This is a genomic window from Sphingobacterium psychroaquaticum (genome assembly GCF_004421025.1).
GTDB classification, from domain to species: Bacteria; Bacteroidota; Bacteroidia; order Sphingobacteriales; family Sphingobacteriaceae; genus Sphingobacterium; species Sphingobacterium psychroaquaticum.
Genome location: NZ_CP038029.1, coordinates 3,861,266 through 4,091,951 on the forward strand (window position 1 = coordinate 3,861,266; position 230,686 = coordinate 4,091,951).

Annotated in this window: 187 protein-coding genes and 1 tRNA gene (1 of these 188 only partly in view); 56 read left to right on the top strand and 132 right to left on the bottom strand. The window is 40.8% G+C overall.

What is annotated here, in order from left to right; translation table 11 throughout:
* From panC to E2P86_RS15995, 12 genes are all read left to right on the top strand, one after another.
* Window positions 1–666, top strand: the 3' portion of a protein-coding gene (gene panC / locus E2P86_RS15940) for a pantoate--beta-alanine ligase (protein WP_317128136.1). It extends 183 nt beyond the left edge of the window; 666 of the gene's 849 nt are visible here — the last part of the coding sequence; its start codon lies beyond the left edge, outside the window; it ends in the stop codon at window positions 664–666.
* Window positions 667–724: 58 nt separating this feature from the next.
* Window positions 725–1,075: an aspartate 1-decarboxylase gene (panD, locus tag E2P86_RS15945; protein ID WP_085473181.1), complete on the top strand. Its 351-nt coding sequence runs from the start codon at window positions 725–727 to the stop codon at window positions 1,073–1,075.
* Window positions 1,076–1,131: 56 nt separating this feature from the next.
* Entirely contained in the window at window positions 1,132–1,500 is a 369-nt protein-coding gene (locus E2P86_RS18315; protein WP_234991219.1) for a hypothetical protein, read from the top strand.
* Window positions 1,501–1,866: 366 nt separating this feature from the next.
* Window positions 1,867–4,212, top strand: coding sequence for a TonB-dependent receptor (locus tag E2P86_RS15955; protein WP_134433728.1), 2,346 nt, complete (start codon window positions 1,867–1,869; stop codon window positions 4,210–4,212).
* 150 nt (window positions 4,213–4,362) lie between these two features.
* Window positions 4,363–4,845, top strand: coding sequence for a thioredoxin family protein (locus tag E2P86_RS15960; protein ID WP_134433729.1), 483 nt, complete (start codon window positions 4,363–4,365; stop codon window positions 4,843–4,845).
* 77 nt (window positions 4,846–4,922) lie between these two features.
* On the top strand, window positions 4,923–5,582 hold the full coding sequence (locus tag E2P86_RS15965) for an FKBP-type peptidyl-prolyl cis-trans isomerase (RefSeq protein WP_085473184.1): 660 nt from the start codon (window positions 4,923–4,925) through the stop codon (window positions 5,580–5,582).
* Between the two features lie 85 nt (window positions 5,583–5,667).
* Window positions 5,668–6,264, top strand: a complete 597-nt coding sequence (locus E2P86_RS15970) for an FKBP-type peptidyl-prolyl cis-trans isomerase (RefSeq protein WP_134433730.1) — start codon at window positions 5,668–5,670, stop codon at window positions 6,262–6,264.
* Window positions 6,265–6,414: 150 nt separating this feature from the next.
* On the top strand, window positions 6,415–6,993 hold the full coding sequence (locus tag E2P86_RS15975) for an RNA polymerase sigma factor (RefSeq protein ID WP_085473186.1): 579 nt from the start codon (window positions 6,415–6,417) through the stop codon (window positions 6,991–6,993).
* Between the two features lie 61 nt (window positions 6,994–7,054).
* Window positions 7,055–8,149, top strand: coding sequence for a FecR family protein (locus E2P86_RS15980; protein WP_134433731.1), 1,095 nt, complete (start codon window positions 7,055–7,057; stop codon window positions 8,147–8,149).
* A gap of 14 nt (window positions 8,150–8,163) precedes the next feature.
* Entirely contained in the window at window positions 8,164–11,643 is a 3,480-nt protein-coding gene (locus E2P86_RS15985; RefSeq protein ID WP_134433732.1) for a SusC/RagA family TonB-linked outer membrane protein, read from the top strand.
* A 13-nt stretch (window positions 11,644–11,656) separates the two neighbouring features.
* Entirely contained in the window at window positions 11,657–13,069 is a 1,413-nt protein-coding gene (locus E2P86_RS15990; protein WP_134433733.1) for a RagB/SusD family nutrient uptake outer membrane protein, read from the top strand.
* Window positions 13,070–13,073: 4 nt separating this feature from the next.
* Window positions 13,074–14,282, top strand: coding sequence for a TlpA disulfide reductase family protein (locus E2P86_RS15995; RefSeq protein ID WP_134433734.1), 1,209 nt, complete (start codon window positions 13,074–13,076; stop codon window positions 14,280–14,282).
* A 40-nt stretch (window positions 14,283–14,322) separates the two neighbouring features.
* Here E2P86_RS15995 and gldB read toward each other — a convergent pair whose 3' ends face one another.
* Window positions 14,323–15,357 (bottom strand): gliding motility lipoprotein GldB, encoded by a 1,035-nt coding sequence (gene gldB, locus E2P86_RS16000; protein WP_134433735.1) that lies wholly within the window; start codon window positions 15,355–15,357, stop codon window positions 14,323–14,325.
* 182 nt (window positions 15,358–15,539) lie between these two features.
* On the opposite strand from gldB, the gene E2P86_RS16005 reads away from it, so the two are divergent.
* The 3 genes from E2P86_RS16005 to E2P86_RS16015 all read left to right on the top strand — a co-directional run bounded on the left by E2P86_RS16005 (window position 15,540) and on the right by E2P86_RS16015 (window position 18,536).
* Entirely contained in the window at window positions 15,540–16,190 is a 651-nt protein-coding gene (locus E2P86_RS16005) for a porin family protein (RefSeq protein ID WP_134433736.1), read from the top strand.
* Between the two features lie 70 nt (window positions 16,191–16,260).
* The gene (locus E2P86_RS16010; RefSeq protein ID WP_134433737.1) at window positions 16,261–17,889 is read left to right on the top strand and encodes an NAD+ synthase; all 1,629 of its coding nucleotides are present in this window, start codon (window positions 16,261–16,263) and stop codon (window positions 17,887–17,889) included.
* A 71-nt stretch (window positions 17,890–17,960) separates the two neighbouring features.
* A complete protein-coding gene (locus tag E2P86_RS16015; RefSeq protein WP_085473194.1) occupies window positions 17,961–18,536 on the top strand; it encodes a DUF4136 domain-containing protein in 576 nt (191 codons plus the stop codon).
* A gap of 542 nt (window positions 18,537–19,078) precedes the next feature.
* On the opposite strand, the gene E2P86_RS16020 is transcribed toward E2P86_RS16015, so the two are convergent.
* From E2P86_RS16020 to E2P86_RS16045, 6 genes are all read right to left on the bottom strand, one after another.
* On the bottom strand, window positions 19,079–20,515 hold the full coding sequence (locus E2P86_RS16020; protein WP_159451841.1) for a RagB/SusD family nutrient uptake outer membrane protein: 1,437 nt from the start codon (window positions 20,513–20,515) through the stop codon (window positions 19,079–19,081).
* Between the two features lie 13 nt (window positions 20,516–20,528).
* On the bottom strand, window positions 20,529–23,705 hold the full coding sequence (locus E2P86_RS16025; protein ID WP_085473196.1) for a SusC/RagA family TonB-linked outer membrane protein: 3,177 nt from the start codon (window positions 23,703–23,705) through the stop codon (window positions 20,529–20,531).
* A 654-nt stretch (window positions 23,706–24,359) separates the two neighbouring features.
* Window positions 24,360–25,742, bottom strand: coding sequence for a RagB/SusD family nutrient uptake outer membrane protein (locus E2P86_RS16030; protein WP_134433738.1), 1,383 nt, complete (start codon window positions 25,740–25,742; stop codon window positions 24,360–24,362).
* A gap of 12 nt (window positions 25,743–25,754) precedes the next feature.
* Window positions 25,755–28,733: a SusC/RagA family TonB-linked outer membrane protein gene (locus E2P86_RS16035; protein WP_206367977.1), complete on the bottom strand. Its 2,979-nt coding sequence runs from the start codon at window positions 28,731–28,733 to the stop codon at window positions 25,755–25,757.
* 502 nt (window positions 28,734–29,235) lie between these two features.
* On the bottom strand, window positions 29,236–30,681 hold the full coding sequence (locus E2P86_RS16040; RefSeq protein WP_134433739.1) for a RagB/SusD family nutrient uptake outer membrane protein: 1,446 nt from the start codon (window positions 30,679–30,681) through the stop codon (window positions 29,236–29,238).
* A 5-nt stretch (window positions 30,682–30,686) separates the two neighbouring features.
* Complete coding sequence (locus tag E2P86_RS16045) at window positions 30,687–33,914, bottom strand: SusC/RagA family TonB-linked outer membrane protein (protein WP_134433740.1); 3,228 nt, start codon at window positions 33,912–33,914, stop codon at window positions 30,687–30,689.
* Between the two features lie 537 nt (window positions 33,915–34,451).
* Between E2P86_RS16045 and trmD the strand changes: the two genes are divergently transcribed.
* The 6 genes from trmD to dusB all read left to right on the top strand — a co-directional run bounded on the left by trmD (window position 34,452) and on the right by dusB (window position 39,445).
* Window positions 34,452–35,129, top strand: a complete 678-nt coding sequence (gene trmD, locus E2P86_RS16050; RefSeq protein ID WP_134433741.1) for a tRNA (guanosine(37)-N1)-methyltransferase TrmD — start codon at window positions 34,452–34,454, stop codon at window positions 35,127–35,129.
* 245 nt (window positions 35,130–35,374) lie between these two features.
* A complete protein-coding gene (locus E2P86_RS16055; RefSeq protein WP_134433742.1) occupies window positions 35,375–36,778 on the top strand; it encodes an anthranilate synthase component I family protein in 1,404 nt (467 codons plus the stop codon).
* Window positions 36,775–36,966, top strand: coding sequence for a hypothetical protein (locus E2P86_RS16060; RefSeq protein WP_085473203.1), 192 nt, complete (start codon window positions 36,775–36,777; stop codon window positions 36,964–36,966). The genes E2P86_RS16055 and E2P86_RS16060 overlap by 4 nt, the downstream gene beginning before the upstream one ends.
* On the top strand, window positions 36,956–37,528 hold the full coding sequence (locus tag E2P86_RS16065) for an anthranilate synthase component II (RefSeq protein ID WP_134433743.1): 573 nt from the start codon (window positions 36,956–36,958) through the stop codon (window positions 37,526–37,528). The genes E2P86_RS16060 and E2P86_RS16065 overlap by 11 nt, the downstream gene beginning before the upstream one ends.
* 84 nt (window positions 37,529–37,612) lie before the next feature.
* Window positions 37,613–38,395: an indole-3-glycerol phosphate synthase TrpC gene (gene trpC, locus E2P86_RS16070; RefSeq protein WP_134433744.1), complete on the top strand. Its 783-nt coding sequence runs from the start codon at window positions 37,613–37,615 to the stop codon at window positions 38,393–38,395.
* A gap of 45 nt (window positions 38,396–38,440) precedes the next feature.
* Window positions 38,441–39,445 (top strand): tRNA dihydrouridine synthase DusB, encoded by a 1,005-nt coding sequence (gene dusB, locus E2P86_RS16075; protein ID WP_085473206.1) that lies wholly within the window; start codon window positions 38,441–38,443, stop codon window positions 39,443–39,445.
* 68 nt (window positions 39,446–39,513) lie between these two features.
* On the opposite strand, the gene E2P86_RS16080 is transcribed toward dusB, so the two are convergent.
* Window positions 39,514–41,970 (bottom strand): TonB-dependent receptor, encoded by a 2,457-nt coding sequence (locus tag E2P86_RS16080; protein WP_134433745.1) that lies wholly within the window; start codon window positions 41,968–41,970, stop codon window positions 39,514–39,516.
* 222 nt (window positions 41,971–42,192) lie between these two features.
* Here E2P86_RS16080 and dtd point away from each other — a divergent pair, with 222 nt between their 5' ends.
* Window positions 42,193–42,651, top strand: a complete 459-nt coding sequence (gene dtd / locus E2P86_RS16085; protein ID WP_134433746.1) for a D-aminoacyl-tRNA deacylase — start codon at window positions 42,193–42,195, stop codon at window positions 42,649–42,651.
* A gap of 1 nt (window position 42,652) precedes the next feature.
* Complete coding sequence (locus E2P86_RS16090; RefSeq protein WP_085473209.1) at window positions 42,653–42,979, top strand: nucleotide pyrophosphohydrolase; 327 nt, start codon at window positions 42,653–42,655, stop codon at window positions 42,977–42,979.
* A 127-nt stretch (window positions 42,980–43,106) separates the two neighbouring features.
* Here the strand turns inward: E2P86_RS16090 and E2P86_RS16095 are convergent, their stop codons facing one another.
* The 4 genes from E2P86_RS16095 to E2P86_RS16110 form a co-directional block, all read right to left on the bottom strand.
* A complete protein-coding gene (locus E2P86_RS16095; protein WP_134433747.1) occupies window positions 43,107–44,612 on the bottom strand; it encodes a lipopolysaccharide biosynthesis protein in 1,506 nt (501 codons plus the stop codon).
* 10 nt (window positions 44,613–44,622) lie between these two features.
* Window positions 44,623–44,901: an acylphosphatase gene (locus E2P86_RS16100; protein ID WP_085473211.1), complete on the bottom strand. Its 279-nt coding sequence runs from the start codon at window positions 44,899–44,901 to the stop codon at window positions 44,623–44,625.
* 40 nt (window positions 44,902–44,941) lie between these two features.
* Window positions 44,942–46,108 (bottom strand): amidohydrolase family protein, encoded by a 1,167-nt coding sequence (locus tag E2P86_RS16105; RefSeq protein ID WP_085473212.1) that lies wholly within the window; start codon window positions 46,106–46,108, stop codon window positions 44,942–44,944.
* Between the two features lie 62 nt (window positions 46,109–46,170).
* The gene (locus E2P86_RS16110) at window positions 46,171–46,935 is read right to left on the bottom strand and encodes an endonuclease/exonuclease/phosphatase family protein (protein WP_085473213.1); all 765 of its coding nucleotides are present in this window, start codon (window positions 46,933–46,935) and stop codon (window positions 46,171–46,173) included.
* Window positions 46,936–47,082: 147 nt separating this feature from the next.
* On the opposite strand from E2P86_RS16110, the gene ggt reads away from it, so the two are divergent.
* A complete protein-coding gene (ggt, locus tag E2P86_RS16115) occupies window positions 47,083–48,777 on the top strand; it encodes a gamma-glutamyltransferase (RefSeq protein ID WP_134433748.1) in 1,695 nt (564 codons plus the stop codon).
* Between the two features lie 38 nt (window positions 48,778–48,815).
* Here the strand turns inward: ggt and E2P86_RS16120 are convergent, their stop codons facing one another.
* Window positions 48,816–50,135 carry a DNA recombination protein RmuC gene (locus E2P86_RS16120; protein WP_134433749.1) on the bottom strand — a complete coding sequence of 440 codons (1,320 nt, stop codon included), beginning with the start codon at window positions 50,133–50,135 and terminating at the stop codon, window positions 48,816–48,818.
* 305 nt (window positions 50,136–50,440) lie between these two features.
* A complete protein-coding gene (locus tag E2P86_RS16125; RefSeq protein ID WP_085473215.1) occupies window positions 50,441–51,628 on the bottom strand; it encodes a formimidoylglutamase in 1,188 nt (395 codons plus the stop codon).
* Between the two features lie 124 nt (window positions 51,629–51,752).
* Here E2P86_RS16125 and E2P86_RS16130 point away from each other — a divergent pair, with 124 nt between their 5' ends.
* On the top strand, window positions 51,753–52,718 hold the full coding sequence (locus E2P86_RS16130; RefSeq protein ID WP_134433750.1) for an SDR family NAD(P)-dependent oxidoreductase: 966 nt from the start codon (window positions 51,753–51,755) through the stop codon (window positions 52,716–52,718).
* 28 nt (window positions 52,719–52,746) lie between these two features.
* The gene (locus tag E2P86_RS16135; RefSeq protein ID WP_085473217.1) at window positions 52,747–54,042 is read left to right on the top strand and encodes an HAD-IB family phosphatase; all 1,296 of its coding nucleotides are present in this window, start codon (window positions 52,747–52,749) and stop codon (window positions 54,040–54,042) included.
* Window positions 54,043–54,300: 258 nt separating this feature from the next.
* Here E2P86_RS16135 and E2P86_RS16140 read toward each other — a convergent pair whose 3' ends face one another.
* From E2P86_RS16140 to E2P86_RS16170, 7 genes are all read right to left on the bottom strand, one after another.
* Window positions 54,301–54,852 (bottom strand): 5-formyltetrahydrofolate cyclo-ligase, encoded by a 552-nt coding sequence (locus E2P86_RS16140; RefSeq protein WP_134433751.1) that lies wholly within the window; start codon window positions 54,850–54,852, stop codon window positions 54,301–54,303.
* A 236-nt stretch (window positions 54,853–55,088) separates the two neighbouring features.
* The gene (efp, locus tag E2P86_RS16145; RefSeq protein WP_085473218.1) at window positions 55,089–55,649 is read right to left on the bottom strand and encodes an elongation factor P; all 561 of its coding nucleotides are present in this window, start codon (window positions 55,647–55,649) and stop codon (window positions 55,089–55,091) included.
* A 138-nt stretch (window positions 55,650–55,787) separates the two neighbouring features.
* A complete protein-coding gene (locus E2P86_RS16150) occupies window positions 55,788–56,411 on the bottom strand; it encodes an ABC transporter ATP-binding protein (RefSeq protein ID WP_085473219.1) in 624 nt (207 codons plus the stop codon).
* Window positions 56,412–56,425: 14 nt separating this feature from the next.
* Window positions 56,426–57,223, bottom strand: a complete 798-nt coding sequence (lpxA, locus tag E2P86_RS16155) for an acyl-ACP--UDP-N-acetylglucosamine O-acyltransferase (RefSeq protein ID WP_085473220.1) — start codon at window positions 57,221–57,223, stop codon at window positions 56,426–56,428.
* Between the two features lie 5 nt (window positions 57,224–57,228).
* Window positions 57,229–58,623 (bottom strand): bifunctional UDP-3-O-[3-hydroxymyristoyl] N-acetylglucosamine deacetylase/3-hydroxyacyl-ACP dehydratase, encoded by a 1,395-nt coding sequence (locus tag E2P86_RS16160; RefSeq protein ID WP_206367978.1) that lies wholly within the window; start codon window positions 58,621–58,623, stop codon window positions 57,229–57,231.
* 24 nt (window positions 58,624–58,647) lie between these two features.
* A complete protein-coding gene (gene lpxD / locus E2P86_RS16165; protein WP_085473222.1) occupies window positions 58,648–59,691 on the bottom strand; it encodes a UDP-3-O-(3-hydroxymyristoyl)glucosamine N-acyltransferase in 1,044 nt (347 codons plus the stop codon).
* Between the two features lie 43 nt (window positions 59,692–59,734).
* On the bottom strand, window positions 59,735–60,979 hold the full coding sequence (locus tag E2P86_RS16170; protein ID WP_134433753.1) for an HD domain-containing protein: 1,245 nt from the start codon (window positions 60,977–60,979) through the stop codon (window positions 59,735–59,737).
* Window positions 60,980–61,219: 240 nt separating this feature from the next.
* On the opposite strand from E2P86_RS16170, the gene porX reads away from it, so the two are divergent.
* The 6 genes from porX (at window position 61,220) to E2P86_RS16200 (ending at window position 66,637) form a co-directional block, all read left to right on the top strand.
* Entirely contained in the window at window positions 61,220–62,773 is a 1,554-nt protein-coding gene (porX, locus tag E2P86_RS16175) for a T9SS response regulator signal transducer PorX (RefSeq protein ID WP_085473224.1), read from the top strand.
* A 38-nt stretch (window positions 62,774–62,811) separates the two neighbouring features.
* The gene (tsaE, locus tag E2P86_RS16180) at window positions 62,812–63,222 is read left to right on the top strand and encodes a tRNA (adenosine(37)-N6)-threonylcarbamoyltransferase complex ATPase subunit type 1 TsaE (RefSeq protein WP_085473225.1); all 411 of its coding nucleotides are present in this window, start codon (window positions 62,812–62,814) and stop codon (window positions 63,220–63,222) included.
* Between the two features lie 60 nt (window positions 63,223–63,282).
* Window positions 63,283–63,831 carry an RNA polymerase sigma factor gene (locus tag E2P86_RS16185; protein ID WP_085473226.1) on the top strand — a complete coding sequence of 183 codons (549 nt, stop codon included), beginning with the start codon at window positions 63,283–63,285 and terminating at the stop codon, window positions 63,829–63,831.
* The gene (locus tag E2P86_RS16190; RefSeq protein ID WP_085473227.1) at window positions 63,828–64,631 is read left to right on the top strand and encodes a hypothetical protein; all 804 of its coding nucleotides are present in this window, start codon (window positions 63,828–63,830) and stop codon (window positions 64,629–64,631) included. The genes E2P86_RS16185 and E2P86_RS16190 overlap by 4 nt, the downstream gene beginning before the upstream one ends.
* Before the next feature lie 33 nt (window positions 64,632–64,664).
* Window positions 64,665–65,495 (top strand): outer membrane beta-barrel protein, encoded by an 831-nt coding sequence (locus E2P86_RS16195; protein ID WP_134433754.1) that lies wholly within the window; start codon window positions 64,665–64,667, stop codon window positions 65,493–65,495.
* A gap of 92 nt (window positions 65,496–65,587) precedes the next feature.
* Complete coding sequence (locus E2P86_RS16200; RefSeq protein ID WP_134433755.1) at window positions 65,588–66,637, top strand: ABC transporter ATP-binding protein; 1,050 nt, start codon at window positions 65,588–65,590, stop codon at window positions 66,635–66,637.
* On the opposite strand, the gene E2P86_RS16205 is transcribed toward E2P86_RS16200, so the two are convergent.
* From E2P86_RS16205 to E2P86_RS16215, 3 genes are read right to left on the bottom strand one after another with little or no spacing between them, the layout of a single operon-like run.
* Window positions 66,638–67,153, bottom strand: a complete 516-nt coding sequence (locus tag E2P86_RS16205) for a TlpA family protein disulfide reductase (protein WP_134433756.1) — start codon at window positions 67,151–67,153, stop codon at window positions 66,638–66,640. It abuts the gene before it with no gap.
* Window positions 67,154–67,170: 17 nt separating this feature from the next.
* Complete coding sequence (locus tag E2P86_RS16210; protein ID WP_134433757.1) at window positions 67,171–68,022, bottom strand: alpha/beta hydrolase; 852 nt, start codon at window positions 68,020–68,022, stop codon at window positions 67,171–67,173.
* A 4-nt stretch (window positions 68,023–68,026) separates the two neighbouring features.
* Entirely contained in the window at window positions 68,027–69,238 is a 1,212-nt protein-coding gene (locus E2P86_RS16215; protein ID WP_134433758.1) for an alanine dehydrogenase, read from the bottom strand.
* Window positions 69,239–69,365: 127 nt separating this feature from the next.
* On the opposite strand from E2P86_RS16215, the gene E2P86_RS16220 reads away from it, so the two are divergent.
* The 6 genes from E2P86_RS16220 (at window position 69,366) to ytxJ (ending at window position 73,837) form a co-directional block, all read left to right on the top strand.
* The gene (locus E2P86_RS16220) at window positions 69,366–71,288 is read left to right on the top strand and encodes a polysaccharide biosynthesis protein (protein WP_085473232.1); all 1,923 of its coding nucleotides are present in this window, start codon (window positions 69,366–69,368) and stop codon (window positions 71,286–71,288) included.
* An 87-nt stretch (window positions 71,289–71,375) separates the two neighbouring features.
* Complete coding sequence (locus tag E2P86_RS16225; protein ID WP_085473233.1) at window positions 71,376–72,041, top strand: tetratricopeptide repeat protein; 666 nt, start codon at window positions 71,376–71,378, stop codon at window positions 72,039–72,041.
* 83 nt (window positions 72,042–72,124) lie between these two features.
* Window positions 72,125–72,613 (top strand): 6,7-dimethyl-8-ribityllumazine synthase, encoded by a 489-nt coding sequence (gene ribH, locus E2P86_RS16230; RefSeq protein ID WP_134433759.1) that lies wholly within the window; start codon window positions 72,125–72,127, stop codon window positions 72,611–72,613.
* A 27-nt stretch (window positions 72,614–72,640) separates the two neighbouring features.
* Entirely contained in the window at window positions 72,641–72,769 is a 129-nt protein-coding gene (locus tag E2P86_RS18335; protein ID WP_262708587.1) for a hypothetical protein, read from the top strand.
* A 5-nt stretch (window positions 72,770–72,774) separates the two neighbouring features.
* Window positions 72,775–73,506, top strand: coding sequence for a hypothetical protein (locus E2P86_RS16235; protein ID WP_134433760.1), 732 nt, complete (start codon window positions 72,775–72,777; stop codon window positions 73,504–73,506).
* Between the two features lies 1 nt (window position 73,507).
* Entirely contained in the window at window positions 73,508–73,837 is a 330-nt protein-coding gene (gene ytxJ, locus E2P86_RS16240) for a bacillithiol system redox-active protein YtxJ (RefSeq protein ID WP_134433761.1), read from the top strand.
* On the opposite strand, the gene E2P86_RS16245 is transcribed toward ytxJ, so the two are convergent.
* Complete coding sequence (locus E2P86_RS16245; protein ID WP_134433762.1) at window positions 73,827–76,313, bottom strand: beta-N-acetylhexosaminidase; 2,487 nt, start codon at window positions 76,311–76,313, stop codon at window positions 73,827–73,829. The two genes, ytxJ and E2P86_RS16245, sit on opposite strands and share 11 nt — an antisense overlap.
* A gap of 184 nt (window positions 76,314–76,497) precedes the next feature.
* On the opposite strand from E2P86_RS16245, the gene E2P86_RS16250 reads away from it, so the two are divergent.
* A tRNA-Glu gene (locus tag E2P86_RS16250) sits at window positions 76,498–76,569 on the top strand.
* A gap of 63 nt (window positions 76,570–76,632) precedes the next feature.
* Here the strand turns inward: E2P86_RS16250 and E2P86_RS16255 are convergent.
* The 12 genes from E2P86_RS16255 to E2P86_RS16310 all read right to left on the bottom strand — a co-directional run bounded on the left by E2P86_RS16255 (window position 76,633) and on the right by E2P86_RS16310 (window position 93,526).
* Complete coding sequence (locus E2P86_RS16255) at window positions 76,633–77,331, bottom strand: hypothetical protein (protein WP_134433763.1); 699 nt, start codon at window positions 77,329–77,331, stop codon at window positions 76,633–76,635.
* A gap of 213 nt (window positions 77,332–77,544) precedes the next feature.
* Window positions 77,545–78,888 carry a TlpA family protein disulfide reductase gene (locus E2P86_RS16260; RefSeq protein ID WP_240775529.1) on the bottom strand — a complete coding sequence of 448 codons (1,344 nt, stop codon included), beginning with the start codon at window positions 78,886–78,888 and terminating at the stop codon, window positions 77,545–77,547.
* 12 nt (window positions 78,889–78,900) lie between these two features.
* Entirely contained in the window at window positions 78,901–80,127 is a 1,227-nt protein-coding gene (locus tag E2P86_RS16265) for a thioredoxin family protein (RefSeq protein ID WP_134433764.1), read from the bottom strand.
* 35 nt (window positions 80,128–80,162) lie between these two features.
* Window positions 80,163–81,665 (bottom strand): retropepsin-like aspartic protease, encoded by a 1,503-nt coding sequence (locus tag E2P86_RS16270; protein WP_134433765.1) that lies wholly within the window; start codon window positions 81,663–81,665, stop codon window positions 80,163–80,165.
* A gap of 22 nt (window positions 81,666–81,687) precedes the next feature.
* A complete protein-coding gene (locus E2P86_RS16275) occupies window positions 81,688–82,851 on the bottom strand; it encodes a TlpA family protein disulfide reductase (RefSeq protein WP_134433766.1) in 1,164 nt (387 codons plus the stop codon).
* A gap of 6 nt (window positions 82,852–82,857) precedes the next feature.
* On the bottom strand, window positions 82,858–84,237 hold the full coding sequence (locus tag E2P86_RS16280; RefSeq protein ID WP_085473286.1) for a TlpA family protein disulfide reductase: 1,380 nt from the start codon (window positions 84,235–84,237) through the stop codon (window positions 82,858–82,860).
* Window positions 84,238–84,258: 21 nt separating this feature from the next.
* Window positions 84,259–85,821: a PKD-like family lipoprotein gene (locus tag E2P86_RS16285; protein WP_166785211.1), complete on the bottom strand. Its 1,563-nt coding sequence runs from the start codon at window positions 85,819–85,821 to the stop codon at window positions 84,259–84,261.
* A gap of 8 nt (window positions 85,822–85,829) precedes the next feature.
* A complete protein-coding gene (locus tag E2P86_RS16290; RefSeq protein WP_085473288.1) occupies window positions 85,830–86,603 on the bottom strand; it encodes a DUF4843 domain-containing protein in 774 nt (257 codons plus the stop codon).
* Between the two features lie 6 nt (window positions 86,604–86,609).
* Window positions 86,610–88,070: a RagB/SusD family nutrient uptake outer membrane protein gene (locus E2P86_RS16295; protein ID WP_134433768.1), complete on the bottom strand. Its 1,461-nt coding sequence runs from the start codon at window positions 88,068–88,070 to the stop codon at window positions 86,610–86,612.
* Between the two features lie 9 nt (window positions 88,071–88,079).
* Complete coding sequence (locus E2P86_RS16300; protein ID WP_085473290.1) at window positions 88,080–91,580, bottom strand: SusC/RagA family TonB-linked outer membrane protein; 3,501 nt, start codon at window positions 91,578–91,580, stop codon at window positions 88,080–88,082.
* Between the two features lie 166 nt (window positions 91,581–91,746).
* On the bottom strand, window positions 91,747–92,880 hold the full coding sequence (locus E2P86_RS16305; RefSeq protein WP_134433769.1) for a FecR family protein: 1,134 nt from the start codon (window positions 92,878–92,880) through the stop codon (window positions 91,747–91,749).
* Between the two features lie 85 nt (window positions 92,881–92,965).
* Entirely contained in the window at window positions 92,966–93,526 is a 561-nt protein-coding gene (locus E2P86_RS16310) for an RNA polymerase sigma factor (RefSeq protein ID WP_085473292.1), read from the bottom strand.
* 275 nt (window positions 93,527–93,801) lie between these two features.
* On the opposite strand from E2P86_RS16310, the gene E2P86_RS16315 reads away from it, so the two are divergent.
* Window positions 93,802–94,257 (top strand): GNAT family N-acetyltransferase, encoded by a 456-nt coding sequence (locus E2P86_RS16315; protein WP_134433770.1) that lies wholly within the window; start codon window positions 93,802–93,804, stop codon window positions 94,255–94,257.
* A gap of 14 nt (window positions 94,258–94,271) precedes the next feature.
* Here E2P86_RS16315 and nagA read toward each other — a convergent pair whose 3' ends face one another.
* The 13 genes from nagA to E2P86_RS16380 all read right to left on the bottom strand — a co-directional run bounded on the left by nagA (window position 94,272) and on the right by E2P86_RS16380 (window position 113,643).
* Entirely contained in the window at window positions 94,272–95,459 is a 1,188-nt protein-coding gene (gene nagA, locus E2P86_RS16320) for an N-acetylglucosamine-6-phosphate deacetylase (RefSeq protein WP_134433771.1), read from the bottom strand.
* 40 nt (window positions 95,460–95,499) lie between these two features.
* Window positions 95,500–96,828, bottom strand: a complete 1,329-nt coding sequence (locus tag E2P86_RS16325) for a putative oxidoreductase C-terminal domain-containing protein (RefSeq protein ID WP_240775530.1) — start codon at window positions 96,826–96,828, stop codon at window positions 95,500–95,502.
* Window positions 96,829–96,883: 55 nt separating this feature from the next.
* On the bottom strand, window positions 96,884–97,660 hold the full coding sequence (locus E2P86_RS16330; protein ID WP_134433773.1) for a 6-phosphogluconolactonase: 777 nt from the start codon (window positions 97,658–97,660) through the stop codon (window positions 96,884–96,886).
* A 103-nt stretch (window positions 97,661–97,763) separates the two neighbouring features.
* The gene (locus E2P86_RS16335; RefSeq protein WP_134433774.1) at window positions 97,764–98,828 is read right to left on the bottom strand and encodes a LacI family DNA-binding transcriptional regulator; all 1,065 of its coding nucleotides are present in this window, start codon (window positions 98,826–98,828) and stop codon (window positions 97,764–97,766) included.
* Window positions 98,829–98,990: 162 nt separating this feature from the next.
* A complete protein-coding gene (locus tag E2P86_RS16340; RefSeq protein ID WP_085473298.1) occupies window positions 98,991–100,337 on the bottom strand; it encodes a Gfo/Idh/MocA family protein in 1,347 nt (448 codons plus the stop codon).
* 12 nt (window positions 100,338–100,349) lie between these two features.
* On the bottom strand, window positions 100,350–101,357 hold the full coding sequence (locus E2P86_RS16345; protein WP_134433775.1) for a Gfo/Idh/MocA family protein: 1,008 nt from the start codon (window positions 101,355–101,357) through the stop codon (window positions 100,350–100,352).
* A gap of 11 nt (window positions 101,358–101,368) precedes the next feature.
* A complete protein-coding gene (locus E2P86_RS16350; RefSeq protein ID WP_166785212.1) occupies window positions 101,369–102,583 on the bottom strand; it encodes an AGE family epimerase/isomerase in 1,215 nt (404 codons plus the stop codon).
* A gap of 30 nt (window positions 102,584–102,613) precedes the next feature.
* Window positions 102,614–104,083, bottom strand: a complete 1,470-nt coding sequence (locus tag E2P86_RS16355) for a sodium:solute symporter family protein (RefSeq protein ID WP_134433777.1) — start codon at window positions 104,081–104,083, stop codon at window positions 102,614–102,616.
* A 103-nt stretch (window positions 104,084–104,186) separates the two neighbouring features.
* Complete coding sequence (locus E2P86_RS16360; protein WP_134433778.1) at window positions 104,187–105,719, bottom strand: PQQ-dependent sugar dehydrogenase; 1,533 nt, start codon at window positions 105,717–105,719, stop codon at window positions 104,187–104,189.
* Window positions 105,716–107,431, bottom strand: coding sequence for a GMC oxidoreductase (locus tag E2P86_RS16365; RefSeq protein ID WP_134433779.1), 1,716 nt, complete (start codon window positions 107,429–107,431; stop codon window positions 105,716–105,718). Before E2P86_RS16365 ends, E2P86_RS16360 begins: the two co-directional genes overlap by 4 nt.
* Window positions 107,432–107,497: 66 nt before the next feature.
* Window positions 107,498–108,640, bottom strand: coding sequence for a prolyl oligopeptidase family serine peptidase (locus tag E2P86_RS16370; RefSeq protein WP_134433780.1), 1,143 nt, complete (start codon window positions 108,638–108,640; stop codon window positions 107,498–107,500).
* Between the two features lie 95 nt (window positions 108,641–108,735).
* Window positions 108,736–110,460: a RagB/SusD family nutrient uptake outer membrane protein gene (locus E2P86_RS16375; RefSeq protein ID WP_134433781.1), complete on the bottom strand. Its 1,725-nt coding sequence runs from the start codon at window positions 110,458–110,460 to the stop codon at window positions 108,736–108,738.
* A gap of 9 nt (window positions 110,461–110,469) precedes the next feature.
* Window positions 110,470–113,643, bottom strand: a complete 3,174-nt coding sequence (locus E2P86_RS16380) for a SusC/RagA family TonB-linked outer membrane protein (protein WP_134433782.1) — start codon at window positions 113,641–113,643, stop codon at window positions 110,470–110,472.
* Between the two features lie 511 nt (window positions 113,644–114,154).
* On the opposite strand from E2P86_RS16380, the gene E2P86_RS16385 reads away from it, so the two are divergent.
* Complete coding sequence (locus tag E2P86_RS16385) at window positions 114,155–115,198, top strand: Gfo/Idh/MocA family protein (protein ID WP_134433783.1); 1,044 nt, start codon at window positions 114,155–114,157, stop codon at window positions 115,196–115,198.
* Between the two features lie 124 nt (window positions 115,199–115,322).
* Here E2P86_RS16385 and E2P86_RS16390 read toward each other — a convergent pair whose 3' ends face one another.
* The 8 genes from E2P86_RS16390 to E2P86_RS16425 form a co-directional block, all read right to left on the bottom strand.
* Window positions 115,323–116,840: a RagB/SusD family nutrient uptake outer membrane protein gene (locus E2P86_RS16390; protein WP_085473308.1), complete on the bottom strand. Its 1,518-nt coding sequence runs from the start codon at window positions 116,838–116,840 to the stop codon at window positions 115,323–115,325.
* 19 nt (window positions 116,841–116,859) lie between these two features.
* A complete protein-coding gene (locus E2P86_RS16395; RefSeq protein WP_134433784.1) occupies window positions 116,860–119,970 on the bottom strand; it encodes a SusC/RagA family TonB-linked outer membrane protein in 3,111 nt (1,036 codons plus the stop codon).
* A gap of 353 nt (window positions 119,971–120,323) precedes the next feature.
* Window positions 120,324–121,052, bottom strand: a complete 729-nt coding sequence (locus E2P86_RS16400; protein WP_134433785.1) for a LytR/AlgR family response regulator transcription factor — start codon at window positions 121,050–121,052, stop codon at window positions 120,324–120,326.
* A gap of 75 nt (window positions 121,053–121,127) precedes the next feature.
* On the bottom strand, window positions 121,128–122,456 hold the full coding sequence (locus tag E2P86_RS16405; RefSeq protein ID WP_085473392.1) for a RagB/SusD family nutrient uptake outer membrane protein: 1,329 nt from the start codon (window positions 122,454–122,456) through the stop codon (window positions 121,128–121,130).
* A gap of 20 nt (window positions 122,457–122,476) precedes the next feature.
* Window positions 122,477–125,818 carry a SusC/RagA family TonB-linked outer membrane protein gene (locus E2P86_RS16410; RefSeq protein WP_134433786.1) on the bottom strand — a complete coding sequence of 1,114 codons (3,342 nt, stop codon included), beginning with the start codon at window positions 125,816–125,818 and terminating at the stop codon, window positions 122,477–122,479.
* Between the two features lie 22 nt (window positions 125,819–125,840).
* Entirely contained in the window at window positions 125,841–128,459 is a 2,619-nt protein-coding gene (locus tag E2P86_RS16415; RefSeq protein ID WP_240775531.1) for a zinc-dependent metalloprotease, read from the bottom strand.
* A 124-nt stretch (window positions 128,460–128,583) separates the two neighbouring features.
* A complete protein-coding gene (locus E2P86_RS16420; RefSeq protein ID WP_134433787.1) occupies window positions 128,584–130,053 on the bottom strand; it encodes a histidine kinase in 1,470 nt (489 codons plus the stop codon).
* A gap of 51 nt (window positions 130,054–130,104) precedes the next feature.
* On the bottom strand, window positions 130,105–130,911 hold the full coding sequence (locus E2P86_RS16425; RefSeq protein ID WP_134433788.1) for a M90 family metallopeptidase: 807 nt from the start codon (window positions 130,909–130,911) through the stop codon (window positions 130,105–130,107).
* Window positions 130,912–131,170: 259 nt separating this feature from the next.
* Here E2P86_RS16425 and E2P86_RS16430 point away from each other — a divergent pair, with 259 nt between their 5' ends.
* Window positions 131,171–131,701 (top strand): CD225/dispanin family protein, encoded by a 531-nt coding sequence (locus E2P86_RS16430; protein ID WP_085473314.1) that lies wholly within the window; start codon window positions 131,171–131,173, stop codon window positions 131,699–131,701.
* Between the two features lie 14 nt (window positions 131,702–131,715).
* Window positions 131,716–132,108, top strand: coding sequence for a DUF2752 domain-containing protein (locus E2P86_RS16435; protein ID WP_134433789.1), 393 nt, complete (start codon window positions 131,716–131,718; stop codon window positions 132,106–132,108).
* A 93-nt stretch (window positions 132,109–132,201) separates the two neighbouring features.
* On the opposite strand, the gene groL is transcribed toward E2P86_RS16435, so the two are convergent.
* The 16 genes from groL to mutY form a co-directional block, all read right to left on the bottom strand.
* On the bottom strand, window positions 132,202–133,839 hold the full coding sequence (gene groL / locus E2P86_RS16440) for a chaperonin GroEL (protein WP_085473315.1): 1,638 nt from the start codon (window positions 133,837–133,839) through the stop codon (window positions 132,202–132,204).
* A gap of 98 nt (window positions 133,840–133,937) precedes the next feature.
* Window positions 133,938–134,213, bottom strand: a complete 276-nt coding sequence (locus E2P86_RS16445; RefSeq protein ID WP_085473316.1) for a co-chaperone GroES — start codon at window positions 134,211–134,213, stop codon at window positions 133,938–133,940.
* Window positions 134,214–134,687: 474 nt separating this feature from the next.
* Entirely contained in the window at window positions 134,688–135,050 is a 363-nt protein-coding gene (gene secG / locus E2P86_RS16450) for a preprotein translocase subunit SecG (RefSeq protein WP_085473317.1), read from the bottom strand.
* Between the two features lie 12 nt (window positions 135,051–135,062).
* Entirely contained in the window at window positions 135,063–136,205 is a 1,143-nt protein-coding gene (locus E2P86_RS16455) for a hypothetical protein (protein WP_134433790.1), read from the bottom strand.
* A gap of 8 nt (window positions 136,206–136,213) precedes the next feature.
* Window positions 136,214–136,726: an LptE family protein gene (locus tag E2P86_RS16460; RefSeq protein WP_085473319.1), complete on the bottom strand. Its 513-nt coding sequence runs from the start codon at window positions 136,724–136,726 to the stop codon at window positions 136,214–136,216.
* Window positions 136,727–136,730: 4 nt separating this feature from the next.
* Entirely contained in the window at window positions 136,731–138,002 is a 1,272-nt protein-coding gene (locus tag E2P86_RS16465) for a sigma 54-interacting transcriptional regulator (protein WP_085473320.1), read from the bottom strand.
* A 21-nt stretch (window positions 138,003–138,023) separates the two neighbouring features.
* Window positions 138,024–139,457 (bottom strand): tRNA (N6-isopentenyl adenosine(37)-C2)-methylthiotransferase MiaB, encoded by a 1,434-nt coding sequence (gene miaB / locus E2P86_RS16470; RefSeq protein ID WP_085473321.1) that lies wholly within the window; start codon window positions 139,455–139,457, stop codon window positions 138,024–138,026.
* A 483-nt stretch (window positions 139,458–139,940) separates the two neighbouring features.
* Window positions 139,941–140,630, bottom strand: a complete 690-nt coding sequence (locus E2P86_RS16475) for an OmpA family protein (protein ID WP_200811800.1) — start codon at window positions 140,628–140,630, stop codon at window positions 139,941–139,943.
* 97 nt (window positions 140,631–140,727) lie between these two features.
* Window positions 140,728–141,438 carry a hypothetical protein gene (locus E2P86_RS16480; protein WP_134433791.1) on the bottom strand — a complete coding sequence of 237 codons (711 nt, stop codon included), beginning with the start codon at window positions 141,436–141,438 and terminating at the stop codon, window positions 140,728–140,730.
* Between the two features lie 108 nt (window positions 141,439–141,546).
* A complete protein-coding gene (locus E2P86_RS16485) occupies window positions 141,547–141,936 on the bottom strand; it encodes a hypothetical protein (RefSeq protein ID WP_085473324.1) in 390 nt (129 codons plus the stop codon).
* A 2-nt stretch (window positions 141,937–141,938) separates the two neighbouring features.
* Complete coding sequence (rlmD, locus tag E2P86_RS16490; protein WP_085473325.1) at window positions 141,939–143,348, bottom strand: 23S rRNA (uracil(1939)-C(5))-methyltransferase RlmD; 1,410 nt, start codon at window positions 143,346–143,348, stop codon at window positions 141,939–141,941.
* A 136-nt stretch (window positions 143,349–143,484) separates the two neighbouring features.
* Window positions 143,485–144,060 carry a TetR/AcrR family transcriptional regulator gene (locus E2P86_RS16495; protein ID WP_085473326.1) on the bottom strand — a complete coding sequence of 192 codons (576 nt, stop codon included), beginning with the start codon at window positions 144,058–144,060 and terminating at the stop codon, window positions 143,485–143,487.
* 3 nt (window positions 144,061–144,063) lie between these two features.
* The gene (locus E2P86_RS16500; protein ID WP_085473327.1) at window positions 144,064–144,483 is read right to left on the bottom strand and encodes a hypothetical protein; all 420 of its coding nucleotides are present in this window, start codon (window positions 144,481–144,483) and stop codon (window positions 144,064–144,066) included.
* A gap of 2 nt (window positions 144,484–144,485) precedes the next feature.
* Window positions 144,486–145,526 carry a phenylalanine--tRNA ligase subunit alpha gene (gene pheS, locus E2P86_RS16505; RefSeq protein ID WP_134433792.1) on the bottom strand — a complete coding sequence of 347 codons (1,041 nt, stop codon included), beginning with the start codon at window positions 145,524–145,526 and terminating at the stop codon, window positions 144,486–144,488.
* Between the two features lie 125 nt (window positions 145,527–145,651).
* Window positions 145,652–146,098 carry a single-stranded DNA-binding protein gene (locus E2P86_RS16510; RefSeq protein ID WP_085473329.1) on the bottom strand — a complete coding sequence of 149 codons (447 nt, stop codon included), beginning with the start codon at window positions 146,096–146,098 and terminating at the stop codon, window positions 145,652–145,654.
* A gap of 2 nt (window positions 146,099–146,100) precedes the next feature.
* Window positions 146,101–147,168 carry an A/G-specific adenine glycosylase gene (gene mutY, locus E2P86_RS16515; RefSeq protein ID WP_134433793.1) on the bottom strand — a complete coding sequence of 356 codons (1,068 nt, stop codon included), beginning with the start codon at window positions 147,166–147,168 and terminating at the stop codon, window positions 146,101–146,103.
* A gap of 381 nt (window positions 147,169–147,549) precedes the next feature.
* On the opposite strand from mutY, the gene E2P86_RS16520 reads away from it, so the two are divergent.
* Window positions 147,550–148,401, top strand: a complete 852-nt coding sequence (locus tag E2P86_RS16520; protein ID WP_085473331.1) for a M23 family metallopeptidase — start codon at window positions 147,550–147,552, stop codon at window positions 148,399–148,401.
* 284 nt (window positions 148,402–148,685) lie between these two features.
* Here the strand turns inward: E2P86_RS16520 and E2P86_RS16525 are convergent, their stop codons facing one another.
* The 11 genes from E2P86_RS16525 to E2P86_RS16575 all read right to left on the bottom strand — a co-directional run bounded on the left by E2P86_RS16525 (window position 148,686) and on the right by E2P86_RS16575 (window position 158,303).
* Window positions 148,686–149,102 carry an urease accessory protein UreE gene (locus E2P86_RS16525; protein WP_085473332.1) on the bottom strand — a complete coding sequence of 139 codons (417 nt, stop codon included), beginning with the start codon at window positions 149,100–149,102 and terminating at the stop codon, window positions 148,686–148,688.
* Window positions 149,103–149,180: 78 nt separating this feature from the next.
* The gene (locus E2P86_RS16530) at window positions 149,181–150,098 is read right to left on the bottom strand and encodes an urease accessory protein UreD (protein WP_134433794.1); all 918 of its coding nucleotides are present in this window, start codon (window positions 150,096–150,098) and stop codon (window positions 149,181–149,183) included.
* Window positions 150,099–150,110: 12 nt separating this feature from the next.
* On the bottom strand, window positions 150,111–150,650 hold the full coding sequence (gene ureG, locus E2P86_RS16535; RefSeq protein WP_449448553.1) for an urease accessory protein UreG: 540 nt from the start codon (window positions 150,648–150,650) through the stop codon (window positions 150,111–150,113).
* A 444-nt stretch (window positions 150,651–151,094) separates the two neighbouring features.
* Window positions 151,095–151,781, bottom strand: a complete 687-nt coding sequence (locus E2P86_RS16540) for an urease accessory protein UreF (RefSeq protein ID WP_134433795.1) — start codon at window positions 151,779–151,781, stop codon at window positions 151,095–151,097.
* On the bottom strand, window positions 151,750–152,274 hold the full coding sequence (locus E2P86_RS16545) for an urease accessory protein UreE (RefSeq protein WP_134433796.1): 525 nt from the start codon (window positions 152,272–152,274) through the stop codon (window positions 151,750–151,752). Before E2P86_RS16545 ends, E2P86_RS16540 begins: the two co-directional genes overlap by 32 nt.
* Entirely contained in the window at window positions 152,274–154,127 is a 1,854-nt protein-coding gene (gene ureC / locus E2P86_RS16550; RefSeq protein WP_134433797.1) for an urease subunit alpha, read from the bottom strand. Before ureC ends, E2P86_RS16545 begins: the two co-directional genes overlap by 1 nt.
* A gap of 4 nt (window positions 154,128–154,131) precedes the next feature.
* Window positions 154,132–154,515, bottom strand: coding sequence for an urease subunit beta (gene ureB, locus E2P86_RS16555; RefSeq protein ID WP_085473338.1), 384 nt, complete (start codon window positions 154,513–154,515; stop codon window positions 154,132–154,134).
* Between the two features lie 18 nt (window positions 154,516–154,533).
* Window positions 154,534–154,836 carry an urease subunit gamma gene (gene ureA, locus E2P86_RS16560; RefSeq protein ID WP_085473339.1) on the bottom strand — a complete coding sequence of 101 codons (303 nt, stop codon included), beginning with the start codon at window positions 154,834–154,836 and terminating at the stop codon, window positions 154,534–154,536.
* A 28-nt stretch (window positions 154,837–154,864) separates the two neighbouring features.
* A complete protein-coding gene (locus E2P86_RS16565; RefSeq protein WP_240775532.1) occupies window positions 154,865–156,157 on the bottom strand; it encodes a porin in 1,293 nt (430 codons plus the stop codon).
* Between the two features lie 78 nt (window positions 156,158–156,235).
* Window positions 156,236–157,621 (bottom strand): sensor histidine kinase, encoded by a 1,386-nt coding sequence (locus E2P86_RS16570; protein WP_134433798.1) that lies wholly within the window; start codon window positions 157,619–157,621, stop codon window positions 156,236–156,238.
* Entirely contained in the window at window positions 157,611–158,303 is a 693-nt protein-coding gene (locus E2P86_RS16575) for a response regulator transcription factor (RefSeq protein WP_085473342.1), read from the bottom strand. Before E2P86_RS16575 ends, E2P86_RS16570 begins: the two co-directional genes overlap by 11 nt.
* A gap of 61 nt (window positions 158,304–158,364) precedes the next feature.
* Here E2P86_RS16575 and E2P86_RS16580 point away from each other — a divergent pair, with 61 nt between their 5' ends.
* The 5 genes from E2P86_RS16580 to E2P86_RS16600 all read left to right on the top strand — a co-directional run bounded on the left by E2P86_RS16580 (window position 158,365) and on the right by E2P86_RS16600 (window position 162,970).
* Complete coding sequence (locus E2P86_RS16580) at window positions 158,365–158,805, top strand: hypothetical protein (protein WP_134433799.1); 441 nt, start codon at window positions 158,365–158,367, stop codon at window positions 158,803–158,805.
* Between the two features lie 12 nt (window positions 158,806–158,817).
* The gene (locus tag E2P86_RS16585) at window positions 158,818–160,683 is read left to right on the top strand and encodes a M1 family metallopeptidase (protein WP_134433800.1); all 1,866 of its coding nucleotides are present in this window, start codon (window positions 158,818–158,820) and stop codon (window positions 160,681–160,683) included.
* Window positions 160,684–161,138: 455 nt separating this feature from the next.
* Complete coding sequence (locus tag E2P86_RS16590; protein WP_134433801.1) at window positions 161,139–161,993, top strand: AraC family transcriptional regulator; 855 nt, start codon at window positions 161,139–161,141, stop codon at window positions 161,991–161,993.
* 1 nt (window position 161,994) lies between these two features.
* The gene (locus tag E2P86_RS16595; protein ID WP_085473346.1) at window positions 161,995–162,429 is read left to right on the top strand and encodes a DUF983 domain-containing protein; all 435 of its coding nucleotides are present in this window, start codon (window positions 161,995–161,997) and stop codon (window positions 162,427–162,429) included.
* Between the two features lie 247 nt (window positions 162,430–162,676).
* Entirely contained in the window at window positions 162,677–162,970 is a 294-nt protein-coding gene (locus E2P86_RS16600) for a GNAT family N-acetyltransferase (protein ID WP_134433802.1), read from the top strand.
* A gap of 303 nt (window positions 162,971–163,273) precedes the next feature.
* Here the strand turns inward: E2P86_RS16600 and E2P86_RS16605 are convergent, their stop codons facing one another.
* From E2P86_RS16605 to E2P86_RS16735, 28 genes are all read right to left on the bottom strand, one after another.
* Entirely contained in the window at window positions 163,274–163,705 is a 432-nt protein-coding gene (locus tag E2P86_RS16605) for a WxcM-like domain-containing protein (RefSeq protein WP_085473348.1), read from the bottom strand.
* 10 nt (window positions 163,706–163,715) lie between these two features.
* Window positions 163,716–164,678: an MraY family glycosyltransferase gene (locus E2P86_RS16610; RefSeq protein WP_085473349.1), complete on the bottom strand. Its 963-nt coding sequence runs from the start codon at window positions 164,676–164,678 to the stop codon at window positions 163,716–163,718.
* Window positions 164,679–164,687: 9 nt separating this feature from the next.
* Window positions 164,688–165,602, bottom strand: coding sequence for an NAD-dependent epimerase/dehydratase family protein (locus tag E2P86_RS16615; protein ID WP_085473350.1), 915 nt, complete (start codon window positions 165,600–165,602; stop codon window positions 164,688–164,690).
* 189 nt (window positions 165,603–165,791) lie between these two features.
* Entirely contained in the window at window positions 165,792–166,904 is a 1,113-nt protein-coding gene (gene gmd, locus E2P86_RS16620) for a GDP-mannose 4,6-dehydratase (RefSeq protein ID WP_134433803.1), read from the bottom strand.
* A 167-nt stretch (window positions 166,905–167,071) separates the two neighbouring features.
* Window positions 167,072–168,232 carry a glycosyltransferase family 4 protein gene (locus E2P86_RS16625; protein WP_085473352.1) on the bottom strand — a complete coding sequence of 387 codons (1,161 nt, stop codon included), beginning with the start codon at window positions 168,230–168,232 and terminating at the stop codon, window positions 167,072–167,074.
* Window positions 168,210–169,304 carry a glycosyltransferase gene (locus E2P86_RS16630; protein WP_085473353.1) on the bottom strand — a complete coding sequence of 365 codons (1,095 nt, stop codon included), beginning with the start codon at window positions 169,302–169,304 and terminating at the stop codon, window positions 168,210–168,212. The genes E2P86_RS16625 and E2P86_RS16630 overlap by 23 nt, the downstream gene beginning before the upstream one ends.
* Window positions 169,305–170,234 carry a glycosyltransferase gene (locus E2P86_RS16635; protein ID WP_085473354.1) on the bottom strand — a complete coding sequence of 310 codons (930 nt, stop codon included), beginning with the start codon at window positions 170,232–170,234 and terminating at the stop codon, window positions 169,305–169,307.
* Entirely contained in the window at window positions 170,227–171,501 is a 1,275-nt protein-coding gene (locus tag E2P86_RS16640; RefSeq protein ID WP_085473355.1) for an O-antigen polymerase, read from the bottom strand. Before E2P86_RS16640 ends, E2P86_RS16635 begins: the two co-directional genes overlap by 8 nt.
* Window positions 171,491–172,219, bottom strand: a complete 729-nt coding sequence (locus tag E2P86_RS16645) for a glycosyltransferase family 2 protein (RefSeq protein ID WP_085473356.1) — start codon at window positions 172,217–172,219, stop codon at window positions 171,491–171,493. The genes E2P86_RS16640 and E2P86_RS16645 overlap by 11 nt, the downstream gene beginning before the upstream one ends.
* 5 nt (window positions 172,220–172,224) lie before the next feature.
* Window positions 172,225–173,481: a glycosyltransferase family 4 protein gene (locus E2P86_RS16650; RefSeq protein ID WP_085473357.1), complete on the bottom strand. Its 1,257-nt coding sequence runs from the start codon at window positions 173,479–173,481 to the stop codon at window positions 172,225–172,227.
* 42 nt (window positions 173,482–173,523) lie between these two features.
* On the bottom strand, window positions 173,524–174,492 hold the full coding sequence (locus E2P86_RS16655; protein ID WP_085473358.1) for a glycosyltransferase family 2 protein: 969 nt from the start codon (window positions 174,490–174,492) through the stop codon (window positions 173,524–173,526).
* A 20-nt stretch (window positions 174,493–174,512) separates the two neighbouring features.
* On the bottom strand, window positions 174,513–175,832 hold the full coding sequence (locus E2P86_RS16660) for an MATE family efflux transporter (RefSeq protein ID WP_166785213.1): 1,320 nt from the start codon (window positions 175,830–175,832) through the stop codon (window positions 174,513–174,515).
* Window positions 175,833–175,913: 81 nt separating this feature from the next.
* Entirely contained in the window at window positions 175,914–176,321 is a 408-nt protein-coding gene (locus E2P86_RS16665) for a polysaccharide biosynthesis C-terminal domain-containing protein (protein ID WP_085473360.1), read from the bottom strand.
* Entirely contained in the window at window positions 176,318–177,184 is an 867-nt protein-coding gene (locus E2P86_RS16670; protein ID WP_085473361.1) for an NAD-dependent epimerase/dehydratase family protein, read from the bottom strand. Before E2P86_RS16670 ends, E2P86_RS16665 begins: the two co-directional genes overlap by 4 nt.
* Window positions 177,177–178,256 carry a CDP-glucose 4,6-dehydratase gene (gene rfbG / locus E2P86_RS16675; protein WP_085473395.1) on the bottom strand — a complete coding sequence of 360 codons (1,080 nt, stop codon included), beginning with the start codon at window positions 178,254–178,256 and terminating at the stop codon, window positions 177,177–177,179. The genes E2P86_RS16670 and rfbG overlap by 8 nt, the downstream gene beginning before the upstream one ends.
* A 1-nt stretch (window position 178,257) precedes the next feature.
* The gene (gene rfbF / locus E2P86_RS16680; protein WP_085473362.1) at window positions 178,258–179,034 is read right to left on the bottom strand and encodes a glucose-1-phosphate cytidylyltransferase; all 777 of its coding nucleotides are present in this window, start codon (window positions 179,032–179,034) and stop codon (window positions 178,258–178,260) included.
* Window positions 179,035–179,147: 113 nt separating this feature from the next.
* Window positions 179,148–180,233 carry a GumC domain-containing protein gene (locus E2P86_RS16685; RefSeq protein ID WP_085473363.1) on the bottom strand — a complete coding sequence of 362 codons (1,086 nt, stop codon included), beginning with the start codon at window positions 180,231–180,233 and terminating at the stop codon, window positions 179,148–179,150.
* A gap of 5 nt (window positions 180,234–180,238) precedes the next feature.
* On the bottom strand, window positions 180,239–182,758 hold the full coding sequence (locus E2P86_RS16690; protein ID WP_134433805.1) for an SLBB domain-containing protein: 2,520 nt from the start codon (window positions 182,756–182,758) through the stop codon (window positions 180,239–180,241).
* 36 nt (window positions 182,759–182,794) lie between these two features.
* Window positions 182,795–183,655, bottom strand: coding sequence for a glucose-1-phosphate thymidylyltransferase RfbA (rfbA, locus tag E2P86_RS16695; protein ID WP_085473365.1), 861 nt, complete (start codon window positions 183,653–183,655; stop codon window positions 182,795–182,797).
* Window positions 183,656–183,667: 12 nt separating this feature from the next.
* Complete coding sequence (gene rfbD, locus E2P86_RS16700; RefSeq protein WP_085473366.1) at window positions 183,668–184,516, bottom strand: dTDP-4-dehydrorhamnose reductase; 849 nt, start codon at window positions 184,514–184,516, stop codon at window positions 183,668–183,670.
* A 228-nt stretch (window positions 184,517–184,744) separates the two neighbouring features.
* On the bottom strand, window positions 184,745–185,302 hold the full coding sequence (gene rfbC, locus E2P86_RS16705) for a dTDP-4-dehydrorhamnose 3,5-epimerase (RefSeq protein WP_134433806.1): 558 nt from the start codon (window positions 185,300–185,302) through the stop codon (window positions 184,745–184,747).
* 32 nt (window positions 185,303–185,334) lie between these two features.
* A complete protein-coding gene (rfbB, locus tag E2P86_RS16710; RefSeq protein WP_134433807.1) occupies window positions 185,335–186,390 on the bottom strand; it encodes a dTDP-glucose 4,6-dehydratase in 1,056 nt (351 codons plus the stop codon).
* 180 nt (window positions 186,391–186,570) lie between these two features.
* Entirely contained in the window at window positions 186,571–186,915 is a 345-nt protein-coding gene (locus tag E2P86_RS16715; RefSeq protein WP_134433808.1) for a hypothetical protein, read from the bottom strand.
* A 346-nt stretch (window positions 186,916–187,261) separates the two neighbouring features.
* Window positions 187,262–187,735: an adenylyltransferase/cytidyltransferase family protein gene (locus E2P86_RS16720; protein ID WP_085473370.1), complete on the bottom strand. Its 474-nt coding sequence runs from the start codon at window positions 187,733–187,735 to the stop codon at window positions 187,262–187,264.
* Window positions 187,736–187,915: 180 nt separating this feature from the next.
* Window positions 187,916–188,089 (bottom strand): hypothetical protein, encoded by a 174-nt coding sequence (locus E2P86_RS18225; protein ID WP_166785214.1) that lies wholly within the window; start codon window positions 188,087–188,089, stop codon window positions 187,916–187,918.
* A gap of 517 nt (window positions 188,090–188,606) precedes the next feature.
* Window positions 188,607–189,761 carry a galactokinase gene (gene galK, locus E2P86_RS16725; RefSeq protein ID WP_134433809.1) on the bottom strand — a complete coding sequence of 385 codons (1,155 nt, stop codon included), beginning with the start codon at window positions 189,759–189,761 and terminating at the stop codon, window positions 188,607–188,609.
* Complete coding sequence (locus E2P86_RS16730; protein WP_134433810.1) at window positions 189,761–190,804, bottom strand: UDP-glucose--hexose-1-phosphate uridylyltransferase; 1,044 nt, start codon at window positions 190,802–190,804, stop codon at window positions 189,761–189,763. The genes galK and E2P86_RS16730 overlap by 1 nt, the downstream gene beginning before the upstream one ends.
* A gap of 507 nt (window positions 190,805–191,311) precedes the next feature.
* Window positions 191,312–192,550, bottom strand: coding sequence for a 3-deoxy-D-manno-octulosonic acid transferase (locus tag E2P86_RS16735; protein ID WP_134433811.1), 1,239 nt, complete (start codon window positions 192,548–192,550; stop codon window positions 191,312–191,314).
* 59 nt (window positions 192,551–192,609) lie between these two features.
* Here E2P86_RS16735 and E2P86_RS16740 point away from each other — a divergent pair, with 59 nt between their 5' ends.
* Both E2P86_RS16740 and galE read left to right on the top strand, forming a co-directional pair.
* Window positions 192,610–193,602: a UDP-glucuronic acid decarboxylase family protein gene (locus E2P86_RS16740; RefSeq protein ID WP_134433812.1), complete on the top strand. Its 993-nt coding sequence runs from the start codon at window positions 192,610–192,612 to the stop codon at window positions 193,600–193,602.
* The gene (gene galE, locus E2P86_RS16745) at window positions 193,602–194,621 is read left to right on the top strand and encodes a UDP-glucose 4-epimerase GalE (RefSeq protein WP_134433813.1); all 1,020 of its coding nucleotides are present in this window, start codon (window positions 193,602–193,604) and stop codon (window positions 194,619–194,621) included. The genes E2P86_RS16740 and galE overlap by 1 nt, the downstream gene beginning before the upstream one ends.
* A 56-nt stretch (window positions 194,622–194,677) precedes the next feature.
* Here galE and E2P86_RS16750 read toward each other — a convergent pair whose 3' ends face one another.
* The 11 genes from E2P86_RS16750 to E2P86_RS16800 form a co-directional block, all read right to left on the bottom strand.
* On the bottom strand, window positions 194,678–196,612 hold the full coding sequence (locus tag E2P86_RS16750) for an OmpA family protein (RefSeq protein WP_134433814.1): 1,935 nt from the start codon (window positions 196,610–196,612) through the stop codon (window positions 194,678–194,680).
* A gap of 33 nt (window positions 196,613–196,645) precedes the next feature.
* The gene (locus E2P86_RS16755; protein ID WP_085473378.1) at window positions 196,646–197,659 is read right to left on the bottom strand and encodes a PorP/SprF family type IX secretion system membrane protein; all 1,014 of its coding nucleotides are present in this window, start codon (window positions 197,657–197,659) and stop codon (window positions 196,646–196,648) included.
* Between the two features lie 70 nt (window positions 197,660–197,729).
* Window positions 197,730–207,947: a DUF7507 domain-containing protein gene (locus tag E2P86_RS16760; RefSeq protein ID WP_134433815.1), complete on the bottom strand. Its 10,218-nt coding sequence runs from the start codon at window positions 207,945–207,947 to the stop codon at window positions 197,730–197,732.
* Between the two features lie 147 nt (window positions 207,948–208,094).
* Entirely contained in the window at window positions 208,095–210,644 is a 2,550-nt protein-coding gene (locus tag E2P86_RS16765) for a DUF11 domain-containing protein (protein WP_085473697.1), read from the bottom strand.
* 376 nt (window positions 210,645–211,020) lie between these two features.
* On the bottom strand, window positions 211,021–213,006 hold the full coding sequence (locus E2P86_RS16770; protein ID WP_159451856.1) for a DUF11 domain-containing protein: 1,986 nt from the start codon (window positions 213,004–213,006) through the stop codon (window positions 211,021–211,023).
* 454 nt (window positions 213,007–213,460) lie between these two features.
* The gene (locus E2P86_RS16775; protein ID WP_240775533.1) at window positions 213,461–214,702 is read right to left on the bottom strand and encodes a DUF58 domain-containing protein; all 1,242 of its coding nucleotides are present in this window, start codon (window positions 214,700–214,702) and stop codon (window positions 213,461–213,463) included.
* A gap of 86 nt (window positions 214,703–214,788) precedes the next feature.
* Window positions 214,789–215,784: an AAA family ATPase gene (locus tag E2P86_RS16780; RefSeq protein WP_085473695.1), complete on the bottom strand. Its 996-nt coding sequence runs from the start codon at window positions 215,782–215,784 to the stop codon at window positions 214,789–214,791.
* A complete protein-coding gene (locus tag E2P86_RS16785; protein ID WP_134433816.1) occupies window positions 215,781–216,992 on the bottom strand; it encodes a DUF4350 domain-containing protein in 1,212 nt (403 codons plus the stop codon). Before E2P86_RS16785 ends, E2P86_RS16780 begins: the two co-directional genes overlap by 4 nt.
* A complete protein-coding gene (locus E2P86_RS16790) occupies window positions 216,989–217,789 on the bottom strand; it encodes a DUF4129 domain-containing protein (RefSeq protein WP_134433817.1) in 801 nt (266 codons plus the stop codon). The genes E2P86_RS16785 and E2P86_RS16790 overlap by 4 nt, the downstream gene beginning before the upstream one ends.
* Window positions 217,779–218,696 (bottom strand): ABC transporter permease, encoded by a 918-nt coding sequence (locus tag E2P86_RS16795; RefSeq protein WP_134433818.1) that lies wholly within the window; start codon window positions 218,694–218,696, stop codon window positions 217,779–217,781. The genes E2P86_RS16790 and E2P86_RS16795 overlap by 11 nt, the downstream gene beginning before the upstream one ends.
* Window positions 218,687–219,649 carry a stage II sporulation protein M gene (locus E2P86_RS16800; protein WP_134433819.1) on the bottom strand — a complete coding sequence of 321 codons (963 nt, stop codon included), beginning with the start codon at window positions 219,647–219,649 and terminating at the stop codon, window positions 218,687–218,689. The genes E2P86_RS16795 and E2P86_RS16800 overlap by 10 nt, the downstream gene beginning before the upstream one ends.
* Window positions 219,650–219,710: 61 nt before the next feature.
* Between E2P86_RS16800 and E2P86_RS16805 the strand changes: the two genes are divergently transcribed.
* Complete coding sequence (locus tag E2P86_RS16805) at window positions 219,711–220,439, top strand: RDD family protein (RefSeq protein WP_134433820.1); 729 nt, start codon at window positions 219,711–219,713, stop codon at window positions 220,437–220,439.
* A 97-nt stretch (window positions 220,440–220,536) separates the two neighbouring features.
* Here E2P86_RS16805 and trmB read toward each other — a convergent pair whose 3' ends face one another.
* Complete coding sequence (gene trmB / locus E2P86_RS16810; protein WP_085473689.1) at window positions 220,537–221,184, bottom strand: tRNA (guanosine(46)-N7)-methyltransferase TrmB; 648 nt, start codon at window positions 221,182–221,184, stop codon at window positions 220,537–220,539.
* A gap of 155 nt (window positions 221,185–221,339) precedes the next feature.
* Here trmB and fcl point away from each other — a divergent pair, with 155 nt between their 5' ends.
* A complete protein-coding gene (fcl, locus tag E2P86_RS16815) occupies window positions 221,340–222,266 on the top strand; it encodes a GDP-L-fucose synthase (RefSeq protein WP_085473688.1) in 927 nt (308 codons plus the stop codon).
* A 73-nt stretch (window positions 222,267–222,339) separates the two neighbouring features.
* On the opposite strand, the gene E2P86_RS16820 is transcribed toward fcl, so the two are convergent.
* The 3 genes from E2P86_RS16820 to E2P86_RS16830 all read right to left on the bottom strand — a co-directional run bounded on the left by E2P86_RS16820 (window position 222,340) and on the right by E2P86_RS16830 (window position 223,601).
* Window positions 222,340–222,855, bottom strand: a complete 516-nt coding sequence (locus E2P86_RS16820) for a hypothetical protein (RefSeq protein ID WP_085473687.1) — start codon at window positions 222,853–222,855, stop codon at window positions 222,340–222,342.
* Entirely contained in the window at window positions 222,830–223,237 is a 408-nt protein-coding gene (locus E2P86_RS16825; RefSeq protein ID WP_134433821.1) for a phage holin family protein, read from the bottom strand. Before E2P86_RS16825 ends, E2P86_RS16820 begins: the two co-directional genes overlap by 26 nt.
* Window positions 223,238–223,331: 94 nt before the next feature.
* Window positions 223,332–223,601 carry a YtxH domain-containing protein gene (locus tag E2P86_RS16830; protein ID WP_134433822.1) on the bottom strand — a complete coding sequence of 90 codons (270 nt, stop codon included), beginning with the start codon at window positions 223,599–223,601 and terminating at the stop codon, window positions 223,332–223,334.
* 178 nt (window positions 223,602–223,779) lie between these two features.
* Here E2P86_RS16830 and E2P86_RS16835 point away from each other — a divergent pair, with 178 nt between their 5' ends.
* Window positions 223,780–225,312, top strand: coding sequence for a YifB family Mg chelatase-like AAA ATPase (locus E2P86_RS16835; protein ID WP_134433823.1), 1,533 nt, complete (start codon window positions 223,780–223,782; stop codon window positions 225,310–225,312).
* A gap of 71 nt (window positions 225,313–225,383) precedes the next feature.
* Complete coding sequence (locus tag E2P86_RS16840; protein ID WP_134433824.1) at window positions 225,384–225,746, top strand: four helix bundle protein; 363 nt, start codon at window positions 225,384–225,386, stop codon at window positions 225,744–225,746.
* 105 nt (window positions 225,747–225,851) lie between these two features.
* On the opposite strand, the gene E2P86_RS16845 is transcribed toward E2P86_RS16840, so the two are convergent.
* The 4 genes from E2P86_RS16845 to rsfS are packed head-to-tail and all read right to left on the bottom strand — an operon-like array spanning window position 225,852 to window position 229,710.
* On the bottom strand, window positions 225,852–226,478 hold the full coding sequence (locus tag E2P86_RS16845) for a rhomboid family intramembrane serine protease (RefSeq protein WP_134434089.1): 627 nt from the start codon (window positions 226,476–226,478) through the stop codon (window positions 225,852–225,854).
* 13 nt (window positions 226,479–226,491) lie between these two features.
* Complete coding sequence (locus tag E2P86_RS16850) at window positions 226,492–227,172, bottom strand: LutC/YkgG family protein (protein WP_234991256.1); 681 nt, start codon at window positions 227,170–227,172, stop codon at window positions 226,492–226,494.
* 48 nt (window positions 227,173–227,220) lie between these two features.
* The gene (gene ftsH / locus E2P86_RS16855) at window positions 227,221–229,302 is read right to left on the bottom strand and encodes an ATP-dependent zinc metalloprotease FtsH (protein ID WP_085473680.1); all 2,082 of its coding nucleotides are present in this window, start codon (window positions 229,300–229,302) and stop codon (window positions 227,221–227,223) included.
* A gap of 33 nt (window positions 229,303–229,335) precedes the next feature.
* Window positions 229,336–229,710 (bottom strand): ribosome silencing factor, encoded by a 375-nt coding sequence (rsfS, locus tag E2P86_RS16860; RefSeq protein ID WP_085473679.1) that lies wholly within the window; start codon window positions 229,708–229,710, stop codon window positions 229,336–229,338.
* A 49-nt stretch (window positions 229,711–229,759) separates the two neighbouring features.
* Between rsfS and E2P86_RS16865 the strand changes: the two genes are divergently transcribed.
* Window positions 229,760–230,539: a biotin--[acetyl-CoA-carboxylase] ligase gene (locus E2P86_RS16865; protein WP_159451855.1), complete on the top strand. Its 780-nt coding sequence runs from the start codon at window positions 229,760–229,762 to the stop codon at window positions 230,537–230,539.
* Window positions 230,540–230,686: the final 147 nt, after the last annotated feature.

The following is a 230,686-nucleotide window of genomic DNA, read 5'->3' on the forward strand; positions in this document are numbered from 1 at the left end:
CAATTCAACGATCCGAAGGATCTCGAAAAGTATCCGCGCCCCATTGAAAATGACATCAAATTGCTTACATCGGCTAAATGTGACATTCTCTTTATGCCTACCGTAGCCGAGATGTACCCCGCAGATGATACACCATGGCACATTAATCTTGGCGCGCTGGATTCTATTTGGGAAGGTGAAAAACGCCCTGGGCACTTTCAAGGTGTTACACAAGTGGTTTATAAACTCTTTATGCTAACCCTTCCCGATGTCGCATGTTTCGGACAAAAAGACTTTCAACAGATCATGGTCATTCAAAAAATGATAGACATCAAGCAGTTACCTGTAACAATCCATATATGTCCTATTGTCCGAAGCCCAGAAGGCTTAGCACTAAGCTCCCGGAATATGCGATTATCGGAAGCGGACAAGATTAAAGCATTGGCACTATATCGTTCATTAAATACAATAAAGAAAGGTTTTCCACAAACAGCAATAGCACAATTAGAGGAGAATGCGGAGCAAGTATTAGCCGATGAAGGAGAAATAACCCTCGAATATCTGGCTATCTGTGAAAGCACAACCTTATCACCGGCCACAACAATAGAACCAGGCAAATCATATGTCGCTTTACTGGTGGCTTGGGTCGCAGGCGTCCGTCTTATTGATAATATGATTTTAAGTTAATTGTCATTTTAACGATCTATTGTTCTCATTTCTATTCAAAATAAGATAATTTTGCAGCATGATGATTGAGGTAATGAAATCAAAAATTCACCGTGTTCGTGTAACACAGGCTGAATTGAACTATGTTGGCAGTATCACCATCGATGAAGATATTATGGAGGCCGCCAATATTATTGCGAATGAAAAGGTACAAATTGTAAACAATAACAACGGCGCGCGATTGGAAACCTATGTGATTCCAGGTGAGCGTGGATCAGGTATCATTTGCCTAAATGGTGCTGCTGCGCGATTGGTGCAAGTCGGTGACATCGTTATTATCATATCCTATGCGACGATGACACCAGAGGAGGCAAAAAGCCACCAGCCAACATTGGTTTTTCCAGATGATAACAATAAGTTAATTCGATAATATCGAAGGCTTTTCATATTTTTACAGCGCTATCCTTAACCGATAGCGCTTTTTGTTTGCATAAATTATCCACTACATACCGCTCTCTTGTCGCTTATCTATTAAGCACCTGGATGATGGTTATCATCATCAGTGGCGTCGTGTTTATGCACAAGGAGGTTACTTCGACGGGAGAAATCATTACACACATTCACCCGTACAATTTCACAAAAAAGAAAAGCCAACAAGAGCACCATAAATCCGACGATGAGATACAATACCTCAATGTCGTATTTCAAGGCGCTTACATCAACACGGATATTGTTGTTTTTGAATTCGCTTTATCTCCACTTGAATTTTATGTTGGTTACCCACAACTAACTCCGCATCTTCGGTCAACCGAGTTACTGGATGCGTATTACCTCCGGGGTCCACCCTTGGTATAGTTCAAATCGTTAGAAAATTTAAAATAGTAGGGGCTTAGGAAGCAGCTCGAGATGCGAGTTTTGCACTATGGGCACGAGCTACAAGCCTGCCTATGGTAAGCAGGCACGCGCCAGCACTGCGTAGCTAAATTTTGTATCTACAAGTCTATACAAGTAACCAGATCGCGTGCTCAGCATAGCTGTTGCACTATGGAAAGGACACGAGCCGAAGGCTCGCGCCAGCTAGTACGTATATTTCGGCATCGCATAAAACGTACAGACTTGATAGCTTTACGACTTTACAGCTTGATAACGTAACCGCAACATCTAACGACTTTACAGTTTAACAACTTAACAGTTTAACACAAAACAATTTCACTTTACATAATGACAAAAACATACTTTTGGTTATTAATAACCCTTTTATATATATTCCCGATCACTTTATTTTCTCAAGTTACCCTTAAAGGAAAAGTAACAGATGCAAATCAAACGCCGATTGCGCAGGCTACAATCTTGGTCGATGGCACCAAACTGGGAACCTCCACTGACAACGAAGGCTTCTTCACGTTATCCAATGTCCCGACAGATAAATCCACATTAACGACACGGGCTGTTGGTTACCAAACTAGTAAGCGAACACTAAACCCAAAGGAAAAATCGGCAACTATTACGATTGTATTAAACGAAGATAACCTCAGTTTAAATGAAGTCGTTGTCAGTGCGACGCGGTATGGCTTGGAACGTCGAGAAGCTCCGGTGGTTGTAAATGTACTAGGACCGAAACTATTCAATGCGACCCAATCTGTCGCCATGTCCGAAACATTGAACTACCAACCTGGTGTCCGTGTAGAGAACAACTGTCAAAACTGTGGTTTTTCACAAGTACGACTAAACGGGATGCAAGGCGCTTATTCTCAAATCCTCATCAATAGCCGATCCGTTTTCAGCGCCCTGAATAGTGTGTACGGTCTTGATCAAATTCCAACCAGTATGATTGACCGCATCGAAGTCGTACGTAGTGGCGGCTCTGCCTTATTTGGTGCAAATGCAATTGCGGGTACCATCAATATCATCACGAAAGATCCGGTAGAAAATGACTGGCAAATTAAATCGACAAATTCACTGATCGATGGCAAATCATGGGACAATACAATTGATTTCAACACCTCATATGTTGATACAGATCTTCGGAACGGTGTTACTTTCTATGGTATGCATCGCAACCGTGAGGCCTGGGATGCAAACGACGATGGCTTTTCCGAAATCACTAAACTTCGAAATACTACATTTGGCACCAAGGCGTTCTTCAAACCTTCGGAGTACAACAAAATTACTTTGGACATGAGTGTGCTTAATGAATTTCGCAGAGGGGGAGATCGTCTTGACCTGGCGCCACACTTTACGGATGTAACCGAGCAGTTGCAGACCAACTCCTTGATTGGAGGTCTTACATATGACCAATATTCTAAAGATTGGAAACAAAAACTATCGCTCTACGTATCCGCACAAAAAACAAAAAGAGACAGTTACTATGGTGGGCTTGCTGGTTCAACCAGTCATCAAGATAGCGTTACCGCTGCAAATTCATATGGTGTAACCGATGACTTTGCGATGGTAGCCGGTGCACAATATACGTACAACTTTGATAAGGATGTGTTCACAGCGGGCGTCGAGTTCAATAGCAACCGAACAGAAGATAACATCCCCGCCTACAATCGCATGATCGATCAGAAAACTAATGCGTTAGGGGCTTATGCACAATATGAATGGAAAATCGTTGATCAACTCAAGGCACTGATTGGCGCACGCTATGATTATACACACGTGGATGGAACCTACCAGCTATTGGACAAAAACCGTATATCGGATCAAAACTTTGGAACCTTTAGCCCTCGCTTAACGATCTTATATGATATTGATTCATACCTTCAATTTAGAGGCGGATATGCGCGTGGTTTCAGAGCGCCACAGGCCTTCAATGAAGATATGCATGTTACGTCTATTGGCGGTCAGCAGGCCTTCGTGCTGATGGGTGAAAACCTGAAAACAGAATACTCTAATGCCTATACTGGTTCATTTAATTACACCCGTAATTTTGGTCGCACACAAGCGAGTCTTTTGATCGAGGGTTTTTATACCGATTTGAAGAACCCATTTACCAACGTAATGACATCGGAAGAAGACGATATTATTATGCAAGAAATGCGTAATGGCGCAGGTTCGAAAGTTTATGGCAGTAATATTGAGCTTAGCGTTGCTCCTTCCAGTAAATTCAGTGTACAGGCTGGAGGAACGATCCAACGTTCGAAATTCAATGAAGAACAGATCATTTTCGAAGGTGAGACAGCGGCAGACAATGTTGTTACGAAGCGCTATATGCGTACACCAAATATGTATGGATACTTAAATACCAATATTAAAGCGACAAAACAATTTGCTATCGATGTTACCGGTGTATATACAGGCAAAATGTTAGTCCCGCATGTACAGGAAAGCGGACAGATGCTCGTTAAAGAAGCACGGGACTTTGCCGAGTTAAACCTTCGTTTAGGCTATACTGTCGCCATCAAAAAAGAATTTAGTATGGAGTTTTTTGGGGGTGTACAGAATATGTTCAATGCCTTCCAGAAAGACTTTGATCGCGGTGCTTTACGGGACTCGAATTATATTTATGGACCAACAAAGCCGCGAACATTTACACTTGGCGTCAAAATTGGACATTTTCACTAGAGGATAGTTTCTAGAAGGTAGTTTGTAGTTAATAGAAAGTATTGATTATAGGGGTTGGGCTTGTCCCCGCCTGCGTGGTTGGTAGAAAGTAGTTGGTTGTTAGTAGAGAGTAGTTCGTAGAGAAATAAAGACCTGTTAAAAGTTATACAGATGAAAAAGAAAGCAATCATATTCTTATTTTTCTTGTTGACCTTGTCGATGAGCCGCCTTCGTGCGCAACAGAAAGCAGCGGTTGTGAACTGGATTACCTTTGAGCAATTGTCGGACTCCTTAGCGATACACCCGAAAAAGGTTCTTCTCTTCTTCCACACCGATTGGTGTGCTTACTGCCGTAAGATGCAGCGGGAAGTATTCACGGACCCTAAAATAGTCACCCAATTAAATACACATTACTATGCCGTCCGCTTCGATGCGGAGAGCACAGATACCGTTTCTTTTGATGGGGCGCTGTACACCAACAGTGCTCCACAAAAGAAAACTGGAAGCTACCATAAACTAGCTGAACTTCTGGCAGCACGCCAGGGTACGTTCAGTTTCCCGACCACTATAATACTTAATGCACATTTTCAGGTACAAACACGCTCTTTTGAATACCTGGATCGAAAGAAACTCGCTCGAGTAATCGAGTTTTAAATCGTATTTTTTTATGTTTGCTGTAGCGTAGTCCTAATACCGCACGTTCTACCTAATGTTAAAGACTAAAAAATATTATGAAAAATCTATTTAAACCATTATTTGCCTTAGCTTTTGCTGCTGTTGCGTTGACTTCATGTAATAAAAGTGACAACACAGACTACGAAGCGGAGTACTTAAAAGAAGAGAAACGACTAGACTCTATCTTTACCGCAGATAATGCTAAAATTCAACGTTACATTGCAGAGACATCTTCTGACCCAGGAACATACCAAGAGGATAGTGTGAAAGTTAGATTTCATTACCTAGATAAGACAATTAAAAGAGGTATTTATTTCAAAGTTCTCTCTCAACCTACGGACGATACTTACGAATACAAAGCAACGAGCACGCAGTCTCTGACAGCTCCAAAACTTAAACTAAAATATACAGCAACTTTACTTGACGGCACTGTGGTACAGTCTGATACAGAAGGTTCAACATACTCCTTTAATGAGTCTCAGCCTAAAATTTTCAACCAGGCATGGTACTTTTCTTTCTTCCCATATGCTGTAAAATTCAACGGTCAAGATGTAAAAATATCTGGTCTAGGTGGTTTAACAAAAAATGGCTTGAAAAAAGGAAGTAAAATCCGGGTTATCACACCATCATACTGGGCCTTTGGAGGAAACACTAACGACAAGATCCCAGCAAACTCTCCATTAGTGTATGAGTTTGAAGTATTAACTATCGAGTAACAATAAACTTTTAGAATTAATATAGCGGAGGCCAGCGCTTAGCAAAGCAAGCTGGCTTTCCTTTTTTCCATTACAATAGACAAACATGAAAAAACTTTTTACTAAGCTATTTATCCTAGCGGCTTCTGTTGCGGCGTTAACATCTTGTAACAGCAAAAATGATTATGACAACAGCGACTACGAAAAAGAAATCGCACGCATAGATTCAACAAACAAAGCGCAAGCACCAAAGTTAAAAGACTATGCAGCAGCTAATTTTGAAAACCCAAAACTAGATACAGCATCAGGCATTTGGTTTGATGTCATAAGTGAGCCAGCAGACGACACGTACTCCTACGTAAGCGGTTCAGGTTCATTAACAAGCCCTGCGGTAAAAGCGAAATATGTAGGTAAATTAATGAATGGTACAACATTTGACTCTTCAACTGACGGTTCTGACTTTACCATTACTGCAGGTCAAGGCGGACTTATCGCAGCTTGGAAATTTGCCTTCTATCCGAAATCAATTAAATACAACGGTCAGACCTATCCTGTTGGCGGCATCACTGCGAATGGTTTGAAAAAAGGATCTAAGATTCAGTTCATAGCGCCTTCAACATTGTGTTATGACAACAGATCAAATGATAAGATTCCAGCAAACTCTCCGTTATTCTTCGAAATCGAGGTAATGACCATCCAGTAATTGCATCTTCTACAGTATATTTAACCTTATAAAAGCGGCATATCTGATTGGATATGCCGCTTTTGTATTTCATAATTCTTCCACAATTCACTCCGCGGACAGCTTCTTTTCACGCCAAACTATTATTTAATATCTTTGCGATGCAAAAAGATGGATATAGCGAAATACATAGCTTGCAGTGACGAGCAGTTGTTTCTCCTTATTAAAGAGGGAGATCATACCGCCTATCGTATTCTTTATGAACGTTTTTTCCCTATCTTATATGCGCATGCCACAAAGAAAGTTCCAGACAACGAGTTGGCCAAAGATATCCTACAAGATGTTTTTGTCAAACTATGGACCGCCGCGCCAACATTGGATGTAAAAGGAAAAATCAGTAACTATCTATACGGAGCCACACGTAATACCATCATCAACTACTACGTATCCTCTACGAAAGTACAAGATCACATGGCTGTTTTCACCCTGTACCAAAATCAAGTAGACAACTCCGTTATCGATAATCTCCAACTCAAAGAACTACAAGCTTTGATCGAAAAGGAAGTCGGTGCTTTGCCAGAGAAAATGCGCGACATCTTTAATCTAAGCAGAAAACAACAACTCTCACACAAAGAAATTGCCGACCTGCTCAATCTTTCCGAGCTAACGGTTAAGAAGCAAGTCGCGAACGCACTTAAAATTCTCAAGAAAAAAATCAACTATCATTTATTGTTGACTATACTTTTTTAATTTTTATCTACTCCCTTCCTCATTTTGGATTGTCATGTTATTAAAATGACCTAATTACATCATGAAAGAAATGCCAAATAAAGTCTTATTACAGAAATACCTAGCAGGTAAAGCCTCTCCTCTTGAACGGGAAGCTGTTGCACGTTGGTATACAGAACTGCAATACGACAGTACGGTGACTTCCTACGAAGAGGTGCAAGAAACCGTTTGGCAAAATATCCTTATCCAAACAAAATCTAAAAAGAAAGTTCGCACCTTATATATGAAATATGCTGCGGCTATCGTTTTAGCCTTGGTTTCATTGGCGGTAATATTCTTTCAACTACAAGAAACAACGACACCACCATTATCTGCACAACAAGTTCGTCCGGGCAGTAATAAAGCCGTCCTTTACCTCGACCAAGACTCCGTGGTATTGAGCGATCTCGACAGTGGCGAAGTTAAAATCCTTAAATATGCACAAGTAACAAAGCTTGGCGATGGCACGATAGCTTATCAGACACTTGCTAATGTTGCACCAGGAACCTGGACCAAACTCTCCACTCCAACGGGAGGTCAGTTTAAAATCTTATTGTCTGATGGGTCTACAGTGATGCTAAATGCAGCATCGACCTTAGAATTTCCGAATGTATTTGCATCAGATATACGCACAGTAAAACTAGATGGAGAAGCGTTCTTCGAGGTAAGCCATAACCCGGAAAAACCATTTATCGTAGAAAGTAAAAACCAAAAAACAAAAGTATTGGGCACCAAGTTTAACATCAGTTCCTATGCTGATAGTAAAACTACCACCTCGCTCGTCGAAGGTAAAATTGAAGTATCTACCGCAAATCAACGCATTGTCCTTCGTCCGGGAGAACAAACCATCAACGATGGGAACCAGTTGACTCATCTTAAAGCTTTGTCAAAGGCTGATACAGATTGGAAAGACGGTCACCTATCGTTTGAGAGTAAGCCCCTCGGCGAAATTATGCAGTCGGTCGCCAAATGGTATGATATCACCGTGTTCTTTGAAGAACCTGAACTGATGACGAAAACATTCACCGGAAGCGTACCGCGCAACAAACCGTTGGATGAAATCCTGCAAGCCTTAACCCTCACGGGGGAAGTCCATTTCCATCTCAAAGACAGAAAACTTACAGTAACAGCGAATTAACTAATAATCTAAATATGAATAAAATCTACAACCGATTGATGAGACCGATTGTGATGCGGTCTGCTGTCGCCCTATTGGTACTGCAAAGTACCACAGCGGTTACTGCACAAAAGATCACCATGAACACCCGGCAAGAAAACCTAAAGTCTGTACTAAAACAACTAGAAGGAAAAAGTAAGTACAAATTCCTCTATGCCGATGAGGCGATGACAAAGAGTGTGCCTGTCACGATAAATATGGAAAACAGTGATTTTAAAGCTGTTGTTACAGAAATCTTTCGCCAACAGCCATTTTCTGTTGAATTTACAGCGGATGCCGTAATTATCAATTCGCGCACTGCCACACAAGAGGTGACAACCATCCAGGGAAAGATCTCCGCCGCGGACGAAAAAAACGGGCTATCAGGCGTTACACTACGTTTAACCGGAAAGAACTACGACTTTGTCACTGTAACGGACGCCGCTGGTTATTACACCTTTCACAACATTATCCCCGGTAAATATCAGATCACGGCAAGTTATCTTGGCTACCGCCCGCATACTCAATCCGTGACGGTTGGGCGCGAGGAAGTAACCACCAATATTCAGCTGACAGTCGCAGAAAAAGAACTGGACCAAGTTGTTGTCGTGGGCTATGGCTCCACACAGCAACGTGACCTAACCAGCTCCGTAAGTAAAATATCGGGGGATAAACTACAAGATTTTTCGAATAATGCCACCACCTTTGAAAGTATCCTTGGTGGAGCAGCCAAAGGCGTGATGGTCACCCAAAACTCAGGTGAGCCCGGTAGTACGGCGAAACTAAATATCCGCGGAATTACCTCCCCTGTTTCGGGTAGCTCCAACGAACCTCTATACGTTATTGATGGCGTACCCTTCTTTATCGAATATCCGGATATCAACCCTTTATCGAATATCCCGGTATCGGAGATTGAAAGTATTGATATCCTAAAAGACGCCGCCGCAACCGCAATCTATGGTTCACGTGGTGCGAATGGTGTCGTTATCGTAAATACAAAAAGAGGAAAAAGGAACGCCAAATTCAGTGTTAATGCAGACTATACGCACTCGCTGAGCAATCCGATCAAGAACTACAAACCTTTATCTACCGCGGAGTTCAAACAAGCACAAACAACCTTGATTACGAATACCATCGATGCGATAAACAAAGGACAGATCGATCCATACGAAGCCATGTACGTACAGATACCTGCTTTGGAATCTTTTGCCACGATTTCTCCTGATAGTTTCGACGATTTCGACACACCGTTGACCTATAAGTATGAAGGCCTACGTGAAGATGCTTTTGGAAATACATTTACTGATTGGAACAAGGTTATTCAAAACAAAAATGCACGTACGTCCCAGTTTAATGTCAGCCTAACTGGCGGAAATGAAAACCATAACATGTCATTCAACTTCAACACAATTGATCAGGATGGTTTGTTTATTAATGACAATCTTAAACGATACAGCGGACGTGTAAGCTTTGACAGCAACATCAGTCGATACCTAAAAGTAGGTTCATCACTAGGTTATAGCGTAACAAAGCGCAACGATGGAGAATCGATGTTTACAGAAGGGAATACCAAGACATGGTTAGTGCGTCCCGATATTTTGCCGTACACGGAAAGTGGTGATTTTAACCGCATCGACGGTACAGGATCGTGGGGATATCCTGTGATGCTAGCGAATCCATTGGCACAGCGTCAAAACAAAAACAACAGTAACCTCGGGCAGTTCTTAGGTAGTGCATACGCCGAAATCGAAGTCATTAAAAATCTGAAGTTACGTTCTGATCTCAGCATTGCATCATACCAAAGCGAGGGAAGCCTCTTCTCTCCAAAAGTAGCGCAAGATGATCTTAGTATACTCGGTTCGACATTGTATTCGTCCCTATATACAAGCAACAGTAAAAACACCAATACCAGTCTAAACTTTAGAGGGGATTACACTTGGGCGACAGGTAATCATCATTTCAAGGCGATGGCAGGTTTCGGCTATGACCGATACTTCCTAACCAGTGGAAGCGTAACATACGACGACTTCCCAGATGATGAGGTCTTAACGAACGAACAATCTGCCGCCCGTGTTACTTTTTACAACAGTAGCAAATTAGATCGGGGATTAAACTCTATTTATAGTCGTTTGAACTACAAGTATGCAGATAGATACCTTGCAGAAGTAAATTTCAGAACAGATCAATCCTCTAAATTCGGACCAGGGAACCAACGCGCGTATTTCCCTTCCGTATCTTTGGGATGGCGTGTTTCGAATGAAAAATTCTTAGCCGATGTATCCGCAATCAGCGACTTAAAACTACGCGCAAGTTGGGGAAACACAGGGTCAACTAATATCAATGACTTCCTATATCGCCAGTTTTTCATCCGTGCATCCAATAACTTATGGGGCGGCCGACCAAGCGTTGTCTTAGAAAATACCCTTCCTAACAGAAACGTAAAATGGGAAAAAACAAGAGAGTATAACTTTGGCTTAGATTTCGGTTTCTTCGATAACCGGCTATTTGGTAGTTTCGACGTATACAATCGATACACCGAAGGTGCACTATCACCAGCGCCGGCGCCTTTGGAATCGGGATTCAAGAATTTCTATTCCAACCTGATTGACCTCAGCAACCGTGGATTTGAATTGGAGTTAGGGTATGAGATTATCCGAAGCAAAGATTTCGGATGGACAACAAGCTTTAATCTCTCGCGCAACAAAAATAGAATTGAACACCTAAATGGTGCAAATATCAGCGCATACCAACTCGACTCTTTTATTGAAGGACAACCTGCTGGCACGCTGAAAGGATACCGTGTAGAAAAAATCTTTAATGACCAAGCGGAAATAGATGACCTAAATGCGAAAGCACAGGATCTTGGCTTCGCGTACTACCAATCATTTTCAACAGGTCTAGGCGACTATAAATTTGCGGACCTAAACAATGACGGCCGTATCTCGACCGAAGACCGTACGATTATTGCTTCACCGCAGCCGAAATTCTTTGGCGGACTTTACTCGACGATGCGTTACAAAAGCTTTGGCTTATCGTTTGTTTTTCAATTCTCTAAAGGTGCACAAGCAATGTTAGACAACCTCTTGTTGGATAACTTCGGACGATTGGGAGAGAGTATCCACCGAGAGACTTTCGAAAACATGTGGACACCAGAAAACACGAATGCGAATTACGCCCGCATGGTATACTATGATCCTTCCAGTAACATGCGTTCATCAGATCGCTATGTATACGAAACATCATTCCTGCGCTTGAAAAATGTTAACCTGAGCTACAACCTACCAAGCAACTTGGCGCAGCATTGTCACTTACAATCGTTGGCCTTGCATGCGAGTATGTCTAATATTTTCACCATCACGAAATGGCCTGGTTTGGATCCGGAATTGATCGGTCCTTATATTACGACATCAACCAGTAATAATGACCCTTATCCATTATCAAAGACATTTTCATTTGGTGTAAGAGCAACCTTTTAACTGTATTTAAATTATGAACATCAAAAAAATAACACAGATATTCTGTTTTAGCGCGGTACTATCATCCTGCCAACTGGCGGGGAGTATCGACGATATAAAACCACACTATAAATTGGAAACCGACAACGTTATCCGGGATATGGAGTCGGCAGAAAATGCCTTGCGCGGAATTTACGAAAGCTGGCGTCAATGGGGCGTTTCCACGCCTCGTCCCCTTATGTCCATCCTTACCGGAGGCTTGATCCGAACAGGAGGGATTGCGGGCGAAGCAGGCTTTATCAACAATGATCTTCTTCCTACAAATATTGCACTTGCCGATATCTATCGGGATTATTACAGGATTATCAATACGGCAAACAACTTCATCGCTTTGATGGAGCAAGGAAAAGCTGCAAATATGCCCGAAAACAGAGTGAAAGAATGTATTGCAGAGGCAAAGATTCAACGCGCCTTAGCACACTTTTACTTACTCCGCTGCTTTGGATACTCCTTTGATGTAAACTCTAACTACGGGATCGTATTACGGAGCAAACCGTTTGAAGGTCTGGAGGTTGCGAAGCGAAATTCCGTTCAGGAGTCCTACCAATTCATTCTTGATGACCTCGCATACGGCATTCAGTTTGCCCCAGAAACAAACAAGCTGCATTACTACGTTTCTGTGCAAACCGCAAAAGCACTGAAAGCGAAAGTTCTACTATATATGAACAATTTCAGTGAAGCCGAAAAAATAGCGAAGGAAGTGCTAGAAAGCAGTAAACAGCAAGGTTACATTTTGGAGGCTAACTTTGGCGACATCTTCCTAAAAGGATACCGCTCTTCGGAGATTCTATTTTCAACCTATAACTTCGGATCCACAGAAAATGCACAAGTAAGTATCGAAAGAACGACTTTCAGTGAGTACAGCAGAAACGTGGCCGATTTACTTGTCGACAACAATGCAAATGGCAACACCTCAACGGGAGCTGGCCTCGACGGTCGTTTTGGCTACATGTATTCAGCTGCCACCAGAGGCCCGTTAATGAATGGTAAATATCCGTATGGTGCCAATGCCGTTGCACAACGTAACGCGCATATTCTTCTACGCCTTGGAGAGGTTTATCTCATCCACGCCGAGGCGGCAGCACGAAACAAAAATTATGGTGCTGCAAGAGAGAGTCTACAAACTATAGCTTCCCGTGCTGGATACAAATCCGACTATGCTTCTCTTATTTCTAATGAACGTTTAGTCAACGTAATTTTTGAACACAAGTGGTTGGAACTATTATCAGAAAACAGTGAAGATTGGTTTGACTATGTACGTTATTACAAGCTAAAAGATATCGCTATCAACAGTATCAAAAATACCATTACACAGGATAGGCAATTGATCTTGCCTATTCCAACGACCGCATTAGCTGGAAACAACCTATTAGAACAAAACCCTTAAAATCATGATAAAAAAGATTGTCCTCAGTTCTTTCTTGCTGGCACTAGCAAGTATCGGCGCACCTTACGCGCAACAAACCTTTACGATAAAAGGTAAAGTACGTGGAAATACCGCAAACGGCACCCGCGTATACCTTACGAAACCCAATGAAACCGGGGAAACAAGAATTGACTCTACTGTTATTAAAAATAACACATTTACCTTTAAAGGAAAATTAGACAAACCGGCTATGTACCGAGTATTCCTTACAAAAGGGAAAGGTGCAGAAGCGAAGAAGCCAGAAAATTGGCTTGCATCCGGCTTCTATGTAGACGCGGGCACGATTACCTATGATGGTCATATCGATAGTCTACCATCTTACTACTACAGACCAAAACAACCCAATGTAAAACCAAAAATTAAAGGTTCAAAAGCACAAGATCTGGCGGATCAGCTTGCTGCCTCCATCAGCAAACAACGTCGTGAGATCAATCGTTTAGATGAGGAATACTTAACGAAATATCATTTGCCTTCACTAGACAATATCTTCAATACAGCAGAAGGTATTGCGCTACTACAAAAGATGCATCCCTTAGAGCAGGAAGTAGATTCCATAAAAATGCTGTTCATCAAAAACAACCCACAGAGTGTCGTGGCTTTTGATACCGCGCGTAATTTCTTTTATGCTATGGACCTCGCCCTCACACCAACTGAAATCGATGAAATGATCGGTTTTTTAACGGCAGACTGGAAAGGCACCCCCGAATTTGCATCCCTTAAAGCGGCAGCGGATCAAGCCAAAAGAACAGCCATTGGCGCGCAATACTTAGATGGAAAGATCTTGGACAAAAGTGGTAAGGAAGTAACACTTTCCAGCATATTCCCGAAAGATAAAAAATATATCTTATTGGAATTCTGGGCTTCATGGTGTGGTCCTTGCCGTGGCGAAATTCCACATTTGAAGCATAGCTACCAGGTATGGAAAGACAAAGGTTTTGATATTGTTAGTATCTCTTTAGACCAAAAAGATGCCGATTGGCGGAAGGCAATGGATGCAGAGGATATGAAATGGAATCAATACAACGCTAACGGTGGTTTTGATTCACCTATTATCCAAGACTACAACATCAAGGGGATTCCATATGCTTTGTTGGTTGACAGTAGTGGCAAGATCGTTCGTAGCGGTATGCGAGGTGCATCGCTTGATTTAGCTCTCGAAGAGCTTTTGAAGTAAAAATAATAAAAACGGCTTTCCATATGGAAGGCCGTTTTTATTATTTCCCTTTATACTTTGATTGCTCCAAAATCTCTTGTGCATTACTATTAGCAAGCAGGGCTTTCAAAGTGACCTCCGGATTTCGCTCCATATACTTACGAATTAACATCCATCCCAGGTAAGTTCCCAACTTCGGCGCTGATTCATTATTTTCTCCTAACTCCGCCGTAAAAGGACCTTCTGTAAAATATTTCTGAATCCGTAAATGATCGGTATTATACAACAGGTCCTCTTGTAGAAACCAAGACCATACTTCTCCTTCATAACCTTTCGCCCATTCGAGTTGTTTTGCCGTATAACCAATCTTGAGGCTATCCGCCGTTTCCGGAAGAATAGAATCCATCGCCAGCAAAATCTTACCCTGATAGACCATATGCTGTAAGCTACTCGTATTATTTTCATCCGGCGGATACAAATCCTGTCTCAAAATACTTTCCACGACACGCGGTGTAATATTCTCCGGCGTAAATCGACGCGACAAGTATAATGGAATATCTCGTACTAAGGATGGATAAAATTTGGAGTCACTCCCTAAAAACATATCCAACCCAATCCCTACATACCCCTCTCCAATAGGCACCTGCACAGAAAAACCGGAAAAAAACGAGTAAAACCGTGGCACGTTATACGCTGGGAAATAATACTTCATATAGCGCATCGCTAGACTCAACTTCTTCTCTTGCGTTTGTAGGGAGGGATATTTTTCGGCAACAGCAGCGGCAAGATTCTTAAAATCCTCCTGCTGTAAAATTCGCTTCATCATATAGTCGATATACAGGGTGTCCCGCGCATCTCCGACTTCTAGCATATGGAGCATAAAATCTTGATAAAAGGGGGCATACTTCGTCTGCCACAATTTATTTTGTTTTAGTACCGATAAAGTATCCAGTTGCGCCAGCTCTTGATCAAAACGTTCAATCTTAACATCAGCCTTGATATGCGAAATATCCGGTGTCTTCTTGTTAGATTGACATGACAACAAACAAACAAAAAAGAAGAGGCCAAACGGGAAGAACAAACGAAATGATGGCATAATGCTGTATTAATATGTAAGCGCTAGTAAACTTTACAAGTTTACTGCAAAGATCGCTAGGAGACAAATTTTTTACTGAATAGCGTGTGCTGCCTGTCTTAGTATCAACCTCGTTAAAGCCGGTTGCATCAACCACTAAATAGAATATAATTGCTATTTTTACAGCTACAAACAATCACATAATGAGAAAAAACGTTCTATTTACCTTGTTCCTCTCTATAGCGCTACTTCCTGGATACCATAGTAAAGCACAGTATTACCATCAAGAAAAAAACCTTTCATTAGGATTACAATTTAACCCCAATATTGGATGGTTGTCTTATGGAGATGATGATCAATATCGTGCAGAATCAAAAGTAGGTTTCTCGTACGGTCTACTGGCCGACATCGGTTTTAACAGAAACTACTATTTTTCGACTGGTTTATTTATCAATAGCCTACAAAGTCGTGTGGAGAACCAAACGAACCTGACTAGTGGTATTACCCAGAAAGTATACCGCTTGCAATATGCTGAAGTTCCCTTGGCAATCAAGCTAAAAACAAATGAAGGTCGCTCAGGGCGTTTTTATGGTCAATTTGGTTTCACCGCTGGTGTAAAGGTATCAGGCAAAGAAAAACTAGAAAATAATCCCGAAGGAACTCGTTTCCGACCTATTTCTGGCGATGATATATTCCGCTTAGGCTTACTTGTCGGTGCAGGCGGAGAATGGCGGTTGACCAATAGCTTATCCGCTGTGACGGGACTTTCGTACAATAATGGTTTTACACGGACAATGAAAGAAGGCAGCCCTAAGCTATCTTATGTTTCCTTTAATCTTGGCTTGCTGTTCTAATTCGGCATAACATGTGATTCCGTCACCGCACGCGAAACTTTTTTGCCTAAAAAATGTTAATTTAGATACCATGAAAATTGCACTCGCCCAATTAAACTATCATATCGGAAACTTCCCGGACAACACAGCGAAGATCATTACAGCCATTACGAACGCTAAGAACGAAAAGGCGGATTTGATTGTCTTTGCAGAACTAGCAGTAGGTGGATATCCGGCGAAAGATTTATTACGTAACCATCGCTTTTTAGCGGAATGCAACCAGAGTTTGGCCGAGATTGCCTCCCACTGTACGGATATTGCGTGCATTCTTGGTGCCCCCGTAAAGAATGAAGATCTCGAAGGGAAGCCGCTTTACAATGGAGCGGTGTATCTTGAAAAAGGCGCTATAAAAGAGGTTGTACACAAAAGCTTTCTTCCAGATTACGATGTATTTGATGAATACCGGTACTTTGAGCCCAATAAGCACTTTAACTGTATCGAGATCAATGGGCAAAAAGTAGCCCTTACGGTATGTGAAGATTTATGGGATGACGATACAGCGAACTCTTATGTGGGAGACCTCATGTCCGAATTAAGGAAGGAAGATCCAACCTTAATCATCAATATTGCCGCTTCACCCTTTTCGTACACGCACTTTCAGAACCGATTGAATGTACTTAAGCGCAATGTGATCAAGACCGCTTGCCCGTTGATATATGTAAATCAAGTCGGTGCACACACGGACATTATTTTTGATGGACGCTCTTTGGCTTTAGATAGAAACGGTGATATTATTAGCGAGTTACATAGTTTTGAGGAAGACTTTAGAATAATTGATTTCGGTACTGAATTAAAAACGGTCGCACCTAGAGAAACTTCGGAAATCGAGATGATCCACGGTGCTTTAATCCTTGGCTTACGCGATTATTTTCGTAAATCAGGCTTCAAAAAAGCTATTTTAGGCCTCTCTGGAGGACTTGATTCTGCAGTAGTCGCAGCTTTAGCGTGTGAGGCTTTGGGGGCAGAAAATGTCTTAGCGATTCTATTACCCTCGAAATACTCGAGTGACCATTCGATCAAGGATGCATTAGATCTGGTCAAGAATACAGGGTGTGAACACCAAATTATCCCTATTGAAGATGTAGCTCTTTCTTTTGAAAAAGTACTTAAAAACTCATTTAAGGGAACAACACCAGACACGACGGAAGAGAATATCCAAGCGCGTGTTCGCGGAACCATCTTGATGGCTCTGTCTAATAAATTTGGTCATATCTTGCTCAACACCTCCAATAAAAGTGAGGCCGCTGTGGGCTATGGCACATTGTACGGTGATATGGCGGGTTCTTTAAGCGTTATAGGTGATGTGTATAAAACACAGGCTTTCGCTCTGGCGCGTTACATCAATAGAGAGCGAGAAATTATACCCATCAACACCATTGTAAAGCCACCGTCCGCAGAGCTACGTCCAGATCAAAAAGATTCTGATTCCCTGCCTCCATACGAGATTCTGGATAGCGTATTGTTTCAGTTGATCGAGTTGGAGAAAGCGGGGTCTGAAATTGTAAATTCTGGTTTTGAAGAAAGCTTAGTGCACCGTGTCTCGAAACTGTTAAATAACGCGGAATTTAAGCGTTTTCAAGCACCTCCAATTTTACGGGTGAGTCCAAAAGCGTTTGGTAGCGGTCGTGTGATGCCTCTGGTTGCAAAATTTTCTTTTTAGTCGTTAAACTATTAACACGACTTAGAGTCAAATGGTTAGTAAAATGAAAAAGAAGTAAACAATATATACAGATGAAAAAGTTAGTCTATATTTTCGCTTTAGGGCTCCTCACGGTATTCGCCTCCTGTTCGTCAGTACAATATAACACGACGCGTGTACAGAGCCAAGATTTTAGCCAATATAAAACATATGGCTGGTTGACTCCGGTCGACTCTCTTTCAAAAAATTATTACAGCAATGATATTGCAAAAGGGAATATCATAGCCGCAGCGAATAAGGAGCTGGAGGCAATGGGTATGCAATACGTGAAAGAAAACCCTGATATCTTGTTCCGCTATATAACTATCGTGAACAATAAAAGTCGCTTAGTATACAACAATGCTTATTGGGGCATGGGTTGGGGCGGTCCATGGGGTTGGTATAGACCTTGGGGATGGTACGGTTACGGTGGATACAGCTACCCAGTGGGCAGTGAAAAATATCGTTATGCACATTTAATCATCGAAGCAATTGATCGTCGTACAAATTCTGTCGTATGGCAAGCAAGAGGTTCTTCGGAAATAAATACGCCAGAGAAATCGATTAACAAACTCCCTGAAGTGGTCAATGGCATATTTAAACATTATCCGCTGAAGGCTAAGAAATAGGTATTATCGGAGAGACACAAAAGATTGTGTCTCTTTTTTTTATTCATAAAATTTAATAAATAGTGGGATTTTCTTTCTATTAAGATCAAAAAAAGGAAATTGACAATCAAGAAGAAACTAATACCTTGTTGAATAAATGCAAAAGCAGTTAACCACTCACTTTGTATGCTCAATAGACAATTCCTTTTAACCTAAACAGATTTAACTGAGCAATACCTCACTCTGCAATACGAGTGCATTCAGTTGTTTAATTGTAATGATCTCTGTTAAAACCAAAATTACCAAAAGCAGTTAGAAATATAAATCGTAGATACAACGATAGTTCAAGGTAATTTAAGTTCTGGGATTCTATTTAAAGAGAATTTGTGCAACGTACATATGACCACACCTTCATACTTTACGTATATTGTTTGGTGCAAACCATGGCTATTTGCCAAATTACAAATCAATATTTAATATAAAAAGAAGACCCCGTCAATATATGCGGGGTCTTCATATAAGAAACTATTCAAGTTCCTTTTTAAGTCCAAGAACTAGATCTATTAGTAATCTTTATTCTGCACTAAATTTGGATTTTGCTGAACTTCAGCAAATGGGAATGGAAAAACAACATATGACGACCCCCATGGTTGTAATAAAACAGTACCATGTGCAGGAATATCACGTTTCGTTCTCAAATATTCAAAAAGAGCATGACCTTCAAAAGCAAGTTCAATTCTCTTCTCTAGCAAAATCGCATCGATCAACTGTTGCTTTGTTGTAGCAGTAATATTAGTTGATGCATCAGAACGATGTCTAATATTATTTACCAATGTAAGTGCTTCAGCATTTACGGCAGTTCCTGCTTCTAGGTTTGCTAAAGCTTCTGCTTTATTAAGTACAACTTCAGCATAACGAATAACCGGAACCCAATCAGCAATAGTCGTATATTTACCATTCCAATACGTTGTCACCGCTGGTGCCCCATTATTTCCTGGCGTTACAACAGTAGTAATTAAATCCGTACGACGTTTATCAGTTGCTGTCATTAAATTAACAAAACCTGAAGACACCTGAATATCAGCACGATTCTTTGGAGAATAGTGTTGCGCTAATGCATGGTTCGTATTAGGATTGTCACCACCATTATGAGCTACAGAAAAAATACTTTCTTTTGTAGTCGATGTTTCAAAAGTTGATTTCGGAGCTGCATTTAAAGAATACAAGTTCAATCCTTCCAGTTCATTAGCATACTTCAAAGCTTCTTGGTAATTACCTTGATATAAATAGATTCTAGATAATAAAGCATATACACCGCCTTTTGTAGCACGACCAACAGAAGCAAAATTACGTGTTGCACTAGCTAAAGGCAAATTAGGAAGAGCTTCATTCAAGTCTAGAATAATTTGATCATAGACCTGCTTAACTGTATTTCTTGGGACCCTGTGCGATGGGTCAAACGGTAAATCTGTGGCTGTTAAAACTAACGGCACGCCTAAGTGCGAAGCGTCGGCAGTAAATTGATACGGTTGAGCCCAGAAATTTACCAAATAGAAATAAGTAAGTGCACGAATGAATTTCGCTTCTGCAATATATTTCGCTTCATTTTCAGGAGTAGCAACACCTGTATATACGCCAATATTACGGATAAACAAATTAGCTTCATTAATTGTCCGGTATGCACCAACAAAAGCATCTCTTACTGTAATATCAGTCGAAAGCAAGGTATTGAAGCTGGACATATTACCGAAAAATGTCGGCACTCCACAATCGATACCTCGAATATCAGCGTATATCAAAGCACGTCCACCAAGAAAATCTCTATTCTGCAGTGCATCATACATACCCGTTGCAGTTTTATCAATTCTGTCAGGAGTCGAGAAAGCGATTTGAGGAGACAACTGTGCATACGGATCTTCAAAAATTTGTTTCTCACAGGAAGAAAAAATGCTTCCTGTAGAAATCAATGATCCGAGTATAAGTAATTTAATATTTTTCATGATTAAAATTCGTTTAGAGAGAAACATTTAGACCAAAAGTGAACGTTCTTGGTTGAGGAACAGATCTACTATCAACTCCAATAGCAATATTAGAATTGTTACGGTTTGAGTTTACCTCAGGATCTGGTCCCGAGTAACCTGTAATTACGAATGGATTATACACCTGAGCATACAAACGTAATTTGTTTAAACCCGTACGGCTCAATGCTGCACTCTGGAACGTGTAGCCTAAGCTAATCGTTCTAAATCTTAAGAAGTCACCTTTCTCCAAGAATCTTGTTGAAGCCTGATTAGCTGTATTGTCAGTTAAAAATAAACGAGGAACATCAGTATTTTGTCCTGGTGTTGTCCAGCGGTCTAGGATCTCTGCATCGTTATTTAAAAATCCATTTGTCAACATAGAGGATTTTGTTGTATTATAGATATAGAAGCCCCCTGTGTAAACCATAGAAATACCTAAATCAAAGTTTTTATAAGCGAAGTTATTGTCTAAGCCTCCATAATATTTAGGCAAACCACTCTTATTCGTATAAACTGCATCAGAGCCTGTAACAGCACTAGTAAATGTACCATCGTCTAATGTCCAACGACGAGCTGCAGTTGTTGCGTCAGGGTTATATGTCTTTCTAACACCATCAGCCGTTAGCCACATTGGATTACCAGTTTCAGAATCAACCCCAGCCCATCTTAACAATTTAAATGTTCCTAAAGTTCTACCTACACTAGCTACAGAGTTTCCAGAAGTAATGTCTACATTTTGTGTAACTAATTCTGTAACACGGTTTCTTATTGCCGTGAAGTTCACAGATGTTGTCCAAGTGAAGCCATCTTTTTTCATCGTTTCAATATTAGCCGAGAATTCTATTCCTTTATTATTCATCGAACCAATATTGGTATCCACAGAACCTGGCGTACTTGCAGTTCTAGATGGTGCACCAACTGTAAATAGAGGTTGTGCGGCCAATACTAGACCAGAAATGTTATTATAGAAATAATCAATTACAAAGTTGAAACGATTGTCGAAGATATTAAAGTCAACTCCAACATTGTATTTGTTCGAAGTTTCCCATTTCAAATCAGGGTTACCAATTTGATAAGCAGAGAAACCATTTTGACTCGCATATGAACCTCCTCCATAAAGTGCTCTCCATGCATAAGATCCAATACCTCTCGAGTTACCAACTTTACCGTAACTAGCTCTAACTTTCAAATAAGAAATCCAGTCAGTTTCCTTTAGAAAATCTTCTTCAGAAGCTACCCATCCTAATGATACAGAAGGAAAATATCCCCACTTCGAATTTTTACCAAAAGCAGAATATGCATCTGTTCTAAAGGCAGCATCTAACATATACTTATTATTGTATACATAACCCAACCTAGAAAAATACGATTGTAATCCATTAGAAAACACATTACCACCACTTAATAACATTGTATTATCTGTACCCGGAATGGTTCCTGTATAACCTCCATCAATGATGTCCGTAAAATACTCGTCACTAATGTTACTTGCTCCTGCATAAACCTGCTTTTCTTTCGTAAACTGATACTCTGTACCCACAGTAGCAGACACACGGTGAACACTAGCGAAAGTTTTATCGTAATTCGCAAAGTTCTGCCATACCCACTGATTTCTATTTCTAAAGTTATCTTGAATTAATCCATTATACGCAAAACCCAGACCACCAATCATAGGATGGCTGTATTGATGTTCGTAGTTATTTAGATAATCAATACCAAATTTACTTGTAATTCTCAAGCCGCTAACAGGCTGTACCTCAATGTATCCATTTGCTAAAAGCTGCTCTGGTGTATTTTGATTCTTCTGTAAATTTAAAGTAGCAATCGGGTTTGCGATGTTACCAGATAGATTTGTAGAAGCTAACGTAGTAATATTGTTACCATATCCTAAATAACCAGTTGAACCTAAATTATATCCATTCTTACCATTAATTGCTAATGTTGGAAAGGCATTTAGCGCTGCAACAGTTGCGCCTGCGATGTAACGATCTGTTAAAACCCCATCATTAGCAGTTTTACTGTACGATAGTGAAATCCCTGATTTAAACCATTTTGTTGGCTTAATATCACCATTAATACGTACCTGACCTGTTTTAAGTTGATTCTGAACAAGAATACCCTTTTGATCTAAATAGCGAGCTGAAGCGAAGAAGTTCCCTTTTTCACTACCTGAAGAAATCGACAATGAGTTATCATACCCAATACCTGTTCTATAAACCTCATCTAACCAATTGGTTCTATCATTTACACCGTCTCCATCTACATCGCTTTCTTTCGCAATTTCAGTTACGCCACCAAAACGAACAGCTGCATTTTTAGCCTTTTCGTTATTAATCGTGATAAACTGATCTCCATCCAATAAAGAAATTAATTTTGAAGCTTTGCTAGAAGTTAATTTTGAGTCAAATGTAACATTAGACACTCCATTTTTTCCTCTTTTCGTATTAATTATGATAACACCGTTAGCAGCGCGAGATCCATATAATACAGCAGCACTAGCATCCTTCAATACTTCGATAGACTCGATATCATTGCTATTGATCATTGAAAGAGGGTTAAAACGTGTTCCATCACCGCTATTAAATGTGTTTACGTTTTCAACATTATTCATTGGAACCCCATCAATAACGTACAAAGGTAATGAACTGGAAGAAATAGAGTTTACACCGCGAATACGTACCGAAACACCGTCTCCTAACGTACCTCCTGTACTACCAATCTGTACACCCGCAAGTTTACCAGACAAAGCCTGCTCAAAACTTAAAGATGGTTCGGCAGCAAGTTTAGCACCTTTCACACTTCCTTGTGAACCTGTCAAATCTTTAATTTGGCGAATCCCGTAACCTGTAACTACAACCTCTTCTAAAGCTGTTTCATCAGAAACTAAGCTCACGTTAATTATTGATTGAGAATTAACGTTAACACGTTGCGCTACGTAACCTATGTAGGTAAATGCCAGAGTAGCATTATTAGGAACATTAATAGAATAGTTCCCTGAACCATCGGTCTGAGCAGCGGTTGAACTTCCCACAAGAGCAACCGAAACCCCACTTAGAGGCGATCCATCACTTGCAGACGTTACTTTACCACTCACCTGACGGTTCTGCGCATATGCAGCCCCTACAAGAAGCGTACACAGCAGAAAAATACTGAGTAATTTTTGTTTCATATGTTTGTTGTTTAGTTAATTGTATTCTTTTTCAAAGCAGTAGAAAAACTTAAACTTCAATGCTTTACTCAAAATCAAAAGATTCCTCATGGCACTAAAGAATTACGTATTCCCGAAAAAAAAGAACTAGTTAGCCGCTTAATTCAAATCTAGTCTTGTTAGTTTATAGTAGTTGTGTAACAAACTTCGTGTATGTTAAAATTTGTTAAAACTAATGCAAATATATAATAAAAAACCAATGTGCAAACTTTTTAACCGCTTTTTCTATTTTCATTTCATTAAGATTTTGTTAAATCATAGTTCAAAGGCATATTTTTTCAAGCTCTTTTTTACGATTGTATCAAACAGCGAATATTGGCCAAGGATTCTAGAGGTTTATTTCGCCGAATAATTTGCACAAAAGTTAATTGGGTTGTAGCATAAACAACCCTAGCCTGACACTGTTTTATAGCGAATTTTTTCACATAGGCATTGTATATTCACCAACTACGCCTAAACATCAAAACGCCCGATAGAAAAACTACCGAGCGTTAAGAACACTAACTACAAAAACAACAAAATTATATCATCTCACTTTTTTAAAGCTTTATCTCAAACACAATAAAGTAAAGCACTTCAACATTTCATGTCATTAAAACAATCCTTAAACTAAAACTAATATTCTGGATTTTGTTGTCCTCTCAATTGGACATTCGTATCAATCTCACGTTGAGGAATCGGGAGAACAGTTTTTGGTGCCCCGTAATTGGCTCGTACATCATCTGTCCTTAAGTTTTTCTTATTCCGTAATAAATCGATCCGACTATGCCCTTCAAAGGCCAATTCTTTAGTTCTTTCTACCAAGATAAGCTCTATTAATTCATCTTGGGATGTTGGGTTCTTGTTCGGTAATCCTGCCTTTGCACGAATACTATTAACCAAAGAAACAGCCTCAGCATTTACACCTCCAGAAGCTTTCGCCAAACCTTCTGCTCTATTCAAGTAAAGCTCGGCGGTTCTTAATACAGGTGAATTATCAGAATTATTGATCGCATCAGGGTATTTCATCGGAAAATATCTCGAAATTCCATCAGTAGCAATCCCGGAAATTTTTGCCTGAAAGCGTTTATCTTCTGGTTCCTTTTCAAACATTGCAATTAGTGCTTCCGAGAAGGTTGCATCCCCCCTTCCTCGGAGCGACGCTGGGTTATAATAACTAGCCCAACCGCCAGCTCCAACCCTACCATTATCAATGGCGCTATTCATAATAGTAAACACATCAACAGAAGTAGTTAAACCATACAACCCTAAATCAATAGCTGACTTAGCATTTGAAGCTGCCAAATCGTTTTGATCACGGTAAAGATACAGACGCGACAACAACGCGTAGGCAGCTCCCTTAGTTGCTTTTCCTAGGGTTTCATCTGCACTTCCATATTGAACTGGCAACAATTCAATTGCATCTTTCAAATCCGCTTCAATCGCGGCATGAATCTCATTTAGAGTTGATCGGGAAGGAAAATTGACCGTTCCCACAAATTGATCGAGAACTAAAGGTACACTAAGGTTATTTCCGCCGTTAATCTGAAAAGGCTGACTATATAGTCCCGCAAGTTGTAAATAGATTAAAGCTCTTAAGAATTTTGCTTCTCCAGTAAACTGGTTGATCTGCTCTGACGTTATCCCTGGAACTCCGCCAACCTGAGCAATCAACTTATTTGATTGCAAAATAACCTCATAGTTATAGCGCCACACATCCCTAACATCTCCATTCGTAGAGACTGCCGAAAAATTGTTAAGATCCTGCAGTGTCGGAAATGTACCAACAAATTCTACGGTATTTCCCATGAAATCATTTATGACTTGCGGCAATGAGCCATAGACTTCAAATTTTTGAACATTACTATAGATACCCCGTAATGCACTTTCGGTGGTAGACACACTATTAAAAACTACCTCATCCGCCAGATCTTGCTCAGGCAACAATTTTAACTTATCCCCACAAGCTCCCAAAACGACAGATAGCAGGATTACATATATTACTTTTAAACATTTCATATCTTCTTCGTTTTAAAATCCAAAATTCACTCCAAATGTAAACGCTTTAGGCTGTGGTAAAGCAAAGAAAGTCTGGCCTACAATCAGATTATTTGCCCCGTTTCCGGAAATCTCAGGATCCCCTCTGAATCCTTTTGCTTTAATTGTCCATATATTTTGTGCTAAAAAATAAACCCGCGCAGAAGTGAAAAGCTTTGTCCGCTCTAACCACTCCGTTGGGAAAGAGTATCCAACTTGTACTGTCTTTAGTCGTAAGTACGAACCGTTAAACAAATTCTTCGTCGAGGCTTGCGCGAAAGTACCTCGCGTAGCGCTATTTAATGCCGGCGCATAAGATTGATCCCCCGGTTGAGTCCAATAATCGAGCAATTTTGTACTCTTATTATATGAGCCCGAAGCAAAATTATCGGTAAATTCTAATCCATTTAAATATATATCATTACCATAAATAAAATTAAAGAAAGCGGATAGATCAAAGTTCTTATACCGAATTGTATTAGTAATACCGCCCTGAAAGTTAGGATCTCCTTTACCTACAATTTTTCGGTCCGCCGCGACAGGGGAGGATGTAACCTCACCATCCTTATCGAACCATTCAGCCTCACCTGTCTCTGAATTAATCCCTTTATACTCGATCAAGTAAAAACTATTTCTAGAATATCCTTCGATTGCGCGTTGTTGACTACTGCCTGAAACAAAATTTCTCCCAAACTCATCAGGGTTCTCAGGTAGTGACAAGATTTTGTTTTTATTAAATCCTATATTAAAACTCGTATTCCATGAAAAATTGTCTCGCTTAATATTCTCTGAGTTAATAGAAAATTCAAATCCACGATTTCTCATTTTCCCGACATTCTTCGATGCAGAAGCAAAGCCCGTTGTATACGGATAAGGAACATCCAACAAAAGTTGTGAAGTATTTTTATTATAAAAATTAAACTGAAAATCAATCCGATCGAAAAGACGAGCAAATAAACCAATATCGAATTGAGCAGTTTCTTCCCAACTTAAATCAGGATTTGGTACACGAGAAGGGGCTAAACCTGCAAGTCCCATATAGTCGTTATCCGCAGCAAAACGACCGATATAATTGTAATATCCAATACCATCATTACCAGCAGTACCATAACTTGCAGTCAGCTTTAGGTTTCTCACATACCGATTGTCTTCATTGAAAAAATTCTCTTTTGAAATTATCCAACCTCCTGAAAACGCATAAAAATTACCATACTTTTTATTTTGTCCAAATCGTGAAGATCCATCTCGACGAAAGGATCCCTCAAACAAATACTTATCATCAAAGGAATAATTTAACCGAGCAAACATAGACTCCAGCGCCCACTCATATATAACCTCATCGGTCGTACTAGGCGTTGAAGCGGACCCAACATTCGGCAAATCATCACTAGCAAAGCCTGTTCCAGCCAAACTAATTTGTGTTAATTTCGCCGTTTCAAAACTATATCCTGCCAACGCACCAATTTTATGTCTATTATTAATCCGCTTGTCATAACTAAGCGTTGAGGTATTCACCCATTTATTATCTGTAAAATGTGTACGGTAAGCATATCCACCTGGATACATAATATTAGCGGACCTATATTTTTCATCTATTCCATAATAATCTATACCCCAATCTGTCTTAGCCTTTAAGCCCTCTAATATTTCCCATTCAGCATAGGCATTACCAATTTGTCGGTTTGAGTAATTTTTATTCACCCCTGTAGCATCAATGGCAAGAAAGTTCCCAATAAACCCAGTGTTTACAAAATTCCCTTCTTCGTCATATGGTGTAATATACGGTAACATAAGATGTGCGCCGGTAAGTGGAGCGTTCGTAGAATTTTCCGTGCTAATACGATCCATATCTACTCGAGATAAGTTATAATTCACCCCTACTTTAACCTTATCCGAAATATCATGATCTAAACTCATTTTCCCAGTCAACCGATCAATCTGATTTCCAATAGTATAACTCGACTCCTTCGCGTAATTTCCTCCTAAGTAGAATCGTGTTCGCTCATCTCCTCCCTGTACGTTAACGGCTAAATTATTTGTATGTCCCGTACGAACCGCCGCATCGAGCCAATCAAAACTCGTAGTTGGAAAATTAGGAACTGTTGTATTATTTGCTTTCAAATAATCAGTTCTAAAAGTCACCCATTCTTCGGCCGTCATCATATCATCAATATTCGCTGTCGGTCTTGAAAAACCATTAAAGTAATCTATGTTGACTTTAGTCTTGCCTGCTTTTCCCGATTTTGTCTTAATTAAAATAACACCATTCGATCCCCGAGAACCATAAATTGCCACAGCTGAGGCATCTTTTAAAACAGTGATAGATTCTATATCGTTGGCATTTATGTTAAGTAGCGGGTTTAAATTAGAAGAAGCTCCTTGTGCTTGCATGTAATTACCACCGGCAGCATTCAACGGAACACCATCGATTACATACAACGGCCTTCCACCTGCATCTAAAGATGATCCACCACGAACCGTAATCTGTGCTTCTGCTCCCAAAACACCGGACGAGTTCACCATATTAACACCCGCTGACTGTCCCTGCAAAGCTTGCTGAGGCGTTTGAATCGGCATGTTCTTGAAATTTTCTTCACGAACCGTCGATACAGACTGCGTGGATAATAGTTTACTTTGTACACCATAAGCTACGACAACGATCTCATCTAAAACAGCACGATCTTCAACAAGCTCCACATCAACAGTAGTTCGTGTGCCAACATTCACACGCTGCGAGGCATAGCCGATATAAGAGAAAACCAACGTACTTCCGCTTGCCGCGGCTATACTATAGTTCCCATCCCCATCAGTTTGTGTCGCACGCGAAGTGCCAACAACAGCCACAGACACACCTCCAATTGGCTTTCCATCCGTCACAGAGACTACACGTCCATTCACTTGCCGTTCTTGCGCCTGAGCAACCCCAATAAGCAACATGCCGAGCAGAAAATAGTTAAGTAATTTTTGTTTCATAAGTTTATATGTTTAGTTCGTAGAATACGCTTGAGCACAGACTTTACCTTCTTAATTGGTGAATCGGAGACTTAGCATTTACATGAAACTGGTTACCGTAGAGCAAATTTTATATTGGATAAAATCACAACTACGAATACAAATATATAATTTTAAAAACGAAACAAAATATTATTCTGTAAAATAAAATTATTTAAAAACTTAATTCCAAAATAACACATCTTTAAATAACAAAATTTTAACCAAGACACTATACACGTATTGAGATTCAATAAACAAACTACAGAATAATGTGAGTGAGGGAAAAAGAAAGGATATATTTATTTGTAACAAAGTTTGTTAAAACACAAAAAAAATCCCCGATACCAAAAGGAATCGGGGATATCACACTAAGCTTAAAACTATATTTCAGCATTGTAACAGAAAACAGGACATACGGCACACAAAAAAAGCAGCTATCCTATAAGTATAGCTGCTTTATGAGAACAAAAGTACTCTAAATTTACTGTGGATTGTTCGGTAAAATATCTGGATTTGCGTCGACCTCAGCCTGTGGTATCATAAACAAGAACTTATTGTCACCAGTTGGGATATTAAATCTTCCATATGTAGGATGATTTGTACCATTATAATCTCTGAGAACTCCTTGTCCTAAACGTTTCAAATCGAACCATGCAAAGCCTTCACCCCAGAGTTCAATACGTTTCTGAAGAATAATTTCGTTGATTAAATCTGTACCACTTTTAGTTGACTTAACATAGCTTGCATCTCTTTTATTTGTGATTTCAAATAGAACATCACGAGCACCTTGCTCATTACCTGATCTTGCTAACGCTTCCGCCTCAATATAATACATTGTTGCTGAACGAAGATATAAGTAATCACCAGAAACTCTGTCGCTTGTTAAATCTCTAAATTTCAAACTAATGTACGGGCTAAAATCAGTGCCCTCATAGGTCCCGCCATCAGCCCCTAGAAACATCTCTTTTCTAACATCTGTTTCCGACATAGCATCGTACAACCGTTTATCGATAGAAATGTTACCACCTTCTGCATACCCCGTGTTCGTGTTATCAAAGATGGAGAAAAAGCTAGCTACAAACGTTGTCAACTCAGCATTTAGATCAGCCCCCCACATCGTTTCCGCCTGATTGATATCATAGAAACCATTTTGCCAGCCTGCTTTATCTAATAAAACATAACCAGTACGGGCTACCTTTGCCATCTCTGCGGCTTCTTTATATTTACCCATCTCGAGGTAGACATCTGCCAAAAATGCTTGTGCAACACTTTGATCTATCATCTCTTTATTAGGTCTTTTATAACCCGCAAGCGCTTCCACCCCCTCTTTCAAATCACTCTCAATTTGAGTATATACTTCCGCTACAGTGTTACGTTTCGAAGAAAGTGTTTTTGCATTAATAGGAACACTTAAAGCCTCCTCATGTCCAACAAAAGTAGGCCCATAAATACGTGCTAGCATAAAGTGAAAATACCCTCTCAATGCAATAGCCTGACCTCTAATAGCCTTCAACTGCGCATCGTCAGTTGCTGGATCCACATTGTTAATAATGGTATTTACGTTCTTAATTTGCGTATAATAAGTGAACCACGGGAAGTGGGAACGTGAGTTCGTCATGACACGACCGGTGTAGTTGTAGTTAAAACCTCCCCAACCAAGATTATCCATAATCACATCATTTCCCATCAAATCCACAAAGGATAAAACTCCTTTATGTCCAAAATCCTCATGACCGGCATATCCCGTAGTGGTAGCAGAGCGCAGTGTCGCATACACACCTTTTAACGTGCCTAAAGTAGCTGCTGGAGACGAGCCCAATTGCTCTGGGTTGATGGTTGATTCTGGATTCAGATTTAGGTAATCTTTACCACAAGATGTAAATAACAATCCTGCAATAACTGCATATATAAATTTATTCTTTTTCATTAAGATTAAAAATTAACGGTTAAACCTAAAGAAAGACTTCTCAATAATGAGTAACTATTAAGTGTAAGGCCATTGTTTAACTCGCCACCAATTTGCATCATTCTAGGATCTAACCCTTGACGTTTTGACAACATAAATAAGTTGTTACCCAGTACACTAACACGTGCATTCTTAACACCAATTCTTTCCATTTTCTGTCCCGATAAGTCATAAGAAATACCAAAATTTTCTAAACTTAAATAGTTTGCAGATACTAAAAACATATCTGAAGTACCATATTGTTGTTTATCCACGCTAGTTAAAATAGGCAACATAGCTGAGGTATTTTCTGGCGTCCATGTTTTATACACATCCTTGTGGTAATTAGCTCCACTGTTTCCCATTCCAGTACCTTCACTAAACAATCCTTGGTAAACATTATCAAAAACATAACCACCTAATTGATAAGCGAATCCAGCATTAAAGGATAATTTCTTATATCGTAAATCAAATCCGAAACCTCCATAAACATCTGGATGTGCAGATTTATTACTAAGAAACTGTGTCCCTGACGAATGTGTTTGTGTCGTTGTTTTCGCACCGGTTGAAAGACCAGAAATCGGATCTGTTTCACCGACATACCAACTACCTAAACCTGTTGTTGGATCAACACCGGCAAATTCTCTCAAGTAATAAGTATAAGCGCTTTGGCCTTCTACAAATCTAAAGATACCGCCATTTACAAATGGTTGCGGAAGTCTAGTAATCTTGTTTTTGTAGTGCGTCGCATTTACCCATAAGTTCAAATTCCAGTCATCTGTGCGAACAACATCACCATTAATAGAAATCTCCACACCAGTATTCTTCATATCACCAATATTCTTGGATATCGCTGGAATACCAGATGAAGGTGCCTGAGGGAAATTATAAAGCATATCAGAAACCTTTCTTGTAAAGAATTCGAAGTCGACATTCAATCTATTAGCAAAAAGGCCTAACTCAAAGCCAGTATTAAAGTTCCGAGAAACCTCCCATTTCAAATCCTTATTACCAGTATACACTTGTTTAATAGAAGGGTTTCCTTCCGCGTCGGCTGTAATTTCGAATTGATCCATGTATGGATAGAAGTTGCGAGAATACCCAAAATGATTTCTATGATCCATTGATACATAAGATGGATAATACAAGTTATCATTACCTTGCTCCCCATAACTTATTTTGAACTTTAAATTAGAAATTGCATCCACAGATTTAAGAAAATCCTCATTCGAAGCAATCCATGCACCGCCTATACCATAAAAATTACCCCATCGATTATCCGGGTGAAAAACCGATGAACCATCTCTTCTAAACGAGCCATTAACGTAATACTTCCCCGCATAGTTATAAGTAACCTTAGACAAATAGCCCTCTACTTTGTAATTATCGGTATAGCCATTCAAAGCACTGAATTTACTTGCGTTAGATAAGAAGATTTCATTCGGAATAACAACCATTGTTTTCGCACCAGAAATCATCTTACTGCTATAGTCAGAGCTTTCGTGCCCCACTAAAATGTTTAAAGAATGTTGTCCAAATTTCTTATCGTACGTCAATAATTGTTGATTGGTCAATGTCGACTCATTGATAAGCGCGTTTGTAATAGAACCTCCATAAGGTGCCGCATCACCGCCCTCGCTATTTGCATAACGAAGTCTATTACCACCTAAAAAGTCGTAACCAATATTATAGGTGAAATTAAAGTTTTTAAGAAAGTCGAAGGAAGCATATGTCCGCAAACTTACATTGGTATTTGTATTCGTTTGAATATTCAACAATGTTGATGCGTATGGGTTCATGTTGGTGATATAAGGTCTTACGGCACTAGATCCATCCGGATTAATAGTTTCTCCCTTACCCCAATCATACAAATCGCGTCCATTAGCATTTTTAAGAATATTCCCCTCTTTATCTCTTGCAAAGATTGGGTAAATAGGCGCCATATTTCTACTCCAAGAGAACAAGTTCGAATATGTTCCTGAAGCTTTTCCAGCTTGTGGATCTCTTGACTTAGTACTCGCAAAATTCACGTTCCCTCCAAGTTTAACAAACTCATACGGACGAAACTCTAAATTAGCACGAGCAGAAACACGCTCAAATCCAGAGTTGATCACATAACCATCATCTTTCAAATAACCTCCAGACAAGTAAGATGTCACTTTATCATTTCCATATCTTAAGTTTAATGAATGTTCGTGACGGATACTATTGTCAAATAAATAGTCATTCCAATCATCGTGGTATAAAACTTTAGCAGACGGATTTATTTTACCAGAAGAAGCGTCGATAATTTCGTTATTTCCAACATTAAAAATATTGTATTTCAAATCACTGAATAAAGTATTAGATGCAGTAGTTCTTGCATCTTGATCCGAAGCACCATTAACTATTTCACCTAGGCGTAATCTTTGCCATCTAAGTTCATAATACTCCGAAGGGTCTGTTATGTAATTGTAATCCTTTGTTGCTCTTGAATTAAAACCAACACGAGAGTCAAGCGTGATATCTACTTTGTTGTTGTTTTTACCCTTTTTCGTCGTGATGATAATAACGCCATTCGCACCTCTACTACCATATAATGCATTTGCAGCAGCATCTTTTAAGAAGGACATCTGATCAATATCTTGGGAAGAAATTGCCGAAATATCACCATTATACGGAACACCATCCACAACGTACAAAGGGTCATTTGACGAAGAAATAGAGCCTAAACCTCTAAAACGAACAGTTGCAGAGGCCCCAGGTTGTCCTGAGGTAGACCGTATCTGTACACCGCCAACCTTACCCGCTAAAGATTGGACCACGTTTGCAGTTTGAACCTGCTCCAAATCCTTTGCTTTTAATGTCGAAATTGAGCCTGCAATCGACTCTTTTGTTTGCGTTCCATAAGCCGTAACCACAACTTCTTCTAAAGCTGTTTCATCCGATTGTAACGCTACATTTACAGTAGTTTTTCCTGCAACAGGAAGACGTTGTGCAATATAGCCTAGGTAAGAAAAAGCTAATGTTGCATTTTCAGGCACACTGAACGAATACGCTCCCAACGCATCTGTCTGTGTAGCAGCAGTTCCACCCACCACAGCAATAGAAACACCACTAATTGGTGAACCATCCGCCGCAGATGTGACTTTACCACTCACCTGACGATTCTGCGCAAATGCCCCTCCTATGAAGAGCGTACACAGCAGAATAAAACTGAGTAATTTTTGTTTCATGTTGTTTATATAATTTATTGATAATATTACACATCAACCAAATGCATGCGCAAACATAAATTGCAATAGCAACCAAATAAAATCATCAAAAGGCCCTGTGAAAAAAGGTCTAAAAGATGAAAAAACGCAAACAAATGTTCTTTTCAGTCGTTTAGAATCAATAATAAGGTAAGTATCTTGCTGTCGTTAACATTTTTTAACAAAAGCGGAAGGCAAATGTATACGAACATAGTTGTTATTACAAGCTTTTTAACATTTCAAACCACAAAGCAATAAAAAAGCAATTAAATAGCACATCTATTGCAAAAACAAAAAAGCAAACGTTCGTTTAGTAGAACAAAAACAAAACAGAACTTTAGATAAAAAAACAGAAGTAAAACGGAATAATATTCTGTTACATTATTCTATTTAGAATGATTATAAATTTCTTCGAAAGGCAATATTTAAAAACATGAATTGTAACAAGCAATTTATCCTTGAAAAAGACAATACGGTTCAAACTATTTCCCCTCAATAGATTTTAATTATCTTTGCGCCATGCGTTTTGATATTATTACCGTATTGCCCGACTTGCTACAAAGTCCATTTGCACATTCCATCTTACAGCGTGCACAAAAAAAAGACTTGGTAGAAATCCATGTCCATAATCTACGTGACTATGCCAATAACAAACATAAGTCTGTAGACGACTATCCTTACGGAGGTGGTTCAGGGATGGTTATGCAAATCGAACCCTTTGCTGCCTGCATCGAAAAATTACAAAACGAACGGGTATATGACGATATCATATATATGACTCCAGATGGGGAAACTTTGAATCAAGAAATTGCAAATAGTCTTTCTTCAGCAGGAAATATTATGATCCTATGCGGTCACTATAAAGGTATAGATCAGCGCATACGCGATATCTTTGTTACAAAAGAAATATCAGTTGGTGATTATGTATTATCGGGAGGCGAATTACCCGCTGCAATCCTGGTTGATGCTATAGCACGCTTAATCCCCGGCGTCCTTTCTGATGAGACTTCTGCCCTGTCCGATTCCTTCCAAGATGGCCTTCTAGATGCTCCAATCTACACCCGACCGGCCGAATGGCGCGGACATAAAGTACCGGATGTATTACTCAGTGGCCATGAAGCAAAGATCGCCGCGTGGCGCGATGAAGAGCAACTCAAACGCACCTTAGAACGTCGTCCTGATTTATTGAATGACTAACGTTTTGCAATTATTTTTGTTTTTTTTCTAAAAAAAGTTTGTAAAGCAAAAAAATATAATAAATTTGTAGTGTACAAATGACAATAAGAAACATATATACAAATTGGTGGTGGCCTGCGATAGAAATCGTCGGGAACAGATTTGGTATGTTATAAAATATTCATAATCAACCAAAACCAGTGTGAAAACAGGCCCGACGATCTAATTGTCGGGCCTTTTCTTTTTTATCGAAAATCAAAAATAATATGAAATATACGCTACAAACAAAACACAAAAAAATACTTGCCGATACAACCACACCGGTGAGTATATACCTGCGTTTGCGCGATTCTTTCCCAAATAGTCTATTGCTGGAAAGCTCAGAGTATCAAAGCAGAGACAATAATATCAGCTACATCTGCTGTCAACCTATAGCTGGTATTACACTAGACGACACACAGCTATCTATCAGCTATCCGGGGCAATCTTCTATTTACAAACCAGCTTCTGAAATAAACTTAAGAAAAGAGGTCTCTACCTTCAGACAGCAATTTGTACAAACGGAGACAGAAAAACACCAAGTCATTTCTTCAGGGCTTTTTGGTTATTTCACATTTGATGCCATTGAACATTTTGAAGATATTACATTAACCACTCCAAAGGCTGCTGAACGGAATATCCCAAAACTACAATACCACGTCTATCGGTACGTAATTGCGATCGATCACTTTCGCAACGAACTTCATATTTTCGAAAACTTACTGGAAAATGAAATATCGGATCTGGACCGGATGCAATATCTGATACAAAACAAGAATTTCCCAGAGTACAACTTCCAGCGAAAAGGTGGCGAAAGTTCAAATATGAAAGATGAAGACTTCAAAAACCTAGTGACACGTATGAAAGCACATATACAGCGCGGTGATGTATTTCAAATTGTTCCTTCACGTGCTTTTTCTACTCCTTTTGCCGGTGATGAGTTTAATGTATATAGAGCCTTGCGCTCTGTAAACCCTTCGCCTTACCTATTTTATTTTGATTATGGAAGCTTTAAGCTTTTCGGTTCTTCGCCAGAGGCCCAACTGACGATCAAAAAGGGAGAAGCGACCATTTATCCGATTGCCGGAACTTTTAAAAGAACAGGCGACATGGAACAAGATGAAAAAATCGCAGAAGCACTCAAGAATGACCCTAAAGAATCAGCCGAACATGTGATGCTGGTTGACCTTGCGCGCAATGACTTAAGTCGCCATTGCACGAATGTCCAGGTCAAATCATACAAAGAAGCACAGTATTACTCCCATATTATACACTTGGTTTCCAAAGTATCGGGGAAGTTAAATCCAGAAGCAAACCCTTTCGATGTCGTTGGCGACACCTTCCCTGCAGGGACCTTATCGGGCGCTCCTAAGCATATGGCACTTACACTTATCGATCGTTATGAAGGCTTGCAACGATCGTTCTACGCCGGTGCCCTTGGGTATATGGGCTTCAATGGTGATTTCAACCATGCCATCATGATTCGTTCCTTCCTAAGTAAGCAGAATGTGCTGCACTATCAGGCCGGTGCAGGTATCGTTTTGGATTCTGATCCAGAGATGGAATTACAAGAGGTAAATAATAAAATTGCGGCGCTCCGTCGTGCTTTGGAATTAGCAGAAACAATATGAGCAATAGAAATACCATGATCCGCCCTTTAGATTATTGTGAAACAACGACACAGATCGCCACTTCACTAGAAACTATTGACGCACGTATTGAAGAATTGATAACTTTACGTGAGGTTTATCGGAACAAACAACGCGCTTTAGCCGAACAGGAAACAATAAACGTTTTAGAACACAATAATGAGCAGTAAAAAAATATTGGTAATCGACAACTACGATTCCTTCACATATAACCTTGTACACCTACTACAGGAATTAAACCAAGAATACGTTGTAGTTCGCAATGATAAGTTTGCGCTGGGAGACGTAGCGGCATACGACAAGATCTTATTGTCTCCTGGTCCCGGCATTCCCGAAGAGGCAGGCTTGCTAATAGATGTGATACGTACTTATGCTTCGACAAAAAGTATCTTGGGAATCTGTTTAGGTCAACAAGCAATAGCCGAAGTATTTGGCGGCACACTTTTCAATATGCCAAAACCGCTTCATGGTGTTGCCACTTCCATCAACGTAACAGATGCTGATGAAAAGCTTTTTCAAAACTTCCCTGTGGACTCCATGATTGGACGATACCACTCGTGGGCGGTAGAAAAGGATAATCTTCCAGATTGCCTCAAAGTAACGGCGGTCGACCCGAATGGTATTATTATGGCGCTATCACATACTGAATATGATGTGCGCGGCATGCAGTTTCACCCAGAGTCAATCTTGACAACCAATGGAAAATTATTGATCGAGAATTGGTTGAAATAAGGTATACCTCAACACATACAATGTAGTGCAGGGCCATCAGGACATAAAAATAAACAATGACTAACGATCACCTAGTTTTAAGTAATGAACATACTAGATAAAATCATAGCAAAAAAAAGAACTGAAGTAGCGGAAGCCCAAGCCAAGGTTTCATTAGCAGAATTAAAAACATACCCCCTCTTTTCACGGGAATGTTACAACTTAAGGGAGTCGATGCTCCACCCTGAGCGTACTGGAATTATTGCAGAATTTAAGCGTGCATCGCCTTCAAAAGGATTAATAAATGGCACGGCATCCGTTGCGCAGGTCGTCAAAGGTTACCAAGATGCAGGAGCTTCAGCAGTTTCTGTATTAACAGACCCTGATTTCTTTCAAGGATCATTAGCAGATCTGACAGCTGCTAGGCAAGCATTGACTATTCCTTTATTGCGGAAGGAATTTATTATCGACCGTTACCAGATTGCTGAAGCGAAAGCATACGGTGCTGATATTATTTTGTTAATAGCAGCTTGCTTAGAAGCTACCGAAATAGAGTCGCTGTCCATCTATGCGAAATCACTTGGTCTGAATGTCTTGCTCGAAGTACATAATGAAGAGGAATTGAACCGCAGCTTATTTAATAGTATAGATGCTATCGGTGTCAACAACCGTAATCTTAAAGACTTCTCGGTAAGCTTGGAACATTCCTATGATCTTGTAAATAAGATCCCGGGTCGATATATCAAAGTATCTGAAAGTGGTATTTCTGATCCTGCAACGATTACGGCGCTGCGGGCTGCTGGCTTCCAAGGCTTCTTAATCGGTGAGAATTTCATGCGGACGGATAATCCAGGAGCAGCGATAAAAGAGTTCGTAGATCAACTCTGAAAGCACCAGTTATAAAAAACCAGCTAGAATGCGTAATTTTGCAAAATGTCAGTTAAAATAGGTGAACATATTGATTTAGGGGAGTTTCCATTGCTGCTTGCACCAATGGAAGATGTGAGTGATCCACCATTTCGTTACGTGTGTAAGCAGAACGGTGTAGATTTAATGTACACCGAGTTTATCTCTTCGGAGGGATTAATTCGGGATGCAGCAAAATCGCGCCAAAAGCTTGATATCTTCGAGTATGAGCGTCCGATTGGCATCCAGATCTTTGGTTCAGATATAGAAAGCATGCGTAAGTCCGCAGAGATTTGCACGCTGGCCGCGCCAAATCTAATCGACATCAACTACGGCTGCCCCGTAAAGAATGTCGCCTGTCGCGGTGCTGGTGCTTCTTTGTTACAGGATATTGACAAGATGGTTGCTATGACGAAAGCAGTTGTAGATGCCACACACCTTCCCGTTACGGTTAAGACGCGCTTGGGCTGGGATGATAACACTAAAAATGTATATGAAGTAGCGGAAAGGCTGCAAGATATTGGTATTAAAGCTTTGGCCATCCACGGTAGAACACGTGCTCAGATGTATAAAGGACAAGCTGATTGGAGCATGATTCGAGATATAAAGCAGAACCCGCGCGTTAAGATTCCGATTTTTGGTAATGGCGATGTGGACTCTGTGGAAAAAGCAGCTGCGTGGCGTCAAGAATATGAAGTGGATGGGATTATGATAGGTCGTGCCTCTATTGGATACCCCTGGATTTTCCGTGAAATTAAGCACTTCTTTGAGACAGGCCAACGCTTAGAAGGCCCAACTATTGCGGAACGTGTAGAGGTTTGCAAAACACACTTAATAAAATCTATCGAATGGAAGGGGGAGAAAACAGGTGTTTTTGAGATGCGTCGTCACTATTCTAACTACTTTAAAGGTATTCCAAATTTTAAAGAATATAGAACACAACTGGTCGGGCTACAAGATTATCGTGAGATCTTAGAAGTTTTAGAAGAGATCCAAAATTCTTTTTCTGAATTCGAATTTGCCGCAGTCTAAATAAAAAAACTCCATAAAAAAGGGGCTCAGAAATTATTTCTGAACCCCTTTTTTATATTATAGCGTTATTAAAATCTAATATTTATACCCATCATATAATTCGCCGTCGCCTGCGGTGTATAGAAATTATAGAACGTCCGTTCCCCGGTAGTATTCATCGACCCCCAAGTGTAACCACTGGTTTCATACTTCTCTCCAAGAATATTATTTACACTTACCATGAGATCCACATTTTTAAGGCCTAAAGCAGCAAAACTATAGCGCGCATTCAGATCATTTACCAAAAAAGGATCTATGCTCCGCTCCCTACTTGATGTATTATCCAAATACATGCGAGATACATATTTAGTACGTAAACTAAATTCAAGATTCTGAATCGGGCGATAAGCAAACTCATTTGAAAGAATGGTTGCTGCAGATAATGCAATATTCGTTTTCTTATATTCAATTTCCTTTAGACCAAGATCATTCCAGTCTTCATCATAAACTGGCACATATTCTTTAAAATTTTTGATTTTATTCTGACTGAAAGCAGCTGTTGCACGCCATGTGAATTGCTCCGTAATATTCCATGCAGCATCTAATTCGATCCCTACGCGATAGCTGTCAGGCACATTCTGACGAATCGTTCCTCCGACATCATTAATTGCTCCTGTCGGAATCAACTGATCTTTATAAAGCATCGCGTATGCATTAGCCCCTACATTAAACGAGGTTGTACGCAAGCGATACCCCGCTTCTATATTTTGCATGCGCTCTGGCGTCGGAAAAGCATTCAATGGGTTCTCGACATAATCCTTCCGAACAGGCTCTTTACTCGCATAGGCATACGATAGATATGCATTGCTCTGCGCATTGATTAGATAAGTAAGTCCGGCTTTAGGATTAAAAAACGATAAATCATCATGGATGTTTATATTTTTTATTTTATCATCATTCCCATCAATTTTGTAATGCAATGTCCGGTATTGCAGATCCACATTGAACAACCACTTATCTAGCGTATAGTTTACTTTACCGTAGATATTAAAATCATTTTTCTTTGCATTATTCTCATAATAACGATCGCCCAATTCACTGTTAGATGCGAAGCGAGACCAAATTACTTCGCCATAATGATCACCCGTGTACTGATTGAAAGCACCGCCTAAAGTCAGCTTCAAATCATTCGATGGTGTATAATTAAATGCATAGGTCGCTCCATAAAAATGATTATCCAACCAACGACGACGAATCAAATCCGAAGTCTTTGTCGTATCTGTTCCAAAGATTACAGGTGCCATTCCATACTTCGATAATTTATCATCTGCACGGTACTCTTCATAATAGCCCGCACCACGGGTATAATGCAAAGCTCCACTAAAGTTAAATTGGTCGCTTACCTGATTATTATAATGAATCCGCGCGTGCGTCTGTGTGTAATTATCCGTCTGATTATCGTAGGTATAGTAATTGTATTTTCTATCCGCATTCAACAGACGATCTGTTTCGGAACTGCTCAATTCCATACCTACTGCATAATCGGCTAAGCGACCGCGATCACCTTTAATAAGCGGCTCTGGTGTACCATACCATGCCTGATATGTTTTCTCTTTCCCAGAAAACAAAGTCGCCTTTAAGCTCTGCTTCTTACCGTAAAAACCACCATCAACATAGAAGGACTTAAGATCCGATGAAGCACGGTCAATATAACCATCCGAAGCCACGCGCGACAACCGTGCATTAAATGCATAGCGATTATTAATAAGTCCCGTCCCTGCTTTTACGGTGTTCTTCCACGAATTATAGGAACCATAACTATTATTGAGCTCTGCATAAGGTTTCTCCTGCAAGGCATCGGTTTGGATATTCAAAGAGGCTCCAAAAGCACCTGCCCCATTAGTGGACGTACCAATACCGCGCTGTACCTGAATGTTATCTACACTGGATGCAAAATCGGGGATGTTCACAAAAAAGGAACCCATACTTTCGGCATCATTTAACGGAATACCATCCAAAGTAACATTGATGCGTTCATTGCTTGAACCACGAATCGTCATATTTGTATATCCAATACCATTTCCAGCATCCGAGCCAATCACAACCGAAGGGGTTTGATCCAACAGATAAGGAATATCACGTCCCATGTTTACCTTCTCGATCGTTTGCTTATCGATGTTGGAGAAACTGGTTGATGCATTACTTCGTGCACGCGTCGCGCTGACCAACACCTCCTCTGCGCGTAGACTTGCCTCACGAAGTTGGATGCGGACAAACTGATTACTCGTTAATCGCAATGTGGTATCCTGAGTGCCGTAACCGACATAAGAAACATGAACTTGATAGCTGCCTGATCCTAAATCATTAAACTGAGCTTGTCCCTCTGCATTGGTTTGTTGAACCAACCGCTTGACTTTACTCACCGAAACACTGGCATTAGGTAACTTTTGATTTCTATCGTTAACTACTTCCAACGATAAACGGTGCTGCGCATATGTCGTGAATGACAAAGCTACTAATAGTGCACTGATTGATACTTTAATCATTAATAATTTGATTTTTTTCGTTAAACATACTATTGCAAGGGGTTCACAATAGCGTAATAATTTAACTTAACCTTTCCCTCCGCCAGCATTATCTGGATCAGGTGCGTCTCCATTACCATAGTAAAGAGACTGGGTATAATCTCAGCCTTTATTCGTGTTCGAAAACAAGGCACCCCTAACGATAGCGCAAAGGTAGCTTTTTTTTTCTATTTTTAGCGTCATATGCGAGCAGTAATACAACGGGTCACACATGCGTCCTGCACAGTGGAAGGTATAGTAACCGGAAAAATAGACCAAGGGCTATTGGTCTTGGTGGGAATCGAGGAGATCGATACAGAAGAAGATATGAAGTGGTTAGCTCAAAAAATAGTTAATCTTCGTATTTTTTCAGATGAGAACGGATTGATGAATAAGTCGGTACAAGATATCGCTGGCGGGATTCTATTGATCTCTCAGTTCACTTTATTTGCTCAAACAAAAAAGGGGAATCGGCCTTCTTTTATCCGCGCAGGCAAACCTGATAAAGCGAGACCAATGTATGACGAGATGGGTAAATACCTATCAGGACTCTTAGAAAAAGAAGTACAAATGGGCATCTTTGGAGGCGACATGAAGATTGACCTTCGCAACGATGGCCCGGTAACAATCATAATGAACACACAGGATAAAGACAATTTTTAAGATGACAATTAAAGAAGCACAAGAAGTAATAGATAAATGGATTACGACGACAGGAGTTCGCTATTTCAATGAACTGACCAACACAGCCATGTTAATGGAAGAAGTGGGTGAAGTCGCACGTATAATGGCACGCCAGTACGGCGAACAATCGTTTAAAAAGTCGGATAAAGAGGTCAATCTAGCAGATGAGATGGCCGATGTTCTTTTCGTACTGATGTGTCTAGCGAATCAAACAGGTATCGACCTAACCGACGCATTAGAAAAGAACTTAGAGAAGAAATCTATACGGGACGCCGATAGACATAAAAACAATGAAAAATTAAAATAAAAAATTACAATTGAAGCCTTATTAAAAGCAATCCGTAATTACGAATCTAAAGGACGAGGGTGTAGGTCTATTGAATCACACGAACAGCCTGAGCTGGAACGACCTATTGCATAATGCGATGAAAGCATTACCCTCGCTTCAACAACCCTAATAACACAACTCTTTCATTGTACAAAACAACGGCACAATACACGAACAACAACGCGTTACCGCTCCAGAAGTTGCGCGCAAAGAAGACATAATTTATCGCGACCAAAGCACCTCCTAGAGCGAGGTAACCGACAGTTTTTCCGACCTTATAAGGAATCGGGTAATTGCGCTGTCCCCAAAAGTAAGATAACAATACCATAACCGTATATGCTATTGATGTCACAAGAATAGCGCCGACGTAACTGTATTTCGGGATCAGCACATAGCAGAGAACTATAGTCACCAATGCACCTATCCCCGATATATACAGACCATATTTCGTTTGATCTGAAAGCTTATACCACACCGATAAATTCATATAGATCCCGAGCAAGACATAGTTAAACAAGATAATTGGAATATAATCCAAGCCCGACCAATACCTAGCTACTTGCTCTGCATTGCCCCCTTTAATAAAGTACTTCAGCCATTCTATGTTCATAGAGAGCCCCACCATTACAAGAACCATTGCGATAACGAAATACTCCATTATCACGGCATATACTTTTTTGGCGTTTTCGTTCTTTGCATAAGAGAAGAAAAACGGCTCGGCTCCCAACCGGAAAGCCTGCACAAAGATGCTGAGAAACATAGCTATTTTCGATATAGCACCGTAAATCCCAAGTTCTCGTTCCCCTACATTCCCAGGGAGTAGGCTTGGCAACAAGATCTTGTCCAGATGCTCATTGACGATAAAAGACACATTCGCTATAAAAATTGGCAAGCTATAGGAGAACATACTGTTTAGCAACTTCTTGTCTACTCGAAAACTAAACCCGCGTATCTGAGGCCATAACATCAGCAAGGTTACAGCACTTGCAATAAGATTAGACAAAAACACATAGCCCAACCACATGCCCTTGTACCACGTAAAAAAGCCTTCAAGAGAGGGGAATGTCCGAATCAACCAAGGTATAAAAACCATGAAAGACAGCGTAAAACAAACAAAAACACATATATTGATTGTCTTTAGTAAGGCATATCTAACAGGGCGGTTTTCAGAACGAAGCTTTGCGAACGGAACAACAGCTAAAGCATCTATAGCTAATATCAGCCCCATAAAGCAAATATATTGCTTATAATCAGCAACCGATTGGAGTCCGTTAGCAGCAAACCACTCCGACGCAGGTGATATCACGGAAAAAAGTACGAAAAGAAATACAAGGCTTGTAAAAATGGTAACAATAAAACTATTGTTAAAAACCTTCATCTTATCCTTTTCATCCACTTTTTGGAGGTAGCGGAAGTAGGTTGTCTCCATCCCAAAGGCTAGAAACGTATTGATTAGCGCCGACCATGAGTACATATTCGTAAAAATACCGTATATGCCCGTATCGAGCTTACGCACTAAAATCGGCGTCAGGATAAAATTCAGTAACCGAGAAACAATGGTAGACAGCCCGTAAATAGCTGTATCGTTCAGAAATCGTTTAACAACAGACATCCTTCACTCCTTATTTTAGCTTCTTGCGAACCACAAAGTCTTTGAATCCCTGTATTTCACCTTCAGTAGACGTTACATTTTCTACCTCTGCACGCTCTGGCCCCTCATCACAGAACTCCAACAACGAAGACAAGGCAAAATCATCTCCCTCAGCCGCTATATACACAGACCCGTCGGGTTGGTTTAGCGCAAAACCCTTTACGCCCAATTGATCGGCAACTGCTTTTACGGTAGCACGGAAATAAACTCCTTGCACCTTTCCTGTGACCACAATATCGAGATGTTTCATGGGGAGCAAACTTACCTAAATTTGTATAAAAAGCGAAAAACTAAACCAGACGACGTAAGGTAACAGAATCGACTAAATGTAAGTCTTCCATTCCTTCCAATAGTACCAATCCTGGACGCTTACCCACCTCGATAGATCCTAATTGTGCATCCAATCCCAAAGCTTTCGCCCCATTAATCGTCGCCCACTTTAACAATTGCAGAAAATCAATCTGGCTCACTTCTGCAGCGATGGCCTTCAATTCTTCCAGAATATTCAATGTATCATTGGATGCCAAACTATCCGTACCAATTACTATCCGATCGTTGCTTGGGATAAAATTCAATATCTTAGGTAATTTTCCCTCAATATAAAGGTTTGCTTTAGGACACAAACAATAATACACGTCCCGTCCTTGTCGCTGGACAAAATCGATATCTTTTAGCGAAGTGAACGTATTATGCACTAAAATTAATCTGTTGGACACCGGGGTATATGGCAAATACGATTGTATAGAGTTTCTAGCTTGCGCTTTAAAACTATCCGCATTCATGCCCATTTTTTCGTAAAACTTCAAGAAACCACCTGACTTATATCGAAATAATTTATTCTCTTCGTCACTTTCTTGGTTATGAATACTAAGGATATTGTCTGTCCCTACAACCTTACGAAAAGTCTTAAATAGCTCTTTCGAACATGAATAGGGTGCATGTGGTGTAATAGAAGCATTTGGTTCGAAGAAAAATTCAATATCACGAGCTCGATCAATTCGATTTTGCACTTCCTCTTTCACCAATCCCATAACCTCAACAAACGTGTGATATATGATTTTACTCTTTTTCTTTACTTGGACCGAATGGTCCGTATTCACATGATCGCCAACTGCTTGAATTCCGTTTTCATACATCATATGGTCGGCTTCAGCAATCTTATCCAAAATAACCTCTTGCGATTCCTCACGCATGGTCATCACTTCAGATAAAAACACAGGGAGTCCCATATTCCTTTTCGTCTTCCCTAGCATATGCGATAATTCGATATGGCAATGTGCATTCACAAAACCAGGAATTAGTACTCCTGCATAAAATTCCACCTCTACACCGTCAAGGTGAGGATCCCCCTCCTCATAAATTGCAATAATCGTCCCAGTATCGTCAAGAGCGACTACACCATTCCGAATAAGGGAACCAACTACGGGAGCAACCGTGCTTGCCGAAATATATCTCATTAACTTTCCTGCTATAAAATTGTATAAAAATAAAAAAAATTGACGGAAAACAAATAAATATACTATTGTGTAATATTCAACTCCGCAAATAAAGGTAAATGATCGGAACCGTAAGGCTCATTGAGAACACGATAATCGATCCATGAAAACTTGCTATGTTTCCCTACCATGATATAATCAATTTCAGTCCTAGGCTTTGTATTCGGAAACGTTGCTCCATTCTGTTTGGTATTACGAACAAAGAAATGTTCTAATAGTTGAATCGGTTCAGTTTCTGGCTCCGCATTCAAATCCCCAACCAAGATGAGCGGACGACTGTACCAATCACCTAATTCATTGATATACTTAGCTTGTTCTACTTTATTTTTCGCTTTCAGATCCAGGTGTGTATTTGCAAAAGAAATCTGCTTACCATTAGGCAATTCGACATCTACGATAGCTAAAGATCTATTTTCACTTGGCTCCACCATAGGCAAATCGTAACGTCGTTTTCCCACTATTTTATGCTTGCTCAAGATAAGTGTTCCGTATTCTCCTTTCTCTAAATCTATCCCTTTAGAAAAAAAATAATACATTCCCGTAAGTTCCGCTAACACTTTGGCCTGATCGATATTATTGGAGCGCGAAACATTCACATCAACCTCTTGTATACCCACCAGGTCTGCACCCGAAGCAACAATAATCTGCGCTATTTTTTCAAGATCAATCTTCCCAGGAATCTCGGGCGGATTTCCATGATGAATGTTATAGGATAAAACCTTAATGCGTTGCGCGTGTAATGCTCCCACACAGAGCAACAAGATTACGATAGTAAAGAACCTCTTCATACCTCCTAAATTAAGAACTTATATTGAAAAATAAGCAGATGATCGCTTGTATAGATTTGTTTATATTTATACACCGTAAAAGGAATCCTGAGATAATATGTGTTTCAACGCCTTTTTAAGAATAAAAACATCAAAAAAACCGAAAAAATGAAATTTATCACCACTACTCTGGCTTTTTTCTTTTTCATAATTTCTGAAAATACGCCACTAATAGGACAAGTAAATGTTCCAGCAAAAGAATTTCAGCAGGCGGCTGTTATCACGGCACATCCTTTAGCGTCGAATATAGGAGTCAATATCCTACAAAAAGGTGGCAACGCCGTCGATGCAGCAATTGCTGTTCAGTTTGCTTTAGCAGTTGTTTATCCTAACGCTGGAAATATAGGTGGAGGCGGATTTATGATATACCGATCAAAAAAAGGGGATATCGCAGCGCTCGATTTTAGAGAAACAGCGCCTTCCTTGGCTAGCCGGGACATGTATCTTGATACGGAAGGGAACCCAATTGTCGACAAAAGTTTATACGGTCAACTTGCCGCTGGTATTCCGGGTACCGTAGCGGGGATGGAAGAAGCGCATAAAAAATATGGCTCCCTTTCTTGGAAGGAATTACTCGCTCCAGCAATCGAATTAGCAAAAAATGGCTTTCAAATCACGGCTATGCAGGCAAATGAATTTAATGAGTATAAAGAAAAATTTGTAAAACACAACCCCAATTGGGCAGCTATTATTAGAGAAGAAAAATGGATTCCCGGAGCTACTTTTGTTCAAAAAGAACTTGCCGCTACGTTGGCTTTAATTGCGAAAAAGGGACGCGATGGTTTCTACAAAGGAAAAACAGCGGATCACATCGTCTCTGAAATGAATCGAGGTAACGGTATTATTTCATATAAGGATCTACGCAACTACAAAGCAATATGGAGGCAACCCATTGTTGGTATGTACAAAGATTATAAAGTAATCTCGATGCCTCCGCCATCTAGCGGAGGAATTGCCGTATTAGCATTATTACAATCCGTGGAAAAGTATCCCTTAGCGCAATGGGGCTTTCAGGCAGATAGCACTGTTCGCGCGATGGTTGAAGCAGAGCGTCGTATTTATGCCGATAGAGCAACATATTTGGGAGATCCGGACTTCTACAAAGTTCCGACATCATACCTCATAGACAAACAGCTTAATCAGGAACGGATGTCTACAATCGACCTCCGACAGGCGACACCAAGTGCTGAGGTTAAAGCCACAAAATTTCCAGGATATGAATCCGAACAAACGACGCACTTTTGTATTGTTGACAAAGAAGGAAATGCTGTTTCACTAACCACAACGATCAACGGTTCTTATGGCTCTTGTGTATGGGTTGACGGCGCAGGTTTTTTATTAAACAATGAGATGGATGATTTTTCGGTCAAACCAGGCGCCCCTAATATGTATGGGCTTCTGGGGGGCAAAGCTAATGCCATCGAAGGTGGAAAAAGAATGCTGAGTGCTATGTCCCCAACAATTATTGAACGTGAGGGGCAACTAAAAATGGTCGTTGGAACGCCAGGAGGATCGACTATTATTACATCAGTCTTTCAAGCGATATTAAATGTCTTGGAATTTGGGATGGATGCGCAAGCGTCTGTCAGTGCTCCTCGATTTCACCATCAATGGCAACCCGACAGAATTGATGTAGAGCAGGGTGCCATTTCGGAACAAGTACGTACAAGTTTAGAAAAAGATGGTTACCGCATCCATAAAAGAGGTAATATAGGTCGAATGGAAAATATCATCCGCCTACCAAACGGAAAATTACAGACCGGAGCAGATCATCGTGGAGATGACTACGCAACAGGTTATTAAGTAAAAGAAGAGTCCACCTTTAAAAGTGGACTCTTCTTTTATTCATCCAAAAACTTGCCATCAATCTTCTTGTTCGCTTTAGCGCCTAAAGCTTTGAGGTTTTCAACTTTCTTGATTACATTACCTGCCCCAGTGGACAGCTTCTTCATCGCATCTTGATGCTTCTCCCCCGCCCGCTGGATATATCCTTCTACTTGTTGCATATCTTGCAAAAAACCAACGAATTTATCGTAAAGTGCACCGGCTTCCTTGGCTATTTCCTGAACATTCCGATTCTGTCGTTCTTGCACCCATACACTCGCTATTGTCCGCAAAGTCGCTAACAGAGTGGAAGGGCTAACGATAACCACCTTACGGTCCCATGCATCAGAAAACAACTCTGGTCGCTCGCGTACCGCCGCACTTAAAGCCGACTCAATCGGCATAAACAGTAAAACAAAATCCGGAGAATGGATACCGTAGAGATGATGGTAATTCTTTGCAGAGAGATCACGCACATGCCCTTCAATGGATTGCACATGTTGCTTTATTAATTGAACTTGCTCTATCTCATCTTCACTATTTACCCAACGTTCATACGCCGTCAATGATACTTTCGAATCAATAACAAGGTGCTTTTCCTCGGGCAGAAGAATAATAGCATCCGGAATTTTACGCTTATCATCCTCCCTAAAAACGGACTGCAACGTATATTCTTGGTCCTTCACTAAACCCGAACGCTCTAATACCCGCTCGAGGATAATTTCGCCCCAATTTCCCTGTTTTTTATTGTCCCCTTTAAGCGCCTTACTCAGGCTATTCGCCTCATTTTTTATCAGTTGACTCTGTTGCATCAGCTGTTCCACAACACCTTTCAAAACGTGACGTTCTGCTGATTCTTGCTGATAGGTACGTTCCACCTTTTCCTCAAAAGTCTTGATCTTATCCCGTAACGGGTCTAAGATCTGACTCATATGCTGTTGATTTGTCGCTGTAAATTTTTGCGTCTTTTCATCCAATATTTTATTGGCCATATGTTGAAACTCCAACTGAAATTGTTCCCGCAGTCTCGACATTTCCAATCGTTGTTCTTGAAATTTCTCTTGCTGCGCTTGCAAATAGGCATTTGTACTCTCTAATGAACGCTCAAGACTCATACGATCCTCTCGCTCCTTTTCTAGACTATGCTCCAATTTATCATGACTAGCTGCGAGTACTTTCTCCCGTTCTTGGAATTTTGTCATTTCAAGAACAGCTGTATTTCGTTCTTGCTCAAGCTGCAAAAACAAACGCTTAGGCACCCGTTTTCCGTTTTGCAATAACAACACCACAACAAGAACCACCAACACAACAATACATGCTATAACAAATACATTCATTTTCTTCTTTTTTTGGAATATTTTGGCTTACGTCTTAAATCCGCTGTATTAGATCATGTCACATATGGTCAAGACTGCCGCGTCTTTCCCCCTCCCAGTGACGCCGTGAACGCAAGGAGCCTCTTAGAACAAAGCGTGGATCAACGTTGAACTAACAACTATCAACCACGAACAACAAACTATGAACTACAAACTACCTGGGCGACCACAAAGGTATCCCCTACAGCAAACGTCCCTTAATCAGTTTTAATCCTCAAGCTATAATCTAACAACTATCAACAACAAACTATGAACTACAAACTACCTTACTGTAACTTCTGATGCGTTTTCCACCATAGATCCGGCATATCTCCTGCCACCGCTAACTGGTAGTCCTCATAACGACATGGCACCCAATAGTACCGTTCATTAACAGATTTAGATCCGAAATATGGCACTTGCATCCACCAACGATCCGATTTTTTGCTTTTTACAAAAACTAGTTCGTAATCATCATTTTCTAAAGTCGTGCGATAGATTATATACGCCGATTTAGGCACTAAAGGAGCATCATTTTTACGGTTGTAATACCCATCGATAAAACACCAAATCATCTGCGCAACCAAGCTAGCTGTATGCCCCATCGGGTCAAAAGTCGGGTTATATTCATACAGACCAAAGGAGGAGCACTTATCAGACATACCCGCATAACGCGCCAACTGACATGCTTCATCTCCATACAATCCATTCGGGTTGGCATTTGCATTACCCGGTGCCTCTGAAGCACGAATAGCACCAATATCAAAGCTTACCATATCGGCCGCTCGAATCAGAGGTTCTGCCTGATCTAGCTTTCCGGCCATCATACCTATCCGCATTGTACTAAAGAACAGTTTATCATACATGTTAATAGACTCCTTACTCACTAAATAAGTTTGATAAGCCATATTACTCAGATTAAACAGATAGTCCGGCTGATGTAAAATGATATGATTGAGGTATGTATTAGAGTTCAATGCCGTATTATCTGCATTGTCTTGATCCAAATCAAAACGACTGTCAATAACGGCCACTTCCACACGTTGTTCTAACCCTTCGTAGCCCATGTATTGAGCGTATGTTAAGTCTTGGCCTCCGCCAATAATAATAGGTACAATATCCTGTTTTACTAACTCCTCTACGACCGTTTTAATTGCGAAATAAGTATCTGTAAGTGACTCTCCCGCCTTGATGTTACCCAAATCGGCAATCTTGACATTATAGTCGCCTTGATACAAATTATAGAGGTACTTGCGGACTGCATTAGCTGATTTTTTTGTTCCTTCGTTATTCACAGCTCCCCGTTCCTCTTCTACCCCAATTAGCACCAATTGAGGCTTCGTTTCCGGATCTTCAAGATCAGGGAATACATCTTCATACGCTTGAATACTCTTTCCAAACTGCGAGTTGTAAAAAGCCGATCCACTAATAAAATCTTGAACTGTGATGGGCGAAAAAAAGACCGATAAAGACATAAGTTTTGCGTTGTAGATTGTAAACTTAGATAAAAAAAAAGAAACAATCACCTACCTATTGTGCAATTCTGCTTTTAATAAGCTATTTTTGAAAAGGATAAGTTTTTAAAAATAAGTTAGCATTGTGATATTAGTTACTGGCGGAACAGGTTTTTTAGGGTCTACGTTAATTCAACAGCTCATTCAGGCGGGCCAATCCGTTACGGCCACAAAACGGAACGACTCTATTGTACCTTCCGGTCTGGAGAAACATCCGTTGGTACGTTGGGTAGAGGCCGATGTTACGGACTATTTTGCTTTATCGGACTTATTTACCGACATCCAAGAGGTGTACCATTGTGCGGCTAAGATTTCCTATCACAAAGAAGACTGGGACATGATGCTGCATGTGAATATTGAGGGGACCAAGCATATCGTTAACCTCTGCTTGGAGCACAACGCTCGCCTGGTACACGTCAGCTCCATCGCATCCTTAGGTAACAGCAAGAACAACGAACTAGTTGGGGAAAGTACTTTTTGGGACGAAGGTGCGCCACATTCCAAGTACTCCCTGTCGAAATACGAAAGTGAGATGGAGGTATGGCGAGGTATTGTTGAAGGACTTGATGCGGTCATTGTCAATCCCTCTGTCATTATGGGGGCCGGAACAGGAGACCGTGGTTCTGGAAAACTGTTTTCTGTGATACAAAAAGGATTACGAATCTATCCTTCTGGTAGTGTGGGTATCGTTGATGTTGAGGATGTGGCCAAAGTCATGGTTCTTTTGATGAACGATAAAAAAATCACCGGGGAACGTTTTATCTTAAACAGTGAAAACGTAAGTAATAAGCATCTACTGGAGCAAATTGCTGTTTTATTAGACAAACCTGCACCAACAATCCAAGCCAAGCCATTCATGATGAGTATTGCATGGCGTGCCGCTAAACTGGCAGCCTTATTCAGTAATAAGCAACCAACGCTTACGCGGGAAACAGCCAAAGCATCCTCCGCCAAGCTAGCCTTTTCCAATAAAAAGATCAAAGATATTATCGGATACACCTTTAAACCCGTAGATATAACTTTGAAAGAAATGAGTTTAGACTACAAATAACAAACTATAACAATCAACCTTAACCACCGTGAAAAATTATTACATCATTGATTTCGACAGTACATTTACACAAGTCGAAGCCTTAGATGAGCTAGCAAAAATATCGCTAGAAAACCATCCAGAAAGAGATAACATATACAAACAGATCGAGGATTATACCAACTTAGCAATGGATGGTAAGATCTCTTTTCGAGAAAGTTTAGCTGGCCGGGTAAAGCTTTTAAACGCGAACAAATCGCACCTAGACAAGCTCGTGAGTCAACTCAAGAAAAAAGTATCGCGTTCCTTTGAGCGGAACAAAGAGTTCTTTAAGGAAAATTCGGATACCGCTTGGATTGTCTCAGGAGGCTTTAAGGAGTTTATTACACCTGTTGTCACGCCCTATCATATCAAAAAAGAAAATATTTACGCCAATACCTTTAAATTTGACGAAGAAGGAAATATTATCGGTTACGATGAGACAAATCCTCTATCCGATGAAGGAGGTAAGGTTAAGCTGCTTAAGGAACTAAATATTGCTGGTCGTATTTTTGGCATTGGAGATGGTTACTCAGACTTCCAATTGAAGGAGTCTGGCTTAATTGAGAAATTTTTTGCCTTCACGGAGAATATTGCACGTAAAAGTGTGACCGAGAAAGCAGATCACATCACGCCAAGCTTCGACGAGTTTCTATATGTCAATGACTTACCTCGCGCAATCTCGTACCCAAAGAACCGTATCCTTTGTCTTATTATTGGAGATGTACCTGAAATCGCTGTACACATTCTCAAAAGAGATGGCTTTTCTGTGCGCATCAAAGACAATTTCGAAGAGAAATATACCAAAGACGTCGGCTTGTTGCTTGTAGCAGACGGCATTACGATTGATGATGATCAATTAGCAAGAGCCGATAAATTAAAGACAATTGGTTACCTAGGCGATGCGAAAGCGCATATCAGTAAAAAGATATGTACCGAGAAAGGAATTGTGGTTTTTGATGACAAGAAAAACAAGAAGCGGAATTCGGAATTTATTCCACGCCGTATGGCCGATTTTATTAATAATGGAGATACGTACATGAGTCGTAATTTCCCGAATTTGATCTTACCGAAGCTCACACAGGCACACCGCTTATTACATATCCACAAAAATGTACCCGGAATTATGGCGCAGATAAATAATGCCTATGCCGAAAACAATATTAATATTATCTCTCAGTTTCTGATGACCAAAGGGGACATCGGTTATGCCGTTACGGATATACACACGGCTTATGACAAGAAACTTATTAAGCAGCTGAAACAAATTGATAACACAATAAAATTCAGGATCTTATACAAATAAAAAAAACTGCATAAAGGAAATTATTTTTCATTTCAATCCTAAGAAATGAGGATTCGACTATTCTCTTATGACAAACACAATTAGACAGCCACGTCCTTGCGAGAAGCGCTTCGACGTGGCTTTTTCGTTTTGGCCGTTCTCGATTTATCGTAGAAAATCGGAGGGAGTTTTAAAATCGTGTGATTATACAAATAATAATCAGCGATCATCATATTCTGCACCAGAATAACACTGATACTGTGAGTTCCTTCCCCTTACTTAAGGCGTAATCAAAACGTCCAAGGGCACATCATATTCATTAACATCATCGATCTGTTCAACAGGAGGAAACAGCGACAAGCCAATTTTTAAACAATCCGGACGACATTTCGCAAGGAAACGATCATAGAATCCTTTTCCGTAACCTACGCGATTTCCGGCTTTGTCAGCAACAAGCAACGGAATGATAACCGCATCGATAAGCTTTTCGTCGACTGACTCTCCTTCTTGTGGCTCCAAAATACCCCATTTATTTTCTAATAATTCGCGTCGCTCCGTAAACAGATAATGTGACATACTTGAATCATCCGGGTTAGAACGGCTAACTACAATTTTAAGTGCCGGATAATGTTGTCGTAACCAATCCATAAAAGGCCACGTATCAATCTCACGCATCCGTTGTATGGGTATATATAAGTGTATATACGTCACATCATTCCAGGAATGCTTCTTCAGCTGAGCCAATACCCGTTCGCTCCGAGAAACAAAATCATCCGCAGACATCAACTGTCGTTCTTTCTTGTAATATATACGTAACCCTTCTTTATCCATGTTTTTTAATATATGGTATAACTCTTACCGTTAAACCTACTCTGTATTAACCGATAACAACCGGCCACAAAATTTAACTGCGTTGAGCCCTTCGGGGTTTGTGGCTCTTCTAACTACTAACTCCTCTCTACCTTCTACCAACTACTCCCGACTAACTACTTCCTGCTTTCTTCCAAAAAAAACGGCCTTGCGCTGGGAAGCTAACAAGACCGAATAATCAACCTAAACCTAATATTTTATTTAACACGTTCGATATAATCACCAGTACGTGTATCAACTTTTACTTTATCGCCCTGATTGATAAACAAAGGGACTCTAATTTCAACACCTGTCTCTACTGTTGCTACTTTAAGTGCATTTGTAGACGTATCACCTTTTACAGCAGGCTCTGAATATGTGATTTCCAACTCTACTGTTGCTGGAGCTTGCGCCATAATAGGCTCTTCGCTTTCGAATGCAATGATCACATTCATACCTTCTTTCAAGAATCGTGCCGAATCTCCGAACAGATGTTTTGGGATATTGAACTGTTCATACGTATTGTTATCCATCACAACGAAAAAGTCAGCATCATCATATAAATACTGGTAATCGTTTGTTTCCACACGCGCAATAGTTACCTCTTCGTCCGTTCTAAAACGGTATTCCACAAGTTTTCCTGTTTTTACGTTTCGCATACGCGCTTGGTAAAAAGCACGCAAGTTCCCTGGTGTACGGTGGATAAACTCCTCTACAGACACCAATTCTCCGTTAAAACGAAGTATATTTCCTGATTTTACTTCAGATGCTTTCGACATAATGAATTTTTCGTTTATTATGCAAAAATAATAAATATAGTGCGCTTTTGAAAATGAATAGTTTATTGAGCTAGAGGCATATCTTACCTCAAATAGGGAACAAGAAAACTCCCCGTAAGAAACCTGACTGGGGAAAGGTTATTTAAAATCAAGTATATGCAATTGCTCATCGCAAAAGCTATACTCTTTTTCTTGATTAGAGCCAACAAGGAGCATTCTGTTGGCATCAATTGTCTGCTGGATTAGATCTAAGTACCAGTCTTCTCCTGGACGATCTAAGTTACTCGTAGGTTCATCAAGAAGTACAATAGGCGTATCCGAACAGCACGCAAGCGCCAATTTGACCCGCTGTTTCATTCCGGAAGAAAAAAAACGAATCTCTTTATCAAGCGCTTTCTCAAGTCCCAATATGTCAATTAACCGATCGTAATTAAACCCGGTGGCATAATTTTTAAATTTAAAATGGAAGGCCAACATTTCCTGTAGTGTAAACTCTTCCAGAAGTTCCACATAAGGTGCTGCAATAGACAAATGTTCATAGATATTATCAGCCTCAACCGTCGTTTGTTCTTCGGTTTTATAGACCACCGTTCCTTCACTGGGCGAAAGACTACCAGAGACAACCTTGAGTAAGGTTGACTTACCCGATCCATTTGGACCAAGCACCGCATATTTTTTTCCAATGGAGAAGGTATAATCCAAGTGGCGAAAAATCCACTCCTTATTATACCTTCGCCCTGTGTTTTGTAAAGTTATATTCAATAAACAGCCCTTTTCTATAATGTTGACGCTTTCCCTTGATTAAACCCTTTAATTACTCCACGATTCGAATTCCGAACAAAAGATAATATCTCGTCTCGGATTTCTGTTGGGGTAAACTCTGCCTCGATCAAATCTAATGCTTTCGTTAGATTTCTATTTTGCACAAATAGAACACGGTAGATATCTTGTATTTCGGTAATCTGTTCAGCAGTGAATCCGCGTCTACGCAATCCCACCGAGTTGATACCAGCATACGCGATAGGTTCACGCGCGGCCTTAATAAATGGAGGAACATCTTTACGAACCAATGTACCACCGGTCACAAAGGCATGCGAACCAATCTGGCAAAACTGATGGACAGCCACCATACCCGCTAACACAACGTAATCACCTACCGTTATATGGCCTGCCAGCGTACTGGAATTTGAAAAAATACAGTAATCGCCGACGATACAATCGTGCGCAATATGGCTATATGCCTGAATAAGACAGTTCTTACCGACAACCGTTTTGTAACGATCTTTGGTCCCTCTATTGATAGTTACACATTCGCGGATCGTGGTATTATCACCAATCTCACATGTTGTAACCTCACCTTCAAACTTAAGATCTTGTGGCTCTCCGGAAATAACTGCTCCTGGGAAAATTCGACAATTTTTCCCAATTCGTGCTCCATTCATAATGGTCACGTTTGATCCAATCCATGTGCCCTCTCCAATCTCCACATCTTTATGGATGGTAGAAAAAGGTTCTACCACCACATTTTGGGCGATCTTAGCTTCCGGATGGATATATGATAGCGGTTGTATCATTCCTATTAATTTTTAACTTTTACGATCTGAGCCATTAACTCAGCTTCACTTACAATCTTATCTCCCACCATACCAACACCTTTCATACGTGCAATACCACGACGAATAGGCTCAATCAATTCACAGCTAAAGATAATGGTATCTCCAGGTGTTACCTGATTCTTAAAACGAGCATTTTCTATTTTTAAGAACAAGGTCAAGTAATTTTCAGGATCAGGAACCGTATTTAATACTAATATACCACCTGTCTGCGCCATAGCTTCAATCTGCAATACACCTGGAAACCACGGTGCACCCGGAAAATGTCCCATGAATAAATCTTCATTCATCGTTACATTTTTCAGACCTACAACATGTGTATCCGAAAGCTCTAAAATTTTATCAATCATCAAAAACGGTTGACGATGTGGTAAAATTTTCATGATCTGCACCGTGTCATAAACTGGCGGCGTATTTGGATCGTATACTTTAACGTTTTTCCTGTTTTTATCCTTTTTAATTTGCGCTTTTATTCGCTTAGCAAACGCAGCATTCGCAGCATGCCCTGGACGAGCAGCCATGATATGCCCTTTTAATGGACGTCCCACCAATGCCAAGTCGCCGACCATGTCCAACAATTTATGTCTTGCTGGCTCATTTTGGTAACGCAGTTGTATGTTATCTAAAATACCTTCACTTGCTACTTCTACAGACTTGTTAAACAAGGTCGAAAGCTTATCGAGTTCCGCTTTGCTAACCTCTTTATCAACGATTACAATAGCGTTAGATAAATCACCACCCTTGATTAAGTTGTTGTTCAACAAGGCTTCTAGTTCATGCAAGAAACAGAATGTTCGAGAACTTGAAATTTCCTGAATAAACTCCGTAATATTGCTGATTGACGCATGCTGACTACCCAATACTGGTGAATTAAAGTCAATCATACAAGTCAAACGGTAACCATCTAAAGGCATAGCAATAAGCTCAACCTTACGGTCTTTTTCCGCATAAGAAATGTTGTCTTTAATTTCGTAGTAATCTCGATCCGCTTCCTGCTCCACAAAGCCTACTTCCAGCAAGCGATCTACAAAAACTTTAGAGCTACCATCCAAAATTGGCACTTCAGGACCATCAATTTCAATCAAAACGTTATCAACCTGCAAACCTACTAAGGCCGCCATTAAGTGTTCGATTGTACTTACAGATGCTCCATTTTGTGAAATCGTTGTCCCTCTAGATGTATCCGTCACATTGTCCGCATCAACTGCGACTATAGGTCCTCCTTCCAGGTCAACTCTTTTGAATTTATACCAATGAAACTCTGGTGCAGGTTTTATAGTCATATTTACAGCTTGACCTGTATGCAGACCAATTCCTGAAATAGAAATTTCGGATTGTATAGTCCTTTGTTTTACATTCATATCTAACATTCTATTTTGCAATAATTAAGGCGTTTCATTTTTTAGGTCCCGTATCACGAACTCCAACTCGGAGATGCGTTTCTCTATGGAAGGTAACTTCGCATAAAACACATGGGAGCGTAAGTTGCTGCTATAGGGCAAAGACGGTGTCCCACCCCACTTTTTATTTTCTTCGACAATCGATCTATTAACGCCCGATTGTGCTTGTATCTGCGATCCAGAGGCAATCTGAATATGACCAACTAACCCCACTTGTCCACCAAGGATAACATTCTCTCCAACCTTAGTGCTTCCTGAGATACCTGTTTGCGCGGCTGCAACCGTATTCTTTCCAATCTCCACATTATGTGCAATTTGGATAAGATTATCCAATTTCACACCTTGACGAATGACTGTTGACCCCATGGTCGCGCGATCAATAACGGTATTCGCACCAATTTCCACATCGCTCTCCAAAATCACGTTCCCAATCTGTGGCACTTTATTGTATGAGCCATCCTTCTGGGGCGCAAAACCAAAGCCATCACTACCCAAAACAACGCCTCCATGTATCACCACGCGATCCCCAATTTTGGTATCATAATAAACTTTGACTCCAGGAAAGAGAACACAATCATCTCCTATAGTAACATTGTCACCCACAAACACTTGTGGATATATTTTTACATTATTACCAATCTTCACATCCTTACCAATATACGAAAAGGCTCCGAGATATATCCCCTCTCCTAGCTGCGCACTTTCATGCACAAATGAGGGTTCCTCCCGTCCAATTTTCTCATTTCGCAACTGATGATATATTTTCAATAACTCAGAAAAAGCAGAGTACGCATCCTTCACACGGATAAGCGTCGCACGGACTGGCTTAGCCAACTGTAAATCTTCATTTACAATAACAATAGAAGCCCCCGTATCATACAGGAAATGCTCGTACTTTGGGTTTGCCAAAAAAGACAAACACCCTTCCGTGCCCTCTTCTATTTTAGCCAGCTGACTAACAACCACTTCCGGGCTACCTTCTACCGTGCCTCCTAACAGTGTTGCGATTTGATTTGCAGTAAATTGCATCTTACAAATGTATACTTTTTCTTAATTATTTCTTATCACTTTCTTAAAGATGGCCGAATACCAATCCAACCTCTTTGGGATAGGAAATCGCATATTTTTCTACGCTCTTGGCCAAGGCCTCTAGGTTTGATAAATCCGAAGCTTCCGTAATATCTTGTACTACCCCTTGCTTATTTAATATTTTAATATTGTTTTGCTTCAGATCGTATGCGCTATTGCGCACTACCTGCGTATAAACAAAGTAATCGACTTCCTCTTCAGTCAACCCAAAATGCGCTTTAACTTTTGCCCGAACCTGCTTCACCTCTTCCTCTGAGAAACTCGCATTACGCAATTCGGTACGCAACAAATTACGCTGCATCAGCTTCGTACACAACACGCGAAGGATTTTATCCTCTCCAAATGCCCATTCTTTGACGGCCGAAAGGATATCGGTATCGTCCAAACGCATAAAATTGGTCAAGTGTACCGGGTCTTCCAAAAAATTATGAATATCAACTTTATTCGTTAAGAAATGTCGTAACGCTTGCGTTGCAAATAACGACGCGCCTTGTGCACTAATTTCTTTTGCCCGTGCTAGAATCTTAATCAACATCAGCTCTGCGCCAATAACCGTTTTATGCAGGTATACCTGCCAGTACATCAACCGCCGCGCAATCAAAAATTTCTCAACCGAATAAATCCCTTTTGCCTCCACCACCAATTCATCATTGTATACATGCAGCATTTTGATGATGCGATCAAACGATATTACCCCTTCGGAAACACCCGTAAAGAAGCTATCCCGATTGAGGTAGTCCATACGGTCAGTATCCAGCTGGCTCGACACAAGCTGATGAAAGAATTTGCGCGGATACTGATCATTGAAAATCGTTATCGCCAAGGTCAGTCTACCTTCAAACTCTTCGTTCAGCTTATCCATTAACAAAGCTGATATCATTTCATGTGAAACACCCTCGATCAAGGTGTGTTCTAATGAATGTGAAAAAGGACCATGTCCAATATCATGCAACAAAATTGCTGCCAACGCTGCTTCCTCCTCTTCCGGAGAAATCTCCACATCTTTACTTTTTAATGTATCGATTGCGAGACTCATCAAATGCATCGCCCCTACCACATGTTGAAAGCGCGTATGCAAAGCACCCGGATAAACCAGGTGCGTCATACTCACTTGTTTAATGTAGCGAAGACGCTGAAGATAAGGATGCTGAACAAGATCGAAAATAAAAGCCGATGGAATTGATACAAATCCATATACGGGGTCATTAATGATCTTCTTCTTATTCAACTTTCACAGTATTTATACAAATTAATTACCTTTGGTAAAGGCGCATTTTTCGATTATAAAAGAACACACACTTTACCAAAACGAATTTAGGCGCAAAGATAAGTAGAATGAAGTTAATTAATGTTAAAAACGAGGCGAAACTTTCCTTTTTGACTATTTTAGTTTGCGGTTCAATTTCTACGCACCTCGCTTGAACCATGAACGCATAAAGCAGATACGTGCTAAACAGAACAGAATAAGATGCAAAAAACACATATACTTTGGGCCGATGATGAAATAGAATTCTTGAGACCGCATATATTGCTACTCGAGGAGCGCGGTTACCGCGTAAAGACGGTAAACAATGGCAATGACGCGGTTGATGCTTTTCAAAACGAGCCCTTTGACTTGGTTTTTTTGGATGAAAATATGCCTGGTAAAACCGGACTTGAAACTTTAGCAATCCTAAAAACTATTAACCCAAGCATTCCAACTGTTCTGGTAACAAAAAACGAGGAAGAGCATCTGATGGAAGATGCCATTGGCTCTAAAATTGACGACTATCTGATCAAACCGGTCAATCCCAAGCAAATTCTTTTGACCATCAAAAAATTCACAGAGAACAGACGTCTGGTGAGCGAAAAGACATCAATGGCCTATCAGCAAGAATTTCGTACGCTTGGCATGACCATCAACGATGATCTCGATCATCTACAATGGGTAGAAGCTTACAAAAAATTGATCTACTGGGAACTTTCTTTACAAAAACTCGAAGATGCAGGAATGCATGAAATTCTTACCATGCAGAAATCTGATGCCAATACATTGTTCTCAAAATTTATCGAGAAGAATTACATCAATTGGATACAGCAAAAAACCGAAGGCCCTATACAATCTCACCAACTATTCAAGAAGAAAGTTTTTCCGGCCTTACAAAATGACCGTCCGACATTTTTCTTTTTAATCGATAATTTACGTTATGATCAATGGAAAATGATTAATGATGTAATGACAGATTATTACCGCCTAGAGGAAGAAGACGCTTATTACAGCATCCTACCTACAGCGACGCAATATGCACGTAACGCCATCTTTAGTGGGCTTACCCCCCTAGAAATGGAAAAGCGATTTCCAAACTTGTGGCAAAATGACGAAGATGAAGGCGGAAAGAACATGCATGAGGATAAATTTCTTGCGGATCAAATAAAAAGATTGTATCGTCGTGAAATCAAACACTCGTACAACAAGATATTAACGCTAGAACAAGGTAAAGATATTGCGGATTCTATTAGCAACCTGATGCAAAATGATTTGAATGTGCTAGTCTATAATTTTGTGGATATGCTTTCGCACGCGCGGACCGATATGGCAATGATTAGAGAACTAGCTAATGATGAAGGAGCCTACCGATCACTTACACTGTCGTGGTTTGAACATTCGCCTCTTCTGGACACATTAAAATGGCTAGCCCAACGTAATGTCCGTGTGATCATCACAACAGACCATGGAACAATCCGCGTTAAAAGACCAAGCAAGATCGTTGGAGACCGTAATACGAATACCAACCTGCGATATAAACAAGGTAAAAACCTTAACTACACCAACAAGGAAGTATTTGTCATCAAAAATCCGCATGATGCGCAATTGCCTAAACTACATGTTAGCTCTTCTTTTGTCTTCTCTAAAGATGATTACTTCTTTGTGTACCCGAACAACTATAATCACTTTGTAAATTATTACAATGGTACGTTTCAGCATGGCGGCATCTCTTTGGAGGAGATGATTATTCCGTATGCTGTTTACAGCCCAAAGTAAAGCAGTTATAGTAAGAAAACTTTCCTGTATATTTGGGCATGGAGATTATCGTACATGACCTAACCGAGCTTGACGCGGCTGCAGCACAACTTATACAACACTTTAAAGACGATCGTGTTTTTCTTTTTTACGGAAACATGGGGGCTGGCAAGACTACTTTTGTTAATGCAATATGCAAGGCACTTGGTGTCATCGACAGCACCTCCAGCCCGACTTTTTCTATTGTCAATGAATACCAGTCTCCGGTAGGTGCCTTATATCACTTCGACTTTTACAGACTCAAGACAGAAGAAGAAGCGCTTGACCTCGGATATGAAGAATACTTTTATTCGACGCAATACTGTTTCGTCGAATGGCCAGAAAAAATACCCAACCTCCTCCCTACGGATGCTCGAAAGGTACATATTGAAGTCCTTTCACCCACCTCACGAAAAATAATTGTAAAATAATTTTACCTCCGTGCAACCTTTCTGCAACGAGTGCCGTCTTGCTAGTATAAGACCTATAAATTGGAAAATGTTAACTTAGATATAATATGGAATGGATGCCTCGTGGGGGATCGCAAGGCGCAGTTTGAATTGTATCAACAGTTTTCTGCCAAGATGTTTGGAGTGTGTCTCCGCTATGCACAAAGTAGCGATGAGGCGGAGGATATTCTACAAACAGGTTTTATTAAAGTATTTTCAAAATGCAAGCTGTACGACAGCAAAGGCTCTTTGGAAGGATGGATTCGTCGCATCATGGTCAACACTGCCATCGAGGCGCACCGCAGAAATAAGGTTGCTTTCTTAGAAAGCCTCAACGAACAACACCACTTTATTGAAACCAATAGTGGCTCTAGCGATGAAAACATCCACTACCAAGATCTCCTTCGCCTAGTGACAACGCTGCCGATAGGTTATCGTACCGTATTTAACATGTATGCTATCGAAGGCTATTCGCATAAAGAAATCGCAGCGATGCTTGATATTAGTGAAGGCAATTCAAAATCACAACTTTCAAGAGCGCGCCAATGGTTAAAAGATAAATTAGTGCAAATCGAAAACTTAACGTCATGAACGATAAAGATCTAGATAAGCTTTTTCGAGAACGGCTAACTGGTGTTGAACCTCAACCGTCATCTCGTGTCTGGGAAAATATTGAAGCAGAGCTTGATGCAACGAGTGGCTCATCCAAGGTTCGGAAATTAACGTGGTTAAAGTACGCAGCGGCAGCTGTTGCCGTGGTAGGGATTGGTGTTGCCTTATATGTACAACCCGTCGAGATGGACAGCAAGGTCGCAAAGATAGAAGCACAAAAAGAAAGATCCGATGTAAATATACCGACCACCTCTCAGACGACCCAACAAGCAAAGCTTGATGACACAAATGAGCAACAGAAGGTAGAAACGTTAAATCGGGTTCCACAACCAAGCTCTAAGCAACAGACCGTTGAACGCTTCGCGCAGGTGGATATGAGAAAAGAAAAACAACAAACCGTCGTTTCGAGTTCAGAAAGTGCACATCAATCATCGGTTGATGTTGAAACAAAAAAAGAACAAGTTTCTCTCGCAAAAATAGCATTGGCAGCTGTTGATATTCAACCGCAAAAAGCAACATCTACTCAAGCATATGTAACCTACCAAACGGTAGAGGTAGCTCCCATACGACCGCTCATTGATATTGTTGAAAATGAAGAAACTATGCTTGCTTCAGGAAAGCAGAAAAAAGAAGGCCTCGTTTCTGGACTTTTAAATAAGATATCGGGCGCCCTGAGTAGTGATGAAGAAGGACCAATACGCTTCAGTAATGACGAAGAAGGCTCATTTCGACTTGACATAAACAATGGCTACGCAAAAAACAGATTAAAAAGGAGATAAATATTTCAATTAGAAACCGTAATTATCAGAACTATGAAAATATCGCATAAACATATCGCACTACCTTTAATGGCGTTAACGATGCTATACACCGGCCGTGCAATAGCACAAGAGGAAAATAAAACAACAACAGTTATCACAACGACGACCAAGACGGACTCTGTAAAAAGCGAAGAAAAACAGGTGAAAATCAACGTTTCTGTAGGAAAACAAGATTACGATGACCGAGGTAAAGAGATTAAATATCCTCGCATTTTCGGCGGATTAACATTTACACGAATTGACTGGGGCTTCTCCAGACTCATAGACAATGGTAGCTTTACCCTTTCTGATGAGAATAAATTTCTAGAGTATGGCAAAGCCTCCAACTTTGGTTTCGATGTCGCTCAGTTTGGAGTACGAACAGGCGATGCGACCAAAGTTTATATCTCTACTGGTTTTGAGTGGAATTACCTCCGTCTGAAAAAGAATGTTGTTTTAGATCCCGACGCGACACCATTGGCATACACGGAATCTGATATAGCCTATAAAAAGAATATCCTCACAAGCACGTACCTGAGAGTACCATTAACTTTCGAGTGGCGTAGCCGAAAAAACCATAAAGGAGATCGTGCGAAGATTGCGGTAGGTGCAATGACGGGTGTTCTTCTGAAAGGTTCACAGCGACTAAAAAGCAGTGAAATGGGCAAGCAGGGCTTTAGAGATAACTACAATTTAGCGAGCTTTCAGTATGGTGCATTTGCTCGTGTAGGATTTGGCTCCATGGCTTTGTTCACAAAATACTACTTTAATGATATGTTCGAGAACAGCCCAGATCAAAAGAACCTGAACAACCTAACTTTTGGCTTAACGCTAGGCTTTTAACCAACACCGCGAAGACCATATCACCTTCCTTCGCCGATAAAAATATTAATGCTTATTTTTGTGCCGGACACTATAGTCCGGCACTTTAGTTTATGGCGAATCAACCTTCTTCTTGTCAATATATCCCTTCTGATGTACAACGTAATGACGTATCTCTTATACATGGAGAATCTCTATCTCATGTCTTCGAGGCAAAAAATAACATTGTCGCTGTAGACAAAGTAAATTTCGCCATTGAGGAGGGAAAGATAACGGCTATAATTGGAGAGTCCGGTAGCGGGAAGAGTACACTTCTAAAGCTTATCTATGGGCTGCTAGAGCCTTCAATGGGTGAGGTCCGCTATAAAGGTTGGTTGGTTCCTACACGAAAGGATAAGTTAATCCCCGGACACGATGCAATGAAATTGGTTTCTCAGGGATTCGACGACCTTAATCTTTATGCAAAAGTATGGGATAATATAGCCTCTCAACTCCCCAATACAAATTTGGAGCGTAAACGATCTAAAACAGAGGAAACGCTAGAGAAATTAAAGATTTCACATCTATCGCAACAACGTATTGCTGATCTAAGTGGCGGAGAGAAACAACGTGTTGCTATTGCGCGCGCATTAATCAACGAACCAGAGGTGCTCTTAATGGATGAACCTTTTAATCAAGTTGATGCAGCATTTCGCGATGCGTTGCAGCAAGATATTCGACTTATTGTCGAAGAAACCGGACTCACGATTATCTTGGTGTCTCACGACCCAAGTGAAGTACTAGCTATGGCCGATAGTCTTATCGTCATGAAGGAAGCAAAGATTTTAGAACAAGGAAGTCCCGACATCTTATATTACACGCCACAAAACAGCTACACCGCACAGTTACTGGCAAAAAGTAATATTCTGACTCCGCGTGAAGCGGCCACCTTGGGGATAGATTCCATGATTAAAATTGCAATACATCAAGAAGATATTGACTATCGTATAGACGCCGAAGCAACATTTTGGATAAAAGATATTCGATTTAGAGGTTTTTACAAGGAGCTGATTCTCACAGATGGAGCACTAAATTTACATGTCATAAATTACCCCATTGAAAAAATAGAAAAAGGCACCAAGGTCGCAATAACAATCAAAAGACATACCGCCATCCAGAACTAACTATTTATTCAAGCTCTTTTCGATCAGTTGAATTAAACCAGAAAACTCGTTCTCCGTGTAACCAATAGATTGATAGATAATCTTACCTGTTTTATCGACCAAAACATTTCGTGGTATCTGTGATTCAGCAAAAAGACTAAAGACTTCTCTTTTCATATCGGGATAGAAAGGAAATGTATAGTTATTTTTAGATGCGAATGGATCTAGTTTATCCCATCCCTCCTCACGGGCTAAGACCATAACAGCGAAATCATCACGGCCACCCCATTTCTCCCATACCTCCTTTTGCATACGCGGTAACTCTTGTCGACATGGCGGACACCAAGTCGCAAAGAAATTAATCAATACGACCTTCCCTTTTAGATCACTAATATTGACCTTCTTTCCTTCTTTATTCGTAACGTGGAATGCCGGAACTTGTTCGTTTACCTTTACTTTCCATGCTTGCGCTGAAGCGCCCTGAAAAAACAGGGTTATGAGCAATGTAAAAACACCGCTGCGGAATATATTTTTCATACTTTTTTTGATTTTAACTACTCACTATCTACTTTCTCTAGCCACTCGAACATCGCGTCAGCCCATTTTCTAGAATCTGTCGCATTGTTCAGACCAAATCCATGCCCCCCCGTATCATAAATAAAAACATCATTTTTCACCCCACTCCGGCGAAGACCTTCCTGATAAAGCATCGCGTTTTCAAAAGCAACGGCTTTATCGTCTTTCGCATGAACCAAGAAGGTGGGCGGTGTACCCTTATTCACCTGCTTGTCCAGCGAAAAGTATGTGATATCCGCTGCAGCAGGTTGTGCTCCTAACAAATTGTTTTTTGATCCCTTATGTGTATAGGCGTCTTCCATCGAAATAACAGGATAGACTAATACAGAAAAATCCGGCCGTAAGGGTATCTGTTTAATATTCTCGATTTTAACATCATCAAAATGCGTCGATAATGTGGCCGCCAGGTGTCCCCCTGCTGAAAATCCCAGTACACCTACTTCCTCTAGCTCATAATGAGTTCGAATAAATTGCATCGCCCGCTGTGCATCCTGTAACGGACCATATTTTCGATCGACCATAGTTGCATCTTTTGGTAATCGGTAGTAGAGAACAAAAGCGTTATATCCGTGCGCATTAAAAGCTTTTGCGACATCGTGTCCTTCATGTTGCAAAGCTACACGCGCATAGCCGCCACCAGGAATGATAAGCACGGCTTTCTTTGAAACGATACCATCATATTTATACAGAACTGGCGTATCTTCTTCAGACAGACTCGATACGTCCTGTTTACTGTTTGGAATTTCAGTAGGGTAAAGCACAATCTTCTCTTGCGCTAGCAAATAATAACTCATAGTAACGAAACACAAAAAAGAAAATAATCTTTTCATAAAATTATTGATTGGCAACGATAATCAGGTTTAGGTCTTTAGATGGTAGATTAAACTTATCAGCAACGTCTTTATTTGTCAACATTCCTTGATAGAGATATATAGCACTTCGAATACATTGATCGGACCAGATTTTATTATTCATTCCTCCAACCTCCCCAATTTGAAGCAACAGGGGCGTAAAAATATTTGTTAAGGCATAGGTTGCCGTACGCGCCACACGCGATGCAATATTTGGAACGCAGTAGTGAATCACATCGTATTTTCTAAAAACCGGTCGATCATGCGAAGTTACTTCTGAAGTTTCAAAACAGCCTCCCTGATCTATACTAACATCAATCAACACCGAATTAGGCTTCATATGCGACACAGTTTCTTCTGAAATAATACACGGAGACCGTCCATTTGTCGCACGCAATGCTCCAATAACAACATCACAAGACTTCACCGCTTTATTCAAAACCAACGGCTGAATAACAGATGTAAAAACACGACTACCGACATTATTCTGTAACCGCCTTAACCGGTAAACCGAACTATCAAACACCTTAACCTGTGCGCCTAAAGCAATTGCTGTCCGCGCAGCATACTCGCCCACTGTCCCAGCCCCAATGATCACCATTTCGGTTGGAGGGACACCAGTGACCCCGCCCAACATTAACCCTTTTCCTTCAAAAATATTACTCAAATACTCCGCTGCGATAAGGACCGAGGTCGCCCCAACAATCTCACTCATCGCACGTACTACAGTCAAATGTCCGCCTTCGTCTTTTAGATATTCGTATGAAAGTGCTGTAATTTGCTTTTTCATCAAAGCCTGAAGTATCGGCAGTTCCATTAAAGATGGTTGATGCGAGGACATCAACACTTGTTTCGGACGCAACAAACCAACCTCTTCCAAAGTAGGGCTCGCTATTTTAATGACAATATCACTTTGGAACACTTCTGCTTTGTCGTACGAAATACGAGCGCCCTGCTCACTATAATGCCGGTCCAAGAAATTAGACGATTCGCCGGCTCCTGCCTCAATCACGACTTCATGACCATGCTCCACCAAAAGCGCAACAGAAAGTGGCGTTAACGGGATCCTCTTTTCTTGGAGAGACAGCTCCTTTGGTACGCCAATTTTAAGTGAGTATTTACCCTTCCTTATCGCGGCTAAAGACTCTTGTGGCTGAAAAACCCCTTTCTGTGCAATCTTGGTAATATCATTCATGTTACTTACCCTGTTCTATTTTCGGATTATACATCAGTGAATTTAGACATAATTCTCCATATTTACATCGGTGCGTAATTAAATACATTTTTTTTGTATAAATTTACATAAGTGTAATATCGTATAGATGCAGAAATTTCCCATTTTTAACCAAATTGGCATTGTCCCGCGTTGGACAATCTTTTTTTGTGACTTAACCATCGCCGCTATAGCTTTCGTCTTTGCTTATGCGGTCTTCTATTCGTTTAACCTAAACGCCTACAGCAGAGTGAATTTTGCCGTAGAGATGATTCACTGTTTAACGATAACATCCATTTCTTTTTTTGTATTTCGACTCTATTCAGGAATTGTACGCTATACGAGTGCCGTGGATTCTATTCGTATCCTGTCGACACTCTTATTCAATATCATCATCCTATTTGCAATCAAGCTTATCTTCATTGCATTGCGCATCCCTTCGGTCTTACCGACAAACCTGATCATTATTTATAGTCTGTTTGCATTTACCGGATTAACGACCTACCGAACACTCATCAAGATCTTTTTCCAATACTCTAAAACACGTGGAGCAGACAAAAAAAATATTGCAGTTTTTGGGGCGGGCGATTTAGGGATAGCCGTGAAACGTACATTTGACCACGATTCCAAATCTAACAAAGTAATTGTGGCCTACTTGGATGATAGCGACAGTAAAATTGGAAAATCTATTGATGGCGTAAAGATCTATGACAGCGCAAGCTTGAACGACCTGATTGATAAACTCGCTATTGACGAGCTTATTTTTGCCACACACAACCTGAGCCTAGAACGCAAAGAGCAAATTGTTGAAACCTGTCTCGACAAGAACGTAAACGCGCTGACCTTGCCACCAGTAAACGAAATCATCAATGGAAATATAACCGTCAGCCAAATTAAAAAGGTTAAAATTGAAGACCTCTTAGAGCGTGCTCCAATTAAACTCTCGCACGAGAATATCTTGGACCAACTTGAAGGGAAACGCATTCTGGTCACGGGAGCAGCAGGTTCTATTGGAAGTGAGATTGCCAAACAGCTGGGAAAATTTAAGCCCCAATTGATTATTCTTTGTGACCAAGCAGAATCGCCTCTACACAACTTACATCTCGACCTCCAAGATCGTTTTAAACATCAAGCATACCATTCCTTTATTGCTGATGTTAAAAACGAAGAACGAATGCGTACACTATTTGAAACATTCAAACCCCAGTACGTCTACCATGCGGCAGCCTACAAACATGTCCCTGTGATGGAAAACCATCCGGTAGAAGGTGTTCAAACGAATATTAGAGGAACGTTTACCTTAGCTAATTTGGCCGTTGAATATGGGGTCTCCAAGTTTGTTTTTGTATCTACGGATAAAGCCGTAAACCCTACAAATGTAATGGGCGCGACGAAACGGATTGCGGAAATATATGTCCAATCATTGAATAATCGAATCTTTGAGCAAAACAACGAATTTAAAACCCGTTTTATCACGACTCGATTTGGGAATGTATTGGGTTCTAATGGGTCCGTTATCCCGCGTTTTAGAGAGCAAATAGAAAAAGGCGGTCCTTTAACAGTAACCCATCCAGAGATTACCCGTTACTTTATGACGATTCCAGAATCCTGTCAGCTCGTAATAGAAGCTGGATGTATGGGCAATGGCGGCGAGATTTTTGTGTTTGACATGGGTAAGTCGGTAAAAATTGTTGATCTTGCGGAGAAAATGATAAAACTGTCCGGCTTTACACCATACCAGGATATAGATATTAAATTCACCGGACTACGTCCCGGTGAGAAACTATACGAAGAGCTTCTCAATGACTTAGAGAATACCTTACCGACACATCATCAAAAAATCATGATTGCGAAGGTGAGAGATAATAATTTCGATGAAGTATGCGCCTTAATCGACCGCTTATTCGAAATTGCAAAATCGAATAATAGTTTAGATATTGTTCGACAAATGAAATGTATTGTCCCCGAATTTAAAAGTCAAAATTCCATCTACGAGCAGCTTGATGTAGAGCGGACACCTACAACTAACTGATATAAAGCAGAGAATTTTCATTTAAAGTTGCAATAAATTTTTAAAAGTGTAATTTTGCGTTCCATATTAATAATACGATAATAACAAATGTCAAACATTAATGTAAATCCAATCGAACCTAAAAAAACTGGTTCATTTTTTCAGGACAACCAAAAAAGTATAACCTTCATCGTTGGCGGTATCGTGGTCTTGATATTGCTTTATTTAGGTTATCAGAAACTATATCTAGAGCCACGCGCAGAGAAAGCAGCGAATCAGCTGTATAAAGCGGAAGAATATGTTATGATCGACTCTCTACAAGCTAAAGCAATCAGTGGAGACGGTTCTTTCTTAGGTTTCAAAGAAATTGCAGACGAATACTCGAATACGAAGTCAGCAAATATTGCAAATGCATACTTAGGAGGACTATACTTACGTCAAGGTAACTACCAAGAAGCGATTAAGTATCTTCAAAAATACAGTAACACAGGAAGTGAAATCTTAGACCCACTTGTCATCGGCCTTATCGGTGATGCCTACTCAGAATCCAAAGACTACAAAGCTGCTGCCGATCAATACAAGCGCGCTGCAGAAAAGGCTAAGAACTCTTACACTACACCTTTGTTCCTTAAAAAATTAGGTTTAGTTTACGAAGCATTGGAGGATTTCAAAAATGCGGAACAAACATACCAATCTATTAAAACAGATTATCCAGAGAGCCCAGAAGCAAATCTAGTGGATGGACTTATTGCTCGAGCGAAAGCAAAGCAATAATATAAAATTCAATTACTTTTAGTGAAGGAGATGCCAAAAACATCTCCTTCTTTTATGAACAATGTTTTATTTATCTTTGCGCCATGTCAAGTAGCTTAAAAAATTTATCCGATTTTTCACATATTAAAGTCGGCAATGCAGAGGGATTGAAATTTGCAATCGTTGTATCACAATGGAACGCTCAGGTAACTGGCGCCCTCCTAAATGGTGCTATTGCAGGTCTTGTGAACCATGGTGCACAGGAAAGTGATATTGATATCATCGAAGTACCGGGCAGTTACGAGCTTATCGCGGGTGCAGATATTGGTTTTCGCAACCCAGGCTTTGATGCCGTAATCTGCTTAGGGTGTATTATTCAAGGCGAAACTCGTCACTTTGACTTTATCTGTGATGCCGTAGGTCACGGTGTGGCAAACGTAGGAATCAAATACAATAAACCAGCTATCTTTGGCGTTTTGACTACAGATAACTTGGAGCAAGCCCTCGACAGAGCGGGTGGTAAACATGGAAATAAAGGGGAGGAAGCTGCTATTACGGCAATTCAAATGGCGCTGATTAGTAAACGGTACTAATGGTACTATTTTTGTAAAACAAAGCTTATGAAACGTTTTCTACTCCTATCTATTGGTCTTCTTTTTTTAGGAGCCACTCTTTTTTCCGCTTGTGCTCCGCAGGAGAAGTGTGCTGCTTACAGCACCTATCCGAAGAAAAAAAGTAGAACGAAGTAAACAGAATGAGAAAAATTCTCCCCATTATAGTCTTCCTTTTAGCTTTTGGCAGCTTATCCATCGTCAATGCTCAAACAGCACAAAGTGGGAGCATAGCAAGTTTATGGAAAGGTGTTGGCGGTAAAAGTAAATGGAATGCAACAGATTTCATCTTATTTACCGCCAATGGCAACGATGCCCATTATCTACAGAATGGCAGACGGTTTCTGATTAATAAAAAAACAGGAGAGTGCCGCTTTGAAGGACGAACAATGAACAATCAAAACATAGTCGTCCTTTTCAACTATAAAACAGAGAAATTACTGCGTTATTTCGTCAACGGTAAGGAGGAAAAGAAACACGATGTTGATATCCTTACATCCTTTAAACAGGTAAACGAGCAATTTCTTCGGGACGCTTCGCTATTATTTCTCCCCACGTTAATGGATAGACCGGATACACGAGTTGGCAAGGTGAGCTCCAAGATAATTAATGCAGAGAAGCTGCATGCCGTTTCCTTCCAGCTAAAAGATAATTTTATTGCTGGCGATATGTTATTTAATGCCGATGATGGTTTTATTCGGCAGCTCATAGACAAAGAAGGAAATGCTTTTTATGTTAATGGCTATAAGGATATTGGTGGCGGTCTATTCCTCCCAACAATATTCAAAAACCTACAACACGCCGATCGAAATACAACATTCACCACCGTTGCTGCATTTACCGATATGGAAGCGGCAAAATTTGAAAATTTATAAAATGAACTGGGAATCTCTTCAATCGCTTGATCAATTACAGAATCTGGCATCAAGCAATCGTCCTTTTGTCGTCTTTAAACATAGTACACGTTGCTCTGTAAGCAGCATGGCCAAAAGAAGTTTGGAGTTTGATTTCGACCAGCTTCCAGCGGGCGCTGTAATCTATTTTTTAGACCTTATTGCTTTACGGGATATATCTAATTTTATTGCCGAACACTGGGCTGTAAAACACGAATCTCCCCAGCTGTTAGTGCTTCAGGGAGATTCATGCTTGTACCATGCTTCGCATCAAGATATTGAACTGAGCGAGGTCTTGTCTTTTATTTCGTAAAAACGGTCGGCAGACTCGTTCTGCCATCTTCACCTACAGTGACAAAGGTTGCAACTTGTCCTTTCTTTAACGCGAAAGGAGCATCATATTTTGCACTTGCTGCTGTCGGCATCCGACCATCTGTCGTATAATATATAGCAAAACCGGGGTATTCTGCATTCGCATGAAGTTTTCCTTCTATTTCTTTAAGACCAACAGCCGGCAAACGAAACTTAACAGTAGAGGCAATTTTTTTCAATTCATTATTCCCAACTTTGTTTATAAACTGACTGTAGTCTTTATCGAATGCCATTAAGGAGAAAGCATTATCGCCTTCGTAATCTTTACGAGGAGACCAAGCGCGTTCTGCCAGAGCGAAAAGACGAGGGAAGAGCATATAATCACTCCGTTCTACGGTTTGAATTGTCTCCGCCCATAAGCCTCCTTTTATCCCCACCAAATTCTTCCGTCCCTCTTCTGTCAGGCGAACGCTGTTATTAAAATGGCCTTTAGGGAACTTAGCTCCATTTATACTATATTCAATCGTAGAAAAGAAATGTTCGGGCAAGAAAGTATAAGACTGATACAGATCTGCGTAACTCGCCCATTTCAAACCTGGCTCGTCAAAATTTGTACTCCATGCCATGTCAAAATAGTTATTGTTCGCACTGATATAAACCGTTTCATAACCAGCATTAGCCAAGCGATAAGCAAGATCCTCTTGTCCACCACCAACAAGGTTGTTCCAAACGTCGAGCTGGATATTGCCATTTTTTAACGTTGGATTTACATCCATTCCTTTTCCCTGGTTCACCATGCCCATCTCTTCCCATCCAGCCATCTGTACACCTCGTGCATGACAAAGTTCATTGATCTTTTGGATATAGTATGGCCACACCTCATAAACCGTCTTAAAATTCTCCTTGCGCATCAATTCCATTATTTTAGGTGATTTTTCCCAAACGCCATTTGGTACCTCATCGCCACCCAAAGAGACCTTTTCAAGAGTAAGCCCAGCGTCCCTATACATCTGCTTAAAATCGTCCAACACAACGCCTAAAAACGCATAAACAGACGGAAGCGCCGGGTTCATGATATTATCATTGAAATACTGCGCCGAACTGTAGACCGATTTATCATCAAAATCATGTAACAGGTACTTTTCAGCCTCGGCTTTATTTCCTTCTTTCATATACCTGTGATATCGTGCTTCCATTGCCTTAATTGAAGCGCGGGCATGTCCAGGCGTTTCAATCTCGGGCACGACGGTAATATGACGTTGCTTCGCGTATCGTAAAATCTCGATAAAATCCTGTCGCGTCAGATAGTGCCCTTTCGTTGGCTCTGCTCCCGAGCCATAGGCAGGCTGTATCGTAGAACCGTTATGAAACATTGCCGAACGATTTGCCCCCACCTCAGTAAGCTCCGGAAAGGATGGTATCGCTATACGCCAACCTTCATCGTCGATAAAATGAAAATGAAAGGTATTAAGCTTGTAATGTGACATTAAATCCAAATACTTTAGCATACTTTCTTTACCTCGAAAGTTACGAGCAATATCCAACATGAGCCCGCGATATCCATACCGCGGTTCGTCTTGGATGGAGACGAATGGTAATTGAATGGACGTAGCCTTAAAGTCGGATACCGTCAATAAGGAGCGAACAGTCTGTAACGCGTAGAAAATACCGGTTCCGGTAGAGGCCTCCATCCGTATGCCCTGACCATCGATTTCTAATCCATATGCTTCTCTTCCATAACCGGCTTTCTTCACAATCTTCAGGAGAGCATCCTCCCCTCCTTCGGTAAAGCTAATTCCAGAAAACTGGAGAGCAAACTCGTTGAGGTTAGCGATTTCGGTGTAAAAAGCTTCATCAACACGATATGAAACAGCTCCTTGTAGAGTAAGTTGTCCTTTTTTCTGTTGTATACTTTTAGGTGTCGGCAATATTAATTTACTATCGCTAGCTTGGTCACGTGCCTGGATCTTGTCGTATAGCTTCTCCCAAAATAGATTTTGATCTGCTGCGGTTCCTTTAATTTTAGCCGCCTGTAGCGGTATATTATAATGTTTGGAGTGATCTACACGATCTTGGTAATAAAAACCATTCGGAACCGTTGATACATTCACAATTGGATACTTTGAAGCATAGGTCATAACAATGGAGTCCTTAGCTTTCAACTGTGTCCCATCTGCAAAACGAATGCAAAAGAGATTCCCATTCTTATCGCTTAATTCAAACTTGCTATCTTTCTTTTCAACAAGTGGAAAAATAGTATTGAACCAGATATCTCCCCTGTCAAGTTGCACCGTCTTATTTTTCGTATTTTTAAGTACTAAAACCAAATCGAGATTATCCTTACCATTATAATTTTCAGAGGCACGCCACGATATTTCGAATTGATCTTTCTGAACCTGCGCATGTATAGGTTCTAATATAGAAATAGCCATAATAGAGGAAAGGAATAATTTAATACCAAGAAATGATTTGCACATGATGGTTATAATTTGATTGTTCTAAAATAATAAAATTTTTTAATTATTCGAGATCGCGAGTAAACGCATAGTAAGGCTGTTAATCTAACTTTAACTCCATTAAATCAACTTTTATAAACTTTTTTGAAAAAAGTTTTGCAAAATGAATTAACCTTTCTATATTTGCACACCGAAACAGGAAAACGGCCCGTTCGTCTAGGGGTTAGGACGCAAGATTTTCATTCTTGAAACAGGGGTTCGATTCCCCTACGGGCTACAAAAAGCGACTTCAAAAGAAGTCGCTTTTTTTTGTTAAAGGTTATTGTTTGAGAGTATGGTGTTAAAATAATTGGGTACCATATTCACTTGCAGTGTCCTGCTTCTTAATATCATTATACATTTTGACATAATTAATAAACACCGTACTAGTAAGCTTCTTCTCATTTTCAAGTTGCATTAATAGTTCTGGAGCATTAGGCATAAAATCCTTCAAACTGGCTATAATGCGATCTTTAGACATTCCGCCCATCAAAAATCCTCCTTGACTTTTAAGTACAAGCACTTCATTTTGCGATTTTTTAAATATATAATACTGGGGAGGGCTCGTAACGCCTCCTATTGGGGCACCTCCTGGCACTACACTTGCCCTGCCTGGGGTCGTGGTTCCTCCTTCACCATAAACAATAATATCTCCATCCGCACATACTTCCAAAAAGGACAATATGCCCTCAGATCGTGCACGATCATAAATGCGATATTTCTTCGGTTCCGATCCAGGTATTTTAACTTTTCCATCTAAGACATGCGTAGGTGCAAATAGAGTTTGACTTTTTGCATCAAAAGCACGAAATACCTCTCTAACTCCAAAACTTTTCTTTTTTCCATCAACCTTAAATTTTACAACTCTAGCATTACTTGAGACAAACTCACCATATATCGTATCACTCTTTGGTGTAATAATATAGCTTACGTCTGTCTGGGTAAAGGCCCTACTAAAGAATAGAATAAAGAAGACCACTAAAAGGTTTATTTTTTTCATAGTTGAAATGTTTTTGAAATGGCCGAATATACATGTAATAACTTACAAAACAAGGCTCATTACCGATCAACCATATGTTCCAAGTAGCTATACTAAATCTGGATCAGACAATTTCAGGTATACATCGTTAGATGTTCAGGATTAATACTCAGTGAGATTCTGTGCATTAATATGAACCCCACTTCACCTTAATAGTTATATGGGGTTCAAACACTATTTCTTCAACCACTCCTCAATTAACGTCTTGAGTTTGGGATCTGACGGTCGTGGGCTATCGGCGGAAATTAGATTTCCATTCTTATCTATCAAAATGTATCGCGGAATACTATTTACTGCATAAGCAGTAGACAAGGGGTTTCCGACGCCTGCGTGGAGTTGAATTCCTTTTAAGTGTTTAGTCTTTACATACTCCTCCCACTTTGGTTTATCCTGATCTGTAGAAATTCCAACAAACGCTACCGCTTGGTTCTTGAATTCCTCGTTCAATTTTTCCCAATGTGGTTCTTCCGCACGACATGGACCACACCATGTTGCCCATAAATCCAATAGAACAACTTTTCCTTTCAGATCATTTAACCCTACAACTTTTCCTTCGACATCCGGAAATTTAAACTGAAATGCAGGCACGCCTGTTTTTGTTTCCACCAACTTAGTTTCCACCGCTAGAGCACGCTGCTGTTGTTCTGGCAACAGAAAGTATTTCTTATATTGGTCGTTCATTTCTTGGAAATCATTGTATGAACGAGCCCCCTCGAGACGTTGTAAAATATATTGTCCTTTCAACACATCCGAAGGAATTGCAGCGATCTGCTCATCGAGCTCCGGCATTTTCCCAGAAGGCATCTTACGGAACACTAAAGACGACAAAAATCGATCGCCATAAGGTAGATTCAACAAATTCTCTGTCAGATACTGGTCTGCATTAAATGACGTATAATATTCGCTCATTTCCTCCTTACTCGGATGTGCTGTACGTGGCATATAAAGATATGAAATTGCATAGTACGCAAAATCCGTTGATACGATTGTTGGGAAAAGTTTATCAAAAGTTGCATTTCCAGTCTTTACGGAATTTCCTATTCCTGCAATCTGCCCCTTCATTGCCTCTACCTCAGGAAAAAAATCCACATAGGTACTCATACCGCCAGGAGTTGTGCCTTTTACCTTGAAACTTTTCGATTTTTGGTCCCAAGCGTACAGCGCTTCATTCTCTTTACTATTCTTTCCCACCAACACGTAACCATCCTTATTCAGTGTAAGATTTAAGTCTTCATTTCCGCGAAAATAGAAACGATTAAACCCTTGCTGGCTTAAAGGGCTTCCTATGCCTATCGAATAAAACCCTTCATACTCCGGCACAAACCTAAAACCAAAGCGTCCCTTCTCATCGGGTGTAGATGTTGCTATCTCCACCAAACGACCATTCAACACTTTATACAGTCCTACTTTCTTTGCAGCCGTACCTTCCACCACTCCGGTAATATTACTCGGCGCTTGCGCATAAGTTAAAAGCGCTGTTGCAACAGCAACAAGAACAAGCATTATTTTTTTAATCATCTTAAACTTCATTTAATCCATGGTAAAACCAATCGGCTTTTTAACATCCTTTGCCTCAAAACCTGTTAATTTTTTATTTGTAATCGCCGTCCTTAACGCATCGACATCCTCCTTCTTTATGGCGAGAAACTGATAAGGCAATTTCTCATCAACAAGCGCTTCTGACACACTTTTTGCCTCCTGGAAATCGCCCAAGTAAACACAAATAAGGCTCAACTTATAAGCATCAGTAATATCTGATTTACCCGTCTTAAAGGCGGTTGCATACTCTTCTTTCAATTTTTTCAAGAATGTGGGATTATCTTTCTGGTCAATAATAATCTCGCCCAAAGCATTACTACGATGTGCCCAGCTTGGAAAAATTTCGTACTGACTCGCTAAGGAAAGATATACCTCTGCATTTTTACTCCCATTGTAATAAGAACGCACTAAATTGGGTAGAAACACCGACCATAGACGTTCATTATATACCGGGCGGATATGCTTTAAAGTCTGATGGAAACTATCCAATTGTTGCGCCTTTCCGAAAGCTTCAATACGTTGTTCGGCAGCACGATTGACCGGATTCATCAAGAGGCTACTACCGTATTTTTCCAAAAATTGAGGCAAGTTGTCATAGATACGGGTGGTAATCTCCGGACTATTAACCATAGTACTCGAAACAAAAGATACTTCATCCAAAAGATCCTTTCCCTGTAGAAAAGAAGTTAAAGAGGCTCCATCTCCCTTTTCACCACTACGCATAAAACGATAGTTGTAAGCGTCCGGATACTTTTTATCCATATCCGTATCAAAAGCTAAGAATGTACCTGCACTTTTAAGTTTTCTTGCTTTTTCGAGCAAAGGCACAAAACGACGTACTCCAAAAAAGCCTGCTTCAATCAAAATTGCTTTTCCGGAAGCATCCAGAATCACGTAGGTCGGGAAACCGCTTGCCGCATATTTACGTGCTAATTTCTTCCCATCCTCTTCCTTAAAGACATCCGTTTTATACAATAAGAAATTAGGCTCCAGCACCTTCACAACCTCGGGATCCGGAAAAACTTTATCATCCATCTCTTTACAAGGCATACACCCCTCAAAATAAAGGTCGACCAAGATCATTTTATTCTCTTTGGCCGCCTGCTTTTTGCAGTCTTCAAAAGTACCTTTAAAAACATGCTCTTGCTGTGCAAGAATTTCGTTGTTTAGCCCTACCAAAAAGCAGACAAACAACAGTTTTAACATCTTATTTTTCATTGGTTTATAATTAGTCCGTCTCCCAAGAGGAACCTCTACAGAGAAATTACGGTATTGTTTAAAAGTTTAATCTGAATCTTATTTCCGGCTTTTGAATCCGCACAAAACTGATCAATCACCGCTGGTTTCTTCTGCATACTCTGCGAACTGTGCTCTGCAATACTATGTATTACATCACCCACTTTTAGTGTCCCTTCCTGTGATGGCATACCGGTAGTACCTAAGACAACAAGCTGTCCCTTATTATCCCAGCCCATATGGAAACCGCCCAATACAAAATCTTGTGGGAAAGGGTATAACTTATTTGGTTGAAAAAACACTTCGTTTTCGGCTACATTAATGGTCATATTATAACGACTCAACAACCTTATACCGATGGAACCATCCGCGCCAGGGTTCCAGCTTTCATTATTACTACTTCCACCCATCAAAGTCACCGGTAAGCCTTTCATCGGCACAAGAGGAGAAACCGCAAACTGATAACTTTTCCCCATAAAGGTAGGTGAAGAAATACCCATACTTATTGTGGCCGCTTGCACTTCGGGTTTAAAACCCGACACTAACAGCTTATTGCTACGTACAAATGGCCGAAAGCAGATGAGGTCATACGATGCCCCCGTATCAAACACAAAATTACCGCTATAGCTCTTACCCTCTACAATATCCAACTGTCCAGGAAGAAGCATTACTCCAGACGGCATAGTTACCGCAACGGTATGACCTTCGCCCGAATAAGAATGTTCGCCAAAGCTATACAGGGACATTACATTACTGTCATAGTCAATATGAGTGATATACTTGCGAAGAAGTGTGTTACCAATAATGCCTTCCGCATGGTCTCTACCCATCTCTGGGAAGATCGCTATTCCCATACCGGTTAAAGTTAGCGTATCCAAGTACACGGTATTTCCATCCGAAACTTGGATCTGTTTATTTCCTCCCACCACGGACGCATTATTTTCACGCGTAACCTTTAAACCGATTTCATCTGCTAGATGTTGACTCACCGCCATCCCATCGGCCCCTGTATCAAACAATAGACGAATCGGTCGTTGAAGCGTATTAATCTTCAGCGTCAGAATAATTGACCCATTATAATTTTCAAAGGGGATCTTCGCTAATAATCGGGATTCCGATTCACGCCGAAGACCATACAACCAATCAAACAACGTGATATACATCAGCTTACCGTCAGAATCAAGTAATGCCTGACTTTTATCGATCTTACCATCCTTTTGCGTAAACTCTACATCATACAACATCCCCTTTTTTACCTTTCTATTCGCCAGTACCTTAACCGATACAGCGGAATAGTTTGTTAGAATTTGTTTCAACCGATATTGCGCACCTTCCCCAGTATTACCTGCAACAGCAAAAGATCCTGAAAGGTAGGGCAATAAAACCTGCTCTTGCTTCTGCTGAAAAGCTTCCTCCAAGGCCTCAAATACCGGTTTATTTTCTTGGGCTACTGTATGCACAGTTGTGACCAGAAATAAATACAAGAACGTCATCAAATGACGCTTTAAATGATATACCATTTTTAAGTACTAAAAGAATAACCTACAAACCATAAACACCTCGTAACGCAGCGTCAATAGCATCATCCGCTCCGGAAGAAGTAACGCGAAGCAAGATGTTCCCTTGGGCATCTAACAATATCTTGGTCGGAAATCCGCTAATGCCGTAAGCTTTAACAATGTCAAGTTTTTCCTTCCCAGCGTTGTTGAGAATATTGACCCAATGAATTCCCAACTCATCAATAGCTTTCTTCCAACTGGCGCTCGACTCTTCTAATGTCTTTCCACGTTCCTGTGCGATCCCAACAACCTCAAAGCCCTTATCTTTATACAGGGTATACAACGTTTTAAGATGTGGCATACTCGCGCGACAAGGACCACACCAGCTCCCCCAGAAATCCAATAAAACGACTCGGCCTTTTAAATCTGACAGCGCAAAATCTTTTTTATCAATTGTCAATCCTTGAAACTCAATAGCGGGTGTACCTTTTGCAGTGATCAACTCCTTACTTATCTTGCTTTTTATGTCTTGAGCAGCTTTTGTATGATGATATCTCGGGCTTAATGCAGCAAAAGCCTTCGCGTAGTCGTCTGATGTATACCGCGTTTGAAGGCGATACAACAAAAACAAACTCGCGTAAGCATCCGGATGTGCTGCAATAAAGGCTTTGTCCAATGCAGACTCCTTAAGCAATAAAGCAGACACCTTACTCATTATCTCTTTCCCTTCAGGCGATTCTGAGTTTACCTGCTGCGTCAATATTGGTGCAAATAGCGCCTTTACCTCACGAGAAAAACCGGCCTTTGATTGACGCAGATCATCATACATATTATTTTCCTGATCTCCCGACACCCTACCTAAGTCGAGCTCTTCAATCCGCGCGTTAATTACCAAATCGTCCCTACCAATGAAGAAATCCAACGGACGTTGCATCACATCGGGAGGTGTCTCCCCAATAGCCCGCAACTGTGCTTCTGCAACCGACTCCTGCTTGGGAACCCGAACTGAAAAATGTCCCTCAATCAACGTTCCTGTAAATGTTTGTCGCCTTCCATCTATATTTGAAACCAGCAACGCGACCTTCGATGCCTGATTTGGATGTTCAAACCATATAGTTCCACTGACCGTAACACTATCTCCTTGTGCTACAGTGAGCACAGGAAATAGCATAACAGTTAGTAAGAATAAAACCCAATTTCTACACATAACAACCTATTTATCGGCCAGAACCTTTTCGAGCAATTTTTTAAGCTCCGGATTTGACGGCCGCGGGGAGTCAATCGTCACAACTCGACCTTCCCGATCAAAGACCATAAAACGTGGAATTCCTTTAATTTTATAGTAGTTGGCAAAATCACCCCATCCGGAAGCAAAAAGCTGTAATCCACCCAGATTTTCATCTTTAATCATCTTCAACCATTTTTCTTTATCCTTCGCCTCATCGACCGATATACTCACCACCTCAACGTCCGTGCCGTGCATTTCTTCCTCTAGTTTCTTCAAATGTGGAATTTCAGCTTTGCAGGGACCACACCATGTCGCCCAAACATCGATAAGGACTACTTTCCCTTTTAGATCACTAAACTGAACGGTCTTACCGTTTTTATCTGGAAATGCAAAGTTTAATCCTTGATCACCCGTCTTCAACTGCGCCATTTCATTCATAATAGACATCGCCTTTGCTTTTTGTGCTGGCGTTAAGATATAGCCATTGTAAAGATCTGCAGCTTCTTTATAGGCCTTGTAATCCTTCTGTCTTGCCAAATAAGTCAGAACAAGATCTCCTTTCAAGGTATCATTTTGTAAAAAATTGAGATCATTCTTTAATCCAGCAACTCCTGGTACATACGCTAATTTCTCTAGACGTCGTGTAACAGATGACACGCCTCCTAAAGTGCGATTTCCCCAAGGCAACTGATAAACCAGAGACGCATTGCTAGAAAAATCTACTATGGAGAGGCTGTTATAATAATCAGAATACTCCTCAATTGACGGGTGAGCCGATCGTGGTGTATTCAAAAAATTAGTAGCATTAGCCGCTAAATCCCACTTAACATACGTTCCAAAGATATTATCAAACTTTTTGTTACCTGTTTTATTGCTATTGATAAAAGCTCCAGTTTGCTTACTCACTGTTTCTAGCACAGGAAAGAAATCTACAAAGGTACTTTGAACGCGTTGCCAGTTAAAAGCTTTTTGGTAAACGTCGTTGACCGTACTACTCCATTTTGACAACGTTACATTTTCCTTACTGTTATTCTTTCCAACCAATTCATATCCTGCGGCTGTTAAATTGACCTCCAATTGGTCGCCAGGTTTAAAATAAAACGTCGCATTGTCTGTTTGGCTACCTGGCGCACCCGTACCAATGGCATAGAATCCTTCATAGGGTGCATAAAAGTTAAATCCAAATTTTTTTCCTTCCTGCGGAACAGAACTGGCAATTTCAACCATATCTCCCTCGACAACTTTATAAAGCTTTACGGTTCTGGAAAACTCTTGGTCCAGCGTTCCTTTAATGGTCACAGGATTTTGGGCGTAGAGCCCAAATCCTGTCAATGCTGTTAATGCTAATGTTAAAAATGATTTCATATAAATTAGTTATAGCTTTCGTTAGTAAGAACTTGGATAGGTATACTCGCTCACAGACGGTGCGATATAAATTATGCTATTTGCATTTCCCTTACCAGTTATGGTCTGTACGGGTGTTGCTTCCAGATTGCCGGACACTTTATTAAACATCCGAATTTTGTATTCACTACCGGATTTTGTACCCACAATGATATAATTAAAACTGTATCCCGGACTTGCACTCTCCGTATATTTCAGGTGTTTGATAAATGTAACCACTTCTGAACCTGGAATTGCATACTGCAATTGCTCAAAGCCATTACTCAAGTTGCGACTATACACCTCATTGTTATTCACAAAGTAGAGGAGATTTTCATCTTCAACCAATAAGGTATAGTGACTTGCATCATACAATTTAGAAGACGGATTAATCACCTCGGGTGTAACGGTCAGCACAAATTTATCCTTCACTAAGTAACACAATCTCTTCACGGCAGGATCCGTCTTATCTTGCAAGATAGCGTATCCGATATAGCGGGAGTAGTAATCAGGGGCAGGTAAATAAACGCTACTTTTATACCCTAGAAACAAGGCCGTATGGTTATTATTTTTAGTTTTCAATGTATTGGTTGCTGCATCCGTATAAATCGTGAAAACTGAACCACTACCATTGCCAAGTGTTACAAAAGATCCACTTGTATTATCAAATAAAATAGGATCGGTTCCAGCGCTGGAGAACATATATTTCGACAATGCGTATGGACTGTTTGTGCCATCCATCATAATTCTATTTCCAAATAATCCAGAGTTAGCGCTCATCGCGTAAATATTAAACAATTGATTATCATTTAAAATATAGGTAGCGGCAGAGCCATTAAAAACAGCCGCTGCACCGTTCACAGGACGTGCTCCACCTAGAAAAATATCTTCCCTATTCCGGATATACTTCATCGTATTGATACCAATGGCTTGAATATCTTTACTGGTAGAAGCAAAGAGTGTTCGGGTATTCGCAAAAACATTTGGATTTAGGATATTCGTTTTGTAGTTCGTAGCAAAGCTTAAGAAAACACCAGTACCCTGAATTTTCTGTCCATTAACTTGGCTATACACATCCTCCATTTTTCCACTCACTGTATTGTTCTGTGGCGTTAAGTAAAGGTCCAGATCAGAATTTGTTCCATCATCCTTTAAGACATACCAGCCACGGGTAAACAATGTGCTCACAGTCAATGAAGTCGTTTTATATTGTGTATATCCGGTCTTTTTGTTTCGTGCCATAAAAACCAAAACCCAGCCTTTGGCTTCCTCTTTTACGAAATAGCTTAAATTTTGTGTTCGGGCGATCGTATCAAGAGGTTCAACTCTACCTTGCACATTGGTTTCATAAATACCCCAACGGTACTCCAACTCACCCTCCTTGTTAGATTTTGCCACCGGCGCTATCTTCACTGTATCTTTTTGCGATATGGCATTGTAGCTTGTTTCAATACCAGAAATCTCAATAAACTCGCCGTCACCGTAATCATAATTTCCCTTATCTTTTGCGCAAGAAAAGGCCATCAATAGAAGCAGGACAGCTGCGTAGTAATATAATTTTCTCATGTTGATCATTAATTAGGGAATGAAACTAACTCATTGTTTTCATCACGCATTGGTGCATCTGGATGCTTTTTGTTGTAGTCAATCAACGCCTCCCCCATTACAGACTTATAGTAAGTAATTTGGTCAGATGGGATAGTCGCTATAAAATTTTGATCCCATTTTTCGCCGGTTGTCTCAATCATAAAAGCATGTTTGCGAACACTATAGTTTCCAAAATAATACTGAGAAAAAGAAGCCGTCCATGCATTGGGCTTACTCAAGCGGTCCGTAAACTGAAGTTTACGCCACACCTTTGTTGGCTCACCTTTATCAAAATTTTCATTGGCGACAATCTCGAAACCAAGATTGACAGTTTTACTCTTGAGTTCACTGTCACGCAGTACAACAATGGGCACACGAGCATGTACGGAATCACTCTTAATTACATACAATGGAACAACAGCTGCATCGTCAAAAGCCACATAATGCTTGCCTGGAATGGCGTTTTCTACGCCCGGTAACTGTATTTGTTTCAACTTATAAGCGCGATCATTCTTTCTCACTTCGCCCAAAGTAAAAATGTCGAAATAAATGGTATCCCGCACAACATCAGCCGCTTCATAATAAAAGGTCTCTGCTTTCAAAGAATCCGTGTATGGATTGACGTTCACCAACGACGTTATTGGCGGACCAAATTGAATACGTGGAATATCATCGAAAATATAATACTGATCCTTTTTACAGCTGTATGATACCAACAATACCAACGCTGTAATTATATATAAATAGGTATACTTTTTCATGATTCATTAATTAATGGTCTCAACAGTCGGCATCGGTAATAGATAGTTAACAACAGCCGCAGCAGGCACAAATAATACTTGTGCTTTCGGTGCGTTCAGTCGTTTATACGCATAGAAGGCTTGTCCTTCTGCGTAGAACTCTTTGCGATACTCCTTAATAATCTCCAAAACCAAAGAAGGGTAATCTTGCGGATTTGCTATGTTGGATATATTGCGTGCTGTGCGAAAAGTTTTCAAATAGTTCACACCTTCGGCAAAAGGCGCTGTTTCAGCAAGGATAAGATACATCTCGCTCGTGCGCAATAAGGGCATCTGCTTATAATCGGTCGCATTGGTCACATTATCCGCCGTTACCCAATACTTTCTAATCACATTATTTGTGGATCCATTCGCTAACGTAATAATATTCCACAAGGATGATTCACGAAAATCTGTTCCCGTATTACCGTACAGTTGATTGCGGATCGTTGTTGCTGAGGTTCCCTTCTTATAGGTAGCATTACCAAAATTACCTGTATACGATTTCGCCATATCAAAAGCATAGAGACCCAGCAGGTGTTCCGTGGTTAAGATATAATTAGTAGCTGAATACTCCGTTCCTGTGGCCAGTTTAAACTTTTGCGAACCGTCCGCATTCTTCGCTTCCACCACCTCTTTCGCCGCAACATAAGCTGCTTCTTTGTTTCCATACCATAAATTCGCCCGGGCTTCAAGCGCTCTTATTGCATAATAGTTCATCCGCATATTGCGGTATGCAAAAAAGGTATCTGTTGGCCTAAAACCACTACCTGTACCACTGGTAATCGGACTCCGTACCTCGGCCATCGAGTAGGTGAGCAGCGGATCCACCGCTTTAATAAGCTCAGCGGCTTCTTTAATATCCGCCAACACTTTCATTTTAAAGGCATCGTAAGAAATATGCGCATTAATCTCCCGGTCAAAGTTTGTGACATAAGCCAGCTTATTTCCTTTGGTTGGATCCTCAGGAACCGGACCATAGAGACGCATAAGATCGAAATGGATATAGGCTCGCATAGCCAAACACTCTGCTTTAATGAGCTCATATAGGCCAGAAGTAATGAGTACCGACTTATTAGTTTCCAGGTTCTGAAGAATTGCATTTGCATGTGCAATAGTTGAGTACTGTCGCTCAAAAATGCGATTGAATCTATTAATGACGCGATCATCTCCGTAGTTAAACAATCCTAATTGCTGGTCTGCTGTATTTGTGGTGACATCCCAGCTGGAAATTAGCGACTCGATGGTACCATAAGCAAGCTCCTTTCCATACGTATCTAAGGTTTTTGCTGAAATATAAACACCGGTAAGGGCGTCTTTAAATCCCTGTTCAGTACTAAATTGTTCCTTTTCCGGAATTTGCGTTTTTGGCATTACATCGAGGTATTTTTCACAAGAGGTAAAAAATAAAGCGCCAACCAAAAATGATATTACTAGATAATTTTTCATGTTTCTTGCTTAAAAAGTTGCATTAATACTGAAGGTAAACTGTCTGGAGAAGGGGTAACTTGTACCACGTTCCTGACGAATGCTGGACAACACAAAAGGGTCTGTCATATCGAAACCTACGTTTACGTTTTCAAAGCCAATCTGCTTCACCCATTTCGAATAACGGAAGTCATACTGGAAGTTAAAACTGCGCGCATAAATGGTCTTTTCATCCTGTACAAAACGTGAGGTCTTATACGTTGGTGTTGTGTTTAATAATCCCTTGAATGGTGCGTAATCTCCTGGCACTTGCCATCTGCCTGTAAATACGCGTTCATCCACGTTATATTGGAAGGAACTCATCTCTACACGGTCTACCAGTGTTCTGTTATAAGCCTGTCCGCCGAACTTGTATCCCATTGCCGCGTTAAAGGTGAATCCTTTATAGCGTACCATCGTATTGAAACTACCCCACAATTTCGGGTCCGTATTCCCTACAGCAGCGACATCTGCGGCGCGCCACGTATAGGTCGGCGTTCCGTCTGCCGACAGGTAAAGCTCTTTCCCGGTACTTGGATCAATTCCAAGAGAGGGTACTACCCATATTTCATTGCTGGAATAACCTTCGAGATACATTTTACCCGGTGTATTTGGATCATCGCGAAGCACTTTTTGCGCATCCTTTAACGCCTGTGAAGTTTCCAGTACTCTGTTTTTATTATGGAAGACTGTTCCCGAAATTGCCCAAGTAACATTCTGGGGATCTTTCATTAAATAAACCGTTGCATACAACTCAAATCCTTTGTTTCGCAACTTTCCGATATTCGCTGTATAGAAAGAGAATCCGTTTGACGCTGGCGTGGTTATGGATGACACTAAATCCTTAGTATCCTCCATATAATAGTTTGCTTGTAGGAGAACATACTTATTAAACAAGTCTATATCAGCTCCCACATTATACTTCAAAACCTGTTGCCACTTTAGATCCGGATTTCCAATTCCCATCAAATACGAACCATTCCAGTTGTAGTACCGATCGGACGTATAGTATGCATAGGTCGTCATCGCCTGATAGGTATTAAATTTCGTAGAGCCGGATGTTCCCAACGATCCCCGTAATTTGAATCGATCCACAACACCTCCTTTTTGGAAAAAGGACTCTTCATGTAGATTCCACCCTAAACCCAGCGACCAGAATGGTGCAAAGCGTTTTTCCGAACCAAATTGTGAAGAACCATCCATACGAAAAGTACCATCCACAAAGTAGCGATTATCGTAGTTGTAATTGGCATTCCCGACAAAGCCGACAGTGCGATAGAAATACTCTCCACCGTTCGGTTTGCCGTCCTTCTCATACTGCAACGCCATAGATGGAAAATCGAGGTTCGCATTAGGAAAACCCTCTGCCAAGATGGAGATATTAGACGTTTTCTCCTGATAGGTATTTGCCTCAGCACCCACAAAAATCTGATGCTTTTCCTTAATCCGTTTGTTATAGGACATATTGATTGCCCCTTCGTAGCGCATACCATTATTTATGCCGAGTTCATAATCTCCTTTACGGAATACATCATCGCCAGTATAATTAGCGAAGGCGGTGTGTTCGGCTGGTCGGAAGGCATCATTCTGTCTGTCGGATTTGGTGAAGCTGAACTTACCCATCAACCGCAATCCTTGAGTAAGATTCCACTCAACTGCTGTTTGATTTGTGATATCGGTTTGGTTAGCCTTATTAAAAGTCCGCAGTGTAGCATTATACAACGGGTTGGTTGGCAACGTTTGCCAAGCACCGGAATAATCTGTCGTCCCGGGATCTCCCAAAAAACGATTTACATTCCCATCCGCATCGTAAGGGCTCCAATAGGGATTCAGCTTGACGTAATCCGAAAAGGTGCCATACGGTGAAATCGCGCTTTTAATATTGTTAATATTGAGATAATTCCGAAAGATCAAATCCTTGTAGGCATAGGATAAGGTGATCGACCCATTTATTGTATTTCTGGACGACCCTTTCATGACTCCTGCTGTATTGTTGTTCTGAATAGCTGCCGCATAGCGAAACTGTCCATCGCCACCTTCCAAGCGGAGATTGCTCCGTAAAGCATAGGATGTACGAACTGGAATAGCCAACCAATCCGTCTCCACGCCTCTATTTACTTCATCCAACAAGAAATTGTAATAACGTTTCAGCGGAATATCTGTACTCGCATTGGGAGAATTATACCGACCGGCCAATCGCTCCAGCTCCAATTTATCTTTTGCTTTTAGCAAATTATACCCATTCAAATCTGGCGCTTCTACCTTGAGCTCAGAACCGAAACTGATACGGAGCTTACCTGGCTGCGGCAATTTAGTCGTTATTACAATCACCCCATTTGCCCCACGGGAACCATATAATGCCGTAGCAGCAGCATCTTTTAAAATGGTGATTGAAGCTACATCATTTTCATTGATATCGATTAATGCTTGGAGACTAGACTGAAAACCATCCAATACGATCAATGGTGTATTAAGCTGGCTATTGGTTTCACTCTGTATTTCATTCACATTAGGAATACTGGAATTTCCGCGCAGCTGAACTTCGGGCAATCGGTTTGGATCACTACCAAAAAGGTTGTTATCAATAATATTGAACGAAGGATCAATATTTCTTAATGAAGTTACCAAGTTTCGTGAACCGTATTGACGCAGCTCCTTGGTGGTTACAGTACGAGAAGCACCTGTAAAGCTCTTATCTTCTTTCTTGAAAATACCGGTGGAAACCACAACTTCTTCTAGTTCTCCTTGTGCAACAGATAAAGTAACCACCTGAATATCACTAGTACCACGCATCCGTTGCGTAACCGTTTTGTAACCAATCAACTGAAAAACAAACTCTTGGTTACTGGCACTTATTGGTAACGTAAACTCTCCACGTTCGTTGGACGCTACACCTTTCTTCGGTTGTCCTCTCAAAGAAACCGTTACCCCTGCTAGCGGTTTTCCTTGTTCGTCAACAACCTTACCACGAACATAAGTTTGTTGTAATTCCACGACCTTCTCAAGCCCTCTCATCGGCAATTCCTTCGATTGTTCTTGTCGAACAAGAGCCTGGCTTTTCTTAATAACGATCGCCTTTCCGAAGTAATCAAATGTAAAATTATTAGTACGTAGCACCTTATTTAGTGCCTGTTCTAGTGGCATATTCTTTACGTCCACAGTCACACCTTGAATACCGGCGAGATCCGTCTTTTTGTAAAAAAAGGTATAGCCACTCTGTTTCTCAAAGTCCTTCAGAACAGCTTCCAAACTGGCCTTTTGACGTTTTAATGTCACTTGTTGCGCATAGGTATTCGCATTAACAGACGAAAGCCCTAAGCCCATTAAGAGAGCTACAAGGTTGATTTTCATCAAAGTTTTAGGTAGATATCGAGCAAAAAGGAAGCTCTTCTCGAGACTAATAATGTCTGCTTTCCAAGCAGCATGACGGAGATTTTTATGAGACAGGCTCCCCCGCCCCTTCTGCAAGAACGGATTTAAAAAAAAATTCATTAAATTCGATGTTTGGTTGTAATGATAAAATTATGATACGTTTGTTGACTTACAGCCTTAACTACTCGTCGGGTCCTGCGTCAACAGGATCCGATTTTTGTTTCTATAAACATCGATTTAGGTAGAGTTGTATCTGTGTTCCATATGATTCATTGTTAGGTTAATATTAATTAATAAGTAAGTTTATACGTTTATTTGATCCAACTAAAGCCTTTGTTTTCAACTCTGCATAATTTAACAACTCTACAAATTGATTCAGAGGTAAGTCCCGTGGAATCTTTCCTTTATATTGCGCTGCTGTACCTTTTCGTTCATACTGCACATCGACATCATACCATCGAGCGATTTCCTGTAATACTGCTTCTGTATTTGTTCCGTCAAAACAAAACTGCCCATCGACCCAACTAAGTACATCCGCTACATTCACCACATGCACATCGATTCCAGAAGCAGTAAACACGGCTTGTTCGCTTGGTTTTAACCGCCTATTTTTAACCGCAAGTTCATTGTGACCACCAACATTGACTGTTCCTTCTACCAGTGTTGTCTCCGTCTGTTTATCTTCTGTATAACTCTTCACATTAAACGTCGTTCCAAGAACTTGTACCTTCTGTTGTTTCGATTCTACAATAAATCGACTCTTAGTCGTCGTTTTAGTTACTTGAAAATATGCTTCACCCTCTAATTTCACAACACGATCTCCATCTCCAAATGAAGATGGATAAGTTAATTTCGAATCCGAGTTCAGCATTACTTTTGTACCATCTGTCAATGTCAATCGATAAGTTGCTCCTTTTGGAACACGTAGGCTATTAATTTGAACTTTTTCCTTTCCACTTTTTGCATCCAGATAACGAATCTGTCCTTGTGCATCCTTCGTAATAATTGACTCCCCGACCTGTACCTGTTGATTTGTACGCAATTGATCTAAATCAATCTCTTTGCCATTGTCTAACAAAATCACAGCACGTTCTTGGGCTGGACCAATTTCTGCCAGCAGGGTATTACTCGCCAACTCCTCCGCACCAAAATAACGTAGACCGAAAAAACCAAGTGCAAATGCTAGAGTGGCAGCAACAGACCACTGTAAAACATAGCGTTTAATTTTTAATGTACGGTCTCTACGTATCGAACTTAGCAAACGAATCTTCGCCTTTTTTTCGGTTATAGATAATTGCTCTTCATCCACAATCCCGCCCTCCGAAATCAGATCATACCAATTTACAAGGTCACGCTTGTCCGTTTGTTTAAGATTCAAAAAGTTAGTTAGCTGCTTATAAAAAAGCTTCGCGTCCTTCATAAAATGGTGTAAATGTTAGTATAGTCTGTTACTAAGTAAGTGTAGAAAAAGTAGAGGAACTTCTACTTGGAAAATGATTTTTTTATTAAAAAAGTAAAAAAAGACCCGTTACATCACGTAAACGCTTGATAGCCTTATTGATATGCTTCTCCACAGTAGACTCTGAAATTTGCATTTTCTCTGCAATCTCTTTATTAGAAAGGTATTCTGAACGGCTGAGTTTAAAAACTTCTCGACACTTTTCAGGTAAATTTTCAATCTCATTGGTTACGATATCAATAAGATACCGATAATGTAACCGATCTTCTATGGCTATAGTTTCGTCTAAAATATCAAGTTCTTGAAAATCTATGCTATCCGTCTTAGCTAGTTGCTTGCGAAAATGTGCCATAATAAGATATCGACATGACGAATATAAGTAGGCTGGCAAAGAAGTAATCGACGCTAGATTATTACGGTTGCGCCATAGGGATAGAAACAAGTCATGGAGGATATCTTCAGCGACCGTGAAGTCAGCAACCTTAGCATAAATATGCTTACTTAAATCTCGAGCGAAAAGGTCATAAAGCTCCGAAAAGGCACGTTCATCGTTCTTTACAACTCGATCTAAAAGATTTCGATAATTAGGTAATCCGCTCTCCTCCATTACTAATACGCCGCTAAACTTAATAATTATTTAATTCACTACATTTAATTTTTTTTATTAAACCGATTGCTAAGGTAAATAGCAGGCTTCGGCGGTATCCTATGTAACGGAAACAATCGATATTTCGAGTCAAATATAAAATAAAATGAATAATCTACCAAAACAGTAGACTATTCATTTTGCAAATAAAGTGCCCGAGAGCAACTCACATGAACAAAAACCCGTACACCAATCGTATCTTTACACGCACAACTTAAAAAACACAATTGTCCGTTATGGATTTACAAACAAGCTACCTGGTAAAAAATTTTGAGGCACTTTCCATCGAAGAGTTATACGCATGCCTACAGCTACGCAGTGAGGTTTTCGTTGTAGAACAAAACTGCCCTTACTTAGATATCGATGGTAAAGACCAAGAAAGTTATCATCTATTTTTGTATGCGAATGGAGATCTAGCGGGGTATACTCGTATTTTACCAGCCGGTCTGTCCTTTTCAGAAGTTGCCATTGGTCGGGTGGTTACAAGTCCTAAGTTTAGAGGTAAAGGATTAGGCTCTATTTTGATGCAAGCATCAATTAATGCATGTTTTGATCTTTTTGGGGCATGTGATATTCGGATTGGCGCACAATACCATTTATCAAAATTCTACCAGTCACTAGGCTTTGAAGAAGATGGATCTCCGTATGATGAAGACGGGATTCCTCATATCGAGATGATGCGCAAATCGTAAACAAAAAAATTAGCTTAACAGGTAGAAGCATACTTAATGTCGCCCAATACCATGGTCATGCCGATATTAATATCGGCATCAAAGACAACAATATCGGCATCTTTACCTTTTTCCAATACCCCTTTTTTATGATCGATTCCCATAATACGTGCAGGTGTTTTGGTCATCATCGTAATCACCTTGTGGAGAGGAATATCCCCGGTTTTCAACATGGTTCTCACCAACCTGTCAGCCGTTGCTACACTACCGGCGAAAGCACTTCTATCCAGAAGTTTTGCGACTCCATCTTCAATCACTACCCGCAAGCCTGTATTGATATTTCCTAAAACACTTTCACCTTCCGTCATACCTGCCCCACGCATTGCATCTGTTATCAAGGCAATTCGATCGGCCCCTTTTATTTTATAAATGAGCCGCAATAAAGGCATCGGTAAATGGATACCGTCTGCTATTATTTCAACATCCATCTCGTCAATTAAATAGCCGGCTTCGACAGCGCCTGCGTAGCGGTAGGCATTCCGCCGAGTTACCCCAGACATAGCAGAATAAAAATGAGTTGCAAGATTGTAACCGACTTTAAAACCCTCCCAAACCTCCTCATAAATTGCATCAGTATGCGCCAGTGCAAGTACTTTACCCTTAGACCTTACATAACGACCAAAATCGAGGGCTCCTGGCAATTCGGGCGCCGCACTCCATCTCGCGATAACAGGAGAATAATCAAGGACTCGAACATACTCATCTGGATCGGGATTACGTATATATTTCGGATCTTGCGCCCCCCGCTGGCTCATAGCAAAATATGGACCTTCCAAATGCATCCCCATCAACTGCGCTCCTTTATTATTGCACTTAGCAGCCTCAGCATATGCGTCTAATGTTTCGAACAACAGAGAAACCTCACTCGTTAATGTTGTAGGATACAAAGCCGTTGTACCATATTTCACATGCGTTTCAGCCACCGTCAGGAAAGCATCCACCGTTCCATCCATAAAATCTGCACCTCCACCTCCATGAACATGGATATCGATAAAGCCTGGGGAAACGTATTTCCCGTCAACATCGATACGTTCTGTATCCGCACCGATACTTGGCACACCTTCACCTACCTCAAGGATGATATTCCCTTCAATATAAACATAGCCTGGATCTAAAATACGTTCAGGTAAAATTATTTTTCCATTAACGAGGATCTTCTTCATAACGTTATGCATCAAGCTTATTCATTTTTAAACTATCTAGCTATTTTACACGCTCTCCTTTTGTCGCCTTTTCTAAAGCCATTGTCGTAATGTAGTACTTAGTCAACATATACGACTTCTCCCATGCAGGTAATTTACCACGCTTCACGTAGTCAAAAAACTTATTGGCAACATGCGCAAAATGCTCCTCATGTCCTTCTCTTAAACGATCAGGAATCGCTACCCGAAAGCCATCGTCAAAGTCATGCAAGGCAATCCCCGGGTATAATTTCTCTATCGCCGCAAAACCGCGATGAATCCGTTCTTTTTCTTCCGCACTGAAGTGCTTTCCAGCATTTGGTTCTATATATAATGTTGGGGCAAAATCTTCCGCTTTTCCTTGTTTAATAGCAACGACACATTGTGTTCCCCTAATTTGTGAGAGGTGGGTGTCACCATTTCCCGGGTCCGCTTGAAAATTCCATTCCACAGCAACTTTTACATGCGTTCCCTTGAGTGTGTAATCAATTTCCCCATTAGCATACACAGCCAACTGTCCTTGTTTTATATCTTTTTCTAAAAAATCAGCAAATTCGCTATCACCGGTAGACATTTGATACTGCGCCTTGGATATCAAAGTGGGATACCGTGTTGCCTTCCATATTTCTACATCTCGCTTGTAATCAAAAACAACCTCAGGAAAACATTGCCATTGTACCAAATCGATACCATGGGTCGTTACATCTACAATTCCGTCTCCCTCCTGCTCTACATCATAATACCAATTCGGACGGATCAATGGTTTTCCCGACACATTTTTATAGAAATGATGTACTGATTTTTTCAAAATTGCAGGCTCTTCCAAGCTTCCCTTTTGCAATGCTCCAAATACCATTGGGCTCTGAACCAGCTCCTTTTGGAGAATCGAAAAAATATTATACCGCTCCGTCATGATATCATAGAGAAGCACCCCTTTATCCTCAGCAAGCTCAAAAGCACGACGAAGCTCTTCAAACCCCTCTTTATTTATAGCCATGGGCTTATCTGAAAGCACATGTAAGGAAGCGTCAATAGATTGATAAATATAATCGGTCTTCTTTTTATTGTTTCCGGCCAATACCACCACATCGCCGATCTTGTCCCGCTTCATTTGTTCCAAAAAATCCGCGTTAGTATACACCTTCATCTTCCACGCCGTTGGATCCGCTGTCCGTTCATTATATCCTCGCACTAAATTTAGATATGCCTGAACTTCAGGGCCGACAGGTGCATAAACGTAAATCTGAGTGTCAACTTCATGAAGTTTATTCTTTTGGATTAATGATGCGTGGAAGTGGCCAGGATCCAGCACGACCAAACGTAGGCGGTCACCAGATTTATTTTCTTCCATTTTACATCCATTTATCGTTATCAGAAATATAAAAAAAATAAAAAAATTCTTCATGCTATTCCTCCGTTAATTTTTCACCACTTTGCTGATCGATAAACATTTTAGCATCATTATGTGTCCGTAAAATACTCGACGGCACATCAGTTTCTATCGCTGAATGAACCGTCGCATAAACAGCGTCCGCCTTTGTTGCTCCAGGAACCATGCAAAATAAACTGCCGCCTTCCATGAGGGCTGGAACAGTAAGTGTAATAGCATGAGTCGGGACAACTTCCAGAGCTGGGAAACAGCCATCGTTCACTTGTTGTTGTCTGCTCTTCAAATCCAGATCCACAATCTTCACCAAATAAGGATCGTCAAAATCTGCGACATGCGGATCATTAAATGCAATATGTGCATTTTCTCCAATGCCCATACACACGAGGTCTATTTTGTTTGCTCGCAGTAAATCTGCGTATCGCCGACACTCCTCTTTCGGATTATCCGCGAGCCCGTTAATAAAATGAACATGACCGATTGACACCTTTTCAAAAATGCTTTTCTTTAGAAAATGACCAAAACTTTGAATGTGATCCGTTGCTAGTCCTATATACTCGTCCATGTGAAAAGCTTCAATGCGTTGCCAATCAATTTCTATATCATTGGAAAGACCAATTAGAAATTCCGTTTGGGAGGGCGCAGATGCAAAAATTATTCGAACAATTCGCGTCGGGTCCTGTTGCAAACTTATAATCTTAGCTGCAGCTAAAGCAGCAGCGTGTTTTCCCAATTCTTCTCTGCTTTGAAAGGTGTAGACATGTAGTTTTCCAACAACCTGCTTTTTTGCTTCCATATAATAACTTCAATAGGTTTAAATAAGGTAAAAATTAAAACGTGTAGGTACCCGTAAATTAAACGAACAATGACAGCACTGTTCATTCCTTTTCTAAGGAACCTTAATTTTTGTAAAATTGTTGGTTTTCGCGATGAATAATATCGATAGGCATAAAGTACTCTTTCTCCTGCTCCTCTTCAAACATCAAATAACGATACAGAGCCTTAATACCTCGATAGGCTTGTTCTTGTGGTTTTTCACAAATTAAGAAATCAATTACGCCCTGATTTAGATACGCTATATTACTTTTCAAAAAGTCATAGCCAATTAATAAAATATCAGATCGTTTTATCTCTTCTAAGAACTGTGCAACCAAAGACACCCGGGAGTTCGTAACAAATATTAAGCGTAAATCAGGCGTCTTGTCCAGCAAAGCGCGAAGGGCTTTTTTGACCGCAGGATAGGACGTATTATACAGATTCTCTTTTAATATTTTCCGTTTTCCATTGGATGCAAAATATGCAGTAAACCCTTCCTCCTTACGCAAAATATGGTGATCCGAATCAATATCTTTTGCAATATTCAGCAGTAAAATTTGCTTATCTTCTTCCACAAGATAATTTACCAAATGCGCTGCCGTTTGACCACTATGAAGTAAGTTTGGTCCAAAATAACTCAGACTATTTTGCGTAGGTATATCAGAGTTGATAAACACAAAAGGAATATTCTTTTTTTTGCAAGCTTGCGTAAAAGCAATAGTTTCCTCGACAAAAGCAGGTGCCAATAAAAGTCCGTCCACATCTTCTTGTTTCAAGATCTTTTTAGTCTGCGCTATAAAAGAGTCCTTATCATTCATATCATAAAAGAATTTAGACACCTTTACGTTATACAGTTTTATTTCTTTCTCGGCCTGATAAATCCCTTGCAATGGAACGTCCCAATAATCAGTCTCTTTGGATACTGCAGGGATTAAGGAATAAAGGTGCATGGTCTTCGAGGAAGCCAATCGGCGCGCCAGGATATTAGGTTGATAATCCAACTCCTCAATAATCTCCATTATACGCTTTTTTGTCTTTTCGGAGACGCCTGTTCTGTTGTGTAAAACACGATCTACTGTAGCAATGGACACATTTGCCCTTCTAGCAATCTCTTTTACTCCCCCAGATTCTTTTTCCTTTTTTTTCATATTCCTTTAGTATAACCAGTCTTATCTTCTCCCAAATGCTCCTGCACGTGGAGCACCGTATATATCATCCCTCTTGATGAAGAGCCTACCTAATTTACAATAATTTTTCAGCTTTATGGTGAATGTATCATGTAAAATTACTGTAAACCTCTTATCCATCATTTACAATCGCGGCTCCCAGCCTTTTTGGTACTCACGGGACCAATACTTTTGCATCGCTTCTTTATTGTTACGAATGCGTCCTGTTTTCGGATCAATATCAAGACTTTGACCTGTCCGCTGTGCGATATTACCCAACTGCACAAGGAGTGTGCTCTTATGTCCGCCTGTAATATCCGAGTTTAGCGATTTCCCATCTTTTATTGCCGCAAAGAAATTTTGTATATGGATCGCATCTAATTGTTGTGAGGGATTCGTTAGGCTAGCTGCTTCCACCTTCGTATCGTCCTTAATTTCCTTGACAAGATTGCTATTTAAGTCATAGATTCTATAACCATTATCACCTGATATTTGTAAAGAACCTTTGTCTCCATAAAAAATCACTCCCACAGTAGCTCCATCCGTCTTAAGACCATTGCAGCTTCGCCCCTCCCATGTGATCATCGCATTATTTTCAAATTCCATACCGATCACCTGTGTATCTGGCGTTTCCCAGTCATCACGATAAGCAAAACGTCCTCCAGAAGATGTTACACGTGTTGGGTATTCTTGTTGCAAGCCCCATCGTGCTAAATCGACAAAATGTGTTCCATTATTCAATGCTTCTCCTGTGCCCCATTTCCAAAACCAATGCCAGTTATAGTGTAAAATATTATCCTTAAAAGCTTGTCTTGGAGCAGGCCCCTGCCACAGGTCAAAATCTAACCACTCGGGAACAGGTGTCGTTTTCCCAACACCAATCGAAGCTCTATTGTTCGTGTACCATGTGCGTGCAAAATAAGCTTTCCCGATTGTTCCTGCGTGAACCTCCTGAATTCCAGCGACCACATTTGGCCAAGAACGCCTCTGATTGCCCATCTGGATTACATTTTTATACGTATTGACTGCTTCAACCAATAACTCTCCTTCGTGCGGATTATGGCTACATGGTTTTTCCAGATAGACGTGTTTCCCCGCTTGCGATGCTAAAATCGCAGCCGGAGCGTGCCAATGATCTGGCGCAGCAACCACTAAAGCGTCAACATTCTTGTCTTCCAGAGCACGACGAAAATCACCCGTTGTTTTAGGTTCATGGCGTTGCCGTTTCATTACCTCTGGCATACAATTATTTAGAGCGCGTTTATCAACATCGCATAGGTAGACTACTTGCGCGTTGGGTTGCATCGCAAAATTACTGGCTAGGGCTTTTCCCCGCGCATTGACCCCCATCATTGCAATGTTTAACCGCTCGTTAGCACCGATTATATTGGCATAGCTTTTTGCCGTAAAAGAAGGTAGTATGCCCCCAAATGTCAATGCCGATGTACCAATGACGGCCTTCTTAATAAAATTTCGACGTGATTCTTCCATACTATATCAAGTTTAAGCGTTTATTAATGTTATCGTTTTTCCATGTTGACGTTTGCTTTCGTCTGCAGCCTCAATAAAAGCACAAATCTCGAGCGTTTCGGCGGCTGAAACAGGCGAAATTCCGGTATCAAAAAAAGCCACAATTTCCTCCAACAAAGCATCATACCCCTTGAACTGTCCTAAGGTTATATTTCCTTTCTCTCCAAATACCATTCCCCCAAAATCATGCTTCCCTTTTCTGATCCCCCTAAACGTTCCAACACGACCGTCCTTCCACTTCCCCACCACCAAATCTACGTCAGGCGTGTGGAAACGCGTCACATTTTCACACCCTGTCCCCATAAGTGCAAACAATGTCTCAATGCCGTGGATACCATACCAATAAAAATCTGGATGGGTAGGCTCTAAAGTAGCAGGACTGAAGGTTTCTGCCCCGTACACCGCTCCTATACTTCCAGCCTTCACCTCCTTTACTTTCTCCATGAACCGCAAAGAGGAAGAAGAGAATACAGGAACTTTATATTGCCGCGCAAGTTGAAATATCTGTTGGGCATCCTGATACGATGCCGCAATGGGTTTGTCAATGAAAAGTGTTTTTCCGGCTTTGATGACAGGTGTGGCTTGCTCTAAATGCACACGTCCATCATTACTTTCCAACAACACGACATCCACTTTTTTTAATAATTCCGCAATAGTTCCGACAATTTCTACGCCCGCAGCACTAACCTCTTCCACGTATTTTGGCACACGACTGATGGCAGAAGGTATATCTTTGCTTCCTTGTGCAACAGCGGCTACTACTTTATAATTTCGAAAACGGGGGTCAGCATCGACCGCATTAAGCGCCTTAGTAAAGGCAACACTATGCGAAGTATCCAAGCCAATAATTCCAACACGCTTGCGCTGTTGTGTCGAAACTAGAGATTCAGAAAATTTGCCCTGTGGGCCTAACAACCCGATTCCTAACGAAGCCATAGCTGTCGTCTTAATAAAGCCTCTTCGGCTAAGATCGTTTTTCATCGTAATTTGGTTTATATAGTATTCTTTAATATCCTATCAAGAGACAACAAACTAAACATTAAATGCCGTGGATGATGATAGTTTTCAATCCTATATCCGACATCCAGTTTATCCATTTTTCGTCCGCCTCCCAATTTCCAAGGTTTGTAGGGCAAATCGTGACGGACAAAGTATTTCTCCATGTAATTATAGGTCTTCCAGAACCACGTTTTAGCCCAACTATCATCTTGTTCTTCCCACAATATCAAACACCCAATCAACACTTCCTCCTGAGCCCACAAAACCTTATCCGTTAAAAAGTGATAATCGTCCACATGATTCAAACAGTGAAAAAAACCGCCGTGTAAATCGTCCCACGCAACCTCTACATGTTGCTTAAATCGTTGGGCCGCCAACTGGAATAAATCAAAATCGTGACGTCGCATAGCCTCATCCAAAACCATCCATAAAGCTTCTATTGCATGCCCTAAGTACACAAACTGTTCGTATGATACGGGCAAATCATTCCCAGGCTTGGCTTGTAACTCCACCATCAACCCATGGACAGGATGTACATGTTTCGTTAGTAAAGCGTCTATACATTCCGTCACAATATTATTCAGTTCCAAATCAGCTTTATACCGCAGCATTCCGGTACAGACATGTAGAATAATCATATAGTGCCCTAAAACCTCGGATGCCTCCCCATACAGGGGATCCGGACGATATTCCAGCGCATAACGATATGCAGGATCTTGATACCACTCAAATGCTTCCAAGACCCGTTGTTTAGCAAATATCCAATAAGACACATCATCTGCAGCCTCTGCATAAGCCGCAAATGCCTCTGCAACAAAAAGATTGCCGTAGATATCTCCTGGTCTTTCTTTTAAATCGACTCCCTCATGATCGTATGACCACGGCCAAAACTGCTGTGCAGGAGATTTCACACGAAGTAATAAATCCAATGTTTGCTTCGCTTTCCTTAAGTACAGGGGATTACGGTCGAAATTTTGATATAAAAAACTATAAACCCAGGCTCCTCGGGCGTCATACCATGTTCTTTTATTCGTACCCAATATTTCACCGCTGTACGTGGTGTTCCAAAAGAAACCACCATGCTGCTCATCAAAAATAAATCGATCTAAAAAAGGTAAATAATCTTCGAAAAGATACGACCTATACGCCTTAATGAGCTGCCTTAATCGGGACTTCTTCTGGCTAGATCTGCCTATTACTTCCTTCATTTTTATGATATAGCTCATACAACAAAACACCTAATCGACATCGATATCTTGGAGCAATTGCTCTACCTTTTCAGGCACCTTTTTTCTGACAATACATGCATATCCTATATACAATGCCAATGACATCATCAAAGGACCCGCCAATTCAAGAGCGACTCCCATACCTCCGACTATTTTAATGACGACAAATGTGAACAACCCACCCACAATTGATAGAATAGCAGCGATACTTCCACTATGTTTAAAAGCTGGTAATAAACCTAAAATCATAGGGATAGATATCGGGCCCAGTAGAGCCGCAAACCAAGATATAATAAGCCCAATAACTCCGCCGAAAGACTTGGCGTTAAAAGCAATAATAATGGTGAGTAGGATAAAGCTAAAAGTCGTTACCCGTGCCAATAATAACATTTGCTTCTTATCATAGAACTTTACTTTTTTCATGATTACCGGGAGAATATCTCTGGTTATAACGGATGAAATTGTATTGGCATCAGACGAAGTCATGGATAGAGTTGTCGAGAATAATGATGCGACAAGCAATCCCAAAAGTCCAGATGGCAGAAACTCCATAGCCATTAGCGAATATGAGGTTTCGGGATTTTCTAAGTTTGGAAAAAATATTGGCGCAGCAAACATAGGGTAAAACAGGATTAAGGGCCAAATGAGATAAAGAACAGCCGACAAGATAGCCGCCTTCTTGGCATCTTTGCCCGATGGAGAGGAGATAAAACGAGTTGCAAGATTCCAGGTACCTCCACTGTAACTAAAAAAATTAATGACCAGAAAAGCAATAGCAAACCATACCGTATAGGGCGAGTTGAACCAATTGCTGTGTTCAGCAGGCAAGCGATCCCACATCGTGAGCACACCCACAGGGCCATCTCCCAAACGCACCAAGACAATAATAAACATGACTAATCCCGACGCAACTTGGATAATAAAAGACACAAAATCGTTCAGGACATCAGCCCATAGACCACCCAAAGTGACATAAAATAGTGTAACAACTCCGGAAAGGATAATTCCAGTAACAATAGGGACGCCCATAAAAGCATTCAGTAGAATACCTACAGCGGCCCATTTCGCACCAACATCAAACAACTTGACAATTACACCACTCCAGGCCATGAGTTGTTGAGTCGGTAGATTATAGCGTGTAGCCAAATATTCTGTAGGGGATTGAATTCCGGTTTTACTACGGAGCCTCGCCCACCGAGGAGCAATAAAAAAAATAGTCCCAATCATCGCAATCGCAATGGTCAACGCCCACCAAACATACATCACAAACCCATGTGTGTATGCGATAGAAGCGTATGCTACGAATACGGCACCACTATAACCCGAAACATGATGTGATATTCCGGATAGCCACCAAGGCAATTTTCCGCCTGCAGTAAAAAAGTCGGCAGAAGAGGATACTTTAAAATAACTGTAGATGCCAATACCGATCAAGAGCAAGAAAAAAACTACAATAATAATGTAATCTAAAGGCTGCATATCTATCTATGAATTTAATTTATAATTTATTGGTTAGCACGCAAATACTATATTGTGTACGTACCCGAAGATAGGGTTTATAAATAAAACGTCCAACACATTTCTAATTTTTTTTCCTCAGGTTCTTTAATTCTTCAACAGTCGTCACCTTTTTATTTCCAAACTGCTTACTGACATAATTAAGTATAGAAACTAACTCTTCATCTTTCAAAAAGGAGAAACTAGCCATATCTTGTTCATAACGCACCCCATTAATTTCTTTTTTCAACGTTGTGCCCCGCAAGAGCAGCATACTGAACTGTTTCATATTTTTGACCGTCGAAGAATTTACCAAAGATGGAAAAGTTCTATCCACGCCCTTTCCATCAGGCTTGTGACATGATGCACAATAATTCTGATACAACAAAACCCCATTATTCCTCATCATGTGGTTAGCTCCAACCGTATCCTCTTGCAAGTAAGTACCTACTTTTTTCTTATGGATACGGAGTCTAATTATCCTGTCATCATATTCCTTCGGAAAGCCAGGTTGCGGGTTCCAATCTCTATTACTTGTCGATAAAAAAATATCACCATTTGGCAGGGTCAAAACAGCTCGAAGGCGACCATATCTCCCTGTAAAAAAAACATGTTCCTGTTTCACATCGTGCTGATCCGAATTCAACGTTAAAACTCGTAAAGACTGACTCTTAAGCGTAACCAGAAGTAGCGCGTTTTGCCATTCCGGAATAGCTGAATGGTTATAATATGCTAATCCTGCAGGTGCTATAACAGGAGTCCACGCACGCATCGGTTCAGTCATGATCGTCTTCCTGGCCACGGCAAATTCCTGTTCCGTATCATGCCCCCCTTCTATCAATGGCCAACCATAATTATGTAAAGGCCGTACCCAGTTTATCTCATCTTCAATCGCATCTCCATGTTCCGCTGTAAAAAGGTTTCCCAGCCGGTTCATTGCCATCCCCTGAATATTTCGAAATCCCCATGCATACACCAAGCTATTAGGTATTGGATTATCTTTGGGTATTGACCCGTCCAAAGTCATACGCAGCACCTTGCCGTTCAATGTTGTAGAGTCTTGCGCCATTTTGTTATTCGCGACGTCCCCAGTAGCCCAATACAAAATGTTATTTTTATCGATCAAAAGTCTGGAACCATTATGCCCATTAGCACCCCGTACTGTCAGTAGTTCTTTTGGGTTTATAAGTGTATCCCCCGTATATTGATAGCGAACCAAAGACGATACAATCGCGGAATCAACTTTTTTCGTGTAATTAATAAATACAAAAGGATTTTTCTTTTCGGTTTTCTCGATAGCAATATCTAATAGACCCGGCGTGGTTCGTGTAAAAACATCATGAAGTTGCAATAAGGTTTTAACTTTACCCGTCTCTAAATCTAGTTCTTTTACATTTCCTTCAATTTCTGTAAACAAAACTCTATTGTTAACATAGTCCATTCCCCAAGGAACCTTCAGCCCATGCGCCATCGTTCGCACCTCTATATAGCTATGCTCTAGTTTAAGGTATTCTACCGAATCTTGAATCGACTGCTGTTTATCAGTTAGAGACTGACAACTAAACAAAACAGTACAGGAGACGAGTAAAGAAAAAACAAGAATTAAGTACGTTCTCATGAGATACTTCCATTTTTTAATTGGTCCGCAGCATAATCAACCGCTCTGGCTGTCAGCGCCATAAAAGTTAAAGACGGGTTTTGATTGCCAATACTGGTCATGCATGCGCCGTCTGTCACGAAAACATTTTTACAATGGTGCATCTGATTATGTGCATTGAGCAATGAATTATTCGGGTCATGTCCCATGCGTACGCCGCCCACGTCATGAACTTCTAATCCTGGTTGCCTTCCAAAAGCGATATGCTGGTCAAGTTTTTCAATATTAATACAGCCTGCTTTCTCCAACATCTGTCCTCCCTCTGAGAAGAAATCCTCCATCATAGCGACATCATTATCTGTATATCCTATTGAAGTTATTAATTGAGGCATTCCATATTTGTCGACTTGATCTGAACTTAACCGCACATGGTTTTCATATATGGGTAAGACTTCTCCCTGCATCATCATCGAAACTTTCCAAGGCCCGGGCTCTAGCAAAGCATCTTTAAAGGCATGGCCTAAGCCTTCTTCGGGCAAAGCCCGTCCCCATCCGTCACGAACGGCGGAATATGCAATCAAATAAGACCCCTTAAAGCTGCCTGCTTTAGCATGAATATTTCGAAATGCAGGAATAAACACTTGGGTTGGGCGGCGTCCATAATAATAAGAATCTTCAAACCCTTTTATCTCTGCCGTAATCCGGCCACGATAATTATGAAACGTAATAAAACGCCCCAAAAGTCCACTATCATTACCCAAACCATTTGGAAACCGGTTCGATCTCGAGTTTAACAAGATCAAGTTGGAGTTAAGGGTCGCTGCATTTAGAAATATGACCTTAGCACGATATTGACTTCGCTTCATCGTATGTGCATCCACCACCTGCACCCCAACAGCTCTTCCTAATTGCTCGTCATAAATTACAGACTCTACAATACTATCCGTACAGATTGTTAAGTTACCTGTTTTTTCCGCATACGGTATTGTGGAAGCATTAGAACTAAAGTATGCGCCAAAAGGACAACCTCTTTCACACAGCGATCGCGCCATACATTGTGTCCTTCCTTGTTGACGCTGTGTTTCCTTTAATGCAACGAGGTTAGCACAACGACCAATAATAGCTTTACGATCCAAATAGTGAGAATCAATTGCATCTGCTATGTATCGCTCGACTTGGTTCATTTCAAATGCCCCGACCACCTCACTATCGGGCATATTAACAATTCCATCTCGATTGCCCGCAATCCCTACAAAACGTTCTACATGGCTATACCATGGTGCCAAATCTTTATACCGAATAGGCCAATCTATGCTGTAGTTAAAACGACTTGGTGCTTCAAATTCAAAATCACTCCACCGCTGTGTCTGTCGTGCCCATAGCAACGATTTCCCGCCCAATTGATACCCTCGAATCCAATCAAAAGGTTTCTCTTGGATATAAGCTTGTTCCGCATCATTAACGTAAAAATGCCGTGTCGCCTCCCCATAAGCATAATGCTTGCTGATCAATTTATTTTCCTGATAATCCCGTTGCGTCTTTTGTCCGCGATGTTCAAACGCCCAAGTATCCATCATCGCTGTAGGATAATCTTTCATATGTTTCACCATCCGGCCTCGTTCAATGAGCAACGTTTTAAATCCTTTCTCCGTAAACTCTTTCACGGCCCATCCACCACTGATACCAGACCCTACTACAATAACATCAAACTCACTACTTATGTTAGCTTCCATTTCTTCACGTTACTAAAAACTATTATTACTCCTGTGTAAACTTCCAACCATACTGCGATAGCTAATCTATTTCAAGAAATACTCAAAAAAGAGAAAAGCAGCCCTATTTGATTGCTGATTTGGCGCATGTTCCTTTCTATTCGTCATCGCGACCCGGTTTTTATATCCCAGCACCTTGTTCAGATGAATACTGTGATTTAAAGGAATCCACCTTTCTACGGGATCGGAAGAGCCTCCTGACACTAAAAAAGGACGTGGCGCCATTAGCGCATGTAACTCATGTAAATCTTCTTTTTCTCTCACTAAGTGCGGATACAAACCTCGTGCCTCGGGCACCATACCTTGCTGACGCCAAGCATTAGTCCAAGGAGGAGGGTAGTACCCCAAGTACCACGGCTCCCAATAATTTACACCAGAACCCTTCGTTTCATCGAAAACAATTCCTGGATCAGACCACACCGCACATGCAAACCGATCAAATAAACACGAGGTGAACATCGCCCACTTACCGCCATAGGAGTGCCCCATAATACCTATCCGCGCACTATCGACAGCAGGAAACTTTGCCAATGCATGCCATGCATTCGCTGCTGCATAAGCTAACACCGATAAGGGCTGAGTCGTTGCATTATCAATTGATGGGTAATACAAAGAGTAGGTTTTATTGGCCGTTGTTTCGGTGGTTCCCAACGATAAACATACGAATCCGCGGCGACATAATTGCAAAGCGAAATCACGTCCTTCCTTTCCTTCTCCTATCGCGGTCTCTGGCTCGTAAAACACCGTGATTACAGCCGCTTTGGGACCTTCCTGGTGTGGAACTAAAAGATACCCCTCCGTATATTCTTCTGGCAGCCAACGAAACCGAACCTTATATTGGGTATAATCCGTATGCACAATAGAATCAAGGAGCTCCAAAGTTTGATCCGTAATAAAAGACGGCCAATTTCCCAGAAGCTTCATCCATTTATCTTTAATCACTTTACGCTGCGATGTCCAGCCTTCAGCTGTTTCCAATACTCTCGCATCCTTATTTTGCCATATAGATCGGTAATCACCATATTGATCGGCATATACTTCTGGTGGATTAAAATACGGAGCAATTTCTTTCCAAATTTCCTTTTTATGGGGTCCTTTTTGTCCATAGAGTGTTTTTAGTCCTCCAAAGAGCACAATCAAACACATCAATCGTAGCAAGTAATTTTTCATTCCTTTATTGATTTTTTGGAGGTAAAGAGTGGTGCATAACGGGGAGTCAGCACCACTCAAGGTCTATTACTAACCTTTCACATGAAACATCTCTTTTACCAACCTGGATTTTGCTTTAATTTATTATTCAATACAATTTCACTTTCTGGAATAGAATTCAAGTAATCTCGATCCAATTTAAAGCCATATCCTATCGGAACAGCCTTTTGAAAAGGATCTAAAAACCCATCCTGATCAACGGGAAAAGGATTTTTAACAATCTGACTGGCTAAAAAACCCTTCGGGCGCTTACCTACAATCAACTCATCAGCCGCAGCCCAACGTGCAATATCATCCCACCGAAACCCTTCTCCCACCAACTCTACGCGCCTTTCTCTACGAATTTCATTAAGCAAAGGAGACAAAGATGGGAAATCCCATTTAGGATCATTCGCAATACTCCCCATCAGAAGGTTCGGCATGCCAGCACGTGCACGCAATAGTTTTATTGTTTTATCAATGTCAGTTTGTGTAATTGATCCAAGCTCAGCTTTCGCTTCTACATAATTTAACAAGACCTCAGCATAGCGAAACAAAATCGAAGGAGTTTCCTCATACTGCTGCACATGATAGATCACATGTGGATCATATCCCTTTTGAATAATATATCCTGAAGGTGCATTTAGATCCGCATTTCCATTCAATGTATTATAAATTACGGACCAATTTTGACTCGTCCCGTTAGCCGCAATTTTCCACACCTGATCTGGTGTTGCTACCGTTTGTCGTAATCGGGGATCGCGGTTTTCAAATTCTTTATTAATTGTTGCATAGCCTTGAAACAGACTATTTCCTGTGATCGCTTTTCCATCTGTGCATAAATATTGGTCCGTCATTTCCTTGGTTATTGATTTACCAGAGGGTTGCGACATCCGAAAATTCCGATCATTTGTAAAATCACCATCTCCGCGGGATAACTGATTATCATAGCGACGCCAGAACAAAACCTCAGGATTATTGGTATAATCACGACGTGTAAAAAGATCAAAATAATCCATCGTCGGCTTACCTGTATTATATATAGTATAAAGTCCTGATGCCATGACAGCCTCACTGGCTTTAACCGCGATCTCGAAGTACTTTTCCGGATTGGCATTAGTCACCCCGAATACGGTTCCATTGTGATATTTCTGCCAGCTACCTTCATACAATGCAACACGACTTTGCATTAACAGAGCCATCCATTTATTTATTCGACTATAACCATTGGTGCGGTCAGCGCTTAAATACATGGCTGCGGTATCAAGACAACCAATAATTCGATCAGCTACAATATTACGAGGAGTTCGCGGACTAAATAACTCTGGAGAAGTAGTTCCTAGATCTTTATCCAACCACGGGATATCACCGTAAACCTTCAAAAGATTAAAATAAGTTACCGCTTTAAAGTAATAGGCTTCGCCTACATACTGCTTATACGTATTGAAATCATGTTTGCCCTCTACTTTCTTATAATTATTCAGAAAATAATTAAGGCTCCTTACATTGCCAAATCCGATGGTGCCCGTTGTAACAACGGTACGTGTGCCCTGCAAGCGTGTATCCACTGTGGCCCCGACTTCATTATCGCTATCAAAATCGTTTCCGTGATTTTGGTACTTTGGAAACAAAGCATTGCTATAGAACTGGTTCATGTAAATCTCTAAATCCAATGGTTTTTCGAAATACATATTTGCTTGAACCTTATCCAGTAGCTTTCGCTCTAGAAAATCATCATTACAGGAGATGAGCGCTAAACAGCCTCCTACTAATATGCTGGATATATAAAGAAATTTTTTCATAAGCTTTACTTACTTTAAGGTTAGATTTACACCAAAAGATAAAATTCTATTCATCGGATAGATAACACCACTTGTCAAATATCCGCCTTCACGACTATCCGAAGCTATAGAAGTTTCCGGGTCAAAAACTTTAGGCAAACTTGAAAAAGTCAATAAGTTTTCACCGGAAAAATATACCCGGGCTTTGCTCAGGAACTTCCCTGTTATACTGGCGGGAAAGGTATAACCAACTTGTACGTTCTTCAATCGGATATATGAAGCATTTAACACATAACGAGTTTGTGGCTGTCTATTTTTATCCGTTTCCGATGTGAAGTAAGGTTTCGGAAGATAAGAATCTGTATTGGGTCCCAATATATTGGTTTCATTCTCAGGCCGCCAATAATCTAAAGCTGGGGAATGCTTGTAAAGCCCGGAGTTCGCCCAGCTATTAGTCAACCCCCAAAATAATGGCGTCGTAGACTCTGGGCTATAATCCCGTTTTCCAACACCTTGCCAAAACATATTAAAGTCGACACCTTTCCAGCTCATTCCAGCATTTATACCAAAATTATAACGAGGCATATTATTACCGATAACAATTAAATCACCATGATCATCCAAAGTTCTTCTCCCATCATTGACTTTTTTGTCTCCATTCTGGTCCACATATTTTATATCACCAGGCCCCCACTTAGCATGATATTTTGACTGATCTGGCATAGCTTCACCTTGAGTTTGGATAATGCCATCAGTCTCGAAGCCCCAAATCTCACCATAGTTCTTTCCTTTATACCATGTATCTATTCGACCAGTTTCATTGAAATATTCCAGGATCTTCGTTTTGCTATCACCTAAACTCACCTTCACATGATAAGCAATACCATTATCTAGATGATCATTCCAGGTGGCAATAAACTCAAACCCCTTTGTTGCGAGTTTTGCATTATTAGTCTGTGGTGTCGAAGCACCAAGCAAGAAAGGCAATTCAGTAGCCCTACCTAGCATTTTGTCTGTCGTACGATTGTACCAATCGAAGGTAATTCCCAAGCGAGACTGCATCATGGAGATATCTACACCTAGATTCAAAGTTGTTACGGTCTCCCACGTTATCTCATCACTAATTAAACCTGGTGCCTGTGCATATTGTGGTCTCGATTCATTAATAATCCATTTTAGTTCGGGATAAATTGGAATTTTCGAATAATACAACTCATTAGCCACATTCTGATTCCCCAATGAACCATAAGAAGCACGAACCTTGAAATTATTGATCGTTGCCCGAATAGGATCCCAAAAGCCTTCTTTCGACAAAACGTAACCAATAGAACCTGAAGGAAAAAATCCAAATCGATTCTTTTTTGGAAAACGTGACGAACCATTATATCGTGCCGCAAATTCAACAAGATATTTTTCCTGAAAATTATAATTCAAACGTCCAAAACCTCCCCTAGTTGCCCAATGGCTCATATTATCTGCGGCCGTGACACCTCCTAATGAGGTTATAATAGAAGGGTTATCATCCACCACAGGGGATGTTCCTGTTGCATTTAATCCGGTATACAAGTTTTCCTCCTGCTCAAAACCTAGCATCGCCATAAAATAATGATCCTCAAGTTGCTTTTCGTAAGAGGTGACAGCATTGAACAACTTATACACGTACTCATAATATCCCGATGTATAAGAAGAATTCGGTTTCCCAATGTTACCAAAAGCGCCCGTTCCTAATTCGACCATCACAGGCTTTGGATTACTGCTCAACTTCGTATTCTTGATATTATAATTGTAAGTCACATTAGTCTTCCAACCTTTTACAGGTTCGAATTCAGCACCAATGTTTGCGAGGAAGTCAGCATTTTTCTTTTTATCACGCCCCGAGTCTTGTAGGAGGCGGACCAGCGGACTTTGAATGGTACCATTGATATTATGGAAAGGCATCATGGGTGCAAACATGAGCATTTCCCGGAAAGTGTGTTCTCGTCCAACCGTTGTTTCTCCCATAGGAAAATCAGTTGCAGTAGTAGACCATTTCAAACTAGAATTTATCTTGAACCAATCGGTCACTCGCGTTGAAACATTCGACATCAGGTTATATCTTTTGAAATAATCATAGCCAAAGGCGTAAGTTCCATTTTGCTTGGTATAGCCAGAAGATAAAAAATATTGCGTTCGGGCACTACCTCCAGATACATTCACATTATGTTTTTGGCTAAAAGCATTCGTTCCCATTAATATATGAGGCCAATCATTATTAGCATTTCCATTTCGACGACCCGCCCAAATATTATCAATTGGTTTATCTGGATCATACTCGTACGGGAAAGTTCCATCCAGATATCCCTTGATACGATTCATTTGCTCATCGCTATATACAGGTGTCAAGCCCGCATTCGCATTCGCCTGGTTGTAAGCGGTCGCCCAGGTGTAGGAATCAATAAAACTTGGTAAATGAATAGGGGATGATAAAGAAAGATTATTGCTGTAATCAAATTTAGTTCCATCTTGTTGACGTCCTTTCTTGGTCGTAACAAGAATAACTCCAAAAGGAGCGCGTGCCCCATACACCGCCGATGCCGAAGCATCTTTTAAAATGGAAATACTCTCCACTGTCTCCGGATCTACCCCCGCAAGATCCATCTCTACTCCATCCACTAAAACCAACGGACTACTACCAGCTAAAGAGCCTACTCCCCGAATATTCCAAGTACTTGTCGCCCCTGGTTCACCACCCCGCATCCCCATATTGATATTCATATTAGGAGAAGCGCCCTTGAGCAAATCTCCAATATTATTTGCGGGGCGATCTTTTAATCGATCTCCAGAAATAACATCCACCGACGCCGTTAGTTGTCCTTTCTTTTGTGTACCATACCCCACGACGACGACTTCATCTAAATCTGTAGAGGCATCGGCCAATGATACCGGCACAACTGAACGCCCCCCAATCCCCACTCGCTTCGGTACATAACCGACAAACGAAAACCGCAACGAATCATGCAAAGATGACACCTCTAAACGAAACGATCCTTTGGTATCCGTCTGCGTTTCTTCTCCGCCACCGATTAAAGAAACACTCACACCAACTAATGGAACTCCTTGAGAGTTCTGAACAGTTCCCGTTACCGGGTGCCGTCCTTGAGCAAAGGCCGTTATCTCCAATAAAACGAAGAAAGCAATTACCATAAAAGATCTAATTGATATCATAAAATGTATTTAATTTGGTTATTGATCATATATTTTTTTACTCGCAAGCATTCCTTCTCCGCTATAAAACACCTTAACTGGCGAGTATTTTTTCTATCGTTCCAAACACGCCCTCGCATTCTCCTAAGCGAAGACATAAATGACATTCCAACTATACTATTTATTTTACGGTAACGTTACCGTAAAATAAGCAAGCTCTATTTTTTGACCACCTCTCTACAAATAGCTTGGCCTTGCGCCTCTTTCGAAAAATCTTGGTTTTAGGATTATAATTTTACCAAAGTAAGAGAATTGATTTAGTCTTCCAACATTTTTGAATAAAAAAAATCACAAAGTAGCATAAATTCCTTTTAGCAAAATAACAGGCTTAATTTACAAAGTGTACGTTAACGTTAATTGTAACATTTTATATAAGCTGTACTATTGTCTTTTAAAAAAGATTATATTAGTCGTGTAGTCAATTGAAATACAAACCAAAAAAAATCATACATAAACCTGATAAAAGGATTTCATGAAGGAGAAAAATTTCAGATTTGGAATCGTCGGAACGGGTGCTATTGCTTCGATCCATGCGGTGTCAATCCAGCACACTACACAAGCTCAACTTGTTGGTGTCTACAATCGTACATATGAAAAAGCGAAAGCGTTCGGTGAAATTCACGGCTGTAAAGTTTATGATGACCTAACGGCAATGCTCGCGGACGAAAACATTGATATCATTACAATCTGTACGCCTTCAGGTGCACACTTGGAAATTGCAGAGATGGTTATTCGTTCCGGGAAACATTGCCTCATTGAAAAACCACTCGAAATCACGGTGGAGCGATGTAACCGTATTATACAATTAGCGGAAGAATATAACGTACAGGTCGGCACAATATTTCCTACCCGTTTTTACCCCAATAGCCAAAAGATAAAAGAACAACTTCGGCAAGGGTATTTTGGAGACCTTGTCATGGGTAGCGCGAGTATCAAATGGCATCGTAGTCCGGCATACTACCAATCTGCCGCATGGCGTGGCACTTGGCAGTTGGATGGTGGAGGCGCATTGATGAACCAGGGTATTCATGCAGTAGACATGCTGCTCTGGTATATGGGTGAAGCGGTATTTGTGCAGGCGATTAGCAGCAACCGCTTACATCACCAAATAGAGGTCGAAGATAGTATTGTTGCAAATATCAAATTTAAAAATGGCGCCCTAGGTGTTATTGAGTGTACAACAGCAGCATTTCCGGGCACACCAAAGAGGCTTGAAATCGTTGGCACTAAAGGCACCGTTGTCTTAGAAGAAGATAAAATTTCGTTTTGGGAGTTTCATGCGCAACCCCAAACCAGTTCTATTAAGCCAATGACCGAAGGTCCTTTAGCACAAGGAGGTGTTAATGATCCCATGGCGATCACACATTATGGTCACCAACTACAAATTCAAAATTTCATTGAAGCACTAGTGTCCAACAATATTCCTTTAATTGATGCCGTAGAAGGAAAAAAATCTGTAGCACTTATTTGTGCTATTTATGAAAGCGCCAAAACGGGACAACGTGTTTATCTCTAACTGAAAATAGGACACCCATGGCAAATACAGAAGGCTGTGCTGCATGCAACAAATGTAGAGAGTTTATACGCCTAAAAAGCCGTGAATAAGAACATCAAAAAACGCCTCCATATGGAGGCGTTTTTTAGTAACTATAATGTTCATTCTGATCCAGGGCTTTATTCCTATCCCAAGCATCCCTTGGAATTGGAAACACGATAGGTTTCGTCATGAGCCAGGGCTTCTGTCCAATATTTAATTCTGCAAAATTAGGACGTTCGGCTTCAATAAACTTAAGAAAACGTCCACTCCTGTTCAAATCCGAGAATCCACCTGTCGGTTCCCATATAAACTCCATACGTCTTTCTTTAAAAACCGCATCCAACACCTGTTCCTTTGAGAGTCCTTGTCCGAGGTCTGTCAAACCAGCACGCTTACGTATTTTATTAACCTGATCAATAGCCTTTCCTCGCTGGTCAAGTTCATTGAGTGCTTCTGCGTAATTCAACAATACCTCTGCAAATCGGATTACAGGTGCATTAACACCCGAATTATTCAACGTTGGTTTTTGCCAATACTTCGTCATAATATAACCAGATTTGGACCATCCTGCTGGCACATTTGTCGGCATGATAAAGGCCGGCATATCCTGATGTGCTTCCCCAGGCCCAATAATAGAGGTCCAATACCTTTTGTCCTTGATTTTCCCTGCACCATCCTTCTCATGCGCATTAACCCAATGTTGTTGAGGCACAAAGTTACTCCAGGCAGCTCCACCTGTAAATTCTGCCGGCGCACCTCTCGGAGCAGTACGCTTCACTAAATTATTACCCTCCGCATCAACCCCCTCCTTAAACTGTGTAGAGAATAAAATCTCATCATTATTCTCATTACTTTCCATGAAGATGGACCGATAGTCTGGCAATAAAACATACCGCTGTTCCAAGAATAACTCCTCTGTTACGGTAACGACTTTATCATATTTTTTTTGCCACAAAAAGGATTTTCCTAGAAGTGCCTTGCATGCCCCCGAAGTAATTTTACCGACTTGATTTCCCGTCCAACGCACCGGAAGATCCACCTTTGCTTCCTCCAGATCCCGATCTATCTGCGTCCACACCTCTGCCGCTGAGGCTCGTGGTATCTGCAACTCAGAACTAGCATCTAGCGGCGTTATTATTAAAGGTACACCGCCAAAATAGGTAACCAATCGGTAATAAAAGAGAGCACGAAGAAACTTGGCTTGCCCTATAATTTGCTTTTTCGCTAAAGCATCTCCATCTGCCATAGCAGAAACTTTAGCGATCACCACATTTGCGCGACTAATACCCAAGTAAGCTGCCGTATACATATCCCGCAAAATCGTGTTGGTCGACGGAAAGGCCAAGGAATGCAGTTCTATTCGATTCGCACTCCCATCCATCTCATACATATCGCCTGAAATCGCCCACTCTATATCCGCTGCATCGCGCACATTAGTAAATGCCTCTTCCTTCTGCAATGCACCATAAGCCCCTATCAACGCCGCTTCAGCATCAGAAATACTCGTAAAAAACTTGTCTTCGACAAGGACATCAGTAGGTGAAAGGGTAAGAAAATCACTGCTACAAGCAGTCGCTGAACTCAGCAAAGCAACGCATACAATATTTTTTAATATTTTCATCTTATCTGTATTTAATAGATTAGAAACTAGCTTTCAAACCAAACATAAACGTTCGTGGCATCGGATAAACCCCATCATCTACCCCACTTGCCAAAGGATTTGTTGAACCAACCTCTGGATCAAATCCCGAATATTTAGTGAATGTCAACGCATTTTGAACCGAACCGTAAACTCTGACGCGCTTGATGAATGTCGTCTTCGCAAACACGGGATCAGGAAGCGTATAGCCTAAGGTCACATTTCGTAGTCTTAAGTAGGATCCATCTTCCACATAAAAAGAAGATAGATTAGCATAGTTTCCATTGAGGTCGGTATATTTCAAAATAGGCACGGTGTTTCCTCCATTCTCGGGAGTCCAACGATTCAAAACATCCGCAGAAGCATTAATCACACCACTACCACCAAAGTACTTCACAGGATAGGTCGTAAATTTGTTAACATGGAATATTTCATTACCAGATACACCTTGAAACAGTACGTTCAGATCGAATCCTTTGTATGAAAAATCCATATTCATTCCATAAGTTAGCGTTGGCCAAGGCGTTCCCAACATTACACGATCAGCATCTGTAAGAGCATTATCACCATTTATATCGCGGAACCGAAAGTCACCCGCACTCGCATTCGGCTGAAAAGCCTTATCTACCTCACCATTAGATTGATAAATACCGTCAACCATATATCCTCTAAAGTAACCGATAGGCTTGCCCACCTCCGTATAGGAAGTATTCATACTTGTAAAGCCCACAATAGGCCCTGATATCGGATTACCTGCCCCCATGGATATAACGTTATTTTTTAATGTTGATAGATTCACACTGACATCATACTTGAATGAACTACCGCCACCATAGCCCAACAAGAGTTCAAAACCTTGGTTACGAATTTTACCCCCATTTACCGACGGAGCGGACTCAAAGCCAGCTTCTAAGGATACTGGTAAACTGACCAGCATATCACGGGTATCTTTGATATAATATTCAGCAGTCATATAACCCCGATTATTAAGGAAGCTTACATCGAGTCCAAAATTCAGTTGCTCACTTGTCTCCCATTTTAAATCGCTATTCCCAGGACGAATCATACTCGCTCCTGTTACCAACCCTTGCCCCGTGCCCAAGATGTAATTATCAACCACACGACCTAACCCAAACGTGCTCGAATAGCCAAAGGCTCCAATAGCATCATTTCCTAATTGTCCCCAACTTGCACGGAGCTTCAAGTTATTGATGGGTCCTGACTGATTGAAAAAATCTTCTTCTGAGATATTCCAACCCGCAGAAACCGAAGGGAAATTTCCCCATTTATAAGACGGTCCAAAATTAGATGAACCATCCCGACGAATACTCGCAGAAAAGAGGTACTTATTATCATAGGCATAATTGACTCGTCCAAGGTAAGAGGCTAATGTATAGACAGACCCTGTCCCAGAACCTCTCCTGTTGGCATCAGAACTCGTGTTTACCACACGGATAGTTTCATTCTGAAACTCTCGTGCCGTGATCGAAATCCAATCGCTCGCATTACGTTGAGCGGTCTGACCGATAATAGCGGACACGCTATGTTTGTCTATCACTTTATTGTAATTCAAAGTGTTCTCCAATAACCAATTCAGTCCCTGTGTTTGTGTCTCTCCTAAGATTGCTTGTGGATTACTGTAAAATCCACGCTGTACCTTGGGTTCCCAGGTACTTGAACGATTGGAGTTAAAGTCTAAACCTACACTCGAACGGAAAGTCAATCCATCTACAATAGTAACCTCGCCAAAGGCATTCCCATACATACGCATATTACGTAGGAAGTTTTCTCTACTCTTCGCACGGAGATAGGGATTATCACCTTGTGTTGAATAATACGCAGACGAACCACTCACCACATCCTCTAAGCCTAGAGTTGGATAAAATTGTTGTGCAAGATTGAAAATACCTAATCGAAAATCCTCATTTTGTTGCCCTTTTGCTTGCGTGTATGCGAATGCCAGACTTCCCCCAAATTTCAACCGTTCCCCAACTTTTATATCCATGTTAGCGCGTCCAGTGTATCTTTTATTCCACGTCTCGATCAATGTACCTTGTTGATCACGATACCCAAGTGACAAGGCATTTTTCACTTTCTGATTCCCTCCGGTCATCGACACATCAACATTATACATAGGAGCTATACGAAAAACTTCATTAATCCAATTTGTTCCTTCTCCAAGATCCTTCGGGTTGGCCCATTCGGGGTTTGGTGTCATATTCGAATTACGATACAACTCATTCGCTAAAGTCGCAAACTGCTCCGCATTTAGGAACTTTGGTCGCTTCCATAAATTCTGAAAACCAGTATATGCATTAAGATCCAGTGATGTCCGTCCCTCTTTTCCGCGTTTTGTAGTAATTAAGATAACACCATTTGCAGCCCGTGCACCATAAATGGAAGCCGCCGCCGCATCTTTTAGTACCTCAATAGATTCAATATCACTTGGGTTAACAATAGACATGCCGTCTACCTGGTCTGAACTACCACTGATGCCCATGTTGCTCCCCCCAACTGGAAAACCATCTATAACGTATAACGGTTGATTTCCGCCTGTCGTTCCTACTCCTCGAATTCTTACCGAGCTCGACCCACCTGGTGCACCACTAGTTTGCGTAATCGTAACGCCAGGAACTTTTCCTTGGATTGCACCTGTAAACGAATTACTAGATACCTTCTCAATATCAGCGGCTTTGACGGAAGATATCGACCCTGTTAGCTCCTTTCTTTTCTGCGTTCCATAACCCACTACAACAACCTCTTCCAAATCATTTTTGTCAGCTTCCAAAATAATCTGCAAAGCTGCATTATTTTGCACCAGAACCTCTTTGGGTACGTACCCGACATAAGTCAAAAGTAAAGTTTTATCCTGAAGTTGCCCTAACAACTCAAAGTTTCCTTCTGCATCTGTTGAAACAGTCATTGGGCTGTTTTTAACTTTAATCGTAACACCAGACAAAGGTTGATTGTTCGCGTCTGTAACCTTTCCATAAACCTTCTCCTGATCATGGCCTATAACCGCCATCCGTCCAATAGCATGCGCGTACAGGTGATTTACAGGAAGAAAAGGAGAACTCAAAAAGAAACAAAGCATGTAGATTTTTGATCTCATAATGTTAAATTTATTTTATTGATTTATCGATTAATAATAATCTATCATGAAACACTTCCAGGTTCACAGCAGATACATTGCCATAATATAGACAGGATGCCTCTTATTGGCTATGAATCCACAGGGGACACATTAGTACAATTACAATAGATCTTAAGTTTATAATAGCACATCAATTCTATGTAAGGAAAGAGCCTTAAATACTATTGTGTACGTAAACGAATATACAAGTAATTTTTATTATGCAATAAAAATTTCACTTTTTTTTTATTGAATCGCTTGTAAAACAGCTGATTTGTCCGACCCGGTATTCGTTATAACTGAAAATAAAGGTAAAATAAGGGCAGTTGGAACTACTCCCCCAGCCAACGCTGAAAGTCATTCGACTTATCTTCGCTCACAATCACTTCCGCTCCAGATACAACAGGCGGATGCAACGATAAACGAATACGGCTACGACTCAATTTAACCATATCAATAATCGCCGCAATAGAAACAATAAATTTACGATTTACCTGAAAGAAACGTTTCGGATCCAATCGGTCCGAGAGACTGGTAATCGTATCCTCCACAATATATTCATCTCCGCTATGTAAAGTGGCATAAAGCAACTTATCCTCTGCCATAAAATAAGCGATTTCATCCGCTGCAATAGACTTTAGATGAATACCATACTTCACGAGGAAACGATTTTTAAAAGCCTGAACAGTGGGTGTTTTTTGTGGTAACAGCGGTTTCACTCGCAACAAAGCTTCCTCCAATTCAGCCTCATCATATGGCTTTAGCAAATATGCATATCCCTGATTACGAAAAGCTTCTAAGGCATACGAATCAAAGGCCGTCGTAAAAATCACAGGAGACTTTACTGCTACCTGATCGAATATGTGAAAACTCAGTCCATCCCCCAGATGAATATCCATAAAGATAAGATCCACTTTATTGGTCGATAACCAAGCCACCGCATCGCGAATCGTCTTATGGTGTGTAAGCTCAAAATCCAACCATGACACATCCATCAGCATCTCCACCAGGCTATCTTTAGCCCAATCTTCATCCTCCACAATTAGAATATACACTGCCATGAGGTGAAATTAAAAAAAATCCCCGCTTCAACAAAGAAGCGGGGAAAACTAACCAATATATAAACAAATGAAATGCTAAAAACCGAGCTCCGGGTTATTGTCAATCGCCACTTGCGGATAACGAATAACATAACGGGGGTCGTTTGCACGCAGGACATAATCAGTGCCGACAAAAGAGTGTGTAATTTCTGGTCGCGTACTACGTTTCAAGTCATACCAACGCTGGCCTTCGAGCGCCAATTCACGATTCCGTTCGGCCGCTATAGAAACCAACAGTTGCGTAGCACCCTCCTTCGACAAGGCCGACATTTGCTGTGTATAGTATGTAGGCTTCAATCGTTTTTGTAGTAAAACACCAAGCTTTTCGACCGCTTTATCCGTATTCCCTAACTGTGCATACGCTTCAGCAACGATAAGGTATAAATCCGCATTTCTAAAACTTACGTTATACTTATTATCACCACCCTTTAACGATATATAATCGCCGCCACGTTTCTGGAAGTAACGCACAAAACGCATATCGTTATCCTTGTTATAGCTATTTAAAAGACTGGTCGAGATATAGGTTGAATTTTTTACGGAAGGGATAGCCACCTTTTCCAAAGAAAGGATCATCTCTTTGGACTGAAAATCACTTGGTAACAACGCGCTGGTCACATTCAAATCTTCCAAATCCCCATTGATTGCCAACGCTGCTTCTGCTGCCGCTAACGCTTCCTGCCATTCACTACGATACAAGTGAACACGCGCTTCAAATGCATGCAACACTCGTTTACTAAATCTATATTTCACTTTGGCATCTTGATCTACCACCTGCATCAACGATGCTGCTTCTTTCATATCAGCCATCACCTGCGCGTACGACTGTTCGATCGTAGCCGGAACAAATACTTGCTCAAGATCTACCTTCAACGATAATGGCACACCACGCTTACCTGCATTTGCAGTGGAATAGTTATCCGCATAAAGATTTAACAGTTCAAAATGTGCATAGGCACGCATCAAATAAGCTTCTGCCTTTACCTGCTTCGCCTCCGTAGTACTACCCACCTCCGTATCAATATTGGCGATAATGTGGTTAGCATAGAAAATACTCTTATAGAAACCTACATAAGGCATCGAAATCGTGTTAGGATCCGGATTAGCATCTTTCCACAAGTAGATATCTTTAACCGAAGCCACATCTGTAGAATATTCGTCTAGCAGTACCTCATCCGTACGTAACGTCAAATACGACTTATGCGAAGGGAATCCTTGATAACCACTGGTCATCAAACCTCTAAAATCTTCGATAGTTTTCGGGACTACCGTACCCACCGGTTGAATATCCAGGTACTTATCGCAGGACTGTAAAGACAACGTCCCCACAGATAGTAAGCAGATATAAAAAACTATTTTTTTCATATTAAATATCATTATCAAGACTAAAAACGAGCAGACAAACCAACAGCAAATGATTTAGTAATTGGCTGCGCATATATGTTACCATATGATTCAGGATCGAAGTAGCCTTTATAGCTAGATCCGAACACAAATGGATTACGTGCTTCAACACTTACGCGTAAATTAGAAGCGCCTATCTTCGCACTTGCCACTTTAGGTAAGGTGTAGCCTAATCGAATACTCGTGATCCGTACATAGCTCATCTTCTTCGCCCAAATATCCAGCATCTCATAGCTCTTTACCGGATCTTTATCCAACATCCAGCTGTAGGCCATCCAGCGGTCGTTCAACTCGCTATTGGTACTACCGATGGCTTGGTATACATTTGAAGAACCGGAGGCAATATCTTGTAAAGACTGTACTTGATTAGCCCCGCGATCCACGGTAGCCGGGTTATAGAAAGGCCTAGCCTTCATCCACCGGTCAATATTGAATGCAGCCGTAACCGCAAAATCAAAATTAGACACCGTAAAACGGTTCGTCATACCACCTACAAATTTTGGATCTAGACTCCCTTTATACGAGAATTTATTACGATACTCTTCACGCGTTAAGTTACTTCCTGTCATCACGCCAGGGAAGAAATCTGCCCATTGGTCATAAAGTCCATAAAAATCCTCAAAGCTCACAGCCTGACCATCAACGCCCTTGAACTGCATAAGTCCATCAGCATCCAGTCCAGCGGTCTCCAATACAAACAATGAATTAATCGGCGAACCTTCACGCATCGTCATATTATATGCTTGCGGATTGTTCAATACGCGTAACATACGATTGCTGTTGTGCGCAATATTAAAATCTGTAGACCAAGTAAATCCTTTACGCTGAATATTGCGACTAGAAATAGTTAATTCCACTCCCTCATTACGCACGGAACCCCAGTTACGCTGTACTTGTTCAAAACCATTCTCCAACGGCAACATGCTGTACCCAATTAAGTCGGTACTTGTTCTGTTGTAGTAATCGGCCGTAATATTCAATCTATTTTCCCACAAGCCGATATCTAGCCCTAGGTTCCAAGATTTAGTCTTCTCCCAACGTAGTTTATCATTTGCAGGCGCAGTAACCACGATCGTTTCCTCATTGTTTCCCGGCGTAATAATCGCATTGCCATAATTACCGATAATAAATGGATACGTATTACGGTCTATATTTCCTTGGATACCATAAGAAGCGCGAACACGCAAATTAGAAATTACATCGATCGATTTAATAAACTCTTCTTGCGATGCATTCCAAGAACCTGATAAGGACCAAATCGGTAGGAAACGATATTTAGGATCTACCCCAAACATATTCGACCCGTCGTACCGAATACTTCCATATACATTATACTTACCATCCAACGTATAACCTGCGTTTGCATAGAAAGATGCATAAGCCGTCTCACCGATACCTTTTGCATATTGTCTAAATCGGGCATCCGTTGCGAAGTTGCTATTCGGAAATACAATAGATTGTGTTGTTAAGGTGCGTGGGTCATACCCAAAGCCTTTTGTCGACACGACATTACTGTTGGTCCGACGTAACTCCGTACCTGCCATCACTTCTACTTCATGGCGACCACCAAACTCTTTGCGGTATTGCGCAAAACTCTTCCAGTTGTATTGGAACGTACGGTTATGACTGTTGTCAATCATGCCTCCATCAGGTAAGAAATACTTATATTCTTTACTTGCACTATCATAGTATCGTGTGGCAGCGCGTAGCTTCCTGGTATTGTACGATTCTTTATCGGCAAACTTCTCGATACCAATTTCTTCGAACTGCATCCCCAATTCGGAACGAAGGGAAAGGGATGGAATAATTTGATATTCTAAAAATGTAATAGCCTTTAAACTCTTATTATTTAAGTTATAGCGCGTATTTGTCCGCTCCTCCATACTATTAAACGGAATATAGGTATCGTTTGAATATCCTTCGATATCGGGATCATACACATAGTTGCCGTTCGCATCTCTTATCGGTAAATACGGATTTGCCGTCCGCGCATATACGCTCGGGTTTGCAAATGCATCGACATCTTGTAACGGGTTGTTCCGTTCTGTCGATCCACCCATTAAGCTTAGCCCACCTTTAAGTGTGTTGCTTATACGGAAGTCGTTATTAAAAGATAAAGTATAGCGGCGCATATCCACACTTTGGGTTGCCCCTTGTTCATCATAGAAACCAGCAGAAATATAGTAACGATGTGCATCATTACCACCTGAAACCGAAGCTGTGTATTGTTGGTTCAACGAATTACGATACAGCGTGTTTCCCCAATCGGTGCCCTGCGTACGTAAACTATTAATCGCTTGCTGTGTTGCCGTGCTTAGCCCGGAGAAACCGTTCTTGCGGTATACGTCCCACTCCGATGATCCTGATAAAATCCGTGCTATAGCCCCTTTATCCGTACGGTAATCCAAGTCTGTACGTCCAGCCATCGCTAATTCAAAATCTACTTTTTGACTTGCGTTCATCAAATTCAGACGATCAAAATCAGGCTTCTGATTAATGAAGGTATTCGCCGATACAGAAACCTGCGATGGACCGCTCTTACCGCGTTTAGTGGTGATAACAATAACACCATTTGCCGCACGCGCACCGTAAATCGAGGTTGCAGCCGCATCTTTCAACACCGTAATATCCTGGATATCGTCAGGGTTGATTCCTGCGATAGGTAGATTCGTTAGGTTATTCAAGTTATCCTTATCAAAGCTATTCGGCAATGCCGTACCTTCAATCGGTAAACCATCAATTACCCATAAAGGATCTTGCGTACCATTCGTTGAAACCGTACCACGAATACGAATCTGTGGCGCACTATTGGGCCCTCCGTTCAGGTTCATCAACTGTAATCCGGCTACTTGTCCTTCTAACATCTGATCAATCCCAGAAACCCCGATTTGCTGAATTTCATCAGCTTTAATTTTGGTATACGAAGTCGTATTTTTACGCTTTTTAATATCGGTATACCCGGTAACAATCACTTCTTCTAAGGTCGCATCATTCGGCTGCATCAGAATCGTTTTCGGCAGCTTATTAACCGCTACTTTTTGTGTATCGTAGCCAACGAAAGAGATCGTCACACTAGCAACTCCCTTCGGCAAGGACAAGGTAAACATACCGTTCTCGTCCGTTACTGTTCCTAAGGCAGATTGTTGAATCTGTCCTTGAATCGCTGTATTCTCGGCAACTGCCGAAGATTCTACCATAATGGTCGCCCCAACCACGGGTTTTTGGGTTTTCGCATCCAGCACCTGCCCATTCCATTTTCCCCATTCCTGTCCCTGCGCAAATTGCAGCCAGGAGAATAAAAACAGGAGTAAAAATTTGTTCATTTTTTTTGTATTAGGTTAAGATTTACTTTTTCAATTCTAAGGTATTTCCAATACGTAAGCGTAGATCCTGATAATGCGCCTTAGTCGCCAAATCGCCGTTTCCAGCCGATTGCCCCAAAAGTTCATAAATTGCCATCAGCTCCATACGCTTTTGCATCAACATATCTGATGTTCTGCTCATCCCAGTAACATGCACATTGCGAAGCCCCGCTTTATGTGAACCATGGTTGTGGTTTGCACAAAAATCAGGCTGTGCAACATGTAAAAAGGCATCCACCATATCCAGCTTCTTCGTCGTTAATTTTTCCATTGTCTTATTGGTGGAAACAAGCAATACATCCACATAGTTTTGTTGAAGCATCCGTGTTTCTAAATCCAACGATTCTTTACGCATTGTTTTTGCAAATATATCTTTGCGGACCGCGACCAGAAAGTCTTCAGCGCTCCATGCCTTATCCTTACCAAAAAGCTGCTCCATTTCGGTCATGCGCAACAAACGTTCATCTTTTACCAAGCTATAAAGCAAACTATATTGAAACTCTCTTTTCAAGTTGTAAGGTGCGTATTCAAACAAGCCAACCGGACTTTCTTTCATCGGGAAAGATTTCGTCATCATCTGCTTATCAAACAACCAATCAGGAAAAGCGAACACCTGTTCTTTCACATAGTCCAGCGCCTCTTGCTGCTTCGCTTTTGGTACGGGTGCATAGGCATCTTTATGATCTCCTAGAACCGGATTTTCTAAATATATACCACCAATATTATTGATCACATGATCCGCATACGTGTACCATTGTCCGATAACACCCATGTACAACCGTCCGGCGCGCTCATAGTCATCACCAGGTTGCGTTGTCCATTTGATGATATTCGGCATAATGCGTTTTAGGTTTTTAATACCATATCGCCCTGCTTTCATCGCATTATCGCCCAAATCTTCGGATTGCGAACGTGGGTCTACCACATTTTTGCCATCCTGTTGCTCACCATACCAGTAGTGTGGATCATGCTGATGTTTTTCTATTTCCTGACGCAAAGCAGGAAGTTCTTCCCAAGGCGTAGCTTTATCATTCCAACGGTAAGCCCAAGCAATTGCATATTTATCATATAAACCAATCACAGGAGTAATAGCTTTTACGCCATCTTCTGGTTGCGCGACGTAGTTAAAACGGGCATAATCCATAATAGAGGTTGCCGTCCCCCCCATCTTGGACGTAAACGATGGGGAACGCAATGAATCCACCGGAAAACTAGATGAACTGCCCATATTGTGCATCAAACCCAAGGTATGTCCAATCTCGTGCGACGATACAAAACGGATGGCATGCGCCATCTTTTCCTCCGAAAATGTATTTCCTTGTACTGTTGTATCAACAATCCCTGTCTGGATACGCATCCAGCTGTTGAGAATCGTCATTACATTATGCCACCAAATTACATCAGCTTCCAAAATCTCACCCGAACGAGGGTCGACGACTGATGGTCCCATCGCATTTGCCTGCGATGAAGCAGCATATACAATGGAAGAAACATTCGCATTATCTACATCGAGGAGGCTGTCCTGCATCATTTCTTTTGCAAAAATGGCGTTTTTGAAACCAGCGGCCTCAAACGCAACCTGCCAGTCGTGGACGCCAGCAATAATTTCTTTTCGCCACTGCGCCGGTGTTGCCGGGTCGATATAGAAAACAATAGGTTTCTTCGGCTCTACTAATTCGCCCGCTAAGTAGCGTTGCTTATCTTCCTCTTTAGGTTCCAAGCGCCAACGCGTAACAAGGTTTCGCTTGTCTACCTCTTGTTGCTTATCCGAAAAGTACCACATCGGTGTAGTAAAGTAACCGATTCGAGGATCCGCAAAACGAGCCTTCATCGGTTCTTCCGGTAATGCATAAATGTTGTTTGTTACTTTCAATGTAATAGGAATCGAAGCATTGCCTTCTGTCACCTTGGTGCTTAATACCGAACGCACCATGATATTGTTTTCGAAAGATTTGATAGTCTCTATGGTCGATAAGGCCGTTTTAGGAGATGTTCCTAAGCCAAGACTACTGAATACATCCATAAAACTCTTTTCCGTGCCATCAAATACTTTATTGATTTTTATGATAACGGAAGAAGAGTCTTTCCCAAAACCTTCGACTTTAAATGATTCAATAAAAGAAGGCGTATAATTGTCAAGTACAGACTGTTTAATCGCCGCATCTTTGTTGACCTGAACTTGTGGATTGATTTCGCTGACCCAAACTTCTTTTTTGTTCTTATAGAGGCCAAAGCGAATAACTTTATTTTCAAAGTTCATCCCTTTGTTTACGCCTGCTTCGTTTATTGCCAATGGTACTGAAGATACTTTCTGTATTAACAGGAAGTCCTTATCCATCAAACGAAATGGGATATCGAAATAATAATTGCCCTCTTTTTCTATCACCTGAAATACACCGCTATCAATACGTGCATCTTTCACTAATTTTTCATAGGAAATAAGTTTTGAACTGTCTTTCTTGGTGGTATCTGTATCTGCTTTGATCGCTGTTGATTGTTCTTTTTTCTGATACGGTTCAAGCAGCTGACAGGAAGAGAATACGGTGGTAGAGACGCAAGTAAAAGTAAACATGGCTAACCCATGTAGATGACGTTTTTTCATGTAGATAAAATGAGGTCAAAAATTTGAACACGCTAAAATGCTAAGAAATCAAGGGCATACAAACCTTTACTCCGTGAAGGCGCAGATTAAGGGAGTGAATCTGCATATTCAAACGAAGAAAAAACTAAATTAACGGGAGTCTGACCTTAAAAACTCCCTCTTCTTCCTGCGCGTAAAAACCTGTCACACTGTAGTATTGATAAACGGAAGCTAAAAAAGCAATGCCATAACCACCCTTTGGCGCATCAGCAGCTTGGGTTTTTGGTCGCACAACATTGGAGACCAGCAAGGCATCACCGTCATGCTCTATCGTTATAAGTAAGGGATGCTCGCTTGAAAGTTCGTTGTGCTTGATCGCATTTTCCACCAACACCTGTAGGCTTAGATGTGGAATCTTACGCAGTTCCACTACTTTTAGATTATCCACCACAACGGAAAATGAAGCTTTGCCAAACCGTATTTCTTGTAAGAAACTATAGGACTGCGCCAGCTCGATCTCGCTGCCTACTGTGGATAGCCCGGAACGATCGGATTGAAGGACTTTCCGATACACCCGTGCTAACTTACTAACGAAACTTCGGGCAACGGTATTGTCTTTATCGATGAGCTGCTGTAAAGAACCTAACGAATTGAAAAGAAAATGTGGATTCATCTGCTCGCGTAGATTCTCGAAACGCATCACGGCTTTTTCTTTTTCATATTGCAGATTATCAAGCTCGACTCGTTGCAACTTTTTACGGTCGCTATACAGCAATTGCAACATAAGAATCGCAATGCAGATTAAGCCGAAACCAAAACCTAGTGTGAGTTGGGATATCTCCTGTACATCCTCCGCCGTCATCATCAGCAAAACTGAAACGATCATTTTCCCTTGTCCAAGCAGGCCTTCCAGCGGATACACGCGAGCCAGCACATCCATGCGGATAAAAGACGACTCTATCACACTATCTTTAACTGCAGATAGCTTTTGTAACTTCTCCCGATTAGGTTTCCCTACCTTCGCCATATCAGGATGTATGACACAAATCCCCTCGTCATTATATACTTCAAAATAGGATCTCGCACTTAGTTTGGACCCCCAAAAGTAGGCGTTGACTTTCAAGATATCGATAAACCAGTACACCGATTTATCCGGACTTAATTGGATGTGCCGGATAATATACATTGACTGTCCAACCTGCAGAAAACGGGCCCCACTATCGGTAGGCAGGTTATTCGTAAAGGTTCTGATGTCCAACGAAAAGGGCAAAGAAAAGTTTTTATAAAGCGTGCCTTCCTTCTCGTTCGTAATCAGGTAGGCGGCCACGACCTTACTTGCTATACTATCCTTCGGAATCAAAGAGTCGACAAGGGTGTAATCGTTTCGTAATAGCAGCTTGTTCAGCATGTCTACATGCTGATAGAGGATATCAAACTCTTTCTGGATCACTAAGGAACTCTCGACGCTGACATCACGCAAAATGCGATAATTTAAGTCGCGCTGCTTCTTATCAATAAGTTTCAGTCCAATAACTCCGATTCCTATCAATAAAATAGCACCAATAGCATAGATATATATCCGTCTCAGCTTGAACCCCTTATACCATTTACTCATTTCGCCGCAAAATTAGCGAACATCTACCGGAGAAACAAATAGGATGGCGATCTAAGCGTCTGGCGTGTCTTCCTCGCTGCTATAAATCTCGTCTAGGAGGGCATACAGCTGCGGATGATCCTCTTTGAGGAGTTTGGGCTTTTCAAAAAAATATTCGGATGTAACAGCGAGAAACTCTGCTGGGTTGGTTCCTGCATAATCACGGATATCAGAACGGTCTTGATGGATCAGCCGTATTGTCTTGTGCATTTCATGAAGCCAAGGTTCGATCAGACTCTTGGGAATGAGGTACTCCGGTATACCATCGACTTCTCCATCGGCCTTATCAATTAAATGTACAAACTCATGAATGGCGGTGTTCGATGGTGCCGAATTTGCAAAACCAGCACGTAAAGCAGCAAGCGAGAGGATCATCTTACGGTGCATAACACCATCGCCAACCATACCTAAAATATTTTTATCAGAGGCTTCTGTGTCATACCTTTCATCGAAAGTACCAGGATAGATAATAACTTCATCCAAATTTTCATAAGACCACTTATCAAAGTGAAATAATGGAATAGTAGCACTCGCCGCCACCAATACTTTATCTTCCTCGGTAATCTCCGCTCCTTTCTCCGCTGATATTTTTGTCGTTGCAAGAAAGTAGTTCACTCTCTTTACAAATCGCTGTTGTGCCTCCGGATCGAGGCGTTGAAAAAAGGAGACGTGAGCGGTGAGGATATCAACAAGATGTGTCGCATCGACCATCTTTTCCTTCACAACCTTTTTGTTGCCTACAAACCGGAAGACATACCAAATAAGTAATACTCCAATCAGTAGAACCAAGATCGTTACGTAAACAGGGTTATATTCCATAATACTAAAATAGGGATTAGTTGTTAGTTTTTAGATAGAAGGTCGTAGATAGTAGTTGGTAGATTATCGTTGTCTTAGGTAATAGTTGCTGATCTTCGCCGGGGTATCTTTATTACATGGTCATGTTGATCCGACCTTACTTGCTGGCGCGAGCCTTTGGTTCATGTCCCTATGATATCGTAAGTCCGAACTAAAAACTTCCAGCATTAACCATTGCCCATAAAAAATTCTTAGATTTATATAACTAATATTGAACCCCATGCGAAAGTACTATTATACCGACGGGCAGAACAGCCTAGGACCATTCACACTTGATGAGCTCAAATTTAAAGGTATAACCGGCGAAACCTACATTTGGACAGAAGGCTTAACAAACTGGATACAAGCTAAAAATATTGAAGAACTAATTCCGCTGTTTACAGGAGAAAATCAGCCTTACTACGGTAGTCCGTATCAAGCGCCGACGACGTTTCCGCAGGTACCACAAGGCTATTATGGTACGCCCACACCAACAGGATACCCACCAAAAACGTACCTCGTAGAGAGCATACTTACAACCATTTTCTGTTGTTGGCCCTTAGGTATCCCTTCCATTGTGTATGCTACCCGCGTGGAGAAGAAGTTTTATGCAGGGGATATCATCGGTGCACAGCAGGATTCCGATAATGCAAAAAAGTGGCTATGGATAAATGTAGGAGCTTGTATCGCTTTATGGATCCTGTATTTTCTTATTTTTGGTTTCGCCTTTTTTGGTGCGATCATCAATTCGGCCCAACATAGTTCGCTATAGTTTCTATCGGAAAAGTGATTCAAAAACAAAAATATCAACTCCTCTTGGTTGGCGGATTAACGATGCTGTTCCTCGGGTTTGCTTATATCTACAAGCAGTATGATCCAGAGACAAGTGCGTGGTTCCCAAAATGTCCGATGAAAAGTCTGACAGGGCTAGACTGCCCTGGTTGTGGCTCTCAGCGGGCGTTGCACCAGCTGTTAAACGGTCACCTGAAAGAAGCCTTTCAGCAAAATGCATTGCTCATTCCTTTCATACCGTACCTTACGCTAGGTTACGGGTATCGTTTTATTAAAAACCCCAATGCAAGGATACTGAAATGGCGGAAGATTCTGTTTGGAGAAAGTGCGATCAAGGTACTGATCGTGGTTATTTTACTGTACAGTATATATAGAAATGTGTGGTAGAAGCTTATACAGGAAGAAAATAGTATTTCTTACTAAAAAACAAAGGCTGCCTGTATACACAAGCAGCCTTTATTTTTTAGTAAGGAAATGATATTACATCATTCCACCCATACCGCCACCCATTGGAGGAGCACCGGCACCTACTGGATTTTCTTCTGGTTCATCAGCCAATACACATTCTGTTGTCAACAACATTGATGCGATAGAAGCTGCATTTTCTAATGCGACACGTGAAACCTTAGTTGGGTCGATAACACCAGCACCAATTAAGTTCTCGTAACGATCTGTACGCGCATTGTAACCGAAATCTGCTGTACCTTCTTTTACTTTCTGAACAACTACCGCACCTTCGATACCGGCATTGTTACAGATTTGACGTAAAGGCTCTTCGATTGCACGTTTGATGATTTCGATACCGATTGTTTCATCTTCGTTCTCTCCTTTAAGGCCAGCTAAAGATTCAGTAGCGCGGATGAAAGCAACACCACCACCAGCAACGATACCTTCTTCAACTGCAGCACGTGTAGCGTGTAAAGCATCATCAACACGGTCTTTTTTCTCTTTCATCTCTACCTCAGTAGTTGCACCTACATAAAGAACCGCAACACCACCTGACAATTTAGCTAAACGCTCTTGTAATTTCTCACGGTCATAATCTGAAGTCGTTGTCTCAATCTGAGAACGAATCTGTGCAACGCGAGCTTTGATATCATCTGCATTACCAGAACCGTTAATAATTGTTGTATTATCTTTGTCAACAACTACTTTTTCAGCTTGACCTAAGTAAGAAAGTTCTGCATTTTCTAATTTGTAACCTCTTTCTTCAGAAATTACAGTACCACCAGTTAGGATAGCAATATCTTCCAACATAGCTTTACGACGGTCACCGAACCCTGGCGCTTTAACAGCAGCTACTTTCAGTGAACCACGGATTTTATTTACAACCAAAGTAGCTAATGCTTCGCCATCTAAGTCTTCCGCAATAATCACCAATGGTTTACCTGTTTGTACTTGTTTTTCCAAGATCGGCAACAATTCTTTCATGTTGCTGATTTTCTTGTCGTAGATCAAAATGTATGGGTTCTCTAACTCCGCTTCCATTTTGTCAGAGTTTGTCACGAAGTAAGGAGACAAGTAACCACGGTCAAACTGCATACCTTCTACAGTTTTCACTTCAGTTTCTGTACCTTTCGCTTCTTCAACAGTGATAACACCATCGTTACCTACTTTTTCCATCGCTTCAGCAATCAAAGAACCAATAACATCGTCATTGTTCGCAGAGATTGTTGCTACTTGTTTGATTTTGTTATTGTCAGCACCTACAACTTGAGATTGATCTTTCAAGTTCGCTACAACAACAGAAACCGCTTTATCGATACCGCGTTTCAAATCCATTGGATTTGCACCAGCAGCAACAGATTTCAATCCTGGAGCGATGATAGCTTGCGCCAATACAGTAGCTGTCGTAGTTCCATCACCCGCCTGATCAGCTGTTTTAGAAGCTACTTCTTTCACCATCTGTGCACCCATGTTTTCTAAAGCATCTTTCAATTCGATTTCTTTAGCTACGGAAACACCATCTTTAGTAATCATTGGAGAACCGAATTTTTTCTCGATGATTACGTTACGACCTTTAGGGCCTAAAGTTACTTTTACTGCATTTGCTAATGTGTCTACACCTTTTTTCAGTGCATCACGTGCTTCAACGTTATATCTTACTTGCTTTGCCATTATATTCAATTGTTAAGAAGTACCTTACAGTGCGACATCGCATCCTGGGGTACTGTACAATGTTTTTACTTTTTTAATTTATACCTATTTTAATTTGCTTACAGTACTGCGTAGATATCAGACTCACGCATAATTAAGTACTCTTTTCCTTCGTAAGTGATTTCTGTACCGGCATATTTACCATACAATACATTGTCACCAACTTTAACTGTAAGTGGTTCTTCAGGTTTCCCTGTGCCCACGGCTACAACTGTTCCTTGAGAAGGTTTCTCTTTTGCTGTATCAGGGATGTAGATACCTGATGCCGTTTTTTCCTCTGCTGGAGCTGCTTCAACAACAACTCTGTCACCAATAGGTTTAATACTTAAAGCCATAATTATTTTAGTTTTATTTTTTCAATTTATGTTAACTCCGAAAGTGCATTCGTATAAAATTATGAGTCGGTAATTAACCATTCGGCAAACCAAATAGCGCACACCGCTTCTTGACGAAGCACTTCCGTATACTGTTACATCACCAATTATGCCAAAGCAGGAAAGGCCGTTTTTCTTGCCATTTTTGCACTGCTTGACAAAAAACAACGGTCATCGGCAGCACCGAGATGTCAGACTGTCACTTTCTGGTCACGACAAAAGATCACCGCGTCGTTAAAGCTCCTCGTAATGACAGACCAGTATCCATTCTCTTCCTGATGACGACCTCCGGATATGCAGTGATCGCATGGTGACAAACTGCACGCTCACCACTATTCGTCATCGCGAACCCGAGGCACAAGGGTGTGGCGATCTTTACAAAAAAAGCCCCACATAAAAATGCAGGGCTTTTAGCACCATCAATACGATGGAAAATTATTTTGTTGAATCTGCTGGTGCAGCTGCCGGTGCTTTCACTGGAGCTTGTTGTTGTGCAGGATTATTTAAATTTAATGGCGCTTGTTGTACTGGCGCTTCAATTTGATCACCAAGACCACCTGATCTACCTGAACCTGCTGAAGGGCCTAAAATATTGAAAGCAATACATAAAACCATCAATGTAATAACCAATCCCCATGTTCCTTTTTCTAAGAAATCACCTGTACGTTGCACGCCCATAAGATTGGAACTTCCAGCAAATCCTGATGACAGACCTCCTCCTTTTGGGTTCTGAATCAACACGATAAATGCTAATAACACACTTACTAAGACAATCAGGATAATCAAAAATGTTTGCATTTTTTTATTCAGTTAATATAGTTTTTCTTCTAATTCCTTTATACGGGTCGCAAAGTACGATTTTTTTTCGGGATATTTCAAAATTAATTTTTTGTACACCTCAATCGCTTTCACATACATCGCCTGGTTTGCATAAATCGTCGCTAAGGTTTCTGTTACAAAATTAAACTGCTCCTCAGAGCTCTTTCGCGCCTTATTCTCTGTATTAAGGTGATCCACCGATGGCGGTTGTATCTGCGGCTCTTCTCGAATGAAACGCTCAATCACTTCACTCGATTTCTTCTTCTCCACAACCTGTACAACACGTTGCTTGATTTCCTCACTTAATTTATCTTCTGGATCTTGGAAATGGATAATATTTTGACGGATCTGTTGATCTAAAACAAGCTTATCTAGCTTTGCCGGATCAAATGGCATCTTTTCTGTTTTCTCACTACTAGAAAACACAAAAGGCTGATAGGTATCGGCATACTCCAAACGCGTCTTATGCAACCACCAACGAAAACTATACGGCATCAGATCGTCATTGTACAGACTTACATCTTCCGGCTCTTCATCTATTTCAGGTTGTTTTGTCTCCACGACTTCTGCAGCTTCCGCTTTTTGCTTTTCCTCCCGTGCATGCAAGGCAAAGTAATCACCACCGCCGATGCCCTCAATCACTAAGTTCTTCAATTCGGCTTCATCTTCACGCTCCTCGATGGCTGCCTGACTCTCTTCCACGACAACAGCCTCCTCCGGAATTATCTCCTCTTCAACAACCGTTGTTTCATCAGCCCCGACTTCAACAACCTCTTCTTCATCGATCTCCTTAGTTACCGCAGACGAATCCACAATCTCTTCCTCTAAAGTCTGCAACGATAGGTCTTCAAATGGAACATAATCATCATCAACCACCTCTATCGAAGGCACATCCTGCACGGCAAGTTGCACGTAATCATAGAGCCAGCTCGGATTATTAGCCATCAAAATAGCTTTTCCATCTAAACTATCGAGCTCGCCCAATAAAAAACGACGACGCTCATACGCAAAATGCAAAGGCTGTGAATACGGAAATTTAGATAACAAGCGATTAAAATCGGCCGTCGTAAGTCCTTTCGGATCTACCAATGCCTGATGGTACGCTTGCGCTAATGATAAACTGCTACTCTCCATATAATCTCCTACCAATTTGCAAAGGCTTTATTATAAATATCCTCCGTCAACAACTTTATAATTTCCGGGATAGTCCCCTCTTCTTTTCCTTGAATAGGAGGCATAAACTCCCTAAACTGCGAGAAAGATTGTTCAAAATTGCTTTCTCCCGTCTCATCCAGACGGTTTGTATATTTTACTTTTACCGTGATGGTAAGTCGGTTCATCCCTGCTCTATCATTCGCGCCTACCGCTACCGGCGCAATATCATAACCTGTAATCACGCCCTCAAACATTGCGTCTGCATCACCATTTACCTGGCTTAAGCGCGATTGATTACGGATACGTTCTTTTAACCCTTCCGTAAAATTCTGACTTAATGTCGGATATACCATCGGTGCGATATTTTCAAAATACTGTACGTTCACGGTTTTCATATTTGCCGGAATAGATCCTCCCGAAAAACCGTATTTCACGCCACAGCCGTTAAAAGTTAACGTCACGACAACCATAAAAGACAACAGCAGCAGAAACCGTCTCATAGTATTAATCTAAATTTAAGTCTTTAATTTTACGATATAAGGTTCTTTCCGAAATACCGAGCTCTTTTGCGGCGGCTTTACGTTTACCTTTATGCTTTTTAAGCGCTTTTTTTATCAAATCTGATTCTTTCTCCACCAATGAAAGCGACTCTTCCACCTCTTCGGCATCCTGCGTTTCGTAAGGCATGTAATCACCATTCCCAATCGTAGGCTGACTTGGATTATGAATAGTTAATGTCGGTTGTTGTGCAGACATCTCCTCCCGCAAATAAGCAGCTGGTGCAGGACTCACTTCATCATAAAGCTGATTGATATAGGATGAATTCTGTTCAAATGTTCCTGAGTTCACTCCTTGCTGGATAAGCTCAACTACCAATTTTTTGAGGTCGACCATATCCTTTTTCATATCAAAAAGGACTTTATACAAAAGATCCCGTTCGGAGAAATCTTCTTTACCACCATCTTTCACAAAAACTGGAAGTGTTGATTTTTGCTGCTCCATGGGTAAGTACTTCGCCAATATAGATGCATCAACAACACGCTCTTTCTCTAACACAGCTATTTGTTCAGCAATATTCTTCAACTGTCTAACATTCCCGGGCCAGCTGTAGTTCATCAGAAGCTCCTGCGCATCAGGCGTCAATTGCACGCCTGGGCTACGATATTTGTCTGAAAAATCAACAATAAACTTTCGAAATAAGAGATTGATATCCTCCTTTCGTTCTCGCAAGGAAGGTATCCGTAAAGGCACCGTATTTAAACGATAATATAAATCTTCTCTGAACTTACCCTTCTTTACCGCTTCAAATACATCTACATTCGTCGCTGCTACGACACGGACATTGGTTTTTTGCACTTTAGATGAACCAACCCGAATATACTCTCCCGTTTCCAGTACCCGCAACAATCGCGCTTGCGTTCCCAAAGGAAGCTCCCCCACCTCATCCAGAAATATTGTTCCACCATCTTGAACTTCAAAGTAACCCTTACGCGCTTCGTGCGCACCTGTAAAGGAGCCTTTTTCATGTCCAAAAAGCTCTGAATCAATCGTCCCTTCAGGGATAGCGCCACAGTTAACAGCGATAAAAGGGCCGTGTTTTCGGGCACTTAACTGATGAATAATATGCGAAAAAACTTCTTTACCAGCACCACTCTCTCCTTGAATCAACACGGAAATATCTGTCGGTGCTACTTGCTTAGCGACATCAATAGCCCGATTCAACAGCGGAGAGTTTCCGATAATGCCGAATCTATTTTTTATATCTTGATTATCCACGCTGATTTCTCATTTTAGAATTTAGTCTACGATTTTTCCCATCAACGTTGCTGATGTACAACGTTCCACCATCACATGAACGTACTGTCCACGTTTGAAACGCTCATCGACCGGAAAAACAACCATCGTGTTTTGATCATTTCGACCACAGAAATCTTGATCAGAGCGTTTTGAAAACCCTTCGATCAATACTTTTTGCACTTTACCCACAAAATTTTGTGCCCGGTATAAGCTATGCTCTTGCTGTTTATTAACCACTTCCGTTAAACGGCGCTTCTTAACATCCTCAGGGATATCATCTTCATAGCGCTTTGCCGCTAAAGTTCCTGGTCTTTCAGAATACGCAAACATATAGGCAAAATCATACTTCACATAGTCCATCATCGAAAGGGTTTCTTGATGCTCCTCCTCGGTCTCTGTACAGAAACCAGTTATAACATCCGTTGAGATGCCACATTCCGGAATAATACGACGAATCGCATCCACCCGCTCCATATACCATTCGCGATCGTATGTACGATTCATTAACTCCAAAACACGGGAGTTACCCGATTGTACCGGAAGGTGAATGTATTTACAAATATTCTCGTAACGCGCCATTGTATGCAGTACCTCATCCGTAATATCTTTGGGATGTGAAGTGGAGAAGCGTACTCGAAGCTCCGGGCTTACTTCTGCAACCATAGCTAATAATTGTGCAAAGTTTACCGTAGGTTGTGGCGTCTCACCTTCTGCAACAGGTGCAGTATATTTATACGAGTCTACATTTTGTCCCAATAGCGTTACTTCTTTATAACCTGCGTTAAAAAGATCTTGTGCTTCCTTCACAATAGAATGGAAATCTCTGCTTCTTTCACGACCACGCGTAAAAGGAACAACACAGAAAGAACACATATTATCACACCCCCGCATAATCGATATAAATGCCGAAATACCGTTAGAGTTTAACCGTACAGGATTGATATCTGCATAAGTCTCTTCCCGAGACAGTAATACGTTTACCGCCTTAGCTCCATCATCTACTTTGCCGATCAAGTTCGGCAAATCACGGTAAGCATCAGGCCCAACAACAACATCAACCAGCTTTTCCTCTTCCAGGAACTTAGACTTTAAACGCTCCGCCATACAGCCCAAGACGCCAACGACCATTCCTGGATTTTTTGCTTTCGCAGACTCGAATTCCTTCAATCGATTTCGAACACGTTGCTCTGCATTCTCCCGAATGGAACAGGTATTGATAAATACAACATCAGCCTCTTTATAGTCTTTAGTTGTCTCAAAACCGTTATCCACCAAAATGGAAGCAACAATCTCACTATCAGAAAAATTCATCTGACAACCATAACTCTCGATATACAATTTCCGACCCGTCGACTTCCCTGTAGGAAGCATATCCAACGCCTCTCCCTGACGGGACTCATCGTGTGTTTTTGTTGTATGTTCTAGTTCTAACATAATGCAATATAAAAGACTACAAAGTTAGGAATAAAAACTCGAAAAGATGCCACTTTGGCAGAGATTGTTAGCAGGTAATTGATAGTGCGTTGTTGCTTACCTGTAGTTGGTGGTTAGTAGTTGGCGGTTAGTAGTTGGTGGTTAGTAGTTAGTAGTTCATGGTTTGGTAGTGTGCGGCTGGTAGTTCATAAAGACTGAGCTTCTCCCGCCCAAATTTACGATGTATAGCCTATACCGTCATCCCAAACGAGGCAAAAGGAGGGGCTATTGATAATACAGCGCAATTGATCGGGAATAACAAGGACGGGTACTGAATAGCTAATAATGCTCAGAAATTTCCTGCCGTCGATAGGTCTGAATACACATCAAGAAGCATAAGACCTGTGAATAAACCATCCTTTTACATACGTAAACCATTCAAACAGAAAAGGCGCTGATGTATACCTTAACACCAGCGCCTTTCCATTATATTTTAGAAGTGGATTACTTACCCGCTTCTGCTTTTGCGTCTTGAATCATCTTATCACCCGCTACCACAACAATCTCTACACGGCGATTCTCTGCACGACCAGCATCTGTATCGTTAGAGGCGATGGGCTCAGAAAAGTTTTTTCCTTCTGTTTTTACACGTGATGAAGCTAAGCCTTGCGCTACACAAAAAGCTTTTACAGCATTCGCTCTAGACTCCGAAACTTTTTGATTCGCGGCTAACGTACCAACATTATCCGTATGTCCAATAACCATAATTTCTGTTCCTGGCTCTTTATTTAAAGTAGCAACTAAATTACCAATGTTGGTTTTTGCAGCGCTTTTTAATGTCGAGCTGTTGAAGTCAAACAAAATACCCTCATCGAATTTCACAATGATACCTTCATCTGCCTTGATAACCTCAGCACCAGCAACCGTATTTTCGATTTCCTTCGCTTGCTTATCCATTTTCTTACCGATCAAAGTTCCGGCAACACCACCAATCGCAGCACCCGCAAGTGCACCAATTGCTGTATTTCCGGCTTTCCCTCCGATTAGCGCACCAATACCTGCACCTGCAACACCACCAATTGTACCGCCTTTGGCAGCATTACTTGCGTTTTGAATTGTCGCACAACTAGATAACAACATCACCGATGTTGCTACAGATAAGCCATAAATAGCTACTTTTTTATTTATTTTCATACCGATATCTTGTTTTCCTTTTGTAATAAATTAGTTATAAACAAAGCTGATGCCAAAAAAATAACATCGCTTCATCATACGGCAACTTTTCTAAAAACTACCGTTCCTGTACCGGGATTTCTAGCTTGGGTAATCGAAGTGATTTAGGGCGACCATTCTTTTCCCAACTTTCCAGGGACGTCTTCACATAATTCATAAAATCATATTGTCCCCAATGTTGAACCGTACTGAATGAAGGTCGGTACAAATCCATGAAAGACTGTAAATCATCGCCTGTCAAATCAGTTAATGCACTCACGGAGGTTTTATTAAACACTTTATCCACTTGATTTTCTTCCAACTCCCGATCCATCACCTTTGCAAAGCGTTTTGCATTTTTAGCATCTCGACCAAAAAGATTGTATAATGCCGTAGCAGGACTATTTAGATAAGTCCCTACCGAATTTTTACCTCCATTATAGACCCCTTTCTTTGAATAGTCTTCCAACATGTCTCGCATTTCTGCCTCCCGCGAACGACGGCTCACCACAACGGTTTCAATCGTTAAACCGGGCTGCATCTCGATTAAAATGTCCTCTTGTGTATACAGTACCGTTTTTACCGGCCCATACCCTGTTTTTGTAAAAGACAAACTATCTCCCGCAAAAGCTTCAATAATAAACACCCCAAAAGTATTGGTCAAGGCTTTCTTTTTTGTCCGGAGGTTGGTTACATTAACTTCCGAAATACGGGTACTTCCGCCCTTCTCCAGGACAATACCAGACATCCCGGCCGTTTGTGCCGAACCTGTATGTGATAGTAAAATCATGAGCAAACAGCTCACAATCCCCTTAATTAGTTTGTTCTCTATCTTGAAATACATTTATCTAAAAGTAACAAATGTTTAGACTCGACAATGTTAAAAAGTTTTAATTTTTTAATAGGGATAAAACACAAAGTTTGCTCCCTCTGGCACAACCACAAACAGACACATATACGCATTGGCATTCTTAAAGCTTTTTTCGAAGTACGCTTTCCGATCATCTTTTATTAAGCCACGTTCCACAAACTCTTCTAAGGAGCTGGCATGAATGGACCACTGCGTATTCAATTCGTTCTTATCGAGCACAATTTCACCAATACTTATTTCGTGCTGATGTGCCACAAAAATCGGGTATAGGGTATAACCCTCCGCCATCATCTCTGTTGCGACCTCTTTTATCGACTCTTTATAAAAATCAAGATCTACTTTTAGGCTTTTGAGTGGACTAGGTTGCCCTCCGGCTTCCTGCCCCTCTCCTCCTGCCATCAAATCTTCAATATCCATATTTATCCTTTCAATTCTAGCAAAACAACATTCTCTACGTGTTGTGTATGAGGGAACATATCGACAGGTTTTATACGCACCACCTTATATTTCTCCTGAAGGAGCGCTAGATCGCGCGCTTGTGTCGCAGCATTACAGCTAACATACACCACCTTTTCGGCCTCCATCTCCAATATTCTGTTCACAACATCAGCATGCATACCCGCTCTCGGCGGATCAGTAATAACAACCTGTGGCTTACCGTGTTCTGCAATAAAATCTGCGGTTAGCACATCCTTCATATCACCCGCATAGAACTTTGTGTTATACACCTTATTGATTTCCGAATTGATCTTCGCGTCTTCAATCGCTGAAGGCACATATTCTACGCCAATTACTTCGCGCGCTGATTTAGCCACAAAGTTTGCGATCGTACCTGCCCCTGTGTAAAGGTCATACACCAATTCGTCACCTTTCAATCCCGCAAAGTCGCGTGTAATCTTGTACAATTCGTATGCTTGAGCTGAATTCGTTTGATAAAAAGATTTCGGGCCTACTTTAAACTTCAAGCCTTCCATCTCTTCGTAAATAAAATCTCTACCACGAAAAACATGGATATCCTGATCAAAAATGGTATCGTTCTTCTTTTGATTCACGATATAAAGTAAAGAAACGATATCTGGGAAACGATCAGCTACTGCCGTCATCAACTGTTCTACTTGTCCTTCTTCCGGATATGCAAAAACAACAATCAGCATGACTTCGCCTGTCGAAGCTGTGCGGATAATTACATTACGTAGACCACCTTCATGCGCACGAAGATCATAAAATGTAATCCCCATTTCCAAAGCCAATTGCTTGATTGTATTACGGATAGCATTAGAAGGGTCTTGCTGCAAGAAACAATGGTCAATATCTAATATCTTATCGAAACGCCCCGGTACGTGAAAGCCTAGCGCATTCAAATCATCAGGTTTTACTTCATCGTCTACAGATGTCAACCAACGTTTATTCGAGAATGTATATTCGAGTTTATTTCTATAATATTCAGTTTGTTCGGATCCTAAGATAGGCTCCATCATGGCGGTATCCACTTTCCCTAAGCGCTTTAAAGCATTATCTACAGATTGCTGCTTGAAGGACAACTGGGCATCATAGTTCATATTCTGCCACTTACAACCACCACAAACACCAAAATGTGGGCAAAATGGTTCTACTCGATGCTCTGAGGGAGTAGTAAGGGCAACAACACGACCTTCAGCAAAGCTCTTTTTTTTTCGCAAAAGCTCCACATCTACAATATCTCCGGGAATTCCCTTCTCAATAAACATAACAAGGTCATCTTGTTTTGCAACACCTTTTCCCTCTTCCGCAATATCAATAATATGTACGCCGGAAATAAATTTTTTGTCCTGTGGAATTCTTCTACCCATAATGGGTGCAAAAATACATTTTTTTTATGAGTTGTTAATAGGAAGTAGGTAGTTGGTGGGGAGTAGATCGTAGAGAGTAGCTGATAGACCGTCGTTGACAGAATAAAACTACAATCACAAAACAATGAACTAAAAACTAGAGCAAAGTTGCTTGAACTAAATAAGGTAGGATTTCCTTTTGGAAGGAGATGAAATTTTTTCGTACGTCAGCTTCGGTTACACCGGTAAAAGCGAAGGAAAACACAATATTTTTACTGGATTTTATCAAAAAGGTAAGATTCTCTTCAGGTACAGTTTCGGCAATGGTTTGGTTCTGAATAAAAGAGCTCAACAAGAGAAACTCTAAATCATCGGACAGTGTTTTCAAATATTCCTGCGCATTAGCAGACTCTCGAATAAACTCCCAGCCTACGAATTCGTTACATACCGTATATGTTACGCGACTCACTTTAAGGATTGTCGTAGCAAGAAAAGTCGACAAGTCCTTTTCGCGCACATTCGTATTCAAGATATCTTCTACATTCTCACGGATATAATCCATAAGCACAGCGTGCAGAATCAATTCTTTACTAGAAAAATGCTTGTAAAAGGTTGCTTTGGCTATATTGGCATGCTTAGCCAATTCATTGACACTTGTTTTATTATAACCATAGCGTCTGAAAAGTTCACGCGCAGATTTTTTAATCGCTAATATGACTTTATCAGATTCCATAAGTTAGTTTTGCACAAAAAAACTAGACCCTTGCTGTGTTACGGCATAGGGTTTTAAAGGACATTCAGCAATTTCTGCAGGCGAACCATCCATCAACAACCACTTAGCGCCCGAGACAGGGTCAATGATTAATTGACCTTCAACACGCACTTTATTTCCCTGTTCTGGATTTACAGTACTGCATCGATCATAAGCCACTAAGCGAGGAGCACTCTGCGTCCCCATATTGTATACAATCAAGCCAGCATATCCGCCCTCCGCGTAAGCATATCCGCCAGGAGAATAAACACCAATATGCTCGGCTTGACTAATTCGCGTTCCAAAAGATCGACTCGGCACCACATTACAACTACCGCCAGAACAGCTATTAAAAGCAATGGCTAGCAAGCAGGAACACACGATGTAAGTAATCTTTCTGAACATGTTTAGATAATCTCTGTTTCAAACTGTGACAAGAAACGTACGTCATTCTCGGAGAACAAACGTAAATCACGTATCTCATATTTTAGATTTGTTACTCTTTCGATTCCCATGCCAAACGCGAAACCAGAATATTTTTGGCTATCAATACCACAATTTTCCAATACGTTCGGATCCACCATACCGCAACCTAAGATTTCTACCCAACCTGATTGTTTACATAATTGACAACCTTCGCCTTTACAAATCGTACAAGAAATATCCATCTCTGCCGACGGCTCGGTGAATGGGAAATAGGAAGGACGGAAACGCACTTTTGTACCTTCGCCATACAGCTCTTGTACAAAATGAAACAATGTTTGTTTTAAATCTGCAAAGGAAACATTTTCGTCTACATACAAACCCTCTACCTGATGGAAGAAGCAATGTGCACGTGCAGAAATAGCTTCATTACGATATACGCGCCCAGGCATAATTGCACGGAACGGTGGTTTCCCCATTTCCATCAAGCGAACCTGAACCGATGAAGTATGTGTTCGTAATGCAATATCGTTACCTTCCTTTTTCTCCACAAAAAAGGTATCCTGCATATCCCGCGCAGGGTGTTCAGGCGGAAAATTAAGCGCAGAAAAGTTATGCCAATCATCTTCAATTTCTGGCCCTTCGGAAACGATGAAACCTAATTTCTTAAAAATCTCAACGATTTCTTTCCGCACCAACGAAAGTGGGTGGCGTGCCCCCAACTGAAAACCCTCTCCAGGAAGTGTCAAATCACCTTCCTGAGGTGCTCCCTGCGTTGCGCCTGCTCCTAAGAAAGCCTCCTGTGCCTCTGTAAATTTCTGTTCAGCCAGCTGCTTAAACTCATTGAGCACCTGCCCTAAGGCACGCTTCTCTTCTACAGAAACAGCTTTAAACTCATCAAACAATGCTTTTACAACTCCCTTGGATACTAGAAATTTCAATCTGAAAGCCTCAACCTCAGCAGCTGAGGTCGCTTTGAACTGGTTGATTTCTTCGGTATACTGCTTAATTTTATCTTGCAACATAGTCGACAAATATACAGCAAAAAAATGAGTCAATGAAATAGCAAAGTGATTGTTAACACGCCGCCAGCTAGCGATCGTTATTCATAGAAGCACCAGTCTGGCGACTGGTGCTCTGGTATTCTTATTTAAAACGGTAAACCGTCTGTATCGTTATTATTTTCCATAAAGTCTACATCTTGTTCCTTCTCTTCAGGATCAGCAGCATTCTCTACGGCAGTTTCTTTTGCTGGTTGTGCAAAGTCGGAAGGTCGTCCCAACAGCTTAAAACTTTCTCCTACAATTTCCGTCACAAAGCGTCTATTTCCATCCCTGTCTTCATAATTCCGCGTACGCAAGCGCCCTTCGATATATACGAGCTTTCCTTTTTTCAAGTACTTTACTGCCATTTCACCAAGATTACGCCACATTACAATATTATGCCACTCCGTATGCTGCATTCGCACACCATCCTTGGTATATGTTTCTGAAGTTGCTAATGGAAAACTAGCTACAGTGATATTCCCCTCGAGATAACGGACTTCTGGGTCTTTACCCAAGTGCCCCACTAAGATTACTTTGTTTACGCTCGCCATAACTATAATTTAAGGTTAATTAGTTGTCTATTCTTTTCGAGAAAAGCGAAGATTAGTTTATGTTTAGCTAATTTATCTATTTTTTCTAACAAATAGTAATTCCATTCGGTTTTTTTATTTTTCACTTTCGAAGCGCTATCGACCAAATAAAAGCGCGCATAAATATTCTGGTGACTCAACACATGCTTGATTGTCTGACCGATAGGTCGCATGGCAATGTCCGACTCAAAATAATGTCCAAACAACTCATTATCGTACAAATCCCCAAGATCAAGATCCCCTTCAGTCTCAAGCATCGGAAACTCGAATAGATTAGTCCACACGTCTCCTTCTCCCCGTTGTGCCATCATAATAGCATCGTCCTTGACAATCAAAAAATAATGGAAATATCGATTTCTACTTGTCTTCCCTTTTAGCTTTACGGGTAACGTAGTAACTTGTGCATCACGATAAGCAACACACTCTAATCGGAAAATACAAGTTTCACACAGGGCTCCCTTTGGCTTGCATTGCATCGCTCCGAAATCCATAATTGCTTGGTTATAGACAGCAGCCTGCTCTACAGCCAGCATTTCCTGTGCGAGTGTTGCAAACACTTTCTTTCCCCCCGAGGAATTTATTGGGACATCAATTCCAAAATATCGGGACAGGACTCGATACACATTACCGTCGACAACAGCTTTTGCCTCATTACTTGAAAATGAAGCTATGGCGGCAGCCGTATATTCGCCCACACCACTCAATTTTATTACCTCATCATAACGAACGGGAAAACGCCCATCGAATGCAGCGACAACCGTCTTTGCAGCTTTATGCATATTTCGAGCGCGAGAATAATAACCTAACCCTTGCCACAGACGCAGAATATCAGCTTCCTCCGCCTCCGCAAAAGCAACTACATCGGGATAAGCCGCTAAAAATCTATTAAAATATGGGAGGCCCTGCTCTACTCGGGTTTGCTGTAAAATAATTTCCGACAGCCAGATAACATACGGATCTTTCGTGTTCCGCCAAGGAAGATCTCGACCGTTCGCTTGATACCAAGCCATCAATTTTGTTGCGAATGACATGTGCAAAGGTGCTTATTTTTTGTGAGAGTAGCAGCCTTGAGAAGGGAAGAGTTAAGGGGGTAAGAAGTGAAGGAGTTACAGGCTTTTTATGTTTAACCTGTCGAGATAAGCAGGCAATGTCACCCTGAGCCTGCCGAAAGCTTTTTAGAGGGTTGTTGAAACAGGGACCATACTTTGTTCGTCCTTCAATACGCTCAGGTCAGCGCTCCTGATGTCAAAAACTGAAATACCACTTTGTTACGAAAGCAATTAACAAAAAGGCTTTTTTTGGCGCAAATCGACAAAAAAATGTTAAAAAACGTAAAAACAGAGATTGTAAAGACCTTATTAGCATACCTTTGAAGCTTGTACTATTGAAAAAATGTTTTTATAATTGACACTATGTTAAAGAAAAAAACTTCTGTATTGATCGTTGCGCCGGACGGTACATCTACGAAGAGCATACAAATACCCAGCTTCTTGCTAACACATTGGAAAAAGATTCTTGTTTCCGCAGCTAGCATTATTGCTATTATAATTTTCTCCATTGCTTATTTTGTTCGACACCAAACATCTGAACAATACACCGAAGCCTACGGAAAGAAAATCAATGAACTTAGACAGCAGAATAAACAACTGGAAATAGAGGAGATGAACAGCCAGATGACGGCTGATGAAATGAAAAAATCTATTCACGCGATCGACAGCACGTTAGAACGCATCAATAAAAAGATGAAAAAACGAGGCATGCAGGAGATCGCACTAAAAAATGTCGGAGGTCCAATAGAGAAGGAAGACAATTTGATTGAACTTTCTGCCTTTTACGACAAACAGCTCAAAACATTAGAGAAAAAACTTGATGGCGTTCCATTGGGAGTACCGCATCCTGGAAATATTACTTCGCCTTTCGGATACCGAAGAAATCCATTTACTAACACGGGAATAGAGATGCATTCAGGCATTGACCTGAAAGGCAACACCGGAGACCCAATAAAGGCCACGGCAAAAGGCCGTGTGGAGTTCGCTGGGTATCAAGGAGATTATGGCTACGTTGTAAAAGTAAAGCATAGCAATGGCTATGAAACTCGCTATGCACACCTTATACGAACAAGTGTAAAAGAAGGACAACAAGTGGAAGCGGGAGATATTGTAGGCCATATGGGTAGTACAGGAAGAAGTACAGGCACGCACCTACATTATGAAATATTACTGAACGACCGGAAAATCAATCCTATCAACTACTTCATGCTGTAGAGCCTAATTGCTCAGGATGACAAATCTGTTATCCTGAGCCTGTCAAAGCCTATGGAGGTATTGTTTTCACTTTCTCATTTTGTTTTAATCCCTTCTTTAGGAAAATTCAATGTCTTTCTTCCATTTTGAAAGAAAAGCCATGAAGTATTATATGTTGCTGCTTGGATAGTCATTTATTCGACAACATACCTCCATGCGCAGGAATCTCCCTGTCCCACAGATTCAACGATTATTGTATGGTTAGGAACACGGAAATGCGCTAGGACAGTTGGTGCAGTTGGTGATTACAAAAAATTACCAAATGCCTTCAGCACAAATACAGGGTCCAGCGTTTCCAAACAAAGAGATACCTCCTCCCCGTATTTACCTTTCAACGCCTGGTAAAGACGCGCATCATATGCCACAGCTACGCTTTTACCAATCAAAAAAACAGGTAAATGTCGATTTCCGACATCAAAGCAAAAACTTCCCAAAGTCGCCATATTTTCAGTCGTCAAAATCATGCAGGTACACGGTTTAATACGGATACGCACAACCATACCGTCCACTGTAGAAATAAGCTCTTCATTTTTTATTGATTGTCCAACATCTCTACGTACCGTAACAGGAGTTCCACCTACGGTTTTTCTATTAAATAAAGTCTTATTTACTTCATACCACTCAATAAGTAGTGTGTCTTCCAGAACATTTTGTTTATTCACTGTGCTGTCTCCCAATTTATCTGTATACAAGAATCGCTTCTATGCCCCCTCTTCTATAACACATCTATCCTCTTAGAATTAGGCTGCTTTTTTCTTTGCACGCTTCTTCTCCATAGCAGGTTTAGTTTTAGCTCTGGGCTTATCCGCCTTCGCCACCACATGTGTCGTAGGATCTGCTTGCTCTATAGAGCTTTTTGTTCTTTGCACTTGAATCTGATCTTGGGTAAACACCCAACACATCTGCGCCAACATGCCCAGAAAATTGTACAACAGCTCCCCATCGCTTCCCATAGCACGTAGCAATACGGTATCCTCGGCACACTGCGTGAAACCAAACATAACGTCAGCATATTCCGCTGTTAGAATTTCATCCAGTTCTACCTTTAAATCTTTCGCATAAGGCCCCGAGAAAAGCAAGGTCGCTTGATGGGTATATCCTTCAAAGAACAACAAATCTTCAATAGGCTGTTCTTTCGGAAGTAGACACTGATTATCCATAAAGTTCAATGCTCCATCCTTAAAGATCTTGGTGATGGAATGGAGCTTCGTAAAGACAAAACGTTCGTTCATATAAATACGGCCGGCACTGATAATATCACCCCAGATTAAGGTCGAATCGGCATCCATATAGATTTGATTGACTGTCTTAAAAATAGAATCTTTAAACGGCGTGACCGGATGTGGCACGTATTGAAAAACACTGCCTTTGGCCAGCCTAACATCTATATTTTGCGAAGCGCCGTATTGCATCGGGTGGAGTTTATTGAAGGACTGTGTGAAAAGCTTGAGGTAAGCATCTTCTTTAACATGAACATCCATCAACAGCGAATCTCTATCCAGTATACCGGGAGAGGCACTCATAACAATCATCTCTAAATGATCTTGTGCCTTCGCACTACCGTAATGGGTTAACTTGTACGGGGCATTATGAAAACTCTCTTTCAGCACGGTCCCTCGTTCTTCCCTTTCCGCATTGATCTTAATAATACTATCCATACTTCAATAATCTTACTGCTCCAGCAAAGCGTATTTTTTAATCCAACTCTTCACATCTTCTAACCCCTGAAGCGTCATCAGATTTGTAAAAATAAAAGGACGTTCACCACGCATCCGTGTTGCATCACGCTCCATAACACCTAAATCTGCGTTAACATAAGGAGCAAGGTCAATCTTATTGATCAAAAGCAAATCTGAGCGTGTAATGCCCGGGCCGCCCTTTCTTGGGATCTTTTCGCCTTCAGCTACATCAATTACAAAGATGGTTACGTCGGCCAAATCTGGACTAAAAGTAGCCGTAAGATTATCGCCCCCACTCTCCACAAAGATGATTTGTGTGTCCGGAAACTTCCTTGCTAAATCCTCAACCGCTTCAATATTCATAGAAGCATCTTCACGAATCGCTGTATGCGGACATCCACCAGTTTCCACCCCTGCTATACGTTCCGCTGGTAAGGCGGAGTTCTTCTGTAAGAACTGCGCATCTTCTTTGGTATAAATATCGTTTGTGACGACACAAATACTGTACTCTTTTGACATCTCACGTGTCAATCGTTCTATTAAGGCTGTCTTACCCGAGCCAACCGGACCGGCAACGCCAATTTTTACATAATTTCTGTTCATTTTTTTACTTCTTTACTATTTCATTTTCTCTCCAAGGGAGGGAACAATCCCAGCCCCTACAGTAGGAGACCTTTGCTTTGTTTATCAAGATTGTCGTTTCTTCTTGTCTCAGGCGAACTAGGATGCCCCACAAAAGCAATGTCACACTGAGCTTGTCGAAGTGCTATATCAACATCTATAAGGCACGAGCCACAGGCTCGCGCCAGCGAAGAGCATCACAACCCTACATTTTTTCCGTTGAGGAAGCACGTCGTGGCAGTCTTTACTCCTTAGTCCTATTCCCCTCCTTTACTCATTACCAACTACGCACTCCCTTCTCCAAACTACCAACGACTCCCTACCAACTACTTTCCACCAACTACCTCCTACTTCCTAAGAAATGTAAATACGCGTATACAACTTCTCGTGCTGCATACACCGAATATCCTGCGCGACGCAACAATTACCAATCATATCCTCAGCCAGCTCCTTCTGTTTAGCGACGAGTTCCCGAATCAAGGGCTGCAGTTTAAATAGAATCTTTTGACCATCCATCTGGCTAATAGGCACCAATTTGGCACAGTTGGTCACCATACCATTCAGCGAATTATAGTAAAAGGCACTCAAAGCATCTTCAAAACTAATATGTTGCGAATGTGCATACATCGCAAAAGCCATAGCGTAATGCCCATGCGCTCTGCCGGACTGGATCGATTCGAGGTAACTCTTACAGCGGCGCACCGACTTTAGATTTTCAACCACCTTCAGGAAGCGGATAGCCAGCTTCTTACTGGCATCACGTATTTCAGAGGGAGACTTCAACGTCGTAATAAAACGATCCAAAGCCAGCAACTTATCTTTGGTCGCACGCTTTTCGCATATCTTCCACGTTTCCCAAAAGAAAGCTGCATCATTGTAATAGAAACTATACCGCAACATCGATGTCGCATAAGCTTCCGCCGTTGCACTATCTTTCACAATACGTTTATCGATATAAGTCTCCAGCCCATAGGAGTGTGTAAATCCTCCGATTGGGAAAACCGAATCATTAATCTGTAATAATGTCAATAATGGATTCATCAATCGTTGGTGCTAATGTTATTTTAAAACTAGTCTGTACAGACCATTCGTGTATTTTTAGGGTTTGTGCCTGACTGATTACTTTATCGCTAATTTCCACCACAAAGTCTCCACGCTTCAATAGTTCATGCAACGGCGACTCATAAACCACGACCAAACAAGCTTGATCATCTATTGCCATCGGGAGATGGCGGTTTCCAATCTCAAAACAGACTATGGCCATCTCTCGGGCGTCCCTTGGTTTTATGACCAAACTCTTGCACGGTAAGATCCGCAAAGCGATGCAAGTCGCTCCATCATCAACCAACACATCCCCATCTTCCAGTAACCGGTCTGCAAAATTCCGGAAACCAATTTCTCGTTTACCTACCGTGATGGCACGTATGACACGTTTTTCGACATCAAACCAATCCAGTTCCAAGAAGTCAATCTCCCGTTCCCCAAACTGGTCTGATGTATATATATTCCCTTTTATGTCGTTCGAGACAAGCATTAAAACAAGAAATAACGCTGCGCCATCGGAAGCACTTTCAGCGGCTCACACGTAGCCAGCACCCCGTCAACGGTCACATTATATGTTTCTGGATCTACCATGATTTCCGGGGTCGCATTGTTGTGCACCATATCTTTTTTCATTACGGTGCGGCAGCCGACTACCGGCAAGCTCTTGCGCGAAAGATTAAGGGAGGCAATGGTTCCGTTATCTATCGATACTTTAGACACAAAGTTGAAGCTGGTACTTGTTTTCGCTTTTCCATAGTGACCAAACATCTGTCTGTAAATAATTGGCTGCGGCGTAGGAATCGATGCATTTGTGTCGCCCATCTTCGAGCTAACGATCATCCCTCCTTTAATAATCATTTCTGGTTTTACACCAAACAACTCAGGCTTCCACAATACCAAATCGGCATACTTACCAGGCTCAATAGAACCCACATAGCGATCAATACCATGTGCTTTTGCCGGGTTAATCGTAAACTTCGACACATAACGCTTCACCCGGTAGTTATCATTTTCATTGGCTTTATCCTCCGCTAAGAAACCGCGCTGCACCTTCATCTTATGTGCCGTTTGAAACGTGCGTGAAATTACTTCTCCTACACGTCCCATCGCCTGACTATCCGAGCTCATGATAGAGAAAACCCCCATATCTTGCAGGATATCCTCCGCAGCAATTGTTTGCGGACGAATCCGGGAGTCGGCGAAAGCAACATCTTCTTTCACGTTCTTATCCAAGTGGTGACACACCATCAACATATCCAAATGTTCTTCCACCGTATTAATAGTAAACGGTTTCGTTGGGTTAGTCGATGCCGGCAAAATATTCGGATACATCGCAATCTTAATAATATCCGGTGCGTGCCCACCTCCTGCTCCTTCCGTATGGAACGTGTGGATAACACGCCCATCGATCGCTGCCACAGTGTCTTCTAGGAAACCTGTTTCATTCAATGTATCAGCGTGGATAGCAACCTGTACATCGTACTTATCAGCCACTTTTAATGCTGTATCAATAGTCGAAATAGTCGCTCCCCAGTCTTCGTGGATTTTAACCCCGAGCGCTCCCGCTTCGATCATCTCATTGATTGGCTCCATAGTCGAAACATTTCCCTTTCCAAAAATTCCGACATTGATCGGTAAATCTTCAAAAGCTTCCAACATCTTATGAATAAACCACTTTCCAGAGGTTACCGTTGTTGCATTGGTACCATCAGCAGGACCTGTCCCCCCTCCAATAAATGTGGTCACACCACTATACAAAGCTGTTTCTACCTGTGCCGGACTGATAAAGTGAATATGCGTATCGATACCGCCTGCCGTCAGGATCATCCCTGCACCACTGTGTACTTCGGTCGAAGCTCCGATAACCATCCCTGGGGTAACGCCGTCCTGTACATCGGGGTTTCCAGCTTTACCGATACCAACGATCTTACCGTCTTTCATGCCCACATCAGCCTTCACAATACCCCAATGGTCAATAATAATTACGTTATTGATACAGAAATCGAGTACGTCCTCATTACGTAATGCACGAGCAGATTGCCCCATACCATCGCGGATCGTTTTACCTCCACCAAACTTATTCTCTTCGCCATACACAGCGTAATCTTTTTCAATTTCAATAAGCAGTTCTGTATCCGCCAAACGCACCCGGTCGCCTGTCGTAGGTCCAAAAAGCGAAGCGTACTTGTCGCGTGGAATGTATAGCTCGCCATCGATATAACGGATCGATGATTTATCTAACCCTAACTTTTCGAGCCCCAATGCATTAAGCTTGGTTACTGCAATACCCGCTGTAGCGAGTCCCATGACTTTTATCCAGTCTCTTCTATTCCAATCTCCCATACCGTTACTTATCTAATGTTTTAGTCGATTTGTACTTTAACTTGTTCATCTTAGCAATAGCCGCAGCTTTCACTTTCTCATTGGTATGCTTCCCATTGGTTAAACCATTGAAGCCATGAACCTCTTTCGCGCCACCAATTTCCACCAAGACTACAGACTTCTTTTCTCCCGGCTCAAAGCGCACCGCGGTACTAGCCGGAATATTTAAACGCATGCCGAATGCTTCCTCACGATCGAACTCTAACGCTTTATTTACTTCAAAAAAATGGTAATGTGACCCTACTTGAATCGGGCGATCCGCCGTATTAGCAACCGAAATAGTGGTGGTGCGATAGCCGACATTCGCCTTGATTTCTGCACCTCTTAAAAAATACTCTCCTGGAACCATGTTTTATATTTTTAATCGTTAACGAATAGGGTTATGTACCGTAACCAATTTTGTACCATCTGGAAAGGTTACTTCAATCTGTACATCGTGTATCATCTCGGGCACACCTTCCATCACTTGTCTACGCTTTAGCAATGTGGTGCCATATTGCATCAACTCAGCAACAGTTTTTCCATCACGTGCACGCTCCATCAGCTCCGCGCTGATGTAAGCAATACTTTCAGGGTAGTTGAGTTTGACACCTCTTTTCAGGCGCTTCGCTGCCAGCTCTCCAGCAATATGCAGCATTAGTTTTTCGGTTTCACGGGGTGTTAATCGCATAGTTGTGTTTGTTATCTGTTGTTGTTGCTTACAATACAGGGATTGTAAAATATCCTCCTAGCGCAAGCCTATTAAACTTTTTGTCGCCAATCGCCAATCGATCCGCAAAGGAAACCGTATTCCCGATATAGCCTAGATAGAAGCGTAAGTCCTGCTTTTTGAAGGGTTTATGCTGTATTGCTGCAAAATATGTGTAGTTCGTTCTAAAGTTCTTTCCGACTGTTTCATCGTCCCGGTGTGTAGCACTTTCTATTCCGCCTTTTAACGCCAGTTCCCACTTAGTGGTAATAAACTGATCGTATCGCGCGATCGCCGATTTGTAAACGACATTTTGTGCGAGCTGTCTGTCTCCACCGGTGTAGGCATAAAAATCGTTTATGGCCTGAGATGCCAATAGCGCATGATCCACACCTTGTTTTGTGTAGTTTAAATCAAGGTATACCATCTGTTTTGCCGTCTGATATTTGTTTGCGAGCGCAATTCCATGATTGGTGTGACCTTGTGCAAATTGTGCTATATTGTAAGACCATTTGGTATGTATCTTTCGGTCAGCAAATGCGCCAACCCAGGTAAAATAAGCGCCCATCGGTACTTTTGCCTGTTTCAGATCGCCCTTGCTGAAGCCGTTATTCTGGATATGATTTTCCAAAGTATTGTTCACCGTATTGTACAACTGAACATGAAAAGATTGATTGGGATTTATCGCATAGCTAAGCTTTCCACCAACGACAAACAAGTTGACGACATGGTTGATGTAGTCGGTAAAAATAAGCTCATAGATGGGATTGTTTTCGAACTCGTACGAACCGACCATCGCGCTTTGCTTACCAAGTGTCATCGACCAGTTTCTATGTTTTCCAAACTTATAATCGATATAGGCATAATCCAACGCAGCCGAACTGTTATCAAGTGCAGTCGGGGCGAAAGAACGGTTTAATCGAAAGCGTACTTTGTAGCTAAGGTCTTCGTTGTATCGTCCGTGGAGTAACAACCGGATATCATCGAGATTCATTCGGGTGCGTGCGCTTTCCTGATTGAAGTTATCAGCATTCAACGCGGCCCGGAAAAGGACGTCGAGGTTGAAGAGTTCTGCTTTTGTAGGTTCGGCTTTAGTTGGCTCAGTGTGTATAGTGTCTAGCGGCGAAGCATCATGGATATCTGTTGCTTTATCTAGGGACACGAGCTGAAAGCTCGCGCCAGCAATTTGAGCTTCTCCTAATAGATTGCCACGTCGTTCCTCTGCGTGATGATGCATAGAACCTACAGCAAAAGCTGGAACCGAACAAAAAACAATAAAAAGGAAAGCGATAATCTTACTCATGAACGTCAATTAGATATACTCGACAGCAAGTATATAACTGACTATTAAAAATAAAATAAGAGCGAGATTAAAATGAGATTAGAAGGTCTGACCGTGCGTTGGAAGCTTTACGGTAACTGTTGTTCCAAACCCTTCTTCTGAAGTAATATACATTTCACCTTGGTGAACATCAATAATATTTTTGGCTAGCAATAACCCAAGACCATTACCATAAGTTGAACCTACATTGGAAGCCCGGTAAAATGAATCATAAATAAACTTTTGTTCACCAGATGGAATCCCTATTCCCTGGTCACTAATTTGAACAACCACATGTCCTTCGCGCACCATGAGCTTAATACTTACCATACGGTCGTTCCCGTACTTAAAAGCGTTTGAAACAATATTACTCAACGCTATATATAGAAGATTCGGGTTTCCAAAAACCTCAAGCGAAGCACTATCCTCCGGGATATCGTCAAAATCTAATTCTATATGTTTATCCGGTTCCACACTCCGCTCCGAGTTAATCACCCGAAACAACAGCTCATCTATTCGGATAACCTCCTGAATACGTTTCTTTTCGTTCATCCCTGTCTTAGCAAGTGTCAGGAGATTATTAACAATCAAAATCATACGATCCACCTCTTCCAAAATCTTGGTCAATGGTTGGTAAGCTTCATCATTGGGGCTACAATCCTTCAATGCCAACTGTGCTTCTCCTTTGATAATTGTCAATGGAGTCCGGAAAGAATGGGATGCATTTCCAAGGAAACTACGTTGAGATTTTACAGCAATTTCGAGTCGCCCAATCATATCATTAAAACTATCGATAAGCGAACTAATCTCGTCCTTTGCCTCATTACGCTTACGCAACCGTAGACTCAGACTGGCAATACTAATTTTCTTAATTTCTTTATCCAGCAAGGAAATAGGTCGGATGATACTATTCGAGAAAACAAAGGCGACCAAAGCGACCACTAAGATGGCTATAATACCTCCCGAGATCAAAGCTCGATCCAGAAAATCTTGTTCAGCAAGACCATAATCATCTCGCCCAGAGGAAATGACCATCAAGTCTTTACTATGCAAAGAATCCACAAAAAACACCGCCAAATAGGCCGTATCCTTATTCATGTACTCAGCAGTCCCCTTCGCCAAAGTCCTCGCATAGAAATCTTCCGGCAAAGCTAGGTTCGGTTTATCTTTAATGTCCGTGGCATTCTTTTCTATTCGCAGGATGTAATCATTCCCTTCTGATAGTTGGCGCAAATAATCGCGTCTTACCTCGTAATACAATTGACTTAGGTACTCGTCATTTTCTAAGGTGTGCTTTCCAACAATACGTGCATTCTCCTCCAAGCGGTGAAAGAATTTCGTCCGCAAACTATCCCTCGTAAAATAGGAAACGTAAACCGCAAACCCTCCCAATAAGAGAAAAGTGATAAAGAAGAAAAGGAGGAAGATTTTTAATTTAATTTTCATGCGGGAGTCTCAGTACATAGCCCATTCCAACGATTGTATGCAGCAACTTCGCCCTGTGGTCTTTATCAATTTTTTTTCGGAGGTAGTTCATATATACATCCACTACATTTGTACTCATATTAAAACCAATCCCCCATACCGCTTCCAGAATATCAATCCGCGAAAGCACTATGTTTTTATTGTTCAATAAGTACTCCAGCAGTCGGAATTCTGTCGCTGTCAGCACCACATTTTTATCGCCACGTACGACCGTTTTTCGCGCCGTATTCAAGGTCAGATCTGCAATGGACAGCAAATCATCGTCGATAGTACGCTGTGTAGACGTACTTTTTCGTCCATAGCGCTGTACCCGTGCACGTAATTCCTCCAGATTAAAAGGCTTGGTCAGATAGTCGTCCGCATCGCTGCTAAATCCTTCCACAATATCCTCTGTTTGATCTAATGCAGACAAAATTAGAATTGGCACCTTCTTGTTGGACTGTCTAATTTTCCGACACACCTCAAAACCGCTCATTTCTGGCAGCATCACATCAAGAATAATTAGGTCATACGAATTAGACAACGCCATAGCAAGTCCCGTCTTGCCATTTAATGCAACAGAGATATTACATCCGAGCGAATTAAGCCCTCTACGGATCAATGAAATGACTGCGGTCTCATCTTCGACCAAAAGAATTTCCAATGCCTAACCTTTCTTAAGTGAACGACCCCAAAGTTAACTTTTCTTTCTTATTTTTGCCGTCATGGCAGCATCAACTTTTCACCTAGCGACCCTACACCGCGGTCGATATATGATCTTTCTCTTAGTGGGAGTTTGCGTGGTGACCGCAATCGTATCACGCCTTCCCCTTCAAGAGATTGTAAAGATTCTAGTGGTGTTGATCAGCCTTCCTATCCTCTTATATCTAAGCACAAAACTGAGCCAAAATCCGTCTCAATGGACTGTTGACAGTGAAACACTTCATGTTCGCTTTAGCGATAAAAAGGAAGAGTCGATTCTCTTATCGGAGATAAAATACCTACGTAATGTCCCTCGATCGGGCGGCAACTTACTCATGTTCTTTATGCAACAAGGAAAAGGCACAAAACGTTTCTGGCGCAACAAATTGTTTCAAGCTGATGATGATCTAAATGCACTTATCCATGCACTAAAGCAGCAAAACGTCGAATACTACTACATGTAAATATTAAATCTAATGATACAGAAATTTATTTCTTTACTATCTTTCCTGTTGGTGTCCTGCAGTCTTTTTGCGCAGCGTCCCGGTTACTGGCAACAGGCCGTAGACTACAAGATGGATATTGATGTCAACGAGTCGACCTTTCAGTATGCTGGAAATATGACGTTAAAATATAGTAATAACTCTTCTCGAGCCCTTTCTAAGGTTTACTTTCACCTCTACCTCAATGCTTTCCAACCGGGTAGCATGATGGATTACCGTCTTTCTAATATTTCGGATCCCGATGCGCGAATGACCAACAACTTGGGAACGAAAGAAAAGCCACAATACCAAAGTCGTATCGCCACTTTAACTCCCGACCAGATTGGTTATCAAAAGGTGAAGAGTTTGCGTGTAAATGGGACTGATGCAACATTTAAGACGGACGGAACAATTTTAGAGGTCACGTTACTGCGTGCCATTGCAGCCGGTGAAACAGCAACATTTGAAATGACATGGGACGCACAGGTTCCGGAACAGATTCGTCGCACAGGGCGTAACTCGAAAGAAGGCGTCGCGTTATCAATGGCGCAGTGGTACCCTAAAATGGCACACTTCGATGATTATGGCTGGCATTTGGATGAATATGTGGCGCGTGAGTTTATTGCTCCTTTCGGCAATTTTGATGTTACGATTCATATCAATAAGGACTATGTTGTGGGTGCTTCCGGGAAACTGCAAAATCCGTTAGCAGTGAAAGGTTACAATAAAAAAGCTAAAGTACAACACAAGGACGGAAAAGCGACTTGGAACTTCAAAGCGGAAAATATTCACGATTTTGTATGGGCTGCAGACCCTAAGTTTGTGGTGGATTCGGCAAAAAGTCAGGGTGGAGTTTCGGTGTATACCGTATATATACCAAGCAGTGCTGCGGTAAAAGAGAACTGGAAAACAGCACTGACTATGGCGACAGAGTTTTTTGATTTCTGCTCCACGCGCTTTGGTGCTTATCCTTGGCCTACGTATTCTATTGTACAAGGTGGCGATGGTGGCATGGAGTATGGAACAGCAACATTGGTTACTGGTGGACGTGATATTAAGAGTTTGGTCGGTGTAATATTCCATGAAGCGGCACACTCCTGGTACCAGCATCTATTCGGCATCAATGAAACTGTAGATGAGTGGTTCGATGAAGGTTTCACCAGCTATGTGGAGGAATTGGCTTTTCAACAAATTTTTGAGAAAAAAGGTGCGATTGAAACAAATCCTGTTATCGCAGCCTATCGTGCGTATTATAAGCTGGCACTTTCAGGAAAGGAGGAGCCGATGAGCTTATTGGCGGATTACTATAACACGAATTATGGGTATAGTAATCAGGCGTATAATAAAGGGCAGGTGCTGGCGCAACAGTTGGGCTATATCATCGGACAAGAGAATTTGGATAAAACGTTCCTTAAGTTTTATGAGCTATGGAAGTTTAAGCATCCGACACCGAATGACTTTAAACGGGTTGCGGAGGATATTTCGGGCATTAATCTGAAATGGTATTTTAATCTCTTTATTAATACGACGCGTACCATTGATTATGGTATTCTTGGGGTTAGCGATAATGTTATTCAGCTTCGTAATAAAGGGGGGATTGCCATGCCGATCGATCTTCTAGTGGAGTACCAAGATGGTTCTAAGGAGCTTTTCTATATCCCGCTCCGCGAAATGCGTGGTGAGAAACCGGCTGAGAATTTCTCGATTTATCAGGGGGTAAAACGTACGGTGCTGGAAGATTGGTTTTGGACGAATCCTTTGTATCAGGTAAAAGTGGGTAAGGCGATTAAGAAAGTAACTATTGATCCTTCGCTACGATTGGCGGATGTGGAATCGAGTGATAATGTTTTGACACTCTAACTGTTAGGGACGCTCAAGCCGCTGGGCTCTTCTTTTTTACCTCAAAAAAGAAACAAAAAAATCGTCGCTAGGAATTTTTGCAGGATGGGATAGTGCAAAAGGCAACTTTCTACAGATTGCAAAAATTCCTCAGGCGACATTTGGCGGTTAAGGAAAGGTATGGAAAATAGAGGGCTGTTACAAAACGTAACCTCCTTCGTCATTCCGAACGAGTTTACGAGGAGGAATCTGCGGACTATACTTAACGATACGAATAATGCCTATAAGTTAGTTTGCCTATAAAGTTGATAGATATCTCCTATCGTCGATATGACGTTCGGAGGATTCCTCCTTCACCTCTTAACTCCTTCACGACTTACCCCCTTTACTCTCTTTCCTACCTCAATAAGTAAAAAACACCACTAATAGTCAAAAATACACCACTACGAATGGATTAATTAACATACCTTTGTGCTATGGCAGCAAAAGTACCAACCATAGCGCAATGTACCGTTTCCCTGTACCATGACCGCGATATTATGGTGGAGGATCTATCGGGTTACTTAGCTCGTAACCGAAACTTGGTCTTTCCGCATCGCCATAATTTCTACCATTTTCTTTTATTTACGAAAGGTGCCGGATACCATAGTATCGACTTTGAAACGTTTCAGATTGAAGCCGGACAGGTATACTTTATGGCTCCTGGACAGATCCATAGCTGGAACTTCGAAGGGGATATGGAAGGCTTTGTAGTCAACTTTGACCCCGATTTTTTTAAGACGTTCTTGCTTCGCGCAGACTATCTATCGACCTTATCTTTCTTCTCGGGGATTATGCGCGACGGTGTTTTTGTTCTTAACGACAGCATCTTACCGATTGCGGAGCAAATCCTAGAGAATCTAAATAAAGAGCAGCACAACAAGGAGTTTGCACGGGCATCATTGCTTTACTTGTTTCAGCTTTTAGAACTACAACATAAGCCATCAGCATATGCAGAGGCTAATGTATACAATCACTTATTGCTCCGGAATTTCTTAAACCTGATTGAACAGCATTTTAAGCAATTACGCTTACCTAAGGATTATGCAGAATTACTATACATCACGCCGAATCACCTCAATGCCTTGAGCAAGGAGTTTCTAGGTATTCCCGCTGGTGAAGTTATTCGTAACCGTGTCATCCTAGAAGCAAAACGATTACTTGTAATCAAAGATTTTAGCATCAGCGAAATTGCCTATGAGCTTAATTTCAATGACAATTCATATTTCACTAAGTTTTTTAAAAAAATAGAAGGTATCACGCCTGAAGAATTTCGCAAACAACAACAATAACATGGAAAACAACAATAACACACAACCAACATACACGATCCCTGGAGAATTCAAAAGTGCCGTTGAAGGGAAATGTCCACGTTGCCGCACAGGGAACATGTTTGCCGCTCCGCTCTTTAGCCTTAAATCAAAGAAAATGCACATCAACTGTCCGCACTGTGGATTGAAGTTCGAAAAAGAACCTGGATACTTCTACGTCGCGATGTATGTGAGCTATGTTTTCGTGGTGGCTGAGCTGGTAACGGCTTGTGTGGGAACCTATATCATCACCAAAAACCTGGAGTCTCCTTGGTTATACTTGATTGTAGCTATTCTCACAGCAATTATATTAGCTCCATTCAACTATCGTTACTCTCGTGTCGTTTTAATGTATTGGTTGACTCCTACGTTTAAGTTTAGACCGGAGATGTATGGGGATAGAGGAGTAAAGAGTTAAGACGTTAGCGTGTTAAGACACTCTCCTTTAGAGGCAGGGCTTGTCCCCGCCTTTTGTAAAAAGTTAAGAGGATTTAAAGAGTTAAATTGATCGTCTTACCACAACAGGTTAGGAGGAGCTCAATACGAAACAGAAAGATATCAAAAAAACAAAGGGGAAGAGAATGAAGTCAAAACAAAACGGGAACACCCATCGTTAATAATACTACGGTTAGCATGAAGCAGCGTGGGAAAAAATTATTCCGGATATGGAAATTATAAACAATACAGAAAAACTGCAATTCGAATATACCAAAGGTGGCGAGGTAGCAAAATTAGAATATCGTTTTTATAAGCAGAAAAACATCGCGCTCGTGCATACCTTGGTACCAGATAGCATGCGTGGCGAGGGAGTCGCTTCTGCTTTAGCTGCAGCAGCTTTTGCATACGCCAAAGAAGTTGACAAAAAAGTGATGGTATATTGTCCTTTTGTAGCTGCCTATGTAAAGAAGAACCCTGTTGTACGTGAGCAGATTGATCGAGCTTACCACCCGGGACTATAAAAAAATCAATGTCCAATGTAAGTAAGGACAACAAGTTGAGCCACCAGAATCACCACAAACAAAACGGCGAGCCACATATCTCTAAATACGACTGGGGCACCTTTATATAACTTTATAAGCTTACTCATATTTCTCTCCATTCAATTACTTAGGAAACCTCAAACAGACTCCGTAACATCATAAACACCCTTAAGCAATAAATGTTTGGTATAAGTAAACTTGATATTAAGAATAATGATCTTTAATGGCATGAAATCCCTTAAAGATGGAGGTCGTTTCTTCAAAAACTAGCTAAATAAGAAGTTAAACTTCCATCTTTTTATTCACAAAATAATCGGCCGGCCAAGTGTAATCATCATTCTTGGCATTGTCAATTCCATAGTCTGCAAAAACCAATAGCTCAGCCCCTTCTTCCAATGCTTGGAAAGCTGTTCCATAACCCACAGGCATATGAACAACTTGTTTGTCTTCCGCTTTTAAGACAATACGTTCAACGTCTAAAGTTGACGATGCAGTTTCCCAATTATCGATTTTAACAACATCCAAAACAAAGGAGCCAGAAAGCACATAAAACCAACGTTGCTCTATTTTATGTGCCCGCCAACCACGTACCAATTCGGTGTCTTTGTTTTTTATAATATAGAAACGTTTGACTTCCGTCATATCAAAGTCGTTGACAAAACGAATATGTCCTCGGTGGTCTTCAGCGATACCGCCTTTGATGGTTTTTATCATTTTTTAGGATCTAAGAGTTTTGAACAAATTTTCTAATTACGTAGGTTTTACAAATTAGATAGAATGTAGTTAACCCGATCAAAAGGACTATAGTAAAAATAATCTGTTCACTGATCTCCTTCTCAGCAAAAACAATTACAAGACAACCAATAGCAAACTGTAGAACGCCATAAATAAATGAAACTAGAAGCTTATTTACCCCCGCCTCATTGCCTAAGTACTGGTATAAGTGTGAACGGTGTGCCTGAAAGATATTCTCTTTCCGTAACAGACGTTGTACAATCGTCCATACTGCATCAATGCCATAAACCACAAGGAAAAGAATATAGATGATATTACCTGTTTTCAGAATCAATGCCCCTAAAGCAAACAATAAGATATAAGCGATGGCAACGGAACCGACATCTCCCGCAAAACACTTAGCTTTCAGCCTGAAATTAAAAAAGGTAAATACCAATACGCCTAGCATTACGTAGATCAAGAGATTTTGATCAATGAAAGAGATCTCCTGATTCACCAACATTAACAGTCCTCCAACAGCTAGGCTATAGCAGGCAGTGATGCCATTAATACCGTCCATAAAGTTATACGCATTGATAACGCCTACCGCAAAGACAAAACCAATCAAGAGAAAGTACCACGGTAATGCAAAAAGCTCAAGCTGATACGCCATAAGCAAAACGGAGGTAAAGTGCACCAGCAGCCGTAGCTTGTTTGATAGTGTAAAGACATCATCGAGAAAAGAGATCACCGTCATCATCGTTAGCCCTAAAAAGAACCAAGGATATTGAAACCCTGATAGGATAAAGTATATAGCTGCAGCGATGTAAAAGATAATACCACCACCACGTAATGTTACTGTTGTGTGTGATGACCGCTCATTGGGCTTGTCGATAATATTGAGACGGTCGGCTACTCGGAAGTACAGTAGCTCTAAAACAAATAGTGCTAGAAAAATAAATACATATACCATTCTTTCTCTCTATCCTTTCTTTCCGAACGATTCAATCGTTCTAATTAAACCTTCTTTTGCTGTCACTGGCAGCTTATCGATACCTAGCGCTTGTTTTATTTTGGTACTGGAGACTAACAAATCACTCGTCATTTTTTTTAACCGACTTGTATTGAGAGGAATTGGAAGTCTATCGCCAATTCTTGCAATTGCGTAAATCAATGCCTTTGGCAAAGCTAAATCTACTCCTCTTTTACCTGTAACTTCCTTAATGATCTGTATTATTTCTTTTGTTGAAATAGGCTGGTCGTCCGCGACATGATAGATTCCAGATTTCAATAGGTTATGTTTTTCGATGATCTGTTCTATATAAAAACAAAAATTCCCTATAGAAATGAAAGAGCGTTTATTATTAAATGCTCCTAACGGATAAGGAATTCCCTTGGAAATAAGTTTATATAACAAACCTAAATTCCCCTTATCACCCGGCCCGTGAACCATTGGTGGGCGCAGAATGATAAGTTTTTTATCTTCGGGTAATTCTTGACATAGTAGCCACTCTTCCGCTTCTCGCTTAGTTTTTCCATACCAAGAGATAGGGTGACAAGCATCTTCCTCTATCAAAGGTTGACGAGATTCAAATTCCTCCAGAGCAGCAAGTGAGCTTATATGGATGAGTAGTTTCGCCTCAGACTTTACAAATTCATCAAAAATCTGCTTAGCTAATTCTACATTTGCATGCTGATAGTCACTTTCAGTTGCCGTTCCTTTGTGATCATGTGCTTTGCCGACGAGATTGATAATTATATCAACACCTTGGAGGGACGATTTCCATAATGGATCTCTTAGAGACAGCCCTATAGAATTACCCATCTGTTGTATTAAGAATTTTCCAATAAATCCGAAAGAACCGAGGATTATTGTTTTTTGTTTCTTTTCACTCATTATAAACAGTAAACAAACTAAAATTTTCTTATCATAAAGTCATTTAGGATTTAAACAAACCAGTCTCCTAATTTAGAACCTAAATCCAGAGACTAGAATGTCTGTTTCGACAAGTAATCAAATACTAATAAAATCAGGACACCATTTTCAAAAACAAAAGCAAAAAAAGTCTACAGTATCAATATGAATCTATTCGTACTGATTTTTAACATCGTATCCGGCCTCTTTAAGCATTAGCTCTTTTTCGAAGGATGACAAATCTGCTCTCATCATTTCTTGTACTAAAGCAGAGAGATCATATTTGGGTTGCCACCCCAGTTTTGTATTTGCTTTCGCCGGGTTACCAATTAATAGATCGACCTCGGTCGGCCTAAAATACGCTTCATCAACACATACAACTACACTTCCCACTTCAAGATTATATCGTTCGTTTACACAATTCTTAACAAGAGCTCTTTCACTTACACCTGCCCCTAAAAACTCTAACTCTACACCTACCTCTGCAAATGCCATCTTGACAAAATCTCGCACAGTAGTGGTAATTCCAGTTGCAATAACGAAATCTTCTGGTTTTTCCTGCTGTAAAATTAACCACATAGCCTCGACATAATCTTTTGCGTGTCCCCAATCTCTTTTTGCATCCAAATTCCCTAAATATAGTTTATCCTGGAGCCCTAACGCAATTTTTGATACCGCCCTTGTTATTTTTCGAGTAACAAAAGTTTCCCCTCTTAATGGACTCTCATGGTTAAAAAGAATTCCATTAGAAGCAAAAATACCATATGCCTCCCGATAATTAACAGTAATCCAATAAGCATACATTTTTGCGACAGCATATGGTGACCGTGGATAAAATGGCGTACTTTCTGACTGAGGAACTTCTTGAACCAAACCATAAAGCTCGGAAGTAGATGCCTGATAAATTTTAGTTTTATTAACAAGCCCAAGTATCCGAATTGCTTCCAAAAGTCTTAACGTGCCAATACCATCAGCATTTGCAGTATATTCTGGTGTATCAAAGCTGACTTTCACGTGGCTCATCGCTCCTAAATTATAGATTTCATCAGGCTGTACCTCCTGAATAACACGTATCAAATTTGTAGAATCACTTAAATCCCCGTAATGTAATTTAAATCTTACATTATCATCATGGGGGTCTTGATATAAATGGTCAATACGATCAGTATTAAACAGTGAGCTTCGTCTTTTTAACCCATGAACTTCATAGCCTTTTTTTAATAGAAACTCTGCTAAATATGCACCATCTTGTCCCGTTACACCTGTAATAAGAGCCTTTTTCATTTTTATATTAAGTTAAATAAAATAATTAAATCTAAATTTGACCTCAATTCGACTACACAACCCCAAAACTATCTTTTACTATTCCTTTTCAAAAACCCAAAATTAGACTAACAAAAATAAATTACACAAATAGAAATATTAATATAGAATCTTTCTTATCAAAAAGGTCATATTTCTAAATCATTATTCAATAGATCCCAAATTTTTTTCTGGTCAAAATTCTCACAAACAAATTTACGCCCATTTTCTCCATGTTTTCTTGCAACATTAGGATTGCATAAATAAAATTGAATTTTTGAGGCAATATCCTCTGGATCATGATTTATAAAAAGTCCTGTTACACCCTCAGAAATTGCTTCTTCACATCCTGTAGCTCTAGTGACTAGGACAGGTATTTTCATAGATGAAGCTTCTAATACGACAGTAGGAAAACCTTCTCTGTAAGAAGGTAAGACAAAGATATCCATTAATGAATAATAAGCAGAAGCATCTAATACAAAATCAGTAAAAATAACCGAAGGGTCATTTAAAACTCTTTCTTCTGCATATTTCGAAATCGGATCGCGGGACTCTAGAGGACCAACCAACAGCAACTTGATATTCTCGAATCTTTCTTTCAAAATATCCCACGCCGAAATTAATTCATTAACACCTTTATCTTTAACCAAGCGCCCGACAAACCCAACAACAAAGTCCCCCTCAGATATACCTAATTTTTCTGCCAAAGTTTTGATATCGCTTATATCATAAGAAGTCGGATTATATTTTTCTTCGGTATCCACTCCATTACATGTACCTAATCCCAAAACGATATTTTTTTTTGCTGAATTAAGTTTATCTCTTTCACTTATCTTTTGAATTGACTTACTAACACAAACAACATCAGTCGCCAACATCCCCGATACTTTTTCTATATTCTTTAAAAGAAATCTCTTCGGTCCAAAACTCGTCTCATAGATTAGACCATGTCTGAAATAAATCCGATTAGGCACATTGGCCAAGAAAGAAGCAATCATCGCTAACATTCCTCCTTTAGGCGTATGACCGACAACTTTTGTTATTTTATTTTTCCGAATATATTTATAAATAGCAATTATCACTAATATATCTTTGACTGGAGTAATCTCTCTCGTTATAGGAATACTAAAGGGGATATAATTTAAATCAGTCGCAAGTTCAAAGAAATTATCAGAAGGAGAACAGCCCAAGTGATATTCATTTCCACTTTTTGTGATCAAGTAGGAGAATTGCCTGCCAAAAAAATAACTAATAGAAAAGGCAACTGTAATGATATGTAAAATTTTATCAGGATTTTGAGAGTTTCTCATAAATAGTAACAATTGATTCTATCATTTTTTTAATATCAAATTGTTGAGAATATAAGGAGCATCGATTTGACACTTCATTATAATAGTCTTTATTCCGAATCAGAGCCGTAATAATACTCGCCAATTCCACCGCATCACTTTCTTCAAATAAAACACCTACATTTTCAACTAATTCTGTGATTCCCGCTACTCTAGAAGCTACAACAGGAATATGAGCTGCCATTCCCTCCATAGCTGCTAAAGGCATTCCTTCCCAATGAGAACTCACTACTGAAATATAAGATGATTTCAATAGATTTGGCACATCTAATCTGATACCTAAGAAGAAAACTCTATTATCTAAGTGTAGGCTCTTGGCCATTGTTTCTAATTCACTTCTAAGATCTCCATCTCCAACTAAAACCAGCTTAACATTTTTCGGCAATAGAGACAAGGCTTTGATAGTCGTTTTTTGATCCTTCTGGACCCTAAATCCTGCGACTTGTATAATTATATAATCCGTATCCAGGATTGTCGGATTTATCCCAATCCAATCTATTCTTTTTGCACTCTTAATCTTCTGAATATCTATACCATTCCTTATTATTTCAAATTTTTTAGGATTGAGACTGGTGTATTTAATTAAAATATCACGTATTTCAGGAGAAATGCAAATAATCTTATTATAAATTCTATAAACGACTTTGTCAAAATACTTAAAAAAAATATTTTTCATTCGTCTATTAGTAGTATTATGTTCCGTAAAAATAAGTTTACAACTCGCGAAAGAAATAGCTTTTGCTATGGCTACCCAATACTGAGCAGGAAACAAGTGAACATGAATAATATCATAGCCTTTTAAAAAAGGAATTATCTTAAAAACATTCAAAGGATTGTAAATATTCCCCCCTCCAATTGTATGTATCTCGCAACATTTCATCTTTTTAAGCTCCTTAAGATACGGGTATTCTTTATCATCTAATATCAGAAGATCTACATTTACCCCTTGTTGATTGAGTAATGGTATCGCATCTAACAGCAACTTCTCAGCTCCCCCCGTGTTGAGTCCATTAATTACCTGCAATATCTTCATTTACTTTACTAAAATAAGTTTAAACATTAAATAAGCCTTACTTTCTCTTAAACTAAACCCACCTTTATAAATAGCAAAAAGTCGCTTTATAATACTATTATTCTCATCAATTATCCTCAAATAATTATGTATCAATGCTTTTTTCTCTTCATCAATTTCTTTAATATAATACTCAAAAAAAACATTCAAATACTTCACTAAATCGGGCGTATACAAATAAGTTTTTTTCTTCAAGAACCATAATACCCGACTTTGCAAGTCTATGTTTTGCAAAGTTGTAGATGATTCATGCCTACGATACAGCATCAATGGCCGTGAAATATGATGAACTTCACCTAAGAGTAACCCTACTAAGGATATATGGTAATCATGAATCAAACAATTTTCAAAAAAAGGAAAAATCTTCATCCTTAAATAATCATTGAAAATCATCCCTGATCCTTGATAACCCGCATTATAAAACAAAAAATTATGTAAAGAAGGAGGCTCCGTCATATTATAGTTATAACCATATTTTTTTGTTAAACTATCATCCGTTAAGATCGAATTAGCAAAAACTAAAATAGGAACAATTCCTCTTTCTTTTTCTTTGATAAAAGATAGCGACGTTTCTACTTTATCATTTATCCAAAGATCATCTTGATCAGCTAACATCACATATTTTGAGTCGGATAATTTAATTAATTCCATAAAATTCCCAAATACTCCCAAATTCCCCAAGTCGTCATCACAGACAATTATTCTTGAATCTAACCTTGCATAATGCTGCAAAATATCAAGCGTCCCATCAGAGGATCCATCATCTCTAATTATCAAACGCCAATTTTTAAAACTTTGATAGAGTATAGAATTAATTTGATCCTTAATGTATAATGTTCCGTTATATGTTGCCATTAAAATGTCAACTTCAGGTCTTACTACGTCACTCATATTTCTTTATTTTAATATACAATAGCATTATAAAAGGAAAAACTAAGATTAAAGTCATTAATAACGAATTTAATTCTGAAACAACAAAACCAATATCTGTCTCAATACTCGCTATTCTCATATACAGAACACAATAAAACATTCCAACTATACCTACATTCCTCATATTTTTAAAGCCATACATTCGAAATGCACCAAGAAACAAACCGAGAATAAAAGAAAACAAAATTGAACCAATATATCCAAAATACACTAATCCAAATACATTATGTCTAGCATTTGAGCCAAATGTAACATCCCAATAGGGATAGTTCATATTAAATAACTGAAGACCAATTGATTTAGGAATATCACTCCATCCAACAATACGATACGAGGCAAGAATATCGCCAAAAACTGCGTAAAAAGGACTGGCAGGTTCAATTTTACTTAAATTATCTTCAGGATATGCTGCCCAATATACATCTCCGAAGCCAACGATTCGTTTTAAAAAATCAGATGAAGCATCAAGGAGACTATCAGCCTTTAGATACATAATTAGAATGGCTGCTATGGTAATAACTATTAACCAATAAAAATTCTTTTTTGAATCCTTCTTTCTTGTATCACCAATCATTGCTTTATAGAAAAAAAAGATGATAAAAAACGTAATGAATGAAGATCGACTACCAGATAAAAAGAAGAAAACAGCACTTATCATACAGTAAAAAATAAAATACCATTTGAGTTGTTTTTTTTGGGTTTGAAAAAAGGTCACAACTCCCGTAAAAAGTCCCAATATTACCAAAACAGATAATAGTCGACCAATCAAACCGATCCCCCCCCCTTCCATATAAGTTTCAAGTCGCGAATCTTTATACAAAGGAATACCAACAAGTACATATGAAACAATCTGTAATAAGATATTAAGTAAAGAAAAAACTAAAAAACTAGTTTCTGTAATTAATAGGTTTTTATTTATTTTTAAGCGAGGATAGTCAGATTCAGCTAAAGGTCGTTGCTTTATAATAAAAAAACCTAGAAAAAAAGCAGATTGCGTAAGGACGTAATTTGTAAAATAGTAAGATGTAATTAATTCTTTGAAGAATAAAAACAAGACAACTGAAAAACCAAACATTGACCCCACAACTTGGAGTGTCAGGGGATCAAATATGGAACCCAACACCCCTTTGTATAGCCAGTAATAAAGTACAAAACTTAGTACAAAACTTAGTAAATAAATATCAAAAGATTCTAAGAGATGTAATACAAATGTTTCATTTGTCATATAGAAATTTCTTAGCCTGCTTCTTTAAAAAATCATATATCTTTATATAAACTGCATAAACAAAAGATATATTTTCTCCCACTATCGAATATTTATCTTTCAAAAAGATTTTATCTACGTTTTGATTACTACAACCATATTGATTAAAAACGGAAATCAAAAAAGGTAAGTAGACAAAAGTGATACTGCGATCTCCAAAGCTAATAATATTATAATTGTAATCAGCTAAGATCCTATAATTCAAATCATACTTTCTATTTTTATATATACTTTTCGGATAAAAGATAGCTTGATGGCAAATATTCCTTTTACTTAACTTAAAACCATTGAATTCTCCGTCATATATCAGAAGCTCTTTATTAAAAAAGGCATTTCCATAATACAAAGAGTTATTATCAGTCAGTATTGGGGCGATACGATGTAAAACATTCAATACTAGATCATCACATCCTATAAAGATTAACCAGTCACCAGTTGCCAACTGTAAACCTTTATTCATTGCATCATAAATTCCCTTATCCGATTCGGACACCCAATGAGTTATATTACTTTCATACTTCTTAATAATATCTATTGTACTATCCGTAGACCCTCCATCAATAACAATAAACTCCGTATCCTGATAGTCTTGATTGACAACACTTAAAATTGTAGATTCTAATGTCAACTCTCCATTATAAACGACGGTTACAATGCTTATCTTAGGATTTCTTTTCATATCATCTATTCTTTATTAACGTTTGATGTAAGCAGAGACCTATACAGCTCTGAATACTTTCTAGAAAGGAGTGAACTATCATATAAATCAACAATTTTCTTCCGTCCCTCATTAGCAAGCTGATCATAATTTGATTCATTTAAAATCCATTTAATCCCAAACGCTAGGTCTTGTGTGTCGTAAGATTTTGCCAAATATCCTGTTTTCTTATGCTCCACGATATCTAGTATACCTGTATGCGCAAATGCCACTACTGGAGTACCACAAGCCATCGATTCAGTAGCGGTTTGTCCAAAAGCCTCTTGTAAGCTTGGGATTATCATAATATCAACAGCACTATATAAGCTTGCAAGACTAATGTCATCACTTAAATGTCCCAAATAATGGGTTTTTATTCCAGACCACACTTTCTCTTTCGGTTCACTACTACCAAAAACGATAAACTCAATTTCACAATCTTCTATGGTATTTAAAGCTTCTAATAAAAGAGAATAACCTTTATTAATGTCGCTTGTAGCACTTATTGCTCCAAAAAGTAGAAGTTTTTTGTTCTGGGGAAAATTCCACAAAACCCTAGCATCCATTTTTTTCATAGGTTTAAAAATAGAGGTATCAATTGGGTTACCAATATTGACGACTCTATGTTTTCCTAATAATGGGCTGGATTTAATATTATTTTCCATCCACTTACTCAATGCAACAATTGTCATTTCTGGAAGTTGAGAGAAAATTTTTTCCTTTCTTTTAAAGACAGCACTACTCAAATCATTTACTTTATCGCTACCAAGTCTTGGACAAGCTCCACATCCCTGTTTAAATCTTTCACAGTCCCACATAATATGACATCCTCCTGTAAAGGCCCAATTATCATGTAAAGTCCAAACTATAGGAGCCTTAATCCGTCGAAGATCCTCAATTCTTATCATCCCCCCACAAATCCAATGTAAATGAACAATATCTGGTTCAAAAGAATTTATTTTGTCCACAATATTACTGAAACCAAACCAAGATGGACTAAAAAGTGTCGCTGATCTCCTTTTATAAACTTTTAACGGCAAAACATCGATTAATGGCCGCAACTTTCCTATTAACTTTTGAAAGAATGACTTTTGGTATATACTAACTGTGTAATCATCTCCCAACTTTTGCTGCACTAACATTTCGGAATTAATCTCCTCTCTTAGAAGTGATCGATGTAATCTATATGTTGCTCGTGCAGCTCCCCCAAAAGAATCGGAGGTATTAATAATTAAAATTTTCATAACAGAAAAAGATATTCATCAAACAATCCAGTCAAAATTTTACTATTTACTTCTAGCCCCCATTTTCAACAAAAATTTAATTGGTCTCTTGAATTTTAAGGCAGTTTTAGATAGTAAATCTGCGAACAAAATCTTTAATTTATTTTTTTCATAATACTTTTCATTGATGGATTTAATACGACCTAAATCATTCTTGGCAAGACCTAAATTAAGTAAAAATTTTAGACTTGTAAATCGATGTTGTAGTCTTGAATCGAACTTAGAGAGTATAGTTTTTGACTTTTCACCGATAACATTAGAGAATAATTGATACTCAAAACTGGCATCTTTAAACGTCACCTGCATTAAATCATAGTTCTTCTCTATATAACGAAGACATACCACCGATGAACTTGGAACCACAATGCGGGGTATATCCCCGAGTTCGTATCTTCGAAAAAAAGACAACCAAAAACACCCATAAGCATGAGACGTACCAAACAGATATTTAAAATCCTCAGGTTTCATAAACTCCCTCTTAACAAGCAAGTTTCCATAAGTACAATACTCTTTTAGTTCTAAAAGTGCCTCCTCGAAATCAAAATATCTTTTATTTTTAAAACCGATCAATTCAACCCCTACTTCGTTTTGATCACTTACCCTTAAAGCATTAAATACCGCCAGGTCAACCTCTTCATTATTAATTAAATCATAAATATCTTTCAAAGCATTTGTTTGTAGATAATCATCGTCACCTATCAAAAAAAGGTATTCCCCAACAGCATGTCTAACGGCTTCAAACATACTGTGGTCTATTTCAAGTCTAATATCTCCTTTAGTATATGTAATATTAAAAGATTCAGATAAAACACTAATCTCTTTTTCAACTTCAGTATAATCTGAATCGGAACAGTTATTGTAAATACAGATTTCAAATTGAGTACTAAAATCTACATCCGAACAGATAGACCGAATTGTCTGAATAAGATAATGTGCTCTATTAAGAGTAGGAATACAAAAGGAAACAATCATTTTAATATATTTAATGACATCTAAAAGGGAAAAACCATTTTAAAATCTAATAAACTAATTTCTAGATTTTTGAATACTTTTTTAACCCAAAACCAATAGTTAAAAGCGAGTTGAGTAAATAGCTGAGGGAGAATAACAGCATAAAACGAGGGAAGAACCCAACAAAGAATAAAAGTCGAAGAGATTATTATTATAGCAGAGATTGCATAGGGTCTCATGTAACTTAAATTGCCTTCTGAGAACAATATAAAAGTAGACATGTTTTGAATTTGATCCAAAAGAAGAATTAATAATACAAGCGAAAGGGGGATTGGAGGCATTACAGACATATTGCTACCAATTAATTCCAAGAGTTTATTACCAAACAATACTAATACTAGTCCACCACAACTTATAGATAAACTAGAAATTAATATACTAGCTGTAAATACTTTCTTCAATCCACTTTTATCCGATAAATAAACCATAGAGTTGATTTGAGGCAAATGAGTATAAAAATACATAAAAGAGACCTCTGAAAGCATGAACACCAGATTCATTGAAAAAGCAAATATACCGGCCTCTCTTAAAGGAAGAAATAATGATATAATTATAATACCAGATCTGTATATTGCTATTGAGGAAATTGATGCAACGCTAACTCTGTACGTAACACTCCATATTTCCTTAAAAGCTGAAAAATCAAACTTAACCTTTTCAACAGGAATTAATGGTCTTATTTCTTTTTCATATAACCGGTAAAGAAAAAATCTATTAAACAAAATTGCGATAAAGCCAGAAGCACAAATAGCAATTAGTCCTCCGCCACATACAACCCCCACAATAGCAAAAACCATTGATAGCAAAATGCCATAAACAGTTATTTTTTGAGTTTCCTTTATAAGACCTTTACTTTCCAATACAATCGTAAGATAATTATAAAAAAAATTCAAAATTGTACTTCCGATTAAAAAAGCCCAAGAGAAATATATTTGACTTTTATTCTCTACCCCCTTTCCTATATGATATATATATAAAGTTCCGAAAGTCGATAATGAAAAAAAAAGAACGACAGATGTATAAGCATAAAACCTCTTCATTACTGTAAGAGTCTTCATCAAATCTGACGCACTTATATTTCTGATATTTGAAGACTCAATATTATCTTTAAATTTATCTAGTGTATAACTACTACCTGACAATATTTGTGTCACATTACGCGAAAAAACATTGCTAAATCCAAGATCAAAAACGGCTATTAAAGCTGTTATGGAAGAAAACAGGGCCCAAATTGAAATCTGATCACTAGGTAGAAACCTAAGAATCAAAGGAAGTAAAATAACACTCTGTCCAATTCTCAAAAATTTCGAGAAATATGTCCAAAGTATATCGAACCGATCTATCTTTATAATCATTTAAAAAAGTATAGCAAAACTACTACATCAAAATTCCATATAGGCAATAGTATCAACAGGATCAAATAACTGATCAGAATAAGCTAATAAAATAAAATTATTATCAGACTTATTGACAAATATATGTGCGACATTATTAGGAACAAAAATGGTCTCTGGTATTTCGGACGATAGATTAATCAATAGTTTCTCACCTGATTTAACATCAACTAGTTTTAATTGACATTTTCCTTCAATTAATGTAAACCATTCATTTGCTTGAACATGATAATGTCCCCCCTTCGATTCTCCTTTAATCCCACTCGTTATGTAAACTTCTCCAGTATATTTAGGTAGGTTTTCCTCAAAACCATCAATTACCTTCAAGAACCACCCTCTACTGTCCTTTATAATTTTTCTGGGAATAACCTTTACTTTTTTTGATAATAATGTCATAATTTATATGAATCAATAGTCTTTTTAATACCTTCATTTAAACTGAATTTAGGAGTCCATCCCAAATTTTGTAAAATAGAAATATCCGCGTTGGAACATAATAATTCTGTTTTTCTCATAGGAATACTTCCAAATAAGAGCCTTGTTTGACTCTTTGAAGATTCTTTTATTATCTCAACAAGATTTCTGATAGAAACAGTTTCTCCCGACCCTAATGGCACATCAGTAAATCCTGAAAAAAGACTGATATTTCCTATAACACATCTATATGCACTAATTACATCATCGATAAAGATAAAGTCTCTTAATTGCGTTCCTGCGGTAAGTTCAATATCAGGTACATTTTTCTTCATTTTACCAATCATTGCTGTTACAAATTTAGAATCATCGTCATCAGGTCCATAGAAATGTTCTAGTAAAAGATTTATTGTTACAATTTGAGAGGAGAAATAATTAAGCCATTCAGAAAACTGACTTTTAAATAAAGAATAATGATTAGTCAAATATGGTAAAGATGTACCTGTATTTAAAAAATATTTTACCTTGTTACCTACAGCAGCATGTAACAAACGTAATGGAAAGTCAAGATTCGCCTCTTTAATTTCAAAAATATTCTCTCCTTTTCTTCCATATAGAGTAGCAAAATGAATAATAAGGTCAACATTGTTTTCTTTGAATGCAGAATCTATACCCGCGTCATCAGATGGATAAAATTTTATATTATCTGAAAGAGCCTTCAAGTTCGAGATATTGGAACTATCTCTTTTTAACACACAAATAGTATATCCCTCCTGTATAATACTCTGTACAAATTTGAGTCCTAAATATCCTGTAGCACCAGTTATTAAAATAGTTCTAACCATTTAAAAAATCATTTATTTGTTCTCTTGTAAAGCAAGAAATACTACCAATGTTATATTTAAACTCTTTATACCAGTCCATCGTCATTTTAACCGCTAATTTCGCGTTCATTCTAGGATGCCAGTGCAGTTCCGCAGCCACTTTACTTATATCTAGCTTTAGTAGGCCGGCCTCGTGCAGCTGTCCTCCAATGCCGTCAATTACATAAGTTCCATCAGGCCAACTTAGTTGTGCCAATTTCATCATTTCCTCGACTGTTAAAGCATCTGTTACCTCCGGTCCAAAATTATATTCTTTACTAAAACCTAGTGGATCTTCATATAATCTTGCCCCTAACAATAAATATCCAAATATTGGTTCTAAAACATGTTGCCAAGGTCTTATTGCTTGAGGATTTCTAATTAAAACAGGTTGACCTATTGAAAATGCTTTAATAATATCAGGAATTAACCGATCTTTAGACCAATCTCCTCCTCCTATAACATTCCCTGCTCTTGCAACTGCAATCCCTTTTTTATGTTGATTCAAGTTTTTAGAATTAAAAAAAGAATTTCGATATGAATCAATAATCAACTCAGCACAGGCTTTACTTGCGCTATACGGATCATACCCTCCTAAACGGTCATTTTCTCTGTAAGGGTACTCCCATTCCTTATTATGATAAACCTTATCAGTTGTAATTAAAACAATCGCACAAGGATTCGCCAATCGCCTAACAGCTTCTAAAACATTTGCAGTACCTATAGCGTTCACTTCAAAAGTTTCAACAGGCTGTTCATATGACAATCTTACTAATGGTTGAGCAGCTAAATGAAAAACAAAATCGGGCCTGAATGAACTAATCTCCAGACTCAATCGATCTGCATCTCTGATATCTCCTATAACAGATTCACACAAGCTATCACCTTCAGTCAAATTAAATAAATCGATTTCGGTTTTAGGCTGTAAAGCATACCCCTTAACATTTGCACCAAGTAAGCTTAAGAAGTTTAACATCCAAGCCCCTTTAAATCCGGTATGCCCCGTAAGGAAAACTCTCTTTCCTTTATATATTCTCTTTAATTCTTCAAACATATTACCATATTTTCCATTTCGCATTGCCACCGGACCATAATTCCTCTAGTTCAATTCTATCTCTTAGAGCATCCATCGGTTTCCAAAACCCCTTATGCTTATATGCGGCAAGCTGTCCATCATTTGCGATCTCTATCAATGGCTTCTTTTCCCACTGTATATTATCCATATCTTCTTTCAAGTAGTTAAAAATGCCTGGCTCCAAAACAAAAAAACCACCATTAACCCACATTCCATCCCCCTGAGGTTTCTCAACAAAATGACTAACCTTCCCTTCTTCACTAATTTCAATATTACCAAATCTTCCCGGTGTTTGAACACTTGTTAAAGTTGCAAGCCTGCCATGTTTTTTATGAAAACTAACCAGTTCATCAATATTTACATCGGCTACTCCATCACCATAGGTCAACATAAAAGTATGATTGCCTACATACTTCTGAATACGTTTAATTCTGCCGGCGGTATTGGTATGTAAACCTGTATCTACAAGAGTTACTTTAAAAGATTCCGAGTTAGAAAAGTGTACGTCGACTTTATTTTTCGCAAGTTCAATCGTAACGTCAGAATTATAAAGATAATAGTTCAAAAAATATTCCTTAATAATTTGTGCCTTATAACCCAAACATATCACGAAATCATTGTATCCATATGTCTCGTAAATTTTCATGATATGCCATAAAATTGGTTTTCCTCCAATTTCCACCATTGGTTTGGGTCTAGCTTCAGTTTCTTCCATCAGACGAGTTCCTAATCCACCCGCCAACAATACTACTTTCATTTATACAATCTTTTTTTACAAAACTTATATTGAATATGTTAAAAATCTTTCTATCAGATAAAAGAAAAAAAATCAATATCTGATAATTTTACTAATATTAATACTCAAAGCTATCAATCTAATACACGAAACATGATCTTCCTAAACACGATGAAAACGGCAGTAAGAACAGTTAAAAAGATACTACAAAAAAAAACAGATTTAAGCTTTCCAATTCTTTCAACACTCAATGGATAAATAGGTTCATCGACTTTCTGTATTAATGGTGCTTCCTTCATTAAAGCCATTTTGGACATCTCCAAATTCTGCACAAGCTGCCCTAATATCGCCTTATTAGTCTCTGCCGAAAATTGAGACCTTTGTGAAGGAACTATACGTTGCGCTTGCTTCGTCAAATTCAAATTTGGCGTTGCATCAACAATTATTGCTGCAGAAGAGATAGCTCCATTCATCACAGCTCTCACAGAGTCAGTCTTATGTTGTAAAATCACTATGTTATCCAACGATTTTTTTGTCTTAGTTTGTATGTAAAATTCATTTACTTCCATCACAAGAGCTTCATTAAACTCTTTAGCAAAAACCTCATTTTCCGATTTCACATCAATCTTGATAATCGACATTTTTTTATCCGGTTTTCCGACTTGAAGAATATTTTTATTTATTTCTAAGACTGCTTTGGATAGTATACTATCTCTTTGCCTTTGGATTATTGGCGTTTTCTGATGATGCAATTTAAAGTCTATAGACAACAATCCGGGAGTCTTTTCTTTCCAAACCTCTTTGGTTTTACTCAAGTCTATATATTTATCTATTAGTAATTGTGCACTATCGCTAACAGAGGGCCTAAGAAGAGCCGCTTCAATCATCTTACGCGATTTATACAACTCTAAAAGATTATCACCTTGAAAGATCCCCCCTCCACCACTACTCAGATCGATGCCAATCATAGCCGCCATACCCATATATTGAGACAATCCACCTCCACTATTTTCTCCTGACTCCAGAACGAATGTTGTTGTTGCTGTATAAATCGGTTTTTTTACTTTCGAATAGAGAATACCGATCCCTGCCCCAAAGAATCCAGCAATTAGTAATATATACCATTTAGAAAATAAATAGACTCCCCATTGTTTAATATTAATGAATAGATCCTTCAAAGAAATTTCTTGTTCACTCTTATTTGCTGCACTATCCATCATTATCTTTATCTTAACAAACTAACAATAATCGCAGCCAACGAAGCAACTCCTGTTCCTAACCCAATCCAGCCTTGCGCATTTAGTTTTTCTCGCGGCGCACGTTTTGGCACCACAATCTCAGCTCCAGGTTTTACTTCGGGATAGTTCCCAGAACGACCTTTTACGGCCCCGTTCGCGTACTGTACAAAAACTTTTTTCTTTAGTGCCTCACTAGTAAAACCTCCTGCTTGGTTCACATAATAACTTAAAGACTTTCCTTTCACATAAACTACATTATTCGGATTAAGTACTTCGCCAACAACTCTGACCGTCTGCAGTTCCTTTGGAACAGTAATAATATCTCCATCTAACAGCAACAAATCCTCGCGTTGATATGGTTTTGCTAATACTTTATGTAATTCAATACCTACGAGATCACTTGGCTCTGCGACAACGGCTTCAACCGCTGCAGATTGCGAAACTTTACTTAAAGCCTGTTTTGTAGCTCTGTTACCTCCTATATTTAATGCATCGTCCTCTTCATCAAAACCGTGGACAGCAGCTTCTGACCCCAACTCAGTTTTCCGTAACTCTTTTTCTTTTTTGATTTCAGCTTTAAGTTTGGATGTTCCCGTACGACGTAAAGAAGCTCCTTCCGTGTAGGCATAAGCCGTTAATCCACCTGCTCTTGTAATAACATCAGATATACGTTCATCTTCCCTATTAATCGTATAGATTCCCGGATACAATACTTCTCCTTCGATTTTTACTTGTCGCTGTACGCGGTAATTTGCGTCCCCCAGCACACTAACAACATCATACGGTTTTAGCACAATACTTGAATCCTCCAACTTACCGTTTCGGATATTTACCAAAATAATATTAGAGGAAACGGTATCCTGTGCATCTCTATTCCGTATTCGCCGAGCAATCTCAATACGAGCGTTCTTTGCTTCTTCAGTTAAACCTCCGGCTTTCTGAATGACATCTCCCAGCGTAGCATTAACCGCATAAGGGAATTCTCCTGGCCTACGCACTTGGCCCTGAACGATAAACTTATACTCATCACGTAAATCAAAAATGGAGGAGATAGAGATTTTATCTTCACGCATTAGGATAATATCTGCTACTTTTCCGTCCAAAACAGCGCGCACGTTAAAATTTACCAATTGCAATGTATTATCAGCAGCAAGTCTATTAATCAATCCGCGTTCCATAAAAGCATCCTCCCGTACGCCTTGCGCTTTCTCCAACAATTCACGCAAAGTCATCCCGTTCTCTAATCCATATACACCCGGCCGAAAAACAGCCCCCAAAATACTTACTCTATTCTCGTATCTATCTAACAACTCTTCAGCGAGAAAATTATCCCCATTTTTTGGCTCGTAATCGGCAAATTGATCGGCGTATATATCAGAGATCTTACGTTCACGATCTGTCTTTTGAAACACTTTAATTTTAGCTGAATAAGCATTTTCTCCAAAGCCACCGGCATAATTCAAAACATCTTGTAGCGATTCACCTTTCACTATTTCAAAAATCGCGGGACGTTTAACTTCTCCTTCGAATTGAACCCTATTGGCATATACAGGTATGTGAATTACATCCTGATCTTGAAGACGAATATTTCCCTTTTGCAAACCATTCACCAGAAAATCATAAATATCAATCCTTGATACAACATGGTTGTTACGAATAACCTGAACATCCCGATAACTACCATTTTCAGCAGGACCTCCTGATGCATACAGCGCATTAAATACGGTTGCCAATGACGGCAACGTATAAGTCCCTGGCTTAGTCACGGCCCCTGTGAGTGTCACACGGATACTACGAATGTTTCCGATGTTAACATCGACCTTGGTTCTTCCTGAATTAATAGCTCCATACACGGAACTTAATCGTTGGCTGATTTTACTTCTTGCGGCTGAAATAGAAAGTCCAGAAACATTAATAACCCCGACGTACTCCACCTTTATATTTCCTTCTGGGCTAACAGGTAATTTGTACGATACTTCGTTATCCCCGGTAATATCCAACAATAACTCATCGTCAGGACCAATTACATACGATGACGGTGTCGCCATCCTTAGGTTAGGTTCAAATGTGATCGCATTGTTTTTAAATAGGTCTGCACCAAACACCTTTGGTTTACCAACAGCAAGCAAGCTATCCTGCATGAATCGCAGTGAATCAACTTCACTCAAGAAACGATTCCTTCCTCTAGCACTAGGATCTCCGAGCACCTGTCTACCTGAACCTTGGGAGTTGTTACTTTTCGCCGACACCTGCGATTCCGATTGTTTATTTTTCTTGATTCGTTGTAATCGATCTTGTAGTTTCTTTACCTCCGTTGCCGAAATACCTTGGGCGCGTGCAAAATCAGGTAATTGAGCATCTGAGTATCCCATAAGCTCCGCTTGCTTCACATATTGTTCAATCTGAGCATCGCTTAGATTGTCAACTTTTAAACTACTAACATTAACTTGCCCCTTCAGTTGTATTAAACAACACAAAGTAAAGCACAAAACAAACAATCTCCTCATTCTTGTCTTTTGGTTTTCCTACAAAAGTAGCTAAATCTATTTAACTATATGCATCAAATATTCCCCGTAACCGGACTTTTTCAATGGCTCAGCCACTTTTATCAATTGCTCCTTATCGATCCAACCCATCCGATACGCGACCTCCTCAATAGCACCAATCTTCATTCCCTGTCGTTCTTCAATCACCTGCACAAATTGACCTGCTTGCATCAGCGACTGTATGGTTCCCGTATCCAACCAGGCTGTACCACGGTCAAAAACACCGACTTTTAATTTACCACGCTTTAGATACTCCTTGTTCACATCCGTAATCTCCAATTCACCACGATGTGACGGTTTAATGTTTTTCGCTATCTCAACGACATCATTGTCATAAAAATATAATCCAGGAACCGCATAATTTGATTTAGGCTCTACAGGTTTTTCTTCTATAGACACGACATTTTTATCCGTATCAAACTCCACAACACCATAACGCTCCGGATCGTGAACAGGATAAGCAAAAACCACGCCACCATCGGCATTGGCACAGGATTGCAATAGCTTAGACATACCTGAACCATAAAATATATTGTCTCCTAGAATTAAAGCAACTTTATCGTCTCCAATAAATTCTTCACCCAAGATAAAAGCTTGCGCTAAACCATCCGGACTAGGTTGCTCTTTGTACGAAAACTTACAGCCAATTTGCGAACCATCACCTAAGAGTTTTTTAAAGTTTGGTAAGTCTTGGGGTGTGGAAATAATTAAAATTTCACGAATCCCCGCCAACATTAATGTTGACAGCGGGTAGTAAATCATTGGTTTATCATATACGGGCATCAGCTGCTTAGACACCGCCAAAGTAAGCGGATGTAGCCTCGTTCCTGAACCGCCTGCTAAAATAATTCCCTTCATGTCATTAAATATCTATAGTATACCTAACATTTTCTCTAAACTCTCCCGCCAATCAGGTACCTCTACCCCAAAGGTACGGTGGATCTTCGACTTATCAAGCAACGAATATCGAGGTCGCTTTGCAGGTGTTGGATACTGCGCCGTTGGGATAGGATGAATCATGCTCGCTAGACCTTTTACTTCTTTAATTGCAGCCGCAAAGTCATACCATGATATTTCTCCTTCATTGCTGTAATGATAAATCCCACCAACCCAATCCTCACTATCGACAATATCGACAATGGCTTGTGCTAGATCTTTTGCATAGGTTGGCGAACCTATCTGATCGTTGATGACCGATATTTCATCACGCTCAGTCATCAGACGAATCATGGTCTTTACAAAATTATTACCATAAGTCGAATATACCCATGAAGTGCGGATGATAATACTCTCCGGATGCCATTTCATGATTGCATGCTCCCCCTTCAACTTACTTTCACCATACACATTGATCGGAGCAACCGGTGCATCTTCTTTTAACGGCGTGTCCGAGTTTCCGTCAAATACATAGTCCGTTGACACGGCAATTAGCTTCGTTTCATTGAGTCGACAATATTGCGCAATCTCTTCAGAGGCCAAATGATTGATTCTATCTGCTAAATCAGGCTCATTTTCCGCTTTATCTACAGCCGTATAGGCTGCGGCGTGTATAATCACATCGGGATGATACATTGCCAGGATGTCCTGAATAATTGCGGTCTGATCCAAAGGCAATTGCTTCCGGTCAAGAAAGAAACATTCCTTATCAGAATGTTTTTGTAGAATATCATGAAGCTCTGACCCAAGTTGGCCATTAGCACCTGTAACTAGTATTTTCATTTATTCTTTTATAAATTAAGGCGTTAAGAGGTTAAAACGTTAAGAAGTTAGAGAGTTAAGATATAAGGATGATTGCCGCGTCGCTACGCTCCTCGCAATTACATCCTCTTTCCGTTCTCAGCTCTCTTTACAACTTTACTTTACCGCTTCACATCTTTACCAACCTTTACGACTTCACCTTCTTAACACCTCTACTTTACCCCTTCACATCCTCACCACTTAACATCCTTACTTCACCACCTGAGCGGTAAAAGCTGCAAATGATTGCGCTTCTTTATCCTTATCTGATAGCAATAATTCTTCTATGGGAATTTGCCAATCAACCGCCAAATCCTGATCTAGCGGATGAATGCCACATTCTGAATCCTTGTTATAGAAATTATCACATTTATAAAAAAATGTTGCTACCTCGCTCAAAACCACGAATCCATGTAGAAATCCACGCGGCACAAAAAGCTGTCTATTATTTTCCACTGATAACTCAACCGCAACATATTGACCATACGTGTCTGAACCAGGACGTACATCCACCGCGACGTCCAAGACTGCTCCCTGCAATACACGGACCAGCTTCGCCTGCGCATGATCACCCGCTTGCGCATGAAGTCCGCGCAATACACCTCTCGTAGAGAATGATTGATTGTCTTGCACAAAGTGCGTCTCAGTCCCAGTCAATTTATTAAACGTCCGTTCGTTGAAGCTTTCAAAAAAATATCCTCGGCTATCGCCAAACTTAACCGGCTCTACGATATAGCAGCCTTTAAGTTTTGTTTCTATTACTTGCATTTGATTGTTAATAATGTTAGAAAGTAAACTATCTAACTATTCCCCACATATTGTCCTTCATAATACTTCTGATAATCACCAGAAGTCACATTATCCAACCACTCCTGATTATTCAAAAACCAATCGATTGTTACAGACAAACCTTGCTCAAAAGTTACCGATGGTTGATAGCCCAGCTCTTGGTTAATCTTCGTCGCATCAATAGCGTAGCGTAGGTCATGACCAGGACGATCTTTCACAAATGTGATCAATGCAGCAGCCGTTCCTTGCGGTCGACCAAGCTTTTCATCCACCTGCTTACACAACTCTTTTACCAAATCTATATTTTGCCACTCGTTGAATCCACCAACATTGTAAGAATCACCATTCTTACCATTATGGAAGACAAGATCGATTGCTTTTGCATGATCAATGACAAACAGCCAATCACGTGTAAACTTACCGTCTCCATAAACTGGAAGTGGCTTATTATTAAGTATATTATGAATACAAAGTGGGATCAATTTTTCAGGAAAATGATTGGGTCCATAATTGTTGGAACAATTCGTCAAGACAATCGGTAAGCCATATGTGTCGTGGTATGCACGCACAAAGTGATCCGAAGACGCCTTAGAGGCTGAATATGGTGAATGCGGATCATAGGCGGTATCTTCACGGAAAAGTCCCGTTTCACCTAGCGTACCGTAAACCTCATCCGTGGATACATGATGGAAGCGTTTTCCTTCAAAGTTATCTTTCCAGATTTCTTTTGCCGCATTCAGAAGATTTACAGTACCAATAACATTCGTCATCACAAACGCTGTCGGATTTGTAATGGAACGATCCACATGTGATTCTGCTGCAAGATGGATAACACCCTCTGGTTGATGTTCTTGAAAAACAGCCAGCATATGAGCAGCATCCGTAATATCCGCTTTAACAAAAGTATAATTTGGCTTATTCTCAATATCTTTCAGGTTTTCGAGATTACCTGCGTAGGTCAAAGCGTCTAGATTAACAATATGATATTCTGGGTACTTGTTAACAAACTCCCGAACCACATGGGATCCAATGAACCCCGCACCACCCGTAATTAATATTTTTTTCATCAGTAAATTAATATCTCTTCTAAAGATTATCAGCTTTTAGCCATGGACAATTTCCTTATATAAAAAACTAATATAAGCTTTATATCTCTAGAACTTTCTCTTCCTCAAAACAGCCCTAAGACAACGAAAATACACAATATTTACACTTACTCGAAAACGGAAAACCGTAAATTGCAATGCCTATATAACTTCACTTCTCACCAGAAGAGGGATTTTTGCTTCAAAATGCTTTACCTTACCGTCCTTACTAATATACAATCCCTCGTACCAAACTTTCACTATTTTGTTTTCATAAACCGCCAAAATAGAATCTTTTATCTTAAAGTTCAGACTAAGAGTCTGCACCCTTCCCTTTGTTGGATTAAAGCAAAGTAACTGTGAAGGAAGTATCTCGAAAGCACTATTATTGAAGTTCGCTCTCGTAACCATCATAACTTGCAAACTATCTACATAATTATGAAAATCGACAACAATACTTCCTTTTACATAAGAATCACCTAACTCCACCCCCGTTAGTAAACGCATATGTGTTAAAAAGTTGATATCCTTTTTAAAATTATAAGACCGACGAATTCGCATCAGAACATATCCGATAAGCAATCCTAGACCAACTAACGTTAAAAGACAAATAAAATCTTTAGCCATTAATAAATATACGCATTAATTGATTGCGAAAATAGCACTTTTAAACTAAAGAGTTATTCATTTCGTTCTCTTATAAACAATGACCGCAGGAAACAACAATATCATAAATAAACACCCGCACCCAAGAGCATCGGAAAAGTAAATGTTACATTATAAAATAAAAACAAAACATCCAAAGAGAATTCACTCTAGGTAGATATTGTCTCTTTACAATTTTATAATTGTGTTATTTTTTACCATTCTTCTGCGCTTCTTTTTCGGCTACAATTTTACGCAAACCGGAGCTAGAGAAACGATGATCACGACTATTGAAATAAAGATCAATCCCCTTATCTTCACAATATTTGCGGCCTGTAAAATCTTTATTTTTATATTCATCTCCAACAATACGCACATCCAGCTTAAAAGAACGAAGAATGTCCTCTAGATCCTGTTCTGTCGAGTAAGGAACGATTTCATCCACATAAGAGCAACCTCGAAGTTGTATATAACGCTCCACAACAGTTTGCGTGGGTGGATTTTTTTCCGGGCGATCTAATGTCGGATCCATCTGCAATCCACAAATTAAATAATCACACTGTCGTTTTGCTTCCGCTAACATCATGATATGACCCGCGTGCAATAAATCAAATGTTGAAAATGTTATACCTACCCGCGGTCCCGGGTTATAATCTTCTCTTTTATCTTTTCCTTTACTCATAAAAGTTCCTTACGGTTGAATAGTATTAAATTGTTTGTTTCCTTCTCTCCAAAATCTGTTCCAGTTTTTAAAAGAAGATTGCAAACTTAGATTAAAAAAATGTTACTCTTCCTCTGAAAGGTCAAAAGTATAGCGAATGTCCCCTTCTTGTCCACTAGATCCCCTCTTTGTCCTCGTAAATTACTCATCTAATATTGGAGCATGCGGAACACCGTATCCTCCTTTCAAGACAATCTTATTATTAAAATTATTCTTCTCTAAAAAAACAATCAAAACCAACTGAGCCATAGCAATAATAGCCAATAGCAAAAGGGTATATACAAGTCGATTAGGCCTAGCTGTGTTAGTAGTCATCTTTTCAAAATAAAGTGCAAAATTGGCAATAATTTATTGTAAAACATTAAGATAAACGAGAGTTATCAGGAAAACGCTACAAGAAGGTTGTGTAAAGTTGTAAATGGGTTAGGAAGTAAAGTAGTTAAGATGTTAAAGCGGCTGCCATTTCTCCGCTGAGCCGACCTTTGCTGGCACGAGGCTTCGGCTCGTGTCCGCTCTCGTATTAATATTGGAAGGCCAAGTTAAGGACTCTCGAATACTTACCAATGTTTCAACACCCCTGTCTACCGCAGGCAGGCTCAACATGACAAGAGCGGTACTACCATGAACTGATTAAAGTCCTTTTGAAGTATCTAAATGATCGCCACACCTTCGTTCCTCAGGTTCGCTATGACAATAAAAACGATCTTTTTCGTCACTGCGAAGAGGCACGACGCGGCAGTCTTTGTCATACGTAACCGGCCCTTGCTAGCGCGAGGCTTCTGCTCGTGTCCCCTCCTTCTTAACTTCTCTAACTCCTTGCCCCCTTCTCTCCTCACAACAAGGATGTTCCCGCCGAAGGCACCACTTTTATTGCCGTCAGTTCCAAGCCAAATTTTTCCTCATAAACCGGCTTCATCCGGTCAATCAATAAATCTTCAAAACGTTTATGCACCAAATTAATCGTACATCCTCCAAATCCACCTCCCATCATACGTGCACCCAATATTTCAGGAAACTGACGAACATAATCAACCAAAAAATCCAATTCCGGACAGCTTACATCATATTCTTTACTCAAACCTTCATGTGCCCGATACATAAGCTCCCCCATCGTCTCCAAATCGCCATTTTCTAACGCCACACAAACCTGCTCTACGCGCTCGTTCTCTTCAATAATGAACCGACTTTTAACAAAAGCATCAGCATCCACTGGTAATACCTGCTCTTCCAGCATAGTAACCGTTGCATCGCGCAAACTATTCACCTCGACATGTTTTTGCTGGATCAAACGAACTGCTGCTTCACATGCCGATCGTCGATCATTATACGCCGTAGAAGCCAACGAGTGCTTCACATTGGTATTCAATAAAAGAATTGTATAATCACCAAGCTCCAACGGTTTGTACAAGAAAGAAAGGTCCCGACAGTCCAAGCGCAAAACATGTCCTGCTTTACTCATTGCAGAAGCAAACTGATCCATAATTCCACATTGCACCCCAGCATACGTATGTTCTGCCAATTGCCCGATTTTTGCAATCTCTACCCGACCTAACTCCAAATCAAACAACACATTCAACGCAAAACCGGTCGCACACTCCAACGCCGCCGAAGAAGACAACCCAGCTCCCAAAGGAACGTCGCCATCGATATAAAGATTGAATCCTGAAACAGGAAGTCTACGTTCCACAAGTTGATTCACTACCCCCAACACATAATTAGGCCATCCTTCCGTCGTGGGATGAATAGCTGACAACGGCGTTTCATAAAATGTCTGAAAGTCTTCCGCATACAACCGAATCATATTGTCCGAACGTCTCGAAACCGCGACATAGATCGCTTTATCAATTGCCGTCGGCAACACAAAGCCTTCATTATAATCCGTATGCTCCCCAATAATATTGATACGACCAGGGGACCTCACAATATGGTTGGCGTCCGAGTCAAAAAGTTCTTTATATCGTGTACTTATCTTTTCTTTAGAAATCATTATCTCTTCACTTTATAGTGTATTGTAGACTGTTCTTTTAATGTCTTTGCAGCCTGTTCTGCTGTGATATCCCGCTGTGGCATAGCCAACATCTCGTAGCCGACCATAAATTTTTTCACCGTCGCGGAACGAAGCAGCGGCGGATAAAAATGCATATGCCAATGCCATTCCGGATGCTCTCCATCATTCGTGGGTGCTTGATGCATACCAGCCGAATAAGGAAACGATGTACCGAAAATATTGTCGTATCGAATGGTCAGCTCCTGCAACACCCTTGCAAAATCCAGCTTTTCATCATCCCTAAAGGCTCCAATGTTTTGTATTGAACGCTTGCTAATAATCATCGTCTCATACGGCCACGACGCCCAGAAAGGCACAACGGCTACAAAATGTTCTCCCTCCACAATAATTCGCTCGTTCTTTTCAAGCTCAAGGGATAAATAGTCCGATAACAAGGTACGTCCTTTTTCTTTATAATAATTTAATTGCTGCTTACTTTCTTTCTCAATCTCCACCGGAATTGAACTCTGCGCCCATATTTGCCCATGCGGATGCGGATTGCTACACCCCATTATGGCTCCCTTATTTTCAAAAATCTGTATATACTTTATCCACTCATGAACAGACAGGTCTACGAATTCCTTTTGCCACAAGTCCACCACGGCTTTAATCGCTTCCATTGACATTTCCGGTAGTGTCAGATCATGACGAGGGGAAAAGGATATCACCTTGCAGATACCACGCTCAGCTTCCGCAATCAGCAGGCCTCCGTCTGCCTGTGTCTCTGGAACCGTCTCTTCCAGCAAAGCCGAAAAATCATTTACAAAAACAAAACTATTGGTATAAGCAGGATTGACAGAACCTTCAGCACGCGCATTTCCCGGACAGAGGTAACATTGAGGATCATAGGCAGGTCTTTCTGCTCCAACAACGTCTTCGACCTGTCCTTGCCAAGGACGTTTACTCCGATGCGGGGACACTAAAATATATTCGCCCGTCAGCAAATTTTTACGTTTGTGGGGCTGCTCTGAAAATTGAAACATAGCGGTTTAAGGTTTGGTGTAAATATAACACTTATTTTTCAGGCAAAGGGAAAATTCAAAAGGGAAAAATTAAAAAAGGTAAAGAGGGTGAAGGGGATAAAAGAGTGTGAGGGAGGTAAGTCGCGAGAGAGTAAAGAAGTTGAGGTTACAAGCCTAGCCCCTACATTAGGCGAAAATCCTACATATACAAACTACTATACAACGACAAAAAAGACACAACATCTAGCTTCGCCCTTCGGGGTTTGTGTCTCAACAAACCACCACCTACTTTGGAAAGATTGTCCATAGATCCCTCCTCGTACCTCGTTCGGGATGACGAGATGATTTTTTCAAAACGGTACTGCTTCTAGCTTTCCTTAACCGCCAAATGTCGCCTGAGGAATATTTGCAATCTGTAGGAACTTGCCTCCGCACCAACCCTCCCTGCAAAAATTCCTAGCGACGAATTTTTTGCTTCTTTTTTGAGGTAAAAAAGAAGATACCCTCCGACATAGAGGAGTCCCCTTCTTACAAAAAATCCGCCAAATACCGCATAATAATCTGCGTAGCGCCTGCTTTCTCCTTGACATACTTTGCTGACGCGAAAGAAGCATTTTCCAATTTCACATGATGTTGAAGGGCTTCAAAAACCTCAAAAAGCTCAGCTACTGTACTGATACTAAATCCAGCGCCTACTTCGATCAAATCCACCGCTTCCTGAAATTTAGCATACTTCGGACCGAAAATCACCGGTAACCCATACGTAGCTGCTTCCAATGTATTGTGAATACCAGCTCCAAAGCCACCACCGATGTAAGCAAGCTCACCATAACCGTACAGTGAAGACAGCATACCGATATTATCAATCACCAGAACCGTTGCCTGCTGCTTCTCAACAGCATTATATGTCGCATACTGCGATAACAGTAACGATTTAGGAAAAAGTTGCTGCACATCACGGATATGTGAATCATGAATCTCATGCGGTGCCAAAATAATTTTCAAACCTTTTTGCGCACTCAACAATTCCGCAAGAAGTTGCTCATCCGGTAGCCAAGTACTCCCGGCCACCAACACCACACCACTCCCCAGCAGAAAATCCTCCACCTCTGCAATAGACCTCCGCTGTTTGGGCAATTCCACTACCCGATCAAACCGCGTATCACCTGCAAGCCCCGCCTGTGTAATACCAATGGATTTTAGCCAAAGCACCGAATCCGTATTCTGCGTAAAGAAAAATGTTACCCGCTTTAGAATCGACCGAAAGAAACCTCCATACCACTTAAAGAAAACCTGCTCTTCACGAAAAATCGATGAAATCATCAACAGCTGAACCTGACGACGATCCAGTTCCTTAAAATAATGATACCAATACTCATATTTTGTAAAAACCGCCAACTTCGGCTGTACGATATCTAAAAACCGTCGTGCATTTCGAGATGTATCAGCAGGCAAATAGAAAACATAATCTGCCAAAGGCGTGTTCTTTCGAACCTCAAACCCCGATGGCGAAAAAAAAGTTATCAATATTTTTTCATCCGGATATTTCTTTTTTATGCCCTCCATCACCGACCTTCCTTGTTCAAATTCACCCAAGGAAGCAAAGTGAAACCAAATAGGGTGGCTTCCACTTTCAACCGTTTGTTCTAGTCGAATGAAGATACCGCGACGGCCTTCCACCCATAGCTTAGCTTTCGCATAAAATGGGGAGATAAGCCGCAAAATAAGACCGTAAAGCCAAATTCCTAAATCGTATAGAAGATGCATCTTGTTAAAATATCCTTATATTCGTCAAAGATATTAAACTTTATCGATACCCGACATCCGTGAATAGACAAGTAAAAAAACGTGTACTCATCACCGGTGCTGCAGGCTTCCTAGGCTCGCACCTTTGCGACCGTTTCATTGCCGAAGGCATGCAAGTAATCGGTATGGATAATCTCATTACGGGAGACCTCCGAAATATCGAACATCTATTCAGGCTTCCTAACTTCGAATTTTACCAACACGATGTATCAGAGTTTGTCCATATCCCTGGCGAGTTAGACTATATCTTGCACTTTGCATCGCCGGCAAGTCCCATTGACTATGTACGTATTCCTATCCAGACCTTAAAAGTCGGTTCTTTGGGTACGCACAATCTGTTGGGGTTAGCGAAGAGTAAGCAAGCTAGAATCCTCGTTGCTTCAACCTCGGAAGTATACGGCGACCCCTTGGTTTCTCCGCAGCCAGAATCCTATTGGGGAAATGTAAACCCCGTTGGACCTCGCGGTGTATACGATGAAGCCAAACGCTTTCAGGAGGCTATTACCATGGCTTACCACAACTTTCATGGATTAGACACCAGAATTGTACGCATATTTAATACATACGGACCTCGAATGCGCCTGAATGATGGACGAGCTTTGCCGACCTTTATCGCGCAAGCACTAAGAGGCGAAGCGTTATCTGTCTTCGGAGATGGCACACAAACCCGTTCATTCTGCTATGTATCTGACCAAGTGGAAGGCATCTACAGACTGTTGATGGCGGATTACAACCTTCCTGTAAATATTGGAAATCCAGATGAGATGCCGGTTATCGATATCGCTAAAGAAATTATTGAACTGACAGCGAGCACATCGAAGATTAGTTTCCAGGGACTCCCCGTTGATGACCCAAAACAAAGACGTCCGGACATCCGTCTAGCACAAGAGCTTCTTCAATGGGCACCATTAGTTAAGCGTAAAGATGGTCTCGAAAAAACGATCGCCTATTATCGGACGATCCCTAATGAAAAATTGCAACAAAAAGATTTTACATATTATAATCAACAATAATGAGCAAAATACTAGTCACTGGCGGAACAGGATATATCGGTTCCCATACCGTTGTCGAATTACATAATGCAGGCTACACACCGGTTATCATCGATAATCTATCCAACTCCAACATCCAGATTTTAGATCAGATCGAAAAAATTATCGGTGTAAAACCCGAGTTTCATGAGTTCGACCTATGTGATGAAGCTAAGGTATTTGAATTCGTAAAGAACAATCCTGATATCGGTGGTGTCATCCACTTTGCGGCATCAAAGGCCGTTGGTGAGTCCGTAGAGAAACCATTAAAGTATTATCACAATAACTTTTTCTCGCTGATCAACCTATTAAATGCATACCAGGAAAAACCTGTGAATTTCGTATTCTCGTCTAGCTGTACCGTGTATGGTGAACCCGATATATTACCTGTTACGGAATCTGCTCCTGTAAAAAAAGCGACCTCACCTTATGGCAATACCAAACAAATTGCAGAAGAAATACTAGAAGAAACCGCAAACGCATATAACAATTACAACATCATTGCACTGCGCTACTTTAATCCAGTTGGTGCCCATGCCTCAGCCTTAATTGGTGAGCTCCCTATCGGTGTTCCCCAAAACCTACTTCCTTTTATTACACAAACGGCAATTGGAAAACGTGAAAAACTAACGGTATTTGGCGGTGATTACGATACCCCTGATGGTTCATGTGTACGTGATTATATCCATGTCGTAGATTTAGCAAAGGCTCATGTAGCCGCGATCAAATTATTGGAGAAAGGCAACAAGAACGGTAAGTACGATGTCTTTAACGTAGGTACGGGTAATGGCTATTCGGTACTCGAAGCGATTAAAGCTTTCGAGAAAGCATCCGGTCAAACGTTAAACTATGTAGTAGGCCCTCGTCGTGAAGGAGATATTATCAAAGTATGGGGTGATGTAACAAAATCGTCTGAAGAACTGGGCTGGAAAGCAGAACTAGGAATTGAAGAGATGATGGCATCAGCCTGGGCTTGGGAAAAGTATTTGGCTAGTAAGTAATGAAGTTAATAAAAACAAAAAAAGCCGAGCTAATGCTCGGCTTTTTTTGTTTTCAATTAAAACTCTAAGACTTCCACCTCAGTACGGCGATTAGCTTGATGTTCAGCAGGCGTACAACTAACACCATTGCTGCATTTATTCACAAGCCTTGTTTCACCATAACCTTTCGCTATAATACGATCTCTCGAAATACCGCGACTAATCACATATTCTACAGCAGAAGTTGCTCTGTTTTGTGATAAACGCATATTATAGCTATCGCTACCTCTACTATCCGTATGGCTAGACAGTTCCACCTTCATGGTTGGATTATCACGCATCACACGCACTAAGTGGTCGAGGATATCTGCGGCATCTTTACGGATATTATGCTTATCAAAATCATAGTAGATGTTTTCCAACACAATCTTATCACCCGCCTTATACATAGGTTGCAGATATAGGGCCACATTAATAACCGTATCACGCTGCGGATATACCGCTGCCACTCTAGTGGAGTCACTCATATAACCAGTGTGTTCTGCATTCACACGGTACGCTGTACCTGCATCAAGCTCAAACACAAAGTTTCCTTTTCCATCGCTCAATTTACGCGCGATGATATCGCCGCTTACACCTAATAAACTTACACGAGAATCCTCTAGGATTGCCCCTGTTTTCTTATCATATGTAAAGCCATTTAAGATAATTTTGATTTTAGGCTTCGTGTAATTAAACGAGTAAATATCATCACTTCCTACACCACCAATTCTATTCGAAGATACATATCCATATACATTACTTCCTGCATCAGTAGCAGCCACGACATAAGAGAAATCATCCGATGCAGAGTTCAATGGGTATTGCAAATTCTTACGTCCTTTGAAATTCCCATTACTACCTTCCGCTACAAAAAGATCCAATCCGCCCATCCCTGGAAAACCATTACTCGAGTAGAATAGTTTGTTCCCTAACACCGTAGGAAACATCTCATCACCCGCTGAATTGATTTCACGTCCAGCGTTTACAGGCTTACCCCAGCTACCATCCGCCTGAAGCGTACTAAACCAAATATCAACACCACCCAGACCTCCCGGCATATCCGATGCAAAATACAATGTTTTCTCATCGTCGCTCAGCGCCGCATGACCTAAAGAGTATTCCTTTACATTATTGTATGCAAAATCCTCTTCCGACCAATCGTTACCGTTCTTTTTATATATCTTAAGCTCTAGGTTTTGCTTTTTAAAGCGTACCCCTTCAGCCTTAAACTTTTCAGCATCTTTGCCCGGATAAGTACGTGTCACATAAAGAGCATCTTCATTTCTATTCGGAAGAATAGGACCAACGTGATAAGCAGCACCATTAAAACTACCCGCCATAATCGTAGGCATTTCTAAATTAGCATCGTTGCGACTCGCCGCAAAAACTTTCAGATACCCTTGCCCCGTCATTGCACTTCTGCCCGATCCACCCACTTTAGGTTCTGCTGCATATAGCACACCGTTTGAAGCTGGAACTGCTGAAAACTCAGATAGATCTGTATTGATCCCCTTTTCATTCTTCAGCTTATAATTAAGTGGATTGGCCATCCACACCGTTGCAGAATCACAACCAGCAAGCTCAATTTGAATCTTTTCAGAAGAACCAAATCGCGCGCTATAATTTTGGAACTGTACTTTTGCTTCCGCATATTTACCGTTCTGTTTCAAAGCTTCCGCATAACCCAATAATGCATCTTTGCTGTGTCCTTCTGTTTGGACCGCACGCGCATACCAGTTTTCAGCTAACTCATATTGTTTCAAGTACAAATAACCTTGACCAATCTTTTCAAAGTCACCGACTTTCACTTTTTTAGCATTCGCTAAACGCTCATAAATCGGCAGCGCTTTAGAAAATTCCAAGCGGTTAAACAAATCATCTGCTCGCTTCCGAAGGCTAGGTTGTTCTTGTGCGTGAACACCATTAAATAGCGCTCCTGATAACAACAAACCCAATAATATTTTTCTCATGTTCATAGTACTCTCCTGTGAAAAGATTAAAAATTAGAAGTAACGCGGACTTAACATGGTACGCAATGATTGACCAAATGTAATCCCCAAGGTAATCTCATGCGTTCCATTTTGTAAACCACTCATTCTGTTCAACATTACATCATAAGAATAACCGATCCGTAATCTATCTGTGGCGTAAAACTGTGTAATCGCTGTTATTGCATTTGTCGCAGACAATTTCAATGGCGATGCACTGTAATATTCTCTATTGAAAACTTTTGCACGTGTACGATATCCTCCACCAATCCAGAATTTATCATTGAAAATAAGCATCGCATTTACATCCACCGAAGTCGGACCTTTGAAATCATCCTTAATCAAGATACTTGGTCTCAATAGTAATCCTTCTTCCAAGCCGATTAAAGCACCTCCGATAAAATAAGCACTTACATTACGGTGTAAACTTTCTAAGGAATTCGAGTTGAAACGGAATTCATCATTACTAGACGAATTTGCGAATAAATCTTGTACCGCCAAACCTGCGTAAAAAACCGGATTATAATAATACACCCCTAAACGAACGTCTGGTTTCCAAGAGCTGATTTTTCCGTTCGGAATAACCACATCGCCCGTTTCCACAGCTTGAAGTTTTCTTCCATCTAAACCATATTGCGTAACCCCTGCAGCAACCCCCAACGATAGACGTTGCGTATCCTCATCATCAAGCTGCAAACGAAGTGCATAATTAGCATACATCGAAGTTGCAGATTGGGCACCTAAACCGTCCGATGTAACCTGTAAACCCACGCCATGGCGTTTGTTAATCGGGTCTACCACGCCATCAATGGAAATTGAACCTGTTTTCGGCGCACCGTCCCATCCTGTCCATTGGCTCCGAAGGCCCATCTGTCCAAACCACTCTTCTTTATAACCTGTATAAGCAGGGTTTACAGAAATGGAGTTAAATATATACTGCGTGAACTGGATACTTTGTTGTGCATAAGATTTTACACCTGCCAAAAGCATGCATCCCAAAGCAAAATATTTGAATCTTCTATTCATCATTTTTGAAAAAACTTTATACCTATTCGTAGAAAGAACCTCATGAAGCACGTACTTCATGAGGTTTCCTATGTTATCGGGTTTTAATTAACACCCAACCTTTAATTACTTCAGATTTACCGTTTTTGTATGGTGTGATGATGTAGTAGTATGTACCTTCATTCAAACCTCTACCTGTCCATGTGTTATCATAGTTCTCGCTACGGTAAACTTCATTACCCCAACGATTCACAATTACAACACATACACGATCAAATCCTTCTAGACCAACAATCTCAAACGTATCGTTTGTACCGTCGCCATTCGGTGTGAACACATTTGGAATAAATAGCGCTGACGCTTCTATCGTAATGGTTGCTACCGCTGTACTACAATTGTTCGGATTCAATACCTCACAGATTGTGTACGCATAGGTATACGTTCCTGGTCTTGTGCTTGGTGCGATACTAATCGTACCGTCAGGATTCATTTTCAATCCTGGGTTGCTCGCAACACCTGGCGTCAACGTCACTTTACTCAAGTCAATCGGTGCATCGTTAAACTTATCATTTACTAATACCGACTCGGTCACAATTACATCACGGCTCCACTCTACTTTGTACGTGTCGTCCGCTGCGTTTATAGGTGCTGGTGCAACAACAATAGTTGCTACAGCATCATCACAGTTGTTCGGATTCAACACTTCACAGATACGGTACTTAACTTGGTGTGTACCGGCTACTGTGCCTGGCGCTACCGTGATCGTTCCATCGGCATTCAATGTTAAGCCGGCAGGTGCATTATCAACCCAAGTTAATTTGACTTCATTAGGTTTCACCACCTTGTTATTCAACTTATCATTCTCGAATACAGGTTTCGTAGTACCACCATTTGCTCCATTAATCGGTGCGAATCTATCATCTTCTGCTACGATAGGCGCAGGTACTACAGTGATTGTAGCGACCGCGCTTGAACAGTTGTTCGGATTCACTTTCTCACAGATCGTATATGGATAAATATACGTTCCTGCAGGTGTCTCTGGACTAACTGTAATCGTTCCATCAGGATTCATCACAATACCTTTCGCCGGTTGACCATTAGGGCCTGTTGCCGTTCCTGGCGTCAATGTGACATCTTTCGGGTTAACTACTTTACCGTTCAGTAAATCATTCTCCAGCACAGATGGAATCGTGCCGCCATCTTTACCATTGATCGGCGCAGACTTATCATCTTTTGCTTCAATCAAAGGAGCCTCAACAACGATCTTCACGTTAGCCGTAGAACAGTTGTTTGGATTCAAGACCTCACAGATCGTGTACGTATGAACATACTCGCCTGCTGGCGTCTCTGGACTGATGGTAATTGTACCGTCTGGATTCATGGTGATACCTTTTGCAGGGTAACCATCCTTATCAACAACCTTACCTGGAGTTAAAGTAACATCCTTCGGATCTATATCCTTACCGTTCAATTTATCATTGTCAAATACAGATGGTGTTTTACCGCCATCTTTACCATTGAACAAACCTGGGTTGTCATCCGTAGCCAAGATTGGCGCTGGGTCTACTACAACTTTTACTTTAGCTGTAGAACTGTTACCTGGGTTCAACTTATCTTCGATCGTGTACTCAATCTCGTACGTACCTGCCGGTGTCATCGGTGGAACACTTACGATACCTGTAGTCGGATCTAACACTGGTACATTGTTGTTAACAGCACCTGTGTTTGGTGTAGCTGGCTTGATATTGTTGATCTCAACATCTTTCAAGTCGGCTGGTTTACCGTTGTAGCTATCTTCGCCCGCTCCAGTCAATACGTTACCTACATTCGTAGAACCGTCTTTACCGTTGATCGGACCGAAGTTATCATCCACTGCTTTGATCGCTGGTGCAGTAACGGTGATCGTTACCGTAGCCGTCGAACAGTTGCTTGGGTTCAACACCTCACAGATCGTGTACTCATACGTGTACTCCCCTGCTGGTGTCTCTGGATCTACCGTGATAACACCTGTAGTAGGATCCATCGTGATACCCGTAACCGGTTTATCATCTTTATCAACAACCTTACCTGGTGTCAAAGTAATCTCCGATGGGTCAACTGGTTTACCGTTCAACTCATCATTATCTAGTACAGAAGGTGTTGTACCACCATCTTTACCGTTAATGCTTGGAGGTGTATCATCATCTGCCTTGATCGGTGCCGGTTCTACCACTACCGTTACTGTAGCTGTAGCATCGTTGCCCGGGTTCAATTTATCTTCGATCGTGTACTCGATTTCGTACGTTCCTGCCGGGGTCATCGGTGGAACACTTACGATACCTGTAGTCGGATCTAACACCGGTACGTTGTTATTAACAGCACCTGTGTTTGGTGTAGCTGGCTTGATCTTGTTGATCTCAACATCTTTCAAGTCTGCTGGTTTACCGTTGTAGCTATCTTCGCCTGCTCCAGTCAATACGTTACCTACATTTGTAGATCCGTCTTTACCGTTGATAGGACCGAAATTATCATCCACTGCTTTGATCGCTGGTGCAGTAACGTTAATCGTTACCGTAGCTGTCGAACAGTTGCTTGGGTTCAAGACCTCACAGATCGTGTACTCATATGTGTACTCCCCTGCTGGTGTCTCAGGATCTACCGTGATAACACCCGTAGTAGGATCCATCGTAATACCCGTAACCGGTTTGTCATCTTTATCAACAACCTTACCTGGTGTCAATGTGATTTCCGATGGATCAACTTTTGCATTATCTAACTCATCGTTTTCTAATACAGATGGAGTTGTACCACCGTCCTTACCATTGATGCTTGGAGGTGTATCATCCGTCGCTTTGATTGGTGTCCATGGCAATGGTGTAATTGTACATGTCGCACATCCAGGATCTGTTGGACCGTTCGGATCAATAGGGTTTCCACTTTCCGAATCATCCTCTACATCTTTATTTGTAGGTGTTTTACCAATACCATGCGCAATGTTCGCAACGTAACCTCTATCTAGGTCAGCCTGCGTTACCGTGTGTTTCGCCAGTAATGTGGTATCTGCTCCTACAGCTAAACGCCATACTGTGCCTACATTCGTTACATCAGCGTTGTTGTCTGTAACCACAATATTATGTAGGGTTACATTACCTGTATTTGTCACTACAATAGTGTAGTCTATGATGTCTCCTAGTTTATACGATGCGCTCGTTGAAGATGTTTTAACAATCTTCATTTCACCATTTTGTGGCAATGGAGTAATCGTACAGTTCGGACAACCTGGGTCAACACCTGGGTGGTTCGGATCACGAGGATCGATCGGGTTAGGGTCTGTCGATGTCTCCGTAACAGGGCTGCCGTCAGGGTCTGTGCCCGTAGCTGTAGCCAAGTTGTAAACTCCGCCCTTATCGATATCCGCTTGTGTCAAGGTGTATTCCGCAGTGAACGTACTACCGTCAACTGCACCTGGGGCCAACGTAGCGATCGGACCGCCGACAACAGTAGCGTTGTCATCCGTGATCGTAACATTGGTCAAGGTAACGTTACCCGTGTTCGTTACTTTGAACGTGTAGGTAATCTTATCTCCAGCGTTTACTTTGCTGTCTCCGTTCGCATCAACGTATGTACCGTCTTTCTCCAAGCTCATCGATGGATCTTTTGGTAATACCGTGATCGTACAGGTAGGACAACCTGGGTCAACGCCCGGGTGGTTTGGATCGTTAGGGTCAACAGGTGTCGGATCCGTAGAGGTCTCCGTAACAGGGCTGCCGTCTGGGTCTGTGCCCGTAGCTGTAGCCAAGTTGTAAACGCCGCCCTTATCGATATCCGCTTGCGTCAAGGTGTATTCCGCAGTGAACGTACTGCCGTCAACTGCACCTGGGGCCAACGTAGCGATCGGACCGCCGACAACAGTAGCGTTGTCATCCGTGATCGTAACATTGGTCAAGGTAACGTTACCCGTGTTCGTTACTTTGAACGTGTAGATAATCTTATCGCCAGCGTTTACTTTGCTGTCTCCGTTCGCATCAACGTATGTACCGTCTTTCTCCAAGCTCATAGATGGATCTTTTGGCAATACCGTGATCGTACAGGTAGGACAACCTGGGTCAACACCCGGGTGGTTAGGATCGTTAGGGTCAACAGGTGTCGGATCCGTAGAGGTCTCTGTAACAGGGCTGCCGTCTGGGTCTGTGCCCGTAGCTGTAGCCAAGTTGTAAACTCCGCCCTTATCGATATCCGCTTGTGTCAAGGTGTATTCTGCAGTGAACGTACTGCCGTCAACTGCACCTGGCGCCAACGTAGCGATAGGACCGCCGACAACAGTAGCGTTGTCATCCGTGATCGTAACATTGGTCAAGGTAACGTTACCCGTGTTCGTTACTTTGAACGTGTAGGTAATCTTATCTCCAGCGTTTACTTTGCTGTCTCCGTTCGCATCAACGTATGTACCATCTTTCTCCAAGCTCATCGATGGATCTTTTGGCAATACCGTGATCGTACAGGTAGGACAACCTGGGTCAACGCCTGGGTGGTTAGGATCGTTAGGGTCAACAGGTGTCGGATCCGTAGAGGTCTCCGTAACAGGACTGCCGTCTGGGTCTGTGCCCGTAGCTGTAGCCAAGTTGTAAACTCCGCCCTTATCGATATCCGCTTGCGTCAAGGTGTATTCCGCAGTGAACGTACTGCCGTCTACTGCGCCTGGGGCCAACGTAGCGATAGGACCGCCGACAACAGTAGCGTTGTCATCCGTGATCGTAACATTGGTCAAGGTAACGTTACCCGTGTTCGTTACTTTGAACGTGTAGGTAATCTTATCTCCAACGTTTACTTTGCTGTCTCCGTTCGCATCAACGTATGTACCATCTTTCTCCAAGCTCATCGATGGATCTTTTGGCAATACCGTGATCGTACAGGTAGGACAACCTGGGTCAACGCCTGGGTGCTTCGGATCGTTAGGATCCAATGGATTAGGATCTGTCGATGTCTCCGTAACAGGGCTGCCGTCTGGGTCTGTGCCCGTAGCTGTAGCCAAGTTGTAAACGCCGCCCTTATCGATATCCGCTTGTGTCAAGGTGTATTCTGCAGTGAACGTACTGCCGTCAACTGCACCTGGGGCCAACGTAGCGATAGGACCGCCGACAACAGTAGCGTTGTCATCCGTGATCGTAACATTGGTCAAGGTAACGTTACCCGTGTTCGTTACTTTGAACGTGTAGGTAATCTTATCTCCAACGTTTACTTTGCTGTCTCCGTTCGCATCAACGTATGTACCATCTTTCTCCAAGCTCATCGATGGATCTTTTGGCAATACCGTGATCGTACAGGTAGGACAACCTGGGTCAACGCCTGGGTGCTTCGGATCGTTAGGATCCAATGGATTAGGATCTGTCGATGTCTCCGTAACAGGGCTGCCGTCTGGGTCTGTGCCCGTAGCTGTAGCCAAGTTGTAAACTCCGCCCTTATCGATATCCGCTTGTGTCAAGGTGTATTCTGCAGTGAACGTACTGCCGTCAACTGCACCTGGGGCCAACGTAGCGATAGGACCGCCGACAACAGTAGCGTTGTCATCCGTGATCGTAACATTGGTCAAGGTAACGTTACCCGTGTTCGTTACTTTGAACGTGTAGGTAATCTTATCTCCAACGTTTACTTTGCTGTCTCCGTTCGCATCAACGTATGTACCATCTTTCTCCAAGCTCATCGATGGATCTTTTGGCAATACCGTGATCGTACAGGTAGGACAACCTGGGTCAACGCCCGGGTGGTTAGGATCGTTAGGGTCAACAGGTGTCGGATCCGTAGAGGTCTCCGTAACAGGACTGCCGTCTGGGTCTGTGCCCGTAGCTGTAGCCAAGTTGTAAACTCCGCCCTTATCGATATCCGCTTGTGTCAAGGTGTATTCTGCAGTGAACGTACTGCCGTCAACTGCACCTGGGGCCAACGTAGCGATAGGACCGCCGACAACGGTAGCGTTGTCATCCGTGATCGTAACATTGGTCAAGGTAACGTTACCCGTGTTCGTTACTTTGAACGTGTAGGTAATCTTATCTCCAGCGTTTACTTTGCTGTCTCCGTTCGCATCAACGTATGTACCATCTTTCTCCAAGCTCATCGATGGATCTTTTGGCAATACCGTGATCGTACAGGTAGGACAACCTGGGTCAACGCCTGGGTGGTTAGGATCGTTAGGGTCAACAGGTGTCGGATCCGTAGAGGTCTCCGTAACAGGACTGCCGTCTGGGTCTGTGCCCGTAGCTGTAGCCAAGTTGTAAACTCCGCCCTTATCGATATCCGCTTGTGTCAAGGTGTATTCCGCAGTGAACGTACTGCCGTCTACTGCGCCTGGCGCCAACGTAGCGATAGGACCGCCGACAACAGTAGCGTTGTCATCCGTGATCGTAACATTGGTCAAGGTAACGTTACCCGTGTTCGTTACTTTGAACGTGTAGGTAATCTTATCTCCAACGTTTACTTTGCTGTCTCCGTTCGCATCAACGTATGTACCATCTTTCTCCAAGCTCATCGATGGATCTTTTGGCAATACCGTGATCGTACAGGTAGGACAACCTGGGTCAACGCCTGGGTGCTTCGGATCGTTAGGATCCAATGGATTAGGATCTGTCGATGTCTCCGTAACAGGGCTGCCGTCTGGGTCTGTGCCCGTAGCTGTAGCCAAGTTGTAAACGCCGCCCTTATCGATATCCGCTTGTGTCAAGGTGTATTCTGCAGTGAACGTACTGCCGTCAACTGCACCTGGGGCCAACGTAGCGATAGGACCGCCGACAACAGTAGCGTTGTCATCCGTGATCGTAACATTGGTCAAGGTAACGTTACCCGTGTTCGTTACTTTGAACGTGTAGGTAATCTTATCTCCAACGTTTACTTTGCTGTCTCCGTTCGCATCAACGTATGTACCATCTTTCTCCAAGCTCATCGATGGATCTTTTGGCAATACCGTGATCGTACAGGTAGGACAACCTGGGTCAACGCCTGGGTGCTTCGGATCGTTAGGATCCAATGGATTAGGATCTGTCGATGTCTCCGTAACAGGGCTGCCGTCTGGGTCTGTGCCCGTAGCTGTAGCCAAGTTGTAAACGCCGCCCTTATCGATATCCGCTTGTGTCAAGGTGTATTCTGCAGTGAACGTACTGCCGTCAACTGCACCTGGGGCCAACGTAGCGATAGGACCGCCGACAACAGTAGCGTTGTCATCCGTGATCGTAACATTGGTCAAGGTAACGTTACCCGTGTTCGTTACTTTGAACGTGTAGGTAATCTTATCTCCAACGTTTACTTTGCTGTCTCCGTTCGCATCAACGTATGTACCATCTTTCTCCAAGCTCATCGATGGATCTTTTGGCAATACCGTGATCGTACAGGTAGGACAACCTGGGTCAACGCCTGGGTGGTTCGGATCGTTAGGGTCAACAGGTGTCGGATCCGTAGAGGTCTCCGTAACAGGACTGCCGTCTGGGTCTGTGCCCGTAGCTGTAGCCAAGTTGTAAACTCCGCCCTTATCGATATCCGCTTGTGTCAAGGTGTATTCTGCAGTGAACGTACTGCCGTCAACTGCACCTGGGGCCAACGTAGCGATAGGACCGCCGACAACGGTAGCGTTGTCATCCGTGATCGTAACATTGGTCAAGGTAACGTTACCCGTGTTCGTTACTTTGAACGTGTAGGTAATCTTATCTCCAGCGTTTACTTTGCTGTCTCCGTTCGCATCAACGTATGTACCATCTTTCTCCAAGCTCATCGATGGATCTTTTGGCAATACCGTGATCGTACAGGTAGGACAACCTGGGTCAACGCCTGGGTGGTTAGGATCGTTAGGGTCAACAGGTGTCGGATCCGTAGAGGTCTCCGTAACAGGACTGCCGTCTGGGTCTGTGCCCGTAGCTGTAGCCAAGTTGTAAACTCCGCCCTTATCGATATCCGCTTGTGTCAAGGTGTATTCCGCAGTGAACGTACTGCCGTCAACTGCACCTGGGGCCAACGTAGCGATAGGACCGCCGACAACAGTAGCGTTGTCATCCGTGATCGTAACATTGGTCAAGGTAACGTTACCCGTGTTCGTTACTTTGAACGTGTAGGTAATCTTATCTCCAACGTTTACTTTGCTGTCTCCGTTCGCATCAACGTATGTACCATCTTTCTCCAAGCTCATCGATGGATCTTTTGGCAATACCGTGATCGTACAGGTAGGACAACCTGGGTCAACGCCTGGGTGGTTCGGATCGTTAGGGTCCAATGGATTAGGATCTGTCGATGTCTCCGTAACTGGATCTCCTTTTGGATCTGTACCAGTAACAGTCGCAAGGTTATACACACCACGATTATTAATATCCGTTTGTGTAATTGTATATGTCGCTTTAAATGTCGTATTATCTACAGCTCCCGGGAGTAATTCTGCCAAAGGTCCACCTGTAACAGTAACCCTAGGGTCAGTAACCGTAACATTAGTTAATTTTACTTTACCTGTATTTCTAACCGTAAATACATACGTAATCTTATCACCAACGTTAACTTTACCATTTCCATCGGTATCAACGTATGTACCGTGTTTCTCCAGTTTTATTTCTGGTGGACACATCGGTAAAATAGTTACATCAACTTTCGCATCAGAAACATCCGTATTATAACAATCATTTGCAATATCACGGAAGAAAGCCCAATATGTACCACTTACAGTTACATTCTTTGGATCGCCAACCTTTGTTCCCGGAGCGCGGTCTGGCGAACTATACCACACCACCTCAACACCATTAGGGATTGTCGAAGTAATTAACGTTGTCAGGTCAACACTTGTTGCTCCCGTTGGAGAACACTCTTCACCTCCTGTAGTTAGTATTACTTTCGCTTTATTTGAAGAGACATTTCCTTCTACAATCTCGTATGAAATTGGTGTAGGGTTTCCTGTGAAACCACTCGCCGGAGCAAAAGTAAGAATACCCGTACTCGCGATGTAAGTCCATTTACCTTCACCAACAACAACAATTTCATTTCCGTTAACAGCTGTTCCGAACGTATTATATAATTTAACAGTAACATTTGCCGCTGATGGTACGCTTCCATTAGCTAGCTTATCATTACCTAATATGCTTACATTAACAGGCTGACCTGCAGTCATCGCCTTAATATCATCCGCAACAATTGGAAGTCCCGGATAGGTCACCGTCACTGTTGCGTGATTTGAAATAGCACCACTGCTATTCTCTTTAATCGTATATGTTATCGGCGAAGGATTCCCATTAAAACCATTAGCAGGGGTAAATGTAACCGAATTAGTATTCCATGTCCAAACGCCTTCACCTGCTACAGTTATCTCGTTCGCCCATTGATTCTTTATACCATTTGCTGGAACATCAACTGTAATCGTCACATTACTTGATGTCGCCGCACTATTATCGCCCAATTTATCATTGTTCAAAACCGATAAAGTAACCGCTTGAATACGTCCATTAGTAACAGTACCGACACCATTATCATTGGAAGCAACTGGTTCGCTCGCCCGACAAGCAATAGTTTCATACGTTGGAGGCACAGTACCTACGCCCAATTCAGTGAGAATAATTTCATCTACAGCAAAGTCGTTCCCTGCAGGTTCTAACTTATTATTCTCTAAAGAGACCTCAAACTCCGTAGCGGAACACCCGTCAGGAAGCAAGAAAAATTGATTTTCCACCAACTCCCACGTCCCTTTGGCAGTACCATTTGGTTTATCTGCAGCGATAGAAGCTAGCGGTGTATTTTTACCTTTCGCATAGATTACTGTCTTTACATTTACAGGTCCATTTTGAACATGTATCCTATATGAAACTTTGTAATACCTTCCAGATTTTAGGCTCACCCCTCTTTTATAAAAAGAGTTCGCCGTCGTTCCTGCATTTACAATCATCGCGGCTCCATTCGTACCACCTGTAGCGTCGTTCATATCCAGCAGTTTACCCCAAATCTGACCCCATGAAGGACCATTGTAATCTGGTGCTACACTGGAATTAATCGCACGAGGTGCAACGACGGCATAGAAATTATTCTCGATCGCTTTTGCTTCGGAGTAACTCTGATTGCCCACATTGGGAGCATCCGGATGTGCAAAATTAAAACTGTTTGCACCGGTCACAGTATACGGTGATTTATACCGTACGGTACCTGTACCAAACGTTTCATGAAACAGCACTCCCTGCCCCAGTGTAGCAGGAGAACCCGTTCCTTGCCCCTGCACGGCTAAGCCGAGCAGCATGCTACCCAGGAAAGCCAGTGATGTTAGCCACTGTCGGAATCTCGGTTTGACGGTGGTCTTTTGTATATCGCGTATTGTAAACATATTCATTTGCACGAAACTAATTTCATATTACGGTCTAATGATTTCAGCCATTTTAGGTTGAAATCATCTGGATTTAAATAAAATCAAACACTTCATTTAAATCCAGTTTATTTATATATCGTAGATAAAAGGAATTACTAATCCTTTTTATCTTTAATTTTTAAGTGTTCCGCTACTCAGTCCAACCTGCGCTGAACCCGCTTTACAGATTACCACCGAAGCTGACGCTGTATTATCGAGTGGTGTTAACTCCTCTTGCGACGATGTTGCTACTGCCGTATTCGTCTTTGTGCCCTCCGTTGTAGCGGTCGCCGTCATTGTTAGCGTTGCGGATGCATCTTTGGCCAAACTTCCTACACTCCATACCCCGCTCGCAAAAGTTCCAATTGATGGACTTGCAAGTTTAAAAGTCAAACCTGCAGGCAATGCATCCGTTACCGAAACATTTGTTGCACCATCGGGACCAATATTCTTTACCGTTATCGTAAAAATTACATCTTCGTTTATTGCAACCTGTGCATTATTCGCTGTTTTTGTTACCACAAGATCAACAGTAGGGATATATGTGAGTCCAATCGGTTTAATATTATTACATACCCCTCCATTATCGGCTTCATCACATTCGTAATGCGGATCAGTCGGCGGTGTATTGACATCCGGATTTGTCGCATCGTAATCTGTTACATCATTCGGGCGTAAGATTGTTGCTTCAGCAGAACCAGTCGGATTTGCACTCATCGCAGCCGTAATCGTACCCGTCATCGTATAGGTGATTACGCAACCAGCCCCCATATTTAGCGTTGATTTGTACTTATTTTCCGAAGTATTAAATGCTAGAGCTGTCGCTTGTGAACCACAAGAAGAAGTCGCCGTAAAAGTGATTCCATTAGCTTTTGGCACAAAGCCAACAGGTACAGTAAATCCAAATGGCGCGCCTTGCACTGCTGAAACATTCTGGGCAGGATCGTTCGGGTGAAATGAGTTTTTCACCACCACCGTATAGGTTAGTTCCTCACCGGCTTTAACGCTATTTTTACTCTGGGATACTGTTACTGAAAGGTCTGTGATTTTTACATCTATATTTGTCTGAATTTTCTCCTCATCACCTGTAATGAAAGTCCATGTATCAATAGATCGTCTATTTCCAAAGGCGTAACTCAAGGAATTGCCACCTAAACTTTTACCCCAAGTATGCCCTCCATTAGAAGACGTCCCCTGAGGTATAATAAATTGACTTCCGTCTAGTGGATTTGGCTTGCTACCATAACTGTTAGATCTCTCAGCGTTTCCTGTAATAGTTGTTACCGGAGAATCATTCCAATATACAATGTCAGACTCAACGGTCGTTCTGTCACTCTTCAAAAGTTGAATGATAGTACCATTCGGGTTAACCTCCATATCAAAAAACGGAAAATGAACCTCGGCTCCCTGCAAAACGACCTTTATTTCCGCCGGAAAATTTCCTTTAGGCAAAGACATTCCTGCTCCGTCCTTTCCATCCCAAAACTTGGTATTCGCACCTGCAATTGCCGTCCCCGTGAGCTTTCTGGATGGAAATGAATTATTCGTGCTCTTAATCTCAATGGTATATGTCCCAGATAAATTTGTGGTAAAATGAATATCGCCCCCCTTATTACTAACCTGCCCCACCGTACCATCTACACCTTGAATACTAACATTAGACACTGTCGGTGGAATCCGATTATTTAACAACCAAGTATTTCCACCAGGAAAAGCACCAGAAGCAGATGTTGGCAAGTCTGTATTTGGAAGTGTATAGAATATTTTTTGTGTAAAATCTGAATTTGTATCTGCACTATTCGGATTATGAACCTTCCCTGTCAAAAAAGCAACCGTTGATTCATCTAAACTTTTATACACGGGTATATTATTCTCATAAAACCCCTTATTATTTACAAAAAAAGTAAAAGCGATTCCATTACTACCGTTATTATTCACATTATACAAGTATCCATCGTTGGTTAAAATCTTAACCTTTCCGTGATACCCCAAATCTGAACTGGCATTACTTGTTATAAACAGATTATGCGCCATTGCAAATGCACGACCAGGAATCCATTGAGTCTTGGCAGCATTGGCAACAGAGACGTCCCAAGCGGCAATCAACGATGTATTACTATTTTGGGACCACAAATCATCATGCGATCTATTAGCTGTAGGCCCGCCCGTTCCAGTACTTGTCTCACCACCTGTAGAAACAAATTCAACTTTATAAATACCTGTTACCGTAACTGTATGATATACTGCCGTATACCCACTCCCTGTGGTTACTCCGGGTAATCGAGGACCAGCAACTTCTTCCGCTCGCGAAGCAATCTTTCCCACATTTGACCCCGTGCCAGAAGTTGGCGTTTGATGATCAACAATTAAGGCATTACTTGTATTATAAAGGCGTAATCGAGCGCTATTACTAATTCCCTGGGCACTAGAAGCAATAGCAATAGTTTCCCCTGCCTTTGCATATACATAGTGCGTACCTAAGTTTGCAAAAGGATAATTTTCGTTTGCGGTCGTACTTACACGCAGCCAAGCTCTAGCGCCTAAGTTTGATGAACCTGTCGGATACAAATCTTTTGAACCATCAGCATACGCCGACTGGCTTCCAAAAAATGAAAGTATGAAAATTGTTAGTACATGTAAAAACAACTTGTTTCGTTGTCTTAATGGTTTACAGTTATCCATAATTAAAAGTTAATAGATAATATAGTTGAGAGACACCCCTCTTTTTTTCAGGTGGCAAATATAAAAACGCAAGCCCCAAAATATGTCTCAATTTTATTTCTCAGTTGTTCATTTAAAATTTTGAGACACAAAAACAAGAGCATAACAAACTGAAAACAAACTAAATAAAAAGACGCCCTCAACCAATACTATGTATAACTACTTATATCCAAATATTCAATAAAATGACAATTATAACTTACGCTTTGTGTAGTAATTACACTTTGTAAAAACTAAATGTAGCGCCATGACCACAAAAAGTTTTCGTTTGTAGAATTATTCCGAAGAATATTCTTTGAAATATTTTTTACACAGAAGAATTAAATAAAATTTTGGGTTAATTTTTCAGTGCATTCCTACTCAACTGAACCTGACCGGAACCAGATTTACACAATGTTACCGGCAACATAAAAGTATTGTTAGCCGGGACTGGATCTGACTGATCCGCACGTACTGTTACCGTATTATTGTACAATCCAGTGGCTAACACCCTTGCTTGAACCGCAAGTGTCACGGTAGCTTGATTTGCCAGACCACCTACCATCCATTTACCCGTGCCTGAATTGAATGTTCCGTGCGAAGGTGCTGCAATAACAAATTGATAACCGTTAGGCAGTGCTTCCGTTGCCTCCACATTCGTCGCATCATATGGCCCTAGATTTTTCAAGGTAATCGTAAAGGTTACTATTTCTCCCTCTTTCGGATAGTTGTTATTAACGGATTTCTTTATATCTAAATCTGTGGGACACATATTGTCTATAGTGATTTGCACGGCTTGTGAAGCAGGTGGCGTTTCACAGTTTCCTGTATTAGGAATATAAAAAGCATAATATGTACCTACCCCAACAGCTCCCGGATTTGACACTTTTGTTCCTGTTGCACGATTCGTGGTAGTCCACCACTCTAGTGCAACACCATCCGGGATTGCAGCAAGGTGAGCTGTGCCTAAATCGCCGGTGGTATTTGGACAAATCTTTATATTTTGAACAGGAGGAGCCGCTGGCGCACCACAAACAGTTAATTCACTGGTCGCAAAACTGAATGTATTTGGGTTTCCGGAGTCACCCGAACCATCTCCCATACTACCTGCCGTTTTATGCCCCACATAACCATACTTTTTACTACACTGCTTTATCGCAACGGTAGTATGTCCACCAGTTTCGACAGCCATGAGCACATCGTTAGCGTCTAATCCACCCGGCATTAAAAGCGGATCATAATTTGTTCCATTACTAGTCCCCCCAATCATATTACCATCATTAGAACCCCAAGCGTACAGTTTTCCCGCTTTGGTTAATATGTTAATAGCTGCGTAGGTTGCGCCATTTTCGTGTTCTTGCGGACTAATCCATGCCACATCATCAAACACAGGCCCAGTGCTGTTATTTTTTCTTGGTTGAGCCCAAGATAAGCTAGCCACATCAGAATAAATACCCAGCTGTCTCCTGGTATTTCCCCCTAACGAAAATAAGCGACCGTCTCTCGCCAATAAATAATAAGCATTCGCAACTGTCATCCCTATCATCTTAGGCTGAACACCGGTTGGAACAGTCATCTTTTTAGCATAAGAAGAATTTACCGCCGCATTCCCATCTCCGAGATAAACACCGGTCCCCCAAGTATAAAGCTCACCATTAGAAGTTAAAGCTACTAACCCATTATTGATACCCCGAACCGCCACAACACCAGTTAAATTCGTTGTTGCATCTTTCTTAACGCGGGTCCATTTTGTACCATTATTATCTGTACTCCCATCTCCGTTCTTTGCCCCCGTAGACGATAAGACCCAAGCATCCCCTGTACAAGTAACAACAACTAGGGTTCGATATGTTCCGAACAACATTTTAACATCACTAGGAATAACACCTACAGGTAAACCATCCGCCTTCCCATCAACCGTCATTTTTTGGAAACTATTATTTGCATTAACCAAATTCCCATTAGCCACTAAATTTGTACGTGTTCCCCAGACATATAGACCTGTCGTTGTCAAGAGCGCAAATTGTTGACTGGTGGCACTACTAGCACCAGTAAAGCGTAAAATTGAACCTGTAAAATTATAACCATTGTTTACGCTGACCTCTTGTGGGCTCAACACATTCGTCGCTGTCGGACTAATGCCCTGTCCCCATACCATAAGTTTACCATCAGCTTCTCTAACCATACTTGCATGGAATGTCGACACAATATTATCGTACTCAATAGTATTCGGGGCGTGGCTACGCACAAACGTATTATCGTTACACCCAGACACACATTGAGCGTTCGAATTGCTCCAGCCAAGCGCGGTTAAAAGAAAAATTAATATGTATAGTTTTTTCATGTTCATGCTAAATAACAGGTATAAACAAACACCCCTTCTGCGTCAAAACACAAAAGAAAAGAGACCTTAAAAACTGTAATTATTTAGTTAATAATATAGGCGATTAGCCCTGGCGCTCTTACCCCCATTTTCGGGCGCAAAAGTAGAAAAAGGGGGCACAATACATGTCTCATTTCACAACAATGTTGTTCATTTTAACAAAATGAGACAACCAAAAAAGAAACAACATTCTTGTAGACAAATCTTTACATTTGAATATTTTTTAGAAGAAATTTCTAAAAAAAAACGATAGGGTTAACCGAAGCAGGCTTTATTTATCCTTTAAGGGAATTTTTTTAGATAAAAAAAAGAGAGGAGGAGGACATTTAGGGGACATCGGGAATTGTTTCAGAAAGGAGAAAGTGGCAAAGTAGACTTTCACCCAACCACAAAACTCCTTACGAACAACAACGCATTACAACAGCCCTCTAGCTTTAATTTCCAGGTATTTATTTATTGCTTGAATCGTCAAGTTTTCCGGTGCGGTATAAATGGTTTGGATTCCTTGTCGATGTAACTCTTGGACGATTAGATGTTTCTCATAAACAAATTTCTCTGCAATAATCTGGTTATACACATCGATTACTTTCTTGCCGGCTTCGTGTGACATATCCACCAGCTCCGTATTTTTAAAGACCACCACCACCAAAATGTGAGATTTAGCTAACATCCGCAGATAAGGCATCTGCCGTGACAGGGCATCAATTGTTTCAAAATTAGTATACAGCAACAAAAGCGACCGCTTATTAATATGCTTATTACAATACGCGTACAACTGACCAAACTCAGTCTCTTCAAATTCTGTCTGTACGGCGTATAACTTATCTGCGATTCGCTGCATCTGATTATTCCGCTTCTCTGCTGCGACATAATTCCCCACCTCCTTGGAGAAGGTTAACATTCCGGCTCGATCTTGCTTCAGGATTGCCGCATTTGTAAGCACCAAGGCCGAGTTAATGGCATAGTCCAGTAAGGTTAGTCCTTGAAATGGCATCCGCATTACTCGCCCTGTATCTATCAGCGCATAAATAGGCTGCGATTTCTCCTCTTGATATTGATTCACCAGCAATTTTTTATGCTTTGCTGTCGCCCGCCAATTGAGGTGTCGATAATCATCGCCCCGCACATACTCTCGGATATGATCAAACTCCAACGTAGCACCAATCTTGCGAATACGCTTTACTCCCATTTCCACTAAGCGATCCGTCGTTGCCATCAGTTGATATTTACGCATCTGAATAAACGATGGGTAGCAAGCTAATGTCAGTGATTCATCCAGTCGAAATTTACGCTCAAACAAACCGATATGCCGCACTAATGTATGACAACGACCAAATACATACCTTCCTCGGCTCGTCGGTCGTACGGCAAAAGTCAATACCTTCACCTCTTTGGACTGCAATTTAGTTTTCAATTCCCAATCTCTCACCTGCAATTGCATCGGAAACTCTTCAAGCACCCGCACCTGCATAGCCAATGGATAATGATTTGACAGCTCAATTTCCAGTTCATTCTCATCTCCATTAGAAAGCTTCTCTGGATAACGACGCCTTATTTCCATACGCCCCCTTCCAACATATAAAAACACCAAATCCCATGTACAAACAGCCACAAAGCCCCAAAACAACACGATGACCGGGATAAAAAGTGCCTTCATAAAAAATGATAACACAAACAAGGTCGCTAAAGCCAGTAGGCAATAGAAAAAAAGGTTACGGATATAAAAGCTACGGATAAAACGCATTAACGCGGAATTTCAATACTTTCTACAATCTGTTTAATAATAAAGTCACTGGTAAAGCCCTCCATCTCCTTTTCCGGTGTCAACAACACCCGGTGCCCTAAGATCGCAGGGGCTACATATTTCACATCATCCGGTGTAATAAAATCACGCCCCTGGAGTGCGGCATTCGCTTTAGCAGCCTCCATCAATGCAATAGATGCCCGTGGTGATGCCCCTAAAGTAAGATTCGGATTAGAACGCGTGTGATAGATAATCTGTCCGATATAATTCAACACATCCTCATGTACAAACACCTGCTTAACCAACTGTTGAAAACGAACAATATCTGCCACCGCAACCACCTCTTCCACCAAATCTTCCTTATCGGCAGCCTTTTGTTCGTGGTGTTCCCGTAAAATCTGAATCTCTTCGGCTAAAGCCGGATAATCAACATTGATTTTGAACAAGAAACGATCCAACTGTGCTTCTGGTAAACGGTATGTCCCTTCATGTTCAATCGGATTTTGCGTTGCAAAAACCACAAAAGGACTAGGTACTGCATAACTTTCTCCATCAGCTGTTACTTGTCGCTCCGACATACACTCGAATAAAGAAGATTGTGTTTTTGCCGGCGCACGGTTAATTTCATCAATCAACACGATGTTTCCAAAGATAGGTCCCTTCTTAAAGTCAAATTCATTTGTTTTAAGATCCAGGATCGACGATCCCGTCACATCTGAAGGCATTAAATCTGGTGTAAACTGAATCCGTTTAAAGTCGCCTTTAATGCTTTTCGCGATCAACTTTGCCGTTAATGTTTTCCCCACCCCCGGCATACCTTCGATTAGCGAATGTCCACCTGCCAGAATAGCCATTAACAACTTGTGAATGACATCATCCTGTCCAATAATAACTTTTTTTACTTCCTGCTTTACGGCTTCCATTTGGGTGCGTAGAGCCGAAAGATCTATACGATTTTCGAAATTAGGTTCAAATCTATTTTCTGTTTCGCTCATAGCATATTTGCTTTATGTTTAAAATCTTCTATTAATTCATTTAAGGCTAAAAGCCCTTTATCTGTCATCGACTTGTTATTCCTATTGGCAATTAAAATACGAATTAAATTGCGACAAATATCGACCGAAACTCCTGATTTCATCGCCAGCTGTGGCACAAAATCAGGCTCCTCCAGTTGCTGGATATCCAACTGAAACTGTGTACGAAGATCATACAAAAAGTACTCAATCTTCTTCTGCCCCAGATTACCCGGTGTTCCATTCTCAAAATACATTGAAGCAATGGTCTTCGCAAACTCCTTAGACAGGTTTGGTTCCGGCAAAACCACTTTCACTGCTGCCTGTTCACGCTTGCTCTTAAACAAAAGCAATAGGATCAATGCAAACAACAAGATATACCAGCCTTGTCGCAAACCGTCATTCAACAACAAAAAACGGAGCGGTGTTCGCGCTTCCTTCTCATTATTGTTCCATGCGTCATACCAATACACCTCCTTTCGAGATAACAACTTCAAAGCTGTTGCTCCATATTGATAGTTATCCGGCTGTAACATATAGTAGTTCGTAAACATCAATGGTTCCAAATGGAATATGAACCGACCTTTGTGATACTTCGCCTCAATAAAATTCGGATATTTCTGCTTATTCTTTCCTGCTTCAAAAGATCCGATAATTCTGACCGCACTCGAATCTAAATCATAAAACAAACCAGGATACTCCAGATCCTTATAGAAAGCCTTTTTTCCATTACTCAAGCTAAAAGGACGATCTTCAAAATCCAACAATACCGAAGGATCTTGCTCATAATAGTAGTCTTGTTTAACTCCCAATGTATCAAGTAATCGATAAGGAATCACGTTAGAAGAGATAAAAACTTCCCCGCCTCGTCCTACATAATTTAGAAGCTCATCCACCACTTCTTTTCCTTCTGTAAAACGGTCCACCACATACACGACACTACTGGCCTCCTTTCCCTTGAGGAAAGTCTTTATAAAAGGATAGCTTGTATTTGTGAAATTAGAAATCGGCCTTTTATCTAATATGGTTGGCAACTCACTACGCGTCACAAAGAGTCCGTAAGGTATCTTATCGTACTGATTATACGTACGTGTCCAATCCACTTGCCGATCTCGAGTCACATCAATCAACGTAATGACCAGCAGGGTGAGTCCTAGAAGTATCAGTCCAAATCGCGTTGAATTTCTCATTTCCATCTCGTTTGAAACTGTGAAAAATAAGGCCGATACGCCGTATATTGTTCTTCGCTGGTTGGTTCTCCTCCAAACCAAACGGTATCAAAAATGCGGGTGTTACTTTCAAAATCCTTCCTCATTTCAGGATCTTTGATTTCTAAAATTAACTCCATATTTGTTTTCGATGGCCGCCAGTTTATATACTCTTTCCGCGCTAGCAACTGGATATTCAACAAATTAAGATAACGTATCGCTAATGCATAATCACCCTCTTTATCCGCCTGTTGGATATAATGCTCCAGATTCACATCCAACAAGTTTTTCTCAATAAACCGAATTGTACTTTCAGGATCATTCTCTTCCTCATCCGGCGCCAACAAACGCTTTCCAGAAAACAAAGCTCTATAGAGGATCAAAACAAACACCACAATAGCGACTACCCCAAGTAGTTTATAGAAGGCATCGGATGCTTCAAAATAACCCATATCAGGCATTAGACTGGATAACCAGTTTTTTATCCGACGCATAGCGCGCTGAAATAGACTTTCCTCATCTGGATTGGCAGTGTCATATTGAAAGTCTTCACCTTGATATTTCGCTTCCATGGTGCTGAAGGCTGCACTATCTACCTTCGGTAGTTCCGTCATGGTAGCGATCCTGTCATAATAACCCTTCTTCAAATAACTATGACTATCATTACTCGTAGCCACTTCCTTTACAGGCGAGGCTTGCACCACCGTATCACGCGATTGCGCCGTGACCTGCAAGAACAGAAAATAACTGCAAACAAAAAAGAGACCTTTAATGCGCATGTTCCTCCTTTCCGAGATTGGCTATTTGTTCATAAATATCCTCCCCATACCGTATCTCTTTAGCGGTTTCGTAGATAATACCGGAAACCAATACGGAGAACATATAATATACGATATATAATAATATGACGATTGTTCCACCCACAGAAACCAGCATACGTCCAAACAAGCTATCAAAAAAAGTTTGTTCAAAACCAATAGTATTGTAAGCTATTACAGCCAACAGAATGGAAGGCATCAGCATCAGCATCATCAAGAGGATCTGAAACACAAAACTGACCAAATAGGAGGCTACACTGTAGTCAAATATTTTCTTCTTTAAGATAGGAAAAGTCTGTGGTATAGCCCCTGTTCCCGTCATATACCCTTCTCGGTAGAACATAAACGCACAAAAAAACCAAACACCAACAAACGAAGCTAATATACCCGCAGCGAAACTCCCTACTAAAGGAATAAATACAAGTAAGCCCATCGCAATAAACAAGGGAATCGCCAGAATAATCAATGCAATGATAGCGATTGGCAAAAAGCTGAGGTATTTACCAATAGCTCCCTTAAAAGCCGACAGGACATCACGTGAACCAAAATCAAGCGCTTTTCTATTTTTCAGTAGGATAAAGTATTCAATAGCCAGACCAAAAAACACCATACTAACGACCAAGAGCACGATTAAGATCCCAATTCCAACAAACAGAATGTCAAGCTGTGAAGTCCAGCTCTCCTTTGCGGTTAGATTAATTTTTGTTGTCCCATAATAAATAAGAAGCAACATCCCACAAAGAGGGATAATCGAAAGCCTAATAATAGTGCGTAAGAAATGGCCTAACACCAAGCGCAGTAGGTTAATAAAATCCTGTACGATATCTCCGAGCTTACGCTCTCTTTTAAAGTTAAAATTTATACCCATCCGTTACGTTTAGCTAGTTGAATGGGTTTGGCTACATAAAAATATAGGATAGCCGTAAACGATAAAACAATGATTGTTAAGCACATTCCAAGCGACAATTGGTAATGCCGCGTTACAAATCCTTCCAGAAACCCCGCGACTATAAAAAAGGGTACCGTACTGATCAGGACCTTAGACGCCGTTTTCATACTGCGTTTGAAAGACTCTAAACGGGTATATGATTTAGGAAAGAGCATACTATTACCCACAGCCAGTCCACAACCTCCAGCGATAACGATAACGGAAAGCTCGATAGCTCCATGTATCCAAATGGCAGACATGGCTTTTCCAAGAACCCCATATGTAGCAAACATCTGGTGAAAAGCGCCCACCATAACACCGTTGTGAAATAAAATAAAACCAGCACCAACACTGTAGAATATGCCGAAAGCAAAGGCTAAAAAGGCAACCCGGACATTATTGATCGTAATGAGAAGCGCAGAGCCAATCTCGCTGCCTCCTTGGTAAACACCGGCAGGGTTTCCCTCCTCGATATTCTTAATGCTCATATCGACGTAGTGATTACCCAAAATAAGACGTACAAAGTCCACATCGTAATACGCAGAAATGACGCCAATAACAATCGATAAGCTGAATATCAATAATGAATAAATGAGTGGACGACGGATGCTCCAGATTGCTTCAGGAATCTCATAATTGATAAAATGACGTAACTGACTTTCCGAAGAACGTTGATCTTTGTAAAGTTGTTGATGCGCTACAATAGCCAACTCATTGAGATAGTCTTTTGTCTTGGATTTCGGATAAAATGTTTGAGCATAGGCCAAATCGTTGGTCAGCTCGATATAATTCGATGCAAGGACATCGGGCTCTACATTGATTTTATTTCTCAAATTATTTTCAATTGAGACCCATTTTTCTTTATTTCGTTCAATAAAGGAGACTTCCCTCATGTTTTAAATTTATAAACTGCTAGTCCCAAACATAAAAATTTTTACTTGGATATGCAATGCTATGAATACACTGTCTATCAATACGCCACAAAATGTTCGGTTCGACTATAAACTAGCGACACTGGGGGCTCGAATGATTGCTTTTGCGATCGATTATTTCTTGATTATCTGTTACTCTCTCTTTGTGTATTACTTGTTGCAATGGATGGGAGTTTTCAAGCACAGTGACTTTTGGCTGAGTTATGGCATTTATATGCTCCTTCTGCTGCCCTGTTTTTTCTATTTCTTTTTGATGGAAACCTTCTTTCAGGGGCAAACGGTGGGTAAAATGTTAATGAAGATAAAAGTGGTTAAAATTGATGGCACCAGGGCTACCATCTATCAGTATTTTATCCGCTGGGTATGTACAATCATCGATGTATTCTTGTGCTTTGGAGCATTGGGAATTAGCAGTATTATCGCAACGGCAAAGGCGCAGCGTATCGGTGATATTGCGGCAGATACCGCGGTAATCAGTACACGAACCGATACCGCCTTGCAGGAAACACTCTTCGAAGAGATCACCCGAGAGTATACGGTAACTTTCCTACAGGCTATCAGATTATCCGATCAAGACGCAAATACAATTAAAGAATTATATAAAAAAGGATACGAACGAAAAGATTATAACATCATTATTGCCCTCAGCAACAAGCTGGTGGAGCTACTGGAGGTTAAGCCACAAATGCCACCGGAAGAGTTTATCGATGTAGTCGTGAAGGATTACTACTATTTGTACCGCAATTCGTAAGTGTAGTTGGTGGTTGGGTGGTTTGTGGTTGGTAGTTGATAGTTCGTAGTTAAAACTACCAACTAACCCCTATGAACTACCAACTAAATTCTACGATCTAAAACTCAAACTGCACATAGTTGATATTCTTATTATCAGCTAAGTACTTCCGTTCATAATATGTTTTAATCGACAACACCTCATCCACTAGATCCGACTTATATAGATCCGTCGTCTCCTTATGCTTGGTTAAGTTTAGCGCTTCAATCTGCTCTAATGTATAGGCATAGAAACCATCATTATCTGTCTTTAGGTGCATAATACCATTCTCCCGAAGGATCAACTTATAGCGTTCCAAAAATTTCGGATTGGTAAGACGTTTCTTCTCGCGACTCTCCTGCGGCTGCGGGTCTGGGAAAGTAATCCATATTTCCGATATCTCTCCTGCTTCAAAGTATTCCAAAATCGTCTCGATTTGAATACGCAGAAAGCCGACATTACGCGTACCATCCTCCAACGCCGTTTTTGCACCACGCCAGATCCGGTTTCCTTTATAATCTATACCGATAAAGTTCTTCTCCGGAAAAAGCTTCGCTAAGTTCACCGTATACTCCCCTTTACCACATGCCAGTTCCAAGATAACAGGCTTATCATTTTTAAAAAAATCTGACGCCCATTTCCCCTTATATACCTGCCCTGCTTCCAGTTCGACTACATTTTCGAATGTGGCTATCTCAGCAAATTTCCGTAATTTATCTTTACCCATTTTTCACTTTTTAGTCCGCAAAAATAGCCTTATATTTTCTCTTAAAAAAATAATTATAACAGCCTCTCTTTTTGGCGCATTGCTGACGGAGGCCTGACGATTAAAATTGCGTACAAAAGCAATTTTATCTACCTTTGCATAATTAATCGTTTGACGTGGAAAAAGAAGCTAAAATATATGTCGCAGGACACCGTGGGATGGTCGGATCCGCTATCGTTCGCACTTTAGAGAAAGAAGGATACAGCAATATTGTGGTACGCACCTCCAAAGAACTGGACCTGCGGAACCAACAGGCTGTAGCCGATTTCTTTGCACAAGAAAAGCCTGAATATGTTTTTCTAGCGGCTGCAAAAGTGGGCGGTATCGTGGCCAACAACACCTATCGCGCTGACTTTATCTACGAAAATTTAGCGATTCAGAACAATGTAATCCATCAGAGCTATGTCCAGCAGGTCAAGAAACTTCTGTTTTTAGGCTCCAGCTGTATCTATCCAAAGATGGCACCACAGCCCTTAAAGGAGGATTATCTTTTGACCGGTACATTAGAGCCAACCAACGAGCCCTACGCCATTGCTAAGATTGCGGGAATAAAAATGTGTGAAGCATATCGTACGCAGTATGGCTGTGATTTTATATCGGTTATGCCTACCAACCTGTATGGCATCAATGATAACTATCACCCCGAAAATTCGCATGTGCTACCAGCCTTGATTCGCCGTTTTCATGAAGCGAAAGTTAATAACACACCCGAAGTTATTATTTGGGGAACAGGCGAACCACTACGTGAGTTTATGTTTGCCGATGATTTGGGAGAAGCATGTGTCTTTCTGATGGATAACTACAGCGAAGAGCAATTTATAAACATCGGTGTGGGAGACGACTTATCTATCAAAGATTTGGCTTTATTGATCAAAGAAGTAATCGGATACGAAGGAACGATTTCTTTTGATACCTCAAAACCAAATGGTACACCACGCAAGCTAATGGATGTACAAAAACTACATGATCTAGGCTGGCACCACCGCACCAACCTTCGTGATGGCATCGCTTTAGCTTACCAAGATTTTTTACAGAAGAAGTAAATAAGCTTAAGAAAGACACAGCAGTCCTGTCGATTTACTCGTCGGCGATCCTTTCAAACGAGTAAATTGCATACTAATAGGTTTCGCTGTTTGGAGGCAAACCGAAATCTGGTGTTTCATCCTCCATGGCAGGAGGAAGATCGCCTTCTTTTCTCTTTCTTCCTTTTCTTTTTTTAGGACGAATAAAACCTGTTACTTTATTAATAATCCCACTTACCTTCGATTGATTCACCTGGCCAACTGCTGTCTCCGAAGCTAAAAGTACCAACGCCTTCTTCAACCAACCGGAATTTCGTAGTAATGTCGAGTTTAACAACAAGGGTGCACCCAATTGAAGAGCTCGTGTAAGCCAGTCCGCATCCTCACCTTTCGTCGCTTTTCCGACCGATGAGACAAGGCCTTTCACTAAGTTACCTCCCGGGATAGCAGATGTTATTGCGTTAAAGAAGCGCCGAGGTGCCCCCATTTTCAGCTTCAACAAATCATACTGACTCAACAAATACGTTTCCTGTTCGAACTTGAGCTGTTCGACACGTGCAATCTCTTCTTTGAGTTCTTGTAGGTTACTTATTTTGTGTGTATTCTTCATGTTGGCTCGAATTTATTGTTTCGTATTTTTCTTCATCGTCCCATTTTTTAGTCAGCTTACGAATAATAGCATCCCTAAATCGGGCTTCTAACTTCGGTTCCAATAGATTGAGAATGAATATAACCACCAGGAATATACAGCCTGTTAAGAAAAATCCCAACGCATAGCTATTTAGTAATTCGCCGAGAAAAAAACCTAAAGCCAAGGAAAAAAAGAAAAGAACAAGCAAAGCAAAAATAAGCTTTGTAATATCGACAACAACAGATCCAAAGACACGCGATCCTTTATCTATTGCTTTTAACTGTGCCAGTCTAATTTGCGTGTCCACATATTCCTTCCCTTTTAAAAAGGAATTGTTAAATGAGAATTTTTCTTCTTCCATGCGATTTTCTTTAAATAGAGATGAGGCTGCTTTTAATACCCAACAACCCCATCTTTACATCATTCCAATAACCGTAAAACTTATGGAGCAGCAATTATGCATGCTCTTCGATTTCGTCATCAATGGCAGCTTCTATTTTAGAAACTTTTCCTTTCACTGTCGCTACCAACCGCTCTTTCAACTCGTTAATTTGATCCAATTGCTCTTCAGCACGCTCTTTAATTGCGTCACCTAAATCGGCTAATGAATCGTTAATCTTATCTCTGGTTTCAGATCCTTTTTCTGGGGCAAATAACAACCCTAATACTGCACCTACCGCAACACCAGCTAATAGTGCGGTTACAATTTTACCGTTTTCATTCATCTTAATTTACTTTTGTGCGCGTTACCACGCGGTTTGTTTTTGTAATTTCCTTATTAGCCCGACGGCTCTACTTCAATATACAACAAAAACCTTTCCAAAGCAAGTCAGTGCCACGTCATACCTTTTTGATATGTCATCAAATAACGGTAGCTTTAAGACAACCCATTGAAAACGAACTATGTTAGTAAAAACTTACAGCAGTTCTGTTTATGGTATCGAAGCCACTACGATCACTGTAGAAGTAAATATCTCCGCTGGCACTCGATATTATATAGTAGGACTCCCCGATAATGCCGTCAAAGAAAGCTTACAACGTATTGAAAGTGCCATAATGACGATTGGTTACCGGATGCCAAGACAGAAGATTGTAGTCAATCTGGCACCGGCAAACATTCGTAAAGAAGGATCGGCCTACGACCTATCTATTGCGCTGGGTATCCTAGCCGCCTCCGGACAGATAAGTGCAGAGAAACTCAGCGATTACCTCATCATGGGCGAGCTATCCCTGGACGGCAAGACACAGTCCATAAAAGGAGCACTACCAACGGCTGTTCAAGCGAAAATCGACGGTTTTAAAGGTCTGATCCTACCAGAGGCCAATGCTCGCGAAGCCGCTGTTGTACAACAGCTTGAGGTCATCCCCGCGAGGAACCTCCGTGAAATCGTAGACTTTTGCGAAGATCGTGTAACAATAGCTCCTTTAATCATAGATATAGAACAGGAATTTAGGCAGAATCTCCATAAACATGAAACAGATTTTGCAGATGTAAAAGGACAGGAAAATATTAAGCGTGCACTGGAAATCGCGGCAGCAGGCGGTCATAATGTCATCTTAATTGGGCCTCCCGGTGCCGGAAAAACCATGCTAGCAAAGCGACTGGCAACGATTCTCCCTCCGTTGACACTGGGGGAATCACTCGAAACAACAAAAATACACTCCGTAGCGGGACAGCTGAACCGCAATATATCACTCATGACGTCGCGCCCCTTCCGCGCTCCTCACCACACGACTTCTGATGTTGCTCTTGTTGGCGGTGGAACAAACCCGCAGCCCGGTGAGATATCACTCGCCCATAATGGCGTGCTCTTTTTAGACGAATTGCCCGAGTTTAAACGCTCCGTACTAGAAGTCATGCGACAACCATTGGAATCGCGTAGCATCACCATATCACGCGCGCGTTTCTCCATTGATTACCCAGCAAGCTTTATGCTTATTGCGGCCATGAACCCTTGCCCTTGTGGTTACTACAATCACCCCGAGAAAGAGTGTACCTGTGGCTCCTCCGTTGTACAACGATACTTAAGCAAAATATCAGGCCCGCTGATGGATCGAATCGATCTTCACGTCGAGGTAACGCCCGTTAACTTCAAGGAGCTCTCTGAACCTCGAATGGCCGAAAAGAGTATTGTGATCCGTGAACGTGTTATGCACGCCAGAAATAGACAGGAAAAACGATTTGAAAACATCGATTCAGTCTACAGTAATGCGCAAATCGATGCCAAAATGCTGCGTGAGGTCTGTATTATTGATGAGAATAGTAAACAGCTTATCAAAAGTGCCATGGATAGACTCGGCCTTTCAGCACGTGCCTATGACCGCATTCTAAAGGTCGCCCGAACGATTGCTGATATGGGTGATAGCGATCACATACAAGCGGAACACATTGCGGAAGCCATCCATTTTAGAAGCTTAGATAGGGATAATTGGTAACTGGTAGTTGGTAGTTGGTAGTTGGTAGTTGGTAGTTGGTAGTTGGTAGTTGGTAGTTAACAAAAATAAACATGAATACATTTAAAGATCTTGAAGTTTGGAAGAAAAGTGTGGATTTTGTTACACTAATATATAAGCTCACGGATCGTTTTCCTAGGGCGGAAATATACGGTATTACAAACCAAATAAGACGTGCCTCTGTATCCATCCCCAGCAATATTGCCGAAGGCGCAGGGAGACAGTCGCACAAAGAATTTATACAGTTCCTTTATATTGCACGGGGGAGTGTCAAAGAAGTTGAAACCCAGCTAATAATAGCAACAAATCTTGGATATTTAAAGCAAAGTGCCTTAACAGAAACGACTCAAGGCCTTGATGAAATAGGAAAAATGATTACGGGACTACTTTCCTATTTAAAAAATAAAAACAGCTAAGAATATATATAGCACGACAAGCTAACAAACTCCCCGCTATGAACCACCAACGATGAACTACAGACGATGAACTACAGACGATGAACTATAAACTAACTGCTATCCTTAAAATTGACTTAATAAATGGCGAAATGCCCAAGGATACATCAACAAAGTTAACACCAAACCAGATAAAGCGCCAAAAAGGTGCGCATCGTGGTTAATTCCGTCATGTGCTTTTTTGGAAGCCCATATACAATACCCCAAAAACAAAAAAGCAAATAGGTAAGCCGGGATCGGAATCACCATAAACAATCCTAGCATCGCCTTTGGCTGAAACAAGATAAAGCTAAAAAGCACGGCACAGATTGCTCCTGAAGCGCCTAGACTGTAGTAACCCGGATTATTTTTCTGTTGCAACAGCGTTGGGATATCACTTAGAATCAAGCTAACCACATACAACAATGCAAACAATAAATGCCCTAAGGGACCACTAAACTGTACGAACATCAGCTCCAAGCTAAACCCGAAGTAATAAAACGTCATCATATTAAACAACAAATGCATCCAATCCTTATGAATCAAACCACTCGTTAAGATGGTATATGCTTTCGATTTATCTTGATGTATACTGTACGGGTGAAGCATCAGTCGACCATACCATTGCGGATTAGAAAATACAAAAAGGCTCAGCCCAATTGTGAGTGCAAATATGACCGATGCAACAGGCGTATTATAAAGGGAATCCAACATCATAAACAGTATACTAAAATCTATCTTCTACCAAAAAAACATATAATTCTTTAGGGCCATGTGCGCCCAACACCAATTTTTTCTCAATATCTGCTGTTCGGCTCGGTCCTGTAATGGTGCTCAACATCGACGGCAATTCACCGTTATACTTCTCCGACACTTTCTTAAGCGCATGCTTCACATCCATCACCAGCTGCGAAGCCTTTGCCATCACAATATGCACAGGTGGATAAATACTAAGCGTTCTGCCCGCCGCATTGCCGTTCGACACCATCACACTGCCATTGCGCGCAATCAGTGCCTCACAGGTCGTAATACTAGCCTCCATCGATTCGAGGTGATACGGCGTTTTATACACAGGAAAACCATACTGATCCAAAAACTTCTGGAGTGACGGCTCCCATACATGGATCTTAGTAATCTTTAATTCTTCTGCCAGCAGAATAAGGTTCTCGATAACCGATATCTCCCCATCGCAATACACAAACTTACCCGATACCTCCGTAAACGTACGAGCAAAGGTTACATCCAACGACTCCTCCTCATCCTTATACAATGGACTGTCTTCAAAATCGGCATGCGGATTATCCCTCTTTTGCAATAAAGCCTGTCGTATTTTTTTGAGCATTCGCTCCTTTGCTGTAGTATTCCTTGTATTCATGTGCCCAAGTGCCGAAAAATAAAAAGTTGCCATGTTTCAGCTCACAGCCTAAACATGACAACTTCTCTCTTCTTATTCTATTTAATTTTTAAGCGTCAAGTCTCCGTTTTCATCTTGCTCAGCATCATTCTTTGCCTTGCTTTCTTGCGGAGCTTCAATCGTTAATTCTGTTTGTGGAACACCACCACCATCAGCACCACCATTGACAAACTCGTCGTAGGTTGTTCTGTTTTCAAACGGACGCTTACCTAAGATCTCTTCCAAGTCACTCTGGAACAAAATCTCTTTTTCCAACAACTTCTCCGCAATCTTAATTAGTCCTTCTTGCTTATCCAGCAATAATTGTCTTGTACGCTCATAAATAGCGGCAATCAATACACGAACCTCTTCATCAATCAACTCTGCTGTTTGATCCGAGTATGGTTTCTGGAACTGCGAGTCAGAAGCGCTATCGCGGAACGACACATTTCCAACCTTATCATTCATACCATATACCGAAACCATCGCATAAGCAAGCTTAGTAATACGTTCCAAGTCATTCTGCGCACCAGTACTGATACGACCAAAAGTAATATCTTCTGCTACACGGCCTCCCATTGTCATGGACATGCTATCCAACAATTGTTCCGTCGTATATAAGAACTGCTCTTTCGGCAAATACTGGGCGTAACCTAGCGCTGCCACACCACGTGGTACGATAGACACCTTAACCAACGGATCTGCATACTCCAAGAACCAACCAGCAATAGCGTGTCCCGCTTCGTGGTATGCCACAATTTTCTTCTCTTCTGGGGAGATAATTTTATTTTTCTTCTCCAGTCCTCCAATAACTCTATCGATCGCATCCTGGAAATCCTGCATCGTAATTGCTGTCTTATTTTTACGTGCAGCAATCAAGGCTGCTTCGTTACATACGTTTGCAATTTCAGCACCCGCAAATCCAGGTGTCTGAGCAGAAAGTTTCTTCGCATCCACCTCTTCCGCCAATTTCAATGGCTTCAAATGGACATTGAAGATCTGTTCACGACCAATCAAATCTGGCTTATCAATAGAAATCTGTCTATCAAAACGTCCCGGACGTAACAAAGCGGAGTCTAATACATCCAAACGGTTGGTTGCTGCTAAAATAATAACACCAACGTTCGTTCCAAAACCGTCCATCTCGACCAACAATTGGTTTAATGTGTTCTCACGCTCATCGTTACCCCCCATAATGGAGTTCTTACCCCGTGCACGACCAATGGCATCGATCTCATCAATAAAGATAATACATGGTGCTTTTTCTTTCGCTTGTTTGAACAAGTCACGCACCCGCGAAGCTCCAACACCCACAAACATCTCCACGAAATCAGATCCAGATAACGAGAAGAAAGGCACTTGTGCTTCTCCTGCCACCGCTTTAGCCAATAACGTTTTACCGGTTCCCGGAGGGCCTACTAAAAGTGCTCCTTTTGGAATCTTACCTCCTAAGTCGGTATATTTTTTAGGATTTTTCAAGAAGTCAACGATTTCCATTACTTCTGTCTTCGCTTCTTCTAATCCAGCCACATCGTTAAATGTGATGTTAATCTGCGATTCTTTATCGAAAAGCTGCGCTTTAGACTTGCCAATATTGAAGATCGCGCCACCGCCACCGCCGGCACCACCGCCCATACGTCGCATTAACAGCATCCATATACCAACAATAATCAATAACGGAAGCATAAAGGAAATAAACCAACCCGCCCATGGATTTGAGCGATCTTCGTAATTTACCGATACCTTCGCTTGACCAGCAGCTAAGCTATCTTGCGAGTTATGCAATTTCTTCTCTAAAATATCTGCTGAGGGCTCCGTAAATACATACTGCGGTCCCGTTGCTGGACTCAGTGCCAATGAATTGGGCGCTGGTGTAGCGTCCTTATATTTCTCGTCCGACAGCTTATCTTTCTTAATATATACCTCTACATCAATAAGGTCATTATTCTTAATCGCCACCAACTTCTCAACATCACCCGGTAACAACATTTTTTGCTCAAACTCGGCATAGGTAATTTTCTTTGCCGTACCGCTGCTGAAAAAATATTGTAACCCAAAAAAACCGAGGATAATCAATATCCAAAGCCACATCATGTTAAATTTGGGCGGTATAGGTGTCACCTTCTTACTTGGGATTTTCTTCATTACAATCTTTTATATCTTTTTATACTCTACAATTTAGGCACTCTGAAAGGTATCAACATGGGCATCGCCCCATAGATCTTCGATGCCATAATGGCTTCTTTTCTCCGTTTTAAAGATGTGTACTACTACGTCTACAAAATCCAATAAAACCCATTCGCCATTTCCCTGTCCCTCTTTCCGCCAAGGTTCTTGTCCAAAAGCTTTAAAAACCTCATCTTCCACACTTTTCGCTATCGCACTGACTTGCATCGTGGAGTCTGCGTGACAGATAACAAAATAATCTGACAAGGTTTCATTCACCTTTCGCATATCCAATCGTACAATATCGTTTCCTTTTTTCTCTTGCATTCCTAAAACAACAGCCTCTGCAAGCTTTCCCGACATTGGTGTTTTCGTATCTTTACTCATTAAAAAACATTAATTTTGAATAAAATCTATCGTTTTAAATATTTTTCTCTTGCAAAATAACACATTTTCCCGACTTTACCTTAGACAAAATTTAATTGTCCTGGATCAGGTTACATCCACAAATGATTACCTCAAGCAATTATTGTCAAATATTACGCCAAGCCCCCAAGGAACTGCCATTATGGCAATCCACCAAACACAAGGCAAAGGGCAACGCGGCAGCCAATGGATAACACAAGCCGGAAAAAACCTAACATTTAGCTTCGCTCTCTTTCCGCAAAACCTCCCGGCAACAGCCGCTTTCAATATCAACATGATGGTTTCCTTAGCCATCCACAAATACCTCCATAAGTCGGTAGAACAGGTGAAAGTGAAATGGCCAAACGACATTTACATTAACAACAAAAAGGTCGGTGGGGTTTTAATAGAAAACCAATTGTCGGGCAGAAATATCAAATCATCAGTAATCGGGATCGGCATCAATGTCAACCAAGCCAATTTTTCCGAGGACATCAACCATAAAGCCACTTCTTTAGCGCGCGAAACGGGCCTCCCAAGAGAACTTCAAGATACCTGTCTGGATATCCTGGAAACCTTTTTTGACATATACGCATCTGTAAACGTAGCGGATACAGATTTATTGTTACAACAATACAACGAATTGCTTTACCAGAAAGACATGGAAGCACAATACGAGATCCAAGGACAACGTAAAACGGGAACTATCCGCCGCGTGACCGATAACGGACTACTCCTGCTGGAGATGGATGGCGAAGAACGGTCCTTTGATCTCAAAGAGATTTCTTTCATCCCCCCTACAAATTTATAACAGTAAAATTACTTGCATCGTGTTTGCAGACTTTATACATTTGCTTCGTGATTAGTACCTACGTGCTGAAAGAGCTACAAGATTTGGCTATTGAAAAACGAACAACAACGGACTAAAAACAAAAACTAATTAAACCTTAGGGTACAT

Bases quoted from the DNA above. Each gene is read 5' to 3' on its own strand.
- panD (WP_085473181.1), top strand. From the start codon at position 725: ATGATGATTGAGGTAATGAAATCAAAAATTCACCGTGTTCGTGTAACA.
- E2P86_RS15955 (WP_134433728.1), top strand. From the start codon at position 1,867: ATGACAAAAACATACTTTTGGTTATTAATAACCCTTTTATATATATTC.
- E2P86_RS15960 (WP_134433729.1), top strand. From the start codon at position 4,363: ATGAAAAAGAAAGCAATCATATTCTTATTTTTCTTGTTGACCTTGTCG.
- E2P86_RS15965 (WP_085473184.1), top strand. From the start codon at position 4,923: ATGAAAAATCTATTTAAACCATTATTTGCCTTAGCTTTTGCTGCTGTT.
- E2P86_RS15970 (WP_134433730.1), top strand. From the start codon at position 5,668: ATGAAAAAACTTTTTACTAAGCTATTTATCCTAGCGGCTTCTGTTGCG.
- E2P86_RS15975 (WP_085473186.1), top strand. From the start codon at position 6,415: ATGGATATAGCGAAATACATAGCTTGCAGTGACGAGCAGTTGTTTCTC.
- E2P86_RS15980 (WP_134433731.1), top strand. From the start codon at position 7,055: ATGAAAGAAATGCCAAATAAAGTCTTATTACAGAAATACCTAGCAGGT.
- E2P86_RS15985 (WP_134433732.1), top strand. From the start codon at position 8,164: ATGAATAAAATCTACAACCGATTGATGAGACCGATTGTGATGCGGTCT.
- E2P86_RS15990 (WP_134433733.1), top strand. From the start codon at position 11,657: ATGAACATCAAAAAAATAACACAGATATTCTGTTTTAGCGCGGTACTA.
- E2P86_RS15995 (WP_134433734.1), top strand. From the start codon at position 13,074: ATGATAAAAAAGATTGTCCTCAGTTCTTTCTTGCTGGCACTAGCAAGT.
- gldB (WP_134433735.1), bottom strand. From the start codon at position 15,357: ATGCCATCATTTCGTTTGTTCTTCCCGTTTGGCCTCTTCTTTTTTGTT.
- E2P86_RS16005 (WP_134433736.1), top strand. From the start codon at position 15,540: ATGAGAAAAAACGTTCTATTTACCTTGTTCCTCTCTATAGCGCTACTT.
- E2P86_RS16010 (WP_134433737.1), top strand. From the start codon at position 16,261: ATGAAAATTGCACTCGCCCAATTAAACTATCATATCGGAAACTTCCCG.
- E2P86_RS16015 (WP_085473194.1), top strand. From the start codon at position 17,961: ATGAAAAAGTTAGTCTATATTTTCGCTTTAGGGCTCCTCACGGTATTC.
- E2P86_RS16020 (WP_159451841.1), bottom strand. From the start codon at position 20,515: ATGAAAAATATTAAATTACTTATACTCGGATCATTGATTTCTACAGGA.
- E2P86_RS16025 (WP_085473196.1), bottom strand. From the start codon at position 23,705: ATGAAACAAAAATTACTCAGTATTTTTCTGCTGTGTACGCTTCTTGTA.
- E2P86_RS16030 (WP_134433738.1), bottom strand. From the start codon at position 25,742: ATGAAATGTTTAAAAGTAATATATGTAATCCTGCTATCTGTCGTTTTG.
- E2P86_RS16035 (WP_206367977.1), bottom strand. From the start codon at position 28,733: ATGAAACAAAAATTACTTAACTATTTTCTGCTCGGCATGTTGCTTATT.
- E2P86_RS16040 (WP_134433739.1), bottom strand. From the start codon at position 30,681: ATGAAAAAGAATAAATTTATATATGCAGTTATTGCAGGATTGTTATTT.
- E2P86_RS16045 (WP_134433740.1), bottom strand. From the start codon at position 33,914: ATGAAACAAAAATTACTCAGTTTTATTCTGCTGTGTACGCTCTTCATA.
- trmD (WP_134433741.1), top strand. From the start codon at position 34,452: ATGCGTTTTGATATTATTACCGTATTGCCCGACTTGCTACAAAGTCCA.
- E2P86_RS16055 (WP_134433742.1), top strand. From the start codon at position 35,375: ATGAAATATACGCTACAAACAAAACACAAAAAAATACTTGCCGATACA.
- E2P86_RS16060 (WP_085473203.1), top strand. From the start codon at position 36,775: ATGAGCAATAGAAATACCATGATCCGCCCTTTAGATTATTGTGAAACA.
- E2P86_RS16065 (WP_134433743.1), top strand. From the start codon at position 36,956: ATGAGCAGTAAAAAAATATTGGTAATCGACAACTACGATTCCTTCACA.
- trpC (WP_134433744.1), top strand. From the start codon at position 37,613: ATGAACATACTAGATAAAATCATAGCAAAAAAAAGAACTGAAGTAGCG.
- dusB (WP_085473206.1), top strand. From the start codon at position 38,441: ATGTCAGTTAAAATAGGTGAACATATTGATTTAGGGGAGTTTCCATTG.
- E2P86_RS16080 (WP_134433745.1), bottom strand. From the start codon at position 41,970: ATGATTAAAGTATCAATCAGTGCACTATTAGTAGCTTTGTCATTCACG.
- dtd (WP_134433746.1), top strand. From the start codon at position 42,193: ATGCGAGCAGTAATACAACGGGTCACACATGCGTCCTGCACAGTGGAA.
- E2P86_RS16090 (WP_085473209.1), top strand. From the start codon at position 42,653: ATGACAATTAAAGAAGCACAAGAAGTAATAGATAAATGGATTACGACG.
- E2P86_RS16095 (WP_134433747.1), bottom strand. From the start codon at position 44,612: ATGTCTGTTGTTAAACGATTTCTGAACGATACAGCTATTTACGGGCTG.
- E2P86_RS16100 (WP_085473211.1), bottom strand. From the start codon at position 44,901: ATGAAACATCTCGATATTGTGGTCACAGGAAAGGTGCAAGGAGTTTAT.
- E2P86_RS16105 (WP_085473212.1), bottom strand. From the start codon at position 46,108: ATGAGATATATTTCGGCAAGCACGGTTGCTCCCGTAGTTGGTTCCCTT.
- E2P86_RS16110 (WP_085473213.1), bottom strand. From the start codon at position 46,935: ATGAAGAGGTTCTTTACTATCGTAATCTTGTTGCTCTGTGTGGGAGCA.
- ggt (WP_134433748.1), top strand. From the start codon at position 47,083: ATGAAATTTATCACCACTACTCTGGCTTTTTTCTTTTTCATAATTTCT.
- E2P86_RS16120 (WP_134433749.1), bottom strand. From the start codon at position 50,135: ATGAATGTATTTGTTATAGCATGTATTGTTGTGTTGGTGGTTCTTGTT.
- E2P86_RS16125 (WP_085473215.1), bottom strand. From the start codon at position 51,628: ATGTCTTTATCGGTCTTTTTTTCGCCCATCACAGTTCAAGATTTTATT.
- E2P86_RS16140 (WP_134433751.1), bottom strand. From the start codon at position 54,852: ATGGATAAAGAAGGGTTACGTATATATTACAAGAAAGAACGACAGTTG.
- efp (WP_085473218.1), bottom strand. From the start codon at position 55,649: ATGTCGAAAGCATCTGAAGTAAAATCAGGAAATATACTTCGTTTTAAC.
- lpxA (WP_085473220.1), bottom strand. From the start codon at position 57,223: ATGATACAACCGCTATCATATATCCATCCGGAAGCTAAGATCGCCCAA.
- E2P86_RS16160 (WP_206367978.1), bottom strand. From the start codon at position 58,623: ATGAATGTAAAACAAAGGACTATACAATCCGAAATTTCTATTTCAGGA.
- lpxD (WP_085473222.1), bottom strand. From the start codon at position 59,691: ATGCAATTTACTGCAAATCAAATCGCAACACTGTTAGGAGGCACGGTA.
- porX (WP_085473224.1), top strand. From the start codon at position 61,220: ATGCAAAAAACACATATACTTTGGGCCGATGATGAAATAGAATTCTTG.
- tsaE (WP_085473225.1), top strand. From the start codon at position 62,812: ATGGAGATTATCGTACATGACCTAACCGAGCTTGACGCGGCTGCAGCA.
- E2P86_RS16190 (WP_085473227.1), top strand. From the start codon at position 63,828: ATGAACGATAAAGATCTAGATAAGCTTTTTCGAGAACGGCTAACTGGT.
- E2P86_RS16195 (WP_134433754.1), top strand. From the start codon at position 64,665: ATGAAAATATCGCATAAACATATCGCACTACCTTTAATGGCGTTAACG.
- E2P86_RS16200 (WP_134433755.1), top strand. From the start codon at position 65,588: ATGGCGAATCAACCTTCTTCTTGTCAATATATCCCTTCTGATGTACAA.
- E2P86_RS16205 (WP_134433756.1), bottom strand. From the start codon at position 67,153: ATGAAAAATATATTCCGCAGCGGTGTTTTTACATTGCTCATAACCCTG.
- E2P86_RS16210 (WP_134433757.1), bottom strand. From the start codon at position 68,022: ATGAAAAGATTATTTTCTTTTTTGTGTTTCGTTACTATGAGTTATTAT.
- E2P86_RS16215 (WP_134433758.1), bottom strand. From the start codon at position 69,238: ATGAATGATATTACCAAGATTGCACAGAAAGGGGTTTTTCAGCCACAA.
- E2P86_RS16220 (WP_085473232.1), top strand. From the start codon at position 69,366: ATGCAGAAATTTCCCATTTTTAACCAAATTGGCATTGTCCCGCGTTGG.
- E2P86_RS16225 (WP_085473233.1), top strand. From the start codon at position 71,376: ATGTCAAACATTAATGTAAATCCAATCGAACCTAAAAAAACTGGTTCA.
- ribH (WP_134433759.1), top strand. From the start codon at position 72,125: ATGTCAAGTAGCTTAAAAAATTTATCCGATTTTTCACATATTAAAGTC.
- E2P86_RS18335 (WP_262708587.1), top strand. From the start codon at position 72,641: ATGAAACGTTTTCTACTCCTATCTATTGGTCTTCTTTTTTTAGGAGCC.
- E2P86_RS16235 (WP_134433760.1), top strand. From the start codon at position 72,775: ATGAGAAAAATTCTCCCCATTATAGTCTTCCTTTTAGCTTTTGGCAGC.
- ytxJ (WP_134433761.1), top strand. From the start codon at position 73,508: ATGAACTGGGAATCTCTTCAATCGCTTGATCAATTACAGAATCTGGCA.
- E2P86_RS16245 (WP_134433762.1), bottom strand. From the start codon at position 76,313: ATGTGCAAATCATTTCTTGGTATTAAATTATTCCTTTCCTCTATTATG.
- E2P86_RS16255 (WP_134433763.1), bottom strand. From the start codon at position 77,331: ATGAAAAAAATAAACCTTTTAGTGGTCTTCTTTATTCTATTCTTTAGT.
- E2P86_RS16260 (WP_240775529.1), bottom strand. From the start codon at position 78,888: ATGATTAAAAAAATAATGCTTGTTCTTGTTGCTGTTGCAACAGCGCTT.
- E2P86_RS16265 (WP_134433764.1), bottom strand. From the start codon at position 80,127: ATGAAAAATAAGATGTTAAAACTGTTGTTTGTCTGCTTTTTGGTAGGG.
- E2P86_RS16270 (WP_134433765.1), bottom strand. From the start codon at position 81,665: ATGGTATATCATTTAAAGCGTCATTTGATGACGTTCTTGTATTTATTT.
- E2P86_RS16275 (WP_134433766.1), bottom strand. From the start codon at position 82,851: ATGTGTAGAAATTGGGTTTTATTCTTACTAACTGTTATGCTATTTCCT.
- E2P86_RS16280 (WP_085473286.1), bottom strand. From the start codon at position 84,237: ATGAAATCATTTTTAACATTAGCATTAACAGCATTGACAGGATTTGGG.
- E2P86_RS16285 (WP_166785211.1), bottom strand. From the start codon at position 85,821: ATGAGAAAATTATATTACTACGCAGCTGTCCTGCTTCTATTGATGGCC.
- E2P86_RS16290 (WP_085473288.1), bottom strand. From the start codon at position 86,603: ATGAAAAAGTATACCTATTTATATATAATTACAGCGTTGGTATTGTTG.
- E2P86_RS16295 (WP_134433768.1), bottom strand. From the start codon at position 88,070: ATGAAAAATTATCTAGTAATATCATTTTTGGTTGGCGCTTTATTTTTT.
- E2P86_RS16300 (WP_085473290.1), bottom strand. From the start codon at position 91,580: ATGAATTTTTTTTTAAATCCGTTCTTGCAGAAGGGGCGGGGGAGCCTG.
- E2P86_RS16305 (WP_134433769.1), bottom strand. From the start codon at position 92,880: ATGAAGGACGCGAAGCTTTTTTATAAGCAGCTAACTAACTTTTTGAAT.
- E2P86_RS16310 (WP_085473292.1), bottom strand. From the start codon at position 93,526: ATGGAGGAGAGCGGATTACCTAATTATCGAAATCTTTTAGATCGAGTT.
- E2P86_RS16315 (WP_134433770.1), top strand. From the start codon at position 93,802: ATGGATTTACAAACAAGCTACCTGGTAAAAAATTTTGAGGCACTTTCC.
- nagA (WP_134433771.1), bottom strand. From the start codon at position 95,459: ATGAAGAAGATCCTCGTTAATGGAAAAATAATTTTACCTGAACGTATT.
- E2P86_RS16325 (WP_240775530.1), bottom strand. From the start codon at position 96,828: ATGGAAGAAAATAAATCTGGTGACCGCCTACGTTTGGTCGTGCTGGAT.
- E2P86_RS16330 (WP_134433773.1), bottom strand. From the start codon at position 97,660: ATGGAAGCAAAAAAGCAGGTTGTTGGAAAACTACATGTCTACACCTTT.
- E2P86_RS16335 (WP_134433774.1), bottom strand. From the start codon at position 98,828: ATGAAAAAAAAGGAAAAAGAATCTGGGGGAGTAAAAGAGATTGCTAGA.
- E2P86_RS16340 (WP_085473298.1), bottom strand. From the start codon at position 100,337: ATGGAAGAATCACGTCGAAATTTTATTAAGAAGGCCGTCATTGGTACA.
- E2P86_RS16345 (WP_134433775.1), bottom strand. From the start codon at position 101,357: ATGAAAAACGATCTTAGCCGAAGAGGCTTTATTAAGACGACAGCTATG.
- E2P86_RS16350 (WP_166785212.1), bottom strand. From the start codon at position 102,583: ATGAAGGAAGTAATAGGCAGATCTAGCCAGAAGAAGTCCCGATTAAGG.
- E2P86_RS16355 (WP_134433777.1), bottom strand. From the start codon at position 104,083: ATGCAGCCTTTAGATTACATTATTATTGTAGTTTTTTTCTTGCTCTTG.
- E2P86_RS16360 (WP_134433778.1), bottom strand. From the start codon at position 105,719: ATGAGAACGTACTTAATTCTTGTTTTTTCTTTACTCGTCTCCTGTACT.
- E2P86_RS16365 (WP_134433779.1), bottom strand. From the start codon at position 107,431: ATGGAAGCTAACATAAGTAGTGAGTTTGATGTTATTGTAGTAGGGTCT.
- E2P86_RS16370 (WP_134433780.1), bottom strand. From the start codon at position 108,640: ATGAAAAATTACTTGCTACGATTGATGTGTTTGATTGTGCTCTTTGGA.
- E2P86_RS16375 (WP_134433781.1), bottom strand. From the start codon at position 110,460: ATGAAAAAATTTCTTTATATATCCAGCATATTAGTAGGAGGCTGTTTA.
- E2P86_RS16380 (WP_134433782.1), bottom strand. From the start codon at position 113,643: ATGATATCAATTAGATCTTTTATGGTAATTGCTTTCTTCGTTTTATTG.
- E2P86_RS16385 (WP_134433783.1), top strand. From the start codon at position 114,155: ATGAAGGAGAAAAATTTCAGATTTGGAATCGTCGGAACGGGTGCTATT.
- E2P86_RS16390 (WP_085473308.1), bottom strand. From the start codon at position 116,840: ATGAAAATATTAAAAAATATTGTATGCGTTGCTTTGCTGAGTTCAGCG.
- E2P86_RS16395 (WP_134433784.1), bottom strand. From the start codon at position 119,970: ATGAGATCAAAAATCTACATGCTTTGTTTCTTTTTGAGTTCTCCTTTT.
- E2P86_RS16400 (WP_134433785.1), bottom strand. From the start codon at position 121,052: ATGGCAGTGTATATTCTAATTGTGGAGGATGAAGATTGGGCTAAAGAT.
- E2P86_RS16405 (WP_085473392.1), bottom strand. From the start codon at position 122,456: ATGAAAAAAATAGTTTTTTATATCTGCTTACTATCTGTGGGGACGTTG.
- E2P86_RS16410 (WP_134433786.1), bottom strand. From the start codon at position 125,818: ATGAACAAATTTTTACTCCTGTTTTTATTCTCCTGGCTGCAATTTGCG.
- E2P86_RS16415 (WP_240775531.1), bottom strand. From the start codon at position 128,459: ATGAAAAAACGTCATCTACATGGGTTAGCCATGTTTACTTTTACTTGC.
- E2P86_RS16420 (WP_134433787.1), bottom strand. From the start codon at position 130,053: ATGAGTAAATGGTATAAGGGGTTCAAGCTGAGACGGATATATATCTAT.
- E2P86_RS16425 (WP_134433788.1), bottom strand. From the start codon at position 130,911: ATGGAATATAACCCTGTTTACGTAACGATCTTGGTTCTACTGATTGGA.
- E2P86_RS16430 (WP_085473314.1), top strand. From the start codon at position 131,171: ATGCGAAAGTACTATTATACCGACGGGCAGAACAGCCTAGGACCATTC.
- groL (WP_085473315.1), bottom strand. From the start codon at position 133,839: ATGGCAAAGCAAGTAAGATATAACGTTGAAGCACGTGATGCACTGAAA.
- E2P86_RS16445 (WP_085473316.1), bottom strand. From the start codon at position 134,213: ATGGCTTTAAGTATTAAACCTATTGGTGACAGAGTTGTTGTTGAAGCA.
- secG (WP_085473317.1), bottom strand. From the start codon at position 135,050: ATGCAAACATTTTTGATTATCCTGATTGTCTTAGTAAGTGTGTTATTA.
- E2P86_RS16455 (WP_134433790.1), bottom strand. From the start codon at position 136,205: ATGGAGAGTAGCAGTTTATCATTAGCGCAAGCGTACCATCAGGCATTG.
- E2P86_RS16460 (WP_085473319.1), bottom strand. From the start codon at position 136,726: ATGAGACGGTTTCTGCTGCTGTTGTCTTTTATGGTTGTCGTGACGTTA.
- miaB (WP_085473321.1), bottom strand. From the start codon at position 139,457: ATGTTAGAACTAGAACATACAACAAAAACACACGATGAGTCCCGTCAG.
- E2P86_RS16475 (WP_200811800.1), bottom strand. From the start codon at position 140,630: ATGAAAATAAATAAAAAAGTAGCTATTTATGGCTTATCTGTAGCAACA.
- E2P86_RS16480 (WP_134433791.1), bottom strand. From the start codon at position 141,438: ATGATTTTACTATCACATACAGGTTCGGCACAAACGGCCGGGATGTCT.
- E2P86_RS16485 (WP_085473324.1), bottom strand. From the start codon at position 141,936: ATGGATATTGAAGATTTGATGGCAGGAGGAGAGGGGCAGGAAGCCGGA.
- rlmD (WP_085473325.1), bottom strand. From the start codon at position 143,348: ATGGGTAGAAGAATTCCACAGGACAAAAAATTTATTTCCGGCGTACAT.
- E2P86_RS16495 (WP_085473326.1), bottom strand. From the start codon at position 144,060: ATGGAATCTGATAAAGTCATATTAGCGATTAAAAAATCTGCGCGTGAA.
- E2P86_RS16500 (WP_085473327.1), bottom strand. From the start codon at position 144,483: ATGTTCAGAAAGATTACTTACATCGTGTGTTCCTGCTTGCTAGCCATT.
- pheS (WP_134433792.1), bottom strand. From the start codon at position 145,526: ATGTTGCAAGATAAAATTAAGCAGTATACCGAAGAAATCAACCAGTTC.
- E2P86_RS16510 (WP_085473329.1), bottom strand. From the start codon at position 146,098: ATGGCGAGCGTAAACAAAGTAATCTTAGTGGGGCACTTGGGTAAAGAC.
- mutY (WP_134433793.1), bottom strand. From the start codon at position 147,168: ATGTCATTCGCAACAAAATTGATGGCTTGGTATCAAGCGAACGGTCGA.
- E2P86_RS16520 (WP_085473331.1), top strand. From the start codon at position 147,550: ATGTTAAAGAAAAAAACTTCTGTATTGATCGTTGCGCCGGACGGTACA.
- E2P86_RS16530 (WP_134433794.1), bottom strand. From the start codon at position 150,098: ATGGATAGTATTATTAAGATCAATGCGGAAAGGGAAGAACGAGGGACC.
- E2P86_RS16540 (WP_134433795.1), bottom strand. From the start codon at position 151,781: ATGAATCCATTATTGACATTATTACAGATTAATGATTCGGTTTTCCCA.
- E2P86_RS16545 (WP_134433796.1), bottom strand. From the start codon at position 152,274: ATGCTTGTCTCGAACGACATAAAAGGGAATATATATACATCAGACCAG.
- ureC (WP_134433797.1), bottom strand. From the start codon at position 154,127: ATGGGAGATTGGAATAGAAGAGACTGGATAAAAGTCATGGGACTCGCT.
- ureB (WP_085473338.1), bottom strand. From the start codon at position 154,515: ATGGTTCCAGGAGAGTATTTTTTAAGAGGTGCAGAAATCAAGGCGAAT.
- ureA (WP_085473339.1), bottom strand. From the start codon at position 154,836: ATGCGATTAACACCCCGTGAAACCGAAAAACTAATGCTGCATATTGCT.
- E2P86_RS16565 (WP_240775532.1), bottom strand. From the start codon at position 156,157: ATGAGTAAGATTATCGCTTTCCTTTTTATTGTTTTTTGTTCGGTTCCA.
- E2P86_RS16570 (WP_134433798.1), bottom strand. From the start codon at position 157,621: ATGAAAATTAAATTAAAAATCTTCCTCCTTTTCTTCTTTATCACTTTT.
- E2P86_RS16580 (WP_134433799.1), top strand. From the start codon at position 158,365: ATGGCAGCATCAACTTTTCACCTAGCGACCCTACACCGCGGTCGATAT.
- E2P86_RS16585 (WP_134433800.1), top strand. From the start codon at position 158,818: ATGATACAGAAATTTATTTCTTTACTATCTTTCCTGTTGGTGTCCTGC.
- E2P86_RS16590 (WP_134433801.1), top strand. From the start codon at position 161,139: ATGGCAGCAAAAGTACCAACCATAGCGCAATGTACCGTTTCCCTGTAC.
- E2P86_RS16595 (WP_085473346.1), top strand. From the start codon at position 161,995: ATGGAAAACAACAATAACACACAACCAACATACACGATCCCTGGAGAA.
- E2P86_RS16600 (WP_134433802.1), top strand. From the start codon at position 162,677: ATGGAAATTATAAACAATACAGAAAAACTGCAATTCGAATATACCAAA.
- E2P86_RS16605 (WP_085473348.1), bottom strand. From the start codon at position 163,705: ATGATAAAAACCATCAAAGGCGGTATCGCTGAAGACCACCGAGGACAT.
- E2P86_RS16610 (WP_085473349.1), bottom strand. From the start codon at position 164,678: ATGGTATATGTATTTATTTTTCTAGCACTATTTGTTTTAGAGCTACTG.
- E2P86_RS16615 (WP_085473350.1), bottom strand. From the start codon at position 165,602: ATGAGTGAAAAGAAACAAAAAACAATAATCCTCGGTTCTTTCGGATTT.
- gmd (WP_134433803.1), bottom strand. From the start codon at position 166,904: ATGAAAAAGGCTCTTATTACAGGTGTAACGGGACAAGATGGTGCATAT.
- E2P86_RS16625 (WP_085473352.1), bottom strand. From the start codon at position 168,232: ATGAGAAACTCTCAAAATCCTGATAAAATTTTACATATCATTACAGTT.
- E2P86_RS16630 (WP_085473353.1), bottom strand. From the start codon at position 169,304: ATGAAGATATTGCAGGTAATTAATGGACTCAACACGGGGGGAGCTGAG.
- E2P86_RS16635 (WP_085473354.1), bottom strand. From the start codon at position 170,234: ATGAGTGACGTAGTAAGACCTGAAGTTGACATTTTAATGGCAACATAT.
- E2P86_RS16640 (WP_085473355.1), bottom strand. From the start codon at position 171,501: ATGACAAATGAAACATTTGTATTACATCTCTTAGAATCTTTTGATATT.
- E2P86_RS16645 (WP_085473356.1), bottom strand. From the start codon at position 172,219: ATGAAAAGAAATCCTAAGATAAGCATTGTAACCGTCGTTTATAATGGA.
- E2P86_RS16650 (WP_085473357.1), bottom strand. From the start codon at position 173,481: ATGAAAATTTTAATTATTAATACCTCCGATTCTTTTGGGGGAGCTGCA.
- E2P86_RS16655 (WP_085473358.1), bottom strand. From the start codon at position 174,492: ATGATTGTTTCCTTTTGTATTCCTACTCTTAATAGAGCACATTATCTT.
- E2P86_RS16665 (WP_085473360.1), bottom strand. From the start codon at position 176,321: ATGACATTATTATCAAAAAAAGTAAAGGTTATTCCCAGAAAAATTATA.
- E2P86_RS16670 (WP_085473361.1), bottom strand. From the start codon at position 177,184: ATGGTTAGAACTATTTTAATAACTGGTGCTACAGGATATTTAGGACTC.
- rfbG (WP_085473395.1), bottom strand. From the start codon at position 178,256: ATGTTTGAAGAATTAAAGAGAATATATAAAGGAAAGAGAGTTTTCCTT.
- rfbF (WP_085473362.1), bottom strand. From the start codon at position 179,034: ATGAAAGTAGTATTGTTGGCGGGTGGATTAGGAACTCGTCTGATGGAA.
- E2P86_RS16685 (WP_085473363.1), bottom strand. From the start codon at position 180,233: ATGATGGATAGTGCAGCAAATAAGAGTGAACAAGAAATTTCTTTGAAG.
- E2P86_RS16690 (WP_134433805.1), bottom strand. From the start codon at position 182,758: ATGAGGAGATTGTTTGTTTTGTGCTTTACTTTGTGTTGTTTAATACAA.
- rfbA (WP_085473365.1), bottom strand. From the start codon at position 183,655: ATGAAGGGAATTATTTTAGCAGGCGGTTCAGGAACGAGGCTACATCCG.
- rfbD (WP_085473366.1), bottom strand. From the start codon at position 184,516: ATGAAAATACTAGTTACAGGTGCTAATGGCCAACTTGGGTCAGAGCTT.
- rfbC (WP_134433806.1), bottom strand. From the start codon at position 185,302: ATGCAAGTAATAGAAACAAAACTTAAAGGCTGCTATATCGTAGAGCCG.
- rfbB (WP_134433807.1), bottom strand. From the start codon at position 186,390: ATGAAAAAAATATTAATTACGGGTGGTGCGGGGTTCATTGGATCCCAT.
- E2P86_RS16715 (WP_134433808.1), bottom strand. From the start codon at position 186,915: ATGCGTTTACTAACGGGGGTGGAGTTAGGTGATTCTTATGTAAAAGGA.
- E2P86_RS16720 (WP_085473370.1), bottom strand. From the start codon at position 187,735: ATGAGTAAAGGAAAAGATAAAAGAGAAGATTATAACCCGGGACCGCGG.
- E2P86_RS18225 (WP_166785214.1), bottom strand. From the start codon at position 188,089: ATGACTACTAACACAGCTAGGCCTAATCGACTTGTATATACCCTTTTG.
- galK (WP_134433809.1), bottom strand. From the start codon at position 189,761: ATGATTTCTAAAGAAAAGATAAGTACACGATATAAAGAACTTTTTGAC.
- E2P86_RS16730 (WP_134433810.1), bottom strand. From the start codon at position 190,804: ATGTTTCAATTTTCAGAGCAGCCCCACAAACGTAAAAATTTGCTGACG.
- E2P86_RS16735 (WP_134433811.1), bottom strand. From the start codon at position 192,550: ATGCATCTTCTATACGATTTAGGAATTTGGCTTTACGGTCTTATTTTG.
- galE (WP_134433813.1), top strand. From the start codon at position 193,602: ATGAGCAAAATACTAGTCACTGGCGGAACAGGATATATCGGTTCCCAT.
- E2P86_RS16750 (WP_134433814.1), bottom strand. From the start codon at position 196,612: ATGAGAAAAATATTATTGGGTTTGTTGTTATCAGGAGCGCTATTTAAT.
- E2P86_RS16755 (WP_085473378.1), bottom strand. From the start codon at position 197,659: ATGATGAATAGAAGATTCAAATATTTTGCTTTGGGATGCATGCTTTTG.
- E2P86_RS16760 (WP_134433815.1), bottom strand. From the start codon at position 207,947: ATGAATATGTTTACAATACGCGATATACAAAAGACCACCGTCAAACCG.
- E2P86_RS16765 (WP_085473697.1), bottom strand. From the start codon at position 210,644: ATGGATAACTGTAAACCATTAAGACAACGAAACAAGTTGTTTTTACAT.
- E2P86_RS16770 (WP_159451856.1), bottom strand. From the start codon at position 213,006: ATGAAAAAACTATACATATTAATTTTTCTTTTAACCGCGCTTGGCTGG.
- E2P86_RS16775 (WP_240775533.1), bottom strand. From the start codon at position 214,702: ATGAAGGCACTTTTTATCCCGGTCATCGTGTTGTTTTGGGGCTTTGTG.
- E2P86_RS16780 (WP_085473695.1), bottom strand. From the start codon at position 215,784: ATGAGCGAAACAGAAAATAGATTTGAACCTAATTTCGAAAATCGTATA.
- E2P86_RS16785 (WP_134433816.1), bottom strand. From the start codon at position 216,992: ATGAGAAATTCAACGCGATTTGGACTGATACTTCTAGGACTCACCCTG.
- E2P86_RS16790 (WP_134433817.1), bottom strand. From the start codon at position 217,789: ATGCGCATTAAAGGTCTCTTTTTTGTTTGCAGTTATTTTCTGTTCTTG.
- E2P86_RS16795 (WP_134433818.1), bottom strand. From the start codon at position 218,696: ATGGGTATAAATTTTAACTTTAAAAGAGAGCGTAAGCTCGGAGATATC.
- E2P86_RS16800 (WP_134433819.1), bottom strand. From the start codon at position 219,649: ATGAGGGAAGTCTCCTTTATTGAACGAAATAAAGAAAAATGGGTCTCA.
- E2P86_RS16805 (WP_134433820.1), top strand. From the start codon at position 219,711: ATGAATACACTGTCTATCAATACGCCACAAAATGTTCGGTTCGACTAT.
- trmB (WP_085473689.1), bottom strand. From the start codon at position 221,184: ATGGGTAAAGATAAATTACGGAAATTTGCTGAGATAGCCACATTCGAA.
- E2P86_RS16820 (WP_085473687.1), bottom strand. From the start codon at position 222,855: ATGAAGAATACACACAAAATAAGTAACCTACAAGAACTCAAAGAAGAG.
- E2P86_RS16825 (WP_134433821.1), bottom strand. From the start codon at position 223,237: ATGGAAGAAGAAAAATTCTCATTTAACAATTCCTTTTTAAAAGGGAAG.
- E2P86_RS16830 (WP_134433822.1), bottom strand. From the start codon at position 223,601: ATGAATGAAAACGGTAAAATTGTAACCGCACTATTAGCTGGTGTTGCG.
- E2P86_RS16835 (WP_134433823.1), top strand. From the start codon at position 223,780: ATGTTAGTAAAAACTTACAGCAGTTCTGTTTATGGTATCGAAGCCACT.
- E2P86_RS16840 (WP_134433824.1), top strand. From the start codon at position 225,384: ATGAATACATTTAAAGATCTTGAAGTTTGGAAGAAAAGTGTGGATTTT.
- E2P86_RS16845 (WP_134434089.1), bottom strand. From the start codon at position 226,478: ATGTTGGATTCCCTTTATAATACGCCTGTTGCATCGGTCATATTTGCA.
- E2P86_RS16850 (WP_234991256.1), bottom strand. From the start codon at position 227,172: ATGGCAACTTTTTATTTTTCGGCACTTGGGCACATGAATACAAGGAAT.
- ftsH (WP_085473680.1), bottom strand. From the start codon at position 229,302: ATGAAGAAAATCCCAAGTAAGAAGGTGACACCTATACCGCCCAAATTT.
- rsfS (WP_085473679.1), bottom strand. From the start codon at position 229,710: ATGAGTAAAGATACGAAAACACCAATGTCGGGAAAGCTTGCAGAGGCT.